The sequence below is a fragment of the Thalassotalea agarivorans genome (assembly GCF_030295955.1).
Classification (GTDB): Bacteria; Pseudomonadota; Gammaproteobacteria; order Enterobacterales; family Alteromonadaceae; genus Thalassotalea_D; species Thalassotalea_D agarivorans.
On record NZ_AP027363.1, the window covers coordinates 1,845,484 to 2,076,169 of the forward strand.

At 42.2% G+C, this 230,686-nt stretch carries 187 protein-coding genes, 8 tRNA genes and 3 rRNA genes (2 of these 198 running past the window's edge); 74 read left to right on the forward strand and 124 right to left on the reverse strand.

The features are described from left to right. The 3 genes from QUD85_RS08630 to QUD85_RS08640 form a co-directional block, all read left to right on the forward strand. Window positions 1-396, forward strand: partial view of a CsiV family protein gene (locus QUD85_RS08630; RefSeq protein WP_143047949.1) — the 3' end only. Its footprint begins 1,116 nt before the window's first position; 396 of the gene's 1,512 nt are visible here — the last part of the coding sequence; its start codon lies beyond the left edge, outside the window; its stop codon occupies window positions 394-396. Beyond that, complete coding sequence (locus tag QUD85_RS08635; RefSeq protein ID WP_093329494.1) at window positions 389-676, forward strand: DUF1244 domain-containing protein; 288 nt, start codon at window positions 389-391, stop codon at window positions 674-676. Before QUD85_RS08630 ends, QUD85_RS08635 begins: the two co-directional genes overlap by 8 nt. 422 nt (window positions 677-1,098) lie before the next feature. After that, the gene (locus tag QUD85_RS08640; RefSeq protein WP_177168891.1) at window positions 1,099-2,229 is read left to right on the forward strand and encodes a glycosyltransferase; all 1,131 of its coding nucleotides are present in this window, start codon (window positions 1,099-1,101) and stop codon (window positions 2,227-2,229) included. Between the two features lie 6 nt (window positions 2,230-2,235). Here the strand turns inward: QUD85_RS08640 and QUD85_RS08645 are convergent, their stop codons facing one another. Continuing rightward, complete coding sequence (locus QUD85_RS08645; RefSeq protein ID WP_093329490.1) at window positions 2,236-3,066, reverse strand: hypothetical protein; 831 nt, start codon at window positions 3,064-3,066, stop codon at window positions 2,236-2,238. Next, complete coding sequence (gene queE / locus QUD85_RS08650) at window positions 3,067-3,735, reverse strand: 7-carboxy-7-deazaguanine synthase QueE (protein ID WP_093329488.1); 669 nt, start codon at window positions 3,733-3,735, stop codon at window positions 3,067-3,069. Between the two features lie 85 nt (window positions 3,736-3,820). Here queE and queC point away from each other — a divergent pair, with 85 nt between their 5' ends. Both queC and QUD85_RS08660 read left to right on the forward strand, forming a co-directional pair. After that, on the forward strand, window positions 3,821-4,480 hold the full coding sequence (queC, locus tag QUD85_RS08655) for a 7-cyano-7-deazaguanine synthase QueC (RefSeq protein ID WP_093329486.1): 660 nt from the start codon (window positions 3,821-3,823) through the stop codon (window positions 4,478-4,480). A gap of 3 nt (window positions 4,481-4,483) precedes the next feature. Beyond that, window positions 4,484-5,419, forward strand: a complete 936-nt coding sequence (locus QUD85_RS08660; RefSeq protein ID WP_093329484.1) for a TRM11 family SAM-dependent methyltransferase — start codon at window positions 4,484-4,486, stop codon at window positions 5,417-5,419. Between the two features lie 35 nt (window positions 5,420-5,454). On the opposite strand, the gene QUD85_RS08665 is transcribed toward QUD85_RS08660, so the two are convergent. From QUD85_RS08665 to QUD85_RS08705, 9 genes are all read right to left on the reverse strand, one after another. After that, entirely contained in the window at window positions 5,455-6,801 is a 1,347-nt protein-coding gene (locus QUD85_RS08665; RefSeq protein WP_143047948.1) for a tetratricopeptide repeat protein, read from the reverse strand. 1 nt (window position 6,802) lies between these two features. After that, window positions 6,803-7,408, reverse strand: a complete 606-nt coding sequence (locus tag QUD85_RS08670) for an energy transducer TonB (protein WP_093329480.1) — start codon at window positions 7,406-7,408, stop codon at window positions 6,803-6,805. Between the two features lie 3 nt (window positions 7,409-7,411). After that, window positions 7,412-7,825 (reverse strand): ExbD/TolR family protein, encoded by a 414-nt coding sequence (locus QUD85_RS08675; RefSeq protein WP_093329478.1) that lies wholly within the window; start codon window positions 7,823-7,825, stop codon window positions 7,412-7,414. Between the two features lie 14 nt (window positions 7,826-7,839). After that, window positions 7,840-8,391 carry a MotA/TolQ/ExbB proton channel family protein gene (locus tag QUD85_RS08680; RefSeq protein WP_093329476.1) on the reverse strand — a complete coding sequence of 184 codons (552 nt, stop codon included), beginning with the start codon at window positions 8,389-8,391 and terminating at the stop codon, window positions 7,840-7,842. Window positions 8,392-8,393: 2 nt separating this feature from the next. Further along, a complete protein-coding gene (locus QUD85_RS08685) occupies window positions 8,394-9,773 on the reverse strand; it encodes a MotA/TolQ/ExbB proton channel family protein (RefSeq protein WP_407705058.1) in 1,380 nt (459 codons plus the stop codon). Window positions 9,774-9,782: 9 nt separating this feature from the next. Beyond that, on the reverse strand, window positions 9,783-10,568 hold the full coding sequence (locus QUD85_RS08690; protein ID WP_093329474.1) for a DUF3450 domain-containing protein: 786 nt from the start codon (window positions 10,566-10,568) through the stop codon (window positions 9,783-9,785). Window positions 10,569-10,803: 235 nt separating this feature from the next. Then, entirely contained in the window at window positions 10,804-11,013 is a 210-nt protein-coding gene (locus QUD85_RS08695; protein ID WP_093329472.1) for a cold-shock protein, read from the reverse strand. Between the two features lie 242 nt (window positions 11,014-11,255). After that, complete coding sequence (locus tag QUD85_RS08700) at window positions 11,256-11,675, reverse strand: hypothetical protein (protein ID WP_143047947.1); 420 nt, start codon at window positions 11,673-11,675, stop codon at window positions 11,256-11,258. Window positions 11,676-11,691: 16 nt separating this feature from the next. Continuing rightward, window positions 11,692-12,471 (reverse strand): methyltransferase family protein, encoded by a 780-nt coding sequence (locus QUD85_RS08705; RefSeq protein WP_093329468.1) that lies wholly within the window; start codon window positions 12,469-12,471, stop codon window positions 11,692-11,694. 110 nt (window positions 12,472-12,581) lie between these two features. Between QUD85_RS08705 and QUD85_RS08710 the strand changes: the two genes are divergently transcribed. Continuing rightward, entirely contained in the window at window positions 12,582-13,250 is a 669-nt protein-coding gene (locus tag QUD85_RS08710) for a winged helix-turn-helix transcriptional regulator (protein WP_093329466.1), read from the forward strand. Between the two features lie 46 nt (window positions 13,251-13,296). Here the strand turns inward: QUD85_RS08710 and QUD85_RS08715 are convergent, their stop codons facing one another. The 3 genes from QUD85_RS08715 to QUD85_RS08725 form a co-directional block, all read right to left on the reverse strand. Beyond that, window positions 13,297-15,960 (reverse strand): TonB-dependent receptor domain-containing protein, encoded by a 2,664-nt coding sequence (locus tag QUD85_RS08715; RefSeq protein WP_093329464.1) that lies wholly within the window; start codon window positions 15,958-15,960, stop codon window positions 13,297-13,299. 100 nt (window positions 15,961-16,060) lie between these two features. After that, window positions 16,061-18,859, reverse strand: a complete 2,799-nt coding sequence (locus tag QUD85_RS08720; RefSeq protein ID WP_093329462.1) for a hypothetical protein — start codon at window positions 18,857-18,859, stop codon at window positions 16,061-16,063. A 319-nt stretch (window positions 18,860-19,178) separates the two neighbouring features. Further along, window positions 19,179-19,694, reverse strand: a complete 516-nt coding sequence (locus QUD85_RS08725; RefSeq protein WP_093329460.1) for a hypothetical protein — start codon at window positions 19,692-19,694, stop codon at window positions 19,179-19,181. 359 nt (window positions 19,695-20,053) lie between these two features. On the opposite strand from QUD85_RS08725, the gene QUD85_RS08730 reads away from it, so the two are divergent. Further along, window positions 20,054-20,266, forward strand: a complete 213-nt coding sequence (locus QUD85_RS08730; protein WP_093329459.1) for a hypothetical protein — start codon at window positions 20,054-20,056, stop codon at window positions 20,264-20,266. A gap of 22 nt (window positions 20,267-20,288) precedes the next feature. Here QUD85_RS08730 and uvrB read toward each other — a convergent pair whose 3' ends face one another. Both uvrB and QUD85_RS08740 read right to left on the reverse strand, forming a co-directional pair. Further along, the gene (uvrB, locus tag QUD85_RS08735) at window positions 20,289-22,289 is read right to left on the reverse strand and encodes an excinuclease ABC subunit UvrB (protein WP_093329457.1); all 2,001 of its coding nucleotides are present in this window, start codon (window positions 22,287-22,289) and stop codon (window positions 20,289-20,291) included. Then, entirely contained in the window at window positions 22,286-23,662 is a 1,377-nt protein-coding gene (locus QUD85_RS08740) for an MATE family efflux transporter (protein ID WP_093329455.1), read from the reverse strand. Before QUD85_RS08740 ends, uvrB begins: the two co-directional genes overlap by 4 nt. Window positions 23,663-24,196: 534 nt before the next feature. Here QUD85_RS08740 and QUD85_RS08745 point away from each other — a divergent pair. The 3 genes from QUD85_RS08745 to QUD85_RS08755 all read left to right on the forward strand — a co-directional run bounded on the left by QUD85_RS08745 (window position 24,197) and on the right by QUD85_RS08755 (window position 25,980). Next, a tRNA-Asn gene (locus QUD85_RS08745) sits at window positions 24,197-24,272 on the forward strand. Window positions 24,273-24,315: 43 nt separating this feature from the next. Next, window positions 24,316-24,391 (forward strand) — tRNA-Asn (locus QUD85_RS08750). 503 nt (window positions 24,392-24,894) lie between these two features. Beyond that, on the forward strand, window positions 24,895-25,980 hold the full coding sequence (locus QUD85_RS08755) for an energy transducer TonB (protein ID WP_093329453.1): 1,086 nt from the start codon (window positions 24,895-24,897) through the stop codon (window positions 25,978-25,980). A 34-nt stretch (window positions 25,981-26,014) separates the two neighbouring features. On the opposite strand, the gene QUD85_RS08760 is transcribed toward QUD85_RS08755, so the two are convergent. Further along, a complete protein-coding gene (locus tag QUD85_RS08760; protein ID WP_093332494.1) occupies window positions 26,015-27,352 on the reverse strand; it encodes an IS4 family transposase in 1,338 nt (445 codons plus the stop codon). A gap of 123 nt (window positions 27,353-27,475) precedes the next feature. Beyond that, a complete protein-coding gene (locus QUD85_RS08765) occupies window positions 27,476-29,146 on the reverse strand; it encodes a M28 family metallopeptidase (protein ID WP_407705059.1) in 1,671 nt (556 codons plus the stop codon). A gap of 172 nt (window positions 29,147-29,318) precedes the next feature. Here QUD85_RS08765 and QUD85_RS08770 point away from each other — a divergent pair, with 172 nt between their 5' ends. Beyond that, window positions 29,319-29,936, forward strand: coding sequence for a LysE family translocator (locus QUD85_RS08770; RefSeq protein ID WP_093331749.1), 618 nt, complete (start codon window positions 29,319-29,321; stop codon window positions 29,934-29,936). Here QUD85_RS08770 and QUD85_RS08775 read toward each other — a convergent pair. Continuing rightward, complete coding sequence (locus QUD85_RS08775) at window positions 29,933-30,400, reverse strand: hypothetical protein (protein WP_093331735.1); 468 nt, start codon at window positions 30,398-30,400, stop codon at window positions 29,933-29,935. The two genes, QUD85_RS08770 and QUD85_RS08775, sit on opposite strands and share 4 nt — an antisense overlap. 227 nt (window positions 30,401-30,627) lie before the next feature. Here QUD85_RS08775 and ccoN point away from each other — a divergent pair, with 227 nt between their 5' ends. The 13 genes from ccoN (at window position 30,628) to QUD85_RS08840 (ending at window position 42,667) form a co-directional block, all read left to right on the forward strand. Further along, window positions 30,628-32,052 (forward strand): cytochrome-c oxidase, cbb3-type subunit I, encoded by a 1,425-nt coding sequence (gene ccoN / locus QUD85_RS08780; RefSeq protein WP_093331732.1) that lies wholly within the window; start codon window positions 30,628-30,630, stop codon window positions 32,050-32,052. 11 nt (window positions 32,053-32,063) lie between these two features. Further along, a complete protein-coding gene (gene ccoO / locus QUD85_RS08785) occupies window positions 32,064-32,708 on the forward strand; it encodes a cytochrome-c oxidase, cbb3-type subunit II (RefSeq protein ID WP_093331729.1) in 645 nt (214 codons plus the stop codon). A gap of 5 nt (window positions 32,709-32,713) precedes the next feature. After that, window positions 32,714-32,893 carry a cbb3-type cytochrome oxidase subunit 3 gene (locus QUD85_RS08790; RefSeq protein WP_093331727.1) on the forward strand — a complete coding sequence of 60 codons (180 nt, stop codon included), beginning with the start codon at window positions 32,714-32,716 and terminating at the stop codon, window positions 32,891-32,893. Further along, entirely contained in the window at window positions 32,886-33,857 is a 972-nt protein-coding gene (ccoP, locus tag QUD85_RS08795) for a cytochrome-c oxidase, cbb3-type subunit III (protein ID WP_093331724.1), read from the forward strand. Before QUD85_RS08790 ends, ccoP begins: the two co-directional genes overlap by 8 nt. A gap of 126 nt (window positions 33,858-33,983) precedes the next feature. Beyond that, the gene (locus tag QUD85_RS08800) at window positions 33,984-34,478 is read left to right on the forward strand and encodes a FixH family protein (RefSeq protein ID WP_093331722.1); all 495 of its coding nucleotides are present in this window, start codon (window positions 33,984-33,986) and stop codon (window positions 34,476-34,478) included. A gap of 14 nt (window positions 34,479-34,492) precedes the next feature. After that, complete coding sequence (locus QUD85_RS08805) at window positions 34,493-36,865, forward strand: heavy metal translocating P-type ATPase (RefSeq protein ID WP_093331719.1); 2,373 nt, start codon at window positions 34,493-34,495, stop codon at window positions 36,863-36,865. Further along, complete coding sequence (gene ccoS / locus QUD85_RS08810) at window positions 36,862-37,065, forward strand: cbb3-type cytochrome oxidase assembly protein CcoS (RefSeq protein ID WP_093331717.1); 204 nt, start codon at window positions 36,862-36,864, stop codon at window positions 37,063-37,065. The genes QUD85_RS08805 and ccoS overlap by 4 nt, the downstream gene beginning before the upstream one ends. Further along, window positions 37,055-37,714, forward strand: a complete 660-nt coding sequence (locus QUD85_RS08815; RefSeq protein ID WP_093331714.1) for a sulfite exporter TauE/SafE family protein — start codon at window positions 37,055-37,057, stop codon at window positions 37,712-37,714. The genes ccoS and QUD85_RS08815 overlap by 11 nt, the downstream gene beginning before the upstream one ends. 43 nt (window positions 37,715-37,757) lie before the next feature. Continuing rightward, the gene (gene fnr, locus QUD85_RS08820) at window positions 37,758-38,477 is read left to right on the forward strand and encodes a fumarate/nitrate reduction transcriptional regulator Fnr (RefSeq protein WP_093331711.1); all 720 of its coding nucleotides are present in this window, start codon (window positions 37,758-37,760) and stop codon (window positions 38,475-38,477) included. A 113-nt stretch (window positions 38,478-38,590) separates the two neighbouring features. Then, on the forward strand, window positions 38,591-39,517 hold the full coding sequence (uspE, locus tag QUD85_RS08825) for a universal stress protein UspE (protein ID WP_093331709.1): 927 nt from the start codon (window positions 38,591-38,593) through the stop codon (window positions 39,515-39,517). Window positions 39,518-39,653: 136 nt separating this feature from the next. Then, window positions 39,654-40,565 (forward strand): tRNA 2-thiocytidine(32) synthetase TtcA, encoded by a 912-nt coding sequence (gene ttcA / locus QUD85_RS08830; RefSeq protein ID WP_093331706.1) that lies wholly within the window; start codon window positions 39,654-39,656, stop codon window positions 40,563-40,565. A 40-nt stretch (window positions 40,566-40,605) separates the two neighbouring features. After that, window positions 40,606-41,898 (forward strand): NCS2 family permease, encoded by a 1,293-nt coding sequence (locus QUD85_RS08835; RefSeq protein ID WP_093331702.1) that lies wholly within the window; start codon window positions 40,606-40,608, stop codon window positions 41,896-41,898. Between the two features lie 7 nt (window positions 41,899-41,905). After that, window positions 41,906-42,667, forward strand: coding sequence for an outer membrane protein OmpK (locus tag QUD85_RS08840; RefSeq protein WP_093331700.1), 762 nt, complete (start codon window positions 41,906-41,908; stop codon window positions 42,665-42,667). A gap of 49 nt (window positions 42,668-42,716) precedes the next feature. On the opposite strand, the gene QUD85_RS08845 is transcribed toward QUD85_RS08840, so the two are convergent. From QUD85_RS08845 to QUD85_RS08930, 18 genes are all read right to left on the reverse strand, one after another. Then, the gene (locus QUD85_RS08845; RefSeq protein ID WP_093331698.1) at window positions 42,717-43,013 is read right to left on the reverse strand and encodes a ComEA family DNA-binding protein; all 297 of its coding nucleotides are present in this window, start codon (window positions 43,011-43,013) and stop codon (window positions 42,717-42,719) included. A 97-nt stretch (window positions 43,014-43,110) separates the two neighbouring features. Continuing rightward, complete coding sequence (locus QUD85_RS08850) at window positions 43,111-44,988, reverse strand: M48 family metallopeptidase (RefSeq protein WP_093331695.1); 1,878 nt, start codon at window positions 44,986-44,988, stop codon at window positions 43,111-43,113. A 14-nt stretch (window positions 44,989-45,002) separates the two neighbouring features. Then, a complete protein-coding gene (locus QUD85_RS08855; protein ID WP_177168931.1) occupies window positions 45,003-45,599 on the reverse strand; it encodes a LemA family protein in 597 nt (198 codons plus the stop codon). Window positions 45,600-45,722: 123 nt separating this feature from the next. Then, complete coding sequence (gene pyrF / locus QUD85_RS08860) at window positions 45,723-46,418, reverse strand: orotidine-5'-phosphate decarboxylase (RefSeq protein ID WP_093331693.1); 696 nt, start codon at window positions 46,416-46,418, stop codon at window positions 45,723-45,725. A gap of 62 nt (window positions 46,419-46,480) precedes the next feature. Then, the gene (locus QUD85_RS08865; protein ID WP_143047969.1) at window positions 46,481-46,837 is read right to left on the reverse strand and encodes a hypothetical protein; all 357 of its coding nucleotides are present in this window, start codon (window positions 46,835-46,837) and stop codon (window positions 46,481-46,483) included. Window positions 46,838-47,056: 219 nt separating this feature from the next. Further along, entirely contained in the window at window positions 47,057-48,220 is a 1,164-nt protein-coding gene (gene lapB, locus QUD85_RS08870) for a lipopolysaccharide assembly protein LapB (RefSeq protein ID WP_093331689.1), read from the reverse strand. A 2-nt stretch (window positions 48,221-48,222) separates the two neighbouring features. Then, window positions 48,223-48,444 (reverse strand): lipopolysaccharide assembly protein LapA domain-containing protein, encoded by a 222-nt coding sequence (locus QUD85_RS08875; RefSeq protein ID WP_093331686.1) that lies wholly within the window; start codon window positions 48,442-48,444, stop codon window positions 48,223-48,225. A 95-nt stretch (window positions 48,445-48,539) separates the two neighbouring features. Continuing rightward, window positions 48,540-48,827 (reverse strand): integration host factor subunit beta, encoded by a 288-nt coding sequence (gene ihfB / locus QUD85_RS08880; RefSeq protein WP_093331683.1) that lies wholly within the window; start codon window positions 48,825-48,827, stop codon window positions 48,540-48,542. A 74-nt stretch (window positions 48,828-48,901) separates the two neighbouring features. Further along, entirely contained in the window at window positions 48,902-50,569 is a 1,668-nt protein-coding gene (rpsA, locus tag QUD85_RS08885) for a 30S ribosomal protein S1 (RefSeq protein ID WP_093331744.1), read from the reverse strand. Window positions 50,570-50,678: 109 nt separating this feature from the next. Next, entirely contained in the window at window positions 50,679-51,362 is a 684-nt protein-coding gene (cmk, locus tag QUD85_RS08890) for a (d)CMP kinase (protein ID WP_093331681.1), read from the reverse strand. A gap of 6 nt (window positions 51,363-51,368) precedes the next feature. Further along, window positions 51,369-52,694, reverse strand: a complete 1,326-nt coding sequence (gene aroA / locus QUD85_RS08895) for a 3-phosphoshikimate 1-carboxyvinyltransferase (RefSeq protein WP_093331741.1) — start codon at window positions 52,692-52,694, stop codon at window positions 51,369-51,371. A gap of 16 nt (window positions 52,695-52,710) precedes the next feature. Continuing rightward, entirely contained in the window at window positions 52,711-53,796 is a 1,086-nt protein-coding gene (gene serC, locus QUD85_RS08900; protein WP_093331678.1) for a 3-phosphoserine/phosphohydroxythreonine transaminase, read from the reverse strand. Between the two features lie 69 nt (window positions 53,797-53,865). Next, on the reverse strand, window positions 53,866-56,556 hold the full coding sequence (gene gyrA / locus QUD85_RS08905) for a DNA topoisomerase (ATP-hydrolyzing) subunit A (protein ID WP_093331675.1): 2,691 nt from the start codon (window positions 56,554-56,556) through the stop codon (window positions 53,866-53,868). A 321-nt stretch (window positions 56,557-56,877) separates the two neighbouring features. Further along, on the reverse strand, window positions 56,878-57,477 hold the full coding sequence (locus QUD85_RS08910; protein WP_177168930.1) for an OmpA family protein: 600 nt from the start codon (window positions 57,475-57,477) through the stop codon (window positions 56,878-56,880). Window position 57,478: 1 nt separating this feature from the next. Next, window positions 57,479-58,846 (reverse strand): TolC family outer membrane protein, encoded by a 1,368-nt coding sequence (locus QUD85_RS08915; protein WP_093331670.1) that lies wholly within the window; start codon window positions 58,844-58,846, stop codon window positions 57,479-57,481. A 5-nt stretch (window positions 58,847-58,851) separates the two neighbouring features. Next, entirely contained in the window at window positions 58,852-60,174 is a 1,323-nt protein-coding gene (locus QUD85_RS08920) for an HlyD family type I secretion periplasmic adaptor subunit (protein WP_093331668.1), read from the reverse strand. Further along, a complete protein-coding gene (locus tag QUD85_RS08925) occupies window positions 60,167-62,290 on the reverse strand; it encodes a type I secretion system permease/ATPase (RefSeq protein ID WP_093331666.1) in 2,124 nt (707 codons plus the stop codon). The genes QUD85_RS08920 and QUD85_RS08925 overlap by 8 nt, the downstream gene beginning before the upstream one ends. Beyond that, window positions 62,281-72,159, reverse strand: a complete 9,879-nt coding sequence (locus QUD85_RS08930) for a T1SS-143 repeat domain-containing protein (protein WP_093331665.1) — start codon at window positions 72,157-72,159, stop codon at window positions 62,281-62,283. The genes QUD85_RS08925 and QUD85_RS08930 overlap by 10 nt, the downstream gene beginning before the upstream one ends. Before the next feature lie 354 nt (window positions 72,160-72,513). Here QUD85_RS08930 and QUD85_RS08935 point away from each other — a divergent pair, with 354 nt between their 5' ends. Beyond that, the gene (locus QUD85_RS08935; RefSeq protein ID WP_093331662.1) at window positions 72,514-72,744 is read left to right on the forward strand and encodes a TIGR02922 family protein; all 231 of its coding nucleotides are present in this window, start codon (window positions 72,514-72,516) and stop codon (window positions 72,742-72,744) included. Window positions 72,745-72,809: 65 nt separating this feature from the next. After that, a complete protein-coding gene (gene ubiG, locus QUD85_RS08940) occupies window positions 72,810-73,517 on the forward strand; it encodes a bifunctional 2-polyprenyl-6-hydroxyphenol methylase/3-demethylubiquinol 3-O-methyltransferase UbiG (RefSeq protein WP_093331660.1) in 708 nt (235 codons plus the stop codon). A 16-nt stretch (window positions 73,518-73,533) separates the two neighbouring features. Here the strand turns inward: ubiG and QUD85_RS08945 are convergent, their stop codons facing one another. Beyond that, entirely contained in the window at window positions 73,534-75,075 is a 1,542-nt protein-coding gene (locus QUD85_RS08945; RefSeq protein ID WP_093331656.1) for a glutamate synthase-related protein, read from the reverse strand. Window positions 75,076-75,607: 532 nt separating this feature from the next. Between QUD85_RS08945 and nrdA the strand changes: the two genes are divergently transcribed. The 6 genes from nrdA (at window position 75,608) to QUD85_RS08975 (ending at window position 81,811) form a co-directional block, all read left to right on the forward strand. After that, complete coding sequence (gene nrdA / locus QUD85_RS08950; RefSeq protein WP_093331653.1) at window positions 75,608-77,878, forward strand: class 1a ribonucleoside-diphosphate reductase subunit alpha; 2,271 nt, start codon at window positions 75,608-75,610, stop codon at window positions 77,876-77,878. 49 nt (window positions 77,879-77,927) lie between these two features. Next, window positions 77,928-79,058: a class Ia ribonucleoside-diphosphate reductase subunit beta gene (nrdB, locus tag QUD85_RS08955; RefSeq protein ID WP_093331651.1), complete on the forward strand. Its 1,131-nt coding sequence runs from the start codon at window positions 77,928-77,930 to the stop codon at window positions 79,056-79,058. Between the two features lie 39 nt (window positions 79,059-79,097). Next, on the forward strand, window positions 79,098-79,397 hold the full coding sequence (gene yfaE, locus QUD85_RS08960) for a class I ribonucleotide reductase maintenance protein YfaE (protein ID WP_093331648.1): 300 nt from the start codon (window positions 79,098-79,100) through the stop codon (window positions 79,395-79,397). A gap of 181 nt (window positions 79,398-79,578) precedes the next feature. Next, on the forward strand, window positions 79,579-80,796 hold the full coding sequence (locus tag QUD85_RS08965; protein ID WP_093331645.1) for a M24 family metallopeptidase: 1,218 nt from the start codon (window positions 79,579-79,581) through the stop codon (window positions 80,794-80,796). A gap of 155 nt (window positions 80,797-80,951) precedes the next feature. Further along, entirely contained in the window at window positions 80,952-81,506 is a 555-nt protein-coding gene (locus tag QUD85_RS08970; protein ID WP_093331643.1) for a septation protein A, read from the forward strand. 2 nt (window positions 81,507-81,508) lie between these two features. Next, the gene (locus QUD85_RS08975) at window positions 81,509-81,811 is read left to right on the forward strand and encodes a YciI family protein (protein WP_093331640.1); all 303 of its coding nucleotides are present in this window, start codon (window positions 81,509-81,511) and stop codon (window positions 81,809-81,811) included. A 113-nt stretch (window positions 81,812-81,924) separates the two neighbouring features. On the opposite strand, the gene QUD85_RS08980 is transcribed toward QUD85_RS08975, so the two are convergent. Continuing rightward, window positions 81,925-83,109: a PQQ-dependent sugar dehydrogenase gene (locus QUD85_RS08980; RefSeq protein WP_245732144.1), complete on the reverse strand. Its 1,185-nt coding sequence runs from the start codon at window positions 83,107-83,109 to the stop codon at window positions 81,925-81,927. Between QUD85_RS08980 and QUD85_RS08985 the strand changes: the two genes are divergently transcribed. Further along, the gene (locus QUD85_RS08985) at window positions 83,094-83,534 is read left to right on the forward strand and encodes a hypothetical protein (protein WP_093331635.1); all 441 of its coding nucleotides are present in this window, start codon (window positions 83,094-83,096) and stop codon (window positions 83,532-83,534) included. The two genes, QUD85_RS08980 and QUD85_RS08985, sit on opposite strands and share 16 nt — an antisense overlap. Here the strand turns inward: QUD85_RS08985 and QUD85_RS08990 are convergent. Then, window positions 83,531-83,806 (reverse strand): hypothetical protein, encoded by a 276-nt coding sequence (locus tag QUD85_RS08990; RefSeq protein ID WP_143047968.1) that lies wholly within the window; start codon window positions 83,804-83,806, stop codon window positions 83,531-83,533. The two genes, QUD85_RS08985 and QUD85_RS08990, sit on opposite strands and share 4 nt — an antisense overlap. Before the next feature lie 188 nt (window positions 83,807-83,994). Between QUD85_RS08990 and norR the strand changes: the two genes are divergently transcribed. After that, window positions 83,995-85,602 carry a nitric oxide reductase transcriptional regulator NorR gene (gene norR, locus QUD85_RS08995; protein ID WP_093331628.1) on the forward strand — a complete coding sequence of 536 codons (1,608 nt, stop codon included), beginning with the start codon at window positions 83,995-83,997 and terminating at the stop codon, window positions 85,600-85,602. A 68-nt stretch (window positions 85,603-85,670) separates the two neighbouring features. On the opposite strand, the gene adk is transcribed toward norR, so the two are convergent. The 3 genes from adk to recR all read right to left on the reverse strand — a co-directional run bounded on the left by adk (window position 85,671) and on the right by recR (window position 89,194). After that, window positions 85,671-86,315 carry an adenylate kinase gene (gene adk / locus QUD85_RS09000; protein WP_093331625.1) on the reverse strand — a complete coding sequence of 215 codons (645 nt, stop codon included), beginning with the start codon at window positions 86,313-86,315 and terminating at the stop codon, window positions 85,671-85,673. A 191-nt stretch (window positions 86,316-86,506) separates the two neighbouring features. Then, complete coding sequence (htpG, locus tag QUD85_RS09005) at window positions 86,507-88,453, reverse strand: molecular chaperone HtpG (protein WP_093331622.1); 1,947 nt, start codon at window positions 88,451-88,453, stop codon at window positions 86,507-86,509. Window positions 88,454-88,594: 141 nt separating this feature from the next. Further along, the gene (recR, locus tag QUD85_RS09010; RefSeq protein ID WP_093331619.1) at window positions 88,595-89,194 is read right to left on the reverse strand and encodes a recombination mediator RecR; all 600 of its coding nucleotides are present in this window, start codon (window positions 89,192-89,194) and stop codon (window positions 88,595-88,597) included. A 147-nt stretch (window positions 89,195-89,341) separates the two neighbouring features. On the opposite strand from recR, the gene folX reads away from it, so the two are divergent. The 4 genes from folX to QUD85_RS09030 all read left to right on the forward strand — a co-directional run bounded on the left by folX (window position 89,342) and on the right by QUD85_RS09030 (window position 93,749). Beyond that, complete coding sequence (gene folX, locus QUD85_RS09015; RefSeq protein ID WP_093331616.1) at window positions 89,342-89,713, forward strand: dihydroneopterin triphosphate 2'-epimerase; 372 nt, start codon at window positions 89,342-89,344, stop codon at window positions 89,711-89,713. 2 nt (window positions 89,714-89,715) lie between these two features. Next, window positions 89,716-90,438, forward strand: coding sequence for a dihydromonapterin reductase (gene folM, locus QUD85_RS09020; RefSeq protein ID WP_093331614.1), 723 nt, complete (start codon window positions 89,716-89,718; stop codon window positions 90,436-90,438). A 339-nt stretch (window positions 90,439-90,777) separates the two neighbouring features. Further along, window positions 90,778-93,246, forward strand: a complete 2,469-nt coding sequence (locus QUD85_RS09025) for a M1 family metallopeptidase (RefSeq protein ID WP_093331611.1) — start codon at window positions 90,778-90,780, stop codon at window positions 93,244-93,246. After that, window positions 93,246-93,749, forward strand: a complete 504-nt coding sequence (locus QUD85_RS09030; protein ID WP_093331609.1) for a DUF6702 family protein — start codon at window positions 93,246-93,248, stop codon at window positions 93,747-93,749. The genes QUD85_RS09025 and QUD85_RS09030 overlap by 1 nt, the downstream gene beginning before the upstream one ends. Window positions 93,750-93,817: 68 nt before the next feature. Here QUD85_RS09030 and QUD85_RS09035 read toward each other — a convergent pair whose 3' ends face one another. From QUD85_RS09035 to QUD85_RS09055, 5 genes are all read right to left on the reverse strand, one after another. After that, the gene (locus tag QUD85_RS09035; protein WP_093331606.1) at window positions 93,818-94,144 is read right to left on the reverse strand and encodes a YbaB/EbfC family nucleoid-associated protein; all 327 of its coding nucleotides are present in this window, start codon (window positions 94,142-94,144) and stop codon (window positions 93,818-93,820) included. A gap of 60 nt (window positions 94,145-94,204) precedes the next feature. After that, entirely contained in the window at window positions 94,205-96,319 is a 2,115-nt protein-coding gene (gene dnaX / locus QUD85_RS09040; RefSeq protein ID WP_093331604.1) for a DNA polymerase III subunit gamma/tau, read from the reverse strand. A gap of 1 nt (window position 96,320) precedes the next feature. Then, window positions 96,321-96,866 (reverse strand): adenine phosphoribosyltransferase, encoded by a 546-nt coding sequence (gene apt / locus QUD85_RS09045; RefSeq protein ID WP_093331601.1) that lies wholly within the window; start codon window positions 96,864-96,866, stop codon window positions 96,321-96,323. 134 nt (window positions 96,867-97,000) lie between these two features. Continuing rightward, window positions 97,001-97,123, reverse strand: coding sequence for a hypothetical protein (locus tag QUD85_RS09050; RefSeq protein ID WP_281241774.1), 123 nt, complete (start codon window positions 97,121-97,123; stop codon window positions 97,001-97,003). A 177-nt stretch (window positions 97,124-97,300) separates the two neighbouring features. Next, window positions 97,301-97,693 (reverse strand): HvfA family oxazolone/thioamide-modified RiPP metallophore, encoded by a 393-nt coding sequence (locus tag QUD85_RS09055; RefSeq protein ID WP_407705060.1) that lies wholly within the window; start codon window positions 97,691-97,693, stop codon window positions 97,301-97,303. Between the two features lie 165 nt (window positions 97,694-97,858). Here QUD85_RS09055 and QUD85_RS09060 point away from each other — a divergent pair, with 165 nt between their 5' ends. Next, window positions 97,859-98,797: a tRNA-dihydrouridine synthase gene (locus QUD85_RS09060; RefSeq protein WP_177168929.1), complete on the forward strand. Its 939-nt coding sequence runs from the start codon at window positions 97,859-97,861 to the stop codon at window positions 98,795-98,797. Here QUD85_RS09060 and QUD85_RS09065 read toward each other — a convergent pair. The 15 genes from QUD85_RS09065 to QUD85_RS09135 form a co-directional block, all read right to left on the reverse strand. Next, window positions 98,794-99,993 carry an iron-containing alcohol dehydrogenase gene (locus QUD85_RS09065; protein WP_245732143.1) on the reverse strand — a complete coding sequence of 400 codons (1,200 nt, stop codon included), beginning with the start codon at window positions 99,991-99,993 and terminating at the stop codon, window positions 98,794-98,796. The two genes, QUD85_RS09060 and QUD85_RS09065, sit on opposite strands and share 4 nt — an antisense overlap. Before the next feature lie 1,150 nt (window positions 99,994-101,143). Further along, window positions 101,144-101,258: ribosomal RNA gene (rrf, locus tag QUD85_RS09070) — 5S ribosomal RNA — on the reverse strand. 144 nt (window positions 101,259-101,402) lie between these two features. Beyond that, window positions 101,403-104,287: ribosomal RNA gene (locus tag QUD85_RS09075) — 23S ribosomal RNA — on the reverse strand. Window positions 104,288-104,687: 400 nt separating this feature from the next. Next, window positions 104,688-104,763, reverse strand: a tRNA-Ala gene (locus QUD85_RS09080). Window positions 104,764-104,960: 197 nt separating this feature from the next. After that, a tRNA-Ile gene (locus tag QUD85_RS09085) sits at window positions 104,961-105,037 on the reverse strand. 135 nt (window positions 105,038-105,172) lie between these two features. Then, window positions 105,173-106,715: ribosomal RNA gene (locus QUD85_RS09090) — 16S ribosomal RNA — on the reverse strand. Together the 16S, 23S and 5S rRNA genes with 2 tRNA genes alongside form the textbook arrangement of a ribosomal RNA operon. Before the next feature lie 571 nt (window positions 106,716-107,286). Then, the gene (gene gmhB, locus QUD85_RS09095) at window positions 107,287-107,814 is read right to left on the reverse strand and encodes a D-glycero-beta-D-manno-heptose 1,7-bisphosphate 7-phosphatase (protein ID WP_093332272.1); all 528 of its coding nucleotides are present in this window, start codon (window positions 107,812-107,814) and stop codon (window positions 107,287-107,289) included. Window positions 107,815-107,883: 69 nt separating this feature from the next. After that, entirely contained in the window at window positions 107,884-108,645 is a 762-nt protein-coding gene (locus tag QUD85_RS09100; RefSeq protein ID WP_093332275.1) for an SDR family oxidoreductase, read from the reverse strand. A gap of 2 nt (window positions 108,646-108,647) precedes the next feature. Continuing rightward, a complete protein-coding gene (gene mmsB / locus QUD85_RS09105) occupies window positions 108,648-109,532 on the reverse strand; it encodes a 3-hydroxyisobutyrate dehydrogenase (RefSeq protein ID WP_093332277.1) in 885 nt (294 codons plus the stop codon). Window position 109,533: 1 nt separating this feature from the next. Then, window positions 109,534-110,661, reverse strand: coding sequence for an enoyl-CoA hydratase/isomerase family protein (locus QUD85_RS09110; RefSeq protein ID WP_093332280.1), 1,128 nt, complete (start codon window positions 110,659-110,661; stop codon window positions 109,534-109,536). A 9-nt stretch (window positions 110,662-110,670) separates the two neighbouring features. Then, window positions 110,671-111,447 (reverse strand): enoyl-CoA hydratase, encoded by a 777-nt coding sequence (locus tag QUD85_RS09115; RefSeq protein ID WP_093332282.1) that lies wholly within the window; start codon window positions 111,445-111,447, stop codon window positions 110,671-110,673. Between the two features lie 9 nt (window positions 111,448-111,456). Next, window positions 111,457-112,614, reverse strand: a complete 1,158-nt coding sequence (locus QUD85_RS09120) for an acyl-CoA dehydrogenase family protein (protein WP_093332285.1) — start codon at window positions 112,612-112,614, stop codon at window positions 111,457-111,459. 11 nt (window positions 112,615-112,625) lie between these two features. Next, complete coding sequence (locus tag QUD85_RS09125; protein ID WP_093332298.1) at window positions 112,626-114,119, reverse strand: CoA-acylating methylmalonate-semialdehyde dehydrogenase; 1,494 nt, start codon at window positions 114,117-114,119, stop codon at window positions 112,626-112,628. Window positions 114,120-114,211: 92 nt separating this feature from the next. Beyond that, window positions 114,212-115,393 (reverse strand): acetyl-CoA C-acyltransferase, encoded by a 1,182-nt coding sequence (locus tag QUD85_RS09130; protein ID WP_093332300.1) that lies wholly within the window; start codon window positions 115,391-115,393, stop codon window positions 114,212-114,214. A gap of 239 nt (window positions 115,394-115,632) precedes the next feature. Then, a complete protein-coding gene (locus tag QUD85_RS09135) occupies window positions 115,633-116,088 on the reverse strand; it encodes an Lrp/AsnC family transcriptional regulator (protein ID WP_093332303.1) in 456 nt (151 codons plus the stop codon). Between the two features lie 136 nt (window positions 116,089-116,224). On the opposite strand from QUD85_RS09135, the gene QUD85_RS09140 reads away from it, so the two are divergent. From QUD85_RS09140 to QUD85_RS09175, 8 genes are all read left to right on the forward strand, one after another. Then, window positions 116,225-117,397, forward strand: a complete 1,173-nt coding sequence (locus QUD85_RS09140; protein WP_093332304.1) for a PrnB family protein — start codon at window positions 116,225-116,227, stop codon at window positions 117,395-117,397. Beyond that, window positions 117,398-118,504, forward strand: a complete 1,107-nt coding sequence (locus QUD85_RS09145) for an aminotransferase class V-fold PLP-dependent enzyme (RefSeq protein WP_093332305.1) — start codon at window positions 117,398-117,400, stop codon at window positions 118,502-118,504. 133 nt (window positions 118,505-118,637) lie between these two features. Then, window positions 118,638-119,036 (forward strand): MerR family transcriptional regulator, encoded by a 399-nt coding sequence (locus QUD85_RS09150; protein ID WP_093332306.1) that lies wholly within the window; start codon window positions 118,638-118,640, stop codon window positions 119,034-119,036. Between the two features lie 21 nt (window positions 119,037-119,057). Continuing rightward, complete coding sequence (locus QUD85_RS09155) at window positions 119,058-120,227, forward strand: isovaleryl-CoA dehydrogenase (protein WP_093332307.1); 1,170 nt, start codon at window positions 119,058-119,060, stop codon at window positions 120,225-120,227. 10 nt (window positions 120,228-120,237) lie between these two features. After that, window positions 120,238-121,845: a carboxyl transferase domain-containing protein gene (locus QUD85_RS09160; protein ID WP_093332308.1), complete on the forward strand. Its 1,608-nt coding sequence runs from the start codon at window positions 120,238-120,240 to the stop codon at window positions 121,843-121,845. A gap of 8 nt (window positions 121,846-121,853) precedes the next feature. Continuing rightward, window positions 121,854-122,648 (forward strand): enoyl-CoA hydratase/isomerase family protein, encoded by a 795-nt coding sequence (locus QUD85_RS09165; protein ID WP_093332309.1) that lies wholly within the window; start codon window positions 121,854-121,856, stop codon window positions 122,646-122,648. 2 nt (window positions 122,649-122,650) lie between these two features. After that, entirely contained in the window at window positions 122,651-124,639 is a 1,989-nt protein-coding gene (locus QUD85_RS09170; RefSeq protein ID WP_093332310.1) for an acetyl-CoA carboxylase biotin carboxylase subunit, read from the forward strand. Continuing rightward, window positions 124,640-125,542, forward strand: coding sequence for a hydroxymethylglutaryl-CoA lyase (locus tag QUD85_RS09175; protein ID WP_281241778.1), 903 nt, complete (start codon window positions 124,640-124,642; stop codon window positions 125,540-125,542). A gap of 6 nt (window positions 125,543-125,548) precedes the next feature. Here QUD85_RS09175 and QUD85_RS09180 read toward each other — a convergent pair whose 3' ends face one another. Together QUD85_RS09180 and QUD85_RS09185 are read right to left on the reverse strand one after the other, a co-directional pair. Then, window positions 125,549-126,586, reverse strand: coding sequence for an acyltransferase family protein (locus QUD85_RS09180; protein ID WP_093332311.1), 1,038 nt, complete (start codon window positions 126,584-126,586; stop codon window positions 125,549-125,551). 131 nt (window positions 126,587-126,717) lie between these two features. Further along, window positions 126,718-127,167, reverse strand: a complete 450-nt coding sequence (locus QUD85_RS09185) for a hypothetical protein (RefSeq protein WP_286218538.1) — start codon at window positions 127,165-127,167, stop codon at window positions 126,718-126,720. Window positions 127,168-127,302: 135 nt separating this feature from the next. On the opposite strand from QUD85_RS09185, the gene QUD85_RS09190 reads away from it, so the two are divergent. Next, complete coding sequence (locus QUD85_RS09190) at window positions 127,303-128,469, forward strand: patatin-like phospholipase family protein (protein WP_093331149.1); 1,167 nt, start codon at window positions 127,303-127,305, stop codon at window positions 128,467-128,469. On the opposite strand, the gene QUD85_RS09195 is transcribed toward QUD85_RS09190, so the two are convergent. From QUD85_RS09195 to QUD85_RS09255, 13 genes are all read right to left on the reverse strand, one after another. Then, window positions 128,447-128,977 carry a hypothetical protein gene (locus QUD85_RS09195; RefSeq protein ID WP_093331151.1) on the reverse strand — a complete coding sequence of 177 codons (531 nt, stop codon included), beginning with the start codon at window positions 128,975-128,977 and terminating at the stop codon, window positions 128,447-128,449. The genes QUD85_RS09190 and QUD85_RS09195 overlap by 23 nt on opposite strands. Then, on the reverse strand, window positions 128,971-130,167 hold the full coding sequence (locus QUD85_RS09200; protein WP_093331153.1) for a BamA/TamA family outer membrane protein: 1,197 nt from the start codon (window positions 130,165-130,167) through the stop codon (window positions 128,971-128,973). The genes QUD85_RS09195 and QUD85_RS09200 overlap by 7 nt, the downstream gene beginning before the upstream one ends. A gap of 68 nt (window positions 130,168-130,235) precedes the next feature. Further along, the gene (locus tag QUD85_RS09205; protein ID WP_093331156.1) at window positions 130,236-132,206 is read right to left on the reverse strand and encodes a monovalent cation:proton antiporter-2 (CPA2) family protein; all 1,971 of its coding nucleotides are present in this window, start codon (window positions 132,204-132,206) and stop codon (window positions 130,236-130,238) included. A gap of 88 nt (window positions 132,207-132,294) precedes the next feature. Next, on the reverse strand, window positions 132,295-132,927 hold the full coding sequence (locus QUD85_RS09210; protein ID WP_093331159.1) for a hypothetical protein: 633 nt from the start codon (window positions 132,925-132,927) through the stop codon (window positions 132,295-132,297). Beyond that, a complete protein-coding gene (locus tag QUD85_RS09215; protein WP_093331163.1) occupies window positions 132,924-134,228 on the reverse strand; it encodes a DEAD/DEAH box helicase in 1,305 nt (434 codons plus the stop codon). The genes QUD85_RS09210 and QUD85_RS09215 overlap by 4 nt, the downstream gene beginning before the upstream one ends. 3 nt (window positions 134,229-134,231) lie before the next feature. Continuing rightward, window positions 134,232-135,632, reverse strand: a complete 1,401-nt coding sequence (locus tag QUD85_RS09220; RefSeq protein WP_093331167.1) for an alanine/glycine:cation symporter family protein — start codon at window positions 135,630-135,632, stop codon at window positions 134,232-134,234. An 11-nt stretch (window positions 135,633-135,643) separates the two neighbouring features. Continuing rightward, entirely contained in the window at window positions 135,644-137,002 is a 1,359-nt protein-coding gene (locus QUD85_RS09225) for a leucyl aminopeptidase family protein (protein ID WP_407705095.1), read from the reverse strand. A 14-nt stretch (window positions 137,003-137,016) separates the two neighbouring features. After that, window positions 137,017-137,445: an acyl-CoA thioesterase gene (locus QUD85_RS09230; RefSeq protein WP_093331174.1), complete on the reverse strand. Its 429-nt coding sequence runs from the start codon at window positions 137,443-137,445 to the stop codon at window positions 137,017-137,019. Between the two features lie 93 nt (window positions 137,446-137,538). Next, window positions 137,539-137,958, reverse strand: a complete 420-nt coding sequence (locus QUD85_RS09235; RefSeq protein ID WP_177168920.1) for a hypothetical protein — start codon at window positions 137,956-137,958, stop codon at window positions 137,539-137,541. Between the two features lie 11 nt (window positions 137,959-137,969). Then, window positions 137,970-141,092, reverse strand: a complete 3,123-nt coding sequence (locus tag QUD85_RS09240; RefSeq protein ID WP_093331178.1) for an error-prone DNA polymerase — start codon at window positions 141,090-141,092, stop codon at window positions 137,970-137,972. After that, the gene (locus QUD85_RS09245; protein ID WP_093331181.1) at window positions 141,058-142,455 is read right to left on the reverse strand and encodes a Y-family DNA polymerase; all 1,398 of its coding nucleotides are present in this window, start codon (window positions 142,453-142,455) and stop codon (window positions 141,058-141,060) included. Before QUD85_RS09245 ends, QUD85_RS09240 begins: the two co-directional genes overlap by 35 nt. Next, window positions 142,455-143,144, reverse strand: a complete 690-nt coding sequence (gene imuA, locus QUD85_RS09250; protein ID WP_093331183.1) for a translesion DNA synthesis-associated protein ImuA — start codon at window positions 143,142-143,144, stop codon at window positions 142,455-142,457. Before imuA ends, QUD85_RS09245 begins: the two co-directional genes overlap by 1 nt. Before the next feature lie 117 nt (window positions 143,145-143,261). Then, window positions 143,262-144,824 carry a sodium/sugar symporter gene (locus QUD85_RS09255; RefSeq protein ID WP_093331186.1) on the reverse strand — a complete coding sequence of 521 codons (1,563 nt, stop codon included), beginning with the start codon at window positions 144,822-144,824 and terminating at the stop codon, window positions 143,262-143,264. A gap of 403 nt (window positions 144,825-145,227) precedes the next feature. Between QUD85_RS09255 and QUD85_RS09260 the strand changes: the two genes are divergently transcribed. The 4 genes from QUD85_RS09260 (at window position 145,228) to QUD85_RS09275 (ending at window position 148,273) form a co-directional block, all read left to right on the forward strand. Beyond that, window positions 145,228-146,256 (forward strand): sialic acid TRAP transporter substrate-binding protein SiaP, encoded by a 1,029-nt coding sequence (locus QUD85_RS09260; protein ID WP_093331190.1) that lies wholly within the window; start codon window positions 145,228-145,230, stop codon window positions 146,254-146,256. Further along, the gene (locus QUD85_RS09265) at window positions 146,231-146,749 is read left to right on the forward strand and encodes a TRAP transporter small permease (protein ID WP_093331193.1); all 519 of its coding nucleotides are present in this window, start codon (window positions 146,231-146,233) and stop codon (window positions 146,747-146,749) included. Before QUD85_RS09260 ends, QUD85_RS09265 begins: the two co-directional genes overlap by 26 nt. Next, window positions 146,746-148,026: a TRAP transporter large permease gene (locus tag QUD85_RS09270; RefSeq protein ID WP_093331196.1), complete on the forward strand. Its 1,281-nt coding sequence runs from the start codon at window positions 146,746-146,748 to the stop codon at window positions 148,024-148,026. The genes QUD85_RS09265 and QUD85_RS09270 overlap by 4 nt, the downstream gene beginning before the upstream one ends. A gap of 76 nt (window positions 148,027-148,102) precedes the next feature. Continuing rightward, complete coding sequence (locus tag QUD85_RS09275) at window positions 148,103-148,273, forward strand: hypothetical protein (protein ID WP_177168921.1); 171 nt, start codon at window positions 148,103-148,105, stop codon at window positions 148,271-148,273. Window positions 148,274-148,481: 208 nt separating this feature from the next. Here QUD85_RS09275 and QUD85_RS09280 read toward each other — a convergent pair. The 16 genes from QUD85_RS09280 to aspS form a co-directional block, all read right to left on the reverse strand. Next, a tRNA-Ser gene (locus QUD85_RS09280) sits at window positions 148,482-148,569 on the reverse strand. Window positions 148,570-148,971: 402 nt separating this feature from the next. Beyond that, window positions 148,972-150,015, reverse strand: a complete 1,044-nt coding sequence (gene nadA, locus QUD85_RS09285; RefSeq protein ID WP_093331200.1) for a quinolinate synthase NadA — start codon at window positions 150,013-150,015, stop codon at window positions 148,972-148,974. Between the two features lie 140 nt (window positions 150,016-150,155). Further along, window positions 150,156-150,231: transfer RNA gene (locus QUD85_RS09290), tRNA-Lys, on the reverse strand. A 216-nt stretch (window positions 150,232-150,447) separates the two neighbouring features. Further along, window positions 150,448-150,523, reverse strand: a tRNA-Lys gene (locus QUD85_RS09295). Window positions 150,524-150,597: 74 nt separating this feature from the next. Further along, a tRNA-Lys gene (locus QUD85_RS09300) sits at window positions 150,598-150,673 on the reverse strand. 164 nt (window positions 150,674-150,837) lie between these two features. Then, a complete protein-coding gene (ybgF, locus tag QUD85_RS09305; protein WP_093331203.1) occupies window positions 150,838-151,626 on the reverse strand; it encodes a tol-pal system protein YbgF in 789 nt (262 codons plus the stop codon). An 11-nt stretch (window positions 151,627-151,637) separates the two neighbouring features. Then, window positions 151,638-152,177, reverse strand: a complete 540-nt coding sequence (gene pal / locus QUD85_RS09310) for a peptidoglycan-associated lipoprotein Pal (protein WP_093331205.1) — start codon at window positions 152,175-152,177, stop codon at window positions 151,638-151,640. Between the two features lie 43 nt (window positions 152,178-152,220). Beyond that, a complete protein-coding gene (gene tolB / locus QUD85_RS09315; RefSeq protein WP_093331208.1) occupies window positions 152,221-153,582 on the reverse strand; it encodes a Tol-Pal system beta propeller repeat protein TolB in 1,362 nt (453 codons plus the stop codon). A 30-nt stretch (window positions 153,583-153,612) separates the two neighbouring features. Further along, window positions 153,613-154,461: a cell envelope integrity protein TolA gene (tolA, locus tag QUD85_RS09320; protein WP_093331210.1), complete on the reverse strand. Its 849-nt coding sequence runs from the start codon at window positions 154,459-154,461 to the stop codon at window positions 153,613-153,615. 3 nt (window positions 154,462-154,464) lie between these two features. Continuing rightward, a complete protein-coding gene (gene tolR / locus QUD85_RS09325) occupies window positions 154,465-154,893 on the reverse strand; it encodes a protein TolR (RefSeq protein ID WP_093331212.1) in 429 nt (142 codons plus the stop codon). Window positions 154,894-154,898: 5 nt separating this feature from the next. Continuing rightward, on the reverse strand, window positions 154,899-155,582 hold the full coding sequence (tolQ, locus tag QUD85_RS09330; protein ID WP_093331215.1) for a protein TolQ: 684 nt from the start codon (window positions 155,580-155,582) through the stop codon (window positions 154,899-154,901). Continuing rightward, window positions 155,572-155,982, reverse strand: coding sequence for a tol-pal system-associated acyl-CoA thioesterase (gene ybgC / locus QUD85_RS09335; RefSeq protein ID WP_093331218.1), 411 nt, complete (start codon window positions 155,980-155,982; stop codon window positions 155,572-155,574). Before ybgC ends, tolQ begins: the two co-directional genes overlap by 11 nt. 492 nt (window positions 155,983-156,474) lie before the next feature. Beyond that, a complete protein-coding gene (gene ruvB / locus QUD85_RS09340) occupies window positions 156,475-157,479 on the reverse strand; it encodes a Holliday junction branch migration DNA helicase RuvB (RefSeq protein ID WP_093331220.1) in 1,005 nt (334 codons plus the stop codon). Between the two features lie 10 nt (window positions 157,480-157,489). Then, complete coding sequence (gene ruvA, locus QUD85_RS09345; RefSeq protein WP_093331223.1) at window positions 157,490-158,107, reverse strand: Holliday junction branch migration protein RuvA; 618 nt, start codon at window positions 158,105-158,107, stop codon at window positions 157,490-157,492. 64 nt (window positions 158,108-158,171) lie between these two features. Beyond that, window positions 158,172-158,699 (reverse strand): crossover junction endodeoxyribonuclease RuvC, encoded by a 528-nt coding sequence (ruvC, locus tag QUD85_RS09350; protein WP_093331227.1) that lies wholly within the window; start codon window positions 158,697-158,699, stop codon window positions 158,172-158,174. A gap of 103 nt (window positions 158,700-158,802) precedes the next feature. Continuing rightward, complete coding sequence (gene aspS / locus QUD85_RS09355; protein WP_093331229.1) at window positions 158,803-160,566, reverse strand: aspartate--tRNA ligase; 1,764 nt, start codon at window positions 160,564-160,566, stop codon at window positions 158,803-158,805. Window positions 160,567-160,741: 175 nt separating this feature from the next. Between aspS and cmoA the strand changes: the two genes are divergently transcribed. Both cmoA and cmoB read left to right on the forward strand, forming a co-directional pair. Beyond that, the gene (gene cmoA / locus QUD85_RS09360) at window positions 160,742-161,476 is read left to right on the forward strand and encodes a carboxy-S-adenosyl-L-methionine synthase CmoA (RefSeq protein ID WP_093331232.1); all 735 of its coding nucleotides are present in this window, start codon (window positions 160,742-160,744) and stop codon (window positions 161,474-161,476) included. A gap of 2 nt (window positions 161,477-161,478) precedes the next feature. Further along, window positions 161,479-162,441: a tRNA 5-methoxyuridine(34)/uridine 5-oxyacetic acid(34) synthase CmoB gene (gene cmoB, locus QUD85_RS09365; protein WP_093331236.1), complete on the forward strand. Its 963-nt coding sequence runs from the start codon at window positions 161,479-161,481 to the stop codon at window positions 162,439-162,441. Between the two features lie 61 nt (window positions 162,442-162,502). Here the strand turns inward: cmoB and QUD85_RS09370 are convergent, their stop codons facing one another. Both QUD85_RS09370 and QUD85_RS09375 read right to left on the reverse strand, forming a co-directional pair. Then, a complete protein-coding gene (locus QUD85_RS09370; protein ID WP_093331240.1) occupies window positions 162,503-163,792 on the reverse strand; it encodes an ATP-binding protein in 1,290 nt (429 codons plus the stop codon). A gap of 62 nt (window positions 163,793-163,854) precedes the next feature. Continuing rightward, entirely contained in the window at window positions 163,855-164,571 is a 717-nt protein-coding gene (locus QUD85_RS09375) for a response regulator (RefSeq protein ID WP_093331244.1), read from the reverse strand. A 304-nt stretch (window positions 164,572-164,875) separates the two neighbouring features. Between QUD85_RS09375 and xthA the strand changes: the two genes are divergently transcribed. Next, window positions 164,876-165,682 (forward strand): exodeoxyribonuclease III, encoded by an 807-nt coding sequence (gene xthA, locus QUD85_RS09380; RefSeq protein ID WP_093331248.1) that lies wholly within the window; start codon window positions 164,876-164,878, stop codon window positions 165,680-165,682. 43 nt (window positions 165,683-165,725) lie between these two features. Here xthA and QUD85_RS09385 read toward each other — a convergent pair whose 3' ends face one another. The 6 genes from QUD85_RS09385 to seqA all read right to left on the reverse strand — a co-directional run bounded on the left by QUD85_RS09385 (window position 165,726) and on the right by seqA (window position 171,870). Beyond that, window positions 165,726-166,478 carry a MipA/OmpV family protein gene (locus tag QUD85_RS09385; RefSeq protein WP_093331251.1) on the reverse strand — a complete coding sequence of 251 codons (753 nt, stop codon included), beginning with the start codon at window positions 166,476-166,478 and terminating at the stop codon, window positions 165,726-165,728. Between the two features lie 56 nt (window positions 166,479-166,534). After that, complete coding sequence (locus QUD85_RS09390; RefSeq protein ID WP_407705096.1) at window positions 166,535-167,908, reverse strand: SLC13 family permease; 1,374 nt, start codon at window positions 167,906-167,908, stop codon at window positions 166,535-166,537. Between the two features lie 2 nt (window positions 167,909-167,910). Continuing rightward, a complete protein-coding gene (nagZ, locus tag QUD85_RS09395; RefSeq protein ID WP_093331255.1) occupies window positions 167,911-168,915 on the reverse strand; it encodes a beta-N-acetylhexosaminidase in 1,005 nt (334 codons plus the stop codon). Then, window positions 168,915-169,538, reverse strand: a complete 624-nt coding sequence (locus tag QUD85_RS09400; RefSeq protein ID WP_093331258.1) for a TetR/AcrR family transcriptional regulator — start codon at window positions 169,536-169,538, stop codon at window positions 168,915-168,917. Before QUD85_RS09400 ends, nagZ begins: the two co-directional genes overlap by 1 nt. A 154-nt stretch (window positions 169,539-169,692) precedes the next feature. Next, a complete protein-coding gene (gene pgm / locus QUD85_RS09405; RefSeq protein ID WP_093331263.1) occupies window positions 169,693-171,339 on the reverse strand; it encodes a phosphoglucomutase (alpha-D-glucose-1,6-bisphosphate-dependent) in 1,647 nt (548 codons plus the stop codon). 18 nt (window positions 171,340-171,357) lie between these two features. Then, a complete protein-coding gene (gene seqA, locus QUD85_RS09410) occupies window positions 171,358-171,870 on the reverse strand; it encodes a replication initiation negative regulator SeqA (protein ID WP_093331266.1) in 513 nt (170 codons plus the stop codon). Window positions 171,871-172,023: 153 nt separating this feature from the next. On the opposite strand from seqA, the gene QUD85_RS09415 reads away from it, so the two are divergent. From QUD85_RS09415 to yegS, 6 genes are all read left to right on the forward strand, one after another. Further along, window positions 172,024-172,791, forward strand: a complete 768-nt coding sequence (locus QUD85_RS09415) for an alpha/beta fold hydrolase (RefSeq protein ID WP_093331269.1) — start codon at window positions 172,024-172,026, stop codon at window positions 172,789-172,791. A gap of 99 nt (window positions 172,792-172,890) precedes the next feature. Beyond that, window positions 172,891-173,112, forward strand: a complete 222-nt coding sequence (locus QUD85_RS09420) for a DUF2788 domain-containing protein (protein ID WP_093331272.1) — start codon at window positions 172,891-172,893, stop codon at window positions 173,110-173,112. Window position 173,113: 1 nt separating this feature from the next. Continuing rightward, the gene (ybfE, locus tag QUD85_RS09425; RefSeq protein WP_093331274.1) at window positions 173,114-173,398 is read left to right on the forward strand and encodes a LexA regulated protein; all 285 of its coding nucleotides are present in this window, start codon (window positions 173,114-173,116) and stop codon (window positions 173,396-173,398) included. A gap of 22 nt (window positions 173,399-173,420) precedes the next feature. Further along, entirely contained in the window at window positions 173,421-173,948 is a 528-nt protein-coding gene (fldA, locus tag QUD85_RS09430; protein WP_093331277.1) for a flavodoxin FldA, read from the forward strand. A gap of 168 nt (window positions 173,949-174,116) precedes the next feature. Next, the gene (gene fur, locus QUD85_RS09435; RefSeq protein ID WP_093331279.1) at window positions 174,117-174,560 is read left to right on the forward strand and encodes a ferric iron uptake transcriptional regulator; all 444 of its coding nucleotides are present in this window, start codon (window positions 174,117-174,119) and stop codon (window positions 174,558-174,560) included. A 1-nt stretch (window position 174,561) separates the two neighbouring features. Further along, window positions 174,562-175,449 (forward strand): lipid kinase YegS, encoded by an 888-nt coding sequence (gene yegS, locus QUD85_RS09440; RefSeq protein WP_093331282.1) that lies wholly within the window; start codon window positions 174,562-174,564, stop codon window positions 175,447-175,449. Here yegS and QUD85_RS09445 read toward each other — a convergent pair. Both QUD85_RS09445 and QUD85_RS09450 read right to left on the reverse strand, forming a co-directional pair. Next, entirely contained in the window at window positions 175,446-177,182 is a 1,737-nt protein-coding gene (locus tag QUD85_RS09445) for a DUF4153 domain-containing protein (RefSeq protein WP_093331287.1), read from the reverse strand. The genes yegS and QUD85_RS09445 overlap by 4 nt on opposite strands. A gap of 250 nt (window positions 177,183-177,432) precedes the next feature. Beyond that, window positions 177,433-178,995 (reverse strand): sodium/sugar symporter, encoded by a 1,563-nt coding sequence (locus QUD85_RS09450; protein ID WP_093331290.1) that lies wholly within the window; start codon window positions 178,993-178,995, stop codon window positions 177,433-177,435. Between the two features lie 358 nt (window positions 178,996-179,353). On the opposite strand from QUD85_RS09450, the gene QUD85_RS09455 reads away from it, so the two are divergent. Genes QUD85_RS09455 through QUD85_RS09500 form a run of 10 tightly spaced genes read left to right on the forward strand, consistent with a single transcriptional unit; the run spans window position 179,354 to window position 198,635 of the window. After that, entirely contained in the window at window positions 179,354-179,695 is a 342-nt protein-coding gene (locus QUD85_RS09455) for an EF-hand domain-containing protein (protein WP_093331294.1), read from the forward strand. 41 nt (window positions 179,696-179,736) lie between these two features. Further along, window positions 179,737-181,284 carry a sulfatase-like hydrolase/transferase gene (locus QUD85_RS09460; protein ID WP_093331351.1) on the forward strand — a complete coding sequence of 516 codons (1,548 nt, stop codon included), beginning with the start codon at window positions 179,737-179,739 and terminating at the stop codon, window positions 181,282-181,284. Window positions 181,285-181,289: 5 nt separating this feature from the next. After that, entirely contained in the window at window positions 181,290-183,539 is a 2,250-nt protein-coding gene (locus QUD85_RS09465; protein ID WP_093331297.1) for an alpha/beta hydrolase fold domain-containing protein, read from the forward strand. Beyond that, window positions 183,532-186,810 (forward strand): glycoside hydrolase family 2 TIM barrel-domain containing protein, encoded by a 3,279-nt coding sequence (locus tag QUD85_RS09470; RefSeq protein ID WP_093331301.1) that lies wholly within the window; start codon window positions 183,532-183,534, stop codon window positions 186,808-186,810. The genes QUD85_RS09465 and QUD85_RS09470 overlap by 8 nt, the downstream gene beginning before the upstream one ends. 57 nt (window positions 186,811-186,867) lie before the next feature. Further along, on the forward strand, window positions 186,868-188,460 hold the full coding sequence (locus tag QUD85_RS09475) for a sulfatase (RefSeq protein WP_093331303.1): 1,593 nt from the start codon (window positions 186,868-186,870) through the stop codon (window positions 188,458-188,460). Then, the gene (locus QUD85_RS09480) at window positions 188,461-190,113 is read left to right on the forward strand and encodes a sulfatase (RefSeq protein ID WP_093331305.1); all 1,653 of its coding nucleotides are present in this window, start codon (window positions 188,461-188,463) and stop codon (window positions 190,111-190,113) included. A gap of 8 nt (window positions 190,114-190,121) precedes the next feature. Beyond that, window positions 190,122-193,049 (forward strand): glycoside hydrolase family 2 protein, encoded by a 2,928-nt coding sequence (locus QUD85_RS09485; RefSeq protein ID WP_093331308.1) that lies wholly within the window; start codon window positions 190,122-190,124, stop codon window positions 193,047-193,049. A gap of 12 nt (window positions 193,050-193,061) precedes the next feature. Continuing rightward, window positions 193,062-194,504, forward strand: coding sequence for a DUF1501 domain-containing protein (locus tag QUD85_RS09490; protein ID WP_093331311.1), 1,443 nt, complete (start codon window positions 193,062-193,064; stop codon window positions 194,502-194,504). A gap of 3 nt (window positions 194,505-194,507) precedes the next feature. After that, on the forward strand, window positions 194,508-197,114 hold the full coding sequence (locus QUD85_RS09495; RefSeq protein WP_245732137.1) for a DUF1800 family protein: 2,607 nt from the start codon (window positions 194,508-194,510) through the stop codon (window positions 197,112-197,114). A 15-nt stretch (window positions 197,115-197,129) separates the two neighbouring features. Then, window positions 197,130-198,635: a sialate O-acetylesterase gene (locus QUD85_RS09500; protein ID WP_286218608.1), complete on the forward strand. Its 1,506-nt coding sequence runs from the start codon at window positions 197,130-197,132 to the stop codon at window positions 198,633-198,635. A 79-nt stretch (window positions 198,636-198,714) separates the two neighbouring features. Here QUD85_RS09500 and QUD85_RS09505 read toward each other — a convergent pair whose 3' ends face one another. The 12 genes from QUD85_RS09505 to QUD85_RS09560 all read right to left on the reverse strand — a co-directional run bounded on the left by QUD85_RS09505 (window position 198,715) and on the right by QUD85_RS09560 (window position 217,230). After that, window positions 198,715-199,389 carry a hypothetical protein gene (locus QUD85_RS09505; RefSeq protein ID WP_093331316.1) on the reverse strand — a complete coding sequence of 225 codons (675 nt, stop codon included), beginning with the start codon at window positions 199,387-199,389 and terminating at the stop codon, window positions 198,715-198,717. Window positions 199,390-199,478: 89 nt separating this feature from the next. After that, complete coding sequence (locus QUD85_RS09510) at window positions 199,479-199,931, reverse strand: hypothetical protein (protein ID WP_093331319.1); 453 nt, start codon at window positions 199,929-199,931, stop codon at window positions 199,479-199,481. Between the two features lie 116 nt (window positions 199,932-200,047). Further along, a complete protein-coding gene (locus QUD85_RS09515; RefSeq protein ID WP_093331321.1) occupies window positions 200,048-200,317 on the reverse strand; it encodes a hypothetical protein in 270 nt (89 codons plus the stop codon). Between the two features lie 159 nt (window positions 200,318-200,476). After that, on the reverse strand, window positions 200,477-201,898 hold the full coding sequence (locus QUD85_RS09520) for a sulfatase (RefSeq protein WP_093331325.1): 1,422 nt from the start codon (window positions 201,896-201,898) through the stop codon (window positions 200,477-200,479). Between the two features lie 135 nt (window positions 201,899-202,033). After that, on the reverse strand, window positions 202,034-203,533 hold the full coding sequence (locus QUD85_RS09525; RefSeq protein ID WP_245732138.1) for a sulfatase: 1,500 nt from the start codon (window positions 203,531-203,533) through the stop codon (window positions 202,034-202,036). A gap of 15 nt (window positions 203,534-203,548) precedes the next feature. Then, window positions 203,549-205,984, reverse strand: a complete 2,436-nt coding sequence (locus tag QUD85_RS09530; protein WP_177168922.1) for a glycoside hydrolase family 95 protein — start codon at window positions 205,982-205,984, stop codon at window positions 203,549-203,551. 7 nt (window positions 205,985-205,991) lie between these two features. After that, on the reverse strand, window positions 205,992-207,407 hold the full coding sequence (locus QUD85_RS09535; RefSeq protein WP_286218619.1) for a sulfatase-like hydrolase/transferase: 1,416 nt from the start codon (window positions 207,405-207,407) through the stop codon (window positions 205,992-205,994). An 11-nt stretch (window positions 207,408-207,418) separates the two neighbouring features. Continuing rightward, on the reverse strand, window positions 207,419-208,966 hold the full coding sequence (locus QUD85_RS09540; protein WP_093331330.1) for a sulfatase-like hydrolase/transferase: 1,548 nt from the start codon (window positions 208,964-208,966) through the stop codon (window positions 207,419-207,421). Continuing rightward, window positions 208,959-210,392 (reverse strand): sulfatase-like hydrolase/transferase, encoded by a 1,434-nt coding sequence (locus tag QUD85_RS09545; RefSeq protein WP_093331333.1) that lies wholly within the window; start codon window positions 210,390-210,392, stop codon window positions 208,959-208,961. The genes QUD85_RS09540 and QUD85_RS09545 overlap by 8 nt, the downstream gene beginning before the upstream one ends. Window positions 210,393-210,552: 160 nt before the next feature. Continuing rightward, on the reverse strand, window positions 210,553-212,067 hold the full coding sequence (locus QUD85_RS09550; protein ID WP_093331335.1) for an SEL1-like repeat protein: 1,515 nt from the start codon (window positions 212,065-212,067) through the stop codon (window positions 210,553-210,555). Between the two features lie 91 nt (window positions 212,068-212,158). Next, window positions 212,159-213,817, reverse strand: a complete 1,659-nt coding sequence (locus QUD85_RS09555; RefSeq protein ID WP_093331338.1) for a hypothetical protein — start codon at window positions 213,815-213,817, stop codon at window positions 212,159-212,161. A 293-nt stretch (window positions 213,818-214,110) separates the two neighbouring features. After that, window positions 214,111-217,230, reverse strand: a complete 3,120-nt coding sequence (locus QUD85_RS09560) for a glycoside hydrolase family 2 TIM barrel-domain containing protein (protein WP_177168923.1) — start codon at window positions 217,228-217,230, stop codon at window positions 214,111-214,113. Window positions 217,231-217,511: 281 nt separating this feature from the next. On the opposite strand from QUD85_RS09560, the gene QUD85_RS09565 reads away from it, so the two are divergent. Beyond that, window positions 217,512-218,954 (forward strand): sulfatase-like hydrolase/transferase, encoded by a 1,443-nt coding sequence (locus tag QUD85_RS09565; RefSeq protein WP_093331343.1) that lies wholly within the window; start codon window positions 217,512-217,514, stop codon window positions 218,952-218,954. Between the two features lie 69 nt (window positions 218,955-219,023). Further along, a complete protein-coding gene (locus QUD85_RS09570) occupies window positions 219,024-219,218 on the forward strand; it encodes a hypothetical protein (RefSeq protein ID WP_093331345.1) in 195 nt (64 codons plus the stop codon). 12 nt (window positions 219,219-219,230) lie between these two features. On the opposite strand, the gene QUD85_RS09575 is transcribed toward QUD85_RS09570, so the two are convergent. Then, window positions 219,231-220,381 (reverse strand): IS3 family transposase gene (locus QUD85_RS09575; RefSeq protein ID WP_286218627.1). Its coding sequence is split into 2 segments (ribosomal slippage): window positions 219,231-220,147 and window positions 220,147-220,381, totalling 1,152 coding nucleotides; the frame shifts between segments, so codons are not numbered across the junction. Between the two features lie 278 nt (window positions 220,382-220,659). Between QUD85_RS09575 and QUD85_RS09580 the strand changes: the two genes are divergently transcribed. Then, entirely contained in the window at window positions 220,660-221,079 is a 420-nt protein-coding gene (locus tag QUD85_RS09580) for a TlpA family protein disulfide reductase (protein WP_281241747.1), read from the forward strand. 173 nt (window positions 221,080-221,252) lie between these two features. Here the strand turns inward: QUD85_RS09580 and QUD85_RS09585 are convergent, their stop codons facing one another. From QUD85_RS09585 to QUD85_RS09615, 7 genes are all read right to left on the reverse strand, one after another. Further along, the gene (locus QUD85_RS09585; RefSeq protein ID WP_093328375.1) at window positions 221,253-221,798 is read right to left on the reverse strand and encodes a hypothetical protein; all 546 of its coding nucleotides are present in this window, start codon (window positions 221,796-221,798) and stop codon (window positions 221,253-221,255) included. Between the two features lie 160 nt (window positions 221,799-221,958). Beyond that, window positions 221,959-223,281, reverse strand: coding sequence for a tetratricopeptide repeat protein (locus QUD85_RS09590; protein WP_093328374.1), 1,323 nt, complete (start codon window positions 223,279-223,281; stop codon window positions 221,959-221,961). A gap of 24 nt (window positions 223,282-223,305) precedes the next feature. After that, window positions 223,306-224,868 carry a sulfatase family protein gene (locus tag QUD85_RS09595; protein WP_093328372.1) on the reverse strand — a complete coding sequence of 521 codons (1,563 nt, stop codon included), beginning with the start codon at window positions 224,866-224,868 and terminating at the stop codon, window positions 223,306-223,308. A gap of 15 nt (window positions 224,869-224,883) precedes the next feature. After that, window positions 224,884-226,344: a sulfatase gene (locus QUD85_RS09600; RefSeq protein WP_093328371.1), complete on the reverse strand. Its 1,461-nt coding sequence runs from the start codon at window positions 226,342-226,344 to the stop codon at window positions 224,884-224,886. 55 nt (window positions 226,345-226,399) lie between these two features. Continuing rightward, complete coding sequence (locus QUD85_RS09605) at window positions 226,400-228,895, reverse strand: glycoside hydrolase family 2 TIM barrel-domain containing protein (RefSeq protein WP_093328369.1); 2,496 nt, start codon at window positions 228,893-228,895, stop codon at window positions 226,400-226,402. 13 nt (window positions 228,896-228,908) lie between these two features. Beyond that, a complete protein-coding gene (locus tag QUD85_RS09610; RefSeq protein ID WP_093328368.1) occupies window positions 228,909-230,354 on the reverse strand; it encodes an arylsulfatase in 1,446 nt (481 codons plus the stop codon). 9 nt (window positions 230,355-230,363) lie between these two features. Beyond that, window positions 230,364-230,686, reverse strand: partial view of a right-handed parallel beta-helix repeat-containing protein gene (locus tag QUD85_RS09615; RefSeq protein WP_093328366.1) — the end only. Its footprint extends 1,363 nt past the window's final position; only the last 323 of its 1,686 coding nucleotides appear in the window; its start codon lies beyond the right edge, outside the window; its stop codon occupies window positions 230,364-230,366.

Genomic DNA, 230,686 nt, shown 5'->3' on the forward strand with positions numbered 1-230,686 from the left:
CTCGATAAGCCATCTTTGATTAAACGAGAGTTTCAAATCAGTGATACCGATGAAGATGTGGCGACAGTCACATTGCCTTTGCCTACTCACCCATGGGAAGTAGACGGTTTATTTAGAGTGCATTTAGATCATTATTTGTACATTACGGCAGACTTTAACGTGTTAAGCCAGTCTTACGGTGCATTGGTTGATAAAACTTTAGAGCCAGAACAAGAAATCGCGTTTAAGAGCCTACGCATGCAGCAAAACCGCCGAGTTCGTAGTGGAGAAATCCATTATTTTGATCACCCTTATATGGGCATGATTGTACAAATACGTAAATTTGAGCCCCCTGTTGAAGCATCCGACGAGGAAGAAGACGCAGAGGCAACTAAAGAAGAGACTAACAATGGATAAACAAGACCAAATTCAAGCAGCGGTATTTAGACGCTTATTAGCTCATTTAGATGCTAGAAAAGATGTGCAAAACATTGAACTAATGAACCTTGCCGGTTTTTGTAGAAATTGCTTTTCTAAGTGGACAGTCGCCGAAGCTGAAAAGTTGGGTGTTAGTGTAGATATCGACGAAGCACGTGAACAAGTTTACGGCATGCCTTACAGCGAGTGGAAAGAAAAACACCAGCTACCGGCAACTCCAGAGCAATTAGCGAAATTTGAGCAATTGAATAAAAAATAGCCTCCAGCAACTCAAAAAAAGCGGCACCCTAGCCGCTTTTTTTTCGCCTAAAATTCAACATTTTGCGTTAAATGATATTTTGTATACGAAAATAGTCGTAAAAACTTCTGTTCATTTGTTGAAAATTGATTAATAATGCGCCTCTACATAAATTTTACAAATTTTTAGCAAAGCTGATGTGACGCTTTATCGCACAGGTTTATGCTGTACTGACAATAATGATAAGACGTTTCTACATTGTATTTTTTTGCTTGATAGGTTACCTAGCAACTGCCTTCTTTTGGTATAACTTTAGCCTTCATTCAGACAATTTAGTGTCAACGAGCTATTACGAGTTTCAAATACTGGTTATGGTGATCTTGTCGCCGTTATTGCTCAAATTCCTAGTACAACTGTTCGTCTTGCCCATTTATCGAATGAAGATGAATCGGATTAATCAAAGCTTTGCTGAGCGACAAAAACCACTACCTGGCGTCTCCATTCTTATTCCGGCCTACAATGAACAAGTTGGCATCGTATCCACTATAAAGTCAGTATTGGCAACGGGCTACCCCAACCTTCAAATTGTCATTATTGACGACGGTTCAACAGATAATACAAACGCACTAGTAACTTCGTTTATCGAAAAGCAAGCGAGTGAAGTACAACAAAACATCACCCTACTCTCTATTGAAAATGGTGGTAAAGCGAATGCACTGAACCACGGTTTAAAACACGCCAACAAAGAGTTAGTGATGACAGTAGACGCCGACTGTTTGGTGGAAAAAAATGCCATTTTACACACGGTAAAACAGTTTAACTGCCCCCTTGTTGGCGCTGTTGCAGGTAATGTCGTCATCGGTAACAAGAACAAATTTATCGAGCTAGTTCAGCAACTAGAGTATCTATGTGGTTTCTTCTTTCGTCGCTCTGATGCGGTATTCAATTCGGTAATGATTATAGGCGGCGCTGCAGCAACCTATCGCAGAGACGTGTTAAATCAAGTCGGTGGCTTTGACTGTGATACCGTTACTGAAGATATTGAAATTGCGCTACGAATTTTAGGGCACGGCTATAAAACCCGTTATGCGTCAGACGCTATTACCTACACTGAAGGCCCTAATGATTTGCGAAGTTGGTGTAAGCAGCGGTTACGTTGGAAATTTGGTCGTTTTCAAGCGTTGCTTAAATACAGACATTTGTTTTTCAGTACGAAAGCAACCTACAGCAACTATTTAACATTCTTAACCTTGCCTGCAGCCATTTACGCAGAGTTTATTTTGTTGCTTCAACCGTTGTTGCTACTTTGCTTTTTCGGTTTTGCCTTTGCTACCAATGTATATGCACCGATTGCAGTCGCAATGACCATTTCGATGTGCATCATTAGCATGCAAGTACTGTTAGATCCTAAGCCGAAATATCACAGTAATTTGTTACTGCTAGCTCCAATTGCTTGGTGTTTATTTTACATTGTTGAAATGATTGAATATCAAGCGCTGATAAGAAGCCTTAAACGCCTAGTGAAGAAACAATCGCTGCAATGGCAGCATTGGGTGAGGATCGGAATCAAATAAGCCGATTTACTCGGCTTTTTCAGGATAACGCAGTAAATACTGCGCCTTCATTAGTTGGTTAAACTGCGATAACACTGAACCTTTGTGTTGATGCTTATTAAGCGACACCAAATCAATCTTTAACTGATTGTTGTCGTCAAATTGGCTTGCAAACGTACCCATCATTGGCGATTCAAATTGCCCTTGTGTTATCAATTCCAATACATGATTGCCAAACTGAAACGCTTCATATTCATTTAACAAGGTTAAAAAATCACTAAACGACGCACCAGAGAGTGTACTTTGCGTTTTAAATGCCGCCAAATATCCTTTTGCCAATACACTCTTTTGGTTGTTAGCCTGTTGAAATTGATAGGCATGTCGCGTTTCGTGAAGCAAAAACGCCAGTGGTGCGTATACTTCCATGTCTTTAAGCTTGTCTGGGTTTAGATAAACTAAGCCACTGCCCGGAAAACGAATGTCAAACACAAAATTTACCGCGCGACTGGGATACAAGGTGTTATTGATAACAAGTGTTGGCGGCACAATGCCCAGTGTTTGGCATTCAATTTCAAACACTCGCGGAAGCAACGCCATACGCTGTTCAAAACTTAGCGACTGCCAATTTTCTAGCGCTTGATACAAGTCTTTGTCTTGTTTAAGCACCTCAACTAAAGCTACGGCGTCTTTGGCTCTTTGCTTGTGTGCTTGTTCTAACCAAGCAAGGTTTTGCTCCGATAGTGCATAAGCCTGTGGCGCCTCTGCTTGTTTGTCTGCATTGGCATAAAATGCGGCTTCATTAGCAACACTCTGCCCCGCGCAAAGTAATACTAACGTTGCGATTAACGACTTTTTCATTTATTCGATACCAATGTATTTGTGCACTTGAATCGACAAACGCCAGTTATTTGCAATACAGGTATTGATCGCGAGTTCTGTTGCTCGTTGCTTTTGGCTAATTGGCTGTAAGTAAACTGGTTTATGATTGGCATTAAACTGATTTAACAAAGCTTTTAACTCGTCGACGTGATGCTCGGTTGCTACCGGGTGTTTGATCTCGTTTGCGCGATCGATTGCTTGCGCAAGTACCTCTAAACCGCCTTTCATATTAATTTTAGGCGATACAGTGACCCAACATTTATCGCTAACAAGCACTTCAAATGTTCCTGATGTTTCTACTTGAATGCTGTAACCTGCATTTTCAAACGTGTCACACAATGGGCGCAAATCATACATACACGGCTCACCGCCAGTGATCACAATGTGTTTTGCTTGCCAGCCCTGCGCTTTAACAGTATCTAATAGTTGCTCTTCACTTGATGCAGACCATTTACTGGTTTCCTGCGTTTTAGCAAGCACATCAACAATGGCTATTTCATCGCTTTGCTCAACATCCCAAGTGTGTTTGGTATCACACCACGAACAGCCTACCGGACAACCTTGCAGTCGAATAAAGATAGACGGCTGCCCCGTGAAAGAGCCTTCACCCTGGATGGTTTCAAACATTTCATTAATTTTGTAGTTCATGCGGTTACGTTTAAGCTTTGCTAATTGCGTTAATAATCAAGTAAAATTGCGCTGAGCAAACTATTATACCCTAGAGAATCAATAAATGACTGAAAAAGTTGTTGTAATTTATAGCGGCGGTATGGACTCATTTACCGTGTTAAATCGTGCGCTAAAAGACGGTAAGCACGTGTATGCGTTATCGTTCGACTATGGCCAGAAGCATGTCAAAGAGCTTGAATGCGCAGCTAAAGTGTGTGAGTCGCTGAATGTTCCTCACAAGATTATTGATATTACTGCTATCAATCAGTTGTTAGCAGGCTCATCGCTTACAGATGATATCGATATTCCAGAGGGACATTACGAAGACGACAATATGAAGTCGACTGTGGTACCTAATCGCAACATGATTTTACTGTCTTTAGCGGTTGGTTATGCAGTATCGGTTGAAGCTAGCCAAGTATATTATGGCGCTCATAGTGGTGACCATGCGATTTATCCTGATTGTCGACCAGAATTTGTCGAGAAAATGAATGACGTTTGCCAAATCGCTAATTACGAACCGGTTGAAATCTATAGCCCATATTTACATGTCAGCAAGATTGATATTCTAACTGACGGTTTAAACATGGGGTTAGACTACAGTGATACGTGGACTTGTTATAATGGCCGCGAAAAAGCCTGTGGTAAATGTGGTGCCTGCCAAGAGCGCCTAGAAGCATTTGAAAAAAACAATGCGGTAGATCCTATCGCCTATGAAGGATAAACCGTGGATCTTGCTCTGCTGATCAACCCCGCCGTTAAGGGCGCATATTTCGACGCAACTATTGAAGTAGCAAAAGCTGAGCTAGCTCTCGTTTATAGCGAGCAAGCAGAGCATGTAGCCATAGGTGCAATGGATTTTTTGCACATTAACGCGCCCTTGTCTTTGCTTCCCTCGCTGCAAAAGCTGTCTTTTGTTTACGGTGTGTTTAAGCGCAATGAAACCGAGCTAACGGCTATCGATAGTCAAGCGGCGTTTTCTCTGCATGAAGACTTTGTGTTTGGTAGCAAATTTAAAGGCAAAACAAATGAGCACCTCACCCAATTATTGCTTAACGCAGCGTTAGCGCATATCGACAAGCAAGACAATATACAGTTACTTGATCCTATGTGCGGCCGCGCAACTACGCTGCTTTGGGCGCATCGCTATGGCATCAATAGTAAAGGTATAGAACTAGATACGCGTGCTGTTGATGATGTAACACGCAACCTTAAAAAATGGGTTAAGTTACACCGTGTAAAACATAAGATCAGCGATGGCTTTATTGGTAAAGCGAATAAACAAGGTAAGCACAAGTTTGTAGATTTCACTGCAAATGGTAGCAATTTACGCGTTATTCAAGGAAGTTGTGAACAAGCTGATACGTTAATTAAGAAAGGGAAATTCGATATTATCGCCAGCGATATTCCATACGGCGTTCAACACTTTAGTAGCGACAATACCCGTAACCCTATCGCAGTTATAGAAAAATCACTGCCTGTTTGGGAAAAATTGTTAGCTCACGAAGGCGTTATCGCGTTAGCATTTAATCGCTATATCCCGAAACGCACTGCACTGCAAAAGGTGTTCGAGCAAGCAGGCTTTAAAGACACAGGCTTTAGTTGTGAGCATCGCATGAGCGAATCAATTGTGCGAGATATCGCACTGTTTAAAAAAGCATAAAAAAGCGGCTCCACAGCCGCTTTTTTTTAACTAGGTTACTCTCCCTGCGAATCGCTATCTAGCATCATAGCCAATTGCAATTGATGCTGTTTTTCACGAAGCACATATTTAGTCCATTGCGTTGCCATTTTTTCACTACCATCAAACGCTTTTGCTTGTTCAAAGGCGACAATAGCTTGATCGTATTGCGCTAAGTTAAAACGCGCCATACCATCAACCAAGTGCATATCACCCTCTCTATCTAGCTGACCTTTCGTTAATGCACTACCAGCGAAATTAATCGCATGTTGCCACTGTTCCATGTTTAAGTAGGTTTGAGCAAGCATAGCATCGTACTTTCCATGCTTTGCTAACGCCGTTGCTTGTTTAAGTGGCGCTATCGCTTTTTGTTCTTCCTTTGCTGCGATGTAGGCTTGCGCGGTTAACGCTAGATGCTTTTCATTGCTTACTACACTGCCGCTTGCCATTGACGTTTTTAACAATGCCGCTGCTTTATAGGGCACGTCATGAAACATATACAACTGCGCAAGGCCAACTAGTTGGCTTTGTTTGGTGAGATAGCCCGCTTGATAAGCTGTTTCCATAACCGCCAGTTGCTTATCTTCTTGCTCAGTTTCACCATACATGCCCGCTAGCTGCACCCAATACTGTGGTTTTTCATACAGTCTCACCAACTTTTCCATCACTTCTGTGACTTTGTGTGGTTGCTTTAATTCGTAGAACGCTGCACGTTGCAGTATTAGCCAGTTTTCTTTTGGCAATTCGCCTGCTTCTTCACTCTGAGCCACGGCCAAATTGACATAATCTGACGCTTTCAAATAGTTTTTATTTTGATAATGCGCCTGGGCAAACAATACCTGTTGCATTGGCTTTAAAGGCTTATTTATAGAGGTTTGCCAACGAGTCAAAAAGTCTAAGGTTTTATCATAGTCTTGTTGCTGCATAGCAAGTTGCGCCAGCGAATACAGGGTTGCATTGTATAAGCTATCTGGAATCGCATCCTCTGCCACCACTTTTTCAAAGCTAGCTATCGCATTGGTTATGTCGTCATCGCCATAGTACATAAAGCCATAGAAATTCCACAGCATTGCGCGCTCATAAGCATTTAATTGATTGATACGGGACTCTACTTGCTTAAGCACCTCAAAACCTGCAGGTTTATCCCCTGCATCTGCAAGGCTTTGCGCTCTCGCAAGTTGCGTATAGACGCGGTTTCGCATCGCCGGCACTTTAACACTGCGACTATTCTTTTTCTTTTTAACCTGTTCTGCTTTAGCTGCAAATATCGGCTGAGATAACTGACTAGTTAGCAGTACAGGCAAGGTATAGAGCAACGATGCCATAGTGGCAAAGACAACAATGTGTTTGATTGTTTTCATCATATTACCCATCTATTTCAAATGTTATGCGGTTTTGTACACCGGCCACTTCCATCGGTTGGCCATCAACAACACGCGGTTTGTATTTAAATTTTAAGGCCGCATCCATTGCCGCTCTGTCAAATATTCTTTCTGGTTTAGCTTCTACAACGATTGGATCTCTTACCGCACCATTTTTTGTCACGGTAAATTCAACAATGACGTAACCTTCGATACCGCGAGCTTGAGCGCGTCTTGGATAAACGGGAGCAACCTTAACAATCGGTAAGTAATCGCCATCACCTGAATCTAAATTAAGTCCACCAGTGAGCGCAGTTTCTGCCGCTATGTCTGCAGAAAAATCGGTAGATATCGCTTCAGCATTAGGATTCGATTGCGCCATTTGTGGTTGTTGTATTGGCGGTGGCGGCTCCTTAGGCTTTGGCGGCTTTTGAGGTTTTCTCTCTTTTTTTACCACCTGCTCTTCTTGCTTAAGACGAATGAAATCAAGCACATTACCTTTAGGTGGTTCGCTCATTGCATCCTCGCCACCTGCTATTAAGGTTTGCATCCCCCAAAGCAGTGCAAGTGTCATTGCTATAGCTAATGTTGCAGCAATAAGATAACGCATGTTTTAAGCCTCTTGCGCCGCTATAGAGACGTCGAAAACACCTGCCGCTCGGGCAGAGTCCATCACTTTGATTAAAATATCTGTTGTGGCTTTCTTATCTGCTTGAATAACAACAGTGCCTTGCGGATTCTCCGCCTTTAATCGCTCAATATTGGCTTGTACTGCACGCACATCGACACGGCGTTTGTTAATCCAAATTTCGCCTTTATCGCTGATCGCAACTAATATATTGGCACGTTCTTTTTTAACAGCCGTTGCTGCTTCAGGGCGATTAACTTCAATACCCGCTTCTTTAACGAACGACGCGGTGACAATGAAAAATATCAATAGAATAAACACCACATCTAACATGGGCGTCATGTTGATTTCTTCGTTTTCTTCTTGTTCTGCGATGACTTTTAATAATGGAGAACGCATGTTTAATCTCTCTTTTAAGCGCGAGCCATTGCGTCGTTGTTATCGACCAAAGACAAGCTATCTTCAAAAATTTGGGTTTCTCTTTTAGCGAAACGTTGTAACCAAGTAACGGCGAAAACACCTGATAAGGATCCCACCATACCGGCCATTGTAGGAATCGTGGCTTTTGACACACCAGAGGCCATAGAGCGGGCATTTCCGCTACCTGAAATCGCCATGACGTCAAACACTTCAATCATGCCGGTTACAGTCCCTAGTAGCCCAAGCAGTGGACATAACACCACAAGGGATTGGATTAACGACAAGTTATTGTTCAATGCCGATGACATCCGTGACACCATTGCTTGGCGGATATGGTGTGCATGCCAACTACTGTGATCTGTGCGTGACGACCAACCTTGTTGCGCTTGCTTTTTAAGTGTGCGATACGCAGCAAATACAAACACTAGGCGTTCAAATATAAGCAACCACATGATGGCTATAACCACAGCGATGACGACTAATACGTCACCGCCGGTTTCAATAAAGTCTTGAATCGTGTTTATTATGTCGTAGATAAACACCATGATTAGGCACCTTTTTCACTGCGCTCTGCAATAATGCCGGTGCTTTCTTGTTGCAATACATTAATAATATTGCGGCTACGGCCATTTAAATAAGCAAACAAGAACACCATAGGAATAGCAACAACGAGCCCCAACACTGTAGTTACTAGAGCTTGTGAAATACCACCCGCCATCAATTTAGGGTCACCAGTACCAAATAAGGTAATCGCTTGGAAGGTGTTAATCATACCTACCACTGTACCTAACAAACCAATCAAGGGTGCGACAACGGATATGATTTTGATCAGCGTTAAGCGTGTGGTCAGCTTGGGCACTTCTCTTAAAATTGATTCAGAGAGTTTAAGCTCCAAGGTTTCATTGTCGACGTTAGGGTTATCCGCCTGAACTGACATCACTCGACCCAACGGGTTATCTTTTGATACCTGCTCTGATTTCAATTGACGGTTAACTTTACGGCCAATCAAGAACAAGGAAACAAAACGTTCTAGCGCAATCAGCAAACCAACAAGACCAATACCTAAAATGACGTAGCCAACAGGACCACCTTGGTCAACACGTTCACGTGTATTTGGTGCTTGTACCAACAAATTTAGAATGGAGCCACCGGTTGGATCTAAAGAAAAAGCAACTGGACCAGAAGAATCCGCAGCAATCGCTCGTGCACTTGCTAGATAACGATCGGATGGTTGGCGTTTTAATTCGGCAATCGCGTTGGTTTCAAAAATGTATTCTAGATACTTCCCTTCTGACACTAAGTTGAAACCACCAACTCGAATGATTTCTTGTTGACGTCTTGTGCCATCAGCAGCCACTACTTCACCGTTAAACGACGAGAGCTTGCCGCTTTCGGTCATTTCACGTTGCAATTCAAACCAAATGCGCTCGATTTCTTCTATCGACGCTAGTTTGGTCGAAGAGCCCATGCTTTGTGTAAATTCATCAAGAAAGACATCTCGACCAGGTAGCTGAGCTGAAATCACTGATGTTTGAAACTTGCCCTTGGTATCGCCAGCAACTTGCTGCAATACACCGAAAAGTTCTTTTAATTCACCTAAGCGTTTATTTAACGCCTCAGTTCTATTAGCGATTTGCACTTCATTGGCTTGAAACGATTGTTCCAGCGCGGTACTTGTTGCAATAGCGTTATCGCGCTCAGTTCGCGCATTTTTGAGCATATTATCTTGCTCTGCTACTCTCGCTTTAAAATCAGCTTCACGTTGCTGGTTTTGCTTGGTTTGCGCTATTTTTCCTTGCTCTAACTGCTTTAGCAGCTGGTCTAAGTTAGCCGCTTGTTGTTCTGCAATGGCAAAAGCTGGCAAGGCTATCAATCCAAATGCTGCAATTGTTTTGTTAATACGTTGTTTCATTGATATGGTACTCATATTTAAACCCTACTCTGCCGCTGACTTGGCTAAGTTGACCGGCACGGTAATGAGATCTGGTGCCAATTGTTTGCGCGCGATGCGTAGCGCTTTGTTAACCGAAGTACGGTAGCTCGCCGGCAGTTTTTGCCATGATTGACTTGCTTGGTCCCATTGGCCTAACTGCAAACCATCGCGTGATTGATAGAGAAAAGAAACACGACCAATACGCAGAAAATCGACATTCATCGGTGTGCCATCAATATCTATTTCACCTTGGTATGCTTCGATTGTTCTGCCGTAGTCTACTTCTACTTGGTATGCTTCAAGCACACGTCGAAATTTTTCAGATGTACTGACATCAGAACGTTCCATCATCCCTTTTAAATCAGCCAAACGGTGTTGGCGCTCTTCTGGCAAAAAAGGGACATCTAACGATACAAAGGTATCTAAGGTGGTGATCATGCGAGCCATTAGAGGCGATATTTGTCGCTCGATAATGCTGACTTGTTCAATCGATTGACCAAGCTGTTGTAGCTCGATTAATTGATTATCAAGCTGTGCTTGCATTTGTTGGTTGTAGACAGTTAAACCGTCAATTTCCTTATTAAGCGCTTTATAGGTTTGCAATTTATCGACAACTTGATCATTCATCTTATCGATACGTTGCTGAGAACGGTTTGCTGATTGATTTATGTCGCTACCCGCTTTCACAACATCGTCTAGTTGTTGTTCTTGTGCAGCAGCAGTAACAGTAGATAAACTAAGTCCAACAACAAGTGCTTTGGTTAGTTTATTTAGTGGTGTAAAAGTCATTGTTTAACTCACTTATCTGACTAGGTTTGTTGTCCTAGATAATCCCCTTACTTCGATAAGCAATGATAAATAAGCTATGTGACACTTTAGTTACATTTATGTGTCCGCTTTATTAAATGACAAATACATGAAAGATTTCTTTCGGTTAGATGAAGAAATTTTGACGAGCGCACAGAAAAAAGGCACAAAAAAAGCAAGCCGAAGCTTGCTTTTAAAATCAGTAAACGCTGGTCGCTTAAAGAACTACGATGTTCTCAGCTTGTGGACCTTTAGCGCCTTTAGCAACAGTAAATTCTACTGCTTGGCCTTCAACTAAAGTTTTGAAACCGTCGCCTTGAATTGCACTGAAGTGAGCAAAAACGTCTTCACCTGATTCTTGTGCAATGAAACCGAAACCTTTTGATTCGTTGAACCACTTAACGGTTCCTTTAACTGTGTTAGACATAAATCTATCCTATAAAATGTGAATATACCTTTGATAAGGTGGTGTAGCTTAAAAATATTCTCTGAAACTTAGCATCTGCAGGACGGTAATAATGAATAATACAGCGTAATGAAGGTGTTAATTTAGCTTAATATTCTAGCTGCGGCTAATATACGCCTTATTAAACGCATAGTCTAGCGGATTCAGCGTTTTAGCAACATTAATTAGTGATTAAGTGTAACGAGATGTGAGTTGGCGATGATTTAAGGTGCTGTAACATCCTTAACGCCGCTTGCTACAATATATTCATACCATTGCTTTGTAACAGCGCTATCAACATCTTGTTCATTAAGCGTAAGTGACACCAAAACATCTCCAGATGCTAAAGATAATACAAAAGCAGGCTTGTCACCTGCCGCTTGCAAGTCAATTGCGCTGATTTGATCAAAGCTAAAAAAGCGAGATTTATCCCGTTTATTGGTAGTAAGGTCGTCATTTAAATGAACAATCATCGCCTCACTCGACAAGCCGCATACACTTTCAAACGCTGTCCCAGATTCATCAACAAAATGGCAATGCGCTATTTGTTCAAAATCACTCGCCAACGCATGTTGCTCTGTTAGATTCGATTGGGCACTACACCCTACTAGTGCAATGATTAGTGTCACAATAATAAATCTCACTCCTGCGTCCTTAAGCTTACGTATTGTTATTTGATTGTCCTTTAAAGCTAGCATTGGCTGGTAAATTTTTCCTAAAAACTTTAGGCAGAAGTTTTCCGACTTGCTGTTGGTAGGCTTTATAGCGAGCACCGAAATCAGCAACCAGATCTTTTTCTTCAAAATATAAACCGATAAGCACGTATAGTGTCATTCCAATCGCCAGCAGCAAATGCGCTGATGTCATATTTGGCGTAAACCATATACCTATGAGCACACCTAATTGCATCGGATGACGCACATAATTGTATAAAGAAGGTGAAACAAAATTAACGGGCTTGTAAGGCTCACCTTTAACGTAGAAGTAGGCTTGTCTTAAGCCAAACAAGTCAAAATGATTAATTAAAAAAGTGGTATACAGCACCAGTGCCCACCCTAGCGCAGCAACAACTAGCAAAACATTTGCCCATACACCGTGACTAACTTGCCAAACATTACCCGACAACGGTTGCCAGAAAATTACAAGTGCGATCAATACAGCTGCGGAGCCAATTAAAAACGTACTGCGCTCTAGTGCTTCAGGTATAAAGCGACATAGCCATTGTTTAAATGATTTTCGCGCCATAACGCTATGTTGCATGCCGAACAGTAAAATCAGCATGATATTAACAAGCCAAGGATTAGCATTTAGCGTTATGCCACCTGTGTTGACGTTAATTGGGCTAATAAGGCTTAAAGTAAAGCCGATAAACAGCAGCAGACTTGCAAATCCAAGCAGGTATGCTGTACTAGCGTAAAGCCATACGGTTAAGTTTTTCATCGTGTTTTTCCTTTTAACTGATAAACACTCATAGTATGGAAAAGCTTCTTTAACCTTTAAACTGCTAAAAATGGAGTAACTAACTACATATTGTGTAGTAAACAATAACCATGACTCAATACGGCCAATTTTGCCCCATAGCTAAAGCATCGGAATTGCTTGGTGAACGTTGGATGTTACTGATTGTGCGTGAGCTTTTACTCGGTTCTACCCGATTCAATCAGCTGCAGCGAGCACTGCCTTTGATTTCTCCAACGCTGTTAACAAAGCGACTCAATCAATTGGTCGATAGCCAAATTGTGGTCAAGCAAACACCACCAGGACAACGCTCGTTCGAGTATTTTTTAACACCAGATGGTAAAAAACTAGCACCTGTCATTGAAAGCCTCGCGATTTGGGGAATGCGTTGGATTCGCACCGAAATAGATGAACAAGACTTAGACGTTGAGTTCTTAATGTGGGATATACAACGCAATATCGACACCGACCATTTACCGGGCAAATACCACGTCATTGGCTTTAATTTTGCTGAACAACAAGGTTATCCCAATTGGTGGCTGGTCGTTGATGGCAGTGAGGTCGATTTATGTACCAAAAATCCAGGTAGAGATGTTGATCTGCACATTGTCACCTCGGTACGTACCCTAGTTGATGTATGGATGGGAAATCAATCAATAACACAAGCGCTAAACAGCGAACAATTGAAATTGATTGGCAATAGTGAGCATCGCAAGGCCTTTAAACATTGGTTTACTTTAAGTGCTGTTGCTACTGTATAAACAAAAAAGCCAACCTATCGATTGGCTTTTTGCTTTAAGTCGTGAATTAGAAATCCCACCTAAATGAAACACTCACATCCACACCTTCGGTTTTGCTCAGTTGCAAGGTGTCTTCAAACTCAAGGCGTTTCTCTTCATTGAGGATGTTTTGCACTCTAAACTTCAACGTTGACGAATACGTTGGATAATAGGTGTAAACAAAATCTAAAGAATGAAACGGCTGCTCATAGGCATCATCTCGACCCTCAATACCAGCGACAATAATACGGTCGCCAAAGACATTGTATGCCAAGGTTGCACTATGGTTACCATTAGGCGCATCCCAACCTAGGTTCATATTAACAACCCACTCTGAGTGTCCAGTTAATCGTCTTGTAGTATTGGTAATTGCAGTAGAGACACCGGTTTGATCGACAACCGCTTGACGGTCAATGGTTATTTCCGAGTCACTTACCGTTAAGTTACCTGACAAAAAGAAGTCTTGACCAAAGTCGCCTATAAAACCAAAGTCTTTGAGAAATTCAGTTTCAATACCGTAGACATAGCCTTCTTCAGCATTGGCAATACGCAGTAATGGCGGCCCATCTTGTCCTGGCGATTGCACCGTTTCAATTGGGTCAATCAGATCCTTGTAAAACAAACCTATGGATAAGTTTTCACCCGTGTCAGCATAGTATTCCCAGCGAAAATCATAGTTTTTCACGTCGGTACTACGAACACTTGGTGTACCGCCCACCGGAAAGCCCGTTAACGGATCGATATAGGTTGCCTTAGCTACTTCACGAATATCCGGGCGAATGGTTGATTGTCCAAACGATAAACGCCATTGCATTTGTTCACTTTGAATCAAAGTAAGTGCCAATGCAGGGAACCATTTATCTTCTTTAAATGCTAGCGCCTCTAAATCTTCTACTGTTGGTTGAGCAGGTAAATCAAATTGCCCAGTAGCTGGGTCAAGCGGTGCTACAACTTGACGATAATCTTCATAACGTGCGCCACCACTGATGCGCCAAGTGTTATCGATTAATACGTCACCTTCTACATAATAGGCGTCAATAAGCTGACCAGAAAAATAGTCATCACCCGCAACTGATGTGTCACGAATAACTGTTTCACTGCCTGTTAGTGGATGATTTAGCACAACATCGTCAGTTAAGATGTCATTCATGCGCCAACCGGTAAGATCTAGGTCGTCATAAGCTAGTGTGTTTACATCAACTCGACGTGCAAAGGCTTGGCGAGATTTCTCGATAAAGTCGCCACCAGCTTTTAGCTCAATGTCCATGCTATCGAGCAAAATCGGTAGCGACACGTTGTAACCATAGTTAGTTACTTCGTCTTGCAAATCCTGATAAGTAAAGCGAGAAGCGGTAGTGCCCTTTCGTAATGAACTTTCATTAGCAATGTCCCAAAGCCCATCCATGTTTTCGTCGGCCAAGATATAGCGCGTTGCAATATTGCCAGGTGCATAGCGCTCTGAGGTTGCGAGTGAATATTTCCAATCAACACCCAAATACCCTAGCGCTGGAAAGTTATGTGAACCTCTAAATTGGTTCGCAATCATTTCCCTCTCTTCGTACCTAACTTGGCTGTCACGCACTCTTAGTCCATCTGTGATAAGCACATTATTGGTATTACCTAGCTTATCTCTCATTTGGTCTTGCGTGTCGTGCAACATAACAAAACTGTAGTCTAAGCGATGGTCATTGGTATATTGGTAACCGAGGTTAAACATACCCGACCATTTCACTTGATGTTCCGTTTGCTGCACATCATCAAAACCACGCACCATGGTCCAAGTTCCGTCGGGGTTTTGCCTAAAGTCTTGTCCTTCGTATAGCTCAGACACTTCCCATTCATTGTTATACGATACCGCTGACAAAAAGCCTAAAGTGTGATCTTCGTGCAAATCAAAGTTATTGCCCAGCGTTACGTCAAAACCAAAGTCTGGATTTATCGTTGTCGTATTTGGATCCATATCGCGGTTCATATCCGCGAATATTTCTCTATTTTCCTGTTGCGACAAGGTATTAAGCGATTGATAGTTTCGCCACAAGTTCAACAGTTGAGCAGGCGCTTCGCGCGTGCCGTCGTCTAAACCCATCCAATCGTCATCACCTCCATTGTAGGTAATGCCATCGTCAAAATTATTAATGTTAGTTCCTATTTTACCGCCAATCTTAAACTCAAAATCCGACGGAATTGTCTTTAATCTGACGTCTACAGCACCACCTGCAAAATGTGCAGGCATTGAAGGTGAATAAGATTTTTGTACCGATAACGACTCAATAATCGAAGATGGAAATAAATCCAGCGGTATTACTGTACGCGTTGGATCAGGACTAGGTACCGCTGCGCCATTCAAAGTTGTACTTGAGTAACGTTCACCTAAGCCACGCACGTAGATAAATTTGCCATCTACCAATGTCAAACCAGTAACACGTCTTAGCGCACCTGCTGCGTCGCTATCTCCGGTTCTTGAAATTTGCTCAGCACCTAAAATGTCAGCGACGAACGCTTGATTTTTGCGTTCCTCAATTACCGCACTGGCAGTACCCTTTAAGCGACTCGCCTTAACAACCACTTCTTCCATTGCATATTCTTCTTCATCATTTGCTTGTTCTTCCTGCGCATTGGCGCTTAAAGACAAGCTCGCAAGAATTGCTAGGCTGAGTGTTGATAGGTGGAATCGATCTATTGTTCTTTTCATTGCTAACCTCTTTAAACAGTCTGTCGACTATTCGGGGAACTTTAGATAAATATTGGATTGCTTAAATAAGGTGCTAGCCGAGGCTAACACCTTAAGCGCTTTACTCTAGGCCTACAGTCCAGCCGGCTGTCCAATCATTGTCTTTGTCTACCGCTCCAATGTGGTTAGCATTGTCAAAGAAACTTGTATCTGAGAAGGTAAATGGTGTTGTTGTGTCTATGGTGTAAATGCCATCTAACACGTCACTCATCATTACTTCTGTTGAGTTATTGTCTTGTGCTAATACCCAAGCACCTAGGTCAAATGCAGCCTCTGACGAATCTGCTGTTGCTTTAAAGTTTTCGCTACAAGCAAACACTGAGTTGCTAATTGACGTTTCTGATGCAATTGCTTGGTCAACCGTGAGCCCTGCTTCCAGTTCGAAACATTCACCCATGCCTGACGTACCCGTTACAATAAAGTTTCTTAGCTGTGCTTTGGTTCCTTCTCTTAGATAAATACCTTCAGAGTCTTTATCTGCTGTGTCGAAGTCATTACCAATAATGGTCATGTTGGCAATCGTTGGGTTAGATTGTGGCGCCTTGTTTGGCGTTGAACCATCGTTGTCCGCTTCGATTGCGCGGTTAGCTTCACCGGCGTTATCAGCATGCTTCACAAGTACGTATTGCATGTTACCGCGATAACCATTGTCCCAATCAACGCTGTCATCTTTGTTTGCTGTCAGCACCACATATTTAAGCGATACTGTGCCACCAAAGAATTCAACGCCATCGTCAGCATTTTCATGTACCTGGATGAATTCAACCTTTGTGCCACTACCAACACCACCAAAGGTAATACCGTTTAGCTCGTTGTCAGGTGCAATCTCATATCCAGCGTGTTTAACGACAACGTAACGTAATGTACCTGAGCTATCTGCTTCATCCGTGCCACCAAAGACAGCACCTTCTTGCACACCTTCAACTTGCAATGCACAGTCGCCTTCAGATGGACATTTATTTGATGGCGCATTACCCAGTAATACCATGCCGCCCCATTGACCAGAGCCGGTTTCTTGACCAGTGACATCTTGGCTAGAGGTAAACGTAATAGGCGCTGATGCTGTGCCGTTTGCTTCAATCATTGAGTCGCGACTAACAACGATATAGTCGTTACCACTGCGACCATAGATGGTTGTGCCTGCTTCAATCGTTAACGTTGCGCTATCGGCTTTATCGTTACCTACAAACACTGGACCGTTTAAAGCGTAGTAATTGCTGCTTGTTAAAGTTAAGTCTGACGTGATGACACCGCTAATTTCACACGTAGTTGTAACACCATCAACTGGTGTAATTGACGACGTACCTACAGGGCAGCCTTCAACGGTTGCGCTAGCGGTTACCACGCCACCGCCGAAACCAAATGCCCAGCCTTCGCGCCAGTCGTTTTGACCATCGAATGCACCGACATAATCTGTTGCATCAAAGAAGCTATCAACATTTGATACATCTTGACCAGCGTCTGCTGCTACAAGTGGCGATTGTGCTGATGGGACGCCGTCAGCATCAATTAAAATAGACGAGCTAATGCTGTTAGAAGACTCAGCTACAAACCACGTTTCTAGATCAAGAATGGTGTTGCTATCGTCATCTTTTGCATCTTTAAAGTTTTCACCATTTGAACATGCCATCACTGAGTTTTGGAACATGATCTTACCGCTTTCTGCGTTAGATACTGTGACAGAGCCTGTACCACCTTCTAGCTCTAAACACTCACCCATTTCAGATGGACCCGTAACTACTGTGTTGTAAAAAGACGCTGCTGTACCTTCACGCAAATAAATACCCTCAGAGTCTTTATCTGCCGTGTCGAAGTTATTACCAATGATGGTTAGGTTAGCGATAGTTGGGTTTGACTGTGGTTCTTTGTCTGGCGTAGAACCATCGTTGTCTGCTTCAATAGCGCGGTTAGCTTCACCGGCGTTGTCTGCATGTTTAACGTAAGCGTGCTGAATTTTGCCGCGATAGCCATTATCCCAGTCAATGCTATCGTCACGGTTACCAGTTAACACTAAGTGCTTAACATTTACCGCGCCCCCAAAGAACTCAACACCGTCATCTGCGTTTGCGTGCACTTGAATGTAATCAACCTCAGTACCACTACCAACACCACCAAAGGTAATACCGTTTAATTCATTGTCTGGTGCAATTTCAAAACCTGCGTATTTAACAACAACGTACTTTAGAACACCTGAGTCATCTTCCCAGTCGGTACCACCAAATACAGCACCTTCGGATACACCTTCAACTTGTAGCGCACAATCGCCTTCTGTTGGACATTTGTTTGATGGTGCATTACCAAGAATAACAAGGCCGCCCCATTGGCCGGCAGTTGTTTCTTCGCCCTTAACATCTTGTAAAGACGTTAAAATGATAGGTTGTGATTTTGTACCCGCGGCATTAATTTTACCGTCACGTTGTACAACAATGTAATCGTTACCCGATTGACCAAATAGCACCGCGCCTGGTTCAATCGTTAGCGTTGGGTCGCTATCAGCACGTGCGGCGCGTGCGCCCTTACCTGCTGTGTTGCCACCAACGGATACTTCACCGCTAATCGCATAAAATACTGGCTTACCATCCGCTGATGCAACTAAGGTTACATCTTCTGTAATCTCGCCATCGATCACTTGAACTAATACATCAAACCCCATCGCTGCAGAGACAGTTGTTGCCAATTGTGTATTTGATTTACCTGGCAATTCCACGTCTGTTGGGCCACCTGATGTAGGAGGATTATTAATGATTGTGTCACCAACTGAATTGTCGACTTCTGACGTTAGGTTAATATCACCACCACAACCCACCAAGGTGAGAGCTGCAGCCATAGCGCTTAGTTTAAATGTTTTTTTGATGTGCATTTGATGCTCCGCAATTAACTCTAAAAGTTTTTTATGATTTTAAAAATTGCGTAAATGCTACGAGCGAAAGATGACAGAAATGTTTTAGAAATATGTTAATTGTGTGTAATTAATGTGACGAATAGATGACATTGATTTAGGACAATTGTGCTAGACACCTGATGTTTTGGGCAGGGCGCACGAATTGTAATTTGTGAACTTATGTAATTTGGATGCGGCAACTGTAACCGATTAACAAGTTAAAATTACGCCATCACTACAAAATAACCCTGTACAAAACTATACAGGGTTATCGTCAAAGTTAGCAAAAGTGATTGAACTACAGCTGGCTAGCTTTCTCATCAAGTTGTTGCTTAAGTGCTTCAATATCTTCTGCACTTAAGGTGGCTTTATCGATTAAACGAGCAACAATATCTTTGCCAATAGTACCCGTTGCTTCTATAACCATATGTTTTTTATGAGGGGTTGCACTCTCGTCGATGTCCATTTCAATTTCTACATCGTCTTCTTTTGTCACCCACACTTGTTTCTTTACTTCAACGTGCTGCTCAAGTTCAACATCCGCTTCACCACTTAGGTGAGATAACGCTTGCTTCACCTTACTTCTGACTTCAGGTGAAAGTGTTGCTAACGCACTGTCGAGTGCTTCTGGATTATCTAACGCACCTTTTGGCAGTTTGACGCTAGTGATCTCGCCATTTACATCAACAAATATATTAGCGACATCGGTTTTTTTAACTGTGATCTCTATGTTTTCTTCAACAATGGCTTGTGCACCAAAGATGGCACTTGCTAATAAACAAAGGGAAATGACTTTCTTATTGATGTGGTTCACCGGATAACCTCTTAATTATTATAAGTTCGTGAGCGTTTGGCGCATTTAGCGACATCTAGGCTATGTAATGTAAACCAAATTCGCCAAAAACAAAAGCGCTAATCATATATCTACTAAACTGTTCGTGGAGCTATATCCATATATAAGCATGGCTTATAACTGAATATTTGAATATACCTATTATCTATAACAATTATAAAATAACAGACTACACTTAAGGTATGGGGGAATTTTCTTGCGCAAAAGAATCTACCACCTACAGTTGAATAATACATGTGCTACATTGAATATAATAACAATAGCCACTTAGTTATTCTGTTGCATTCACTGAAATAAGGTACTTACCTTGAGGAGTTATTATGAGTGCGATATGGAAAAATCACGGCGCTAACCTCGCCGATATGATAAATGGAAACAAAGAAACTCAAGCTCATTTATATCTAGAGCAATTAATGTTATTCCCTGTTGATATTCAGGATCGAATTATCGAGGAAATCAGTCAATTGAGCCTTTGTAACTCAGACGCTGTAGCCGAAATCATTAGTAGCTACACCATGCAAGAGCTAAGATAATTCTTAGCTCTTTCTTTATCTGCTAAGTCAGTAGTTGTTGATCTCTTAGTTTTGCTATCTCATCACGCACTGCAGCCGCTTCTTCAAATTCGAGGTTTTGCGCGTGATTAAGCATTTTCTCTTCAAGGCCTTTCACTTTCTCGTCAATTTCTTGTGTTGAAAGCGTTGCATACTGAGCCTGCTTATCAGCGACCTTCTTCGCCACCACGGCATCGACAACATCGCCGCCCACATCCATGACGTCGGTAATTTTTCTAACAACGCCTTTTGGCGTAATGCCATTTGCTTTATTAAACGCTTCTTGCTTTTCTCTACGACGATTGGTTTCGTCTATCGCACTTCGCATCGAGCGAGTGATGGTATCAGCATATAAAATCGCTTTACCATTAACGTTACGCGCTGCCCTACCAATGGTTTGAATCAAGGATCTGACAGAACGTAAAAATCCTTCTTTGTCAGCATCTAAAATAGCCACTAATGACACCTCTGGCATATCTAAACCTTCTCGCAAAAGGTTAATACCAACAAGTACATCAAATTTACCCATACGAAAATCACGAATAATTTCCATACGCTCGACAGTATCAACATCTGAATGTAGGTAACGCGTTTTTACGCTGTGTTCGTCAAGATAATCGGTAAGATCTTCTGCCATACGTTTAGTTAACGTAGTTGCTAGTACCCTTTCACCAATGGCAATACGCTTGCGAATTTCCGACAGCAAATCATCCACTTGTGTATCAACCGGTCTTACTTCAATTTCAGGATCAAGCAAACCTGTTGGACGCACGACTTGTTCAGCTACATCACCCGCCGATTTATCAAGTTCATAATCACTTGGTGTCGCTGAAACATAAATCGTTTGCGGCGATATAGCTTCAAATTCTTCAAACTTCATTGGTCTGTTGTCCAATGCTGAAGGTAGGCGAAAACCATATTCAACGAGGTTTTCTTTACGTGATCTGTCACCTTTATACATGGCACCAATTTGCGGCACCGTGACATGTGATTCATCGATAATCAACAAACCGTCGTGAGGCAGATAGTCAAACAAGGTCGGTGGCGCTTCACCTGGGCCTCTGCCAGATAAATAGCGCGAATAGTTTTCGATACCAGAGCAGTAACCTAACTCTACCATCATTTCAATATCAAACTGTGTGCGCTGCACAATGCGTTGCTCTTCAATGAGCTTATTGTTGTCTTTAAGCTGTTTGGCACGCTCTTTTAGTTCGACCTTTATATTTTCAACCGCTGATAAAATTGTTTCTCTTGGCGTCGCATAGTGTGTTTTTGGATACACAGTTACACGAGCTAAATTGCGCTCTACACTGCCTGTAAGTGGATCAAATTCGCTTATCTTTTCGACTTCTTCATCAAATAGCTCAACACGAAGCGCAAGTTTGTCAGATTCAGCCGGGAATATATCGATAACATCACCGCGCACACGATAAGTTGCACGTTGAAAGGCTACGTCATTTCGAGTGTATTGTAATTCTGCAAGTCGTCTTAATACATCGCGCTGATTTATGATATCGCCCACTCTCAGGTGCAACATCATTTTCAAGTAGGAATCAGGATCACCTAAACCATAAATCGCTGAAACTGAAGCAACGATGATAACGTCTCTGCGCTCCATCAAGGCTTTCGTTGCCGACAAGCGCATTTGTTCGATGTGATCGTTTATCGACGCATCTTTTTCGATAAAGGTATCCGTCGTTGGCACATAAGCTTCTGGCTGATAGTAGTCGTAGTAGGACACAAAGTACTCTACCGAATTGTTAGGAAAAAATTCCTTCATCTCGCCATATAGCTGAGCAGCTAGCGTTTTGTTTGGCGCTAACATTAACGTTGGGCGATTAAGCTTTTCTATTACGTTAGCCATGGTAAATGTTTTACCAGAGCCAGTAACACCAAGTAGTGTTTGATGCGCTAACCCAGATTCAATACCATCTAATAGCTTTTCGATGGCCTGAGGTTGATCGCCCGCAGGTTTATAGTCTGAAACTAAGGTGAGGTATTTCATGACTGTTCAACCTCCTCTGCTGTTTTAAAATCGCCCTTAAACTGTTTAACAAACAAGCCATAAGAAATAAATGCCATAACAAAATTGCCCAATAAAGCGCCGACGAAAAAGCCCTCAAGGTCATAGAGCAGGCTGCCAATGTAGGCTAGCGGCACATAGCAGACAAACAAACGAATAATACTTAACACCAAGGCAACCATTGGTTTGTGTAAAGCATTGAAAGACGAATTGGTTAAAATAATAATGCCTTGCAGGCCGTATCCTAATGGCAAAATCCAAATAAACAGCTTAATAATGTCTGCAACAGCATCTTCTTTGGCAAAAGCCATAGCAATAAGTGGCGCGATTGCGACTAAAATCACATAGATAAGCACTTGCCACACCATGACAAACTTAGCCGATGTTTTATAGCCTTCTTCTACACGTTGCATTTTTCCCGCGCCAAAATTTTGGCTAATAAAAGGTGGCAGTGTCATCGACATAGCTAGTACAACTAAGCAAGCTATCGATTCAATTCGTGACCCTACACCAAAGGCTGCCACAGCAGCTTCACCATAGGTTGCAACAATAGCGGTAAGCACAGCCGCCGCAATTGGCGTAAGCATATTGGCACCAGCGGCGGGTAAACCAATACGTAAAATTTCACGTGAAGAAGTAACAAATCGATCAAACGGCAACCATTTAGGATCTAGCAGTTTTCTTTGGCGAATAAGAATATCTAACACCAAAATCAGACCAAACATCCATGAAATAAGCGTGGCAATCGCAGCTCCCTTTATGCCCATAGCTGGCACAGGGCCAAAGCCAAAAATTAAAATGGGATCTAGAATGGCATTAATCAGCCCCGCTCCGCCCATAATGATACTTGGCGTTTTGGTATCACCTGATGCGCGCAGCACAGCATTACCTATCATCGGCCCAATCAGGCAAATACTACCTAAATACCACACATCCATATACTGATGAATCAGCGGTAACAATTCTTCTGACGCGCCCAGCATCAAGAACATTTCATCTTCGTATAAATAACCGAACAACGACAAAATACCAACGATTACACCTGTGATTAACATCGCGGTAAACGCAGCATCTTTAGCGGTGCAATCATCTTTTTTACCAAGCGCTCTGGCAATGACTGCTGAGGTACCGATACCCAGGCCAATGGTTAAACTAAGCACAGTAAAGGTGACAGGAAAAGTAAAACTAATTGCGGCTAAGGGTTGAGTTCCCAATAAACTAACGAAAAAGGTATCAACCAAATTAAATGTCATTAAAAGAATCATGCCCATGATCATTGGGATGGTCATTTTCTTTAATGTTGGCGCGACCGGATCGTTAAGCAAATCAATTTGGCGTTTATGGGATGTGGTCATTAAATAAAACTAGTGCTGTTATTAGAACGAATATTGTAAAAGATACTGCGACGACTAGCTAACTTTCAATTAAATTTAATTATATTTTTTAGTTTTTATTCGTGTATTCCTTATTTGTAAAAATTATGTACCAACAAGCGTCCATTTTGTACACAATTCCAATTAAATGCTCGATGTTGTGTGATTTTTGATCTGCATGCTCACAGAAAGACCAATAAACACGCTAACTATATGTTTTTATTACATTTAAACTATTAAGGCTATTGTTTGATCAGTTTGCTAACTTGTTGATTTTAGTGGGCTAACCAAGGTTACTGAATAACAACTCACACACTTATCCACAACTTTGGTGGATAAGTCTCTCTTCTGTAAGATAAAGTCCATTATTTCACTTAAATTGCGTCTTTTTACATCAAGCTGACGGTTAAATAAGCAAACGAATTATTATTTAAAAAATTTCGCATTTTAGTGTTGACAGTAAGACAGGCTATCTATAATATTCCGCCCCGTTAGCGAGGTAGCTCGCGAAACTACTCCCCAGTAGCTCAGTTGGTAGAGCGACGGACTGTTAATCCGTGTGTCACTGGTTCAAGCCCAGTCTGGGGAGCCACTTTTAAAAATAAGACGTGTTATACTTATTCACGACTTGTTATTCCCCAATAGCTCAGTTGGTAGAGCGACGGACTGTTAATCCGTGTGTCACTGGTTCAAGCCCAGTTTGGGGAGCCACATACTAAAGCCTGCTTTTTAGCAGGCTTTTTTTATGACCAAACGTAGCTAATCAGGACACACGATATAGGACTGTCGCTCTAAGCGACGGACATATGTCCAGGACGGACGGTATACTTAAAATGCAGGAGCAATTTTCAGTAGTGCTCTTTATAAAAACTTAGCGTGTGTCACTGGTTTAAGCCCCTTGTTTTGGGTCTTAGCGGGAGCCACATACTAAAGCCTGCTTTTTAGCAGGCTTTTTTTATGACCAAACGTAGCTAATCAGGACATCCTTCGTCATAAATTTCGAACATATGACCCGTCATTCCGTGATGTTTTTACACGGAACCTCCCTAACATAAAATGTGCATCCTATTTTTATCCACTCAATACGCGTTTTTACAGCCCGAGATTGCGGCTTTCGCCGCAATGACGATGAATATCTTAAACATTGCAAAAACACTCATTCGCAACGTATACTGATTTGGTAATAAATAATTAATAAGTAAAAGGAATTCAACATGAAACGCCTACTTTTCCCGTTGGCGATATACGGACTTGCATCAAGCCCAATCGCATTCGCCGACGAAGTAAATGAAACACCCAAAAACTTGTCCAAGCTTATCACAAATTTTACTCCAGCTATGCCCTTAGACGAGGGAAGAATACAGCCAAAATATCCGTATGATATGGCGGCACGTGGTAAAGAAGGCTGGGCGAGAGTGAGTTTTGTCGTCAACAAAGAAGGTAAAGTTGAGCACGTTACTGTTGTAGAACACTCTGGAGAAAAAGCCTTTGCAAAGGCTGCTAAATCCGCAATCAAGAAATGGAAATACAAACCAGCAACAGAAAATGGTGAAAAAGTAGATAGTTGTCAAAATCTTGTACAAATGGATTTTAAAATGGACGATGGTGGTGTTAGTTCGTCTTTTCTAAATGAATATAAAAAAGCAACTCAAGCATTATCTGAAAGCGATACAACGTTGGCCAAGCAGCATATAGATGTATTAGTAGGCAAAGAAAAGAAAAGATACTCCGAACAACATTATTTAAATCTTCTGCTGTTGCAATATGGTGCACAAGTTAACGATCAAGCATTACTTACAAAGGCGGCGCTTGATACAGATCATAATAAAAAAGGCGTACCTAAGCCTTACGCAATGTTTATCCTTAATGAAAAACTTACTCACGCCACTGCCGAGAGCAAACTAGACAAGGCTCTACGTTATATCGATGAAATGTCTCAACTAACAGATGATGAAGCCAGATTAAATGGGATAAACAAAGCGGAAACCAAGATATTGGCATTGATAGAAAGCGATAAAATCATTGGTGTGAAAGGAGAAACCAATAATAACTCAACATGGTGGCATACACCTGTTCGAAATCAATTCTCAATTATCGAAAACACTCACGACATCCATAAATTAGATATTCGTTGCGAAAACAATTGGAGCACTTATTCGTTTACCAAAGAATCTAGTTGGAAAATTCCATCATCTTGGCACGGGTGCCAGGTATTGGTTTACACAGAGCCCAATGCTACGTTTACCTTTGTGGAGCATCCTTACAGCAACCCAGAAACACAAGCAAAAGTATCAAATTAAAGTAATAAAAAGCCCGCTTAATGCGCAATGCTGTTCACTTTAGTGGAGCAGCATTGCGATTAATTGGATAACGGGTCTTTGATATCTTTACCGCCCTAGGTCTTGATGGCCTAGGGCGGTTTTCTTTGAAGAGCATGGTCAAGTCACCTCGAAGCTGAGCTAATCGTTTTGGTGTATTACCAGGTGATAGCGCTTTTGCCATCACTTTCAATTGACTGGCGATGAACTGGCAAGCATATTTGAAACTAATTTCGTTAGGAGCTCTTTGATGAGAAACGGCCGCTTGACTAGCTTCTCTTCGAACAAGGTTGTAACCCAGCACAAGTCCCCATAACTCTTGATATACAAGATCAACTGTTTTGCTTCTAAGGGTGATCGCATTGTGTTGCATTGATGATTTGATGTCTCGGTAACCTAGCTCAATTTCCCAACGCTCATGGTATAACTCGGCAACATCTTGAGCGTTGTATTTATCACGAGGTAATGATGTGAATACCGTTTTTACTTTGCCAGCAACTTCATACGTTACAGCCCTAACTTTCCAAGTTTCCGGTAAGTCAGGATTCTTCTTTCTTGCCTGAGGGGAGACCTTCATCTCGACCAATTGGTCATTACTTTCTTGCTTGTCGAGCAGCGTGTACTTTAAACCTTTTCTTGCGGGAATAAGCCAATGACTGTTGTCTCCCAGTTTGTTTATACCCAGAAGTAGCTCTGCGCTATAGAAACCTTTGTCTAGTAGGGTAACTGAGTTATCTGGCAACTTATCCATGAACCCCTTTGCGAGAGGAATTTCACCTTTTCGATAAGGGCTTATATCGCCATCAACAATCACATGAGAGCGAACATTCATTAGCGTCACGAGCCTTAACATAGGAAATGGCGTTTGCCGATTTGTGCTCGTATTTCCAGAGCCGAAATGCTCACGTAATTCAGGCGTATCATTTGTGCGAAATAAAGCCCCATCAACAGCAAAAACCTGAAGGCCGTGCCAAGTGTCACCTGGGTAACGCTCTAATCCCCATTGGTTGCTGCATTGCCTAAATAGCCATGCCATCGATTCAGAGCCAAGACGTTTTCTCGCTTCGGTTAATGCACTTTTAGCTAAAAGTTTTTCATCAGCTAAGCCTTCAGCACATATGTTCATACGCCTTGCTACTTCAGCAATCGGTTCGTTTCTAAAAAATGCCATACCAACTACCAACCAAAGCACCATATCACTGGGCAAACGCCGTCTTCGGATTGTAGCTTTGGCTGACAACCCTGTCGCTTGATAAACCCAATCGTCAGGAATGTGCTCACAAAAGGTGGTTAACTTGGCAATATCTACTGGGGATTCTTCGATAAAATCGTGAAACTGGGTGAAGGCAGGCATAAAAAAATCCGTAATCAGAAAACTGACTACGGATTTTGCACGATCATTTGGATCGGTCAACTGATCACATTCTTAATAGATCAGCATTGCGCTTAATGCGGGCTTTTTTAATTTTAACTCGAGCTATTTCATCATCGCATCGCGAGCGGCTTTAAACTCTGTGCCTTCTCGCCAATTTGGCCAGCTATCACCGTCGGCTAATATTAAGCCTGTTTCAAAGAACAATTGTAGTTCTTGAATCATACCTGCCCAGCCAAAGTCTTCACTATATTCATCACACGCTTGATGGTAGCACTGTGACTTTAATGCAGTCATTTGCTCTGCAATTTTAGCTTCTTCTACATTTAACGGTGTTAAACCACCACCCGCACTTAACGCTGGCACACCTTTTAGCGCAAGACTAAAATGGTCGCTACGATAATAATAGCCGCGCTCTGGAGTAGGCTCTGGAGAAAGCGTTCTATTTTGGCGCTTAGCTGCCTGTGCTAGCGCGATTTCCAGCTCTGATTTACCAAAACCAACCACTGAAATATCTTTTTTCATGCCGCTAATGCTTAAGCTATCCATATTGATCAAGCCTACAATTTTATTTAGCGGCATTGTTGGATTGCTTGCAAAGTAGCGAGAGCCCAGTCTGCCCTGCTCTTCAGCTGTTACCGCAATAAAGGTAACTGAGCGTTTAGGTGCTTTTTCTAGTTGCTTATACGCGTTTGCAATATGCACTAAACCGGCTGTACCAGTGGCATTGTCATGGGCACCGTTAAACACCACTTTTTTACCATCAATCACTGTTTCACCTAAGTGATCCCAATGACCCATGTAAATAATATGTTCATCCGGTTTCTCACTACCCTTAATCGTGGCAATGACATTATCTGACACAGAAGATTCAACGTTGTTTTCAATACTAATAGATGCAGTATTCTTTAAGTCAATTGCCTTGAAATCTTTTGCTAAGGCTTGCTTTTTCGCGTCATAAAAATCAACGCCTGCTTTTGCAAATAAGGCTTTTGCTTTTTCAACGCTGATCCACATTTCGACATCTACTGATGGCTCATTGGTTTGCGCTACAGGTAAGTGAAATTGAGGCCCTGTCCAGCTGCTTTCGATGACATTCCAACCGTAACTAGCTGGCGCTGTTTCATGGACAATAATTGCGCCGGCAGCGCCTTGGCGAGCTGCTTCTTCATATTTGTAGGTCCAACGACCATAGTAGGTCATAGTGTTGCCTTCAAATAAGCTTTCCTTTTGTGTGGCATAGCCTGGGTCATTAACCAAAATAACAACTGTTTTACCCTTAACATCAACACCTTGGTAATCGTTCCAATTGTACTCTGGCGCGTTTATACCATAGCCCACAAACACTAATGGCGAATCTTTCAAAGCGATACTTTTTTGGGTTTTACGTGAACTTGCTACGAAGTTTTTAGGGAATTCAAACTCCATATCAGCAATCGTTAGGCTGCTTGTTGGTGTGCTTTCAATTTGCACCATAGATACGGCTTGTGTATAGCTGTCTTTGTTTCCTGGGTCTAGGCCAAGTGCCTTAAAACCACTAACTAAATAATCTACTGTTAGCTTCTCACCTTCGGTAGACGGTGCTCTGCCACCAAACTCGTCAGACGAAAGTAGCTTAACGTCCGCTTTTATGCTGTTTTCATCGAATGAATGATATGCCTTTTCAAAGTCTGTCTCTGCGCCTGCTTGCATGGCAATAGATGAAGACAACAAAGTTAATAGAATGGATTTTTTTATCACGTTTTTAAACTCCACAAATAATGCTGCCGATAACATACCGAGTTTTTGACTTAACCGCCACGTATTAGATGATATTTAATGTAGGTTGATTGTAATCTTTCATTAACTCTGGTTGAAAAGCAGACACAAACAATTAAATAACCTTTCCCCTTTTTCGAATTTTGATACACTGTCGCCGTCCTTATTAATCAATGGTTTTAACTTTGCCGTGTTAGACACCACATTACTGTCACTTTTTGTTCCAACATTTTTCTTGGTGAGCATTTCCCCTGGCATGTGCATGACGTTGGCGCTAACGCTTGGCATGTCTATCGGCGTTAGAAAAACCTTGTGGATGATGGCAGGTGAATTACTGGGTGTGGCAACAGTGGCTATATGTGCCGCGATAGGTGTGGCAGGTATTGTTTCGAAATGGCCACAATTGTTTATTGTGTTAAAAATTGTTGGCGCAGCCTACCTTTCATACATTGGTATTGCGATGTTAAGAGCACGCCAAGGTATTGTGATCAGCGATCCGTCTAAACAAACAGATATCTCACGTATAGGGCTATTTAATCAGGGGTTAATTACCGCCCTATCCAATCCTAAAGGCTGGATTTTCATGATTAGTCTATTGCCGCCTTTTATTAATCCCGAACTTCAGTTTGCGCCTCAACTGGCAGCGCTAATTGTTATAATTCTTATCAGTGAATTAATATGCATGCTTATCTACGCCAACGGTGGTAAAACGCTTGGTCGTTTGCTTAAAAATAAAGGTGATTTAGTGATAAATAGAATCGCGGGTAGCCTTATGTTACTGGTTGCGATTTGGCTATTATTTACTTAACGATTGCGACTTTCAAAGGTAAAACTAGTTGATTCGATGTTGCCCTCACTGTCTTTGGCTTCTAGCACAATACGCCACACCATAATAGGTTCGCTACAACTGCCAAATAGGCCTTCAGCCTGCCAAGATTGGCTGTTGTTATCGTAGCTGAAAAAGAGTGGAATTTTGCCCATAAACATGGTTTCACCTTCAATATAGGCTGTTAGCGTAGAAAATTTACTTTTTTCTTCGCCGCTAATACTCAGTACAAAAGGTTGTTCCGGTGTTAATTTTTCCACATTGAATGCCACAGCATAATTGACATTGAACAAGGAAATTGTGCATTGAGATTGGCTGTCGATACAGATCGGCGTATCGAGATATTTTTGCGAATTATTCTGTTTATCACTACAAGCTATGGAAAAGAGGCAAAAAAGTGCAATTAATGACCACTTTTTAACCAAAGCAGTCCTTTCTAAGCGCATATTTTTCCTATCTTTATTCAATTTTTGAACAATCATTGATCTAAAACAAATTTCCCACTTTTTGTAATGACATTATGTAACAAAGTCCTTATCATATGCACCCGATTATATATTGGTCCGTGAATTTTCTAAATTTTACGCTATAAATACAAGATAAGGGTAAATTTTTGCTCAGGGACTAATGAGTAAGTATATTTAATAATAATCATAACTGCGGAAGCCAAAACATGAGTCAAACAAATACGTCAGCAGTAGACTACAACATGAATGTTGTACGTCAATTCACTGTAATGACTGTGATCTGGGGATTCGTTGGTACCTTGGTTGGTGTAATTATCGCGGCACAATTAGTGTGGCCTGCGTTAAATTTTGACACGCCATGGTTAACGTATTCTCGTCTTCGCCCGTTACATACCAACGCGGTAATTTTTGCATTTGGTACGAGTGCTCTTTTTGCTACGTCCTATTATGTCGTGCAAAGGACCTGTAAAACCACCTTGTTCGGTGGTCCATTAGCAAGTTTCACCTTCTGGGGTTGGCAGCTTGTTATTGTACTAGCGGCAATCACCTTACCTTTAGGTTACACGTCCAGTAAAGAGTATGCTGAATTAGAGTGGCCAATCGATATTCTAATTGCGGTTGTATGGGTATCCTACGCCATCGTGTTCTTTGGCACGATCGTTAAGCGTAAGACGTCACACATTTATGTAGCCAACTGGTTCTTTGGTGGATTCATTATTACTGTTGCTGTATTGCATATCGGTAACTCAATGGCTATCCCTGTTTCCTTTATGAAATCTTACTCACTATACTCCGGTGCCATCGATGCGATGATGCAGTGGTGGTATGGTCACAATGCGGTTGGATTCCTATTAACTGCTGGTTTCTTGGGTATGATGTACTACTTCGTACCGAAGCAAGCTGAGCGCCCAGTTTATTCTTATCGTTTGTCTATTGTTCACTTTTGGGCATTAGTATCATTATACATTTGGGCTGGTCCTCACCACCTTCACTACACTGCTCTACCTGATTGGGCACAAAGTTTAGGTATGGTTATGTCAGTCGTATTATTCCTACCATCTTGGGGTGGTATGATTAACGGTATCATGACGTTATCAGGTGCATGGCACAAACTAAGAACAGACCCTATTCTTCGTTTCCTTATTGTTTCATTGTCTTTCTACGGTATGTCTACCTTTGAAGGCCCAATGATGGCAATTAAATCGGTAAACGCGCTTTCTCACTACACTGACTGGACTATCGGCCACGTACACTCTGGTGCTTTAGGTTGGGTAGCGATGATTTCTATCGGTGCGCTTTACCACTTAATTCCTGTACTGTTCAATCAAGAGCGCATGTACAGCATTAGATTAATCAATATTCACTTCTGGATTCATACAGCGGGTATCGTGTTATATATCGTTGCAATGTGGATTTCAGGTGTAATGCAAGGCTTGATGTGGCGTGCGGTTAACACCGACGGTACGTTAACTTATAGCTTTGTTGAAAGCTTACAAGCGTCATATCCGTTCTACTTTATGCGCTTTGTTGGCGGTGTATTAGTTGTTGCAGGTTTTGTACTTATGGCTTACAACATGTTTAAAACCATTCAAGCGGAAAGCAATAGCTTGAAGCGCGAAGAACTAGCATAAGGAGACGACACATGACAAATAAACATGAAAAAGTCGAACAAAATGTAGGCTGGTTCTTCATCGTTACAATCCTAGCAATCAGTATCGGTGGCTTGGTTGAAATAACGCCGTTGTTTTTCCAAAAAGAAACAACACAACCAGTTGATAACCTGCGCCCATACACGGCATTAGAGATGGAAGGACGCGATATATACATTCGTGAAGGCTGTAACACTTGTCATAGCCAAATGATTCGTCCATTCCGTGCTGAAACTGAGCGTTATGGTCACTATAGTGTTGCTGGTGAGCATGTTTGGGAACATCCATTCTTATGGGGTTCTAAGCGTACTGGACCAGACTTAGCGCGTGTAGGTGGTCGTTATAGTGACGATTGGCACCGTGCTCACTTAATTAATCCAAGAGATGTGGTACCTGAGTCAAATATGCCAGGATTTCCATGGTTAGAAGAGAACACCTTAGACGGCGAACTAATTGCTGACAAAATGGAAGTGTTCAACATGCTAACGAAGAACCGTAGCCATAAAGATGCTGACGGTAATCCGATTCCGCTTTACTCCGCGGAAGACATCAAAAACGCTAAGGCGGCAGTAAAAGGCAAAACCGAAATGGAAGCCCTTATTGCTTACTTACAATCATTGGGTCATGCCCTTAAGTAGGCGCTATGGATTACGGTACGCTAAGAGGGTTAATTGCCCTACTAATATTGGCTTTATTTATCATCATTGTGGTGTGGGCTTACAGCAAGAATCGTAAAAAAGATTTCGACGAAGCTGCTAATTCTATTTTAGAAGACGACCACAAAGACGACACTAACAAACAGGAGACTAATAATAATGTCTAGCTTCTGGAGTATATGGATAACGGTTCTGACACTAGGTACCTTAATTGGCTGTGTAGTATTACTACGCTGGTGTCTTAAGAACTTTACTGATGTCCCTGAAGGCGAATCAATGGGACATGAATTCGACGGCATTGAAGAATTGAACAACCCACTACCGAAATGGTGGAGTACGTTCTTCTTGTTGACCGTGATTTGGGGTTTTGCTTACTTACTTTTCTACCCAGGTTTAGGTAACTGGAAAGGCTTATTTGGCTGGACAAGTTCAAACCAAGGTATTGTCAGTATTGAAGATTCTCGCGCTAAAACGCTTGAGAACAAAGAAGCAGGCATGCTCGTTCAATATGATAGAGAAGTAGAATCTGCAAATGCTAAGTACGGTCCTATTTTCGCTGCATTTTCATCTCGCACCATCGAAGATCTTGCGACAGATGAAGAAGCATTAAAAATTGGTCAACGTTTGTTTTTACAAAACTGTGCACAATGTCATGGTTCAAATGCGAAAGGTACAACGGGCTTCCCTGACCTAACTGATAACGATTGGTTGTATGGCGGCTCACCTGAAGACATCAAAGCGTCATTAATTTACGGCCGTCAAGCACAAGGCATGATGGCATGGGATGTTGCGCTTGGCGGTGAACAAGGTGTTAAAGACGTTGCAGCGTACGTATTGAGCTTAAGTGGCCGTGAAGCGAAAGAAGGTAACGTGGATACTGGTAAGGAGAAGTTTGCCGTATGTGCTGCGTGTCACGGTAATGAAGGCCAAGGTAGCCACGCTATGGGGCTAGCTTTGGGTGCTCCAGCGCTTAACGACAATATCTGGTTATACGGCGGTTCAGAAAAGGCTGTTCAAGAGTCTATTCGTAATGGACGCGCTGGTGTAATGCCTGCATGGTTAAACATTTTAGGTGAAGAAAAGATTCACGTGATAAGTGCTTACGTTTATAGCTTGTCGCAAGAAGATTAATCACTAAATTTACGCATAAAAGCCTTGTAGTGATACAAGGCTTTTTTATGCACGAACAAATATCTTTAACGCAATAAAATCGGTATAATTACCCTGTTTTATTCACGAATACCTTAAGTAGCACATATGAAAACTAGATGGTATCAAGAGCCTATGGCTTGGCTCGTATTTTTCCTTCCTTTCTCTGCCGTTGTAGCAGGTATTACTACATTTATTATCGCTAATACCGATCCTGATGACCTTGTGGTGGGCGACTACTACAAAAAAGGCAAAGCGATTAACTTAGAGTTTGGTAAGGTTAAACAAGCTGAGAAACTTGGTATTCGTTTTGGTTTACGTTTTAAAGACAATGAGCTAGTTATTAAGCCAACAGGCATCGAAAAGAAGTTTCCTGTACTCAACGTAAACTTTTACCACCCTACACTGGCTGAACACGACTTTTCATTAATTTTAACGCCTGACGGCAACGGCTTTTTTAGATCGCAATTAGAAAATGACGTGCGCGGAAAATGGAAAATCACCATTACTCCGTTTGAGAATCATTGGAAAATTCAAAATACTATTTCATTGCCTCAGTCTGAGTTTATCGATATTTACCCAAAACCAAACGAAGCGAACTAAGATAAACGCCTATCATGAGTAGTCACTGTTATCATTGTAATGAGCCTATTCCCGCTGGTTTAGACCTCAGTGTAAACATTGAAGGCACCGAGCAAGCTATGTGTTGTATTGGTTGCCAAGCAGTTGCTCAGACTATTGTCGACAACGACCTTACCGACTTCTATCGTTATCGCACAGAACCTTCTCAAAAGTCCGATCCGTTAGTACCGGAACAATTAGCCAAGAACAAATTGCTTGATGATGAAAGCCTGCAATCAGAGTTCACCTTTACTGAAGGCGATCATAAAGAAACCATTCTGACGGTAGAAGGTATTAGCTGCGCAGCCTGTGCCTGGTTAATAGAAATGCAGCTTTCTAAACTAGACGGTGTAGTAGCGATTTCAGTTAACGCAACCACCCGCCGAGCCAATGTCAGCTGGCAAGAGAGCAAGGTAAAGCTCAGCGAAGTGATTGAAGCAATCGATACGCTCGGTTACACCGCGCTACCGTTTAAAGCAAATCACATTGAAAGCCAAAATAAGCAACAAGCCAAAACCTTTATCCGCCGTTTAGGGGTATCAGGTATCTTGATGATGCAAGTGATGATGATCGCGGTTGGCTTATACTTTGGCGCCTTTTCGGATATGTCCGATACAATGCTTGTCTACTTGCGTTGGACATCAATGCTGTTAACGCTGCCTATCATCGCCTATGGCGCATTCCCCTTCTATTCTGGTGCGTTTCGTGCGTTAAAAGCTAAGCGTTTATCGATGGACGTACCTGTTTCTATTGCCATATTGCTCGCTTATTTCGCCAGTTGCTGGGCGACTATTTCGCAACAAGGCGAAGTTTACTTTGAGTCCGTCTCAATGTTTACATTCTTGCTGCTTATTGGCAAATTTTTGGAGTTTCGCGCAAGAAGTCGAGCGGCTGAAATGTCGGCGAACTTATTAAAACTGATGCCAATGACGGCAACACGAATAATCGATGGCACGGAGCAATATATTCCCGCCAAACGTTTAACAACCGGTGATATGGTATTGGTCAAGCCGGGAGAAACTGTGCCCGCTGATGCTATTATTGTTGAAGGTGAATCTCAGTTAAATGAATCTATGCTCAGTGGTGAGCCACTGCCGGTGAAAAAGCAGCATGGAGAGAAAGTCTTTGCTGGCACGATTAATGGCGATGGCGTATTAACCCTCGAGGTGTTAAATGAAAATAACACGTCGTTTTTAAGCCAATTGATCCGTTTAAGTGAGCGTGCGCAAAATCATAAGCCGAGATTAGCGCAGCTATCGGATAAAATTGCCCAACACTTTGTGGCAATAATACTACTAACTGCAATCGGTACCGCATTTTACTGGTCAACACACGCTCCAGAAGAAGCATTTTGGATAACGCTTTCAGTGCTTGTAGCCACCTGCCCTTGCGCCCTATCTTTAGCAACACCAACCGCGCTAACTTGCGGTACAACGCGATTAAATCGCGAAGGCATTATGGTTAAAGCAGGCCATGTTATTGAAACCATGCCCAAAGTTAACCACGTTGCTTTTGACAAGACTGGCACACTGACAACTGGTGAGTTCACCATTAATACCGTCAAGGTGATTAATGAAGAGTATAGCGAAACACGTTTGTTAGAAATGGCGGCAGCATTAGAAGCTAAATCAGAGCACCCGATTGCAAAGGCATTTAGTAGCCATCGAAACTTTATCGATAAGGTTACTAATGCCAAAGTGCATCCAGGGCAAGGGGTAACAGCTAATTTAGCCGAGAAATCGTTAGCGATTGGTAAACCTGCTTGGCTTGATGCAACAGACTATAGCGACGCACAATGTGTATTAACCATAGACAATGAGTTAGCCGCTGTGTTTTATCTTGCAGACGCCACACGCGAAGATGCAGTTGCGACCATAGATGCATTACAACAAGGTAACATTGATACCACTATTTTATCTGGTGACAGCGCACAAGGCTGTGAGGTAGTGGCAAAGCAACTGTCGATAGACTCGGTCTATTCGAATCAATCAGCCGAGCAAAAAATGAAACAGATTCAGGCGTTTCAACAAAACCAAACACTTGCCATGATTGGTGATGGCGTCAACGATACCCCAGTGTTTGGCGCAGCACATGTTTCTATTGCCATGGGAAGCGGCACGGATGTTGCCAAAAGCGGTGCCGACGTGATTTTTGTTAATAATCACCTCAATGCATTGTTGCGCTTACTTGCTGTCGCGAAGAAAACCAATAACATTATCAAACAAAACTATGGATGGGCATTTGCCTATAATGCCATTGTTCTCCCTTTGGCCGTTATGGGCTATATTACTCCTTATATGGCAGTAATTGGCATGTCGGCAAGTTCGATATTAGTCATTTCAAATTCACTAAGATTGTTAAAGAAATGAGCATAATTTACGTTTTAATACCCATCGCAATATTGCTTACGGCAATAGGCATCTACCTGTTCTTTTGGGCTGTGAAAACTGAGCAGTTTGACGACTTAGAAAAGCAAGGTATGAGTATTTTGTTTGACGATGACAAACCTACCACGCCAAACAAAGAAGATGGAGCGAAGAAGGACGATAAACAGCACGATGACGCTTGATTTATTGTCTGCATTACTTATTGGGTTATTAGGCTCTGGACATTGTTTTGGTATGTGCGGCGCTATAAGCACGAGCCTTGCAGCGGCAAGCGGTGCTAACCAAATTCGCACTGGATTTGCTTACAATGTTGGCCGCATATTGTCTTATACACTGATTGGCGCCATCGTTGGGTTTTCATCTTCTATCGCTGTTTCAAAACTGGGTGTTCCGTTAACCCTGCTACGGTTGTTTTCAGGCTTATTTTTAATTTTTCTTGCTTTGTATTTAATGAAACTGACTTCCGTACTCGTTGTGCTAGAAAAACTAGGGCATGTGTTATGGCGTCATATTCAACCGCTCACTAAAAAGGTGATTCCTGTTGATTCATCTGCCAAAGCGTTGATTTTAGGTATGCTGTGGGGATGGTTGCCTTGCGGACTAGTCTATTCGACCTTAACCTGGTCTATAGCCAGCGGCAGCGCACTTGATGGCGCGCTAATTATGCTTTTCTTTGGTTTAGGTACCCTACCGATGATGTTAAGCCTTTCTTTAGGAGGCGTTACCATTCGACAGTATTTTCAGCATTCGCTGGTAAGAAATATTGCCGCCAGTGCTATTCTTTGTTTCGGTATTTATACCGTTGTCATTGCATCATTTGCGTTGTTTTAATACCATATAAAAAACAAGGTTATTAACAAGGTATTGACGCTTCATGTATAAGCTAAGTTGTAATGCCCAACAACACATTCATTGTCAAAATTGCAGTATTAGCGAGCTTTGCCTGCCATTTACCCTCAATGACAATGAACTTGACGTACTTGATAAAGTCATTGATCGCAAAATGCCTGCTCACAAGGGTGATCATCTCTACAATAGTGGCGACAAAATGAAGTCGCTGTATGCGATTCGCTCTGGTTCATTCAAATCTTTCATTATTGATGAACAGGGTGATGAACAAATTACTGGCTTTCATTTAGCCGGTGATTTACTCGGTTTCGATGCTATAGCCGAAGCTGAACATCCAAGCTTTGCCAAAGCACTAGAAACGGCAATGGTTTGTGAAATACCATATGATACGCTCGATAATCTATCTAACACTATGCCTCGCTTGAAAAAGCAAATCATGCGATTGATGAGCGCAGAGATTAAGTCAGATCAGCACATGATTTCACTGCTAAACAATAAAACAGCAGAGCAAAAGTTAGCCACGTTTATTATTAACTTAAGCGACAGATACAAAGTACGAGGACTGAGCGCTGATAAATTCAGACTGGCGATGACGCGTTCTGATATTGGTAATTATATGGGCTTAACAGTAGAAACCATCAGCCGCTTGTTCAATAAATTTCATAAAAACGGACTGATTTTACTTGAAGGTAAACTGATCACAATCCTAGATAAAGACCAGCTCAAGACAGTTGCAGCACTTTAAACGTGTCTAAATAGAGAGATTTATCTGCTGCAATACTTGATTTAAAACAAAGATTCATCTAATAATTTTAACCATAATAGTTTTAATTTCGCGGTCAATAAACGGAATAAGTTATGGAAAAATATAAAAAAATATTAGTTGTAATCGATCCTTCCACAGACCATCAAAAAGCATTGTTGCGTGCTTTGCAATTAGCAAAAGTTACACAAGCCTCCGTCACCGCATTTGTTTCAATTTTTGATTTTTCATACGAAATGACCACCATGCTTTCGGGTGAAGAGCGAGAATCAATGCGCGCTACTGTATTAAAAGATCGCGAATTATGGCTAAAAGCCATCATTGATAAATGTAATCAAGATAATATCGAAGTAACGACAGAGGTCATTTGGCACAATCGTCCGTTTGAGCCTGTGATTGAACAAGTTATTGAACATGAATTTGATATCGTGATTAAAGGCACGCACGAACATGACAAACTTAAATCAGTGATATTTACACCCACTGATTGGCACCTACTGCGTAAATGCCCTTGCCCTGTGTTACTTGTTAAGGAGCACGATTGGCCAGAAGACGGCAATATAATTGCGTCTATCAATGTTGGTAGTGAAGAAGAGGAACACTTACTACTAAACGATAAAATAACGCAGGAGGCCATCGCCTTTTCAACATTGATCAAAGGCAATGTACATCTAGTCAATTCATATCCGGGTACACCGGTTAACATCGCAATAGAGATACCTGAGTTCAATACTGAGGAATACAACAGCGCGTTAAAGCAACATCATCAACAAGCGATGGATAAGCATGCAAGTAAGTTTTCCATAGCCACCGACAATACACATGTGCGAGAAGGTTTACCTGAAGATGTTATTGATAAAGTAGCGCAAGAATTAGATGCAGAGCTTGTTGTACTAGGCACTATAGGCCGCACGGGTATATCAGCAGCGTTAATCGGCAATACTGCGGAGCACGTTATCGATCGCTTAAATTGTGATGTTTTAGCCTTAAAACCAGTCGGTTATAAATCGCCATTGCAGTAACAATATTGTCACAATAAAGCGAAAACTTGGCAACATTGTCGTCGATTCTTCGGCAAAATGTTTACAATTTTGAAAATAGCGTTGTGTTCAAATAACGCGCTGTTATAATACGCGCGCTTTAATATTTGAGACAAACATGACCACTTTAAGCCCGACACAACAGGCGCAGCTGAAAAAGCTAGAAACACGCCTGAGACGCCAAACTGGACAAGCGATTGCTGAATTCAACATGATTGAAGAAGGCGACAAGGTCATGGTGTGTTTATCGGGTGGAAAAGACAGTTATGGCTTGTTAGCAATATTGTCGTTATTGCAAAAGTCTGCGCCTATCAACTTTTCTTTAGTTGCTGTCAATCTCGATCAGAAACAACCCGGTTTTCCAGAAAACATCTTGCCTGATTATTTAACGAAATTAGGTGTTGAATTTCACATTATCGAAGAAGATACCTACTCGATCGTGAAAGAAAAGATTCCAGAAGGAAAAACTACCTGTAGTTTATGTTCACGTCTGCGTCGCGCCATTTTATATAAGACAGCAAAACAGATAGGTGCAACAAAGATAGCTCTCGGCCATCATCGCGATGATATTATTGAAACCTTGATGCTAAACATGTTTTACGGTGGCAAGCTTAAAGCCATGCCGGCAAAATTAATGTCTGATAACGGTGAACATGTTGTTATTCGTCCCCTCGCCTTTTGTAAGGAAGAAGAGTTAGCGCAATATGCTAACCTTAAGAACTTTCCTATTATTCCTTGCAACCTTTGTGGCTCGCAGCCAAATTTAGAGCGTCAAAATATTAAAGCCATGCTAAAACAGTGGCAACAACAGCATCCAGGTCGACTTGAATCGATGTTTACCGCAACTCGCAATATCGCGCCTTCTCATTTATGCGATAGCAACCTATTTGATTTTAAATCTGTGTCTGCCGAATCAGAAGTAATAAACGGTGGCGATATCGCCTTTGATGCAGAACCAATAAAGCAACACACCGAGATTCACAAAGGTATTGAGCAAGCTAATATGCTTGATATCGTGGAAATAAAATAACAATTATAAAAGCAAAATTTACTAACTTTCGAGAGATATTATGTTTGAGAAACTTTTTCAACTAACAAAAAATAATACGTCGATAAAACAAGAAGTCATTGCCGGTCTAACAACCTTCTTAACTATGGCTTACATTATCTTCGTCAACCCATCAATGCTATCAGCAACCGGTATGGATCAAGGTGCGGTATTTGTAGCGACTTGTTTAGCCGCTGCTATCGGTTGTTTTATTATGGGCTTTTTAGCTAACTACCCTATCGCACTAGCGCCAGGTATGGGTTTAAATGCATTTTTCACTTACACCGTAGTACTTACCATGGGTTATACATGGCAAGTTGCTTTAGGTGCAGTATTCATTTCAGGTACTATTTTCACGCTATTAAGTCTGTTTAAAGTGCGTGAGTGGATCATCAACTCAATCCCACATTCATTGCGCTTTGGTATTGCAGCGGGTATCGGTTTATTCCTAGCCTTCATTGCACTAAAAAATGCAGGTATCGTAGTAGATAACCCTGCGACATTAGTGTCTGTAGGTAACATCACTTCAATTGAAGCGATATTAGCAGCTGTTGGTTTATTTATTATTGTTGGCCTTGCTAACCGCGGCTTTAATTCAGCAATTATCATCTCGATTCTAGCGATCACTTTTATTGCCGTTATCATCGGTAAAGTAGACTATGCGGGTATTGTTTCGATGCCACCAGCAGTTGCACCTACATTTGCTCAACTAGATATTGCTGGTGCCTTTGAAGTAGGCATGATCAGCGTTATTTTTGCCTTCCTATTTGTTGATTTGTTTGACACTTCAGGTACGTTAATCGCTGTTGCTCAAAAGGGTAAATTACTAGACGAATCAGGCAAGCTTCCGCGTTTAGGTAAAGCGCTATTGTCTGACTCAACAGCAACAATGGCTGGTAGTGTATTAGGTACGTCTACCACAACATCTTATGTAGAAAGTACTGCCGGTGTATCAGCAGGCGGTAAAACAGGTTTAACCGCTGTAACAGTTGGTATTCTTTTCCTATTTGCATTGTTCTTCTCACCACTAGCGGGCATGGTTCCGGCATACGCAACAGCAGCGCCGCTTTTCTTTGTAGCTGTGTTGATGCTTGCGGGTCTTGTTAATGTTAAATGGGACGACTTATTAGAAGCTGTGCCAGTAGCGGTAATTTGTATCACAATGCCACTTACCTTCTCTATTGCTCACGGTATTGGCTTTGGTTTCATCGCTTACGCTGCCGTGCGCATTTTTGCAGGCCGCTTCAAGGAAATCAGCCCTAGCGTTGCTGTGCTAGCGTTACTATTTATTGTTAAATTTGCTTTCTTAGGATAATGAGAAAATGTCGTACAAATCTATCTTAAAAACTACAATCGCTTCTACCGTACTTGCTACGTCAGTATCTGCTAATGCAGAAATGTTTTGGAGTGACAACAGCTTAACTGTATTGAAAAATACCTCTGATTTTTCTTTAATCGGTGATGCAGACGTAAACGTATTAACGTTTGAGCACGTATCAGGCCACAACTGGGGTGATGCTTTCTTCTTCATCGACCGTATGACGGTGAAAGACAACACAACAGGCGCAGAATCAAACGAAATCTACGGTGAGTTTTCTCCTCGTTTAAGCATGAGCTATGCGTTTGATACAAAACTTGAAGCGGGTATTTTAAAAGACGTTTACTTTGCGGGTACCTATGAGTTTACTTCTAGCAGCAACGGTTTTGGTTTCGACAACTACCTATACGGTGTAGGCGCAGACTGGAACATCATTAAAGATGGTTACTTCCAAACCAATGTTTTCTATGCAAACAATGAACTTACTGACAATGACGTTCAGTTGACGTTAGTTTGGGGTGTACCTTTCTCTATCGCAAACACAAACTGGATGTTTGACGGTTACACTGATTGGTCTTCTTCTGCAGACGATCACGCAGCTGAACTGCACTTCAACCCACAATTACGTATGGATGTTGGCGCACTTTGGGGCAAGCCAAAATTCTTTGATGCGGGTATCGAGTATAGCTATTGGAAAAACAAATTTGGTTTAGACTTCGCTGACACTGAAAGCGTTGTGAGTGTTATCGCTAAGTTCCACATCTAAACTGTAAAGTTACAAGTTAAAAAGGCAGCCTAGGCTGCCTTTTTTATGCTTACAAGGAAAGCAGCGCCTTGTTATCTGCCAATACCTTCTCACCTATGCCCTTTACTTCTGTTAACTGTGCTAGGGTCTTAAAACCACCAATCTGGCTTCTGTATTGCACAATAGCTTCAGCCTTCTTAACGCCCACGCCTTTTAGCTGAGCAAATTGAGCTGCACTCGCTTTATTTATATTGATCGTTTGCTTGACCGATTGCTGATCTTTGGCAATAGCGGTAAATGCGTGAGAATTGTGTGGAATGGTTGTACATACGATCAAAGCGATCGCTACTAGTGTAGATAGTTTCATTGTTATGTCCTTATAACGTTGTTACATAAAAAAAGTGTTGCTTACCTGCAACACTTTTTATTAAAGAACAAAATTGAAATTTGTCAAAACTTTCACACTATTTATGTGGTGGCATTGGACAATCTAGTAGGTCAGACAAACCGCGCAGGAATTCAATGTCTTTAATATCAATGACATCATCAGACGCTAGAATCAACAGACACGCATTAAGTAACTTAGGTTTATCCTCTAGCGATAAGTCTTCGAGCGCCAATAAAAGCTGACTACTCTTAGCGTCCTCAATCGCTTTTTCAGATAATAGCGTTAATGCCCCACTACCCAGTACTTTTTGAGCTTCGGTTAAAAAGTGTTGTTGCTGCTGCTCGTCATTAGTTTGGTAACGAACTAACATGGAAAACAACACATTCAAATGATGCCCACGTTGATCAATAGACACCGATAAATCTAACTTATTGTTTCGAGTGCTGTATTGCGCCTTAAGGTGTTTTAACAAGATCTGCTGTAACACCCATTCGAAATTACTGATTTTATGGTCAGCATGTATCAGGAAATTGAAGTGCTGTTTAAACAATTGATAGGCGTCTAGAGACATTTCCTTTAACGTAGGAATAATCATATCGATAACAGCCAGTCGATATTCAATCGGTATGGTTTTCAATTCCTTAGCAAAATTAGCAACCGCATCGACATCTTCAAACTTGCTTTCTAAATATTTAAGCTGCCTAGTTTGCACTTGTTCATCTTCATCTAAAACAAACGCATAAATAACCGCTTTTGCACTACCTACATGGTAACGCGCTTGTTCAATGCCTCTGGGTATTGACGCTAGTAAGGTTTGCGCGTGGTGTATCTGCTTATCGCTGATATTACCGATAGAGCCGATTAAGGTACTAGCAATGGTCGCTTTAGCAATGGTTTGCTTGTGACCTTGCTCTGGCATTTGGGTTGCTTGATCACGCTTTTTCTGCTGTTTCTTCACCTTTTGCTCGGTAATAAAATACGGAGAAATGCGCTTGATACGATCGTTTAGCGGCGGATGAGTTGCAAACATGCCTCCAGCAAAGCTACTAACCCCTTCGCTAAAAAACGCGTGAGACATTTGCGGCGCGGTAGCACTGTCAAGATGAGAGCTCCCTTTGGATATTTTGTATAGCGCACCAGCAATACCGTCTTTAGCACGAGTAAACTGCACTGCCGACGCATCAGCAAGGTATTCGCGTTGACGAGAGACCGTTGCCTTTATCCAGTTACCAAAAAATGCACCGCCAAATCCGATCACAATAAGACCAAGACCTAAACCTATGAGCGCACCACCATTTTTGCGTGACGCGCCGCCAGTACGGAGCAAGTAATAGCCAATGTATCCCATGACCATAATACCGTGCAAAATACCGATCAAACGCATATTAAGGCGCATGTCACCATTTAGAATATGGCTAAACTCGTGCGCGATCACCCCTTGTAATTCGTCTCGCGACAAGGTTTCAATACAACCGCGGGTAACACCAATAACAGCATCTGAGTGTTTGTACCCTGCTGCGAATGCGTTGATACCAATTTCATGATCCATAATGTATACACAAGGCACAGGACAGCCAGATGCAATCGCCATTTCGTCAACGACATTAAGCAATACGCGTTCTTTCTCGTCCCGGGTGCTGCGAGAGACTAATCGACCACCTAATCCTTCTGCAATCGCTTTGCCACCATGGCCTAGTTGCAAGGTTTTATAAAAGCTACCTAACAGTACGACACCAGTTACGACAGCACCTATAAGGAAAAAGGTGCCCCAATCAAACTGTGCTAATACATCTTCTACTGAAAGTAATTCATTTTGCTCAAGGTTGGCATAGCCAAATAGCACCATGACCAATATATTGGTCATAATAATTAGGCTCAATACCGCCAATGAAAAAAGTGATACCAAACGCGATGTATTGCGCTTGGCATTTTGTTGAGATTGAAAAAAATCCATAGGAATCTACAACACTAGAACGACACTTTAGGTGCTTGTTGGATCTCTGCACTGTCCTCAAATTCAAGCGGTTTAGCATCTTCATGATGGCCAAACGTGCGAGCGAAAATGTTTTGTGGGAAGCTTTGTCTGTATGTGTTGTATGCCATCACTTGGTCATTAAACGCTTGTCGCGCAAATCCGATGCGGTTTTCAGTACTAACAAGCTCTTCATTGACTTGCATCATGTTCTGATTTGCTTTTAGATCTGGATAAGCTTCCATTACGAAGTTAAGTTTGTCTAATGCGCCAGTTAACGCCCCTTCTGCACCTGCTAAATTACCCATAGCTTTCGCACTGCCTGGCGACGCTGCCGCTTCTTGTGTGCGTTGCAAAGCGGTGTTACGCGCAGCAATAACCGCTTCTAAGGTTTCGCTTTCATGCTTCATGTAAGCCTTAGCGGTTTCGACTAGATTTGGAATTAGGTCATAGCGGCGTTTTAGCTGTACTTCGATTTGAGAAAACGCATTTTTATAGCGATTTCTGAGGGCAACTAATTGGTTAAAGATTCCAATAAGATAAAAAATTGCCGCGACTACGACAACAAGAAAAATAATAGTTGAAATATCCATATGACTTCCTGTTTTGTTTATAAAATTATTGATTTAACGGGTAATATTTACTTTATTTTGGCTCTGTTTGCATCAAAAAGTTGCATTGCAGTTAGAAAAAAACCAGCAAATGCTGGTTCTTTTTTATTGAATTGATTGGTTAATTTGCTTAAGCACACTAAGCGGATCGTTCGCTTTAGTAATTGGGCGACCAATAACCAAATAGTCGACGCCAATATCAATAGCTTGTGGTGGCGTCATGATGCGTTTCTGATCATCTGCACTTGCTCCCACAGGTCTAATACCTGGCGTAATCAGCTTAAATGACTGTCCCAATTGTTGCTTTAAGCTTTCTGCTTCCCAAGCAGAGCACACAACGCCGTCTAAACCAGCTTGTTGTGTTAGTTTTGCTAATGCCATCACTTGTTGCTCAGGCGTTTTATCAATGCCTAAACCAGTTAAATCTTCCTGCCCCATACTGGTCAATACCGTTACTGCCATTAACAATGGCGCGTCGTTACCAAACTTTTCTAGCGCTAACTTTGCCTGTTCCATCATTTTTGTGCCACCACTGGCATGCACATTCACCATCCAAACGCCAAGATCTGCTGCGGCGGTTACTGCTTTTGCTACCGTATTTGGAATATCGTGGAATTTAAGATCTAAGAACACATCAAAGCCTTTGTTTTGAAGTGTTTTTACAAATTCAGGACCAAAGTAGGTGAACATTTCTTTACCTACTTTTAAACGACATTGATCTGGTTGGATTTGATCGACAAAATTAAATGCGTCAGATTGCTTGTCAAAATCAAGCGCAACGACAACTTTAGGTGAGGACATAGATTTACCTGTGTAAATAAAAGGTGCGTATATTATACGCGTAACTCCACTGACTTAATAGCCTATTGACGACTCACTGCTTGAATACACAAATAGTCATAAACAATATAAATCACCACCATGCTAGCACCAACAAAACATGCAAAGCCCGCGGTAACATAAAAGGGATAACCTAAGCTGGCATACTGTGCAAAATGGATGAAGATATTGAGTGCCAATATAGCAGCAACACCAATATAGGTAAGTGAGAGATAAAGTTTACGATGCGTGAGCGGATTGTTTGTGTACCGTTTAACGTCAATAAACGGCGTAAAAGCTCTAAAGGTGCGATTAGCCAATTCAAAAAACAAAAATAAAATAGCGCAGGCAATCACATATTTGCTGGTATCTTGCACAAACAAGGTGAGCTGTTTAAGCACGATTAACACCACTGTCATTGCCAACGTGTAATAGATAATTTTATATAGTTTTGAACTGATAAATAGTTGATTGCAAAAACCACACTGTTTTACATTATTTTGTTTGTCTATTACAACTTGTTGCTTTGAAACGAATTTGCTACAACAAGGACATTTTTTTCTTAGTTGTGTCCTTAACATAAAAGCTCCGATGTTATTATTGTTATGTTTACCGCTTAGTTATTCGCCTTCAAACCCTCTTACAGGTTTTAGCTGCTCCCACTCGTGGCACGACGGGCAAGACCAATAATGCACTGAGGAATTAAAGCCGCAGTTTCGGCAATTATACCTATGTTTATCACTTAGATAAGCACTAATTAATTCTTTGATAACAGCAAGTTGCTCGCCGCTTTCTGCTTCTGATGACGCTTGCATATTCACAAAATGTTTAAAACCGCTAATCGTCGGCCTGCGTTTCATGGCGGATAACATTATAGAGGCGGCTTTATGGGTACCTTGGCGCTGTTCAATGAACTGCGCATATTTAATAAGGAGTGACGCACTGCCCGTTTCATCGTGCATACGCTTTAGCTCTGCAATGAATTTATCTTCTTCATCCAGTGCTTCATAACAGGCTTGCATCGCATCAATAACATCCGGAAAATATTCCTTATCTTGGTCGTAAATGGCAACATACTTATCAATAGCCTGTTGATATTGTTCATTTTTTTCGTAAATGTTTGCCATCAACTGATTACTGCGGCACGACAAAGGATCAAGGTCTAGTGCTTTTTCCAAAGCTTCTAGTGCTTCAATATTTTCATCTTTAGCCATATGGCCACTAGCGATTTCACAATAAAAGTTAGCTAAGCCATGCTTCAGTTTTTTATCGTTAACTTTGCGTACAATACGCTCCAGTGCAATACCAAGCTGCCAATCTTTAGTCGATTGATAAATCTGTAAAAGAAAATCTAAACTACGAGAGCGGTATTGTTTGACCTTGAGCAGCCTAACAAACATTGCCTCGGCGCGATCGTATAAACCGGCGGTATAAAAGTCTTTAGCAAGTTCAAAGATGGCTTGGTGTTTATATTGATTGGGTAAATGTTTTTGTAGCACTAAGTGCTCATGGATTTTGAGGGCTCTATCAAGCTCGCCACGCTTTCGAAACAAATTTGCCATGGCAAAGTGTGCTTCTACGGTGTCATCTTCTAAATTGAGCGCTTCAAGAAGATAATCAATAGCTTCATCTTGTTGATTAGATAGTAGGTAGTTAAGGCCTGTCGAAAATTTTGACGATAGATCTTGTTTTTCACTGTGACGATTTTGTTTAACGCTATTACGGCCCATAAACCAGCCATATGCCATGGCAACCGGTAATAGTAAAAACAATAACTCGAGCATAATTAAAGACTCGCTTTTTTATCCGCTAGTGCGCGCTTGCGACGTACTAGACGCACAAACTTCCACAACAACGCAACAAGTAAACCAAGCACAAAGCCAATGGAGGTGAAAATACTAACAGCCATAGCAACCGGCATATCAGCTCTGGCAATAATATAATTTAAGGTAATAATTTGATCATTTTGACTACCAAAGACGATAGCGATTAATAAAAGAACAAACATTACAAAAATTGTTAGATAAATGCGCAATTTAGCACCTATTTCTCATATAAAAAAGGCATGCTTACTAGCATGCCTTTTCTTTCACAATTTCGCAATTAAGAATGCGCTAGATTTACGCGCTCTCTTAATTCTTTACCAGGTTTAAAATGAGGGACATATTTACCTGTTAGTTCAACAGACTCCCCCGTTTTAGGGTTTCTACCAACGCGCGGCGCACGATAGTGTAATGAAAAACTACCAAACCCTCGAATTTCAATACGCTCACCTTTTGCTAAGGTTTGTGCCATCATTTCAAGAATTTCTTTAATCGCTTGCTCTACTTCTTTAGCGGAAAGGTGACCTAACTTTTCTGCTAATACTTCAATGAGTTCTGACTTGGTCATAAGACCCCCCAGGTGTCATTATTGTTGTTGGTTAGAAACGAGGGAAGTTTCCTTCCCTCACCTGTTACGCTGTCTTAGTTTTTAGCGTTTTTAAACGCTTCAGCCATAGCATTTGAGAAGCCAGCATCATCTTGCTGAGCATTCAAGTTATCCATAGCTTCACGCTCGTCTGCTTGATCTTTAGCTTTGATTGATAAGCTGATAGTGCGGTTCTTACGATCAACACCAACAAACTTAGTTTCAACTTCATCGCCTACAGATAAAACAGTAGATGCATCTTCAACGCGCTCGCGAGAAATATCAGCTACACGTAGGTAACCTTCAACGCCTTCTGCTAATTCAATCTTAGCACCTTTAGCGTCAACTTCTGCAACCTTACCTTTTACGATAGCACCTTTTTTGTTATCTGCAAGGTAGTTGTTGAACGGATCTTCTTCAGTTTGCTTAACGCCTAAAGAGATACGCTCGCGCTCTGGGTCAACTTGTAATACAACAGCTGTGATTTCATCACCTTTCTTGTGTTCACGAACAGCTTCATCACCGCCATTCCAAGAAATGTCAGATAGGTGAACAAGACCGTCGATACCACCGTCAAGACCGATGAAGATACCAAAGTCAGTGATTGACTTGATCTTACCAGTAACTTTGTCACCTTTGTTGAAGTTCTTAGCGAACTCTTCCCAAGGGTTCGGGATACATTGCTTAAGACCTAGAGAAATACGACGACGTTCTTCATCGATTTCAAGAACCATAACTTCAACAGTGTCACCTAAGTTAACAACTTTAGATGGGTGGATGTTTTTGTTTGTCCAATCCATTTCAGAAACGTGAACAAGACCTTCAACGCCTTCTTGGATTTCAACGAAACAACCGTAGTCTGTTAAGTTAGTTACGCGACCAGAAAGCTTAGAACCTTCTGGGTAACGGTTAGCAATTGCTACCCATGGATCTTCGCCTAATTGCTTCATACCTAATGAAACACGTGTGCGCTCGCGGTCGAACTTAAGTACTTTAACTTGAATCTCGTCACCAACGTTAACGATTTCACTTGGGTGCTTAACACGCTTCCAAGCCATGTCAGTGATGTGAAGTAGGCCATCGATACCACCTAAGTCTACGAATGCACCGTAGTCTGTAAGGTTCTTAACGATACCTTTAACTTCCATACCTTCTTGTAGAGACTCAAGAAGTGCATCACGCTCTACGCTGCTTTCTGATTCGATAACAGCACGACGAGATACAACAACGTTATTACGCTTCTGATCAAGCTTAATAACTTTGAATTCTAATTCTTTACCTTCAAGGTGAGCAGTGTCGCGTACTGGACGTACGTCAACTAGTGAACCAGGTAGGAATGCACGGATGTTGCTAACTTCAACTGTGAAGCCACCCTTAACCTTACCATTGATAACACCAACAACTGTCTCTTTCTCTTCGTATGCTTTCTCAAGCACTTGCCATGCTTCGTGACGTTTAGCGTCATCACGAGAAAGAACAGTTTCACCGAAACCGTCATCTGTAGCTTTTAAAGATACATCTACCTGATCGCCAACGCTAACTTCTACTTCACCAGCAGAGTTTTTGAATTGGTCGATTGATACAACTGACTCTGATTTAAGGCCAGCATCAACTAAAACGTTGTCTTTGTTGATTTGTACTACGGTACCCTTGATGATTGAACCAGGGCGTGTTTCGATTTCATTTAAGCTTTCTTCAAAAAGCTGTGCAAAATTTTCAGTCATAACTTCTTTATGAACTCTAAGTAAAAAACCATTCAACATTCATGTTTCATGGGGTTGTTAAACATACGAGAAATATCCATTTCTCCCGCTACATTGATTTCAATGTGTATTAGCTATTGAGTTTATCCTGAGCAAAATTCAGAATTTGCTGAACCACTTCTTCAATAGAAAGTTCAGTAGAATCAACAACTAAAGCATCTTCCGCAGGCACTAGTGGCGCTACGCTGCGATTTTGATCTCGCTCGTCGCGGGCACGGATGTCCTCCAGAAGGCGCGTGATTTTAACATCAAAGCCCTTTTCTTTCAACTGTTTAAAGCGGCGCTCTGCACGCTCTTCAGCGCTGGCCGTTAAAAAGACTTTAACCGGTGCATCAGTGAATACCACAGTGCCCATATCTCGGCCGTCTGCAACCAGTCCTGGTGCTACACGAAAGGCTCTTTGACGACGCAATAATGCCTCTCGTACACGAGGGAAGGCAGCAACTTTAGACGCTAACGCACTGATTTCTTCCGCGCGAATGCTACGAGTAACATCTTCGCCTTCCAGAATGATGCGGCTCTCACCCTCTTCCGAAATTTCAAACTGCACATCTAAATGGGCAGCAATCGGAATTAAAGGCTCTTCTTCTACAACGTCTATATGATGGTGTTGTGTGGCGACAGCTAGCACACGGTAAATGGCGCCACTATCTAATAGGTGCCAACCTAAGCTTTCTGCTACTAACCTTGCCGCTGTTCCTTTGCCTGCTCCGCTAGGCCCATCAATCGTTAAAACGGGTATTTGTTCACTCATACAAACTTATTCCACAACAACGGACAAGCCTACCTCATTTGCTAATTGCACAAAATTAGGGAATGACGTTGCCACGTTGTCACAATCTAGTATTTTAATGTCTCCAGATGATCTTAATGACGCGATAGCAAATGACATTGCAATACGATGATCATCATGGCTGTTTACAACACCTGATGTCAGTTGACCTCCAATGATATCTATACCGTCATCATAAACAGTACAGTCGATACCAAGCTCAACTAAACCATCAGCCATTGATTGAATTCTGTCACTTTCTTTAACACGCAATTCTTCTGCGTCTCTTAGCTTAAATGTCCCTTGCGCACACGCTGCGGCTACAAATATAGCTGGAAACTCATCTATCGCAAGCGGAACATCAGAAGCGTTAACTTCTATACCTTGCAAGTTAGATGCACGAACTACGATGTCGGCTACCGGTTCCCCGCCTGCCATCCTTTCATTGATAACAGTAAGGTCACCTTGCATTTGTTTCAGTATGTTAATAGCACCAATGCGTGTTGGGTTCATACCAACATTACGAATGGTGATTTCGCCGCTTTTTGCTATTAAACCAGCAACCATAAAGAATGTTGCCGACGAAATATCGCCTGGAACGAGAAAATCACATGCTGTTAACTTGTGGCCACCTTCTATAGAAATCTTGTTGCCTTCTACCGTGACTGGGTAGCCAAATGCTTTTAACATGCGCTCTGTATGGTCACGAGTAACCCCTGGTTCAGTGACCGAAGTAACCCCATCAGCATACATCCCAGCTAAAAGCACGCAGGATTTTACCTGTGCAGAGGCCATAGGTAAATCATAATGTATAGATTTTAACAAATTTTCACCTAATCCATGACTCGTCACTGGAGGGGTACCGTCCTCGCTCGCCTCTATATTCGCGCCCATCAGCCTTAATGGATCGATAACACGACGCATCGGTCTTTTGTTTAAAGAATTGTCACCAATCATTTCACTAGCAAAAGACTGACCTGCCAAAATACCGGCTAATAATCGAATTGAGGTACCTGAGTTACCCACATTTAGCTGAGCTTTAGGTGCTGTTAATCCATGTAGGCCTTTACCTTCAATTGTTACTTCATTGTTTTCATTCGGGCCTTCAATATTTACGCCCATCGCTTTAAAAGCGTTCATCGTCGCTAAGCAGTCTTCACCTGGAAGAAAACCTGAGACATGGGTTGTTCCTTCGGCTAATGAACCAAACATGATAGAACGGTGTGAACAAGACTTGTCACCTGGCACTAGGATGTCACCGTTAACTGGCCCTGAAGGAGATGCGACGAATGTTTTTGTTACTTCTGTAGTCATAATAGTGTTAACAACCTTAGCTATTTTCTTGTTCAAATGTGTTCATAAAGGCCACTAGGGCTTCTACCCCTTCAATTGGCATTGCATTGTATATACTCGCTCGCATACCACCGACGATTCGGTGTCCTTTCAGTGCGACTAACCCTTGTTCCTCGGCTTGCGCTAAGAAACGTTCGTTTAACGTTTCGTCTTTAAGCCAAAAAGGTACATTCATGCGACTACGATTTTGCGCGTCGACATTGTTGTAATATAGTGCGCTGCTATCGATGGCTTGATAAAGCAGTTCGGCTTTCTTAGCATTCACTTGTTCCATCGCTGCAACGCCACCAAGAGATTTAAGCCACTCAAATACTAGACCTGCCAAATACCAAGCATAAGTTGGTGGTGTGTTGTGCATAGAATCGGTTTTAGCTAAAACGTCATAATTCATAATCGCTGGTGTTGCTTTATCGGCGTTGCCAAGTAAATCGTCTCTAACGATCACAACCGTCAGCCCTGAAGGACCAATATTTTTCTGAGCACCTGCGTAAATTAGGCCAAACTTAGAAACATCTATTTGATGCGATAAAATAGTCGATGACATATCCGCCACTAAAGGTACGTCGCCAGTATCTGGAATATCAAACATCTCGATACCATCTACCGTTTCATTTGGGCAGTAATGGACATAAGCAGCATCACCAGATAATTGCCACTTGTTGCTGTTTATCACGACCTTTTGACCGTTTGATGATTCAATGGCATCAACAACATTAATGTTGCCAAAATTAGCCGCTTCTTCGGCTGCTGACTTTGACCATGAACCTGAAACGACATAATCAGCGTGCGCACCTTTCGGTAGCAAATTTAGTGGCACTGCAGCGAATTGACCGCGACCACCGCCGTGACAAAAAAGTACTTTATAATTGTCTGGCACATTGAGCAGATCACGTAAGTCTTGTTCCGCTTTTGCCGCTAACGCGATAAAAGGTTTACTGCGATGGCTAATTTCCATCACCGAACAGCCTAGCCCTTGCCAGTTAATAAATTCTTGTTGTGCTTTCGCCATAACAGCGGCTGGTAACATTGCCGGGCCAGCACAAAAGTTATGTACTTTTGTCATCAAATTTCTTCCTTCCAAAAAACAAAAAAGGCGGTTATTAGCCGCCTTTTTACTTAATACGTTGCGGTGTTATTCTTGGTCACCGCTGTCGAGAGATTGAGTACCTTCTTGTTGCGTCTCTTCAGAAGTTGCTTCTTCTGTTGATTCGTCAACTATACCTTCTTCTAACTCGTCTATCTCATCGATACGTTGTAATGCAACAACATGTTCGTCATCTGCGGTTTTAATCAAACGAACACCTTGCGTGTTACGACCTATTACGCTCACTTCATTAACACGGGTGCGCACTAAGGTTCCGTTGTCGGTAATCAGCATAATCTCGTCGTTTTCTGCAACTTGCACTGCACCAACAACTTTACCGTTACGCTCACTAACTTTAATCGATACAACACCTTTAGTTGCTCGGCTCTTAGCAGGATACTCCGCTAATTCTGTACGCTTACCGTAGCCATTTTCGGTTACCGTTAATACAGCGCCATCACCACGAGGCACGATGAGTGAAACCACTTTTTGGTCGCCTTCAAGGTTGATACCTCGAACACCTGTTGCCGTTCTACCCATTGGACGAAGCGCTAATACTTCAGCACCTGTTTCAGGATCAATTTTCACTTCACCTGTTTCGGCGTCACGAGCTTTCTCGTTGAAACGAACTACTTTACCTTCGTCTGAGAACAACATGATGTCGTCGTTACCGTCAGTAATATCAACACCAATCAAGGTATCGTCGTCTCTTAGGTTAAGCGCGATAATACCGTTTGCACGTTGATTTGAATATGCCGTTAATGGTGTTTTCTTCACCGTGCCTGATGCTGTTGCCATGATAATGTACTTATCTTCTTCGTACTCTCGTACTGGCAATATTGCGGTAATTCGCTCGTCTTGTTCTAATGGCAACAAGTTAACGATTGGTCTACCACGTGCTGTGCGACTTGCTAGTGGCAACTGGTAAACTTTCAACCAATACAACTTACCTCGGTTTGAGAAACACAAAATAGTGTCGTGCGTATTGGCAACTAACAATCGTTCAATGAAATCTTCATCTTTCATTTTGGTGGCTGCTTTACCTTTACCACCACGGCGTTGTGACTCATAGTCGGTTAACGCCTGATACTTCACATAACCTTCATGAGAAAGTGTCACTACAACATCTTCTTCATTAATTAGGTCTTCTAATGAAATATCGTGCGACGCATTAGTAATTTCAGTGCGTCGTTCATCACCAAATTCTGCTTGAATTGCTTCAAGCTCTTCTTTAATGACTTCCATCAAGCGCTCTGGGCTAGCCAGAATATGCATTAATTCAGCGATCAGGTCTAATAACTCTTTGTACTCGCTTAGAATCTTTTCATGTTCCATACCCGACAACTTGTATAGTTGTAGGTCAACAATCGCTTTCGCTTGTTCAGGTGTTAAGTAGTAAAGGCCGTCACGAATGCCGTATTGCGGTTCTAACCACTCAGGGCGAGCTGCATCATTACCAGCAGTTTCCAACATGCCTTGAACATTACCTAACGCCCAACCTTGTGCTACTAGCTTCTCTTCCGCTTCTTTACGGTTAGCAGAGCTCTTAACTAATTCGATAACTGGGTCGATATTAGCTAATGCAATAGAAAGGCCTTCTAAGATGTGAGCACGATCTCTTGCTTTGCGTAGTTCGAAGATAGTACGACGAGTAACCACTTCACGGCGATGCAATAGAAACGCTTCAAGCATTTCTTTAAGGTTAAATAATTTAGGTTGGCCATCGCTTAAGGCAACCATATTTAAACCAAATGATACTTGCATCTGAGTAAGCTTATATAAGTTGTTCAATACAACTTCGCCTACTTCACCACGTTTTACTTCAATCACCATACGCATGCCGTCTTTATCAGACTCATCACGTAGTGCAGAAATACCTTCTAAACGCTTTTCTTTAACCAGCTCTGCCATTTTTTCAATTAAGCGAGCTTTGTTTACTTGGTATGGAAGTTCATGAACTACAATGGTTTCTTTACCAGTGCTTTCGTTAACTTCCACTTCGGCGCGGGCACGAATTTTTATCTTGCCGCGGCCTGTTTTATACGCTTCTTGAATACCTGCTCGGCCACTAATAATGCCGGCAGTTGGGAAGTCAGGCCCAGGAATAAATTCAAGCAATTCATCAATGGTTAGCTCATTATTATCAATCAGCGCTAAACAACCATTAATGACTTCTGTTAAGTTGTGTGGCGGAATATTGGTCGCCATACCTACCGCGATACCAGACGTGCCGTTTACCAGCAAGTTTGGTATACGCGTTGGCATAACCGCAGGGATTTTCTCGGTGCCATCGTAGTTGTCAACAAAGTCGACTGTTTCTTTGTCTAAATCAGCAAGTATAGAATGCGAAATTTTCGCCATACGGATTTCTGTATAACGCATCGCTGCCGCTGAATCACCATCAACAGAACCAAAGTTACCTTGGCCGTCAACTAGCATGTAGCGAAGTGAAAACGGCTGTGCCATACGTACAATCGTATCGTAAACAGCTGTATCGCCATGCGGATGGTATTTACCTATTACATCACCTACAACACGTGCAGACTTCTTGTAAGCTTTGTTCCAGTCGTTACCCAATACATCCATTGCATAAAGTACGCGACGGTGAACCGGCTTAAGGCCGTCTCTTACGTCAGGTAACGCACGCCCAACAATTACGCTCATTGCATAATCGAGATAAGAACTTTTCAGCTCATCCTCAATATTTACTGGAACGATTTCTTTAGCCAGATCGGTCATAAATCGATGATATCCCTTTAACTCAGAAAATTTCGAAATTATTGTTATATGTTTGGATCATAAGCAAAGCATGCAAATGAACCTTCCTATCGAGTCAGTCTATCACAAAAAAATACGATTCCATACCGCTTTATCGGGGGAAAATTACTGGATTATTTGCACCCTAAAGACATTATCATAAGACATTGTTTTAAATGGCATTTAATAAAAATGGGTAGTGGCGATTTTAGCACCACTACCCACATAAAAAGTTGAAGTGTTTATTTTTTAACCAGCCACTAATCAGCGTAACCATTATTGGCCAATTGTTGCAGAGAAACTTTACTTAATTTCACCTGTTTTTTCCTGATCATAGATTGTCCAATCTTGCACAAATTCTTGTTCATTTGGCCAGACTAAGATAGCGACCAAACGATGCTCACGAATGGTGAGTGTTATCGGTAAATGATGCAGATGACTATATATTTCCAGAATAAAACGTTCCTGTTTAATACCTTCGCTCACCAATTGGTTTAGAACGGTTTCAACACGACGTTCAGCTAGGTTTTCATTGTACTTGTCAGTTCCTTCAATACTGGTGTCGCCAACGAGAAACAACTGCGTTTCAGGATTGTCTTTCATCAACTTGGTGATACCACTAACTTTTAACTGTTCGGCCGTAGTTAAGTCGTAACGATCAAAACCAAACGCTATCTCTTCCACTACCGCATCGTGATGAAGCTGTCTTTCAGGACAGCCATCGTTGTCTATGGTCGAGCCTACGGGCGTGTCAGGACAAAGGTCACGAGCATTAATCACACCATCATCATCTTGGTCGTTAAGATCGTTTACTTGCTCCTGCTCAGTATATATCTCAGGATCTGACGCACATCCTAGCAGTAACAATGGCAGTAGACACAACATTGCGAATGTCTTGTTCATGTTATGCGCCCTCCTCATCAGCTTGCTCTTCAGTGTCGCTCGTTTCCTCTTCTTGTTCTTCTTCATCTTCAAGCTTCCATGCCTCTGGTGTATTAACACGCAGTGCGGCAATAAGGCTGCCTGTCGCGTTGAACAAACGATAGCTTGCTTTATACACATCTCGAGCTGAGTTTAGATAATTTCTGCGCGCAACAAAGAGCTCGACCTTTGCATCTAAGACATCAAGCAACGAACGTTTACCTAAATTAAACTGCTGCTCATAGCCTTTCGACGCCTTAGTCGCAAAATCAACGTTCTGTTGATAAAAGGTCTTTTGTTCTTTTACGAATGAATACGCATTCCAAGCAAGTGTAGTACTTTCGACGATTTGCTTGTATGTCTGATCCCTAACCGCTAAAGCCTGTTGATAGCGCCATTTAGCGGCCTCTGTACGGGCGTTAGTGCGTCCACCGCTATATAAGTCATAGCGAAAGGTAAGCATTACTCTTGCATCGTCGTCTTCGCCCTCATAGCCCCCTATATTTTCGTTTTTGTTCAGTTCTAGCTCTAAGTTTAGCTTTGGCCAATATTCAGAGCGCTCTCGTTCCACTTGTTCATCGGCTGCTTCTACGTCAAGCTGAGCCGACTCCCCTTGAGGATGGGCCATTCTCGCCATCTCAAGCGCGCCGTCTAAACTGTCAGGGATAAACTTCATATCCGGTTTAGGTAAATCAAGCGCCTCTGGCATTTTGCCAACTAAATCGAAATAACGAGCTCTTAAATCAAACAATTGGTTTTTTGCTTGCAGCAAGGAAGACTGAGATACCGCTAAGCGCGATTGAACCTGCGCGACATCTGCGGCGCTACTTAGCCCATTGCTAACGCGAGACTGAATATCAGCAAGAATATCTTTGTGGTCTTGGACATTTTGCTCTGACAGCTCCACCAAGAATTCCGCATTCATCACGTCGAGATACACTTCAGAAACGGCTAATGCTAGATTCTCTGCTTCAGCGAGCAAGGCTTTTTGATCCGCTTTTGCTTCATAATCTAAACGAGCAACATCCGACACCGTTCGAAAGCCCTCAAACAAACTTTGTGTAATGCGCAAACCGAGCTCTCTGCGCGTCAAATCGGAGTCTACTAAGGTGCCACTATTATATTCTACATATTCATAGCCTATCCCTGCATTTAGGCTGATTTGTGGCAAGTAATCACTGAAGGCCTCGCGTTTGTCACGATACTTTGCTTCAAACTCGGTATACTTCTCAATGATCACCGGATGTTTGAGAATCGCATCAGCTACCGACTGCTCCAATGTATCGGCAACTGCTACATTAGCTCCTACAATACTTGCCATTGTGAACAGTATTTTATTTATTCTACGCATATACGTTAAGGCTCCCTCATCGCAGTTTGCTTAGCTCGCAGCAAAGGTTTTAACCAATACTGCAGCACTGTTTTTTTCCCAATTAAAATATCAACACTCGCTTGCATACCTGGAATAATGGACTGCTGTGCAATCGTAGAGTCATGTGTTTTTATATGAGCCTCGTAATAAGGCTCACCATCTTCTGTCTGTTGTACATCGGCACTAACATAAACCACGTCCCCTTCTAGGCCTCCGTATACAACAAAATCAAATGCCGTCAGCTTAACCTTTGCCGGCATACCTACCGCGATAAACGCGATATCTTTTGGTAGAATTCTTGTTTCCACAATAAGCTGATCGTCCAAAGGTACTATTTCCATAATCGGTTGCCCTGGTTCAATAACACCGCCTATCGAACGCTTAACAATATTCTTCACCGTTCCTGTAACCGGTGACCTTAAATGGGTTTTATCAACTTTATCCTGGAGCCCTTTAATATTTTCGATGACTTTCGCTCTGTCGACACGCTTTTGGTTAATCTCGCCACGCGTTGTCGCTAGAAAATCAAACGCTACATTTTTGTGTTCTTCAACCGCCTGCTGTTTAGCCGCTTCTAACTGCAACATATTGGCTCTTGCACGATTAAGCTCTCCCGATACAGAGACCTGCTCTCGCTGTAACTTTATCAGTTCCATTTCTGCAACCGCGCCACTCTCAACAACGTTTTCAGTCATCGAAATTTCCTTGTTTAGTAATTGCAACCGTTGACGTAGCGCTGAAATATTAGCCTGTTGTTCAGCTATGGCTTGTGTTTGTTGAGTAATTGTTTCAAAAGTTTGGTTGGCACTAGAGCGCAAAAGCGACATACGGGCATAGTAAGCTTGCTCTGTCCTTAACCAAATATCCTCGGGCATGTCAGCCGGCTTCTCTAGCGACGTTGCATTTACAACAACCCAAGGCATTTTATCTGATGAAACTTGCACACTATCAAGCTCGTTAGTTAGGCGAAAAATCTGTGCATTTAATGCATCTAATTCATGTTGGCCTTCATTAAGCTGAGCGTAAAAGCGCGTTTGTTCCATTTGTAGTAAAGAATCGCCTTTTTCAACCCGCTGCCCTTCTTGCACATAGATTTCATTAAGCAAACCACCATCGATGTTTTCAATGCGCTGTACCGCACTTGATGGCACGACTTTACCCTCGCCAACCACGACTTCATCTAATGAAGAAATAGCGGCCCAGACAACAACGGCTATCAGAAACAGTGCAATTAACCAAATTGCGCGACGGGCATGTTGTGCCGCTAGCTTTTGCGGGTGTGCGTAATCTATGGGTCTATTACTCATTTAAACCTCCATTTTCGTTCGAGGTTTTAACTGCTGGTTTTTTCTTAACGCTTCGAATACGGGAAGTTTTTGATGCAAAGAATTCTTTGGCAGTTAAATCACTCACCACCTGTCCCTGCTCTAGGGTGATTATGCGATCACAAACTGCTAATACATTTACTTTGTGGCTTGCAACAACGAGCGTGCTGTTGATTTGACGTAAGTACGATATCACTTGTCTTTCGGATATTTCATCCATTGCGGTTGTTGGCTCATCCATGAGTAAAACGGGAGCTTTATGCAAAAACGTACGAGCAAGCGCAACCGATTGCCTTTGCCCTCCCGACAAGTTTCGCCCGCCTTCACCTACTTGTGTTTCTAGTCCTTGATTTAATCGCGAGATAAAACGAGACAGACCGCTGTAATTTATCGCCCTAGATATATCAACCGGTTCACATTCCTCTTTACCATAAACAATATTGTCTAATACCGAGCCAAAAAAGAGCTGCACAGGTTGCCCTATCCACGCAATAGACTTGCGCAGCACAGACTTAGGCCATTGCTGCTGCTCAATACCGTCGTAAAAGACTTGACCTGTTGTTGGTTGAATAAGCCCAGCTAGTACTGAAATCAGCGTAGATTTTCCTGCTCCAGGTGGGCCGTACAGGCCAATTTTTTCACCGGCTTTAATGTTGAAATGTAAGTTAGATAACGCATGCGCAGGCGCTTCTTGATATTTAAAATTAACGTCGTTAAGTTCAATATCACCCGTTAGTGGCATTTCCGTCGACATCAATTGGCTTGTCTGTTCCTGCTCAGTACTTAATATTTGCTCAATCCCTTCTAAAGCACTCGCCGTTTGTTGATACTTAAGAATGATAGAGGCTATTTGACTGACACTCCCCGCGACGCGGCCACTAATCATCACCATCGCAATCAATGCGCCCATACTGATATTGCCTTGTTGAATTTGAAAAACACCAAAGCAAATCAAGCCAACAGTGGTTAATTGTTGGATAGAAGAAATAGAATGCGTTAAGAAATTCGCGTGTTCGCGCGAGCGGTTCTGCCAATATGACATATGGCTAACAATGGTTTCCCATTGCTGTTGGTTTTGCGCTTGCCCACCTAATTGCTTAATTTCTGGCAATTGATTTAAAGACTCAATCAAGTGTGCTTGGCGCTGATTGGCGTGTTTTGCTGCTTCCTCAACACTATGCTGTAAGCGTTTTTGCATCCACAAACTTGCACTAATTATCAGCACAATGGCAAAAAATGGCACTAACACCATAAAGCCGCCTAGCCACACGATTAAGCATAAAAACAGTAAGACAAAAGGCAAATCGACCAAAGCGACCAATGTCGCTGAAGTAATAAATTCCCTAACCGTATCAAATTCTTGAATTTGCTTTGCGTAAGCACCAGAAGATTGAGGGCGCTGTTCTAATCGCATACCCAGCACTTTGCTATATATCACCGAAGAAAGTTTTAAGTCTATTTGATAGCCGACACTGTCGGTGAGTTTGGTACGCGATTGCTTTAATAAAAAGTCAAAACACAGCGCAAAGAATACTCCAACGGCCAAGACCCATAGCGTATCGATAGCGGCATTAGGTACTACCCTGTCGTAAACATTCATGGTGAACAGCGGAATAATAAGCGCCAGCAAATTGACAAACAAAGACCCTAATATAAGCGCTTTATAAAATGGTTTTGCTTGTTTAAACATGGCGACAAGCCAATGTTGATTGTCACTATGAAACGCTTTACCGCGCGCGTCAATTGCACTGCCGTAGTTAATTTGCCAGCTATGTTCAACACTGAGCGCTTGAAGTTGTGCGTTATCCAAAGTTTCGCTGCCCCGCTCAGTGACTACGTCAAAGCCCGTGGCTGTTTCTTTTAACACCGCGATCATACCCGTACTCGTTGCCAGCAATGCAGGCAGTGCAAGCTTACTTATATCCTGCTGCTGAGGACTATAACTAAAACCACCGTTATCTAGCATTTTTTCCAGATGAAAATCCGACAGTGCTCCGCTTGGAATGCCCACCATAAACTGCTCTTTTAATACACTGCCGCCAAACGTCTTAGCGATTTGATTCAACAGCGCTGCGCTTGCTTCAGCCGTTATCGCCATGGCGTATCTCCTTGATTGACAAGTTCATCCATGGGCGGCTCAAACTTATTGTTGGCATCGATTGCTTGCTGATGCTCTGTGTCTTGCTCTGTGTATTCTCGCAACATATACACAGTTTTTAGGTCTTTAACGTTAATACCAGTTAGATCGCCGTCTTCTTTAATGCTAATTAATTGGTTAAGTAGCTCAGTTTCTTCAAGGGTAAGACCGTCGACATAACGATCATAATCGTCTGTGTCAGGACGACCACCAGCACTGCTATCTACTGTTACATCTATTGTTTCCACTTGACCTAAACGTTGATCGCCATCCAGCGTAGCTGTTGGCGTTAGCACAAGAGAATACGTTTGGCCATCCTCCGCGCCTAGCAAGGCAAGCGACTCTACATCGGCAAAATCAACAGTATATGAGCCATCTGGATTTTCCGTTCCAGCAGACAGCGATAAACCATCAGCGAGTCCAGTAACCAGTAGGAAGCCTTCCTCTCCGGGCGCCGGATTAGTCAACGCTAGCGATAAACCTAAATCGATACTCGCAGGGTCGGTTGCGGTTACATCATCCACGGCAAGCCAAACCGGTGGATCTGCAGCAGGCGTTATATCCAACACTAAGTTAAAGGTATCTGAGATAGCAGATACGGTTTGTGTGTCACCTAATATACTCGCACTATCTTCTGAACCAATTTCAATCGTAATATCCATATTACCGAACGCGATACCACCAGGGTTAATACCAAGGCTGTTTATTTCACTCGCACCGAGGGTGATTTCAGCAACAAAGTTACCTGCGCCATCAGATTCAAATAAACCTCGACGAATGCCCGCTTGAATCGTTGCTAACTCTTCAATACCCACTAATGCGCTGGCGTCAGAACTTGCATTTATCGTGACTTTTATGGTGATTTGTTCACTGCCATCTGTATCGGTATTAGCAACACCAAGCGAGACGACAGCAAGGTCATCTTCGTCTACTGTTATCATATCTTCAGGTGCTGTAAATACATCGACTTCATCTGCTACAGGTAGAACCGACACAATAAAATTTGTTGAGGTTGTGACAAATTTGGCGGGCTCTTGATCTTGCGTTATCGCATTAAACGTTAATGGCACATCACCAGAAAAATCTGCGGGAGGAATAAATACAACGTTGTCCAACTGACTTGCATCTACAGTGAAAGAAAACGTATCTTTACCATCAAAAGTGCCGCCATCTTTACCATTGTTTGGCGCGATAGTTATGCCGCCACCGCCATCGGAATATCCTATAGAACCGCCGGTTGGAACCCCTGTGATGGTCAAATAAATATTTTCTGAACCATCTTGGTCGATAAGCTGCGAACTTAAATCTGACAGAGCAATAGCGCTATCTTCATCACCTGTTACGTTGTCACCAGTAATAACAGAATTATCAGTGACGGGTATCACATCAAATTGATATGACACGTCAAACGCTGCTTCGTCAGTTGCTAAGCCAGAGCTGATTGTCGCTTGATCAATAATGAAGCCTGATAGTTGCACTGTCACCGCATTTTCACCTGAAACATGCAGTGGCGCTTTGATGGTAGCGCTTCTAATCGCGCTGGCGAGTTCTTCCGGCGTAGTACCAGTAAAGCGATATGTGCTATCGGTTCCCGCGACTAATTGAAAGAATCCTCCATCGTCGCTTATTTCTGCACCATTGGTGGTAATAGTAAGGTTATTCGTTGGATCTGAAGCGTCGACTTTAATCGACTCTATACCGCCGGCCGTCAATCCTCCATTATTCATATCATCGAACAACAAGATTTCAGCTATAGGAGTCGCTGTATCTTCGTATAAAACATATTCTTCTTCGGTAACAACGACACCGTCAACAACGGGAGTTATATCAAACTCTAGAATTTGACTATCATCAATGAAGGTATCGCCTGAGTCAGTGTCGGTCGCAATTACCCGAATCGGAACAGAGAAAGATCCAGCAAAATCAACTTCAATTAAGTTGCCATCTTCATCCTCTTGCGACAGTACGATTTTAGTATTCGCCCAACTATCTTGGTCAAACAAATACTCTATGAGTCCGCCATCATCATTGTGCAGATAACGTACTCCTCCGCCAGTAAATGTTAAACCTGGTGGCATATCAGATGCTTTTATTCTAAAGCTGATAAGATCGTTGCTGTCATCAGACAGATTAGGGTTTATATGCCCCTGAAAATCGATAGGTAAGTCTTCAACGCCGTCTATGACACTGAGTTGCACTTGGTCTACAGGTGAAGCGAAAGACGGAGTTGTTGTACCGTTAAACTGCACTTCTATCGTACCCAATATGCCATCTCTGTCTTCATGATCAACAACACTGCCATGCACGACAATCGAGACTGGACCGCTGGTAGGGTTTGCACTCAATACTGTGACACCAGCGAGCACATCTAAGTCAGATTCCACAACACCATCAACACTAATGCCTTGAAGAGGTATATACCAACGACCATCGCCATCAGGCAGTGCGCCATTGGGATGTGTTACATACCAATCATTGCCCGAAGGCACGGTAAGGTAGACGTAGCGTAGTTCTTCACTACCATCGATATCATCTTCAAAAAACTTAACGGTACCTGTTAAATCGATTGCCCCACCGTCACTAACTAGCACGTCATCAGTTGTTTCAAAGCGAGTGAACAAATCAACATCGCCATAAATTTCTAAATCTAATTGCGCAGTCACTACAACTGGGTCGCTAGTCTGCGTGGTTGACGAATCGATAATGGTGTATTCAAGCTGAACGCTAAAATCTTCGTCGGAATCTTTCGGAGGCAAAAGTCCCACGCGTCCACTGTTTAACAGGTCATTGATGGTTGGCGAGATACTGTCTATTAATGTAGATAGATCTATCGGACCCGTTGATACTGCAACACCGTCTAGCGTTATCTGCGCGCCAGCGGGAATACCAACAATGTTAACAGTTACTATTGATTCACTACCGTCAACGTCTTTACCTAAGTTTTTTAATGAATCGTCTTCAAAATCAGGATCTAACGTACTCAGCGTTTCGTCTGTAGCAAATTTAAGTATGACAATTTTATCTTCAGTACCACGCTGAAAGTTGTATAGCGCTTGCGGGTTTTGATCGACGACAGGGAAAACATCAATCGAAAGCGTTAAATCAAATGTTTGGTTATCGCCATCAGGTTCCGAAACAACGGCCTGAACACCAAAGTCCAATAAACCAGAAAAGTCTTCAACGGGACGAACAAACAAGCTTTTCAATTGTTCGGCAGTCACACCAAAAACGGGGTTGCCACTTTCAAGCTTAACCACTTCTAAATTAACAACATTACCATCTGCATCAACAAAATTAATGCCGTCTGGTACTGAAGTAAGTAATAAATTAATATTCTCTGATCCGTCTATATCGCCGGTTTTTATCAGAAAATCTAACGGTATATCAGTATCTTCATCAAACTGTGCTGTATTGGTGATAATACCGTTGTCTACATCATAGGACCAATTATCCCCGACATCGACATCTACTGTATCAACCACACCGGTTAATTTTACTGTGAGGGTTTTTGGGTCGGTTCTAAAGTCATCACCAAACTCAGGTATGCCATCAATTTCTGAATCGGTTGAAATAGCAACGACAGAAATATCAAAATCGCCTGCAGTAAAACTACTGATATCTTGTTTAGGAATAATCGTATAATTTCCCGCATCAACATCGACACCGCTGACTTTGAATACATTGCCACCTAAATCTTCTATAACTGCGCCTCCACTCGCCGCTATTGTCCAATCGTCAGGCAGCGTTAGTTCATAAGAGATCTCTTCAGAGCCATCTAAGTCGGTTAGTTCAACTGCAATGAGCTCGTTAACTTGAATAGGCTCATCCTCTAAGCCTTGATAGCTCCTTACTTTTAAATCAACCACTTCGTCAGCAACCGGTTGAACGTTGATATCTATGGTTAACGGCGGAAGTTCAAAGGTATCACCATTTTCTGGCTCTCTTGAAATCGCAACAACATCAAAAGTAAGTAACCCCGCGACATTCAGTGCGCTCGTTGCCACAAGCGTTTGTATTTGTGTTGGGTTTAACACAGTACCATCATCGATAGCGACTTCTTGCCCATCTTCGGTAATTGTTAAGGTTAAGCCATCATCAATACTTTCGATACGATAAGTCAGACGCTCAGAGCCGTCAGTGTCGAACAAATCTGCTTGTAACATGATAGGAATTGGACCGCCATCTTCAATAACACTGCCGTCTAAATCGGGGTTATAAACAAAGGTAGAGTTGTCAGTATTCCAAATCGGCGCATCGGCAACTGGCGTAATATTAATTTCAATTGTGTTAGATACAGGGTCTTTTATCGTGCCATCGCCAGACTGGATCACAACGTCTACGATCAATTTTACTTGTTGCGACTTTATTGCATCACTTGCGTTTAACGCGGGCGTATATATCAGTGTGCCGTTAGGAATTGTATTTCCCGTACTCAAGGTAACCAATTGGTCACCCGTCAGCTCTAATTTTCCGTCTACTACTTTAATATCTTCTAACGAGCCGCCTAGGCGCTCCAATTGCATTGTACCGCCGTTAAGTGACGCTTCATCAATGCGAATAGCGATAACCTCTTCACCTAAATCTAAGTCTCCAGGTAGCGCTTCAACTAATACTTGTACCGGTGTATCTTCTGGCGTGGTGGTATCAAAGCCAATAATACTGCCAGAACTATCTTTAATACGAATATCAAGCTGGCCTGATGTTGCATCGCCATCATTATCGGTAATAACGAGCGAAACAATGTCGTCATAAAACTCAGCAGTGCTTGAGTAGGTGTTACTCGTTACGGTTATAGAGCCATCTGCTGAAAACTCCAATTCACCATACTTGACAGCAGGCGACTCGGCAAAATCAAACAATTCAATCACATCACCAGGGAAATAGGTCGTCTCGTTGTAAAATATCGACGTTAAAACTCCACCATCAGCTCCTACTTCCGTGCCATCTAACGCGTTAACAGTAAAACTCTCACCTTCTGTGACTTCTTTTGAAATCGATTTAGTGGTTGGTACGGCATCTATCACACTTACAGTAACCGTCTGGCTATTAGACCTATCGCCGTCAGCATCTACAGCTTGTACGTCAATAGAAATGGTTGTTTCATTTTTATCATTGCCAAGCGGATGATCGATAGCTTGAAATTGCTGGTAAGTAAACGCACCTGTTTCATCTATTTTTATTTGAAACACTTTGTCGTTTGTATCTGCTGCCCGAGCTATGTACCACCCCTTGTCTGTAGGAGTTGTATCTAATGTTACTGCTATACCACCGCGCGTTGTTACACCTGTTAAGGTAAACCCGTCAGCAAGTTCGACAGCGACAATATCGTCACTGCCTTGATTCAAGTTAATTTGCCCCTTGCTCGTGACTTTATCTATATCAACATCAATGAGCTCACCTTCATCAACACTTGAAGTAGCAACTGCAGGGTCTGTTAACGTTGGATCTCGGCCGTCATCGACGTCAACCATTAGGATTTGATTAGAAAAAGTACCATCTATATCAACAACTGAAATTGGTACTTGAATGGTGAGTTGGCTGTCTTGGCTACCTAAATGGTCAATAGGTCCTCTTAACTCAAAACTGATTGGCACGTCAGCCGAAAGGTTCGGGTCTAATGCTATTTCCTTAGGTATTTGAACGCGGATAATGTCAGTACCATCGGCGAGTTGTCCAATCAAAATACCGTTCCCTTTATCTATCCAGATCACGGCTTCACCATTTGAAGTAACAGCATTGCCTAAACTGTCTAGTACGGGGTCGTTATTAAACACAAAAAATACGATAGAGGTTATCGGATCGGATGCGCTCGTAATTGATGCTACGCCGCTATCAAAGTTTGTAAATGGCGACGTTCCTCTCGGTATTTCTGAAACATTTAACGGGTCAATATCGATTTGCGCCGTGCCATCATCAGCAACACTGATATCCAACTCAAATGTAGCCCTGTCTTGATCAGTATCGAGAGCGACGATTTTTATTGGGATCTTGTCTGAATCAGTCTGATCTAACGATTTGTAAAGCGTAAAAACATAGTTAATGGGTTCTCCACCAGCTCTCAAGGTAATAGTTTTGTCTAGTTCTAGAGAAAAAACTGGGTCTGCTATATCTGCGGTATAACCTATCAATGTTTTACCATCTGCTGATACAAAGAAATTAATTTCTTCTCCATTTGAATACAAAATAGGTTGTTGCGATTCTGGCGCAAATAAGCTGAGAGCGACAGCATCCGACCCTGGTTGTAATTGAAACTCCCCTTGCCCTTGCACGGGACCAGAAATCAGTTGTGCTTCTGACAACGCAACAGCTTGAATGTTAACGCCTGTTGGCAGTGCACCATCGACTATTTCAACTATGATGGGTTCGTAGCGAATAAAAGTAAAATCTAAATCCTGTGCGGTAATAAGTAGTGGAAACTCCAATACGTTGGTTAGCGTTGGATGACGCAATGGCGCAAACTGCTCAACGTCAATCGTTGCGGTGGCGTCTCTGCCATTCGCTACAGCTGAAATTGAATAGGTAATAACCACACCTGTAGAGGTTTCACCAATAATCTGCGTTTTATCTTCTGATAGTGAAAATTCAACCAATTCGGCATTACTGCTATAATCAAGTGCGTTCAAGGCTGCTGCCGCAGCATTGGAAAAGCGAGTACTTTCTGCAACGATAGAATCGGAACCCGCTGAAATATCAACTGTGAACGAGTTTGTAGCGCTATCGCCAAACAAAGGTTCAACATAAGAAGTAAACTCTATAGAGTTGGTACCTGCACTACCATCTAGCACTTGGAAGACAGCATTGGCTCTGCCGTTGGTACCATCTGCATCTTGTACGACATATCTGATTGCAAGACTTTGCTCTATACGATTATCTAGATCATTTGCCGCTGTAAATCGATACAATCCATTGGATCTGACAACCAACTCTCCAAATTCTGTATCAATTACTGTGTCACTTGACGGATCTACTGTGTATGTTGTGCCACCTATCTGAATTTCTGTCAGCGTTAATGGACCTTCAATGGTATAATCGTTAGCGACAAACGAACCGAAAACAGCCTGCCCTTCTCTCGCTGTAGCGCTGTCGTCTACTGCAAAAGGCGGCGTATCTACAATCACTAGCTCCACTGGTATTTCAATAGCATCTATGGTGCCATCACTATCGATTTGCGTTGCCTGTACCTTGACAAAAGTATTGAGAATAGCGGCACGAGCGGCCTCGTCAAAGGGTTCATATAAACGAAAAACAATACTTGAATCAGTAAGCTTCATATCTAACGCTATTGCGCCACTTAAATCACCGACAAAAAAGTCTAGTTGCTTACCATCGGCGCTGCGCTGCATGACTAATGGTTGTCCGCTACTAGTAATGCTTGATAGATCGGCTTGGTCGATGGCAAAAACTAAATCTCCATCCGGCACATTGATGCTGGCAGTCGACGATGCAAATTCAAAAATATCGAGATAAAACTCAAACAAACGCGCTGTCCCAGGAACATCGATAAGTGGCAAGGCGTCGTCATTAGCATTACCGGCAATATCACTAACTGCAGCATCAACTGTCCAATCACGGTTTACGTCCAATGATGTAATATCAATACCGTTTGCTTGCCACGTACCACCGCTAACTGAAGCATCAACGGTGTAATCTGTCACACCATCAGAAATCGTTAATGTAACAACTTGCCCATCTTCGGCATCTGTGGTTCCAGAAATTGTAGTTAGTGCACCAAATTTCAATGCAAACGTGTCAATGCCGTCGACACCTGTATCAATATCTATTAAAGGTGGCGTCGCGTCTTTGTTAACCGTGATTGAATTTACCGCTAGATTACAATGAGTATCTTCACTTTGTGCTGTTAGGGTTAACTCTCCATCTGCCAATGCGGATAAATCGCTGTTATCTATTTCCCAAAGACCGTTTTCTACCACAGTATCAAACGTAACACTGGCGCCAACACTATCAGTAACCGTAATTTGAACCGTTTGACCGTTTTCAATATCAGAAACAGATCCTTTAATCGTGGTTAATCCAACTTCTTTCTGATTAAGAATACCGTCGCCACCAGATTCAATTGACAGGTCAATAGCTGCAATTAAATCAAGGTCAAAATCTTGTGCTATGGTTGCTTCGTTACCTGCATTGTCACTCACTACAGCGCTTGCAGTAACATTGCCATCGGCTAAACTGGTGAGATCTAAAGGCTCGGTTTGCCACATTCCACCTATAACCGTAGCTGTTACTGTTTCAGTCGCACCTACACTATCTGTTAGTGTAAGCGTAACAATATCGCCGTCTTCAATATCAGTTACCGCGCCTGACAGGGTAAATCTCTCGCCGACATCGGTACATTCCGCCGACACATTGATAGATAGATCTGCGATGTTATCTATTTCTGCGGTTGCTTGCGTTTGCGCGACATTACATTGTAAATCTTCTACTGTCGCAGCTGCAGTAAACTCGCCGTCAGCAAACGCTGATATATCAATTGCATTTATTTGCCAGGTTTCGCCTGATACAACAGCAGAGGTTTGAAGTTGTTGGCCGTTCACATCGGTCAAGGTAACGTTTATCGTTTGACCATCTTCCACGTTTTCAACGGTGCCAGATAAATTAACTCTGCTAGATTCTTCGGCGTTGATGATTGAATCGTCTGTCTGATCTATCGTTAACGAGAGAATGGCCGTTGTATCTAAGGTGAAGTCCGACTGCGTTATTGCCTCGTTGCCTGCAATATCAAATACGGTAACGTCGGCGGTAAGATTGCCATCGATAAATGGTGTGGTGTCTAGCGGGTCGATAACAAATTGCCCACCGTTTACTACAACATCATACGACGATTGATTGCCGCCAGTATCAGATATGATAACAGTAGCTGGTTGCCCATCTTCTACTTCCGATACTGTGCCGGTAAGAGCGAATGTTTGTCCTTGGTCTGTACAGGTTGCGGTTACTTGCAACGCTACTTCAGCCATCGTATCGATAACTGATGTATCTTCAACGGTTGAGGTAGCCACTTGATCCGCTGATAACGCTATTTGCGCGCTAATAGGCCCATCAACAAAGCTTGATACATCAACATTATCAAGTTGCCATAATTCGTCTTGTGCCATCGCCGACAAGGACAGCGTATTGCCAGCACTATCGACTAATAAAATAGCTAATTCAAAGCCATCTGGTACGCCGGACGCTTCACCTGAAAGACCAATTGACGGAGTTTCTGCGCGATTAATAAGCTCATCACCCCCGTCTAAAATTTGAATAGATAAGTCGGTCGCGCCGCCATCGTCATCAAGCAAATAAGAGGGAATTTCGCGAGGTGACGTATCAGTTATGAATCCCGTAGTATCAAAACCTGAGCGCACGATTTCGTATGCGCCGGGATATTTAATGACACGAAAAAATAGTGACAAACCGTCATCTAATGTGGCGGACTGTCCATTATTAGCTTGCTGTTGTTGTGACGATTCCGGTGATTCGGCAACGGATTGCTGCTCGTTCTCCCATTGCTGGGTTGATAAGTAAGTTTTTTCTGGGGGGTATTCTACGTTATCTTTTTCGGTAATAGGTGATAATACATCTATTTCATCTTGCGAAATTGAAGATACTACAGCGTAAGGTACTGCAACCACTTGCCCCAAAATAGGCAGGTATGGTGTTTCCTGATCGTATACCAAATCTTCTCGGGTGAAGTAGACTTGTTCGACACCTTGTTCAATAGCGTCATTGAAAGCCGCATCATCTAATTGTAACCATTCACCGTCTTCAGTTACTAGCCACGCCACATCTTCAATAACTATTAATACAGACTTTGCTAAAACACCTTTCATAACGCCCCTTCAAAACAGGAAAGAATTTAGGACAGCTTATTTAACTATATACCAATATAATCAGGCAGTTGTAAAAAATATGTTAATTCTTTATGTACTGGTTATAACACGATTAGCGCACAAGGTTAAATGTAAAATTCATTCAATGTTATTAGTAAAAATTTTCGGGAGCTTTCAAGAGCTTATTGATAATGGAAGATAACGAATAGCTCGTTACATTTGCATGCACAAAAATCAACTAAACCTCCCTTATTAAGCTGTACAAAAAGTAACAAATTTCAACGACTTCCCTACATTATTTTATTAACATGAGATTTACACTTACCCCACTAGCACAAACATTTGGAGTAAGTGATGGATAAGATTTCTCAAAAAAGTGTCACGGTGTTTTTCTTTGAAGAAAATGCCCTGCAATTGTCGAGTCAAACCATTTCTGGCATTCAAGTTAATGGTGGTCGCGTCATTCTGCCAAAATCATTTAAACAAGGTAAGTCGATTATCGCCGTGTTTGAAGGCCGAGTAAAAATGCTCAATGTGCTTGGCGAACGCGCTATGCCAACAAAACAGTTCTCAATTGCAAGTTAGCAGATGTAATCACTGCGACATTAGTTTAAAATCTTAGTAATTCTAGAAATTATTAACGTTGAACTATGTCGCAGCAAACTAATGTTAACTTAGACGAAATCGCCAAATTTGAAGAGGTTGCTCATCAATGGTGGGACCTTGAAGGTGATTTCAAACCCCTGCATCAAATCAATCCACTTAGGCAGCAATTTATCATTCAGCATGTTAAAGATGTGTTTGGTAAAAAAACCATAGATGTAGGCTGTGGTGGTGGTATTTTATCTGAAAGCTTAGCGCGCTTAGGTGCCAAGGTTACCGGCATTGACATGGGCCAAGAGCCACTCAATGTAGCCAAATTACATGCCTTAGAAGCTGGTGTAGAAGTGGACTATCAGCGCATTCCAGCTGAAGATATGGCGCAGCAAAATATGGCGGCATTTGATATTGTTACTTGCATGGAAATGCTTGAGCATGTGCCAGATCCAGCCTCAATTGTGCAAGCCTGTGCCGATATGACAAAGCCAGGGGGCTATGCATTCTTTTCTACGCTGAACAAAACGATTCAATCATACTTACTTGCCATTGTTGCAGCAGAAAAAGTGCTCAAACTGGTACCAAATGGTACACACGATCACGACAAGTTCATCCGACCTTCAACACTGATTCAGTGGGCAGAAGCTGCAGGGCTTAAGTGTATCGACAGCGCAGGTATTCAATACAATCCGCTAACACAAAATCATAAGTTAAATGATTCTTTGGACGTTAACTATATTTTAGCGTTTAAGAAGCTATAAACGATTTGAGCGGTCTTTACAGACCGCCTATTCCCGCATATTTTATTCCTGTTAGCTGCGCCATGTAATGTCGCCATGTCGCTAAATCGTTTTGGTTAAAACCAGAAAGCGAGTCATGTCCACATGCTCTTGCCATCACCTGCATCAGCTCATTCGAAGCATTGAAGAAATTAGCCAGTTGCTGCGCAGATTTGTCTACATTCAAACGCTGTCTTAAATCTTCTTTTTGAGTAGCAATGCCCGCTGGGCAATTGTTGGTATTACACATTCTGGCAGCAACGCAACCAATCGATTGCATAGCACTGTTCGACACCGCTATACCATCAGCGCCCAGTGCTAATGCTTTAACAAAATCAATGGGTACACGCAGCCCTCCGGTGATAATAAGCGTTACATCACCCGATTTACCCACTTCGTCAAGGTATTTTCTCGCGCGGGCTAGCGCGGGAATGGTAGGCACACTAATGTGGTCTCTGAACATTTCTGGCGCTGCACCTGTGCCACCGCCACGACCATCTAAAATGATGTAGTCTGCACTGGCATCTAATGCAAATTGGATGTCTGCTTCAATATGGTTTGCGCTAAGTTTAAAGCCTATTGGTATTCCGCCAGTGACTTCTCTCACTCTATCTGCCTGTCGTCTAAAATCATCGACCGTGACTAAATCTGCAAAGGTAGGCGGCGAAATCGCGGCTTGCCCTTCAGGAATACCTCTGACTTGAGATATTTTTCCTTTATTTTTATTACCGGGCAGATGCCCTCCTGTGCCTGTTTTAGCGCCTTGTCCACCTTTAAAATGAAAGGCCTGTACATGTTTTAATTTTTGCTCATCAAAACCAAATTTAGCACTGGCAAGTTCGTAGAAATAGTGAGAGTTTGCTTGCTGTTCTTCAGGGAGCATGCCTCCCTCTCCCGAGCATATGCCGGTTCCTGCCGCTTCAGCGCCTTTAGCCATAGCAAGTTTCGCCTCTTCCGATAGTGCGCCAAAGCTCATGTCGGAAACAAACAATGGCATACTCAATTTAAGCGGTTTTTGCGCATTGGGGCCGATAATAAGCTCACTCTTTACTGGCACATTTTCCTGCAGGGGTTTAGTTGCCAATTGCGCGGTCATGATTTGAATATCATCCCAATGTGGCAGTTTATGTCTAGGCACTCCCATTGAGGTCATTGGCCCGTGATGCCCCATTTTAGATAAGCCTTCTCGCGCGAGCTGATGAATAAAGGCAACGGTTGGTTCTTCTTTGGTCGCCTGAACTTGAGGTTGGTCCGTATTTGACGTGCTAAGTTCAGGCCCCTCTTTACCGACATCTTGTGCCGTAAACTGCTTGTGGCTGCCATCACAAAAAGGCGTGTTTGCGGAATATTTGCATTGGCAGAGATAAGCTGTGTCATCCGCATCTGCAACAAATGACTTTGGCTTAAACGATGTTCCCGCGTGAGAGCCGTCGCAAAAAGGCTGGTTTTTACTTTTACCGCACGCGCAAAAATAGTAAGTTTCATCCTTCTTCAATTCAACGCTAATCGGTTTATTATCTGCAACAATTGGCTTAGTCATGTCTACTCCGCTTTGAGTGATATAGCATTACTGTAGTTGCACGAAGCAATTTTAGACAAATAAATACCAAATTTTGTACCAATACTGCACCAAAAATAGGCAGCTTAAATGGTGGCAATTAAAACGCTTTTTTTGACTAAGTAAAATTGTTCAAGGATTAGCCGATTTTTCAAGTTATTGAATTTAAAACACTAAATTTTCTTTATTACAAAATGAAATAAATGACGTAAAACTTTAATAAAATTTATTCTATAGCCAAAATTTAACCTTAAAAAAACCTTGTTATTTATTAAATACTAAGTTCAATAACACTCCTAGGTTAGTTGTTACTAACCTAGAATTTTCTTCGTAGAAGAGACCCCTTTCGATCATAATTTTTAGTGCTTGCAATAGTACCCAAACCTCATTATCTTGTGATTAAAGAATAACTAAACCCCTAGATATTGTGCATATGTTGTGCAGCGCTTACACAAGATATGTACATTTATGTTTTCAGGGACACTAAACATAAATAGGTAATTACGGGACCGCTATGAACAGCAATCTTTTTGTTACAAAAAGAAATGGCGAAAAAGAGCCAATTGACCTCGAAAAAATCCACCGCGTTATTACATGGGCAGCCAAAGGCCTAGACGATGTTTCCGTATCGCAGGTGGAACTTAAATCTCACATTCAGTTTTATGACGGTATAAAAACCGAAGATATTCATGAAACTATTATCAAAGCAGCCGCTGACCTGATTTCGGAAGAAACGCCAGATTATCAGTACTTGTCTGCCCGATTATCTATTTTTCATCTACGCAAAAAAGCCTATGGCCAATTTGAGCCACCAACGCTGTTTGATCATGTCAACAAGCTAGTGAAAGAAGGCAAGTATGATGAGCATTTGGCAGAAGATTATAGCCAAGAAGAATTTGAGCAAATGGACGCGTTTATCGACCATAGTCGCGACCTCACCTTTAGTTATGCCGCGGTTAAGCAATTAGAAGGTAAATACCTTGTTCAAAACCGTGTTACTGGTGAAATTTACGAAAGCGCTCAGTTTTTATATGTACTTGTAGCGGCATGTTTGTTTGCGAAGTATCCAAAAGATACACGTATGGATTACGTAAAAGGTTTTTACGACGCTATCTCTACGTTCAAGATTTCATTACCTACGCCAATTATGGCGGGTGTACGTACACCGACACGCCAATTTTCATCTTGCGTATTAATTGAAACTGGTGACAGCTTAGATTCTATCAATGCAACATCAAGTGCGATTGTTAAATACGTATCACAACGTGCAGGCATTGGTATTAATGCTGGCCGCATTCGCGCTTTAGGTAGCAGTATTAGAAACGGTGAAGCATTCCACACTGGCTGTATTCCATTTTATAAGCACTTTCAAACGGCTGTTAAAAGCTGTTCACAAGGTGGTGTGCGTGGTGGCGCTGCAACCCTTTACTACCCGCTGTGGCATTTAGAAGTTGAAAGCTTATTAGTGTTGAAAAACAACCGAGGTGTTGAAGAGAACCGTGTTCGCCATCTAGATTACGGCGTACAGTTCAATAAAACCATGTATCAGCGTTTGATCAAAGGCGAAGACATTACCTTGTTTAGCCCGAGCGATGTGCCTGGCTTATATGATGCATTCTTTGAAGACCAAGATAAATTCGACACGCTTTACAAACAGTATGAAGCGGATGACAGCATTCGTAAGAAACGTATTAAAGCGATTGAAATCTTTACCTTGTTTGCGCAAGAGCGTGCAAGTACTGGCCGTATCTACTTGCAGAATGTTGACCACTGCAACACGCATAGCCCGTTCAACCCAGAAGTGGCCCCTATTCGTCAAAGTAACCTTTGTTTAGAAATAGCGCTACCAACTAAGCCGCTGAAGGATGTTAACGATCCTGATGGTGAAATTGCACTGTGTACGCTTTCAGCGTTTAACTTAGGCGCAATTGAGAGCTTAGACGAACTAGAAGGTTTAGCTGATTTAGCGGTGCGTGCATTAGATAGCTTGCTTGATTATCAAGACTACCCAGTACCCGCTGCACATACCGCTACAATGGGACGCAGAACGTTAGGTATAGGTGTCATTAACTACGCCTACTATCTCGCTAAAAATGGTGTGTACTACTCAAATGGCAGTGCCAACAACTTAACGCACAGAACGTTTGAAGCCATTCAATACTACTTGATGAAAGCGTCAAACGAATTGGCAAAAGAAATGGGCCCTTGCCCACTGTTTAATGAAACACGTTTATCACAAGGTCTTTTACCTGTAGATACATACAAGAAAGAGATCGACAAAATTACTGGTGAACCATTACATCTTGACTGGGAAGGCTTAAGAGCCAGCATTAAAGAGCATGGTATTCGTAACTCTACGGTATCGGCGCTAATGCCATCTGAGACCTCCTCCCAAATTTCAAATGCAACGAATGGTATTGAGCCACCGCGCGGTCATATTAGTGTAAAAGCTAGTAAAGACGGTGTGTTAAAGCAGGTTGTTCCTGAGTACAAAAAGTTAAAAGACAACTATGAGTTACTTTGGAATATCCCTTCTAACGACGGCTATTTAGAGCTTGTTGGTATTATGCAAAAGTTTGTTGACCAAACAATTTCTGCAAACACCAACTACGACCCAGCCAAGTTTGAAGGCGGTAAAGTACCGGTGAAACAAATTCTAAAAGATATTCTTAAAGCATATAAGCTAGGTGTAAAAACCTTGTATTACCATAATACTCGCGATGGTGCTGACGATAGCCAAACAGACATCGATGATGGCTGTGAAGGCGGTGCTTGTAAGATATAACTAACGCATACGAAAAGCTGCACTAGGTGCAGCTTTTTCAGGAGCAAAAATGACATATACAACGTTTAATCAAACCGCTAATGACGCGCTTAAAGAACCGATGTTTTTTGGCCAAAGCGTTAATGTTAGCCGTTACGACCAACAAAAATTTAGTAACTTTGAACGTTTGATCGAGAAACAATTATCCTTCTTTTGGCGTCCAGAGGAAGTTGACGTATCTAAGGATAGAGCTGACTGGCAGAGCTTAACGCCGTCAGAGCAGCACATTTTTATTTCAAACCTAAAATATCAAACACTGCTTGATTCAATGGCGGCGCGTTCAGTTAATGCTGTGTTACTGCCTTTGGTTTCTTTACCTGAATTAGAAACGTGGATTGAAACATGGGCGTTTAGTGAAACAATTCATTCACGCTCTTATACCCATATTTTGAGAAACTTGTTTTCTGATCCAAGTGAAGTGTTTGATGATATCGTCGTCAACCCGGCAATCTTAAATCGCGCTAGCAGCATTGCTAAGTATTTTGACCAAGTTATTTTGGCCACTCAGCTTTTCCAAACACAAGGCGAAGGCAGTTATGAGATTAATGGCGAAATAGTTGAAGTGTCTGAGCGCAAGCTAAAAGAGTTACTTTACCTCGCCATATGCAGTGTTAATGCCCTAGAAGCGATTCGTTTTTACGTGAGCTTTGCTTGTTCATTTGCCTTTGCGGAGCGTGAATTGCTTGAAGGTAACGCGAAAATTATCAAGTTGATCGCACGTGACGAAGCCTTGCATCTAACGGGCACACAAACCATTCTTAACTTGTGGCGCAATGGTCAAGATGACGATGAAATGACTCAGATTTCACAGCAACTTGCCGAGCAAGGTAAGCAGGTCTTTTTAGATGTTGTAGAACAAGAAAAAGAATGGGCTGAATATTTGTTTAAAGACGGTTCAATGATTGGTTTGAACGCTGAAATCTTAAAGCAATACATTGAGTATATTTCTAATCAACGTATGGCAGCGATTGGTTTTGACGCGCCGTTTGATGTTAAAGCGAACCCACTACCATGGATTAACGCTTACCTTTCAAGTGACAACGTTCAAGTTGCACCACAAGAAACTGAGATTTCGAGCTACCTAGTAGGTCAAGTAGACTCTAGTGTATCGAGTGACGACTTTGATGACTTCGATCTCTAGTCGTTTCACATTTCGCTTCATGCGCTAAGGATATAGCGCATGGAGCTTCCTACTTCTTCAGCCAAGGATGCGCAAAAAGATGAGCGCAAAGCCGTTGTTATCGACGGTCAAAAAATCCCTTTTACCCCAGAAGATAAAACCCTCCTAGTTGCACTAGAAAAACACAAAATTGACGCGCCTTATCACTGCCGCGATGGCTTTTGTGGCGTATGTCGCGCAACCTTGAAACGTGGGCAAGTCGCCTACCCTAATGGCGAACCGCTCGCTTATGTTGGTGAAGGTGAAATATTGCCTTGTTGCTGCATACCCGTTACCCATATCGAAATCGAAATAGAGTAGCCCTTAGCCCTTAGCCCTTAGCCCTTAGCCCTTAGCCCTTAGCCCTTAGCCCTTAGCCCTTAGCCCTTAGCCCTTAGCATTGTGTTTAAAATAACACGTGAAAACACAAGATTTCCTCTTTTACCTCCCTTAGTATCAGTGTATATTGTATATCAATTGAATATTTACGCTTGGATGTAACATGACAATAGGTGTTGGTGGCTCAACTGCAGAGCAAGAATTAGCTAAATTAACTGATATGACCGCAGGGATCTCTCCCATTTCTGCACAGGAATTCAACGCACGCATTGAAAAGGCGCAAGCCTTGATGACAAAACATGATATTGCCGCAACCTATATCAATGCAGGTACTAATTTGTATTACTTTACCGGTACTAAGTGGTACGCAAGTGAACGCATGGTTGGCGCGATCATTCCTCAGCAGGGCAAGATTGAATATATTGCACCTTATTTTGAAGTAAATACCCTCAATCAATATATGACGATTAAAGGCGAAGTAAATGCATGGCAAGAACACGAAAGCCCTTATTTACTGTTTATCAACGCGCTGCAAAACATGGGCATTAGCGAAGGAAAAATAGCGTTAGATGAATCAACTGCATTTTTCATTGCAAATGGTATCAATGAACACGCGTCACAATACCAGTTGGTCGACGCAAAACCTGTGACAGCAGGCTGCAGAACACAAAAGTCAGACGCTGAAATAGCCCTCCTTCAGCGCGCAAAAGATATGACATTAGAAGTACATAAAGCGGCAGCCCGTATTTTGCGCGAAGGTATTAGTACGCAAGAAGTTACACAGTTTATCAACGAAGCACATAAGCGCGTGGGCGCAAGTGCAGGTTCTTATTTTTGTATTGTACTGTTTGGTGAAGACTCTTCTTATCCGCATGGCGTAGCAAACCCAAAAACACTCGAAAAAAATGAGGTGGTGTTAATCGATACAGGTTGTCAGTTAGAAGGATATAACTCTGATATTACTCGTACCTATGTATTTGGCGAGCCTAACCAGCGACAACGTGATATGTGGCAAGTTGAAAAAGATGCGCAAGCGGCGGCGTTTTCAGCGGCACAAATTGGCGTTCCATGTGGCGACGTAGACGTAGCCGCCCGTAATCTTCTAGCGGAGCGTGGCATGGGGCCAGACTATCAAACACCAGGTTGCCCTCACCGTACGGGACACGGTATCGGCCTAGATATTCACGAGTGGCCTTATTTAGTGCGCAGTGACAGAACACCTTTGGCTAAAGGGATGTCCTTTTCAAATGAACCGATGCTCGTTTTGCCGGGCGAGTTTGGTATTCGTTTAGAAGATCATTTTTATATGACGGACAACGGCCCTAAGTGGTTTACTGAGCCTTCACATTCCATTGACGATCCGTTTGGTTATGAAGCGTAGCACGAGCAACAGGCTTTAGGGCTTTAGGGCTTTAGGACTTAGAGAAGTCGGTTGTTGAATATCAACCGACTTTTTAATTTTAATGAGTTTGCCGCTTTCATCTCCCCTTTCCCTCCTATACAATCAAACCACTTTGAATAAACAAGAGCCTTCAAATGGAAGCATTATTAGAGTTTTTGCCACTCATTATTTTCTTTGTGGTATATAAATTTGTTGATATTTATTGGGCAACTGCCGCGTTAATTGTCTGCTCAGCACTTCAAGTGCTTTATTTTGTTGTTAGAAAGCAACCTGTTCCTAAAAAACATTTGGTGTTGTTTGGGCTAATGGCTGGCTTTGGTGGCTTAACCATCTTTTTGCAAAACGATTTGTTTTTAAAATGGAAGGTGACCATCGTCTATCTTCTGTTCGCCGCAGCACTTTTAATATATGACAAAGTTCTGAACCAAAATTTACTCAAGAAAATCCTAGAAGAAGCGTTTGATGCACCGCAACAAGTTTGGCGAAAGCTTAATTATGCTTGGGTGGGCTATTTCCTATTTTTCGCTGGCTCAAATATCTATGTCGCTTACAACTTCGACCAAGAAACCTGGGTACAATACAAAGTGTTCGGTTTAACCATACTCATGTTTGTCGGTTTAATCTTTACTATCGTTAATCTATACAAATACATTCGTCCAGAAGAAGAATCTTCAGAAAACAAGGAATAATCATGCTTTACGTAATTTTTAGCCAAGACGTAGAAGATAGTTTGGCACTGCGTATGACAGTAAGAGATAAACACATCGCTCGCTTAAAAGATCTGCAAGCACAAGGGCGTTTATTAGTTGCTGGTCCCTGCCCTGCAATTGACGCGGAAAACCCTGGCGATGCAGGCTTTACCGGCTCTGTAGTTATTGCGGAATTTGATTCCCTTGAAAGTGCACAATCCTGGGCGGACGCCGACCCTTACATTGAAGCAGGTGTTTATCAGCACGTTATCGTAAAACCTTATAAGAAGGTATTACCTGCTTAAGATTGAGCTAATATTGAAGAGAGTAAAATTACATATTTTTTATTGAGAATAATGCTAATCACTCTCTTCAACAAACACCATTTGTGTCTATAACAAATCAGCAACTTACAAAATTAATTATCCGCTGAAATCAGCTGCAAAGTTGCATCCTTGCCGTCTCCTAATACCGCTATACTCGAATCTTGTGTGATGTATACGTCTCTCAAACGTCCTGACACTTCAGGAAACACATGTGTTTGGGTAAGCGCTTTGCTGTCTAAATCAACCGCATAAAGCTTTTTGTCAACTAAGGTGGTAATTAATACATGTCGTTTCAGCGCGGGGAATTGCTGCTGAACAGAGCCATAGTATGCCATGCCCGAAGGCGCTATTGATGGTGTCCAGTCAATAACGGGTTTTTCCATGCCCTGATAGTCTGTAAATGGTGAAATTCTCGCTTGTGAATAGTCTTTACCATAGGTAATTACCGGCCATCCGTAATTTTTGCCTGCACTAATATAGTTTAACTCGTCTCCGCCAGCTGGACCGTGTTCATGACTCACAATCATTTTACTATCGTAGTCATACACTAAGCCTTGAGTATTGCGATGCCCCAAAGAATAAACAGCTTGCGCCGCTTTATTCTGCTCATTTTCGAAAGGATTATCTTCTGGAATGCTGCCATCGGCGTTAATTCTTAACAGCTTACCTAGCTGGCTTGTCAGCACTTGCGCTTGCTCTCTAAAATCAAAACCGTCGCCACTACTAAACAGTAAACTTCCGTCAGGCAGAAACAGTGCTCTTCCCGCATAATGTTGTGGCGTATTTTTATCCGTGGCAACTTTATACACAATTGTCGGCGAAGAAAATTTATCTCCATCAAATACCGCTTTGGCAATCACTAAGCGATTAGCCGCTAGTTCCCCTTGCGCATAGGTAAAAAAGATCTCTTTTGTTTGGGCATATTGCGGTGACAATACAATATCGAGCAAACCACCCTGTCCCGCCAGATAAAGTCCGTCCAAATCCAAATTCAAACGGGTTTGTTTTGCGCCTTTAACCAAGACCACATGGCCATCTCGTTCGGTGATAATCCATGCACCGCCTGGCAGTTGCACCATGCTCCACGGCGACTGTAAGCCGGTTGCTATGGTTGTTACCTTGTAAGAATCTACCGGTGACTCAGCAATCGCGTTAAAAGAAAAAGCCGTGAACAAAGCAACAGCAAACCAAGGCAGGTGTTGTTTACCCTTAGCGCCTTTGATAGGGTAAGTAAAACGAACTCCTTTTAGTTGATCTAGCCATGCAATTTTTGACACGTTACCTTCCTCCATTTTTAGTTTCTTGGTTATTAACGTTTACATTAGCTAGCTTGTTCCATAGCCAATATGTTGTCAATCAATTGGTGAAAGTAGGTGTCGTTGTGGGCATTAACGACAGGTTAAGTTTAACCTTTGAAGATTGGCTAGGGCTTTTACCAACCTATGGCGTAATTATCGCTATTGCTTGTCTTATCGCCTTTTTGGTTGCCAGCCTGCTTGCAAAAAAACTAACGCATTATCGCATCTCGCTGCACGTGCTAGCAGGAGTCGTTGCCTTTACCTTAGTATTACTGGCCATCGAATCATTAATGAACATTCACATAATTGCCGGTGCTCGCGGCTGGGGCTTTTACGCGCAGTTAATTGCCGGCGCTACCGGTGGCTATGTATTCGCCCGCTTAAGTCAAACGGCAAAGGATTAAAACACTTTGTAGCCAAGGCCATGAACACCAACGCAACGCAGAACATAACCTATCTTAAATAGACCCGCGAATAGTATTGTCGCGATATGAGCAAAAATTTGCGTATGAAGCGTAAAGTGCTGTTCAAATTGAAAGGTAACCATCAAACATATCAATGCGATAGAAAACGATACGATCATCGTCCAATTACCGCCAATAATGCATTTTTGAAAGTTTAACTGTGAGTTATCGTAGCCTTGGGTGTTTGCTAATACAAAGTTTGTGTACATCATTATTCCAACTAAAATTTTTGTCTGCTTTGTATAATCAAGAACAGTGCCAAAACTTTAAGTTATTGATATAAAACAAAAACACAAAATAAAGCCAGCAAAATATGTCAATTAGACACACTTGATAACCGAGTCATAAAGACTACAATAAGTCATTATGAACTGGTTTTGCGATATGAATAGGTGTCGAAATGAATAACTTGAACAATACCCAACTATTAGAGCTATCTATCGCATTAGCACAAAGTGTGGCAACCGATCACCGTTATGACGACCTGCTGACCGCCATTAGAAAGATGATCACCTGTGACGCTATCGTGTTACTTGCCTATAAAGGTGACTATTTGCAACCTTTGGCTCAACAAGGGTTAGCCAAGGAAACTATTGGCAGACGCTTTCATATTGACCAGCACCCAAGGTTTGAAGCGATTTGCAATGCTGACCAAGCCGTTCGTTTCCCCGCTGATTCAGACATGCCAGATCCTTATGATGGTCTTTTAACCGCTATGGAAGGTGATTTACCTGTACACGCCTGCATGGGTATTCCTTTGTACTTTAGCGAGCAATTAATCGGTGTATTAACACTAGACAGTTTAACCCCTGCAGTGTTTGACCAATTATCTTCGCGTTCGCTCGCCTTAATAGCCTCTATGGCGTCTATAAGTTTACATTCCTCGCTTACTATGGAGTCGTTACAAGAAAACGTGAATCATGCCAAAGCGGTGATGAAAGCGCTCAACGAACCTAACCTCTCTGGCAGTTTTATGGAGATTATTGGCCAAAGCTCGGCGATTAAAAAGCTAAAACACGACATTAGTTTAGTTGCCCCCTCAAACTACTCTGTACTGATAGAAGGTGAAAGTGGCACCGGTAAGGAATTAGTCGCCCATAGTATTCACCAACAATCTGATCGCTACGAACAAGCAATGATCTATGTTAATTGCGCTGCGCTGCCTGAAAATTTAGTGGAAAGTGAACTATTTGGTCATGTTAAAGGTGCGTTTACAGGCGCCGAGTCCAAACGAGCGGGTAAATTCTTAATTGCTGACGGCGGTACGCTGTTTTTAGATGAAGTAGGCGAACTCCCCTTATCAACACAAAGCAAGTTGCTTAGAGCACTGCAAAGCAATGAAATACAGCCCGTGGGTCAAGACAATATCATTAGGGTAAATGTGCGCGTGATTGCCGCGACTAATCGCGATCTAAAAGAAGAAGTTAACAAGGGACGGTTTCGCGCCGATTTATACCACAGATTAAATGTATACCCTATCGCTGTGCCACCCTTACGAGAGCGCGAAGGAGATATAAACCTATTAACGGGATTCTTTATCGAACGCGCCAGCAGAAAGCTCGGTGTGAATCAATTGAAAGTATCGCCTGCATTGAGTGAAAATCTAGCCAGCTACAATTGGCCTGGTAATGTGAGAGAATTGGAGCATTTTCTAACACGTGCCGCGTTAAAAGCCTGTGCGAAGGTACCGATGCAACAACGCCACGACCATATTGTTACTATCGATTTAAAAGATGGCGATGATTTATCCCTACTCCCAGCTACTGAAACTGCCACTGCAAATGCACATGAGATTAGCGCAAATACAGAGCCATATTTACCGCAATCACAAACACCCCTTGATTTGCGCAATGCCATGAATGAATATCAAAGAAAATTGGTCAAGCAAGCACTGGTTGTGCACGAGGGTAATTGGAGCAAAGCGGCAAGACACCTCAATGTAGATCGCGCCAACTTAGTCCGGTTAGCAAAGCGGTTAGGTATCACAATAGAGAAAAACATTCTGTAATAGAGACAAGTTTCAGGCAAAAAAAAGCCCGTTGAACTTCATCAACGGGCTTTTCTATAAGGTAATGCTTACCCTAATTTTTCAGCTAACGTTGCACTAACAGCATCAACTGCTTGTGTGCCATCAAGCGTTAAGTAAGTGCAGTTGCCTGCGCTAGCTTCTGCTTGATAATAATCAACAAGCGGCTTTGTTTGCTCGTGATAAATACCTAAACGTTTACGTACTGTTGCTTCTTCATCATCTGGGCGAATAACTAAGTCTTCGCCAGTTTCGTTGTCTTTTCCTTCCACTTGCGGTGGATTGTAAACAACGTGGTATACGCGACCTGATGCAGGGTGAACACGACGGCCGCCCATACGGTCAACGATAACTTGGTCTGGTACATCAAATTCAATGACGTAGTCTACGTCAATACCATTTTCTTTCATCGCATCCGCTTGTGGGATTGTGCGAGGAAAACCGTCTAACAAGAAACCGCCTTTACAGTCGTCTTGTGCAATACGTTCTTTTACTAGGCCAATAATGAGCTCATCAGACACCAGTTGACCAGCATCCATGACTTCTTTTGCTTTCTTACCAAGCTCTGTACCTGCTTTTATCGCAGCTCGTAACATGTCGCCTGTAGAAATTTGTGGAATACCAAACTTGTTCATTAAGAACTGCGCCTGAGTACCTTTACCAGCACCGGGTGCACCTAATAAAATTATACGCATTGAATTAAACCTTTATGCAAAAAATACTGCGATTAATTATTGTGTTAGTACTGGCAAACTGTACTTCAGTGCCAGCCTAATTTTCTGCCTGCAACTATACATTTTAAGGCTATATCTAACAAGTGAAAATTGCACAAAAAAGGGGCGCAAGGCCCCTTTTCATACTAAAGTCTAGTGCTTTGTATACAAAATTAGCGATTTGTCAGCGACAGCATCAACTTGTTTAATCTTGCCACATAGCTTGCAGGATCTTTAAGGCTACCGCGTTCAGCTAAGGTTGCCTGATCAAACAGTACTTCAGACCATTGCTTGAATTGATCTTCATCTTGCGTTTCAGCAACATGTTTTACTAATTCATGTTCAACATTCACTTCGAAAATAGGTAGCGTTTCTGGAACTTCTTGCCCAACAGATGCCATCAATTTTGCCATTTGTGAGCTCATGTCGTGCTCATCAGTGACAATACACGCTGGCGAGTCTGTTAAACGATGCGATACTTTTACATCTTTCACTTTACCTTCAAGCGCTGCTTTAACACGTGAAATAACATCGTCGAACTCTTGCTCTAGCTTCTCTTGCGCTTCTTTTGTTTCAGCGTCGTCCATTTCGCCTAAGTCTAAGCCACCGCGGGTAACAGATTGCAATTGCTTGCCATCAAACTCAGTTAAATGAGACACAAGCCATTCATCGATGCGATCGGCAAGTAATAACACTTCAATGCCTTTTTTGCGGAATACTTCCAAGTGCGGGCTGTTTTTAGCTGCTTCAAAGCTGTCTGCAACCACATAGTAAATCTTGTCTTGGCCGTCTTTCATGCGCTCTACATACTGCGGCAGTGACACATTTTGAACTGCGCTGTCAGTTTCTGTTGAAGAGAAACGTAGCAATTTGGCAATCTGCTCTTTGTTGGCCATATCTTCTGCAGGGCCTTCTTTAAGCACTTGTCCAAACTCGTCCCAGAAAGACTGGTATTTTTCAGCATCTTTGTTGCCAAGCTTTTCTAACATTTTAAGCACACGCTTAGTACAGCCTTTGCGAATTGCTTGGGTCACTTTATTGTCTTGTAAAATTTCGCGCGAAACGTTTAATGGCAAGTCATTTGAATCGAGCAAACCTTTTACAAAACGTAAGTAGGTTGGCATAAATTGTTCCGCGTCATCCATAATGAAAACACGCTGAACATATAGTTTTAACCCGTGTTGCTTTTCACGGTTGTACATATCAAATGGCGCTTTTGAAGGAATATAAAGTAACGAGGTATATTCTGTTTTACCTTCTACTTTGTTGTGTTCCCACAGCAGAGGGTCTGCAAAGTCATGTGATACATGCTTGTAGAATTCGTTGTATTCTTCATCTGAAATATCAGCTTTTTCACGCGTCCATAGCGCTGTTGCCTTGTTAATCGCTTCCCACTGAGCAGGTTTTGCTTCAATCGCAGGGCGAACAACATTACCTTCGTCGTCTTTTTCTTCCGCTACGGCTTCCACTTCAGGAGACAGCATTTCAACCGCAACCGAAATATGGTCTGAATATTTGGTGACGATAGAGCGCAAGCGCCACTCATCGGCATATTCTTTTTCATCTTCTTTCAAATGCAGAATAATATCGGTACCACGGCCTGATTTTTCGATAGCTTGAACAGTAAACTCGCCCTCACCTTCACTGCTCCATTCTACCGCTTCATTGCTAGCTGCGCCGGCAGCACGTGAACGCACAGTAACTTTATCTGCAACAATAAATGCCGAGTAAAAACCAACACCAAATTGGCCAATTAATTGAGAATCTTTGGCTTGGTCGCCAGATAACTTAGAAAAGAAGTCTGCTGTACCTGATTTGGCGATGGTACCTAGGTGGGCAACGATCTCATCATGGGTCATACCAATACCATTATCTGAGATGGTAACCGTATTGTTTTCTGCATCTGCGCTGATACGCACACGCAAGTTAGCATCACCTTCAAACAAGTCAGCGTTTTGAAGAGCTTTAAAACGTAGTTTATCTGACGCATCGGCAGCGTTAGATACTAATTCACGAAGGAAGATTTCTTTATTGCTATATAAACTGTGGATCATCAGCTGTAGAAGCTGCTTAACCTCTGTTTGGAAACCATGCGTTTGTTTTTGACCTGTCTCAGACATCTGAAACTTCTCCTATTTATCTCTATTTATGGATAGGTGCCTATTGATTAGGCGAACAGATAATTAGGAAATGGGGGTGATGAAAGCGAATTCAAGCACCTTTTGATAAAAAAGGTGCTTTTATTTAAAAGCGGTAAGCCGTTAGTAGTTTTTCCTACCTGAAAGTGCGTGCGACAGTGTATTTCCGTCGACATACTCTAGCTCACCACCAACAGGCACACCATGTGCGATACGTGATACAGAGACATTGAAATCTTTGGCAAGCGATGCAATGTAATGCGCAGTAGCTTCACCTTCTACCGTTGGGTTTGTCGCAAGAATCAATTCCGACACATTATCTTGCTGCAAGGTGGTTTCCAAAACATCTAGGCCTAAGTCGCCAGGGCCAATGCCATCAATAGGTGACAAATGCCCCATTAATACAAAATAACGCCCTTGAAACTCCCCTGTTTGTTCAATTGCAATGACATCAGCTGGGCTTTCAACGACACAAATCAGGCCGCTTTGTTTGCGCTTTTCGCTTAAACAAATATCGCACACATCAGCTTCAGTAAAATTACGACATTGACGGCAGTGGCCAACATCGCGCATTGCTACAGAGAGCGCTTCTGACAGCGCGTCAGCACCTGCTCTATTGCGCTCAAGCAAATGAAATGCCATGCGCTGCGCAGACTTAGCGCCAACACCAGGTAAACATTTAAACGCTTCGATTAAACCTTGAACTTTTGGACTGAATTTCACTAACTATCTCTAACACTATTAATACAACCGTTCATTGATCTGAGAATAACACTATTTCGTAAATCTCTGTACAAATTTCAAAACGCCCCTTTTATCAGGGACCACAAACTGTATACTGAAGATTAATCTGTATCGTAAATAACTAATATGATTACTAATAACAACATCGCCACCATTAACATTATTAACCTTAGATTAAGAACCTTTATTGGCTTTAATCCTGAGGAAATGACTAAACAGCAAGACATCGTAATCAACGCGGAAATAAAATACCCTGCCGGTAAGGCTTGCCAAACAGATGAAGAAGCGCAAGCGCTCAACTACAAAACTATCACCAAAAAAATGATCTCGCATGTTGAGGATGGACACTTTAAGTTACTCGAAAAGTTAACCGCTGATTTACTCGATATTTGTTTAGAGCCCAAGCTAGTGCAATATGCCAAAGTCACCGTTGAAAAACCCCATGCATTACGCTTTGCCGACTCGGTATCACTTACCTTGGAAGCAACGAAGGATTAATAATGGACAAGGGCACGATACTTATTACAGGTGTGAGTCAGCGACTAGGACTGGCGCTTGCCACAAGTTTGATTGAACAGGATTACCAGGTCGTTGCTAGCTACAGAACAAAACGCCCTACAATCGTGCAGTTGGAAGCCGCTGGTGCGCATTGTATTCAAACAGATTTTTCAACCACACAAGCAATAGACACTTTCGCTGACACCATAGCAAACACATACCCTAGTTTGAGAGCGATTATTCATAATGCCTCCGACTGGATGCCAGAAAGTGACAAAAACGATGCAAGTGATGTGTTTGATTATATGATGCAAATTCATGCCAAGCTGCCCTATCTTCTCAATTTGAAGCTGCAACATTTACTGCTCAAACATTACGATGCAACGGCGAAAGCCGCAGATATCATCCACCTAACAGATTATGTTGTTAGCAAAGGCAGTAAAAAGCATATAGCCTACGCTGCAAGTAAAGCCGCATTGCACAACTTAACGCTGTCTTTTGCACAAGCGCTTGCACCTCAAGTGAAAGTAAACTCTATTGCGCCTGCACTACTGATGTTCAACGAAAATGACGATGATGCTTACAAAGCAAAAGCGCTGAAAAAGTCGTTACTGCAAATTACTCCTGGAGAACAGGCAGGCGTAGATGCTGTCAATTACTTACTTAACAGCACCTATATTACCGGCAGTAACCATGGATTAGATGGTGGTAGGCATTTAAAATAGGGATACATGCTGCCAAAGTTGTTGAATCTAAGGACTGAGTAGCTAAGAACATACATTCAATGTTTCGAGCTACGTGCTTCGTGCTGCGATTAAAAGAAAACCGCGTTTCTTGTTCCTCGTCCTTTGCTCCTTTCCCCTTGTTCCTCGCTCCTCTAGCAAAGCGATTAGGAAAAATACACAAAGGATACAAAAAGTGTAGATAAATCGCGGGTTTTACACGTTCAATTGATTTACCCATTTGACGAATTGTTATAGTATAACAGCCCAATTGATAGAATACCCAATTGGTCTATTGAAGCAGATGAAAAACTGCGGATAGACACCCTCTTAAGGATTATCATGAAAATAAAACAAATCATGTTGATGGCTTTTGTTGCTCCTTTGACGTTTGCAGCAGCGGTTAATGCCTCAGCAATAAAACAAACTAAAGGCGATTTCGAAGACAAGTTTCGACAGTTAGATGAAGTATTACCTACACCTAACGTATACCGTAATGCTGCAGGTGAGCCAGGCGAACAATACTGGCAACAGAAGGTAGACTACGATATTAAAGTGTCGTTAGACGAAGAAAAACGTCGTATCACTGCCACTGAAGATATTACCTATAAAAACAATTCACCTTATCAGCTTAAATACTTATGGGTGCAATTAGACCAAAACATTTTTAAAGACGATTCAATTGCTAATATGGCCAATAATTTTGGCGGTATTGGTCGTCGTGGTCCATTTACACAAGCGGGCGACGGTGAATCTGCTGCCAAGCTAAGTTTAGGCGAATTGCGTCGCCAACATTTCATGGCTGATAATGAACTTGGCTATGAAATTAGCGCGATTAAAGATAGCCGAGGCAAAGACCTAAGCTTTACCATTGTAGGTACGCAAATGCGTATCGACTTACCAAAACCACTAAAATCAGGTGGTTCAGTAGAGTTTACCATTGATTTCGCGTTCAACATTGTTGAAGAAGATGCGGTATCAGCGCGCTCTGGTTATGAGCATTTCGCCGACGATGCGCGTGAAGGTGGTAACGACATTTTCCTACTCGCGCAATGGTTCCCTCGTTTACACGCTTACACAGATTATGAAGCATGGACAAACAAAGAGTTTTTGGGTCGCGGCGAATTCACTTTGGAATTTGGTGACTACTCGGTAGAAATCGATGTACCTGCTGACCATATTGTTAGTGCAACAGGTGTATTAACTAACCCTCGTAGTGTATTAACAAGTACGCAACGCAAGCGTTTAGAACAAGCTAAAACAGCGAAGCGTCCAGTCTTTGTTGTTACTGAAGAAGAAGCATTAGAAAACGAAAAAGCGGGTACAAACAAACGTAAAACGTGGAAGTTTGAAGCGGAAAATGTACGTGACTTTGCTTGGGCGTCTTCTCGTAAGTTTATGTGGGATGCTAAAGGCTACCAGCAAGGTGGTAAAGATATGCCATTTGTAATGGCAATGTCGTTCTTCCCTAAAGAAGGTGGCGACTTGTGGAAGAAATATTCTACTGAATCTGTTATCCACACCATGGAAGTATACTCACGCTTTTCTTTTGACTACCCATATCCAACAGCTCAGTCAGTTAACGGCCCTGTAGGCGGTATGGAATACCCAATGATTACCTTTAATGGTCCTCGTACACAATTGCAAAAAGATGGTACGCGCACCTATTCTCAAGCAGAGAAGCGTTTCCTAATTGGTGTTGTTATTCACGAGATTGGTCATATTTACTTCCCAATGATTGTCAACTCTGACGAACGTCAATGGACGTGGATGGACGAAGGCTTAAACAGCTTTTTAGACGGTGTTGCTGGTCGTGAGTGGGATCCAAACATTCCTTGGGGTGTTGAGCCTCGCGATATTGTTGGCTACATGAAGTCTGAAAACCAAGTGCCAATCATGACACAATCAGACAGCGTATTACGTTTAGGTCCTAACGCTTACACTAAGCCAGCGGCAGCATTAAACATTCTGCGTGAAGTTATTCTTGGCCGTGAACTGTTTGACTTTGCTTTTAAAGAATTCTCAGTACGTTGGGCATTTAAACGCCCTACACCATCAGACTTTTTCCGTACCATGGAAGAAGCATCAGGTGTTGATCTAGACTGGTTCTGGCGTGGTTGGTTCTACTCTACGGATCACGTAGATATCTCGTTAGACAAGGTGTACAAGCTACGTCTTGATACGCATAACCCAGATATCGATTTCGCTAGACTACGTGATATCGAAAACGACAAGCCATCTTCGTTATTTGTTGAACGCAACAAAGCAGAAGGTAAAACATTATGGATTGACAGAAACGAAGATGTTACTGACTTCTATGATGAAAACGACCGCTTTACGGTTACAAACAAAGAACGTAATGCTTATCACAAATTCTTAAAAGGCTTAAAGCCTTGGGAAAGAAAAACGCTTGAACGCGCTGTAGCGGAAGACAAAAACTACTATGTGCTTGAGTTTTCTAATATTGGTGGCCTAGTAATGCCAATCTTACTTGAACTAACTTACACAGACGGATCAACAGAAAGCCAATACATTCCTGCTGAAATCTGGCGTCGTACACCTAAACACGTGCGCAAGCTAATTGTGACTGACAAGGAAAAAGAAATCGCAAGTGTTGCGGTTGATCCAGGTTGGGAAACAGCTGATACAGATGTAGAGAACAACTACTACCCTCGTCGCATTATTCCTTCGCGTGTTGAGGCATACAAGTCAAAACCACGTTCAGGCAAAGTGAATCGCGATATCATGCAAGATATCAAGACAGAACTTAAAACTGGCGATGATGAAAAAGAAGAGAAAAAGGATAACTAATGTCCACTAGGTTTTTCTATACCTTTTTTGCTGGATTATGTTTGCTGATGACAAGCCTTGCGTTTGCTCATCAGCAAAAAGCAGCAGAAACAACGGTTTTGTTCAACAAGCGCTCTGGTCAATTGGAAGTTATGCACCGTTTTTACTTGCATGACACCGAGCATGCAGTGCAATCATTGTTTGATAAGAAAGCTGATATTCTTAATTCAGAACAAACACAGCAGCAGTTTGCTGACTATGTCTCTAAACAGTTTTTAGTTAAGTCTGCAGAGGACAGCAAAATTGAGTTGAGCCAAGTAGGCTATGAAGTTGAAGGCAAGTTCTTTTGGGTATATCAGGAAGCCAAGCTTCCTGAGGATATGACGCGTATTAAGCTATACAATGGCGCGTTAAGAGACCTTTGGCCGACGCAGATCAACATGGTTAATATTGAAGGGAAAGGCAAAGTAAAAACCTTATACTTCGATCAAGACAAAGACTGGTTGATTGCGGTATTGGACTAACCTAGTTCAACACTCAAAAACAAAAATAGCGCCATTAGGCGCTATTTTTTTTGCTAACTGAAACTAGCTTAGAATGGCATTTTCATCCCCGGTGGCATTTGCATACCGCCAGTAACACCGGCCATTTTCTCTTTGTTTGCTTCTTCTACACGACGCACAGCATCGTTAAACGCAGCAGCAACAAGATCTTCGATCATGTCTTTGTCGTCTTCCATCAAACTTTCGTCAATTTCAACACGGCGAATATTGTGGTTACCCGTCATCGTTACTTTAACCATGCCAGCGCCCGCTTCACCAATCACTTCCATATTCGCGATTTCTTTTTGCGCTTGTTCCATTTTCGCTTGCATTTGTTGGGCTTGTTTCATTAAGTTGCCCATTCCACCTTTAAACATATCTGTTCTCCGAATAACGTATGCGGCAAACATAGGGGTTACCGCACTAAATTTCAAGGTTTACTTTGCAACAATTGATGTATCGTCAATGGTTGCTTGATAGTGTTCAACAAACTGCTGTACTACTTCGTCTTGCGCTAACTGCGCTTTTGCAAAGTCATAGCGTTTGTCGTTAATTTGTTGTTGGATCTGATAAGGGTCATCGACCGTTTCAGTCACGAGTTCAACTTCAACAGATATCTGTCTTGACAAAAATTCAGATATCGCTTGTTCCAGCTGCTCATGTGCCGCGTCGCTAACTAAATGTTTTGTCACTTCATCTAGTTTTAATTTTAACACGTCATCGGTTGAAGATTCATCAATAACTGCGTGAATCGCTAATTGTCGCAAACGCCCGCCAAGTCCCATAGCATCGATCATATTTGCCCATTTATCGACTTGGTTAGCTTGTTTGACATTTGCTGGGTCAATATCTTGCGCTGAAAACGGCTTTTCAGGGACCGTTTCTAAGTCAGGTACATTGTCTCTAGGAGTAAAGCTTACTTTCTCTTCAGACGCAGCTTTTTGCGTCTCACGGGGCTTTTTTCCGTTTTTCTGCTCCAGTGCTTTCTTCTTGCTTCGCAGCATATTACGACCGGCTAATATCGCTTTTGTCGGCGACATGTTTTCGCTAGGCGTGTCGTCTTGCGATTCTGCCTGCGTTGTTTCAGGTGCATCTTCTTGTTTAGGCGGGTGAATGACGTTGTTAATGGTTTGATCTACAGGCATCAAACCTTCTTCGATTTGTTGCTGCGCATTTTCTATCACGTCAACGGGTGTCTCGTTGGTTTGAACACCTTCTTGATGTCCACCTGTATCTGCTGATTGCATTTGTGTTTGCGCTTGTTGCTCGATAGCAAGCATCTCACTGGCTAAATCCGCTTCAGAAGGTGCAACCTTTTCCGACGCATCAACACTTGATTGGTTAATTGGGGTCGCTACAGGACGCTGTAATGCGCTGTCAGTATTAACTTGTGATGTTTCTAGTTCCACGTTGTCAAAGTCAACTGCCTGCGCTGGCTGAGCGACGGCGACTTGCTGCGAGACCTGGGTCACTGGTTCAAACGACAATATACGCAATAACATCATCTCAAAAGCAGATTGCTCGTCATAGGCGTACGGTAGCTCTTTTCTGGTATTGAGTACGATTTGGTAATAAAGCTGCAAATCATTGGCCGATATCGCCTGACTAAACTTGTCGATAAGTTGTGTTTGCTGCGGCGCAACATCCAGTGGAATCGCCACCACTTGCTTCATAGCGATAACATGTATTAACTGCAAAAGCTCTGCAACCAGTTTATTGTAACTTGGCGCGTAGCTTGCAATTTCATGCGATACATTCATCAACTCTTGGCTGTCATGCTTTGCGATAGCGATCATGAGTTTATATACCCATTGCTGATCAACCCCGCCAAGCATTTGCTGCACATTGGCTAGCAAAATATTACCTTGCCCCTGCGCAATGGCTTGGTCTGTTAGGCTTAAGCTATCCCGCATACTACCGCGAGCGGCTTTCGCTAATAGCGACAAACAGCCTTGTTCGACGGAGACGGATTCTTGCGTCAGTATATCGGTTAGCTTATGTTCAATCTGAGCAACCGTTAAGGCTTTCAAATGGAACTGCAAACAGCGGGATAATACAGTCACAGGTAACTTTTGAGGGTCGGTAGTCGCGAGGATAAACTTCACATGCTCTGGTGGCTCTTCTAACGTTTTTAGTAAAGCGTTAAAGCTTGAACGCGACAGCATATGAACTTCATCAATTAAGTATACTTTGTAGCGCCCTTTCGTTGGCGCATATTGCACGTTATCTAATATTTCACGCGTATCATCGACTTTTGTGCGAGATGCCGCATCAATTTCTAGCAAATCTACAAAACGGCCTTGATCGATATCAAGACAGGTGCCACATGTGCCGCAAGGAGTCGCTGATACGCCTTGCTCACAATTTAAACTTTTGGCAAAAATTCTAGCTATAGTGGTTTTACCGACACCACGAGTACCAGTAAACAAATAAGCATGATGTAAGCGTTGCTGCTGCAAAGCATTGGCTAATACATTGACAACATGCTCTTGACCAACAAGTTCTGAAAACTGTTTAGGTCGCCATTTTCTAGCTAAAACTTGATAAGACATATTACTCGCCTTCAAACGATACTAGTGTGTGTACCTTAATACCTTGTTCTTTTAATAACGCTTCACCACCTAAATCAGGCAAAGAAATAACAAAAGCAGCATCTGTTGCTTGTGCACCAACGCGACGAATTAGTTTAGCGGTTGCATCTATCGTGCCGCCTGTCGCTAACAAGTCATCAATGATCAAGACTTTGTCACTTTCATTTAATGCATCTTGGTGAATTTCTAAGGTATCAGTACCATATTCCAATTGATAGTCTTGCGCATAAGTATCACGAGGTAATTTTCCAGGCTTACGTACTGGAACAAAACCAATACCTAGCGCTAACGCTAGGGGTGCACCAAATAAAAAGCCACGTGCTTCCGTGCCTACAATTTTTGTAAAGCCTTGGTCTTTATATTTTTCTACCAAGCTATCTATTGTTGCGGTAAGTGCTTGAGCATCATCTAATATTCCAGTGACATCTCGAAACATAATGCCTGGTTTAGGGTAATCAGGAATGGTATGAATTGCGTTTTTTATGAGGTCTAAACTTTGAGAGTTCATTTAACATTAAATATCGAAAATTATCTCTCAAGCATAAAGCAATTTAGCGAAATTTTATAGGGGTATTTGTATTTAAAACAGAAGAGAATAGAGATAAAAAAGGGCTTAGTTTTCACTAGGCCCTTTTTTGAAAATTAACTTAAAAAAGTATACCAACCCATTAACATTGGTAAAAGTGGCGCTACTACTAAAGCGATAATTGCACCAGCTAAATGACGCTTTGAAGACGCGTCTTTGAAATCTTTATCGTGTGACATCTTGTAAACTTTCCTACGCAACAGATTAAACTCGGCGCGCATTCTAGCTTACTGATGTTTAATTGAACAGAAAAACTTGATCTAGATCAAACAACCGCTCATTTATTAGCCAAATCGTAAAAAAAGTGTATAAAAAACCCTCTAAAAAGAGGGTTTTTTAGAAGTTAAGAAGATGGCTTATTCACCACATTTGCCTTCGCCACACTTGCTAGCTTTTTTCTTACCTTCACCGCATTTGCCTTCACCACATTTTGCAGCTTTTTTACCTTCGCCACATTTGCCTTCGCCGCATTTTGCAGATTTTTTACCTTCGCCGCATTTGCCTTCACCGCATTTTGCCGCTTTTTTACCTTCGCCGCATTTGCCTTCACCGCATTTTGCGTCTTTTTTACCTTCGCCGCATTTGCCTTCGCCGCATTTATCACCCGCATGCCCATGAGCAACCTGAGTGTCTACAGCGCTGATATCGAAAGGATTTACTTCAGCTTTGGCAGGAGCTGCAGCAAACATTGCTAAACCAAATAAAGCAACTAACGCAGAAACAGTGGATTTTTTCAGTAAATTCATCATACTTTCCTTCTTAATTTGTCTATTGACATGTTTTAGTAATAAATCTTTTCACATAGACCACCAGGTCAGAAGAATTATTTCATCGTTTTAACAATTTATTTTTATTAATATCTTGTTAATACAAGTTTAGCCTAACACGAGTTTTACGAATTAACCACTATCAAGATGTCACAAACCACTGAACTTTACATTGCTCCAATGGAAGGAGTGATGGATTACTTAATGCGGGAATTACTTACAAATCTTAACCCAATCACGCTTTGTGTCACCGAATTCGTTCGCGTTGTAAAAAAGGTAGAACCTAAGCACGCTTTCTATCGACTGTGCCCTGAACTCCACAACAACGGATACACAACCAATGGCACCCCTGTGCGCGTTCAACTGCTTGGGCAGCACCCAGAAGCGTTAGCCAACAATGCTCTGCGCGCATTGGAGTTAGGTTCCCATGGTATCGATTTGAACTTTGGTTGCCCTGCTAAAACCGTTAATAAAAGTAAAGGCGGCGCGGTACTGTTGCAAGAGCCTGAAACCATGTATCAAATCATTAGTCATGTAAAAAAAGCGGCTGGCAACGAAACTGTGTCCGCAAAAATTCGGCTAGGTTTTGAAGATGAGTCAAATTATTTGGACATCATCGATGCCGTTAAGCAAAGCGGTGCCGATCTACTAACGGTTCATGCGAGAACCAAAAAACAAGGCTACAAGCCACCTGCCTATTGGCATTATGTATCTCAAGCGGTTGAGAGATTAGATATCCCTGTTATTGCTAACGGTGAGATATGGAACAAAGCGGACGCCGAGCAGTGCCAATTAGAATCAAACACCAACAAGCTAATGTTAGGTCGCGGCATATTGGCCATGCCTAATCTAGCCGATGTTATTAAAAACAATGCGAGTGAGCTTCCATGGCCAGAGATGGCAAGTTTATTTAAACATTACGCAGTATTGGAGCAACAAGGCGACAAAAGCTATTATTTCTCTAGTAGATTAAAACAGTGGCTGCGCTACCTTAAAATCCAATACCCCGAAGCGCAAACACTGTTTGAGGAAATCAAACGCTTAACCACGAAAGGCGAAATACTGCCTATCATAGACAGTATTTAGGCTATTAATGCTTCAACGACGCCCTGGCAGTCTTGCTTGTCCATAAACCTTGGCACAGGATAATCGGGGTGTGCTTCTGTTAGCGCTGCCAACACAATTTTGTCAATGTCAGCGCGTTGCACTTCCTCTAGCGTAGTAGGAATGCTCATGTGCGCATTAAAAGACTCTATTTTTTCGATAACCGCGAGTGCTTTTTTCGACATTGGCTGATCTGTAGGGACTAAACCACAAAAATCTGAAATATCAGCCAACTTCTGATGCGCCGCCTCACCATACCAGCGCAATACTTTCGGCATAATTACAGCGTTAGCTAAGCCATGAGGCGTGTTATATATCGCCCCTAATTGATGGGCAATAGCATGCACATAGCCAACACTAGCACGGGTAAATGCTTCACCCGCATAAAATGAACCCTGTAACATGGCTAACCTAGCCTCTAAATCTTCGCCATTGTCGTGAGCATTGACAAGGTTATCAAAAATTAACTTACACGCTGATAAAGAACGCTGGGTCGTAAATGGCGTATTGTTAATACCAATGTAAGACTCTATTGCATGAGTCAAGGCATCCATCCCAGTTGTCGCCGTTATGAAGGGTGGTAAACCTTTGGTGATTTCCGGTAAAAGTATTGCTGCAGTAGGCGCTAACACAGGGTCGACAACCGCATATTTAACTTGCTTTTCTGGATCTGAAATAACAGCAACAATAGTCGTTTCAGAGCCTGTTCCTGCTGTTGTAGGTATTGCATACAAAGGTGGCAGTTGCTTGAATATCTTAAACAAGCCTTTTAACGCTGCCACCGACTTGTTTGGTTTAACAACACGTGCACCAATGAGCTTGGCACAATCCATCACTGAACCACCACCTATAGCAAGTATTGCCTGGCATTGTTGCGATAAATAAAGATCTAAACCAGCTTCAACATTCGCGATCGTCGGATTTGGCTGAACATCGTCAAAGATTTCAACTTCTATACCTTTCGCTTTAATTGCTTCTGCAACAGGTGACACCAACCCTAACGACACTAGCGTTGCGTCTGTCACTAACAGTAACTTCTTCTCACCTTTTTCATTAAGTGATTCTAGCCACTGTTCTAACCCTTGCTGATCGGTATACAGCATTGGCTTTGGATAAGGATAAAGTTTTAAGAACAGCTTTAGACCAAAATGATAAATACGGCGAAAAAAATTAATCACAGAGACAACCTCTTTAAAATTGTTCGTTAAAGCTTATTCAAACAAGTGTTTAAGAGCAAGGAATATCTTTTATTAGCTGGGTGTATAGAGCTACGTGCTTCGAGCTGCGTGCTGTGTGTAAAAAGACTCCACGTTCCTTGTTCCAAGCAGCTATGCTGCGTGTCCCTCTCACTGCTGTTTGGTATCCATACTTTCGCAGTATTAGTACTTCCATATACGTCAGCGTTAGCGTACTCGCTCCTTTTTTTATTCCAAAAAAAAAGCCTGACGTAAGTCAGGCTTTTCTTAGGAATAAAAGCTTAGCTCAGGCCCAGGGTCAGCCAGAGGCTAACCCGCTTATATGACCATGGATGGTCGGTATACCTAAACTGCAGGAGCAAGTTTAGGTGCTAGGGTAAACATAAAATTGTTTATCTTTACGAAAACCTGAAAAGCCCTACTGACGTGAACGGATTCACTAATGTCGCGAGGATACATGGAAGTATTTTAGCGACCGAGAGATAACGCGATGTCCTACTGTATTCCGTACTTCCTTGTACTCCACCCTAAAGGGCCGCACGTAGTGCGTTCTAAAATATTCCCGATATTTTAGTATTCCGTACTTCCTTGTACTCCACCCTAAAGGGCCGCACGTTGTGCGTTCAAATTTGTTCCGGACAAATTTGTCACATGAGGACACTGTCCCATGTACTGAGTAGACATCCTAAAATTATTCCAAAAAAAAAGCCTGACATAAGTCAGGCTTTTCTTAGGAATAAAAGCTTAGCTCAGGACCAGGGTAAGCCAGAGGCTAACCCGCTTATATGACCATGGATGGTCGGTATACCTAAACTGCAGGAGCAAGTTTAGGTGCTAGGGTAAACATAAAATTGTTTATCTTTACGAAAACCTGAAAAGCCCTACTGACGTGAAAGGATTCACTAATGTCGCGAGGATACATGGAAGTATTGTAGCGACCGAGAGATAACGCGATGTCCTACTGTATTCCGTACTTCCCTGTACTCCACCCTAAAGGGCCGCACGTTGTGCGTTCAAATTTGTTCCGGACAAATTTGTCACATGAGGACACTGTCCCATGTGCTGAGTAGACATCCTAAAATTATTCCAAAAAAAAAGCCTGACATAAGTCAGGCTTTTCTTAGGAATAAAAGCTTAGCGATGTCCTACTCTCACATGGGACCTCCCACACTACCATCGGCGCTGCTGCATTTCACTTCTGAGTTCGGCATGGGATCAGGTGGTTCTACAGTGCTATTGTCGCTAAGCAAAAACTTGTTAACTTGGAAAGCGTCTATTAATACTCAATTCTTATCGATTCAATCAATCGTTACATACGAGGCCTACATGGATGTAGGTCATCAGGTACCTGTCTGGAACATGGTACGTGGCCTAAATCATTTAGGTGTTGTATGGTTAAGCCTCACGGGCAATTAGTACGGGTTAGCTCAACACCTCACAGTGCTTCCACATCCCGCCTATCAACGTCGTAGTCTCCAACGACCCTTTAGGGACCTTAAAGGTCCAGTGAGAACTCATCTCAAAGCCTGTTTCCCGCTTAGATGCTTTCAGCGGTTATCAGTTCCGAACGTAGCTACCGGGCAATGCCATTGGCATGACAACCCGAACACCAGAGGTTCGTCCACTCCGGTCCTCTCGTACTAGGAGCAGCCCTCTTCAATTCTCAAACGCCCACGGCAGATAGGGACCGAACTGTCTCACGACGTTCTAAACCCAGCTCGCGTACCACTTTAAATGGCGAACAGCCATACCCTTGGGACCGACTTCAGCCCCAGGATGTGATGAGCCGACATCGAGGTGCCAAACACCGCCGTCGATATGAACTCTTGGGCGGTATCAGCCTGTTATCCCCGGAGTACCTTTTATCCGTTGAGCGATGGCCCTTCCATACAGAACCACCGGATCACTATGACCTGCTTTCGCACCTGCTCGACGTGTCTGTCTCGCAGTTAAGCTGGCTTATGCCATTGCACTAACCGTATGATGTCCGACCATACTTAGCCAACCTTCGTGCTCCTCCGTTACGCTTTGGGAGGAGACCGCCCCAGTCAAACTACCCACCAGACAGTGTCCCCAAGCCCGATAAGGGCCCTAGGTTAGAACATCACGCATACAAGGGTGGTATTTCAAGGTTGGCTCCACACAAACTGGCGTCTGCGCTTCAAAGCCTCCCACCTATCCTACACATGTAGGAGCAATGTTCACTGTCAAGCTATAGTAAAGGTTCACGGGGTCTTTCCGTCTAGCCGCGGGTATACGGCATCTTAACCGCAATTTCAATTTCACTGAGTCTCGGGTGGAGACAGTGTGGCCATGATTACGCCATTCGTGCAGGTCGGAACTTACCCGACAAGGAATTTCGCTACCTTAGGACCGTTATAGTTACGGCCGCCGTTTACCGGGGCTTCGATCATGAGCTTCGCAAAGCTAACCCAATCAATTAACCTTCCGGCACCGGGCAGGCGTCACACCGTATACGTCATCTTTCGATTTTGCACAGTGCTGTGTTTTTAATAAACAGTTCCAGCCACCTGGTTACTTCGACCGACCAAAGCTTAGGGAGCAAGTCCCATCACCCTAGCCGGCGTACCTTCTCCCGAAGTTACGGTACTATTTTGCCTAGTTCCTTCACCCGAGTTCTCTCAAGCGCCTTAGTATTCTCTACCTAACCACCTGTGTCGGTTTGGGGTACGGTTCCTATATATCTGATGCTTAGAAGCTTTTCCTGGAAGCAGGGCATCAACAGCTTCTGTTCCGTAGAACATCGTCTCGACTCTCAGCCTTAAGGCGACCCGGATTTACCTAAGTCACCAGCCTACAATCTTTCACATGGACAACCAACGCCATGCCTGCCTAGCCTTCTCCGTCCCTCCTTCGCAATATATAGAAGTACAGAAATATTAATCTGTTTCCCATCGATTACACCTTTCGGTCTCACCTTAGGGGCCGACTTACCCTGCCCTGATTAACATGGGACAGGAAACCTTGGTCTTTCGGCGAGGGGGTTTTTCACCCCCTTTATCGTTACTCATGTCAGCATTCGCACTTCTGATACCTCCAGCATGCGTTACCACACACCTTCAACGGCTTACAGAACGCTCCCCTACCACTTATCCAAAAGGATAAATCCGCAGCTTCGGTGACTAGTTTAGCCCCGTTACATCTTCCGCGCAGGCCGACTCGACTAGTGAGCTATTACGCTTTCTTTAAAGGGTGGCTGCTTCTAAGCCAACCTCCTAGCTGTCTAGGCCTTCCCACATCGTTTCCCACTTAACTAGTACTTTGGGACCTTAGCTGGCGGTCTGGGTTGTTTCCCTCTTCACTATGGACGTTAGCACCCATAGTGTGTCTCCCGGATAGCACTCATCGGTATTCGGAGTTTGCAAAGGGTTGGTAAGTCGGGATGACCCCCTAGCCTTAACAGTGCTCTACCCCCGATGGTGTTCGTCCGAGGCTCTACCTAAATAGATTTCGGGGAGAACCAGCTATCTCCCGGCTTGATTAGCCTTTCACTCCGACCCACAGGTCATCACCGCATTTTTCAACATACGTGTGTTCGGTCCTCCAGTTGGTGTTACCCAACCTTCAACCTGCCCATGGGTAGATCGCCGGGTTTCGGGTCTATGCCTTGCAACTAAACGCGCAGTTAACACTCGCTTTCGCTACGGCTCCCCTAATCGGTTAACCTTGCTACAAAACATAAGTCGCTGACCCATTATACAAAAGGTACGCAGTCACCCCGAAGGGCTTCCACTGCTTGTACGTATACGGTTTCAGGTTCTATTTCACTCCCCTCACAGGGGTTCTTTTCGCCTTTCCCTCACGGTACTGGTTCACTATCGGTCAGTTAGGAGTATTTAGCCTTGGAGGATGGTCCCCCCATATTCAGTCAACATTTCACGTGTGCCGACCTACTCGTTTTCACAAAGTGCTTGTTTTCGTGTACGGGACTATCACCCTGTATCGTTGTCCTTTCCAGAACATTCCACTAACGCACACCCGCTTAAGGGCTAATTCCCGTTCGCTCGCCGCTACTAAGGAAATCTCGGTTGATTTCTTTTCCTCGGGGTACTTAGATGTTTCAGTTCTCCCGGTTCGCCTCTTTATCCTATGAATTCAGATAAAGATACCCGCCTGATGACGGGTGGGTTTCCCCATTCAGAAATCTCAGTCTATAACGGTTTTTATCACCTCAACTGAGCTTATCGCAGATTAACACGTCTTTCATCGCCTCTAACTGCCAAGGCATCCACCATATACGCTTAGTCACTTAACCATACAACCCTAAATAATCTACCGATTATTTGCTGTAAGCTGTCAGCGATAAGGCGATAACGAAAAAATCATTAACGCTTTACGGCTAAAAACCTAAAACAACACGGATGTGTATGTGGACTGATTGCGCTCATAATGAGCTTCTTGAGTAAGAATTTTGAGAACGTCTTAATAAATTAAAACGTTATCTGATAAGTCGTTAAACTTATCGTGATACATAACAAGGAAGATTATGTATCAAGTTGGTATTTATAGCGCGACACTATAAACACCGGGTATTAATATCAGCTTTCCAAATTGTTAAAGAGCATGTTCCTTAAAGAAACTAAATCTAAATAGTCGCTCAGTTTGTTGAACTGGCCATTTAGATTTAATTTCTAGCGTAAGAGAGTATGTGAAATTGGTGGAGCTAAGCAGGATCGAACTGCTGACCTCCTGCGTGCAAGGCAGGCGCTCTCCCAGCTGAGCTATAGCCCCATATTTCTATGGCAGGTCTGAGCAGACTTGAACAAAAACAGGCCGACCTCACCGCTTTTTATAGCTTCGCGACGGGGTGCGCTCTATTGAGTATGCATGTTCTATCCAATCATTTAGGATGAATATCGTTAGTTCTTTTATGGCGACGTTTACTTTAGCTAAACGAGTCATGAAAAAATGACGATAGGCGCCTAAATTGGTAGGTCTGGGCAGACTTGAACTGCCGACCTCACCCTTATCAGGGGTGCGCTCTAACCAGCTGAGCTACAGACCTTCTGCAGTTTCATTTCTTCTCTTACATTCGTTATCAAAGCAATTTGTGTGAACACTCTTGGTACATGGATGTACCTGTGTCGATTTAACACGGATGTTATATTATCGACCGATAATGTTGTTTCACCTTTCAAGATAAGGAGGTGATCCAACCCCAGGTTCCCCTAGGGTTACCTTGTTACGACTTCACCCCAGTCATGAATCACAAAGTGGTGACCGTCCTCCCGAAGGTTAAACTAGCCACTTCTTTTGCAACCCACTCCCATGGTGTGACGGGCGGTGTGTACAAGGCCCGGGAACGTATTCACCGCGACATTCTGATTCGCGATTACTAGCGATTCCGACTTCATGGAGTCGAGTTGCAGACTCCAATCCGGACTACGACGTACTTTCTGGGATTCGCTCCACCTCGCGGTCTCGCTGCCCTCTGTATACGCCATTGTAGCACGTGTGTAGCCCATCCCGTAAGGGCCATGATGACTTGACGTCGTCCCCACCTTCCTCCGGTTTATCACCGGCAGTCTCCTTAAAGTTCCCGACATTACTCGCTGGCAAATAAGGATAAGGGTTGCGCTCGTTGCGGGACTTAACCCAACATTTCACAACACGAGCTGACGACAGCCATGCAGCACCTGTCTCAGAGTTCCCGAAGGCACTAATCTATCTCTAGAAAATTCTCTGGATGTCAAGGGATGGTAAGGTTCTTCGCGTTGCATCGAATTAAACCACATGCTCCACCGCTTGTGCGGGCCCCCGTCAATTCATTTGAGTTTTAACCTTGCGGCCGTACTCCCCAGGCGGTCAACTTAGCGCGTTAGCTACGTCACCCACGCATCAAGTGCACAGACAACTAGTTGACATCGTTTACGGCGTGGACTACCAGGGTATCTAATCCTGTTTGCTCCCCACGCTTTCGTGCCTCAGCGTCAGTATTTGTCCAGGTGGCCGCCTTCGCCACTGATGTTCCTTCCAATCTCTACGCATTTCACCGCTACACTGGAAATTCCACCACCCTCTACAATACTCTAGTCACACAGTTTCAAATGCAGTTCCGAGGTTGAGCCCCGGGCTTTCACATCTGACTTATGTAACCGCCTACGCACGCTTTACGCCCAGTAATTCCGATTAACGCTCGCACCCTCCGTATTACCGCGGCTGCTGGCACGGAGTTAGCCGGTGCTTCTTCTGTTGCTAACGTCACAGCTAGCAGGTATTAACTACTAACCTTTCCTCACAACTGAAAGTGCTTTACAACCCGAAGGCCTTCTTCACACACGCGGCATGGCTGCATCAGGGTTTCCCCCATTGTGCAATATTCCCCACTGCTGCCTCCCGTAGGAGTCTGGGCCGTGTCTCAGTCCCAGTGTGGCTGATCATCCTCTCAAACCAGCTAGAGATCGTCGCCTTGGTAGGCCATTACCCCACCAACTAGCTAATCTCACTTGGGCTAATCAAAAGGCGAAAGGTCCGAAGAGCCCCTCCTTTGGTCCGTAGACATTATGCGGTATTAGCAGTCGTTTCCAACTGTTGTCCCCCACCTTATGGCATATTCCCAAGCATTACTCACCCGTCCGCCGCTCGACGCCAGAGGTGCAAGCACCTCTTCGTTTCCGCTCGACTTGCATGTGTTAAGCCTGCCGCCAGCGTTCAATCTGAGCCATGATCAAACTCTTCAATTAAAATCGTTTGTGTATCGATAAATCGATACGATGCTCAATGAATATTAATCGTCTCCGCTTTTAAAAAAAGCAGAAGCAAAAAACTGACAAAAGCGCCTAATCAATAAAATTATTGATTTAGACTTTGTGTCACTCACTGAGTTAATTATTTGGTAAAACCAACATTAACGTGAGTGCCCACACAAATTGCTTGATAACTATTTGTTAAAGAACGATTCTTGCGAATCTCGCTAAACATCACACTCGTGTTCAGCGTGTGCTCTACCGTTGAGAGCGGATGCGCATTTTACGCGTCCCTGTTTTGATGTCAACCTTTTTCACAAAAAAACTTTAATTTATTTTGTGAGGTTTTGTTAACTGCTTAATAACCATATTTGCTTACTAAACTTATCAAAACCGACCTTTCGTCATCCTGACTCGGCCTAATAAGTATTTCCTATACAAAACCTTCTTGGCTTGTCCCCGAGAAGTGGATGCGCATTTTAGGGATTTTTTGGGTCAATGCAACCCCTTTTTTAAAGTTTTGGTTTATTTGCTTGTTTAATGAACAAAACAGGGGGCAACTTGTGCTTTATAGTGGGATATCGTGTAAAGATTCCACAATAGTATCTTGAAAAGGGTTGGCTAAGGGATAATTTGTTCGCAGCAGATAACGTTTTTCAATACCGACTTTTTGAGCAGCTTCCATATCACTATCTTTATCACCAATATAGATTGACTGGAGGAAGTCGATATTGTTTTGCTCTTTGGCCTGTATAAGCATGCCAGGCGCTGGTTTGCGACATTCGCAACTGGTTAGATACTTGCCTTTACCTTTTGTGGGATGATGAGGACAAAAATAAGTAGCGCTCACCTCGATTCCTTTTTGAGCAAAGGCAGCATGAATCCATTCAGTCAACGCGGTAAAATCATCTTCGCTGTAGTAACCACGCCCAATACCTGATTGATTCGTCACCATGATAATTTTATAGCCCTGCTGATAGGCTTTTTTGCACAAAGCAAAGATACCTTCAACAAATTCAATATCTGCAATGTTATGCACATATCCTTTGTCGATATTTACGATACCATCTCTGTCTAAAAACAGTGCTTTGTTCACTTATTTATCTCTAGGTACAAAAAAGGTGAGAAAACCTCACCTTTTAATCTTCACATTGATGTCAGTGTATTACATTGACAATCCACCGTCTATTTCAACCACTCGGCCAGTAAAGAATTCGTTTTCGAAAATATACTGTACGGTATGGGCAATCTCTTCTGCTTCCCCTAAACGTCCTACAGGTTTCATTTTCTCTAAACGCTCTCTCATTTCTGGTTTCATCGCATCTGTCATCGCTGTACGAATGACACCTGGTGCAATTGCGCCAACACGAATACCAAATCGCCCTAGTTCTCTAGCCCAAGTTGTCGTCATTGCCACTACGCCCGCTTTTGACGCAGAGTAGTTAGTTTGTCCCATATTGCCGCCACGTGCGATAGAAGACATATTAATAATGACGCCTTTGCGATTATTTTCAATCATATGGACCGCTGCTTCTCGACCACATAAAAATACGCCAGTTAAGTTAACGTCAATCACAGATTGAAACTGATCAAGCGACATTTTTTTCACGACTTGACCGTCTTTCGCTTTTACAAACATGCCATCACGCAAAATTCCTGCGTTGTTGATCAAGCCGTCAAAGCCATTAAAATCCTTGTTAATCGCATTAAACGTTGCTTCAACTTCAGCTTCTTGCGTTACATTTGCAACATAGCTTCTAGCACTCGAGCCTTGCGCTTCAATCAAGGTGATAGTTTCTTCCAACATATCTTGATTTACATCGATGAGGGCTAGTTTTGCACCATGTTTAGCCAAATTAACGGCCATAGCACGACCTAAACCTTGGCCACCGCCGGTAATAACGATAACTTTATCTTGTAACTGCATGACTAGTCCTTATTAAATAACGTAAAAATACTTGAAAAATCTTTGTTGCCGTTGTCTTTTGCGTGCACAGCGTAAAGACTTCTTGCAAGCGCTCCCATTGGTGTTGACGAATGGCTTTCTAACGCTGCTTCCATTGCAAGGCCTAGGTCTTTTGCCATTAAGTCGACCATAAAGCCACCTTGATAATCATTCGATGAAGGTACATTTTCCATCACATCAGGGCACGGGTTGTAAACATCTAATGTCCAGTTGCTGCCTGAGCTTTTACTCATAATTTCAGATAACACAGCAGGATCTAACCCATGAGCAATACCTAAATTTAACGCTTCGCTAGTACCCACCATGAGTACAGACAACAGCATGTTATTACATACTTTAGCTATCTGGCCTGCTCCATGCTCTCCTGCATGAAAAAGGTTTTTCCCCATAACATTAAGTACGGTTTTTGCTCGTTCAAAGCTATCTGAACTGCCACCTACCATAAAACTTAGCGTGCCAGCTGCAGCGCCAGCAACACCACCGGAAACTGGCGCATCAATAAAATCGATGCCTTTTTCTGATAGCCCTTGTGCCACCTCTTTCGCACTGCTAGCGTCGATAGTCGATGAATCTATAACTAGTGCGCCTGTTTTTATATATTCAGACAAACCATCTTGCCCCAAGTACAACGCCTTAACGTGCTTACCTGCAGGCAACATAGACACGATAAAATCCGCATCTTTAACACTTTCTTGCGCACTGTTAGCTTTGTTGGCGCCTTCGCTAACAACCACTTGTATAGCTTGTTCGCTTAGGTCAAAAACTGAGACGCTATGACCTGCTTTGACTAAATTTACGGCCATCGGGCCACCCATATTACCTAGTCCAATAAATGCTACATTTGCCATTTTATTCTCCACCTAAACTAGCCAAAGGGTGCACTGATGACTGCCATGCATCCTCAAAAAACCATTCAATGGTTTTTACATCGACATCTGTTATTTGCTTAAACGCCCAATTTGGTTGGTTGTCTTTATCAATTAATAGCGCTCTAACACCCTCTTGAAACTCACCAAACTCAGCGCTTCGCGCGCCCAAGTTGAGCTCCATTTTAAAGCAATCTGCCAGTGACATATCTTTGCCGTTAGCCAACTGATTAAACACAATAGCAGCGCTTAATTTACTGCCATGTTTAAGCCCTGCTTGAGCTTTGTTGAACCACTTGCTATCAATGTCTAGCGACACTATTTTCTCGTAAACCGAAACAACATCATCGCCTTGGCATACGTCGTCAATATACACTTGATGCGCCTCAACTTGTGCTGCAGGCATCTCTGACTTTGCCTCTGCATAGAAACTATCAAGTACTGTTGAAAGTAGCACATGGTTCTCGGTTGCAGTCGTTTGCCAATTATTGTTTATAAGCGCATCGAACAGCGCTTCTTTTTGCTCATCTAGCATAAAGTAGTTTGCTAGCTTGGTATAAATGGCATCACTGCTGTTAACAGAAGCACCCGTTAAACCTAAAAACAAACCACTTTTACCAGGCATTTTGTTGAGGAAATAGCTACCGCCAACGTCAGGAAAGAGGCCTATCGTCACTTCCGGCATAGCAATACGAGAAGTATTGGTGACCACTCGATGGCTCGCACCAGCTAACAAGCCAAGTCCACCGCCCATAACGATACCGCTGCCCCAAACTAAAACAGGCTTAGCAAACTGGTGAATGTTAAAATCTAATTGGTATTCTTCAGCAAAATAGCTGGCAGGATTAAAATCAGGTGTCTGCTCCGGTGACACCATGGCTTTATACAAACTAACCACGTCTCCGCCAGCACAAAAAGCTCGGTCACCACTCCCCTGGAGAACAACCAACGCTATCGAATCATCAGATTGCCATTGTTCAAAAGCTGGCGACAATAGGCGAATCATATCCAGGTTTAGCGCGTTCAACGCTTTCGGTGCATTTAAGGTTGCAACGGCGATTTTTTTACCGTTGTTTGTCATAAGTTCTTCAAAAAGGACACTCTCTGACATGCTACTCTCCTAAGCGTTTTTCCACACTGCTTTTCTTTTTTCTAAAAACGCGGCAACGCCTTCTTTTTGATCTTGGCTGTCAAACAAATCAACAAATGCAGCTCTTTCGCTAGGTAAAGCACTTCGAATAGGCTGGTGTCTGTGTTGTTGAATAAGTGATTTACACGCAGCGACCGCTACCGGGCTTTGATTTGCCACTTTGCTAGCAAGTGCCAATGCTGCGGTTAAAGAGGTTTTGGCTTCTACCACCTCTTCAACTAAGCCAATACTCAGTGCTTGTTGCGCATCGATGCGCTCACCACAAAGGATCATACGTTTCGTCCAACCTTCACCCACTAAGATTTGTAGGTTCTGCGTTCCACCTGCACAAGGTAGTAGCCCTACCGTAGCTTCTGGCAACGCCATTACAGCATGTGCCTCGGCAATACGAATATCACAAGCTAGTGCGACCTCTAGTCCGCCACCCATGGCATAGCCATTGATAGCGGCGATAGAAACGCCGCGAAAATCTGACAAGGTTTCAAAGGCCTTGCCAAAAATCTCTGCCATATCCGCTGCTACTTGTTTGTCGCCGTCGGCAAACACATTTAGGTCGGCGCCGGCAGAAAAGAATTTTTCTCCGCTACCCGTTACTACTAGCGCATAGATATCTTTGTCTTGATTTAGGCCTTCAACCATTTCTGCAAGCATAGACAAGCTTTCATGTGTCCATGTATGGGCTGGCGGATTATTAAAGGTAATGACCGCGGTATTGCCTTGTTTTTCTAGAATCAATGAATCGCTCATACGTTATCCTTACAAAATATCGCCAGCACCTTCGGCCAACAGACGGCGGCCAATAATGACGCGCATAATTTCGTTTGTCCCTTCAAGAATCTGATGCACACGTACATCTCTGAAATGACGTTCTAGCGGATATTCTTTGATATACCCGTAGCCACCATGCAATTGAAGGGCATCGTCACACACTTTAAAGCCAACGTCCGTAGCAAATCGCTTAGCCATGGCGCAGTAAGCTGTTTTCTCTGGGTCATTAGTATCAAGTTTAAATGCTGCTAGCCTCACCATTTGGCGCGCGGCTACTAATTCTGTGGCCATATCCGCCAGTTTAAATTGTAGTCCTTGAAAGGCCGCAATTTGCTTACCGAATTGCTCACGTTCTTGCATGTAGGCTTTCGCCGTATCTAGTGCCTGTTGCGCAGTGCCGATAGAACAAGTTGCGATATTAATACGCCCGCCATCTAAACCTTTCATTGCAAAGGTAAAGCCTTGACCTTCTTCACCCAACAGGTTTGCAACTGGAATACGTACGTTATCAAAAGTGATTAGCTTTGTTGGTTGGGCGTTCCACCCCATTTTCTCTTCAGATTTACCATAAATCACGCCTTCTGCGTCAGCTGGAATAACCACGGCAGAAATACCTTTTGGCCCAGCTTCACCGGTGCGCACCATAACAACCAATACGTCTGTTTCACCTGCGCCAGAGATAAACATCTTTGAACCGTTAATGATGTAATCATCACCATCTCGTTTTGCAGACGTGCGCAGTGAAGCAGCATCCGAACCACTGCCAGGTTCTGTTAAGCAATAAGACGCAAGTTTTTCACCGGTTACCAAGCTTGGACACCACTGTGCTTTAACATCTTCTGTTGCCCATGATGCAATCATCCATGTCGCCATATTATGAATAGTTAACATCGCTGTTGTTGCCGTGCAGCCCATTGATAAATACTCAAAGATAATTGAACTGTCGAGACGCGATAGCCCTAGACCGCCTGCCTCTTCTGGCGTGTATAAGGCACAAAAGCCTAATTCACCTGCTTTTTGAATAACATCTTTTGGAAAATGGTGCTCGGCATCCCATTTCGCGGCAAAAGGCGCAAGCTCAGCTTCTGCAAATTGTTTTGCCGTGTCGGCAAACATTTGTTGTTCTTCGTTTAAATTAAAATCCATAACAGCCTCACTTATCTCAAGTTAATACTCATGTTAGGACCACTAGCTGGAATATCGTTGTCAAACCAGCGCGCCGTTATTGTTTTGGTTTCTGTGTAGAACTTAACGGCTTGTTTACCATATGCATGTTGGTCACCCGCAAATGATCCTCTCCAACCAGTAAATGAGAAGAAAGGTAATGGCACTGGAATAGGAATATTGATACCAACTTGCCCTACTAGGATGTTATGTTGATACTTGCGCGCCGCACCACCTGAATTAGTAAAAATTGAGGTACCGTTGCCGTAAGGGTTATTGTTAATTAGTTCGATAGCTTCATCCAAGCTATCTACGTTCATGGTTAAAAATACTGGACCAAAGATTTCTTCTTTGTAGATGTCCATGTCCGCTTTAACATCAGTAAACATGGTTGGGCCAACCCAGTTTCCATTCGGGTAACCTTCCACCTCGATATCTGAACCGTCCAATACGCAGTTAGCGTCTTCATTTTTACCTGTTTCAATCAGCGATAAAATACGCGCTTTTGCTTGTGGCGTAATTTGTGGACCGTAAGCCGCCTCTGGATCACTGTAGTGCCCTGGGCGTACCGCTGCTAGTTTTTCTTTAATTTCAGGAATCCATTGTTGTGCTTCACCTACAAAAACACCAACAGAAATTGCCATACAACGCTGACCGGCAGCACCCACTGACGCGCCAACAATATTGTTGATAACCGCATCTTTGTTAGCGTCTGGCATTACAACCATGTGATTTTTAGCACCTAAAAACGCTTGAACACGCTTCATGTTATCTGTGCCTTTTTTGTAGATATACTGACCAACACCCACTGAACCGACAAATGAAATCGCCTTAATCACTGGATTTTCAAGTAGTTCATCTACTTGTGGCTTGGTGCCATGCACTACTTGCAGAACACCTTTTGGCGCGCCTGCTTGTTCAAACAATTCAACTAATCGCATAGGCGTTAATGGATCTTGCTCTGACGGCTTCAAAATAAAGGTATTACCACAAGCAATCGCGAGCGGGAACATCCACAATGGGATCATCGCTGGGAAATTAAATGGTGTAATACCTGCACAAACGCCAAGTGGCTGAGTGTAGCTATAGGTGTCTATGTTGCGTGCAACATTTTCAACAGTTTCGCCCATTAACATTGAAGGAATATTAGCAGCATGTTCTACCACTTCGATACCACGCCATACGTCACCCATAGCGTCTTCGTGTGTTTTACCTAATTCTTCGCAAATAATGCCTGCTAATTCTTCTTGATGTTCTTTCAAAAGAGCACCATAACGCATCATTACACGTGCACGCTCTGGAACAGCAACTTCTTTCCACGTAGCAAACGCCTTTTCAGCACTGGCAATTGCGGCAGCCATTTCCGCATCAGTGGCACAAGGTACTTGTGCTATAACTTCTTGCGTTGCTGGATTGGTTACGTCGATCCATTCATTGGATGTTGATTGAATAAACTCACCATCAATAAATAAAGGTACTTTTTTCATTGGGTTTCTCTACTGTTGTAATAATCTAATAATTTTAAAAAGGACGCTTTCGCGTCCTCCTTGATAGTTTTAACCCTGTGTAATTTAGAAGATTAAACTTCTAATGCGATTGCGGTTGCTTCACCGCCACCTATACACAGAGAAGCAACGCCTTTCGTTAGCCCTTTATTTTTAAGAGCATGAATAAGCGTTACTATAATTCTAGCGCCACTCGCGCCAATTGGGTGACCAAGTGCACAAGCACCACCATTGATGTTTACTTTGCTTGCATCAAGGTCTAGTTCTTTCATCGCCAGCATGGTTACCATGGCAAACGCTTCGTTAATTTCATACAAATCAACGTCGTCCTTACTCCAACCAGATTTCTCAAACAATTTTGTTAATGCGCCAACAGGAGCTACAGTGAAATCTTCTGGCTTTTGAGCATGCGTTGCATGAGCAACAACTTTACAAAGAGGCGTTAAACCTAAACTTTGCGCTTTTGATGCCTTCATCATGACAAGTGCTGCTGCACCGTCTGATATTGAACTAGAGTTAGCTGCCGTAATGGTACCGTCTTTTTTAAAAGCGGCTCTAAGCGATGGTATTTTTTCTGGACGCGCGTTTCCTGGTTGCTCATCAGTATCAACAACCACGTCACCTTTTCTGGTTTTAACAGTAACTGGTGCTACTTCATTTTTAAACGCACCTGATTCGATTGCGCTTTGCGCTCTTGATAATGAACGCAATGCAAACTCATCCATTTGTTCACGCGTAAAATGTGCATCATCTGCAGTACCTTGAGCAAAACAGCCCATAGCAAGGCCATCATATGCATTTTCAAGACCATCCATCATCATGTGGTCAAACACTTTGCCATGTCCCATACGCATACCACTACGAGCATTTGGTAACATATAAGGTGCATTTGACATGCTTTCCATACCACCTGCAACGGCAACGTCAATCGAACCCGCTAAAAGCGCATCATGAGCCATCATTGCAGATTTCATACCTGAGCCACACACTTTATTTATTGTCGTACAAACAGTGCTTAATGCTAAGTTAGCACCTAATGCGGCTTGACGAGCCGGAGCTTGTTTCAGCCCTGCAGGCAGTACACAGCCCATAATCACTTCGTCAACTGCATCATTGCTTAAACCCGCTGATTTCACAGCGCTTTCTATAGCAACGCTACCTAATTCTGTAGCAGTTACAGCCGATAAGGCCCCTTGAAAACCACCCATTGGTGTTCGGTTTGCTGCAACAATTACGATTGGATCTTGTAAAGACATACTATTTACCTTCCTGTCATCTTGATTTTAGATTAACTCAAATTTACCTTTACGCCAACGTAAACGTAAACATCAGAACTTAGAGCCAACTAAGCTGGTGCTTTTTCAACCACAACCTTAGATAGGCCAATAAAATCAATGACCTTAGCAAATATTGATAGGCTTAACTGTGCTACTTTAGATCCGCATTTGTAAGGATTTCATTACAACAATATTTGGAATTTAGAGAATATGCGGATTTATTTGAGTGGTAAGGTATTTTTCGAGAAGGTTTGTTTTAGCACAACAGTTGATTCTATTGCAGCTATGGTATTGACGTTACCTAGCGATTTTTTAACAAACAGTTCATAGTCTTCAAGGGATGCGGCAACAATTTTCAGCAAGTAATCGTGACTACCAGAAATCGTGCAACACTCAATAATATTATCGAGTTCAAACATCGCTTGTTCAAACTGCTGGCCGAAATCTTCAGTATTCGCTTTTAACTTAACAAAGGCATATACCAATACGTTTAAGCCAATTTTTTTATCATTGAGTACCGCATTATAGCTGGCAATAATGCCCTCTTGTTCAAGCTTTTTAACCCGTCTTACACAGGGGGTGTCTGACAAATTCACACGATTGGCTAGCTCTGAAAGCGATATGCGTCCATATTGCTGCAAGATATGCAGAATTTCTTTATCCTTAGCATCCATTGAGTTATTTCCACCAAATAAATAGATTTATGTAGTGAATTAAACCAACAAAGCGTTAAAAAATCCAACTTAATAGTGAAAATAGCCGATCTCACCTTGTTATAATTAACTAAAAATCTACTGGCATCTACACACTATGACTGAAAACACATTGGCCTTTGATCAATGGATCCGCACTAGGTTTGTTGAACTAAACACTGAATTAGAGTTGTTATATAAACAACAAAATGACCGAGCAAATGTCGTAGGTATTGGTGACAACCTTAAGCAGACTTTAGAGCAAGAAGGTAACGCCCTTATTGCAAAACTTGTCTCTGAAGGAAATACAGATGAGGGCTTTGACGCAGCGTTTGACCTGTTAGGTAACGTTGGGCTTTTTATGGCTGCTTGTCGTCGCCACGAAATTACAGAACCATCAAGAGAGCGCACCTCTCCTCTTGTTGAAGCATCTACTTTAGCTATGCATATAGGCAGCTCTATTGGCGTGACGCCAAGATTTGCTACAGCTCATCTCTGCACACACAACAAAGCGGTAGATGGCAAATACAAACGGTTTACTGATTTAATCGATGAAAAGGTGTTTATTGATTACAACACCAAAGGCATTCTAGGTTTCAAACGAGCTGCGGACGCGCTGCTAAAAATTCTTCCTTTGGGCATTTCACACCCAATAAGCCTTGATTTACTGCAATGTGCGAAAGTTGCATTAGAAGACGTGTTGTCTTCCAATCAAACCTTGTTTGATACATTAGATGACGATGAATTCTTCTATGCCGTGCGACCATACTACAAACCTTATCGCGTCGGCTCTCAAGTATACCGCGGTGCAAATGCCGGGGATTTTGCCGGTATCAATGTAGTCGATATGCTACTTGGTTTATGTTTTGCCAATGAACAAAGCTACTCTCAAATGCTGGTCGATAAGTTTCTTTACATGATGCCAGAAGATCAACAAATACTGCGAGATTGTATGCGCAGAACCAGTCTTATGGATGAGTTTCTAGCGCAAGCAAAACACGCTAACCAGCCTTGGTTTCAGCAACATTTGTCAATGTTCCTATCTGTGTGTGAAGCACACGGAGAAACAGCCATTCAGCATCACAATCAACTGGTCAACAAATACATCGAAAAGCCTGCTGAAGTCATGGAAAGTCAACATTTAGAAAAAGTAACCGCTAGTGGTCCCCCACTATCCGTTTTACTTAATTCGCTCGAAAAATTAAGAGATCGCCGATGCGCAGCGGACAGAGATGACATTAGAACGCGCTTTCAAGATATCCATTCATTAAAAGCGTTGTTGGAGAGTTAAATGAAAGCGAAAGACTTTTGTCTGCCTGATGGCACTTACCTTTTAAACCACTCTGTTGGCAGACCATTAAAAACAGCGGAGCAAGCGTTCAAACAGAGCTTTCTGTCGCCGTGGCAACAAGGTGATAGCGAGCCTTGGCAAGATTGGCTTAGTAATATTGATGCGTTTACAGACGCTTTGGCCAATTTGTTTAACACAGATGCCAAGTTGTTTTGTCCTCAGGTAAACCTTTCAAGCGCTTTGACTAAAATCATGATGTCTCATCCCAGATTTACACAGGGGTGCAAAATATTGATGTCGGAGCAAGACTTCCCTTCGATGGGTTTTGCCTTGCAAAAATCACTGCCAAGCAATAGCGAAATTGTCTATATTCCGCGCGAATTGGATATTACAAATACAGATGTCTGGGCATCCTATCTAACAAGCGATATCGATGCCGTGTTTGTAAGTCACGTTTATTCCAATACCGGTCAGTCCGCGCCGCTGCAGTCAATCGTAGATAACGCCAGAAAACTGGACATTTTTTCTATTGTCGACGTTGCGCAATCGGCCGGCATACTGCCACTAGATCTCACTCAACTTTCACCTAGTTTTTTAACTGGCTCCAGCGTTAAATGGTTGTGCTCTGGCCCAGGTGCTGCATATTTGTGGGTAAATGAAGATATCCTTGATCAATGCCAGCCAAAGGATGTCGGTTGGTTCTCGCATAGCAACCCATTTGAGTTTGATATTCATGCCTTTAACTACCATGAATCTGCCTTAAAGTTTTGGGGAGGTACTCCTTCTATTGCCCCATTTGCACTTGCTGCTCACGCAATCAACTATTTCGCCTCTTTGAAGCCTGGTGAGTTATTGGCCCATAATCGTATGCTTCAAAATCAGCTCATTGATGCTTTACCTGACGCCGTGGTTTCACCAAAACAAGAAGAGAAGCGCAGTGGTACTGTCATCTTAAACTTTAGCGACAACACCGCTATGCTCGACAACCTGCGTAAACACACTATCGCCGCTGATTGTCGCAGCCATGGCATAAGAATATCACCACACATCTATAACACAGAACAAGATATTCACGCCGTCATCAGTGCAATAAAACACGATAAATAGGCTTACTTCCGTTTACCACCTCCACATTACATTGGGATGTAAGGAATAAATTACATCCCAATCACATGCTTGCTTTACGTTTACGTAAACTTCATGTAGATTGTTGTGCATCATTCATAACTTGTTAACGTAAATGACTCAAGACACATCTCAACAGTCATACTCCATCAGTGAACTTGCCAAAGAGTTTGATGTAACCACGCGTAGTATTCGTTTTTACGAAGATCAAGGCCTGCTAAGCCCAACACGTAAAGGACAAACACGTATCTACAGCCAAGGCGACCGCGTTAGATTAAAGCTTATTTTACGCGGTAAACGACTGGGCTTTTCATTGGCAGAAACAGGCAGATTGTTCGCGTTGTATGATTCAGACAAAACCAGTGCGATGCAATTGGAAAGTATCTTGAGCCTTATTGCTGATAAGAAAGCAGATTTACAACAAAAACTCGCAGACATTAACGAAAGTTTGGAAGACTTATCCAATTTCGAACAAAGCTGCAAAGAAACGTTATCAAATATACAACAAGCATAAGTAAAGCTATTAGGAACCCATATGATTTCTTCATTCTCTTCATTGAACTTCAATTTAGGCGAAACCGTCGACATGATCCGCGATCAGGTAAATGCCTTCGCTCGTGACGAAATTGCACCACGCGCAGAACAAATTGATATAGACAACGAATTTCCAATGGATTTATGGCGTAAGTTCGGCGACATGGGCTTATTGGGTATGACAGTTGAAGAACAATATGGTGGTTCAGATCTAGGTTATCTAGAACACGTTGTTGCGATGCAAGAAATTAGTCGTGCGTCAGCATCGGTCGGTTTGAGCTATGGTGCCATGTCAAACTTGTGCTTAAATCAGTTAAGCAAAAACGGTAGCCACGAGCAAAAACTTAAATACTTGCCGAAACTATGTAGTGGTGAGCATATTGGCGCTTTAGCCATGTCAGAGCCAAATGCTGGTTCCGATGTAGTTAGCATGAAACTAAAAGCCGAGAAAAAAGGCGACAAGTACATTCTTAACGGTAACAAAATGTGGATTACTAATGGTCCAGATGCACATGTTTACATTATTTACGCAAAAACTGATGTAAATGCAGGTTCAAAGGGGATTACGGCTTTTATCGTTGAGCGCGACTACCCTGGCTTTTCACGTCATCAAAAACTAGACAAACTAGGCATGCGTGGCTCAAATACCTGTGAGCTAGTCTTTGAAGACTGTGAAGTTCCGGCTGAAAATATTCTTGGTGAAGAAGGCAAAGGCGTTAAAGTTTTGATGTCTGGGTTAGACTACGAGCGCGTTGTATTGTCAGGCGGCCCGTTGGGCATAATGGATGCCTGTATGGACGTAGTTGTGCCTTATATTCATGACCGTCAGCAATTTGGTAAAAGTATCGGCCAATTCCAACTTGTACAAGGCAAGGTTGCTGATATGTATACACAAATGAATGCGGCAAAAGCCTATGTTTACGCGGTTGCACAAGCATGTGATCGAGGCGAAACCACGCGTAAAGATGCTGCCGCTGTTATTCTCTACTCTGCCGAACTTGCAACAAAAATGGCATTAGATGCAATCCAATTACTTGGCGGTAACGGCTACATCAATGAATTTCCTACAGGGCGCTTACTGCGTGACGCAAAACTATATGAAATCGGTGCAGGTACGTCTGAAATTAGACGTATGTTGATTGGTAGAGAACTGTTTAACGAATCAAAATAAGAAGGCTAACGTGACTAAATTAGTATCTAAAATTAATGCTAAATCTGAAGCATTTTTGGAAAATGCTCAGCATATGCAACAACAAGTTGATGACTTATCAGCACTTGTTGCTGAAATAGCAAAAGGTGGTAATGAAAAAAGTCGTGAACGACACCAAAGCCGAGGTAAATTATTACCAAGAGATCGTGTTAATGCCCTGCTCGACCCTGGTAGCGCCTTTCTGGAGTTTTCACAATTAGCGGCTTATGAAGTTTACGCTGATAATGTGCCTGCTGCAGGTATTATCACCGGTATAGGCCGCGTCGCCGGTCAGGAATGCGTGATAGTGGCAAACGACGCAACAGTAAAAGGTGGCACCTATTATCCATTAACGGTTAAAAAGCATTTACGCGCTCAAGCTATCGCATTAGAAAACAACCTACCATGTATTTACCTTGTAGATTCAGGTGGTGCCAACTTACCTAATCAAGATGATGTGTTCCCAGATCGCGAACACTTCGGCCGTATTTTCTACAATCAGGCAACTATGTCTGCACAGAATATTCCACAAATTGCGGTTGTCATGGGTTCATGTACTGCAGGCGGCGCTTACGTTCCAGCTATGGCAGATGAGTCTGTTATCGTAAAAGAGCAAGGGACAATATTTCTAGCGGGCCCACCGCTTGTTAAAGCCGCAACCGGAGAAGTCGTTTCTGCTGAAGATTTAGGTGGCGCGGATGTACATTGTAAAACCTCTGGCGTATCTGACCACTATGCCAATAATGACGAACATGCGCTTGGCATTGCGAAGCAAATCGTCAAGCATCTTAATCGACGCAAGTCTATCGATATGGCGATCAAGCCTGTCTTACCACCAGCGTACGACAGTAAAGAGATATACGGCATCATTCCAAAAGATAGTCGTCAGCAATACGATGTGAGAGAAGTTATCGCACGTATCGTCGATGGCAGTGAATTTGATGAATTTAAAGCGCTATATGGCACAACATTAGTGTGTGGCTTTGCACACATCTTCGGCTACCCAGTAGGTATTGTCGCCAATAATGGTATTTTGTTTGGTGAATCCGCCCAAAAAGGCGCTCATTTTGTCGAGTTATGTGCGCAGCGAAAAATCCCATTGGTGTTTTTACAAAACATTACGGGCTTTATGGTGGGCAAACAGTATGAAGCCGGCGGCATAGCAAAACATGGCGCGAAAATGGTTACGGCGGTTGCATGCGCCAACGTACCTAAATTTACTGTACTTATTGGCGGTAGCTTTGGCGCGGGTAACTATGGCATGTGCGGTCGAGCATACGATCCAAGATTCCTATTCATGTGGCCAAACGCACGTATTTCAGTGATGGGCGGCGAACAAGCTGCTGGTGTTCTTGCTCAAGTTAAACGCGACCAATTAGAAAAGAAAGGCGAGCAGTGGAGCGAAGAAGAAGAAGCGACATTTAAATCTCCAATCGTAGATACCTATGAAAAACAAGGCCACCCATACTACGCATCAGCAAGGCTTTGGGATGATGGCGTAATTGACCCTGCTGATACCAGACAAGTATTGGGTCTAGCTATTTCTGCGTCATTAAATGCAGAAATTAAAGACACGAAATTCGGCGTATTTCGTATGTAGGGCGCATCATGGAAAATAAAATAACCTTTAAAAAGCAAGGCGATGTAGCCGAAATAAGACTCACAAACCCTGAAAAGCATAATGCCTTCGACGATCAGTTTATCGCCGATTTCACCGATTTATTGACTAACATTAAAGCGGATGAAAGTCTTCGCGTGGTTGTAATTAAGGCCGATGGTAAAAGTTTTTCCGCTGGCGCTGATCTCAACTGGATGAAGCGCATGGCACAGTATAGTTATGAACAAAATCTCGCTGACGCTGCTGCGTTAGCCAAAATGTTACACCTGCTTAACTATTTACCACAAACCACTATTGCACTGGTTAATGGAGCAGCTTTTGGTGGCGGTGTAGGCATCGTTAGTTGTTGCGATATCGTATTGGCAACAGAAAAAGCCAAATTCTGTTTAAGTGAAGTAAAAATCGGCCTGATTCCTGCCACAATTTCACCTTATGTTATCGATGCTATTGGTCAACGAGCAAGCAGACGATACTTCCAAACAGCGGAAGTGATATCAGCGCAACAAGCATTATCGTTAGGCTTAGTAAGTGAGTTGTTAGATGCTGAAGTGCTAGAGCAAAGAGCCTTTGAGCTAATAGATACGTTACTGGCCAATGGACCAGAGGCCGTTAAAGCTGCAAAAGCACTTATCTTTAATGTAGATGGCACGGTAGACGACGATAAAGCATTAGCAACAAGCGAACAAATCGCGAGCATCAGGGTATCGAAGCAAGGTCAAGAAGGCCTTACTGCGTTTTTTGAAAGACGCCCTGCTAACTGGCAAAAAGAACATAAAGAGGACTAGCCGTGTTTAAAAAAATACTGATTGCAAACCGCGGTGAAATAGCCTGTCGCGTAATAAAGACAGCAAGAAAAATGGGCATTCAAACCGTCGCTGTCTATTCAGATGCTGATGCCAATGCTCTGCACGTTAAACTAGCAGATGAGGCGATACACATTGGCGAAAGCCCTGCAACAAAGAGCTATTTATTAGGCGATAAAATCATTGCAGCGGCACAAAAAACAGGCGCAGAAGCCATTCATCCTGGTTATGGGTTTCTTTCTGAAAATGCTGACTTTTGCCGAGCATGTGAAAAAGCTGGCGTTGTATTTATTGGCCCCAACGTGAAAGCGATTGAAACAATGGGCTCTAAATCCGCGGCGAAGCAAGCAATGGAACAGGCAAACGTGCCGCTAGTGCCTGGCTATCATGGCTTAAATCAAGGACCGAGTAGACTCAAAAATGAGGCAAGTGATATCGGCTACCCTGTACTGCTTAAAGCAGTTGCTGGTGGTGGCGGCAAAGGTATGCGCGTTGTTAACCAAGAAAGCGAATTTCAAGATGCATTAGATGCAGCAAAACGAGAATCTAAAGCAGCATTTGGTGACGATGCGATGTTGATTGAGAAATACCTCACGCAACCAAGACATGTTGAGATCCAAGTGTTTTGTGACACCCTAGGTAATGCCGTTTACTTGTTTGAGCGCGACTGCTCTCTACAACGCCGTCATCAAAAAGTAATCGAAGAAGCGCCTGCTCCAAACATGAGTTTGTCATTGCGCCAAAAAATGGGTGAAGCTGCCGTTGCCTGTGCTCGCACCATTGGATATGTAGGCGCAGGTACGGTCGAATTTTTGTTAGACAAAGACGACAGCTTCTACTTTATGGAAATGAATACCCGCCTTCAGGTGGAACACCCCGTAACAGAGTTAATCACTGGGCAAGATCTTGTGCAATGGCAATTGTTAGTCGCCAATGGCCAGCCACTGCCAATGCAACAAGAACAACTAACCATAAAAGGTCATGCCTTTGAAGCTCGTATTTACGCGGAAGATGCTGAAAACAACTTTCTGCCTTCTACAGGTACATTAAGCTATTTGTTAGCACCTGAAGAAAGTGAGCATGTGCGCGTTGATACAGGCGTGGAACAAGGCGATGAAATAAGCATGTACTACGACCCTATGATCGCGAAACTGATAGTTTGGGATCAAAATCGAGATGCTGCGCTAGGTCGACTTGCGCAAGCACTTAAAAAATATCGTGTACGTGGCGTTAAAACTAACATCGATTTTCTTTATAACTTGGCTATATGTCCGCCATTTGTCGAAGCCGATTTAGATACCAATTTTATTGAAAAGCACGCTGATTTAATCTTTAAAAAGCAAAACATAACGCTGTCGGATGAAGTAGCCATTGCGGCCTTTATTTTCTATCATAAGCTGACACAGCAAGCTCAATCGACGGTCAGCAATAGTGAAGATGTGCACTCTCCTTGGCACAATTTAAATAGCTTTAGATTAAATCTAGCGGCAAGCCAACTGCTCAGTTTAACGTTTCAAGATACGAAAATTCAGTGCATATTAACCAACAACGCTGGCAACCTTAGTGTTGATGTTAATGGTGAAATTTTTGATATCACCGGTGAAGTTGTTGGCGACCAAGTAAACCTAATCGTCAACACTCAACACAAGCAAATGAATTTTGCTTTCGACGGAAATGACTTAGAGCTATTTACTGAAGAAGGCGCCCTGCACTTCCAATACTATGATGGCAGCCAGGTAGAGGCCGAGCAGCAGCAAGATGCGAGCCTAGCAGCACCTATGAACGGTACAGTAGTTAAAGTGCTCGTTGCTGAAGGTGACACGGTTGAAAAAGACGCTCCGCTGATGGTCATGGAAGCTATGAAGATGGAACATACGGTAAAAGCACCAAAGGCTGGTAAAGTCACCAATGTCTATTTCAAAGACGGTGATATGGTCGATGGCGGCGCTGTGCTACTTGCATTAGAAGAGTAAATGGATATGGCCTTACCTAAGTTTGTAAAAATTGTAGAAGTAGGACCAAGAGACGGCCTGCAAAATGAAAAATCGGCTTTAACGGTAAACGATAAAGTCGGTTTGATTGATTTGTTGTCAGACACCGGCCTTAGTACCGTGGAGTCGGGAAGTTTTGTGTCCCCCAAGTGGGTGCCTCAAATGGCCAACTCTGATCAAGTGTTAGCTGGCATTAAACGCAAAAGTGGCGTTACCTATACTGCCTTAACGCCAAATAAACGTGGTTTCGACAATGCGCTTGACGCGCAGGCAGACGAAGTCGCTATTTTTGGTGCGGCTTCAGAAAGTTTTACGCAAAAAAACATTAACTGTTCGATTGATGAATCATTAGAACGCTTTCAAGATGTGATGCATGCTGCAAAGCAACATAACCTGCCAGTAAGAGGCTACGTATCTTGTGTGTTAGGTTGCCCCTATGAAGGTTACATTGAGCCAGATAAAGTGGCTAAGGTCAGTAAAGCCCTGCTAGATATGGGATGCTATGAAGTGTCATTAGGTGACACCATAGGTGTAGGAACAGTAGCCTCTACTGCAATTATGCTCGACGCCGTATTAGCTCATATTTCTGCAGACAAGTTAGCCGTTCATTTTCATGACACCTATGGCCAAGCGCTTGCAAATATTCATGTAGCGCTGCGCAAAGGAATCGCTGTCGTAGACAGTGCAGTTGCAGGTTTAGGCGGTTGCCCATACGCAAAAGGAGCGTCGGGTAACGTTGCAACCGAAGACGTGCTTTACATGCTAAACGGCATGGGCATTGAAACAGGCGTAGATATGGACAAGCTGCTAGTTGCCTCAAGCTACATTCAAAGTCTGGTTGGCCATAACCAGTCTAAAGTTGCCAAAGCGCTACTTGCGAAATAATGTTATTTATTTAGCTGATTTAATTGGAAAAAAGAAATACGATAAAAATTGGCTACGTTGAACCAGCCACTTTATTGCTACTGGCAAAAGAATACTGAGTAAAAATGAAGTGGTTGCGATCAAAAACAGTAAGTTATGGTCACTGATACCCACGCTCGCGACCCGATATATTTCCTTACCAATCCAATAGTGGAAGATCAAAATAAACAAACTTGCCCCACCGAGCTTTAACAACAAGTACTTAATGCTTTGCACATTATCTAAATAGTATGCGACACATAACAATGCATATACGCCAGCAATTGAACCTAAGGTTGCGATCACCGGCATTTCAAACGTTCTGTTGTTTAAATCTATTCTTGCGTCAAACAGTAAATTAATAGCGATAAACACGGCAACTGAAAAGCACAACCAAAAGGTATTGGGCTTAAAGGCTACAACCTGTTCGCGTAACATTGCGCCAGCACTAAAATAGCACAGCGTGATCAAGGCAATATCCAGTGAAAATGGCAAGCCAGGCAAAGCCATATCTACCTGTAAACTGCGCTCCACATATGGCCAAAATACTTCTATATTTAGCACACCAAGGATAAAAACAAGCGACAAGATTAACCATTTTGCTAGCAAAGAAAACTGTGCAAAAGGCGTATACCTAAACAAGCAATAGCCGAGAGAAAACACGACAAAAAGATGCGTAAGAAACCACATGGGCGTCCAAGCAAGTGTGGCGCCGTTGCCGTAGAATATGCCCCATAGCGTCCAGTGTTCATTATTGGGCTCTATTATCATAACTAAAAGATAAACAAATAGAAGCACACTAAAATACGGTTTTAATAGCGCCTGACCTTTATCATTAAAAAATACATTAGGTGGTTTGGCGTACGAAAAGAACACGCCGGAAAGAAAAAAGAAGAGTGGCATGCGAACTAAAGACAAGGGTTCGATCAAGCTTGGCAAAAATGCTTTTAGCTCACTGTGAAACATCGCCACAAAAGCAATCGACATACCTTTGGCAATGTCTACATGTTGCACTCTACTTGCCATAAACCTAACCCTGAAAAACGTGAGATACCTTTTGATATTATGGGAGTTAAATCCCAAAGACAATGGCAACGCAAATTTTGTTGAAAACTAGATGGGCGTTGCTATAAGACCTTGCGTTTAAGGAACTCCATCTATTTGGGCAACCTATCCCCTTCAATATGAGCCACTAGCAACACTAAAAATCGAAACAAAGATTTTAACTTAAGGCTTTGTTCATTTGGTAGGCCATGTGCACTAAGCTTCTTAAGGGATATAAGCCGCGCGTAAGCGTTATTTATTAGGTATTGAGTATCCTTGCCGACATATTTCTTAAACTCCGCATATCGGCCGATTGTCGCAATATTCAGCTTTTTCGTTTGCAAGCGATTAAAGTCGCCATTTTTTGACAACATCTGTTTAAATGCTTTGTCTTCTAATCCGACGATGAGTTGCTTTGCAGTTGATTTATTGGCAAAACCATCGGCTAAAAACGTTAAATTGGCTTTTATTTCGAACGCGAGCGTTTGTTTGTCACCTGACAAATCATGCCAACGCTGACGCTCTTTAACAAATATCTCGTATAACTCTTTCCAAATTGTCATCTATATTGCGCTAATACTAATGTGACCATGAATACCACATACCTTATCATTTCTTGTCAAAAGTGCGAACAAAATGGTAGCGACATCAGGTAATTACGCTTAAACTGATAACAAATATTGCTGTACCTTTGTGCTATGTCCGCTGCCTTAAAAAAATCATCAAAACGAAATTATAAAGACACCAAACACGGATTGGTGCTAACAGGTGGTGGTGCGCGTGCAGCTTACCAAGTGGGGGTTTTAAAAGCGATCACATCGTTTGTTCCAAGAAATCATGGTATCCCCTTTCCGGTCATCTGTGGCACGTCAGCCGGTGCAATAAATTCTACCGCATTAGCTTGTTATTCATCATGTTTTCATTTAGGCGTAAAAAAACTCGAATGGATCTGGAAAAACTTAAAACCTAACAAGATCTATCATGCTGATCCTGTACGAGCGTTTGGGCACTTGTTTGGTGGCGTACTTGCCTCGTTTCAGGCGGACTATGCGCCAAAAGTCGCTCGCAGTTTGATTAACAACGCACCGCTGCGTGATCTACTTAATCAAGTCATTGATTTTAAACGTATAGATACCAACATTATTAATCAATACTTGTCTGCTGTTGCCGTGACAGCTTCAAGCTATTCAAGTGGCGACTCAATTAGCTTTTATCAATCAGAGGAAAAAATCACGCCTTGGTTCAGACATAAAAGGCGCGGCCAACCTGCACAAATTAACGTTGAACACCTAATGGCATCGGCTGCCCTGCCAATGCTGTTTCCTTCAATACGTATAAAGTCAGAGCATTATGGCGACGGCTCGATAAATCAGTTATCGCCGCTGAGTCCCGCTGTTCACTTAGGCGCGGAAAAGCTTTTTATTGTGGGTGTTGAGCAACCCAAAGAGCCTCTGCATGTGAATGAGAACAACCCACATCCGCCCAGTACGGCAACAATAGCGGGTCATTTACTCGATACGGTATTTTCAGAAACGCTACAAAGTGATTTAGAACGGGTAGAAAGACTCAATCAGCTATTGCAACAAGTGCCTCAAGAAAAACAGGACGCTACCGGCATCAAACAAATTGATACCTTTGTGATTAATCCCAGCCATGATTTTAATGCCATCGCTGCCGAGTATTATTACGACCTGCCTCTAACCATGCGTTTGCTTTTACGCACGGTCGGCGTAACCAATGATTCTGATTCAAGTTTGATCAGTTACCTGCTGTTTGAACAGCATTACTGTTCTCGATTGATCAAGCTAGGTTATGAAGATGCGTTAAATAAAGAAAGTGAAATTAAGACATTTTTGTCTTTGTAACTAGAGCTAATTTTTGTAATTGGCGAATTCTCGCTTTTACTGAAGGTGCCTCATCTTTTAAAGCCAAAGTAAAAAAGTCACCTACCTCGTCTCTAAACTTTTGTCGTTGTAATGAAAAATAGTAAAACGCGCTGTATGCCCATGCTCTGACAAACTTATTGTCGCTACAAAGGCAGTGGCGAATAAAATGATGAGTAGCGCCGTCTAACGCTTCAATGAAGGTTAAGTGTTCAAAACACTGCAAAATATGCAGCTGGCTATGCCAATCATTTAACTGAGGTAAAGCCAATAAGATCGATTCGTTGAGTTCATCAGACGGCAAACGCTTTGACAGCGCGTACTTGGCAAGCCAAGTCACAGCCTGCAGATTGCTCCCTTGACGTAAATAAGCGCTTAGCTGTTTTTCTGCGATCGCGACATCCAGTTGATTGAATACCTGAGCAAGATCTTGGCTATTTTCGATATCAAACACTGCAATAGCATCTGATAAGTCGGCAGAGCTTACCACGCAGAGCCCGCTTGAATATAAAATACACTTTCTTCCGGGCCTTTGGCTACATCTACACCCATTTTGAAACCATATCTTCGGGCGATTAGATATCGAAAGCCGGCGCCTTTAGCTACCCTACTTTTAGCGTCCGACAACTCGCCCCATTCATTGGCGGCATAACCAACACCGCCGAAAACATTGACGTCAAATCGATTGTTAATCTTATAGACAATTTCAAGCTCTGTATTGACCACAGCATTACCTTGATATCGCTGCGCAGGTATACCTCTAAGTTTAATTGCCGGGGTCGCGTAGGTAGGTAAAAATTGGTCTGCATTGGCGTAGTTTACTTCAACGCGAAAACCACTGCGCCATTTTTCGGTAATCGGTAAATAATGCAGTCCCGAAAGTTCAGTCAACTGATATTCAATATCGGAACCAAAAGTGTCGTCATACCAAAGGTGGTTGAATTGATATCGAATACCGGCACTGGGTGAAAAGAAGTTATCACGCGTATCGTATTCTGCGGTGATACCAACACCAGAGGTTTTAGTTGATATCGTCAACAGACGAGTGAGTTCATCTTCAAATTCTGGTGGTAAAATTCCGCCGGTAAGATCGCTAATGTTGGCCGGTGAGATCTCAGCAGAAATAAATCGTTGAACTACGCCAGCGTAAAATCGGCTGCCAGCGATTTGAAACTTCACATTTTGCCACAGCGCCCCTGCAGTGGTATTAATCTCAATCGGTTTGGGTAATTCGACATCACCAAAACCAAAGAAGTCGATATTTATGTCGCCATAGCCCGCAAAGCCAAAGTATCTAATACTGCCTTGTTTAAAAAAGCCTAAATGCCCCGCCCCGGTAAAATAGGAGTTGTTGCCTGTATATGCGCCACCTACTATCGACACTGACGGTGGCAGCAAATGCATACCTGCATTCTCTTCCATTGATTGCATCGCTTTTAAACGAGCCTCTTTTTCTTCTTCATCTTCATGAAAAAAAAGGCCCATCATACCTAAACCGCCGTCGACAGCGGGATCGGTAATGATTACTGGAACAGGTAAGAACCCATAGGCATTTTCTGCGAGAAATGTAGAGGCATCAAAAAAACCATCGAGCGGATCGATAAACAAGCTTTCTTGGGCTGACACTGAATGACTACTCACGGTTGCGGCTATCGCCAGCACTGATAACGCCTTTTTCATGTATTTCCCTGCACTTTGATTAAATCTATATAAAGATACTAGCAATAAAATAGTTATAGATCAGTAAACTAGGTTTCGCCTTGATTAATGTACCCTTCAAAACGTTCGACTCGTCTAGGTCGTCCTCGAACAATCACCATGTCCTGTTCCATCAACACAAAATCATTGGGCAAATCTTCGATTTCTTGTTCGCCTCGCTTAATACTGAGTAATGCCACTCTTCGCTCCGCTAAACCAAGCTCGCCCACGGTTTTTCCTATCGCAAAAGCATCTTTGGTTAGAACAATTGCATGCGCAAACTCAATTTTTCTGGGGCTATCGACGCTCATATCGGTTTGTTCGCCCTGAAAAAAACCATGTAAATGGTTGTAATGGTTTTTACGCTCTTTTTGTACACGCCTAACAATTCTCGAGAATGGAACGCCTGACAAGGATAACACTTGCGATACTAGCATCAGGCTTCCTTCTAATGATTCGGGCACAACTTCATTAGCGCCTGCCTGCTGCAACATATCAAGTTGATCATCATTTTTAGTGCGCACTAAAATAGGCACCTCTGGCGCCATTGCTCTTACTTTTTGTATCACCTCAGAAGATTGCTTATCTTCGCCAAAAGCAATAACAACAAGTCGCGCTGTATCGATTTGTGCCGCATTTAGAAGCTCTGCTTTACGCGAAGAGCCAAACAATACATTCTCACCAGCTTGCCGCGCTTTAGAGGTTCTTAACGGATCAATATCTATCGCAACAAAATCTATATGCTCTTGCTTTAAAAAGCGACTGACCGTCTGCCCAACACGGCCAAAACCACAAATAATAACGTGATCTTTTAACTTTCGTTGAGTCGGCAATTGTTCAAACTCACTAGTATCTATCTGTTTGGTATTGCTCAGCGTTAGCGCCCATTTTCTTGCGTTATTCACCATATACGGAGTAATTGCCATACTCAAAATACCGGCAACAAGCAGCATAGAGGCAACGTTTTGCGGCAATATGTCATTTTGATTAGCGAGGGCAATAAGCACGAAACCAAACTCACCCATTTGCGCCAGCATGATGCCTGAAGCCCAACCATCTTTAGCGGATTCTCCGGCTCTGATTGCTAGTTGTCTGATCACGACAATCTTGATCATCATAAACGATACTATAAGCGCTAAGGTTTGCAGTGGAGCAGATACCAATATCGCGGGGTCTAGTTTCATGCCTATTGTCATAAAAAATAAACCGAGCAATATATCGCGATAAGGTCTTATATCGGCTTCAAGTTGATGCTTATACTCACTTTCACCAAGCATCATCCCCGCTAAGAATGCCCCTAACGCCATAGACAAGCCAAACCATTGAGTTAATGCAGCGGCAAACAAGGTCACTAGTAACGTTGTTAAAACAAAGAGCTCATCCGTTCTAACTTGCGCCACTAAATCAAACAAAGGTGGTAGCAACTTTTTACCGATAAAAAAGAGTAGCGCGACGACAAACACACCTTTGACAAGTGCGAAAAGCAAAGCAAGTAACATCGACCCTTCGCCACCTGTCGCAAGCATAGGAATAATGATCAGAAGCGGCACAACGGCGATGTCTTGAAACAGTAAAACAGCAACAGATATCTGGCCTGATTTACGTTTCATCGCCCCAGTTTCACTAAGTTGTCTTATCACGATGGCGGTTGAAGAAAGCGCGAGTACAGCCGCAACTGTAAAGCTTGCGCCAAAGCTTAAATCAAATAATAAGGACACCAGCGTAAAGGCAAGAATAGAGACCAACACTTGCAGGCCTCCCACAGCAAACACCAAGTGCCGCATCGCCTTTAGGCGTGTAAAAGAGAATTCTAGACCTAAGGTAAACAGAAGAAAAACAATACCTAGCTCAGCAAAGTGTTCATAATTAACGTTTTCTGTAACCCAAGAAAAACCGTGCTCGCCAACGATAATGCCTGCTATTAAATAAGCAAGAATCGCTGGTAGGTTTAACTTTCTAAATAGCCAAACTACGACAACTGCACAGCTGAGCAATGCCAGGGTTTCGATAAAATGAACCACTTAAATCCTTAACGTTTACCACTTAGGTGTTAATGTTAGTTTAACTCATTGTTAATGCGTTATTCTATGGTTCAATGGCAGAAAAACTTTAGAATAAGGATTTTAATCCCGCCTGTTTTTCTTGCGGTGTTGCCCCCACCATGAGACGACAAAAGCTTACCGCGCGAGAAAAAGATTGATCACCCAAAATAAACAATGCTTTTCGTAGCAACGCTTGGTCAAGATCAAAATTCTTACTGTAATGCGATATGGCAACATCGATAGACGGATAAGTAACCCCGTCAAAGATGAAGTGTGATTTGTGTGTTGGCTTGTACTCAATACCTTCGATTATCAATGGGTATTGTTGAAAGTTAACTCGAGCTAACGCTACTTCGAACATAAACCAGGCGCTACGTTTAAATCCTTCAAAATTGCCGCCGTCAAACTCGCTTTGCTCTAATTCTTCTTTTGTCCAATTTAGTCCAATAGCTAAATGCTTACGATACTTTTTGTGGAGTTTATTTTTCACGGCATAGGTAATATGCCAAAGATTGTCTCCCTTTGCGCCTTGCGCAAACGGTTTGCATTCATCGCAACAAGGCACTGTCACCTGTGGATGAACACATTGCAGTACTAATTGTTTGTCGTTGGGAAAGGTATAGCTGTTGCCACTAGGCTCGTTGCAAAACCAACAATGGTGCCGATACTGAAACGGCACCTCTGCAAAAACGGCAGTCATCGTTTACGTTTTTTACTCGCGATTGCTGGTTTTTTGTGACCCTTACGAGTGTTTGTTTTGCTATTTCGTTTTTTAGCTATCGCTTGATTTTTAGCTTGAGTCGCCTTGTATCGATTAGGTTTATCAGCTTTGCTATTCGCCTGTGTAACGTGCTCAGGCACAGGTCTATCCATTTCGTAACCTGGTACAACGATACGCTCAAATCGTCTGCCAACAAGCTGCTCGATATTGCCTAAAAACTTTTCATCTTTTGGGCTAACCAAAGAAATTGCAGTACCTGTTTTGCCTGCACGACCGGTACGGCCGACGCGATGGACATAATCTTCGGCTAAAAACGGCAAATGAAAATTGACCACATAAGGTAAATCTTCAATATCTAAGCCTCTTGCAGCAACGTCTGTAGCAACAAGCACTCTGACTTGGCCAGCAACAAACTGTTCGAGCGCTTTGTTTCTAGCCCCTTGAGAGCGATCGCCATGTACAAGCGCAGCTTTGATACCATCGAGCTTTAGCTCCTTGGCAAGTATGTTGGCACTCTCTTTTGTACCCGCGAACACCAGCACCTGCTGCCAGTTGTTTACCCCGATTAGTTCAGACAACAGTTCTCGTTTGCGTTCTTCGGACACCCAATAAACGGATTGCTTCACTTTACCTGATGTTGTGTTTTGCTTAGCCGTTTGTATCACTTTAGGGTGAGTAAGAAACTGCTTTGCAATACTCTTTACCTTGTCTGAAAACGTGGCTGAAAATAAAAGCGTTTGATGCTTATGGGTGATTGCATTAAATACGCGTTCAATATCGGTTTGAAAGCCCATATCTAACATGCGATCGGCTTCATCTAGCACTACATACTTCACTTGACTTACATTAATTGTGCGCAGTGACAAGTGCTCTAATAATCGTCCAGGCGTGGCGACTAAGATATCGACACCCGCCTTCAGTTTGTTTGTTTGACTCGCCATTTTACCACCGCCATAGACTACGGCCGTTTTTAGATTAGTATAATGACTATAAGTGGCTATATTCTTTTCAACTTGAATGGCAAGCTCTCGTGTTGGCGCCAATATAAGCGCTTTAAGTACAGGCTCGCTACCTTCATGTTTCCCTTTCAACAACTGCTCGATAACTGGCAAAGCAAATGCGGCAGTTTTACCTGTTCCTGTTTGCGCGCTCGCTAATACGTCGTTACCCGATCGGATCACGGGTATCGCTTGTTGTTGAATCGGTGTTAGGTTTTTATAACCAACCTCTTTAATCGCCTTTAATACGGTAGGCGATAGACCGATAGCGTCTACGCTCATAAATTAACGCCAAATACCTTTCGTTAAGTTTAATTTTTTCTCTGTTTCTTCAGTCACCTGATATTCTGGCAACTTACCCTGCTGTTTCTGCGCTTGATAATCTTTGGTCACGTTCACCACAACCTTTGACAACATGAACAGTGCGATAACATTGACAATCGTCATTAATGCAATTGCGAAGTCTGCTAGCGAAATCATTTCGCCAAGCGTTGAACTCGAGCCATAAAGCAACATTGCTAAAAAGACGATACGTAAAAACCAATGCCCGGCTCTCGTATCTAAACCTAAGTATTTAAGGTTGTTTTCGGCATATGCAAAGTTGCCGACAATCGATGTAAACGCAAACAGCAATATGGCAAATGTAATAAAATAGCTGCCCCAATCGCCGACATGATAAGCCAACGCTTGTTGCGTAAATTGAATACCTTCTGCTTCGATGTTCGCTGGCGCTGCTAGTAAGATAATAAGCGCTGTGCCAGTACATATCAAAATCGTATCAAAGAACACAGCTGACATTTGGATATACCCTTGCGACGCTGGATGATTCGGATAAGGAACGGCAGCGGCAGCAACATTTGGTGCACTACCTTGCCCTGCTTCATTAGAATACAAACCACGTTTTATACCATTTATCATGGCGGCACCTACTGTGCCACCAGCAGCCTCTTGCCAGCCAAAAGCATGAGCAATAATGTTCATCAATGCTGCAGGAATATGCTCTAAGTTCAATAGCACAACAACGAGTGCCACTAAAATGTAGGCAATACCCATTACAGGTACCGTCAACTCAGCAAAACGAGCGATGGATTTTAAACCGCCAAACACAATAATTGCGCTAAAGAAGGTGATAACTGCGCCGGTTACTAAGGGCTCAATACCAAAGCTGCCATTGAATGCATCAGTGATGGAATATGCTTGTACCGCGCTAAACACAAAGCCGTAACCAAAGAATAAACACAGTGAGAACAGGATAGCCATATATCGATTTTTAAGGCCTTTACTCATGTAATAGGCTGGGCCGCCACGAAAATTGCCTTTGTGATCTTTTTCTTTGTATACCTGGCCTAAAGTGCTTTCAGCGTAGGCAGTCGCCATACCAATAAAGGCGATTAACCACATCCAAAATATCGCGCCTGGGCCACCCAATGTAATGGCTACAGCCACCCCCATTAAATTACCCGTACCAACTCGCGCTGCAAGTGAAGTACTTAATGCTTGAAAAGGAGAAATGCCCTGCTCATCTGCATGCCTACTGCCTTTAAGTAAGGTGAACATGTGAGTAAAGTGGCGTACTTGGATAAGCCCTAATCGGAAGGTAAACCAAACACCGCAACCGACTAATAAGTAAATTAGAATACTACCCCAAAGTACACCATTGGCAGCATCAATCCATTGTTCAAGCATAGTCTTTCCTTTTAAGCGCTATAGCGGCGTTGCAAATATTCAAATACAGCACGTATACCAAAGGCTTCACCGCCTTTTGGCTTGCCCGGCAACGCTCGGTTGTTAAATGCCATTATGTCGAAGTGGAGCCAATTAGTGCTCGCACCGACAAAATGTTGTAGGTAAAGCGCCGCCGTTATCGCGCCGCCAAATGGACCAACGGCACAGTTAGAAAGATCGGCAATATCACTTTTTAGCAAGTCGTTATACGACTGGAACAGTGGCATTTGCCAAACAGGATCATCAACCGCGTCGCCAGCTTCAATAAGCTCATTAGCAATGTTTTTGCTAGTTGAGAAAAAGCCTGGTAACTCAGTACCAAGTGCCACCCGCATTGCGCCAGTTAATGTGGCAAAATCAATAAGCAGATCAGGTGACTGGGTTTCGGCTTCAGTAAGCGCATCACACATAACTAGTCTGCCTTCGGCATCTGTATTGTCGATTTCAACCGTTAAACCTTGGCGTGTTTTAATCACATCACCTGGTCTAAATGCATTTCCTGCAACTGCGTTTTCAACAGCAGGTACTAGCACCCTCAAACGCACTGGCAAATTGGCTGACATAATGAGTTGTGCAAGACCAATAACATGGGCACTTCCCCCCATGTCTTTTTTCATTTGTCTCATACCTGCAGCAGGTTTCAAATCTAGACCGCCACTATCAAAACAAACGCCTTTGCCCACTAATGTGACTTTGGGCGCATTTTCATCGCCCCAAGTTAAATCTAATAATCGAGGTGCATGAACACTCGCGCGGCCTACCGCATGAATAGTTGGATAGTTTTCAGTTAATAATTCATCGCCAACGATTTCAGAGAAATCGCCAGAAAACTTAGCTGCTAGTGCTTGCATCGTTTCCGACAAATGCTCTGGCATCATATCGCCTGCAGGCGTATTCACTAGATCGCGCACCATAGCCGTTGCATCAAATAGTTGTGTTGCGGTATCGATAACTGCCTGATTCTCTAGCGCTAACGTAGGAAACGTGTTTGATTGTTCTAAGTAACGAGAAAAGCGATAACTGCCAGCTAACCAAGAAAATGCCGTCGCCAGTTCCGCGCCTTCGTGTGTCATCAGTTGATAACTATTCGGTGGTAGTTTATTAACTAGATCACCTGTAGCGAAAAATTGATCAATGTTATTTGCGACGCATAGCGCTAAAGCGATACGACCTGACTCACCAGGAATCGTAGTAACACCAGATGAAAAGTTGGTGTGAAGTAACCAATTTTGAACATGTTCTTCTTGTTCGCTTAACCAAGTGGCAAACGCTTTTTGCTCAATAACATGTAACGGTATGTCGCCGCTATTGGTAAGTAAAATTGTCATAATTATTCCTGTCGTGATTATCCGTCGAGCCTTGGATCCATATTAAGGCGTTTTATTTCTTCTTTTGTTTGGGATTCAAGCCCATCGAGGGTTTTACCATGTGGTACTGGTAGCTTGCTGTCTGGGTCTACTTTTACAAAGACAATATCGTCTGCTAGGCAGATCGTTTTCTTCGTTGCTTTGTTACGCATCAAACAAGTCACCGTAATCGACGTACGACCGACGCTTTTCGTTTTCAAACCAAACTCTACAACATCACCCTGTACCGCTGGCGATTCAAAACTTATCGCACCAATATGTTTAGTTACAAGGCAATTTGTTTCTAACTGGCAAATTGCATAAATTGCCGCTTCTTCATCTATCCATTCTAATGCTCTACCACCAAACAGTGCATATGCATAGTTTAGATCGTTAGGCATAACTAGACGGCGTGATAAAAATCGCATGAATACCCCATCATTTATGGTGATTAGGTCAGTTCAACCCAATAAAGTAATAGCGTTAATTATATCAAGGATTTAGCAAGAGATGTGAGGGATTTACAAAAACAATATGTCAGGATCATCGATTTCACCGATTGCTCCTTGTGTGAGCGCCTGTTGCCGCTCTTGTTCGGTTAAAATATTAACCAAAGGTGTTTTACGACGTAGCCTTTTCATGCGCGGGCTATCTTCAAGTACGCCTTTTCGAAACCAATCGTGATTTTCTATGTTTTCAAGCAAACTTATCCACGTTAAATAACCACTGTAGTTTAACTTTCCCGTTTCTTTTCGAGCTTCAACTTGCTTAATTACATCAGCAACAAGTGCTGGTTGCGCAATAAGCTTTTCAACCATAGCTTGATGAATAACCAAAATTTGTTTGTCTATGTAATCGTCCCTTACGCCGCGCTTACTGACATTGTAAGGTCGGTTTCGCTTTTCTTGTCGTCGTTGACGTTGGCTTTTATACAGTGACATAACCATTTACCTTAATGAAAATCTCGAGAAGAACTTTGTATTTCACCTAATTGCTCTGTGATATCTTCTAAACGACCGGCAATAACATGTACAACTTGCTTTTCACGTTCCAGCACACCTGTGACCTTTAACACTTTGGCCGATAGAAAAGACTGCTTTTGCGCTCGAGCTGTTGCTACCCACACAACAACATTCATATTACCAGTTTCATCTTCAAGCGTCATGAAAGTAACGCCTGATGCTGTGCCTGGGCTTTGTCTACCAGTGACCACTCCAGCAACCTTAACTACGGATTGATGACGAATAGAAGCTAAATCCTGCGCACTTGTAGTGTCTGTTAGCAGCCCTGCTGACTTTAACAAACCAATAGGATGATGATCTAAGCTTAAGCCCAAACTGGCATAATCTTCTATCAAGTTATCATGAGTATTAGGGGCGATGTCGATGGTTTCTTGCGACATTGCTTGTTGTGAAAAAAGGGGAAGTTCATCTTCTTTGTCCATCAATTGCCAACGCGTATTAAAACGATCGCCAGATAATGCTTGAAAACAATTAGCACTCGCCAGCGCTTGTAATTCATTGCGCTTCAAGCCTAATGCTTTGATCTGAGCTAAACGTGTAAAACCTTCCTTTCCTCTTTTTTGCTCCAGTAGCTCACTTTGTTGCTCACTAAATCCTTTCACCAAACAAAAGCCTAAACGAAGACAAAACTGCCCTTGTTGATATACCAACTGATGATGCCAACGCGAATGATTAACACAGACAGGCAATACTTGAATTTGATGGCGCTGAGCATCTTGAATAAGTTGAGAAGGAGAATAAAACCCCATAGGTAAGCTATTCAGTAACGCGGTATAAAATGCTTGCGGGAAATAATGCTTAAGCCAAGATGAAACATAAGCTAAGACAGCAAAACTAGCTGAATGAGATTCCGGAAAACCATATTCACCAAAGCCACAAATTTGTTCAAAGAGTTGTTGTGCAAACCCTTCATCATAGCCTCTTGCTGTCATGCCGGTCACAAGCTTTTCTCTAAAATGTACAAGCTCTCCGTTGCGTTTCCATTTTCCCATTGCTCTACGAAGTTGATCAGCTTCTCCACCAGTAAAGCCGGCAGCGACCATAGCAAGCTTAATCACTTGCTCCTGAAAAATAGGCACACCTAAGGTTCTCGCCAATACACTTTTTACTGCCTCAGAGGGGTATGTTACAGGTTCACTGCCATCTCTACGCTTCAAAAAAGGATGTACCATCCCCCCTTGAATAGGACCTGGGCGCACAATGGCAATTTGAATAACTAAATCGTAATAACATGCTGGCTTCAATCTAGGTAGCATGCTCATTTGTGCCCGCGATTCGATTTGAAAAACACCCACAGTGTCTGCTTGCTGGATTTGCGCATAAACTTGTTTGTCATCCCCCATACGGGTGATATCAGCAATCGACAAGGTAAAACCATAATGCTGCTTAACTAAATCAAAGGTCTTTCTTATCGCTGTTAACATACCAAGCGCCAATACATCGACCTTCAATAAGGCTAACGTTTCTAAGTCGTCTTTATCCCATTGGATCACCGTACGTCCTTCCATGGCGGCATTTTCTACCGGTACCAATTCATATAATGGCCCTGACGAAATAACAAAACCGCCGACATGTTGAGACAAATGACGAGGGAACCCTTTAATTTGCTCAACCAGACTAACAAACTGCTGCCCCAGTTTTGTACTGGGATCGATGCCTAGCTCCATCACTTGTTGGTCCCACGGGCTATCTTTATCACGACGATTAATGTGCTTAATAAAAAAGGCAAGCTGTGTTTCGTTTATACCCAGTGCTTTACCCACTTCTCTGATTGCGCTTTTCAAGCGATAAGTCACTACGGTTGCGGCAATAGCGGTACGTTCTCTACCATATTTTTGATAAAGATACTGAAACACTTCCTCTCGCCTTTGATGCTCAAAGTCAACATCAATATCCGGTGGTTCTTGCCGCTCTTGTGATATAAAGCGTTCAAACAATACCGAAATTTGACGAGGATCTACCGCTGTAATTTCAAGGCAATAACACACCACTGAGTTAGCAGCAGACCCCCTACCTTGATAGAGAATCTTTTGCTTTTTAGCAAACTGCACTACATCATAAATGGTAATAAAGAAGTGCTCGTATTGTAATTGCTCAATCAAGATCAATTCTTTCTCAATGGTAGACTCAATCTCTGCAGGTACACCCGCTGGAAATCGTATCTGCTTTCCCTTTTTGACCAGTTCCCGCAGATAGCCAATCGCTGTTTTTCCTTCAGGGATAAGCTCTGCAGGATATTCATAACGCAGTGACGACAGACAAAACTGACACTGATTAGCAATCGCTAAGCTTGCTTCAAGTTCGGTTTCAAGGAAGAGTTTTTGTAATGTAGAGATGGGCCTAAGCGACGCTTCAGCATTGCTCAATGCTTCTTTACCTAGCTGAGCAACTGTTTTGCCTAAACGAATTGCTGTCAATGTATGATGCAGTGGTAGTCGGCTTTTTTCATGCATCAGCACACCACCTGTTGCCACTGCCATAATACTCATTGATTTTGCAAGTTGTCTGCAATAACTTACCTGGCTATGTTCACCTGCCGTTAAATGACGTTTTAACGCGATATATAAGCGTTGCCTCATATGCTTTTTTAGCCAACTAGCCCAATAATCATCAGCGTCTACGTCGCCAGATGGTGACCATAATACAAGGCATTGCTTAATGGTTTTTAAATCCCATAAATCTAGTTGATACTGCCCCTTGCCTGCACGACGACGACTGTTAGTAATAACACGGCATAGTTCTGCATAAGCCTGTCGATTAGGGCAAAGCAATGTAAAGGCCACAGTAGCGCCATTAACCGCTTGATATTTAAAACTCGCGCCGATAATAAGCTTTATATCTAACGCTTCTGCTTGTATATGGCTATAGGCACGTACCACCCCTGCTACTGAACATTCATCGGTAATAGCGATAGCGCTATAACCCAAGGCTTCTGCCTGCTGTACAAGTTCATGCGGGTGAGAAGCACCTTGTAGAAACGAAAAATTGGTTTGGCATATCAATTCTGCATACATAAGCCTATCCAAAGTAACCTTGAATAAACCACTGCCCATCGTGCTGACGATATAACCAACACCATTGGCCATGTGTGTTGCGTGCGACAAAGTAATCTCGCAGTACACTCGTTTTATGCCAATTGGTTAAAATCCGTTCCGGACCATACAAAATATCGACTTTCTCTTGTAATGGCACTGCCTGCGAAAGTATGTATCCTGGGCGAAGTGGTTTTAGATCAGCGCTAATATCACTCGAACTCACTAGCGGAGCTGACTTTTGAGATTCATACTCAGGTTGATGTTCATTGACCTGCTGAACACTGTAAACCTGTTCATGTCCCAGTTTAGCCTGCAACAAACTAACAAGTTCTAATGGCGCGAGTCCCTGACTTGCCGGTTCAAATAGATCCTGAGCTTGCTGTTGTAATGCCTGTAGTTGCTCACACCTAACTGTTATGTGTGTTACTGGTGCAGACAATGTCATTCGCTCAAATTGCAATGTTGCTAATGCTAGCCACTTATCTGCACTATCTATTGCTTGCGCGCTGCGAATATGTACCGACTGCTTTTGTCCATCCCGTTGCGTCAAATCGCAATATACATGACATGATGCTAACCCTCGTATGCGCAAGAATGATTGTAGAGCAGCAATTAAGCGCGCTAAAGGCTTAAGCAGTACCGATGTCGCTTCAATATCGTAAAGCAATTCAATGGACTGTTTAAATGTTAGCGGAGGATGATAAAAACTTAGCGGGTACGGCAACACTCCCTGTATTTTAAGTAAATACTGTACAAAGCCTTGCTCAAATCGCTTAGCTAATTGCTTAGCCGGAATATGATCAAGTTGTTCGTAGCGTCGAATACCAACACGTTGTAGCTGCTGAAGTTGCTTATCATCAATCTCCATAGCTTCAATCGGTAGTGATAACAAATAGGTTTTAAGCTGTGCTTTATCGCTGCACAGTATATTACCGTGGTAATTAGCTAAAAGCTTTGCAGCTAATGGACTATACGCAGTAGCGTAGGTGTATTGATAACCAAAGTCATCTAAAGCGGCACAAACCATTTGCCAATATGCAGTAAGGCCCTGATAAAGCTTGAACATATTGCCTACTTTTAGAAACAATCCATGCGGTGGGTCTATCGCTATATCAGCAGTAAATTGATACAGCGTTTGTGCAATATCCTTTAAATGTTGCTGCTCCACCGACTTGTTATAAGGCACAAGATGTAACTCAGGTAATAACGCTGCAGCACTTGCCAGCCCCATGCCCAACTTAATGCCATCTTTTTGCGCTATAGCATTACGCTGTACAACCTTATTCGATGCTTCATCTACAACCGCTATGGCTTGTGACTGCTGACGTGCATACAAGCTATCTAACTGCAACTGCGGAAATGAGAGATACAACCACAACATTAACTGACTCGTTGAATACGGGCATCATCTAAAGCAACAACGTTATTAGGTAACTGTGGCAGTACTAAGTCAGGCCATTGCGACGACATATCAACTAAAAAAGGTTGGCAGGGCCTCCCGCCTTTTTGTTTATCTATTGCCACCTTAATACCGGCAATATCGGCATGACACGACAAGCTCAGAGCAACAGGTAACGAAAAGCCTGCCTTAACATTATCGCGATATAATATCAGTGCACTGTGCCCCTGCTCAGCAGCTAAAGACAAGCGCCTCACTTGCTGAATAGACAAATGCGATTGCCATATAATAACGGCAGCACAACAACCACTTTTTAAGCTTTGTTCAGCTCCCCACAACCCATTGACCCCAGTATGGCTGTCAACACATAATATTTTTTGAAGGTCTAAGCCTGCATGCACTAAAAAGGCGCCATTGAGCAAAGAAGGTGGATTTACAAATACAACCAAGCCTCTCTTTTGCTGAGCCTTCAAATAAGCGGCCATGAGCCTTAATTCGCCAATGCCTGTCACTGTTTTGCATTCAATAACGCCTTGCGTTGGAAAGCCACCACCTAACTTAGCGTCAAGTTGAGGGTAACTAGTACTTATTGCTTGCCGATATTGTTGCTGTTGCTTAATACCGCGCCACAGCCATTGCTTATTATGTAATTTTGCTAATAGAGCATTCATAGCTAAAAAGTAAAACTATACTGTACGTTTATACAGTATAGTTTTACTTTGCCTAAAAGCAAGAACTTAAATGTAAAAAAAGGGTGCATATAGCACCCCTTTTTCAGTGAGAGAGTATTACCACCAAGCGTAATACAAGGCGATAAGAATAAGCGTTACCGCAAGTGTAGAAATGTTAAAGCTACGATCTGTGGTAAAATCAATACCTTGAAGGTCAACAGCATTTTCATGCTCACCTTTCTTCTCTAGTAAAGAAATAACTATCGCTAGACCTAAACAAAGTAAGAAGACTAAACCTACACGATCCATAAATGGCAGTTCTGGCCAAAATACTTTTAAACCATATGAGAATATTGCCGAACCAAGCGCCGCTGCTAGACCAGCATTAGCCGTTGTACGCTTCCAAAACATACCGGTGAAAAACAGTACAACAATACCTGGTGTAAAGAAGCCAGTAAATTCTTGGATATACTGGAAGGCTTGATCAAACTGGCCTAATAGTGGCTCTGCAACAACCATAGCTATCACAAGCGCAGTTAAGCTGACAATACGGCCGACTTTAACGTAATGTTCTTCGCTCTTAGGGTTCTTTTCATTGCGGTATAAATCCATGGTAAAAATAGTAGAAACACTATTTGCCATCGAGGCTAATGAAGATACGATAGCCGCCACTAATGCAGCAAAAATCAAACCTTTAAGGCCTGATGGCATCATATTCATTAACGTTGGATAGGCTTGGTCAGCTTTTTCCAAATTAGGATCAATCATATAAACCGCAATACCCGGCAATACCACAATGATAGGCATCAACAATTTCAAGAATGCAGCAAACGCGATACCTTTTTGACCCTCACGTAAATCTTTAGCCGCTAAGGTACGCTGAATAATATATTGGTTAAAACCCCAATATGATAAGTTCATAATCCACATACCGCCTATTAATACAGATAGCCCTGGTAAATCCATATAATAAGGATTATCAGTATCTAGGATCATATCGAATTTTTCTGGCGCTTGATCAGTCAAGGTCGCAAAACCATGCACAATGCCTTTACCTTCACCAATCAAGTCAAGCGCCATGTAAGATAAAAACAGGCCGCCCATTATAAGTAGAACAACTTGTATAATGTCAGTTAGCGCAACCGCCTTTAAACCACCATACAAAGAATATGCTAGCGCAAACAGGCCAAGGAAAATCATGCCATACGTAATATCAACACCCGTAATGGTATTGATTGCCAATGCACCTAGCCATAAAACAGCAGTAAGGTTTACAAAGACATAAACCCCTAACCAGAATATCGCCATCACCGTTCTTACACGGTGATCAAATCGTTGCTCCAAAAATTGTGGCATGGTGTAAATCTTCTTTTCTAAGAGGATTGGTAAACAATATTTACCTACAATCATTAGCGTGATTGCTGCCATCCATTCATAAGAGGCAATGGCCAAGCCAACTTTATAGCCCGAGCCCGACATACCTATAATTTGTTCAGCTGAAATATTTGCCGCGATAAGCGAAGCACCTATCGCCCACCAAGGTAAGCTATTGCCCGCTAAAAAGTAGTCGTTAGCATTCTTTTCATGCCCTGCCTTCTCTCTCGATACCCAAGAGGCAATAGCGATGAGTGAAATGACATATACCACAAAAACGGTAATGTCTAATGAAGATAAACCCATGTTGTTCCCCGCGTTTCCATTTTTATAATTATTAATAAAGCTTAGCGTTTAAATAACTAAACGCTTAAATTTATTATGTAAAATTTATCCTTACTCTATGCTTGATAGCGCTAAACTGCAATTACAAAAAGTGAAAATAGGATCAATATTTCTCATTGGTTCACAACAAAAAATCAAGATAACAACGCTTATTTAGAGACATTCGCAGAAAATCAACGCAAATAACCTGAACATCTTACCACTTAGCTACCAAGACGATTATTTAGAGGATGTCTAATTCAGCTCAACATACCACTTCACTGCAACACCACAAACACAACGCCACTTTGTTAACAATTAACAGTTGCCATATAAAACACGGTTCTGTATGTTAAAAACATAATAACAATATGAATACTCAAAAATGGATACTTTGTGGCGTCGCTCAACACTGCTTTTTATCTGGACCGTAACCTTTTTAATAGGGCTGTCGGTATCGGATACGCAGGCACAAGAAACAGAAACCCGTCGGCTAATTTGGGCGCACGTCTATGAGACAAGTGTGCCTTTACATAAATGGGCTGTGTGGGCAGCGGAAGAAATAAAAAAACAAACCAATGGCCGATATCAAATCGACGTGTTTCCTATGTCTACTTTGGGAAAGGAAATTCAATTAAACCAAAGTTTAAGTTTAGGCACCATTGATATTGTGTATGCAGGCACCAGTTTTGTTGCTCAAAAATACCCTCCTTTGGCACTTTCTGAATTACCTTATATGTTTCGCGACTACCAGCACTGGGAGACATTTAAAAACAGTGTAGTTTTTGAAGACATGATCAATGAATACAAAAGAAGCTCACTAGGAAATCAAATACTAGGCAATACCTATTATGGTCAACGGCACTTAACCTCAAACTTTCCGGTAACTAAACCGGCACATATGAAAAACCTAAAGATAAGGGTGCCTAATGCTGAGGTTTACAAACTCTTCCCTAACGCTAATGGAGCAAACCCAAGCCCGATTGCTTTTTCAGAAGCATATTTAGCCTTGCAGCAAGGTGTTGTCGATGCTCAAGAAAATCCACTACCCACCATCCAAGCTAAAAAGTTTTATGAAGTTAACACACATATAAATTTAACAGGCCATATCTTAGGTTCAATTCTAACGGTTGCTAGTGAAAGACTTTGGCAAGAACTTTCCACTGTTGATAAAGTGATTTTCAAAAAAGTGCTCAATCAAGCGGCTCAAGGCGCGTCTAATGACACGCGAGAAGCAGAGCAAGCATTGGTCAATTGGTTTAAACAACAAGGTATACAGGTACATGAAGTAGACAGAGCATCCTTCCGCCGCAATACCCTTCCCTTGCACGCAGAAATAACAAGCCGAATCGGCGAATCGTATTACGACAATATTCAAAGGTTAGAACATGACAACGCCTCAAACACACATTGAAGACCAATCGCCAGATGAACAACCGTTTGTCGCAACTGACTATCGCATAGAAGACTGGCTCGCCTTAACTATATTTACCGTCCTTTCCCTTACGGTATTTGCGCAATTTTTTAGTCGTTATGTCTTAGGGGGCTCTTTAGGCTGGACAGAAGAAGTCGCTCGATACTTACTTGTTGCCTTAACCTTTCTGGGAGGCTGTATGGCTATTCGTAAGAAAACCATGATTCAAATAGACTTCATTGCAGATAGATTTCCACAAAGCCTTAAACAGTTTAGCCATTTATTTGCGCGAGTATTTAGCTTGCTATTTATTGGCGTACTCATTATTTCATGCGCATTGATCATGCCACGCTTAACAATATACCAAATGGCATCTTTACCCGTTTCAGTAAGTGCACTTTATGGAGCAATTTTTATCGCTTTACTCATCATGTTTTATCGTTGCCTTGTTAATTTGATGACGTCGGTTAACTCAACAAGGACAGCAAAATGACTGTAGCCATATTATTTTTATCGTTATTTTTACTATTGGCTTTAAGAGTACCTGTAGCCTTTGCTTTGGCAGGGTCTTCATTACTCGCAATAATGTATGATGGTCAGGTACCTGAAATTGTAATTTTGCATCAGATGGTTGGTGGTGTAGATAGCTTTCCTCTGCTGTCTGTTCCATTTTTTGTATTAGCTGGTGCGATTATGAATTCTAGTGGAATAACCCACCGAATTTTTGACTTTGCTAACGCATTGGTTGGCTGGCTAAGAGGGGGGCTTGGACATGTCAATGTCAGTGCCTCTATCATCTTTGCCGGTATGTCTGGTGCAGCTGTAGCAGATGCTGGTGGCTTAGGCGCTATCGAAATAAAAGCCATGAGAAAACGTGGCTACGACGCTGATTTTTCGGTAGGGCTCACAGCAGCTTCTTCAACAATTGGTCCAATAATACCACCGAGTTTACCGCTCATTATCTATGGTGTAATGGCCTCAGCGTCTATTGGCCAATTGTTTGCAGCAGGATTAATTCCAGGTTTGCTCATGGCGTTCGCCCTAATGATTATGGTGGCCTGGTATGCTAAAAAAAGGCAGTACCCTAAGGAAGCAAGCCTATCACTACCTAATATTGCTAAAACAGCTAAAACGGCCTTTTTATCACTAATGACACCTGTCATTATTATATTTGGCATTCTATTGGGCATTTTTACAGCAACCGAAGCGGCAATTGCCGCCGCCGTATACGCTTTATTTTTGGGTGGTATTGTCTATCGCAGCATATCATGGCGCTCGCTAACAAAAATATGCATGGATACTATCGAAACAACGTCAATTATTATGTTAATTGTTGGTGCAGCGGCTGCGTTTTCATGGGTATTGACCAGTCAACGGGTTACAGAGGACTTTACACAATGGATGCTTACATTAACAAACAATAAGGTCATCATTTTATTATTGATTACCCTTATATTGTTTATCGTAGGTTGCTTCATGGAAACGATAGCGGCCATCACAATTTTGACGCCAATCTTATTACCTGTCGCAGTTTCATTAGGTATCGACCCAGTACATTTTGGTATTGTGATGATTTTAAACCTAATGATTGGCTTGCTAACGCCGCCGGTAGGTCTTGTTCTCTATGTTTTGTCTAGGGTATCAAATGTGCCGTTTGAGCAATGTGCTAAAGCAACGCTGCCCTTTTTAGTACCACTTGTTATCGTATTATTTTTGGTCATCTTTATACCGCAGTTATCGATGTGGTTACCAACAATGATATATGGATAAACCTAGCTGCGTTGAATAATAATTTATTGGCGCTCGCTGTTATCATCCCATTTCACGCATAAAAAAAGCCTGCTATGTGCAGGCTTTTATATATGGCGGTTACCCACATGGACGTGGCGTATGCCAAACTCAAGCAGGAGCTACGTTTGGCGATGTACAAGGATGTACGGTATGCCGCCATATCATGGATGGTAATATGGCGGTTATATACATGGATGTATGGTATGCCGCCAAATCAGGGAGGTAGTTTGGCGGTGAAGGAGGGATTGATAAAATACCTCCCTGTATTTTACCCTTCGGGCGCACAAGTGCGTCCAAATTTGTTCGACGTGAAAGGACTCACTAATGTCGCAAAAATACATGGACGTATAACTGCGACCTAACAAATTTGTCGAACAACGTTCTCATCCCATTTCACGCATAAAAAAAGCCTGCTATGTGCAGGCTTTTGTATATGGCGGTGAAGGAGGGATTCGAACCCTCGATACGTTTCCGTATACACACTTTCCAGGCGTGCTCCTTCGGCCACTCGGACACTTCACCGTGAAAATAAATTGTTTGATCAGGCAAAAACACATCCCTGATGATCAGCACCCAATCCTTTCATCCATGAAAGTCTGCCATTATCTGAAAAAGCAGTGCTTTTTCCGGGCGATAATGCCCCACTCGGACACTTCACCGTAAAAATAAATTGTTTGATCAGGCAAAAACACATCCCTGATGATCTCCGCCCAATCCTTTCATCCATGAAAGTCTGCCATTATCTGAAAAAGCAGTGCTTTTTCCGGGCGATAATGCCCCACTCGGACACTTCACCAAAATCTTAGCTCTTAGCTCTTAGCTCTTAGCTCTTAGCTCTTAGCTCTTAGCTCTTAAAGCGGGCGCTATGTTAGAAAAAAAGCCTTGCTAATACAAGGCTTTTTTTAATCGATTAATACGCAACTTTTACTTTTGAATATGGTTAGCTGAGAAATCTAACATTCTATTCAAAGATTTAAGCGCCCCTTCTCGTAGTGCCATATCAACAAAAACTTCTTTGCCACTAGGATCAATTAACGCTTCTTCGATTTCTTTAAGGCCATTCATCGCCATCCAAGGACAATGTGCACAGCTACGACATGTTGCACCTTCGCCCGCTGTAGGCGCTTCAAAAAATTCTTTGTCTGGGCATAATTGCTGCATTTTGTAGAAAATGCCACGGTCTGTAGCAACAATAAATTTCTTGTTTGGCAGCTCCTGTGCAGCTTTTATTAATTGACTAGTAGAACCTACAGCATCAGCCAACTCAATAACATCAGCAGGAGACTCAGGGTGAACGAGTACAGCTGCATCCGGATGCAACGCCTTCATATCGCTCAGCGCTTTAGTTTTAAATTCATCATGTACAATACAAGCGCCCTGCCACATAAGCATATCTGCACCTGTCTGTTTTTGAATATAATTGCCAAGGTGGCGATCTGGCCCCCATAAAATAGTTTCACCTTGCTCATCCAAGTGTTCAACTATCTCTAGTGCACAAGACGAGGTTACGATCCAATCTGCGCGGGCTTTTACTGCTGTAGAAGTATTTGCGTAAACAACAACCGTTCTTTCAGGGTTTGCATCACAAAAAGCGTTAAACTGCTCAATCGGGCAACCTAGATCCAATGAACAAGTCGCTTCCAGCGTTGGCATAACAACGGTTTTCTCAGGAGTTAGAACTTTAGCTGTTTCTCCCATAAACTTAACGCCGGCAACAATCAACATATCTGCTTCATGTTGATTACCGAAACGTGCCATTTCTAAAGAATCAGCGACACAACCGCCCGTTTCTTCTGCCAACGCCTGAATTTCAGGGTCTGTATAATAATGGGCTACAAGTACCGCATTTTTTTGTTTTAGCAATTGTTTAATTCGATCTTTGTACCCTTGCTTCTCCTCAACCGATAACGGTTTAGGTTTTGCGGGAAAACTAAAATCAATGTCTACGGCTAAATTTGACTGTGCCATAACGCCTCAAATACAACATAAAATCGGTGCGATTATACGGCAAAAAACACTAAAAGTGAAAAAGGATATATCCAGAGTAATCAAGAGTCTAGAAAATAGAGACTAAGGTTAGAAACTAAGAAGCGATAATATAGAGAAAGTGGTCGGTCGTGAAGGATTTGAACCTTCGACAAATTGGTTAAAAGCCAACTGCTCTACCAACTGAGCTAACGACCGATATCTGATTTTCATATAGCTTTAAAGCTTTATAGCCTTAGAGCTACTAACAACTATGGTTGTTAGTTGGAAGGTGGTCGGTCGTGAAGGATTTATTTCGTACGTCCTGTACTTCACCCTGCTGGGTCATCTTCTGATGATTCAATTTGTTCCAGACAAATTGATGAACCTTTTACGGTTCCAACCTTTACAACCTCCCTTCTCGCTAAGAGAAGGTGGTCGGTCGTGAAGGATTTGAACCTTCGACAAATTGGTTAAAAGCCAACTGCTCTACCAACTGAGCTAACGACCGATATCTGATTTTCATATAGCTTTAAAGCTTTGTAGCCTTAGAGCTACTAACAACTATAGTTGTTAGTTGGAAAGTGGTCGGTCGTGAAGGATTTGAACCTTCGACAAATTGGTTAAAAGCCAACTGCTCTACCAACTGAGCTAACGACCGACTAATTTGGTTTTTGGGGTTACCCCCTCAACGCGACGCATATGATACTGATAATTTTTATGAGTGCAACTACATTTTTCGTTTTTTTTTGTTATTAATTCTGTTTGCACAAAAAGCCAACAGGTTTTTGCAAACCCGTTGAATTTATCATCAATAATTATGGTTTATTTACCTATAGCATCTAAACGCGCTTTCGCAAGTTTAGCCGCATTTGAATCTGGGTATTCTTTAATTAATTTCGAATACGTTGCCTTAGCAGCATCTAGATCATTTAATTTTTGATCAACCATGCCAGACTTCAACATTGCATCGCTTCGCTTTGTAGACGTTTTATAATTGTCTACTACTACGTTAAACGCTTGCTTAGCCTCTTTTAACTGGCCTTTGTTGTAAAGCAACTGCCCTAGCCAATAATTTGCATTAGCCGAGTAGGTAGATTTAGGATATTTCTTTATGAATGCCTTAAACTCAGGAATCGCCGCGTCATAATTCTTGTCGTTAAGAACAAGCTTAACGGCGCGATCATAAGATTCGTTTTCGCTTAAGTTGTCGCTGTAAGCAATATCAGGTTGTTCTGCACTTTGCTCTGTGTTGCTCGCAGGTGCAACTTGCGATAATTCAGCGATTCGGCGTTCTATTTCTTGGTATAAATCACGTTGCCCTTGTAACACTTGATTCAGCTTATACTCGTGCGTTTCTGTGATACCACGAAGTTCACTCACTTCAGTTTGCAATTCTTGCAAAATAAGCGCTGCACGCGCTTGCAAACGACTTCTTGTTTGCATTTGTTTTTCGAGATTTGCTAAACGGGTTTCTATCGAGCCTGCGCCAATACCGGAGGCGTAAGGTGAACTTGTTTGAGAAATGTCTATGACGGGTGCTGGTTCAGCAGCAACTACATAAGTTGCAGTCGCTGCAAAACCAAAGCTTAATAAAACTTTTTTTAGTTTCATTTAAGCCTCTATTAGTAAGCAATTACAGCGCGACGGTTTTTAGCGAACGCAGCTTCTGTGCGATCTGTAACCATTGGCTTTTCTTCACCATAGCTTACTACGTTGATTTGCTCAGCTGTAACACCTAAGTTTTGTAGGTAGTTAGCTACTGCCTTAGCACGACGCTCGCCTAGTGCGATGTTGTACTCAGGTGTACCGCGCTCATCTGCATGACCTTCAACAGTCACTTTAACGTCAGTGTTTGCTGAAAGGTAAGTTGCATGAAGCTCTAATGTTTTAGTGCTTTCAGAAGTCAGAGTAGACTGGTCAAAGTCGAACCATACGATGTGGTTCGCTTGTAAAGCTTCCATTTGCTGTTGCTTCTGTGCTTCGATTTCTTGCTCACGCTTTGCTGCATCAATACGTGCTTGCTCTTCAGCAGACACTGTTTGTTCAGTAGCGTTTGTATCAGTAGCTGTAGATTCAGCTTCACCACCAGAAGAACTACAAGCAGAAAGAGCCAACACTGGTAGAGCGATTGCTAGAGCCTTAACGGTTTCTTTTAAGCGCATGTTTTTATTTCCTTTATATTTATATACTACAAATTAATATTTATTATAAAAATGGCGACCAAGCTGGCGATTTAACTTGCCCAGTTTTAGCTGGCAATCGTGCTTTAAAACGGCCATCAACAGACACTAAACTTAATACCTGACGGTTTCTGTGTAGTGTGCTATATATAATCATTCCACCATTTGGTGCAATGCTTGGTGATTCATCCAAGCGGGTTTTCGTTAGGATCTGGAAATAACCAGTCGATAACTCTAACTTCGCCAAATGATACCTTCCTTGAGTTCGGTTAACCATAATCAGGTTTTCCCCGTCTGGTGTTAACGAACCACCTAAGTTCATTTCACCATCAAAAGTAAGTCTCCTTACCTTACTCGTATCTTCTAAATTTACGCGATATAGCTGCGGTTTTCCACCCCGTTCTGAGCTAAATATCAAAGATTTTCCATCTGGGGCCCAACTTGGCTCTGTATCTATACTTCTATGACGTGTAACACGCGATAAATTCTTGGTTGCAAGATCCATCAAGTATATCTCTGGATTACCATCTTTCGATAATACCAAAGCCATTTGCTTACCATCTGGTGAAAATCTAGGAGCACTATTTATCCCGGAAAACGAGCTAAGTAACTCTCGCTGACCACTGTAAATGTCGATGATATGGATTTGTGCTTGGCGATTCTCCCAAGTCACGTATGCCAACTTCTCACCATTAGGGTGCCAAGTTGGCGACATTAACGGCTCTTTTGAGCTAATTAATGTATGTTCGTTGTAGCCATCATAGTCGGCAATAACCAATTGATAGCGGTATGTACCACTGTCTTTCATGACGACATAGGCGATTTTTGTTAAAAACGCACCAGGTGTACCTGTTAATCGCTCATAAACCACATTACTGATTCTGTGGGCATAACGGCGGAATTGGTCGGCACGAATTTCTGCAGAGCTTTCGTATAAGATGTGATCATTACTTACAACTAGCTTGCCATCACTCAACATTTGGCTTTCGCCGCCTGTAATCTGGCCACGTATAACGTCAACCAATTGATATTTAACAACATACTTTCCAGGTTCACTACCCGGAGAAATTTCGCCAATAACTATCGCTTCGGCATTCGTGGCCGCCCATTCTTCATAATCAACTTGCGATTCGTTACTTGGCTGCTGCGGGAATGCCACCTCGTTAATAGGACTAAACTTACCACTACGCAGTAAATCGTCACTAACAATGTTTGAAATGCGCTCGGGTAGTTGCCCTTCACCGGTCCACTTAAACGGCACAATCGCTATTGGTCTAGCGCCATTTACCCCTTCAGTGATAACTATTTCCAACGTATCTACTACCGCTAGTGCTTTACTTGCAAGTAATGTACAAAACACTAATACGAACACTTTTACTTTATTCATGAAGTTTAAAATTACCTATTTCTTCAATTATTAAAATTCTGGCGCAATGATTAAACTAATTTTACGCATTTTACTAAACACCGCAGGATCTCTCGATACCGGTAATCTACCGGCTTGCTTAACCGCTGCAACCGCAGCATTACAAACCACCTGCGCTCCGCCTTGCGGCGCTACAGAAATTACAAGGCCATCTGGTGCAAGAGTCAAGGCTAATTTACAGGTTTTTCCTTGCATCGTCGCTTTGTCTGTGATCAGCCGGCTTTGTATCGTTTGCCTAATCAGCGCTGTATATTTGTCTACCTCTGACACAATTTGCTGGTTTCTGGCTTGATTACGTTCAGCCATTTCCTGCTCTAATTGTTCAGCCATCATTTCTTCTTCTAGGGCACGCTCCCTAGCTTCTTGTTCTTTGCGTAAGCGCTCTTGCTCACGTTTTTTGCGCAATTCTTCTTGTCGTTTTTGTTCTTCGACTTTCTTGCGCTGTTCTTCTTCCTTACGTTTGCGCTCTTTTTCAGCCGCTTCTTTCTTCTTGCGCTGCGCTTCAGCCTTTTTACGTTTTTCGGCTTCTTTACGCTTTCGCTCCTGCTCTAATTTTTGTTTGCGTTCGAGTCCTTTCTTTTTACGCGCATCTTCTGCTTTACGCTTTTTCTCATCTTCTATGCGCTTTTTGCGATCAATTTCTTGCTGTTTCTTTCGTCGCTGCTCTTGATAGATTTTTTCTATCGCCGCTTTATCCACTATCGTCGCCTGAATAGGCACGACAACCGGAGTTTCTTTTGGCTTTAATGGCGTAATCAAGTCACCAAAAATAAGCACAAGCAACAAGGTAACATGTAAACCTAGGCTAATATATAGCGCTTTTTTATCGCCTGACGCCACCTATTACTTCTCCGGAGAATCTGTCATCAAACCGACTGAAGGTACGCCTGCTTCCTGCAAAATCACCATTAACCGAACCACTTCATCATAAGGCACAGATCCATCGCCATTAATAACAACAGGAGTATCTGGTCTATTTTCCAAATGCGCGGCGACACGTATTTTTATATCTTCATCATTTAGCGGTGAGCTTTTAACGTCGTTTATCGACAAGTAATAATTACCATCTACATCAACAGTTGCCACAATAGGTGGTTTGGAGTCTTGTGGTAACGTTTCTGCATCAGCTTCGGGTAAATCTACTTTTACGCCTTGAGCAATAATGGGCGCTGTCACCATAAAGATGATCAATAGCACCAACATAACGTCAATGTATGGCACGACGTTAATTTCAGCGACTTTGCGACGGCGTTTTCGGTAATAAATCGCCATAGTCGTTAACCTTGCATTTCAGCAGCTGATTGACGCTGTAAAATGGCTGAGAATTCTTCCATAAAGTTCGCGTAGCTGTTTTCTAACTTTTCCACATGATGGCTAAAACGGTTAAATGCCATAACAGCTGGTATTGCGGCAAATAAACCCATTGCAGTTGCGATAAGCGCTTCGGCGATACCCGGTGCCACCATAGCGAGTGTTGCCTGCTCTACTGCACCTAATGCAATGAAAGAGTTCATAATACCCCACACGGTACCGAACAACCCGATGTAAGGGCTAATTGAACCTACTGTCGCCATAAACGGTAGATGCTTCTCTAGTTGATCAACCTCGCGTGAAAGTGCAACGCGCATGGCCCTGTGCGTACCATCAACTATGGCATTAGGAGAATTTATATTGCTTTTGCGTAATCTTGCGAATTCTTTAAAACCGGCAATAAACAAGTTTTCAATACCACTTGTTTGCGAGCGCGCCGTAATTTCATTGTATAAACGGCTTAAATCAGCACCGCTCCAAAACTTATCTTCAAACGCCATCATTTGTTTATGCGCTGAATTTAATACCTGCCTGCGTTGAAAGATCATCGCCCAGCATATAACTGAAAACGCGAGTAAAATAAGCATGACTGATTTTACCAGCAAGCTGGCTTGTAGGAATAAGTCTAAGAATGATAATTCAGCGTGCACGGCTTAAAGCTCCTAATATGGTTTCAGGTATAGCGCAAGGCTTCGATGTAGCTAAGTTAACACTTGCAATCTTAAATCTTGCTTTACATAAAACTTTTTCTTGTTCATTAACGATATGTTGCTCGAAAACCAGACTCGCCCTTTTTTGTTCTATTACAGTTGAATACACCGTAAGCGAGTCATCTAACTTAGCCGAGGCTAAATTGTCCATTTCCACCTTTCTGACAACAAAGCCTAAGTTTTGTTCTAAAAAAGTTGACTGTGAAATACCTAATTGACGCAAATATTCGGTTCGAGCACGTTCAAAGAACTTTAGGTAATTTGCATAATAAACAATACCACCGGCATCAGTGTCTTCGTAGTAAACGCGTATCGGAAATGTAGTCGTCGAGCTGGACATTATTATATTTGTAGTTAGACATTAAATCTCGCCTATCATAATAGAATTCGCGCTGTTTAAACAAGCTTTAAATGTTAAAACTACAAAATTTTTCGTATTAAAACTGTAATTTTTATTTGAATATTTATTCTAACTATTCAAACTTTCATTCAATCATATTTTCGCATTAGAAAAACTAATGTAAAAAGGAAATTTATTTTGCTTGTCCGATGAGTAAAACGGCTTTAATATGCGCGCCGGCTCAAAGGTTAGCGCTTTTAAAAAACTGATTTCTGAACTTTTTATCAATTAGTTTTATGAGCCGCCGATTAAAGTGTAAATTTCTTTAATCTCTCTGACATATTCCCTGGAATTTATTAACTTCCTTCTATCAACTTGGTTTATGAGTTGGCCCCTATCCTTGATAGGGGCTTTTTTTTGCCAAAAAAAAGGGTCAGAACACGTTCTGACCCCCAAATATTAAGTTAAGCCCTTTAATATCTCGTCTAGATTTTAGTCCGCTCTATTTAAACCAAAGTGTTTAAAGGCGAGATCGGTTGCAATTCGGCCACGAGGCGTACGTTGTAAAAAGCCTTGTTGTATTAAAAACGGTTCTAATACATCTTCTATCGTTTCTCTTTCTTCTCCAATAGCAGCAGCCAAGTTATCGAGACCAACAGGACCGCCCATAAATTTTTCAATGATGGCTAACAACAATTTGCGGTCCATAATATCGAAGCCTTCGTTGTCTACTTCAAGCATATTCAACGCTTCAGACGCCGTTGATTGGTTTACCTTTCCATCTGTTTTAACATCGGCGTAGTCACGAACACGCCTAAGTAGTCTATTAGCTATTCTTGGTGTACCTCTAGAGCGACGCGCTACTTCAAATGACCCTTGTTCATCTATCGACAAATTAAGAAAATGCGCAGATCGAGAAACGATATCTGTTAAGTCTTTCGTTTTATAAAATTCTAATCGTTGTACAATGCCAAACCTGTCTCTAAGTGGTGACGTTAACGCACCGGCTCTAGTGGTAGCGCCTATCAAAGTAAACGGTGGCAAATCTAACTTTATCGAACGCGCAGCGGGCCCTTCACCAATCATAATATCAAGCTGGTAATCTTCCATCGCCGGGTATAGCACTTCCTCAACCATAGGGCTAAGGCGATGAATTTCGTCAACAAAAAGAACGTCATTTTCTTCTAAATTTGTTAATAGTGCAGCTAAGTCTCCTGCCTTTTCTAATACAGGACCTGAGGTAGTTCTGATATTCACGCCCATTTCATTTGCGACAATATTAGCAAGCGTTGTTTTACCTAAACCAGGTGGGCCAAAGATAAGTAGATGATCTAACGGCTCACCTCGATTTTTTGCTGCTTGAATGAAAATTTCCATCTGCGCTTTAACATGATCTTGCCCTGTGTAATCTTGCAACAATTTGGGCCTGATCGCGCGATCAACAGATTCATCTTCTTTTTGTTCAACGGGTTCAATCAATCGATCCGCTTCAATCATTATTCTTTCCTTACAGCATCGCTTTTAAGGCTAGTCGAATGATATCTTCACTCGACATGTCATTTTGATAAACCGATTTAACCGCTTTATCGGCCTGACCTTGAGTATATCCTAACGACACAAGCGCGTTAATAGCGTCGCCTTTTTCGTCGTTTACAAAGGTATTTTCTATTGGATTAAGTATAGGTGTGGCATCCGTCGCAGGCGTACTTGATTCACTATGCCAGTCTTTTAATCTGTCTCGCATCTCTACCAATAAACGCTCGGCTGTTTTTTTACCTACACCAGGAATTTTTACAATGGTAGATACATCGTCATGTGCAACACAGGAAACAAACTGATCAGCAGACATACTGGAAAGAATAGCTAATGCTAACTTGGGCCCTACTCCATTGACTTTAATTAATAAACGAAACAACCTGCGCTCAACTTTATTTGCAAAGCCGTACAATAGCTGTGCGTCCTCGCGCACCACAAAATGTGTATATATAGTTGTTTCTTGTTCTAATTCAGGCAGCGCATAAATACTGGTCATCGGCATAGTAACTTCATAGCCAATACCGTGGCATTCAATTAAGATTTCAGGCGCTGTTTTTTCGATTAATAGTCCACGCAAGCGTCCAATCACAACGAAATTTCTCGGTTATTATTATCTGTCAATTAGATTAACACTATATATTTATACAGTAAAGTTATACCAACCGACCACGAACTGTTTTTGAAGCACTGCCACCTAATTGAGATAAAGTGTCCATAGAATGGGCATGACACAAAGCAACAGCTAACGCATCGGCCGCATCCGCCTGCGGCGTGCCTGGAAGTTTAAGTAAGGAACGCACCATATGTTGCACTTGCACTTTATCTGCGCCACCTGTGCCCACTACGGATTGTTTGATTTGACGCGCGGAATATTCGGCCAATGACAAGCCTGCCTGCGTTGCTGCCACAATAGCAGCGCCTCGCGCTTGACCTAATTTAAGCGCCGAATCTGGGTTTTTCGCCATAAACACTTGCTCTATCGCAAACAACGTAGGCTTGTATTGAATGATAAGTTCACTAACACCGGCGAAAATAGTTTGAAGGCGATTGCCTAAATCTTCCCCTTGTGAGGTCGCTTTAATACAACCACTGGAAATATAGCTAAGTTTTTTACCTGACTTACTGATGATGCCGTAACCTGTGATACGGGAACCGGGATCAATCCCTAAAATGATATCCATCTAATAACCAAACTGCTTATTCTGCTTTTAATCATACGCGCTAGCATTTGTTGTGCAAACAAAAAAGCGAGCACTTGGCTCGCTTTTTTATTCACTTATCGCATTATTTTTCTTTAGGTAGTTTAGCAATACCTAATTCAACTAATTGCGCTTCATTGGCCTGCCCTGGTGCATTAGTTAATGGACAAGCCGCCGTTGTTGTTTTTGGAAATGCCATTACGTCACGGATTGAACTCGCACCTGTCATCAACATAACAAGACGGTCTAAACCAAACGCTAAACCTGCGTGCGGTGGCGCACCGTACTGCAGTGCATCTAATAAGAAGCCAAACTTTTCTTGTGCTTCTTCGTCAGAAATACCTAGGATTCTAAATACCGCTGATTGCATTGGCTTGTCGTGGATACGCACTGAACCACCGCCTAATTCACAACCGTTTAACACCATGTCGTATGCGTCAGAAAGCGCGCCAATAGGATTAGCTTCTAATTCCTCAGGCGTTGCATTGCTTGGCGCTGTAAACGGGTGATGTAGTGCGTGCATATGACCATCAACTTCTTCAAACATCGGGAAGTCAACCACCCAAAGTGGTTTCCACTCGTCGCTAGTAATACCTAAATCTTCACCTAACTTAAGGCGAAGCGCGCCCAATGCTTCACTAACCGTTGTATACGTATCTGCGCCAAAGAAGATAATGTCGCCTGTCTTGGCATTTGTTCTTTCAAGTAATGCAGCTACTGCTTCTTCTGATAAGAACTTCAAGATTGGCGACTGCAAGCCTTCAAGGCCAGCATCGATATCATTAACCTTCAACCAAGGCATACCTTTGGCACCATAAATACCAACGAACTTGGTTAGGTCATCGATATTCTTACGCGAGAAGCTCGCGGCGCCGTTTGGCACACAGATAACCGCTACGCGACCATTGTCGTCATTAGCCGGACCTGAGAAAACTTTAAACTCTACATCTTTTAGAATGTCAGCAACATCGACGATTTCTAATGGGTTACGTAAGTCAGGTTTGTCTGAACCGAAGCGACGCATTGCCTCTGCATATGGCATGCGTGGAAACTCGCCCAAATCAACATCTAACAATTCAATGAACAATTCACGAATCATTTTTTCGGTAACAGCCATTACTTGATCAGCTGTCATGAATGACGTTTCGATATCAATCTGCGTGAATTCTGGTTGTCTGTCTGCTCGTAAATCTTCATCGCGGAAACATTTAACGATTTGGTAGTAACGCTCCATACCCGACATCATCAATAATTGTTTAAACAATTGCGGAGATTGTGGCAAAGCAAAAAAGTTGCCTTTATGTGTTCTGCTAGGTACCAAATAGTCACGCGCGCCTTCTGGTGTCGCGGCCGTTAATATTGGGGTTTCGATATCAAGGAAACCTTGACCTTCAAGTGACTTGCGTACAGCCGCTGTTACTTTCGCACGGAACTTTAAACGCTCAGACATCTCTGGACGACGTAAATCTAAATAGCGATAACGTAGGCGTTGTTCTTCCGAGTTTTCTTGGTTGAAATCTAACGGAAGTGGCGCTGACTTGTTGAGAATGTTTAACGACAAGCCTAATACTTCAATACCGCCAGTTGCCATATCTTTATTAACTTGGCCTTCAGGGCGAGGACGCACTTTACCTGTGATTTGAACACAGAACTCATTGCGCAAAGTATTCGCTTTTTCAAGCACGTCTGGTAAATCAGGATCGAAAACAACTTGCACGATACCTTCTCTATCTCTTACATCTAAAAAGATAACCGCACCTAGGTCGCGGCGTTTGTTTACCCAGCCACAAAGAGTAACTTCTTGTCCAATGTGAGATTCGTTCACCTCACCACAATAAAGACTACGCATGAATCAATTGCCTTTAACTATTATAGTTCGCGCCTTGATGACGCCTGAAAAATGGGCCGTATTATAGCCGTTATAAAACCTCAAAGCTACACTGAAGCTAGTTTAAACTTTACATTTTTTTCAATGGCATAATGGTTTAAAATATAGGGGTTTTAAGCAAGTTACGTGATCATTTATGAGCAATGACAACACCGACATAATTTATTCTGCACAACACTCAAAAGTGAAAGACTTCACCTTTGATGCGCAAGTAGTAGAAGTATTTCCTGATATGATCTCGCGGTCAGTACCAGGCTATGCGACCATTGTCGATACGATTGGCCGACTAAGCAAAAAGTACGTACAGGATAATACCAGGGTATATGACTTGGGCTGTTCATTGGGCGCGGCGACACTTGCCATGCGCAGAGCAGTTACAGCAACCGGTTGTGAAATTATCGGTGTCGATAACTCCCCTGCAATGGTTGAACGTTGTAAAATGCACGTCAATGCCTTTCGCGGTCAAACACCTGTCACCATAGTTGAAGCTGACATTCAAGAAACCCCTATTGAAAATGCCTCTATGGTTGTGCTGAATTTCACGATGCAATTCATCGCAGCGGAACAAAGAGCTGCGCTGATCAACAAAATATACCAAGGGCTAGTGCCTGGTGGCATATTGCTTATTTCAGAGAAAGTCGTTAGCGAAGATGCAACCTGTAACGAATTGCTTATCGACCTACATCACGACTTTAAACGTGCTAATGGCTATAGCGAATTAGAAATAGCACAAAAGCGCACTGCTCTTGAAAATGTTATGCGACCAGATAGCGTTGAAACTCAACATACGCGTCTAAAAGAGGCTGGTTTTGCACACTCAACCACTTGGTTTCAATGTTTTAACTTTTTATCCATCATTGCCGTTAAATAACTATGTCATTTAATTCATTTTATAAATCGATAGCCACTAATCGTTTATCACACTGGCTAAACACTCTGCCGGCGCAATTAACCGATTGGCAGCAAAACCAGCTGCATGGCGAATATGCTGCTTGGCAAAAAACACTCGATGCGTTGCCAAAGACCTCTCCTAGTTCTGTTTCGCTAGCTGAGGGCGTTTATGTTGGCGAAAAAGCTGATATAGCGGAAGGTGAATACAAGCGTTTAGAAGCGTTATTAAAGAAGTTCAAGCCATGGCGCAAAGGTCCATATCACATCCATGGACTGCATGTTGATACAGAATGGCGTTCGGACTTTAAGTGGGATCGACTGGTACCGCATATTTCAGATCTAAAAAACAGATATGTGCTAGATATCGGCTGTGGCAGTGGTTATCACTTATGGCGTATGCGTGGTGCCGGCGCAAAATTCGTGGTTGGTGTCGACCCAACTCAGCTCTTTTTAGCACAATTTAAAGCAGTTCAACACTTTATCGGCGATGATAGCGTAAATTTACTACCGCTCGGTATTGAACAACTTCCAGAGTTAAATGCTTTTGATACCGTTTTTTCTATGGGCGTGTTGTATCACAGACGCTCGCCAATCGACTTTTTATACCAGCTTAAGTCACAGTTGGTTAAAGGTGGCGAGCTCGTGTTAGAAACGCTGATAGTAGACGGCGATGAAAATACCGTACTTGTACCCGGTGAGCGTTATGCCAAGATGAGAAACGTCTGGTTTATCCCGAGCGGCGCAGCAATGTGTGCTTGGATGGAACGATGCGGCTTTAAAAACGTGCGCATGGTAAATACAGACATCACCCAGTTTGAAGAACAACGAAAAACCGATTGGATAGATACTGAATCCTTGTCAGATTTCCTCGATCCTAATGACCCTAGCAAAACAATCGAAGGATACCCTGCACCAAAACGTGCTATTTTCATTGCAAATAAGTAATTGAATTATTTAATTTTTACATTTGGGGTCAGAACATGTTCTGACCCCAAATATTAAAAAATTAAAGGCGGTTGATGGGCCAACTCATTTCAAACTTAGCGCCGCCAAGCTGCTCGCTATCGTTCACAGCGACAGAGCCCTGGTGCCATTCCAAGATACGGCTAACTATAGCCAAGCCCAAGCCAAATCCACCCGTTTCTTTATTTCTACTCTTATCGCCTCGCGAAAAGGTATCAAAAATTTGTGGTTTAAATTCATCAGGAACACCGGCGCCATTGTCTTCAACCGACAAATGCACTTTATCGCCAAGTTGCGAAACCTGCACTAAGACCTCGCCATTACCGTATTTGATCGCATTAGAGACATAGTTATGTACCGCACGCTCAATAAAGTGAGGGTCACAGTACACCATTAGGTTGTCGACATTGGACTGCACTTTGATAGATGCTTCAGTATGGCCATAATTTTCGACGATTTTAGTCACCACATCGTTAATATTGTTGTCGTCAAATTTCAATTCTGGCACTTCACTTTCAAAACTTGCGTAAAGCAGCATTTCATTAATCAGTTCATCAAGATCGGTCACATCTTGCGTAATTTGCGCAATATACTTTTTGCATTTTTCTTCGTCTTTGGAAATTTCGAGCATTTGCAAAGCAAACTTAGAACGCGCTAGAGGCGTCCTTAACTCATGGGCGACAGCGTTAGTGAGTTCTTTTTGCGCTTCAATCAATCGTTTGATCCGAGCAGACATCATATTGAACGATCGCGACATTGGCGCGACCATACTTGAACTTGCTTTAGGTGCCTTGGTATTAAAATTACCTCGCCCAAACTCCTTGGTCGCGTTTTGCAATCTATCAAGATCGCGAGAAAGTGGTAATAGCCATACAAAAATAACGACGCCAAACACGGCAAAAATACCAATACGAATATAGGCCTGCTGTCTTGGGCGGGTTGGCATTTTTGCTGGTCCCATTTCAATCACCAGGTCAGTGCCTTCTAGCACATGAAATAGGCTGACATAATCGCCATTAAAGTAAACATGGCTGCGCTCAGAGGTTAATTGTAAGCGCTTCTCTTCATCCAGCTCTGCCAATTGAGCAATGTTGATCAGTTGTAAAGGTAATTCATAGCGCGCCCCGGCTTTTTCCACGAGCGAATCCCACTCTACCTGCGGGTGACGATTAAGATAATCTTCAACCGCCTCCAGCATGGTTTCATAACCGGTGTAGGATTCAATATCCTGCTCTAGAAACTGATTCCACACTTCGTCAAGTAACCACGAAAAAATCAGGAATATAAGCAGTATGAGTGAATATAAAGAAAAGAAAGAACGCCCTAGCTTCATTGTCTAACCTTGTCGAAAAACAAACAAAAAAGGCTGGCATATTGCCAACCTTTTAACACCGATTAAGACCATGCATCAGGAACAAACAAATAACCTTGTCCCCAAATCGTCTTGATTCTAAATGGTGTTTCATTACTGTCATGCAGCTTCTTACGTAGACGAGAAATACGCACATCGACACTGCGATCTAAGCCGTCATACTCGCGCCCGACTACAGCTTTATAGATGTAGTCACGGTTTTGCACTTCACCTGCGCGACTAGCCAATAACCACAACAAATCAAACTCTTGGCTAGTTAGGTCAATGACCTCGCCATCTAGTCTGACTAAACGAGAGGTTCTGTTAACAAATAGTTTATCAAACACAAGCTCCGCTTTTTCATTACCATCTGTTGGTAGTTCTCCGCGACGCAATAGCGCATTAACGCGAGCTAACAATACACGAGGCTCAACCGGCTTAATAACATAGTCATCTGCACCAATTTCTAGTCCTAACACCTGATCAAAGTCTGTACCTTTCGCAGTCAGCATCAAAATCGGCCCATGAAAATTCGGACGAATTTCCTTACACACGGTAAAACCGTCTTTACCGGGTAACATGATATCTAACAAGATAATATCTGGCGCGAACGAGTCGATACGCTTTTCAACGGTATCACCACGAAACTCCTGTTTTACATGAAAACCTTCGCTTTCCAAAAAGTCAGTAATTAAATCGGAAAGTTGACGATCATCTTCAACTAACAATACTTTTTTTACAGATGATTTATTGTCTGCCATAACTTTGCTCCTGCGCGTTGCCCTGTGCAACTAATTGTTATTAACTTGTATTGTAGTGACTAGATTAAACAAGCTACAAACTTTTAACAATAAATATTACAGAGTGTTACGGCAAAATTACGCTTTTTAACATTTGCGTCGATATTTTCGCCATTTTAAGCAATAAAACATAGAGTTACCCAGCAACGTCTTTCTAGAAAAGGTAACACGATAATCTAGATACTTCTGTGATTGATATATCGTTTTAACATTTAATTTGATAGCATCCCCGTATCATTGCTTTTCACAAAAATATCTCGATAACATGAAAATCATCTCTTTTAACATTAATGGGCTGCGCGCTCGTTTACATCAGCTTCAAGCGCTTATTGATAAGCACAACCCTGACGTTATTGGTTTACAAGAAATCAAAGTACACGATGAAGCGTTCCCCGTTGAAGCCGTCGAAGCTATGGGCTATCACGTCTATTTTCATGGTCAAAAGGCGCACTATGGCGTAGCCATGCTTTGCAAAAAGCCTGCTGACAAAGTAATAAAAGGTTTTCCAACCGATTCAGACGAGCACCAAAAGCGTATGATCATGGTTGAAACAACCAATGAACGCGGTGAAAAAGTGACTGTGCTTAACGGTTATTTTCCACAAGGCGACAATATTGCCCATGAAACCAAGTTTCCTTACAAACGCCAGTTTTATAAAGACCTGATGCAGTATTTAAATGAACATCGCACGCCTGAAGAACACTTAGTAGTGATGGGTGATATTAATATTTCTCCTGTGGATCTAGATATTGGTATTGGCGAGCCTAATCGCAAACGCTGGCTGAAAACCGGTAAGTGTAGCTTTCAGCCTGAAGAAAGAGAATGGCTAGATACCCTACTTAATTGGGGGTTAATCGATACATTCCGCAGTTTAACGCCTGAAGCGAGCGAAAAATATTCGTGGTTTGACTACCGCTCTAGAGGATTTGACGACAATCGCGGGCTGCGCATAGACGTTGTTCTAGCAACTGCCTCGTTAAACGCCTTGTGCATTGAATCAGATATCGACTATGAGTTGAGAGGAATAGAAAAGCCATCGGATCATGCGCCAATATGGGCGACATTCAAATAAAAAAGAGCGACCTTGTGTCGCTTTTTTTATGTCTGACAACTTGTTAGAAAAATTTAGAAAACGACAGAAATAAAGATAACTGTTTATTGGTGTCAACAAGTGGGCTGTTTTCTATTTCGCGGTCGTAGGCAGCAAAGTTAACACCTAACTGGGTAAAGCCATTAAGCCACATCGGGGTTGAAAAGACGACGCCAACATTCCCTCTTTTTGAAGACTCAGCCTGGTATGCGGGACGCGTAGCCGTCGCTTCTGATTCTCGAACACCATAATAATAATTAACCAAATCCGCATCAAAAATCGTGATACCGATTGAAGGTTCGATAAACACCATACCATAGTTAAAGCGACGACTTAGCGTAGATGAAAAGGTTGAGCCTTTATGCACATTAAGTAAATCGTAGCGGGCTGCAAAATCTAGTGACCATTGTCCCGCTTGCACGCCAATAAGCCCCCCTACTTCGTAGGAATTTTTGCGCTCTTCCATACCAAGAAATATGTCGCTATCTGACTCGTCATATCCAGCGAACCTTGGGTTGCCACTAAGAGCAACGGTAACAGCGCCCGCTCGCAAAAGGTTTATATTAACAAAGGGGCCATAAATATTGAGATATTCACTGTTATAGCCCAATACAGGAATAGGCACTATTCGCCGATTGTATCCCTTGTAAAGTTCCTGACTAACAGAAACTCCTAAGCCATATATAAAGCCTTTTTGTTGCAAATTGGTTTGCTGCTTTTGCTCTGCGCTGACGGGCAACATTAAACATAATAAAAGCAAGCCAAGATATTTTGACATCACCGCATTCCATTATCTGTCTGCATACTGTCAGTATAGGACGCGGCATCTAAAACTTACCAATAAAGATAATTTATCGTTGCAATCAATAAGGAAACAATGAAACTTAGCATGGCCCCCTCTTTCACCATTTGCTTGATGTTAATCAGCCCGCTGCCATAAGCAATGGCATTTGGCGCGGTTGCCACAGGTAACATAAAGGCGCTTGAAGCACACATTGCTGCAGGCACCATAAGTAGAGCCGGGTTAACATCTATAGCGATAGCTGCTGCGGCTAGTATTGGCATAAGCAATGTAGCCGTAGCTGTATTACTGGTGATTTCTGTAAGGTATGTAACGCATAAACATAGCACTGCTAGCATTAAGAATATTGGTAAAGCATCTAATGCAACCAGCCATTCGCCCATCAGTTGCGATAAGCCCGACGCAGTAAAGCCTTTAGCCAAAGCAATACCACCAGCGAAAAGTAACAGCATGCCCCAAGGAATATCTTTAGCTGTATGCCAGTCTAAGACTCGGCCTCCTTTGCCATTGGGTACCATAAACATCACAACAACAGCTAACAAAGCGACAGTACTGTCGCCTGCTATAGGCACGTCCAACAACTCTGCCCAACCGCCAAATGGTGCAGAACGTGTTACCCAAGCTATCGCCGTGATACCAAAAATAATGAGTGTGCGTTTTTCTTCACTACGCCAATGACCTTGTGTTGGCAAGGTAATTTCCTGCTTTAACGATAAACCTCTTGTTAACCACAGTGCCATAATTGGCAAAGTAATTAGTACAACCGGAACACCTATTTTCATCCATTCAAAAAAGCCAAATTCTTGTCCGGTGAACTCTTCATAAATCCCCATGAAAATAACATTTGGCGGGGTACCTATCGGCGTTCCAATACCTCCAACCGAAGCGGCATAAGCAATCCCTAAAACCAGTGCAACCTTTAAACGTTCATTGTCTATATGCGCTAAAATGGCCATCGCTATTGGCAGCATAATCAGGGTAGTAGCGGTATTAGATATCCACATACTCAAGATACCGGCAGCAAGCATAAAACCTAACACCAATCGTTTGGCGCTGTGAGTACCAACCAATTTCACCATATATACTGCTAAACGCTCATGTACGCCGCTTTTTTCGAGCGCTTTAGACAACATAAACGCGCCCATTAATAGCAGGATAACGTGGCTACCAAACGCCGATGCTACGGTTTTATGGTCAACAACGCCGAGCATAGGCAATAATGCAAATGGTACGATACTGGTTGCTGGAATGGGTAGTGCTTCTGTTACCCACCATATAACAGTGAGTACAGCAACGGCTGCAGCGGCAGCAGGTTGATGCGCCAAGCCTAATTGCGTAAATAAAAAGTAGCTGAATAACGCCACAACTGGCGCCACAACAATAAAGGTAGATTTATTAAACATAATTTTTATAATTTTTCTATCAACTGCTTCGCCGCTAAATAGCACGATTCAATCTGTTTGTTTTTTAAATTAGTGCGCTGCAATAGTTTTTCTAATCGCTTGGACGATTCGCCACTTATATCAATATTAGCGCGGTCGATTACCGATATTTGCGCTGAGCGATCATTACAGACAAGCAGCATATCACAGCCAGCTGCTTGCGCTGCCTCGGCACGCTCAACAAAACCGCCAACATGAGCGGCACCTGCCATAGATAAGTCGTCGCTAAAGATTGCGCCAGTAAAAGATAATGTGTTTCGCAGAATATCTTGCAGCCAAATACGTGAAAAGCCTACCGAATGATTGTCGATAGCAGGATAAATGACATGTGCGGGCATCATTGCAGCCAGCTTATTTTGTTTAATTAAAGCTGAAAACACCGTCATGTCGTGGTTAAAAATATCGTCTCTAGTGCGATTATCTATTGCTTGAGCAACATGAGAATCAGCTTTGACATTGCCATGCCCGGGAAAATGCTTACCTGTTGCGGCCATGCCGATATCCGTTAGACCGGCAATAAAAGCAGAGGCTAATGCCTGCACGTGTTGAGGGTTGTTGGCAAAGCCGCGATCACCTATTACATCACTGATATTGTCTATATCAAGCACGGGAGCAAAACTTATATCCAGTCCTGCATTGGCAACCTCATAAGCAATAACTCGCCCACATGCGCGTGCTAGCTCTTCTGTCGATACACCTGCAACAGGCGCTAAGCTTGATAGTTTGCCCATCGCAGGTACGGCGGTAAACTCTTCGCGAAAACGCTGCACTCTGCCACCTTCTTGATCGGCAGCGATCAATATTGAAGGTTTTACCCGTCTGATGTCCTGGCACAGCTGTTGTAGCTGCGCCAAAGACTGGTAGTTGCGGCTAAAAATAATGAGCCCACCGACAAGTGGGTGGGCAATAATTTCTTTATCTTCTTCAGTAAGTGTTGTGCCTTGCACATCCACCATGAGTGGACCAATCATCAATCTATTGGCGCTCCAACACCTGCCGCGATATAAGGAATGACAGTTTCTATCACGTCTGCAATATCAACATTGTGGTCGAAATCATTTTTGGCAATATCTATCAGAGCTTCCGACGATGACATGGTAAAGACAACAGTGCCCATGGTGAAATGTAATCGCCAAAACATATCTTCCGTCGATAATTGGGGATAAGCTTTTTTAACCGCATCAACAAACAAGGTAAATACACCAGGATACTGAGTAGTTAAAAACCATCTTAAAAATCCTTGGCTGTCTGTGTAGCCACGACCTAACAGTTGAAGAAATATGGCTGTACCATTATCTCTAAATTCATTTAAAGCGACCAACGGTTGCATAAACGCTCGAAAAACCTGCTCTAACGACGGTTTATCTGCTTGCGCTAACAGCCCAGCCAATACCGACTCTAAATTGGGCGATAATTCGTCCATATAGCGCGACATAACCGCTTTAATTAACTCTTTCTTAGAGCCAAAATGATAGTTTACTGCCGCTAAGTTAACTTCGGCTAAACTTGTGATCTCTCTTAACGACGTACCATTAAAGCCATTGGTTGCAAACAGCCCTTCTGCGGCATCTAATATCTTATTTTTTGTAGACATGTTGTTTCATCATACCAACATTTAAAACACGTGTTTAAATTACTGGATATTGTATCGCTGAGCAATCATTATTTCGCTGTTAAGACCACTGGACATCATTAACTGAATTACAGCAAAGAATTGCACATACAAAAAAAGCGCTTTCGCGCTTTTTTTAGATTCCTGCCGCCTTAAACGCTGCATCAACTATCTGTTGCGCTTCTTCGATTATCAGCGCTAGGTGTTTCTCATCAACAAAACTTTCAGCGTAAATTTTATAAATATCTTCTGTGCCTGAAGGTCTTGCAGCAAACCAACCATTAGCCGTGGTCACTTTAAGGCCACCAATTGCAGCGCCATTACCTGGTGCATGCGTTAATACTTGCTCAATTTCATCGCCTGCTAAAGATGTTGCCGTAATAGCTTCTTTAGACAATGCTGTCAGTACCGATTTTTGCGCACTATTGGCGACCGCTTCTACTCTGCCGTAGCAAGGTTTACCCAACTCTTCAGCAAGTGCTTCATAGTGCTGATGCGGATCTTTGCCGGTTACGGCGAGAATCTCTGCAGCTAAAAGCGCTAAGATAAATCCATCTTTATCAGTTGTCCAACAACTACCATCTAACGCTAAAAATGAAGCGCCAGCACTTTCTTCGCCACCGAAAGCATATTCGCCATCTTTAAGACCATCGACAAACCATTTAAAGCCCACAGGGACTTCAGACAACGGTTTATTCAACTTCTTCGCCACGCGATCAATCAGCGAGCTAGAAACCAAAGTTTTGCCAATTTTTGCGTCTTCAGGCCACTGGCGATGTGTCATTAAGTAATTGATTGCAACCGCTAAATAGTGATTTGGATTCATTAAGCCGCCCGACTTAGTAACAATGCCATGGCGGTCAAAGTCTGGATCATTACCTACGGCAACATCAAAAGAGTCCTTCAGTTCAATAAGACCTGCCATTGCATATGGCGACGAGCAATCCATACGAATTTTGCCATCTTTATCTAGTGGCATAAAAGCAAAGCTAGCATCGATAACTGGGTTAACAATCTCTATATTTAAACCATAGCGATCTCTAATTGCTGGCCAGTACGGTAAGCCTGAACCACCTAGAGGATCTACACCTATTTTCACATTAGCTTTAGCTATAGCTTCCATATCAATCACTTGTGCAAGCTCTTCAACATAGAAACCAATAAAGTCAGATTTAAGCAGTAATTCAGATTCGTAAACTTCTTCTAATGATATTTGACGCACATCTTGTAAGAAATCCGCTAAGATTTCGTTTGCACGTGCTTCAATGAGTTTAGTAACTTCACCTTCTGCAGGGCCACCATGTGGCGGGTTGTATTTAATACCACCATCGCTTGGCGGATTATGAGACGGTGTAATAATAAGACCGTCAGCAATTGAATCTTCACTCTTGTTATGCGCAATAATTAAGCGAGATATAACCGGCGTTGGTGTTACGCCCATGTCTTCTTGAACAACCACTGGCACGCCGTTAGCAATCAATACCGACAATGCAGATGAGAATGCTGGGTCAGAAAGCGCGTGGGTATCTTTACCCAAATAAAGCGGACCATCATAACCAGCAGCTTGCCTATGCTCAGCAACAGCTTGGCAAATTGCCACAATATGGGCTTCATTAAATGAACGCTTTTCGGCACTGCCACGATGGCCAGAGGTACCGAAACTCACCAATTGTTCAGGTTTATCTAATTCAGGTGCAAGTAAATAATAATCGCTGACTAGACGTGCGATATTAATACGATCTTCAGGTCTAACAGGTTTACCTGCATGTGGATGTACCGACATAATCTCTTCCTTGGACTGTTATAATAAGTCTCTAATTTTTTCTACGTCTGCTTTGCTATAGCCTAGTGCAGTCGCTACTTCAGTTAACATCATTTTCTTACGTGTGGTATTCGAGTTAGTAATAACCCAATACGGTGAATCAGGGATTTGCCTTGGCTTTGTACTGCTGCCAGAAGCAGCTAAAGCGGCTTCGCTATCAGCGAAATAAAGACGATCTCTGCCCCTAATTTCTGTCACGGCGATAAAGGCGTCACTGTGCTCTCGATATAGCGCAGCTAAAATTAATAAAAAGCGGCCTACTGCCCCCCTTTGCATCGCCAGATCGGCTTTATCGATCTGATTAAATACATTACCTGTTGCCATTGGTTTCGCCGCCTCAGGTTTTTCTTGCGACGGCTTTGGCGGCTCAGCCGCACTTTCTTGCTCTATTAGCAATAAACGACGCAAGATAGAAGATGCACTTTCACCAATAAACTGCGTTTGAGAAGCAATATATTGGTAGAGCTCTTCATCGATTTCGATGTGTTTCATAAAATGCTCAAAACTTTGAAAAATCGACAGCGATTATACTGTAACTAGCAGGGATTAAAATGCCTTTTTTGGCAATTCTACTATTTAAATCATCTTTACTTGTAGGCTGATTTCAAGCGAAAATATGCGCACCAACGATTTAGGTTTAAAAACATGACCATACTTAACTACAACCAGATAGGTGAAGGTAGCGATTTGTTACTCATTCACGGCTTATTTGGTAGCTTGGAAAATCTAAATATGGTGGCAAAACCTTTGTCACAACATTTTCGCGTCACTAGCGTTGATGTTAGAAATCACGGCATTTCCCCTCACGTATCGGGTATGAGCTACGAGGAAATGAGCCAAGACGTGCTAGACACGTTGGATCATCTTAATATCGATAGCACCGATGTTCTGGGTCACTCCATGGGCGGTAAGATAGCGATGCATCTTGCATTACACCATGGTGAGCGAATAAAGAAACTCGTCGTTGCTGATATAGCACCTGTTCAGTATCCACCGCATCATGAGCGTATCATAGCAGGCTTAAAAATGCTTGAAGCATCAACGATTGAAAGTCGCAAACAGGCCGATCAACGTTTGGCTGAATATGTTGAAGAAGCGGGTGTAAGGCAGTTTTTATTACGAAACCTTAAAACAGACAATGACCAAATGTCCTTTAAATGTGATGTCACTAAGATAGCAGACGGTTATGGCCAAATTATGAAAGGCATCGATTCTGCCAATGCATTTGAGGGTAAAACCTTGTTTGTTATTGGTGGCGACTCAGATTATGTAACTCCTGCCCATCAGTCACATATCAATGCGCTGTTTAGCGATGTACGTGCTAAAATCATCCAAGGCACAGGACATTGGCTACATGCAGAAAAGCCAACAGCCTTTAACAAGGTTGTCAGTCATTTTTTAACGCAAGCCTAGGCTATTATTACCAAAATAATTAGCGTGAAAAGACAGAAAAATATGCGAAATATTCTGCGCTTATGCTATAGTGCGCGCAGATTTTTTTAGGGTACTCATATGCTCGCAGAGAATTTTGAATTGATCGAGTCAATTGGACTCAATTTATTTTTTGCTTTTATCTTTATTTTCATAGGGTTATCAATCCATGACGTTATGAAAAAAAATGATGTACCAAAAACTGGTCGATATATTGTTTACTTCGTATTGTTTCTTGGATGTGCTGGTTTTATTGCCAAAGGCATCATCCAATTCGTGTGGGAAACCCAAGGGGTAGGTTAAAATGGCTAAAGAGATTAGCGATTTAACAACAATTGATTTGTTTAACGACGAAAAGCGCCCTGGACGTCCAAAGACAAACCCTCACCCACGCAGTGTGCAGGTAAAGATTAATAAGCGCAATCAAGTGAAACGCGACAAAAGCAAAGGCTTAAAGCGTGTTGAATTTAAACTTCACCAAACTGTGTTTGAACAGCTTGATGAGCTAGCGCGAGATAAAGGCATTAGCAGAAGCGAATTAATCGAAGCGCTTATCACTGACGCATTAAAAAGTGATAGCAAAGATTAGTCAAAGTAAAGGTTAATATTCTATGTCATTAGTAGGTATTTTTTTCGGCAGCGACACGGGTAACACTGAAGCCGTTGCTAAAATGATTCAGAAGAAACTTGGCAAAAAAAATGTTGAAGTGAAAGACATTGCCAAGAGTACAAAAGAAGATATCGCAGAGTTCGATTTAATTCTTCTTGGTATTCCTACCTGGTACTACGGTGAAAACCAATGTGACTGGGACGATTTCTTGCCAGAATTGGAAGAAATTGATTTTACAGATAAGCTCGTCGCTATATTCGGTTTAGGTGATCAAGAAGATTACGCTGAATATTTTGTTGATGCGATGGCGCCACTGCGTGACATCGTAGAGTCCAAAGGAGCGATTTTAGTCGGACAATGGTCTACCGAAGGTTATGAATTTGAAGCGTCGAAAGCCTTAGTGGACGAAAATACATTCATTGGTTTAGCAATTGACGAAGATCGTCAGCCTGAACTGACCGAAGAACGCGTCGACAAATGGGTTGCGCAAGTATACGAAGAGATGTGTCTCGCCGAGATATTAGACTAATAAGAAGCCAGCATTTGCTGGCTTTTTTATTGTTGCGCCACTACTACTGGCGATTTAGTAAATAAATTCCAGATAAATGATTATCATTTGATAATCATTTGCATTTACTCTTTAAACTCACGCCATTTGCGATTATACTTTTCGCAGACTTTAGTAATGGATTTAATCATGGCAGACCAAAACGAAGAATTAAAAAGAGCCGGACTCAAAATCACACTACCTCGTGTAAAGATATTAGCGATATTGCAATCGCCTGGTAACCAGCACATTAGTGCGGAAGATGTGTATAAAATTCTACTTGGGCAAAAAGAAGAAATCGGTCTAGCTACCGTTTATCGTGTACTTAACCAATTTGATGATGCTGGCATTGTCACGCGACATCATTTTGAAGGCGGTAAGTCTGTATTCGAATTAAGCCATAAGAAACATCATGACCATTTAGTTTGCCTAAAATGCGGTAAGGTTGTCGAATTTGAAGACGACATTATCGAGCAAAGACAAATTGACGTCGCGGTAGAAAATAAAATGCGTCTTACTAACCATAGTTTGTACTTGTATGGCGAGTGTGAAGACGAGCAGTCTTGCGAAGATTATCGATTATCGCAGCTTTAATATGGCTAATCCCCGACTGATTTTAAATGGTAAAAAAGCTGGCTTGGCGCTTGTGCGTCAAGCCATTTTTTTTGCGCGAGAATCTGTCGACATTGATGTAAGAGTGACCTTTGAAGCTGGTGACGTAGAAAGGTTTGTATGTGAAGCGGTTGCAGAAGGCGTAACACGCATTATTGCCGGTGGCGGCGATGGCACCGTGAATGAAGTCGTTAATGCGCTGATGAAAACAAAAAATAACTTTGTTGAAGTCGGTATTTTTCCGTTGGGTACGGCGAACGATTTCGCGCGCAGCTTAGCTATACCAGAAGATCTTGGACAAGCATTGACGCTAGCAGCTACCGCATCTGTACACGACGTTGATACTGTACAAATAAATGATGATTACTTCCTTAATGTCGCCAGTTGTGGATTCGGCGCAGAGGTAACGGCTAATACCCCCGTTGCATTAAAAAACTTTCTAGGTGGCGGCGCCTATACCTTATCGGGATTAGTTCAAGCGCTAAATTTCACGCCATTTAAAGGAAAGATAACCTTTGACGAGTGTCAAATAGAAGATGAAGTGATAGTCGCCGCTCTTTGCAACGGCAGACAAGCAGGCGGAGGTCAGTTGTTAGCGCCCGATGCCAAGATAAATGACGGCTTAATTGATGTCGTATCTATGTCAGCATTTGCATTGCAAGACATCAATCAAGTGGTATCTGCTTTACTAGATAATAAGGAAAGTAACGCGGTAATAAAACGTTTTCAAACCGCTGCCCTGCATTGGCAAAGTGAAAGCGCTATCTCGGTTAACCTTGACGGCGAGCCTCGCCAATATCGCGAAGCTCGTGTATCGGTGCATCACAAAGCGTTAAAGCTTGCACTACCAAGCCATTGCCCTTTGATTTAATCGTTACGTTTCTCATCAATAGAAATCAATATAGAGCCCACTTGCAGTGAAGACCATTTCGGCTTCTTAACTGCAATATTTTGCTCCTCTATAGCTGTTTTAAGAAAGTTATCACCATCAGGGTTATAGATGTTAACGTGATCTTGCTGCCACTTATCTTCGTGATATCGCCATAGATAGCCCGATGTCCAATTATTGCTCTCTTGAACCACAATGTATTCTGGTGAATCATCTTGGTTTAAATCAACAGCAAAGAAGTAGTAATTTTTACTATCAATGAAATTCCATTCATTTTTCTTGGCTTGCTCATAAACAGCTGTTATTAAGCTTTCTCCAAACAGTGATTGGTCCGGATAAAACAAAGCACTTTCAGTAAATTTGGCCTGTGTCAGTTGTTCACTTTCATCTACTGGAGCATCACGATTGTTGCGGCTTGCAATTAATCGCTCAATTTCGCGCACAAAAGCTTCATTATCAGCATATTCTTGTTTAAGTTGCTCTAGTGCCAAATAGCCAGCTCTGCCCAAGTCCCACAGCAAGTAATGGGCGTTGAAGTCATCCAATGATATTTTACCTGATGAAAGCCTATTTAACTGACTAGACACCGAGATTTGCTGAAAATTGAGCAAAGGCGTGTTTACTAAAATAGTAATTGCCAATACAACAACTGACATACCGATATTGACTTTACTTAACCAAGTTAACCATTGGTCACGTTTTTTGATGATGCTAATACAATAGCCAAATGCAAAGGCGGTCAATACAAACCATACGACTAAACCCCACAAGCGAGACACCGTAAAGCCATACTGTTCGATTCTCAAGTACAAACCATACAAAGCAATCAAGCTATACACAGGCGCTAATGCAACACTAAGCAATATGATTTTGTGCACAACACTATGGTAAGGCTTTTCATCCAAATCGGCTTGGTAAACGGCATTAACAAAAAATAGAAGTAACGCCAGCAACCACATAACCAGCAACGTGCCACTACCTGTATCCCACAGTTTGTCTAGACCTGTAAATGGCAAAGTAAACATAAAACCTAGCGACACAATAGCGAGCGCTGGCAATAAGAACTTCAACAAGGTTTTTAAGATTGTTCTGATGGTATCGACGGTATTACTTATTGAGCGAAACAAAACCGCCGCGAAAGCAAACGCCAAATTGAGCACGGGAATAACAAACCAAGCTTCTTCTAACAGTTCTTCAAAAAAGAGAATATCGAGCACTGCAAAAAGCGCGGCACCTAAATGTAGTATCCCTAAGAAAATGAGAGTAAAGAGCCAGCATTCACCAAAAATTAAAAAGTTACGCCACGAAGACAAAAACAAATTAGGGTAAGTAATGGGTTCACGATTGGCTAACTGCTGAAAATACATCAAGGCTTTAAAGCTTGCGATAAGACCAGTAAAACAGAAGATAGCGACTAAGCCACCATTGCGCACATATTCTTGCGGTTCAGATTGAAAACCGACATAAGCACCGCAAAGTGCAAGTAGGGTAGCAAAACCCAAAGCATAGGATAGAAAACGTTTTTGGTTATTTGATGTAACACCTAAATAGGTCAATATCGGAAAGCTAAAACATAATGCTCCTAGGCTATAGAGCCAAATCGGTTGTGTCGCTGGCCAATATTTGTGTTCAACACTTAGGTATAAAAAGGTAAGGCAAATGGCTTGTATTACCGCGACAATAGCGATAAGGGGTTTAGGTATTTGTTTATCCATATTATTGTTTTATTTTCCTCATTTTTTTTATCTTAACCTGATTCCTTAACTAAACTCTAGGAATTAAAAAAGAGAAATGAATGGTACTATGAAAACACATTTAAAACGTATTTACCTGGCCGTGTTTATAGCCTTGCTGTGTTACGTACTATTTAAATACTATGGGCGTGCCTTTGTTGCGCTATAAAAAAAACCCATGACAATGTCATGGGCTTTCTAATGCTAATGTCTTTTTAATAGTAAGGGCTTTTTACCACCACGTTGTATAGAGCGCCACAAGAATAATAACTACCCCTAAGGCTGCAATATTGAACGGTTTATCTGTATCAAAGCTGACTTCATTAACGCTGACCGTCGCATCGCTTCGTTGTGATTTACCAAGCAACGAAACAACAACACACAAGGCTAAGCACAATAAGAAAACAAGTCCGACTCTATCCATAAATGGTAGTGCAGGCCAAAGTTTCATAAAAGCAAAAGATAATACCGCAGAGCCTAACGCTGCAGACATAGCACCCGCTGATGTCGTGCGTTTCCAGAACATACCAAGTACAAAGATCACTACAATACCCGGTGTAAAGAAGCCGGTAAATTCCTGAATGTATTGAAATGCTTGATCAAATTTACCCAATAATGGTTCTGCAACAACTAGCGCAATACAAAGTGAAAGTAACGATGCAATTCTGCCAATATGGACGTAGTGTCGTTGGCTCTTGTTAGGCTTTAACTTCGAATAAATGTCCATCGTGAAAATAGTAGAGATACTGTTGGTCATCGACGCTAAAGACGAAACAATAGCAGCCACAAGCGCAGCAAATACCAGCCCTTTAATACCTGTTGGCATCAATTCCATCATTGAAGGGTAAGCCTGATCTGCAGCTGAAAGCTGAGGATACAACACGACTGCAGCAATACCTGGCAATACCACAATTAATGGCATTAGTAATTTTAGATAAGCAGCAAAAGCGATACCTTTTTGCGCTTCTTTAACATCTTTTGCAGCTAAAGCTCGTTGAATAATGTATTGGTTGAAACCCCAATAGCTAAAATTCATTACCCACATACCACCAATGAGTACGGAGATACCAGGTAAACTCATATAGTGTTCATTCTCTGGCGTAAATATCATATCAAAATGCCCCGGCACTTGTTCTGTCAGTATGCCAAAACCAGCTATAACACCAGCGCCGTCAGAGACTGCGTCTAACGCTAGGTAGCTCAGGAACAACCCGCCAAAAACAAGTAATACAACTTGCAAGATATCAGTATAGGCAACTGCTTTTAAACCGCCGTAAAGCGAGTATGCAACTGAAAATACGGCAAGGAAAATCATACCAAACATCCAATCTACACCAGCGACAGTTTCAATGGCTAGCCCGCCTAACCAAAGCACTGCAGTTAAATTAACGAAGATATAGACCGCTAACCAAAACAACGCCAAGGTCGTTTTTACAGTACTGTTAAAACGTTGTTCTAAATATTGCGGCATTGTATATATGCCGTTTTTTAAGAAAATTGGCAGCATATACTTACCAACAATGATCAGCGTAATGGCGGCCATCCATTCGTAAGATGCAATAGCTAAACCTAGTGCATAGCCTGAACCTGACATGCCAATGATTTGTTCAGCAGATATATTAGAAGCAATTAAAGACGCACCTATAGCCCACCATGGTAAAGCCTTAGACGCTAAAAAATAGTCTTCTGTATTCTTTCCCTCTTGCTTGTTTTCCTTAGAAATCCATAGTGCTAAAACAAGTAGACCTAGCACATAAGCAATGAATACGGTTGAATCAATCCATTCGAGTTTCATTCTTCCCCCAAAAATTATTGTTATAGTTATGTTCGTAACATGAAAAACAAAAGGGTAAACGTTACCACTTTATATATCAACTCTTTTCATGATTAAATAAATCGACTTTGCCTAACACCTGACATGCTGCATGATAAAGAATAAACAAGAAATGCATAGATACTAGCCTTATAAAGTAAAAACTTGATCATCGCTGGAAAATTAGATTATATTAAAGCAATTAGGAGAACGTTTTCATTAAAACCACCCTATTATATAAGGTTCATGATTTTTAATGAGAATAGGAATACGGTAAAAAGAGCATAGTAATTACCAGTGAATCAACGCTTAAAATAACAATTAAAAGAGAACAAAAGCCATGAAACTATCAACAGTTATCTTAACTTTAACAATAGCTACTTTAATCACTGTTGCTGATCAAGCGATTGCAAACGAAAACACCGAAGTAAAAGCAGCTAGTTGGCAAACTAAGCGATTCAAACAACTCGATGCCGATAAAAATGGCAGTTTAAGTCCAACAGAATTTCAAGCGCAAACAAGTGCATGGATGAAGAAGTCGGGTTTGACATCGCAACAGCAAATCGAAAAATCAAAAAATCAATTTAACAACTGGGATGTGAACAAAGACGGGAAAATTTCGTTCTCAGAATTTGTTGAAACACAAAACAAGAAAAAGAAGAATAAGAAAAAAGCTAAATAATGAGTTGATTGCCCCTTTTTCGAGAAAGCAAGCACATGCAAATGCCGTTGATACAATATCGTTCATTTTGGTTACTTTTAATTAGCTGCACTGCTTTTAATGCCGTTGCAGTGAATGAAGACGTTACACTAAAGCAAGCCAATGTGATCGTTTTTCTTGTCGATGATCTTGGTGTAATGGATACCTCTGTTCCATTCATTAGTAACCAAGATAATGAGAAAAAACAGTTTCCTCTGAATGAGTATTACCAGACGCCAAATTTAACGGAATTGGCAACTAGGGGAACGCGATATAGTCAATTTTACGCGCAAAGCGTTTGTTCACCGAGCCGCGCATCCTTGCTTACGGGGCAGAATGCGGCTAGACATCATATTACCACCTGGATTAACCCAACAAAGAACAACAAAGGTGAATACGGCCCGTCAAACTGGCAATGGCAAGGATTATCCTCTTCTGCAGTTACATTACCAAAACTGTTGCAGCAAAGTGGATTTAAAACCATTCATATTGGTAAGGGCCATTTTGGCCCTTTAAATAGTGAAGGTGCAAATCCACTGAATCTGGGTTTTGAAGTTAATATCGCTGGCGGTGCCTGGGGCAGACCAAAAAGTTATTATGGTAAAGACCATTATGGTAACCACAAAAAATTTAAACAAAAAAATAAAGCACTAACCCATAACATTCCGGATTTAGCGCATTATTATGAGCAAGATACATTTCTAACTGAAGCGCTGACACAAGAAGCTATCAAGCAAATATCCTTATCGGACAAACAGCACAAACCCTTCTTTCTATTGATGTCTCACTACGGTGTTCACGCCCCTTTTCAACCTGATCCTCGGTTTATAGATAAGTACCAAACCTCTCAAGAAAAAGAGGCTTCAAAGGCATTTGCCAGTTTGGTTGAAGGCGTTGATAAGTCACTTGGCGATATTGTTGCGCACTTAAACCACTTAAACATTGCGGATAATACCTTAATCATATTTGCTGGAGACAATGGCAGTGACTCGCCAATAGGCAAAAACAATAACATTGCGACCGCTGCACCTTTTAGAGGAAGAAAAGGCACAAGCTGGGAGGGCGGCATGCGTGCACCATTACTCATCGGGTGGGCAAATGAATCAGCACAAAATCCATTGCCAATAGAAACAGACATCAATAATGAAATAGCCACTATCATGGATATATTTCCAACAGTGCTAGCAACATTGCAAGTCCCACTACCTAACAACTACATAGTAGATGGTGAAAATCTATTACGTTCCGAAAGCAGTAGCGCTGACGAAAAAGAATTTCTTATGCACTTTCCCCATGAGCATAGGCATTCGTATTTTACGACGTATAGAAAAGGTCCTTGGAAGCTGATATACCGCTTTAACCCGGCTAACAAAAAAGGGGTTAAACAATATCAACTTTACAATTTACAAGATGACCTCTCTGAGTCAAATGATTTAAGCAAAACTGAACCTAAAATGCTGTACGATATGGTATTTGCTATGCGGGCAAAACTCGCGCAACAAGGCGCTCAATATCCAACAAATATTAGTGGCAACACCCTACTACCACAATTACCGAAGTTAACGAATTAAATCCCATGAAGCATTTATCTATTACGTTTTATATCGTCTGCCTTACTGTATTGCTTTCAGCGTGCTCAACGCCAAGCAACCTTTCAAACGATGCCAATAAGCTAGGTGACACTCAATCTATCCAGCCAGACATAGTTGAGCAATATAAAGTTATTGATGGTTTTACGTTAAACTTGCACGTTTTTACTCCTAAGAATCATTCAGCGCAAAGCAACCGACCAGCCATTGTTTTTTTCCACGGTGGTGGTTGGAATGCAGGACATGCGAGCCACTTTTTTCGCCAAGCAAAATACTTGTCAGAACGCGGCATGGTAGCGATTAGCGCCGATTATCGCGTCGCAAATCAGCATGGTACAACGCCAAAAGAAAGCGTAAAAGACGCTAAATCAGCAATGCGTTACATCAGAAAAAACGCTAAAGCATTAGGCATAAACCCTAATATGATAGCCGCTGGCGGTGGTTCTGCCGGTGGTCATTTAGCTGCAGCAACGGCGACTAATACGGCTTTTGAACACAGCACAGACGATAAAACCATCAGTTATAGGCCAAATTTACTGGTTCTATTTAACCCTGTATTTGATAACAGCGCCGATGGGTACGGTCACAACAGGGTAAGCGACTATTGGCACGACTTCTCGCCGCTTCACAATATCGATGAAAAAACACCTGCTGGCATCGGCTTTTTTGGAGAAAAAGACACCGCAGTAAAGGCTAAAGCCGCGATCGCATTTAAGCAAGCACTGTCAAAATACAATACGCGTTTTGAGGTACACATTTACAAAGGCGAGAAACACGGCTTCTTTAATCAGTCGAAATATACTGAAACGCTGATGGAAATGGATAAGTATTTAACGCAACACAACTATTTAACCGCGTTACCAAACAAAGTGTATTACCTCGATGCTAAACATGGCGATGACACGCGCTCTGGTTTGTCGCCAGAGCAAGCCTGGTCGAGCTTAGCAAAAATAAATCAAACCTATTTGATGCCAGGCGATAAAGTATTACTTAAGTCCGGTCAACACTTTAACGGAACACTCGAACCTATTGGCAGCGGCACTAAAAGTAAACCGATTCACATAAGTTCATATGGCCACGGCACTAAGCCAGTCATTCATGGTTGGGGGCAAAAATTACATAGCCTATTACTGCATAATGTTTCTCACTACCATGTTTCAAATCTAGGGGTAACCAATAAAGGTAAAAATCGTCAAGCGCGCAGACGCGGCATTATTGTTGACGGATACAATGCGGGTGAACTCACTGGTATCACATTGTCAAAATTGGAAGTGTATAACGTCAATGGTTCGTTAATTAAGAAGCAAGGTGGTGGCAGTGCTATTTTAATTAGAAATGGCGGCGACATTTACCCTACCCGTTATAACGGATTAACTATCGCTAATAATTATTTACATCATAGTGGTCGCAATGGCATCAATTTTCACGGTAATGCACAGCGTTCGAAATGGTATCCAAACTTAAATGTACAAATTAAGCATAATTTAATCGAACAAATACCCGGTGACGGAATCGTAGTTATTGCCAGCGACGGTGCATTAATAGAGGGCAACGTCTTGCGAGATTTTCCTGATATTCTGCCACAAGGCGAAGCCGCTGCGGGTATCTGGCCATGGAGTTCTGATAATACTGTTATTCAATTCAATGAAGTAAGCGGACACAAAGCGAAATGGGATGGACAAGGCTACGACGCAGATTTCAATTCTTTTGGCTCAGTCATTCAATACAATTACAGCCATGATAACTACGGTGGATTCCTACTAGTTTGTAACAATGGCTTTAAACTTGGCAAAGACATCAATAAAGGCACAGTCGATACCATTATCCGCGGCAATATCAGTATCAATGACGGTATTCGCCCATACCCTACCCACAAAGGTATGTTTTCTCCAATATTTCATATAACCGGTCCAACCGAAAATACACGAATATACGACAACATCATTATCGTGCCCAAAAAAGCAGCAAACATTGATAATACACTGATCGATATGGATGACTGGGGTAAGCAATTTCCTAACGATACATTCTTTACAAACAACACGATTTACTTTGAAGAAAAGCTCAAAGTGAGTCACAAAAATCTCAAAAGTTTTGTCTTTGAAAATAATTTACTATCTAACGCTATTGAAGGCGTGGATGACACTAACAAAGTATTAGAAAAACAAGCTTTTGACTTGCAAGCATTGAAACAAAAAGCGCTTGAAAAACTAGCAGAGTATAAAAATAATGAATAAACATAAATTAGCTACGGCAGTATTAGCGGGTATCATTGGTTTATCTGGATGCCAACAGGATTCAGCGGCCACAGTAGAGCCGTCTCATAGTCAAACCGACTATGTTTATTGGCAAGATTTGAGTGTTTTTAAGGTAAATACTGAAGCGCCTAGAGCTACATTCGTGCCTTATGACAGCGCGGACAAAGTCAGTGCAGACAAATACGAAAACTCGCCCTACTACAAATTATTAAATGGTGACTGGAAATTCCATTGGTCACCGAATCCATCTTCGGTTCCAGCAGACTTTTTTAAACCAGAATATGATGTGTCTAATTGGGATGAATTACCTGTGCCTAGCAATTGGCAAATGCACGGTTATGATTACCCTATCTATACAAATATAGAGTACCCGTTCCCAAAAAATCCGCCATTTGTGCCACAAGACGAGAATGCAACGGGTGCTTATCGTACCACATTCACCGTGCCTAGCGACTGGGACGGACAGCAGGTCTTTATTCATTTTGCTGGTGTTAACTCAGGTTTTTATCTCTACGTTAACGGCCAAGAAGTTGGTTACAGTGAAGGTTCAAAAACGGCGGCCGAATTTAACATTACAAAATACCTTATTGACGGTGAAAACGTGCTTGCCGCCAAGGTTATTCGTCATACCGATGGTAGTTACTTGGAAGACCAAGACTTTTGGCGAGTATCAGGCATTGAACGCGATGTTTACCTTCATACAGCGCCAAACACCTATGTACGAGACTTTTTTGCTAAGACAACGCTTACAGACGACTATTCAAATGGCTTACTTGATTTAACCATTGACGTAGCAAATAAGGATTCACATGCACAAACAGTGAAGGTGAATGTAAGCTTAGCCGATAGCGATGGTAATGTAGTCGCAGCTACATCTACCAGTAGAATTGTCCTGTCTGGCCAAGAAGAATCTATCAACCAGCAAATTGAAATTGCAGACGTTGCAGCATGGTCAGCCGAAACACCTAACTTATATCAATTAATGATAGAGACGCAATACGACGGTGATACACCGACGCAATATATCGGTGAACACATAGGCTTTAAAACGGTAGAGCTTAAAGATGGTCAATTTCTTGTCAATGGTAAAGCGATCTTACTTAAGGGTGTAAATAGACACGAACATGACGAACGCAATGGCCATGTCGTATCACGCGAAAGTATGCTAGCTGATGTCAAAATGTTTAAAGAAAACAACATCAATGCGGTTCGCACTGCACACTACCCTAACGACCCATATTTTTATCACTTAGCAGACAAATATGGTCTTTATATCGTTGATGAAGCCAATATTGAATCTCATGGTTTTCACTATAAGCCAACTGACACACCAGCAAACAATCCTGAGTTTGAAGGTATGCATTTAGACCGCATTGAGCGTATGGTTGAACGCGATAAAAACCATCCATCGATCACCTTTTGGTCTATGGGTAATGAGGCTGGCGACGGTATTAACTACGTTAAAGCGTATGATTGGTTAAAACAACGTGACGACTCTAGGTTAACCATTTATGAGCGCGCTGAGCAGCAATCAAAATACACGGCGAAAACAAGACCTCACCAAGATGCTGTTACTTGGATGTATCGCCAAGTAGATAAGTTAAAGAAAGAGTATATTGGTAAGTACCCTGAGCGCCCTTTCTTCTGGGTGGAATACTCTCATGCTATGGGTAATTCCAACGGTAACTTTAAAGAGTACTGGGACTTTGTGCGCGCAGAGCATCAAGTTCAAGGCGGTTTCATTTGGGACTGGATGGACCAAGGCCTTATCACCAAGGATGAAAATGGTAATGAGTTTTGGGGCTATGGTGGCGACTTTGAGCCAGAAGGCGTCTATAACGACGGTAATTTCTGTCTAAACGGTTTGGTTAATCCTGATCGTACGCCGCACCCTGCATTGTTTGAAGTGAAGAAAGTCTATCAAGATCTTCATTTTTCTAAGCAGGCAAATGGCGAATTTGAGCTATTTAATGAAAAATTCTTTAGCGATTCATCAGACACAAACATTGCGTGGCGTCTGATTGAAGACGGTGTTGTTGTAAAAACAGGTGCCGTTGATGCCGTTGCGGCTGCCCAAAGTAACGTTAGTTTCAGTTTAGCTGAACAGTTACCTGCATTGACCTCAGGCAAAGAGTACTACGTAAACTTTTACGCGACCGCAAAAGGCCAGCATCCATTGGTTGAAGAAGGTCACTTGTTAGCAAGTGAACAAATTTTACTGCAACAAGGCAGCGCCCCAATGTTCAATGACAATGCTTCAGGTTCGGTTTCTGTCAGCAATGACGACAAGAACACCGTGGTTTCTGCGGGCAGTGCAACATTGACATTTGATCAGTCTGGTTATTTAACCTCTTATCAGGTCGAACAAACAGAATTGCTGAAAGAAGCGCTTAAATTCAATCTATGGCGAGCACCGACTGACAACGATTTTGGTGGTGGGGAAAATGCGTTTGTAAAACGAGCACAGCTATGGAAACAAGCAAGCTATAACCAACAAGGGCAAGGGATAAAGGTAGTTTCAGCAACAGATAATCTTGTCGTCCTAGAACAAACGGTTGTGCTAGCTGAAGCAGAATCAAACGTTAAGTACATTTATACGGTTAATGGCAATGGCGCATTAAATATTGACGTTGCGTTTGAATTCGCCGGCAATGCTAATGAAAAAATCGCTGTTGAAATCAAAGGTAAAAAGAAAAAACGTAATAAGTTTAGTAGCATTCCTCGTATCGGCACCAACTTCCAAATGCCAGTCGGTTTTGACCAAGTCAACTACTACGGTCGTGGTCCTCATGAGAACTACTGGGATAGAAAAACCTCAGCATTTGTGGGCATCTACCAAGGTGAAGTTCAAGATATGGCGTTTGACTACATTCGACCTCAAGAAAATGGCAACAGAAGCGATATTCGATGGGCTACGCTAACTAATAAAAACGGTATCGGTTTAAAAGTTACTGGTAGCCCGACATTCGATTTTAGTGTGCATCATCAGCCTATGGCAGAGTTCGATCCAGGTGTTGAAAAGACACAACGTCATTATATCGATATCGTTAAGCAAGATTTGGTTAATGTAAATATCGACTTTAAGCAAAATGGTGTCGGTGGCGATAATAGTTGGGGCGCAATCGCGTGGAAGAAATACTTGTTAAAACCACAAAATTACAGCTATTCCTTCCAGCTAACCCCTGTTAATTCTGCGCCGAACTATAGCGCTGATCAGGCTATCAAGATTGGTACACATAACAATCTATAAATCGTTAAAAAAGGCAACACGCAAGTGTTGCCTTTACTTTTTCCAAGGAGTAGTAAAATGAAATACATTGCTTATATGTTTGCTCTCATCGCGCTAATTTGGTTAAGTGAGGAAGTAAAGGTTCCTTTTGCTAATGCATCTTCTGGAAATACAGCCGCTTTCGTTGAGGCTAATCAAACCAATAAACAACCCAATATAGTGCTTATCATTGCCGATGATTTAAACGACTTTATCGGTCCACTGAACGCTGAAATTGGCGTACATACTCCCCATTTAGATGAGCTAGCCAAGAAAAGCGCAATATTTACTAATGCTCATTCTAACGCCCCTGTATGCTCCCCTTCCCGTGCAAGCATGCTATCAGGTATTTATCCACATAAATCTGGGCAATATGGTTTCACCCACTGGCGTAAAAATAAGATATTGCTAGAAACAGACACCATGATGCAAACCCTATCGAAGCTCGGGTATTACAGCGCAGGCACCGGCAAAGTGATGCATCATCAATGGCCAAAAGCATGGGATGAATATGGCATTAGGCCTGACTACACGCCGCTTGCATTTGATGGTGTAAAAACAACGCAACACCCTAATGTGCCAGCACCTTACAATCAACAAGTGGGGCCTTTAGACTCGACGTTTACCCGTTTATCAGACGTACCAATTGTTGCCGAAAGTGAGGGTAAACCTGGTTTTAATGGTTGGTATTACGGCGGTTTTAAGAAGCCTTTCAAATACACTAGCGAACAACAACGTGACTTGTTACCTGATGAAATGTATGCCAATTGGACAGCCAATAAAATCAAGCAATTTGATAAAGAAAACTTGGATAAGCCGTTCTTTATTACTACCGGCTTAATCAGACCACATACGCCTTTAGTGGTGCCTGATAGATTCTTCGACATGTACCCTATTGATAAGATTAACTTGCCTACATTTCTTAAAGATGATGATGCAGATACTTATTTCGAATCAATCTATCAAGGCAAGCCATCTAAGGGACGCAAGCATTATGATTTGCTAATGGCTTCTTATGAGAATAAAGAAGTAGCGCTAAAAACCTATTACCAAGCGTACCTTGCAAGCGTGAGCTTTATGGATGAACAAGTTGGCATTATGTTGCAAGCAATAGAGCAAAGTCGTTTTGCAAATAACACGATTGTTATCTTCACCAGCGATCACGGCTACAACTTAGGCGAGAAAGACAATCTTTTTAAAAATAATTTATGGGAACGTTCCACCAAAGTTCCGTTAATAATTTACGACGCTAGGCAGCCAAATGCGGTCGACATTGATCAGGCTGTTAGCTTAATCGACGTATACCCGACCATCGTAAACTATGCAACAAACGATAAGCCTGAAAAGGCAGTAAAACATCAACTTGATGGTCTAAACTTGCAGCCTCTCATCAATAAGAGTGAATCTAGAAAGCGCTATGCGCTTACTGTTGTAGCGGCCAATGGTAAACCCAGCTTTGCTCTAAAGACCAAACAGTGGCGCTATATTCAATACAGCAATGGTAAAGAAGAATTATATAACCATGCTCAAGACGCGACTGAATTTCACAACCTTGCAGAAGACAAAGCCTACGCAGAACAAAAGAAACTGTTGGCTAAACAACTTAGCTTGCTAACAAAAGGCGCACTTTAAATGAAGCGCCTATTTTGCAACCACTGCTATGCCCTGCTGCTGAGCTTGCTTTTACTTGCACCGGTAACTGCCAATGAGCAAAAAAATGTGTTGTTTATCATGGTGGATGACTTAAATGATTACGTTGGCGCTTTAGGTGGTCACCCTCAAGTTAAAACACCCAATTTAGACAAACTTGCCGCAAGCGGCGTTTCATTTACTAATGCGCATACAAATGTGCCCGTTTGTTCGCAATCCCGATCCAGCATGTTTACTGGCGTGTATCCGCATGATTCTAGAGATTTTGGCTGGACGCCTATGCATCAACAATACGTGTTAAAACACAACAAAACATTTTTGGAGTTATTTAAAGACAAAGGTTACAAACTCTACGGTACTGGCAAGTTGTTGCACAACAATATTGCTAAAATATGGCATGATTGGGGCGTACCTACTCGCATGAATTACGGTCCTCACGCCTACGATGGTAATAACATAACCGGGCATCCATCAGTTCCTAAACCCTTTCGTGAAATTAATATTGTCGATGGTTCATTTGCCCCATTAAGTGATGTGCCAACATTCGATACAAATCAGCCTAGTAAAAGGCCTGCTGGTTGGGGCTACCCTTTTGCACCTTTTCACTACGAAAATGAAGACAATAGAGACCTACTACCTGATGAAGCACACGCTAGGTGGGCAATAAACAAACTTAAGGACATGGCAACTGACAAACATAGTCAGCCTTTTTTTCTTGGAGTAGGATTTGTTAGGCCTCACACACCGCTTTATGCGCCTAAGCGTTATTTCGATATGTATCCGTTGGAATCAATTGTATTACCCGACATTAAAGTTAATGATATTGAAGATACACCCTTTATTCGAAATTACACTAAACAACACATTGGGCTTAGCTATTTTGATGCATTGCAAGCTTCGTTTGACGGTGATGAAGAAGGTCTTAAGCGATTTTTACAGGCTTATTTAGCATGTATTACTTTTATGGATGACCAAGTGGGTTTGCTGCTTTCTGCGCTTGATGAGTCCCCATTCGCTGACAACACTGTTGTTGTTTTAACCAGTGACCATGGCTGGCAAATGGGTGAGAAAGACTTTCTTTATAAAAATTCTCCGTGGGAAGAAAGTACCAGGATCCCAATGTTTTGGCGTATTCCCGGCGTAACCAAAGCAAATATAAAAGTAGAACAAGCGGTCTCTCTCATTGATATCTTTCCAACCTTTGTTGAACTGTTTGATTTAAGCCCACAGCATAAAAAAAGAGATGGCGCAGGCACTATTGGCGGCTATAGCTTGATGCCCTTTTTAGATGACCAGAGCGCCAGTCAATGGCAAGGACCAGATGGCGCACTCACGGTAATGGGAGCAGGTATTACTTCGCCTATTAAAGATGTCGGCGTGAGATTCAATAAACATGTTGATTGGCATATCAAAATAATTACAGATTTACCTAAGCACTATATTTGGCAACAAACATACACATATCGCACTAAACAGTGGCGATATACGGTATATAAAAATGGTGAGGAGGCGCTTTATGATCACGCCAATGACCCGCATGAGTGGACAAACTTAGCTGACCATAAAGATTACCAAACAATCAAAGCACAATTGGCTTTATCAGTTAAAACATTGATTAATAAAAATTATAACTAGAGACAACTATGTTTAAGCTTTCAGTATTAAAACAAACATTGATTTTTTTAATGGCATTGGTTTTGTCGCCGTTCTTGCATGCACAAAAATCACATCATGAAACCCAGTCACTTGATGGGCAATGGCAAATCATTTTTGATAAAGAAAATAATGGAAAGACGCAGCAACTATATAAAAATGCAAACTTCCTCGCACAGAAAAACATAAAACCTATCACTGTGCCTAGTGTTTGGGAACGCATAGAAAAAGACTATGAAGGCGTTGCCATATATCGAAAAGCATTCAAGGTGGATGCTGCATGGCAAGACAACATTGTGCACATAAATTTTGACGCGGTTAATTATCGTGCTGAAGTTTACCTTAATGACCACGTTGTTGGCGTTCATGAAGGCGGCTTTACCCCATTTTCATTTCGTATTGATAGTATGCTTCACTTTGATAAAGAAAATGTGATCACATTGCGCGTTGTAGGTCCTATTTTACTTGATACAGACAAAGTAATTGATGGTATGGGGGCAATGGAGACGCCACAGTGGCGAGGTGGTATTACCGGTGGCATATGGCAATCTGTACGTTTAATTGCAAGTAAAAAAACCTTTATTGACGATCTTTACGTTCACACTAATCTAGCAACAAATGAAACCAATGTAGCATTGGAAATCACTAATTTTGATGAGTTCTACAGCAAAGACACCGTCCGTATAGATATAGAAGAAGTAACATCAGGAAAAATCGTTGCAACACAGAAGCTCGACCGCTCTTTTCAACCAGGTAAGAATGCTGTCGCGACCACTATAAAAATCAAAAACCCTCAATATTGGTCTCCTGACTCGCCCTTTTTATACAAAGCCATAGTTACCCTAATACGAGACGGCGAAAAGAGTCATGCCGTTAGTGACCGATTTGGATATAGAGAATTTACAATCCAAGACAAACGTTTTTACTTGAATGGCAAAGAAACCTACGTAAAAGCGGTGTTTTTAGAAGGGGTTTATCCAGTAGGTGTGGCAACACCTATCGATTTAGCTATGGCACGAAAAGAAATCCAACTCGCCAAAGAAGCCGGTTTTAATATGATACGCCCGTGGCGAAGACCACCACAACCAGAGTGGTTAGACTTAGCCGACGAAATGGGCGTTATGGTGATTGGCTCGCCGGTATTGGAGTGTATGGATTTACCAGTAAACACGCCGGATCTTCCACGACGAGTAAACTTCGAAATTACTGAAACCATACGTAAAGACAGAAACCGTCCATCTATTGTGATGTGGGAGCTGTTTAATGAATTACGACGCCCTATCTTGAAACAAATGATGGCTGAAACGGCAATGCTTGCGCGCGACAACGATCCAAGCCGCTTGATCCTCGACGAGTCTGGTGGCTGGGCCTTTGGCGCTAAAGTATATCTACCTCACAGCCGAAAATTTGAACACTTCAATGATGTGCATACCTATCCAGGACCAAATATGACCAACCTTTGGTATGACAAATTTTTAGGTGTCGGCCATACCGCACAACAAAGGAAAGCGTTAGGCATTAAAGGCAAGCCTATTGGTCACAATGTCAAAGAAAATGTCACCAGTTTTGTTTCTGAGCTCGGTTATGGCAGTTACGTAGACTATACGCGTGTTAATGCGCAATTTGCTGAGCAAGGCAATCCCATTGTGCCAGCAACTCGCTATCACAAAAAGTTAGGGCAACAGTTAGAACAAACTATCACTACTGAATTATCTAACGTATATCAGTCGCCCACGGCCTTTTATCATGAACAGCAAGAAATTCATGCACTAGCTAACGCTAGAATGATTGAAGCGACACGGGCAAATGCCAATGTAACAGGCTACTGCGTCCATGCGCTTACTGGTGGTGATTGGATTATGGGCGCAGGAATTTTAGACTTGTGGCGAAATCCAAAAGAAGCCGTCTATGAAAAAACCAAAGCCGCGAATCAACCTCGTATTCTTTCCTTGCGCACGTTTCCACGAAATGCCTATGTTGGCAGCGCAATTAAACTGTCGGTGACGGGTATAAATGATTTAAGCGGATTAACGGCAACTTTGCATGTTGAAGTAACAGACGCCCATGGCAACGCCATTTGGCAACATAAAAAAGCTGTTGACTATCGCCGTCATGTATCTCAGTTAATGCAAGATGCTACAGATAAAATTATGCGCGCCGGCAAGTATTTAGTAACTGCTACCCTAAGTGAAAACGGTAAGACAATTACACAAAACACGATCGAATTCGATGTATTTGATTTACCTACTTTGAGTAAAAACCCGATTGCGATAGTCGACGAAACAGGCAGATTACGCCAGTATTTAACTGACCAAAATCAGGCAATTATCGGTTTTACTGACAATTTAGCCATAGACGTTCCAGTCATAGTTGCATTAAAACAAAACCAAGACTATCGAACGTTAAATCAACAATTACAAAGGTTTGCAGAGCGTGGCGGGCACGTGATTTACTTGCAATTTCCGTATCAACGTCCGAAATGGAACAGTGGCGTGCTAAGTCGAGGTTACAGCCAGTTCTTGCCTTTTGAAGTAGACATTAAAGCGTCGTCGGGACTATGGGCAGGCATGTCCCATGTTGTCGCCGAGCATCCCATTTTCGAGAAATTGCCACAAAACCAAGCGATGTACGGCGTATATGAAAACGTAAGAGCAAAAATGTCGATGGTGGGCATTGAACATGACCACATCGTAACTGTCGTTGCCAATGACAACTTTCCAGATATGACATTGATGAAACGACATTATGCTGGCCCTGGCGACGTATGGACGGGAACAGACATCACAAGCGTAAAGCTTGGCCGAGGAGAGATATGGTTAAACACACTAGAGTTGATACCTCATTTATCTCGTGATCCTGTCGCTGACATCATTACAAACAACTTAATTAACTATGTATTAAAACGCGTACAAAAATAAAAAGGCGGTCATATGCATTTAAAGAAAACAATAACAAGAAGAACATTACTTAAAGCATCTTTATCGCTTTCTGCTGGCGCGTGCTTAAGCTCAACTGGCCTAGTCAGCGTAGCAAATGCAACGGAGCTACTTTCTGATGGTAGCGGTGACTATAAAGCCTTGGTCTATATTTTACTTGCTGGTGGCAATGACGCGCATAACACCTTAGTTCCTATGGGGAGCAATGCGCTGCGTTCGCGCTATGAGCAACATCGTGGCAATGTCGCCATTAGTGAAGACGTTCTACACCCAATCAATGTTACAAAAGCCGCACCCATATACGGCGGTGGCGAGCAATCAACGTTTGGGTTACACCCAAGTTGTAGTGGCTTAGCCTCACTCTTTAACAATGGTGAGCTATCGTTTATTTGCAATACCGGCAATTTACTTGCACCGACATCTCGCCAGCAATTTTTAGACAAGTCGGTGGCGCTACCTCCTCAGTTGTTTTCTCATTCAGACCAACAGCGTCAGTTTCAAAGTGAACCCAGTGCACGATTTAACTATGGCTGGGGCGGAAAAGTCGCAGAGCTATTAAGTGCTCAAAACCCCGATCAAAATGTATCACCGCTAATTTCGCTGTCGGGGCTAAACACCTTCCAAGTTAGCGAAGGTGGTTCGCTTAATACCTTTACCCTTGGTTTAAATGGCATAGAGAACATTCGCGGCAATTCTGGTCACAATAAAACTATGCTAGACACGCTATTTTCTGAATCAAACAGCACTCGTCACTTGATGGCAGAAAAATACGCACAGACTTTTGGTAGCGTAAAGAAGGCGCAAGCGGTGATTAATGACGCCTTTGATGTTGCCGAAAGTAACGGCGTAGACTATGACCAGTTATTTGAAAATGCTGACACAAAATTAGGCAAGGCGCTTAAGACCATCGCCAAAATGATTGCAGGTAAACAATCAAACACCAACAAACGTCCTATTTACTACGTAACACTTAGCGGATTTGATACCCACCAAAACTTGTTATCGGACCAATCGTCACAACTTTATGACGTAGACCAAGCGATCACGGCATTTAAACAGGCGCTATCGGCACAAGGTGACTTTGATCAGGTCGTAACATTTATCGGTTCAGAATTTGGTCGCACATTGACGCCTAATGATAGCACTGAAGATGCCGGTACAGACCATGCTTGGGGAGGCATGGCAATGATTATGGGAGGTGCAATTAACGGCGGTCAATTATTTGGCGAACACCCCGATCTCAATGTAGGCCAGGGACTGGACGTAGATAGTGCACGAGGTAGATGGATACCAACTACACCAACAAGTTACATCAATGCTCACATTGCCCATTGGTTTGGTGTTGACAAAGCAGAGCTCGCAGACATTTTTCCGTCACTGAGCAACTTTGAAGACCCGTTTAGCGACGCACTAAATCTAGCATTATTTAAGGAGTAAGCCATGAAAAATTTAATAACTACAATCGCGCTGATGGCATTTGCTCTAAACCTTTCTGCTTGTGGCGGTAGTTCAGGAGAAGACACACCGCCACCAGCGCCGCCAATAGAGCCGCCAGCCAAGGTTATCCCGACAATTTCTATTGATATTGTTGAAGCAAATGCAATTGAAAAAAGTGGAAAAATTGCCAAGTTTAAGCTTTCTAGAGATTCGGGCGATGAAGCGATTTCTGTCGATTTCACCCTAAGTGATACAGCTGATGGTATTGCTGGTAATGAAGATATTGCAATGCTTTATAGCGACGGCGGTGAAGTCACAGATAGCTTGATGTTACTCGCTAATCAAAACAGCCGTGTAATAGAAGTTCATGCTAGCAAGGATAACCTCTTTGAAGTGGTTGAAACACTCACCGTTAAATTAAGCGCTAATGAGCAGTACCAACTTGCAAACGAGCACACAGTAGACATTACAGTAGCTGATGCGGAAAATATAAATGACAATGGTAAGGTGTTTTTGGGCTACTTTAGCGCCCAGTCTGGGGTATCAACGGTGGCTAGTGGTGTCGCTTCGCTTGTTGTGCAAGGAGACAATGAGCAAGCAACGCTTAGCTATTCCTTTGACAACTTGTCGACGGCACAGACAGATCAGCATATCCACCTAGCGCCTCATGGTGCCATGATAAAGGATATCGAACATAAAGGTTCGATTTCAAATTATGTGTGGGACCTTTCACCAAGTGGGCCATTTACCACAAAGCAACAATTAATCGATGCTTTATACGCTGGTGAACTTTACATAAATATTCACACCGCTAATTATCCCGAAGGTGAAATATATGCCACCTTCAATTATGACAATTCGGTACAACCACCGCAGCAATCGACCTTTACAGCAGCCGATTTAGAGCGTGATATTGTCCGTTTTCTAAACCAATCTACCTTTGGCGCAACACCGCAGGAAGTTGATGCACTAAAGGCGCAAATGGATGATTCTGGCAGCAACAGAATTCAGGTATACGACGCCTGGATTGAAAAACAATTTGCGCTAACGCCAACATCGATGCTCTCACTCACCGACGCTACCAATACACACTTTTCAGAGGAAGATGGTTGGCATGCAAGGCGAGATGCCTTCTGGCCTATTGCCGTGTATGCAGATGACCAACTAAGACACAGAATGGCCTTTGCATTAAGTGAAATACTAGTGATTGGCGATGAAGTTAACAAGATTAGAAATGCTCACCGTGGCGTTGCTAGCTATTGGGATATGCTTGCAGGCAATGCCTTTGGTCACTACACGGTGTTACTGGAAGATACCTCGCGTCACCCAATCATGGGCTTTTGGCTCAGTCATCTGAGAAATACTAAAGCCGACGCCGAGCAAGGCACCTTCCCTGATGAGAATTATGCTCGAGAAATTATGCAACTCTTTAGCTTTGGTCTTGTGCATAGGCAACAAAATGGCGGCATCAAGTTAAATGAAAGCAACTTACCTGCTCCAACATACGACAACGACACGATTAAAGCACTCGCGAGAGTTTTTACGGGTTTAAGTTTTAGCTACGTAACGTTAAATGACGAGAAAACTAAAAACCAATACTTTAATCGCTACCCTAGCGTCAAAGAAAACCAGTATCGCTGGATTGAACCCATGATATTCTTTGCAGAGCAGCATGATTTTGAGCAAAAAACCTTGTTTACCGATGGCAGTACTGCAATTGAAATTCCTGCTCGTGAAGCAAGCGTTGAAAATGCCGATCAAGAGCTTACGGAGGTTATTGAGTATATTGTAGCGCACAGCTCAACTGCGCCTATGATAGCTGAACAATTAATTAAGCGCTTTGTTACGTCAAACCCTAGCCCTGATTATATAGAACGCGTGGCCCAAGCTTTTGGCACAAAAGGCGACATGCGTGCAACGATTAAAGCTATTCTGCTCGATCCAGAAGCACGTAACCCTAGCGTGTTTTACTCTACAACGCACGGCAAAGTGAAAGAACCTGTCATTCGCTTTACTGCACTGATGCGTTTGCTAGAGGCATACTCCAGCATAACGCTATACGAGCAAGGTATAAACGCGTCTCAGCTCGCACAATTTGCAGACAATGCTACTCTGCTAAGAGTGGGTGATATAAACATTGGGCAGTATAGTTTAGGGGCAGACTCTGTATTTAACTTTTTCCAACCTGACTACACGCCACCTGGTGCGCTTGCTAATGCCTCACTTGTAGCGCCAGAACTGCAACTTATGACTGAAAGTCAATTAGTGTCTACCCTCAACGCTAGCTATCAATTAATCGATGCTGGTTTTGCTCGTTGGTCGTCATTTAACAAAAGTAGCTATAGCCAGCAGCAAGTTGCAGTAAAACTTTCTTATCATTATCTTAATGTGTTACATAGCCAGACGAGTGGCAGTGACCACGACAAAGCTAAGGCCGTGGTTGATCACTTAGATAGATATTTAAATGCCGGACAATTATCACAGCCTGATAATAGTGAAAGCTATCAAGCTATCATTGACGCCGTTGTTGCTACGTCCACTGTTAATGAAAAACTAAAATTAGCGGTCTACGGCGTATTTAATGCGCCTGAAAGTCTTGTGCAGCAATAAATGAGTACCAGTAAAATGAAATTCATAACGTCACTATCGTTAATCTTAGGCATACTCGCCTTTCAACCAGCCTACGCCTTGGTATCGTTAGCAAAAGTTATTGCTGATCATATGGTAATCCAACGAGGCGAACCGGTTAACTTATGGGGCCACGCAGCACCTAAAGAAGACATTAGCGTCTTCTTTAAAGGGGCAACATATCGTGCGCAAGCCGACAAACAAGGAAATTGGTTAGTCACCTTACCAGCACAAGCGGCTAGTACTGGACATACTATTAAGGTAGTTGGCGTTAACACTATAACGCTCTCTGATATCGCCTTTGGCGACGTATTTTTAGCGGGCGGTCAATCCAATATGGCGTATACCTTAGAACAGGTTATCTCGCGTTTCCCAGATGAAAAGCATCAAAAAAGCTATCCCGATATTCGACACTTCAAAGTACAGCGAAATTATAACTTTAACGGAGAACAACGCGATATAAAGCATGGAAAATGGCTACAAGCGAGCGCATCGACTATCGGCCAGTTTTCAGCCGTGTCCTGGTTTTTTGCAAAAGAACTAGCGCAATATCGTGATGTCCCTATCGGCATTATATCGTCAAATGTAGGTGCCTCTCCGGTAGAATCTTGGATGAGTCTCTCAGCTTTGTCGCTTTTTCCAAACGCGCAAACGTTAGCTCAACAGTTGCAAAATAGCGAATTCAAGGAGCAACTTTTAGCGCAGTATAAAGCGAAGCGGCAAGCTTGGCGTAAAGCAAACCCTAACAAAAAGCTTCCCTATTCCATCAACCGAGCAACGCAGTTGGATTTTAAGCCAACGGGTTTTTACAACGCGATGATAGCACCGCTTCAGCCAATGAGATTTAAAGGTGTAATTTGGTATCAAGGGGAAAGCAACACGAACAAGCCAAATGATTATGCCAAGCGTTTTTCTACTTTAATCGCGTCTTGGCGACAGCTTTTTGAACAACCTAACCTCCCTTTCATGTTCGTGCAATTAGCTAACTTCCGTCTGCCTGATGAGCAGCCCAAAGACAGCAACTGGGCAATTTTACGTGATCAGCAAACACAAGTGTTTAAAACCATACCACATACAGCAATGGCCTTAGCGATTGATGTTGGCGAACGACACGACATTCACCCCAAAGACAAAGAAACCGTAGGTAAACGACTCGCATTAGGCGCACGTTACCTAGCTTATGGCGAAAAAGACGTTTCGTTTGTCAGCCCTATGTTGTTAAGCGCTGAGGTAAATAATAATCAAGTACTCATTCATCTTGAACATATAGGTAAAGGATTAAAAGTACAGGGTAATGAACTCAAAGGGTTTGCCATTGCTGGGCAAGATAAACAGTTTCGATGGGCCAAAGCGTCTTTGACGACAAGCGGCGTAAAGGTGTGGCATAACGACATCAGTCAACCAAAGTTTGTACGATACGCCTGGGCAGACAATCCTGAACAGGCTAACTTATTTAGCGCGGATGGCCTACCAGCAACCCCCTTTGAGGTAGCCTTACCATAGAGCTAATATACAAAATAGAGACGGAACAATACTGCTCTAAACCGATAAGCGCAGTAATTCTGCGCTTCAATAGCTTTTTCTACTGTGCGCTACTAAGTTGGTCTGCTTCAGCGCCACGTTGACACTCAAACTCATTATCACTAATGGCATTCTTTATTAAATCAAGTTGAAATTGATTTAGCTCAACATTGCTAATTTCTGCAGAAATACGAGATTTTTCATCATTGATGATCTCTGTTAATGCGGCATTTACTGCTTTGATTTCACCATTATCTAAACCACTTTTTAATATTTTTAGAAGATTTAAACTACGTGCATCACTAACCAACTGCAGTCCTTGCTGTTCCTTGATGTATGAAGCTTTGTTGATGTAGTAAAAATGAGATACGAAGCTACCAATAGCGACAATTCCAGATAAAATAGCTATACCTAAAAAATGGTGTTTAGTTAAAACTACTTTTGCAAAAAGTAACTTACTGGGCTTTGTCTGCTTGTTAGGTTCAACTTTTCTAAAAACCTTTAAAAGTGCTACCAAGGCAGTAAGATTTAACGCAAACCCTAGACTTAACAACAAACTTAATGTTAAGAAATTCACCTTATAATCCAACAAAAAGTAACTCCAAGGATAGGAAAGTACCTGCATATTGACTTCTATTGGATCAAAGCCCAGATTTAAAAATTTTTCGTTAATGAAATGCCAACTTACGAATATCAAAAAGAAAGCACTAAAACGTATAATAAATAATTTAAACATACTTATAGTCTAACAACGTAACCCCCCCTTAATAAGGATGAACAATACCAGGCTGAAATGTTGATGAACGAAATCAGCAAACATTTTTCTCAATTATTAGCCTGTTTTTGTGCAAGATTGGCAACTTTGGCTAGAGCCTCTTTAAACGAATGCTCTCCATCCTGCAAAAAGTAGCCATACCATTGGCTTTTATACTCTGAGACGAAAATTAGAACCCTAGACTTTATCGTTGCACTACCTGAACCACATCCACTAAATATAACTTTTCTAGGAACGTCTTTTCCTTTTAAAATATTGAGAGGGGTAATATCAAATATCATTCTTTCGCCAACTATTAAAGGAAGGTCTGAACCTTCTTTAATAGGCCTTTCTAATGAACGTATTGCCTTCTCAAAATCTGGGTAAAAAACTCCGGTAATAACTCCTTCATAAACAAATTCCGAGCTTGAATAATGCGATTCTATTGATTTTTCTTTATATCTACAGGCAACAGAAGTAGAACTAAAAATTATCAAAAATAATAGAAAACTGAGATTTTTCATAACGCCCACCGACTCCTAATCACGCGTCGTATAACACTTGACTACAATTAAGTATGTACAAACGCCAAACAAGTATTTTGCGTTTGTACCCTATTGCGCTGGATAGAATGTATGCGTCATTTTTTAGTTGGTTTAGGAGAGAAAAAACCTACTGCCAGTACACAAAGTACGCTCAACACCCAATACAATTTCACATTACCATCCCAACCGTTAACTAAATTGAAATAGTCGTGTGAACTTAAACAATCGGCTAACGGTTCTTGTTCGCACAACTTCACTAAATTTATCGCATCACTAGCTATCTCTATTTGCCCTCCAACTAGCAAAGCAGAAATTGTAGCTAGGCCTACCATCACCGCAAGAAACAACCGCCCTTTTAAATTCATTACAAATTCCATCTAATGATTTAACATTTAGTTAATGAGAATGACGCTCTAGTCCAGAACCTACTCGACGATAACACGGCATAAAATTAATAATTAAAACATTAAGTTAACACCAAACTCTATGTGTAACAATATTTGTGCATCAATACTGCTTTATAGCTAAAACATTAGTTTATCGGTTAACAACGAACGCAAATGCGCTAGCTCTTTACTCGTTATATGATTGATTAAATTGTCGCGTTGAAGCTTATCTTGCTCAATACGATAGACCTCTTCCGCTAAAATTTCTTTACTATTTACATTGACCCAGCGGGTATACCGATATTGTTCGGTTCGAATGGAATACCCCATCTGCTTTACGGGCTTATTACTAGGCCAAGGTCTGGCAGTTTGAGATAATGCCATTGCTTTATGAGTCGAGTTTGGCTGTTCTAACAGGTGATAAAAACTTGCGCCATCGACGTCTGCAGGTAATGCAATGCCTGACAGTTGCGCTAGCGTTGGATATAAATCGACATATTCTACAAGTGTCTTACTTATAGCTCTTTCTCTGCCTGGTACTTTAATTAACAATGGGACCTGAGTATCTAATTCGCGAATTGTCGCTTTAGTCCAATGGTTGTTTTCCCCCAAGTGATATCCATGATCGGAAGCAAATACAATGATGGTATTTTCATATAAGTGATTATCTTTAAGTGCTTGTATGACGAGACCTAAATTTTCATCCATATAGCTAGTCGCTGCATAATAACCATGCCTCAGACGCTGTTGTTGCGCATGACTAAAAGGTTTACGTTTAGGGAGGTCAGTAAGTGTACGTAGCTCTTTATAATCAAACCAGTTAATGTCCGGGACATTGGTAGGTTTTGACAATGCCCCTAAAGCTTCTATTTCATTTCTGTCATATAGATCCCAGAACTGTTTTGGCGCATTGAACGGAGAATGGGGCTTCATAAAACCAAGCGCTAGAAAGAAGGGTTTATCATTGCCTTTTAATCGCTTTAGCGTTTGTACTGCATCTACTGTTATCTGGTCGTCAACATATGTGCGTTTTGACGATTGTCCTACTTCAGTTGCAACCCCTTTTTTCTTGCCATCCTCTAGGCTTTCAGGATTAACATAATCGTTAAAATGAGAGGCTTGATTTAAACGCGCTGGGACTGACCACGATATGCTATCAGTAATATTGGCATAGTTGTGAAAAACCTTACCAATAGACTCAGTATGATAGCCATTATTCTTAAAATGCTGAGGCATAGTTACGACATTAGGGGCGGTGTTTCTAAAATGGGAGTTTAGGCGCCAAACTTTGATGTTATCTGGGTATTTTCCAGTTAGCATCGAGGCCCGTGATGCATTGCAACTTGCAAATTGCACGTAGGCACGATCAAACCTCACACTTTCATTTGCTAGTGCGTCTATATTGGGCGTTTTTGCTACTGCATCTCCATAAGCACCGATATTCATCCTTAGATCATCAGCAACGATAAGTAATACGTTGGCTTGCTGATTTTCTTTACCAAGTAATACGCTTGGATAAAAAAGCGTAATGGCTAACATAAAGAAAATTAAGCGATTCATCTTCAATGATATTCCTTTAAAGCCTTATCGATAAACGAATTATACTGGCCTTAAATGTTGGGCAATCACAGCGAGGATATAGCTATAGCATCATAGAGTTCTATAACTATATCGAGTAATGCCCAACAAGGCTTTTTAGTTCTGTTTATTTTTGTTTTTCTTCTTTTTTTCTTTCTTTTTGTCTTTTTTATTGCCGTCTTTTTTACCACTTTTCTTTAAACGCGCTTTATCCGCGCCGTAGAGGCTCCAGTCGGCAATATACTCTTCAACAATGGGTGCTTCGTGGGCTGGCAACAAGGCCAGTAACTCTTGCTTTTTACTTTGATACTTAGGATCGCCCGCTACGTTGTGCCATTCGTTGGGATCTTGTTGGTTGTGATAAAGCTCAATAAAACCATCAAAATAACGAATCAAACGCCAGCCTTTTGTCCGCACCGAATAATTGCCTCTGCCCCACGTAGAAATAGCTGGCTTTGCCATAGGCGCTTCAGGGTCATTTAGTTGCGGCAATAAGCTAAAACCGTCTACATATTCTGGTGCTTGCAAGCCAGCATAGTCAGCTAGAGTGCGATATACATTGATCAAGGTTACCGCTTGATTAACGTTTTGCTGAGCTTGATTGGCTTTGCGTGAATCATAAATGATAAACGGAACACGAGAAGCTTCTTCCCATAAGGTGAACTTTCTAAACGTGCGTTTTTCACCTAAATGAAAACCATGATCAGACCAAAGTACAACAACTGTATTGTCGGCGTTTGGCCCTTCTGCTATTGCCTTCATTAAACGCCCGACATTGTGGTCGACCCAAGAAATACAGGACAAATAGGCGCGACGAACACTTTCCCATTGCTTGTTCTTTCTAAACTTATTGTCATCGCCGACGCGGCGCATTGAGTTCCCTTCTGGTCCAATATCATCTAGATCATTGGCTAACATTGCAGGCGCTTCAATAGCGTCGGGGAGCGCGTCATAAAACTGTACTGGACAATCGAACGGTAGATGTGGCTTTACAATACCAATGGCTGCGAAAAACGGCTTGTCGTGTTTCTTAGAAACGATATCAACCCCGTAAGAGGTCACTTGATAGTCTGGCAGTTGCTCAAATGGATTAGTAACTGGTCTAAAAGAAGATTTGCTGTTGTCATGAAACCCTTTTCCTTCGGCAAAGGTCTTAGCAAACTTTTCGACCTCAAGGTAGTCTGTCCATTCTACTTCCCCCTTTTCTGGGCCATGGTGAATTTTACCTGCGCCAAACGTGTTGTAGCCATTTTCCTTTAGAAACTGTGGCAGGCTGACATACTTTTCTTTCAACTGCTTATGAATATCATGCTCATAGAATGGGTAGAGTCCCGAGTTAAATGGCTCTACACCGTAAAGCAACGCGTTGCGACTAGGAGAGCAGCCCGGCGATACGCTATGAGCATTAGTAAAGGCGCTACCTTGTTGTGCCAGTGCGTCAATATTCGGCGTCATGGCTTGCGGATGCCCGCCCATATAGCCCAACCAGTCATTCAAATCATCAATCGCAATAAACACGAAGTTTGGTTGCTCTTTGCTTTGCTTTTCTTGCGCATCAGCACCGGCTGAGCCCAATAATAAAAGACACACAGTAAAAAAGATAAAAATTTTATTCACTACTACACCTTTGTTTTAATTATATGTACTGAGCAAATACAACTGATTCGCTTTTAAGTCGAACGCGTATTTGCCCTGTGCTAACTGTTCTACCTTGACGCTTTCTCCAGCGCTCGTAGTTATGCTAATGCCTTGCCCCAAATGACGGACAACGGTGGTTTGTTGAAATGGACTAGACAACGCTGCTTGGGTTAGTTGTCCATGATTCCATTGAATATCGATAACAATACCACCTCTAGCTTTAACTCCGAGCAATGTCCCTGTTTGCCATTCACTTGGTAGCGCAGGCAACAGGTCAATAAACCCGCCATGCGATTGAACAATCATTTCAACAATCGCTGCCGTTGCGCCAAAATTTCCATCAATTTGAAAAGGTGGATGGAAATCAAATAAATTGATTGACGTTGATTTTTGATACAGCACGTCTAAATGATGTTTTGCTGCCTCACCATCGTGAAGCCTTGCCATAAAATTAATCATCCAAGCTCTACTCCAACCAGTCGCTGCGCCGCCGTGTTTTAAGCGATGTTCAATGGTATTTCGTGCAGCTGCAGCAAGCTTAGGCGTATTTATCGGATGAATGGTGTTGCCCGGATAAAGCGCATATAAGTGCGAAATATGTCTATGGCCTGGTTCTGCTTCTTGATAAGGGTAAAACCACTCCATAATTCTGTTACTTTCATCTATCTTTAAACCTGGTGAAAGCTGACTTTGTGTTTCGTTTACCTGCGCAATGAATGTGTCTTCAATTGCTAGCTCATTAGCAACATACAACATATTGCTAAATAGCTCTGATATTATTTGTTGATCTATCGCAGGCCCCATGGTTGATGCTCTTGCGACCCATTGTCCATTTTCCAATACTAAGTATTCATTTTCTGGAGACGCCGAAGGCCCGGACACGAGCTGACCAGTATCTGGATGTTTAACTAACCAATCAAAGTAAAAAAGACACACTTCTTTAAGCAATGGGTATACCGTATCCATTAAGAATTGTTTATCTTTTGAATACCGATAGCTTTCCACCATATGACTCATTAACCATGCATTGCTAATATGGCTTAATCCCCATTTTGCTTTTCTCGCTCTTGTCCATGCAGGTGCCCATATATCGCTTGCATGAGGGCTAACCCAACCGCGCGCACCAAAACTGTCTTTAGCTCTTTTTCTGCCCCGCTCAGCGAGTCGTTCTATAAAATCAAACAGTGGATATTGCAGTTCAGAAAGGTTAGTAAGGTCGGCAGGCCAATAATTCATTTGCAGATTAATATTAAGGTGATAGTCACCATTCCATGGCGCTCTAATATGATTGTTCCAAAGCCCTTGTAGGTTTGCCGGTTGTGTATTTTGGCGCGAACTACTGATTAACAAGTAACGTCCAAAATGATAATACAATGCGGAAAACGACGGATCTTGTTCGCCTGCCTTTATTTGTGCAAGGCGCTGGTCTGTGGGTAAGAAAGAATGTTCCGACATTGACAGTTTCAACGAAGAGCGTTTTGCGAACCTTTGAAAATCGTCTATATGGCGCGCTTTAATTTGTTGCCAGTTGGATGACAAGGCGCGTGCCAATTCATTTTGTGTTTTTTCTATATAGCGCTCGTTGTAAAAGTTGCTATTGGCAGAAAAGTATATTTCTACTGTATTTGCGCCTTCAATGACCAATTGGCCTTGTCGAATGTTTACTGCGCCGCTATCTAGTTTTACGCCAAGCAAGCCATAAAACATCACACCAGCACCATTGTTCGGGTCTATACCGCCATGTTGCGTTACCTGACCTTTCATCACGATTTGATTCGCTTTTACACTAACTTCAGCCGTTTGATGGCCGTTATCAAAAGGTCTGGATAAGGTAATAGCAATGTTTATGGCGTTTTTTGCAGAACTGGTGAGCCTTGTCGCAAGCACTTGCTCGGGTTGGCTAACTAAAGTCTCTCTTTTATAGTCAATTTGATTTACCGTGTAGTTCACGGTTGAAAGCGCGTTATCAAGTGACAGTTTTCTTTGATAATTACGGACGGTTAGCGGACCTTCAGCGTAATGATAGGCAATGGTCAAATCACCTAAAGTTTGATGAGAACGCTTAGGTTCTAAATTAATAGAAAAATCCGCCATGATATTATCATCGACGGATTTTATATCGCCAGCAAACAGGGCTTTGCGGTATGCATCTAACTGTTGTTTCGAGCCCTTATTGTATGTGTCTGTTGGCTGCCCAGCCCAAATCGTATCTTCATTGAGTTGTATACGTTCTTTGTGAATCCCACCAAACACCATAGCACCAAGCCGGCCATTGCCTAGTGGTAAAGCGTGATCCCAGTGCTGTGCACTTTGTTTGTACCAAATATCTGTGTGAGGGTTGATATCGCTATATTCACTTGCAGCTACGTCTATTGCAAAGCTAGCGATAGAAGTAGTGCAAGCAAATATAGTGGTTAGGAAACGAAACAAACTGATGCTATTCCTGAGGCTGTATTAAGTTGTATTCAACATCATAACTATCAAGCTGAATCTTCTTATACTTAGCACCTTCCATATACAAATGTTGTGGCGTAGATACGTCCCATTGGCCAAGTACTTTTAACAGTCTATTCACTCGCTCTGGGTGTTTACTTGCAACATCGTGTTGCTCGGCCACATCAAGTTTCACATTGTACAGCTGAGGTAACCTATCGGGTAAACGTATGAGTTTCCAATCGCCTTCTCGAATACTAGCACTGACCGTAAAGCGCCACATTAGCTTGGCATTAGGATTACCGCTTTTTTCCATGGTTAGATAAGGAAACACGTTAACGCCGTCAATGTTATCTTGTTTTTCAATACGGCCACCTGCCGCTGCAACGAAACTCGGTAAAATATCCAATGCGGTAATAGGATAATGATATCGCGTACCAGCTTCTAACTTACCAGGCCAAGACACGATAAATGGCACTCGTATACCACCTTCAAGTAAAATACCTTTACCACCTCTATAAGGCGCATTAGTGAGCCTTGGGTTTTTACGCGCTACCGAGCCGCCATTGTCACTTAAAAAGATGACGACTGTATTGTCATAAACACCCTGCTCTTTTAACGTGGCAATGATTTTACCTACATTAACATCAAGATTATGAATCATTGCAGCATAGATTTGGCGCTTTTCATTTTTAATATGTTTATATCGCGCTATGTCTTCTTTTTTTGCCTGTAAAGGAGCGTGAGGGGCATTGAAAGAAGCGTAAAGGAAGAATGGCTTATCTTTGTGACGACGAATGAAATCGACACTTTCGTTACCGGTATCATCGGTTAGATAAGTGATCGGCTGGGGTGTTTTGAAATTGCTTTCGAGCGGCGATAAATAGCCTTCACCATCGGGCTCTGATCTAAAATAATCATGTCCGCCCACAGGATAGGTCCAAACTTCGTCAAAGCCTCTGTTCTGTGCTTTAAAATGAGGCTCATCGCCTAAATGCCACTTGCCCATTAAGCCACTTACATAACCAAGTGGTGCCAGCCAATTGGCTATCGTTTTTTCTGTAACAGGTAAGCCAAAGTAATCTTTATTGTACTGTGGGCCTGGTTTAACGTTGTTATTGTCAAAACCAAAGTTAACTTGATTTCGTCCCGTCATCAAACCAGCTCTTGATGGACCACAAACGGGTGCTGATACATACCCTTGTTCAACAATAACACCGCCATGGGCAAGTTGATCGATGTGGGGCGTCTTTATTTGTAAACTCCCGGTATAACCAAGATCGCCATAACCTAAATCATCCGCAATAATCACAACGAAATTAGGTTTATCTTGCGCCGAGCTTGCGCCTGAGAAAATCGAAAGAATCAGGACAAAGAGGCTAAGCATAGCCCCCTTGTGAATATTGAGTTTAAACATCATCACCCAAGCACCTAGTACTTATTGCTAACAATGTCTTCAACGCGTGCTTTAAATTGCTCTACTAGCGCTGGATTTTGCTCTGCAATATTGTTCATTTCGCCAGGATCTTTGCTTAAATCAAACAGTTGATCATAGTTTTCATAGCCGCCTTTGATCTTCTTAGACTTGATAAACTTGGGCTTAAGCTTACTCGCTGGGATGAACTTATATTGATTATGACGAAGCGCAACATTACCCAGCGACTCTTCAAGTAAGTCGACACGACCTTGCTCCGTTTTCCCTAACCACACATCAAGTTGTTCTAGGCTATCCACTGCCTCATCTGCAGCCACATCAACGCCAACTAATTTAGCTAAAGAAGCGTATATATCCATTTGAGATACTAATGCATCACTTACTTTTGGATTTATAGTACCTGGCCAGTAAGCGATAGTAGGCACACGCGTACCGGCTTCTAATCGGCTATATTTTCCGCCGCTAAATGGACCCGCTGGCTTATGTTCACCTAACATTTCAATGGCGTTATCACGATAACCATCAAATAGTACTGGGCCATTGTCACTGGTAAAGATAATCAAGGTATTTTCCGCAATACCAAGGGCTTCTAGTTCACGAATAACTTGGCCTGTCATCCAATCCATTTGTACGATAGCGTCACCACGTTCACCCATTGTACTTTTGCCTTTGAAACGTGGGTGAGGAAGACGTGGCACATGAATGTCATGGTAAGATTTAAACAAGAAAAATGGCTTATCTTTGTTGTCACGAATAAAGTCGATCGCTTTGTTAGTAAATACTTCAGCAAAATCTTCGTCCGTCCATAGTGCCGATTCACCACCGGCCATGTGGCCTATGCGACTGACACCGTTAACAATGGTGTCGTTGTGCTGTTTATCAGCCCAATACCTAAGTTGCTCAGGATTTTCGTATCCTGTGGCGCGATTTCCTACTTTTTTCTTGTAGTTAACGGTAATTGGATCAGATTTATCTAAATCAACAACATGATGGTTCTCAACATAAACCGTTGGCACGCGATCGCCCGTTGCAGGAAGCAAAAAGCTATAATCAAAACCAATCTCTAACGGACCTGGTTTGATCGCCTCGTTCCAATCAACATTGCCGTCACCTAGACCTAAATGCCATTTACCAACAACACCTGTTGTATAACCTGCTTTTTTCAGCATAGATGCCAGCGTGCCTTTGCCCGGTTGAATAAGTGCTGGCGCGTCACCTTTTAAGATTTTAGCTTTACTTCTAAACCCGTGTTCACCAGTCAATAAAGAGTAACGACTCGGCGTGCATGTTGCTGCAGATGAATGACCATCGGTAAATCGAATACCATTGTTTGCGATTCGATCGATTTCCGGTGTTTCTACACCGGTTGCTCCGTAGCTACCTAAATCACCCCAGCCTAGATCGTCAATGTAAAAAATAACCACATTGGGTGATGTGCTGCGATCAACTGTGACCTTTTCAACCTCAGTTTCTACTGACTGCTGACTGCAACCAAATAACGACGTTGCGATAACGATAGAAAGTATTTTTCCTGCCTTAATCATTCTGTTCACCTTTAGCATTGCGCATGTTCTTGTTTTTATTCTTAGTTTTGGGTTTGTGTTTCTTCCAACTACCGAGATACGGGAAAGCCGGACCTTTCATTTGAGCTTCCCAAGTTTGGTACGATTGTTCTAAGTCCTGAGCTTGTTCTGCTTGTTGCTTTATATGGTTTGATGATTCGCCTATATCTTGGTTTAAATCAAACAACATCGATTGTTGCTTTACGTCCACTAACTTTTCATTACCACGGCGCACAGCATGTGCATTAGCCTTTAGGTGACGCCAAAAGAGTACGTCATGCGGACTACCAGATTTTTGCTTAGTAAGGTATGGAATCAGATCAACCCCATCGAGCGGCTTGTTGCCTGTAACGTCGACATTAGCTTGTGACACTATTGTTGCTAGGATATCGAGGGCACTCACTGGCTGCTCATAATCTATGCCCGCAGGAATAGTGCCTGGCCATCTGACTGCAAAGGGCACCCTAACGCCGCCTTCAAATAGATCATTTTTAAAGCCTCGCAGTTCGCCGTTGTCCGACGCATTGTTTTTCGCCCCACCGTTGTCTGATAAAAAATAGACCATCGTATTTTGGTCGATATCCAATGCTTTCAACGTATCTAAAATGCGCCCGACACCGTCGTCAACAGCGGTTATCATGGCAGCATAAGTACGGCGTTTTGGATCTTTGATATGAAGATTTCTATCTAAATATTCTTTACTTGCTTGCAGAGGTGTATGCGGTGCGTTGTATGCTAAATATAGAAAGAATGGGTTGTCTTTTTCACGTTTAATAAAATCAACAGCTTCGTGTGAAAGTTCGTCAGTTAAATATTCATCAAAGTCTTCGCGCGTTTCGTTTCTCAAAAGTCGCGTGCGATACCAATCATATTTGTACTGAACGTCACTCAAATCATTAATGGTAATGTCTTTTGGAAAATACTGGTGACCACCTGACAAGAAACCGTAAAAGAAGTCAAAACCTCGTTTATTTGGTCTTAAATCAGGGTGTGAACCCATATGCCATTTCCCAATAATGCCACTGGTATAGCCTGCTGGTTTTAATACTTCAGCAATATTTTTTTCAGACGTTGGGATACCATTTTGTTCAACACTTGGATCAATCGTTGGATTTGATGTAAAACCAAATCGATCTTGGTATCGCCCTGTTAACAGGCCAGCGCGACTAGGACCGCATACCGGATAAGTAACGTAGCCATTTGTTATGCGAGCACCTTCTCGGGCAATGCGGTCGATATGGGGTGTATTAATATCCTGACTACCATTAAAACCGACGTCTTGGTAACCCTGATCGTCGGTCAAAATGATGATTAAATTGGGCTTTTTATCGTCAGATTGCGCAAAAGAGCACGCACATAGCAAGAGCGCAATTACTGACATTGACACCTTAAAAATACCTTTTAGCATACTTTTCTCTTATTGTTCTTTTGCGTTTATCATAAGCGTATTTAACCCACAAAACAACTACTTTATGAAAACGTTCTCCCTGTTTTAAACCCTCATATACAATACTTTGCATAACAAAACAAAAAGAAATCAATGGGAACGATAAACAACTAATTATTACTTACTTATCAGTGATGGTCACGCTACCACCAGACGTCCATTTAGCTAAGAGTTTTTGCCAAGGTGTTACATCCCAATTCAGGCCATTGCCCTGAATAATTGCCGATCTCAGCATTTTAACCGCAGCAGGAAAGTCTCTATTTTCCTCTTTAGATAATGCAATCGCTTTTAGGTATTTATATTCAGGGTTATCCGATTGGTTATCGGCTATGTCGCTTAAGTACTGATTGGCACCGGGTAAGTCGTGCAATGTTTGCGATTGCGCTAGCATTTTTAGTTCAGCAAGTTTTAACTTAGCAGCAATATGTCCGTGTGAAGCGGCGCGTTCAAACCAAAATAATGCTTTGGCTTCATCATGCACCACCCAAGGGCTGTCTAATAACATTCTAGCCAAGCGATACTGTGCTTGCGGTAAGTCGTCATTGGCGGCTTCATACATCCAGTGTATCGCTTGCGATGTTTTTTTTTGCTGACGATATAGCAACAAACTGTATTCGTACTTTGCAAGCTTGAAATCATTGTTCGCCGCTTGCTCAAACAGCGACTCTACTTCCCCATCCTCACGTGCTAACCACTTAAAGTTCATTAAGGTCATGGCGTAAGTATATTGATCCTTTATATCCTCGCTGTCTTTTAGTGTATTTGCTTGGCGAACAATATTTTTGTAAAAACGGTAATAGTCATTTCTCATGCGATACTTATTAAAGCTCGCAAGTCCAAGGTAAGTTCGACTTGTAAAGGCGACAGGCACTTCTTTAAACATCGGCACTGGAAAGCTATTCATTGACAGGTTAAATAAAGCAGAATCAACTTTACCACTGGATTTCACCGTTGTGATGTTTCTGATCGAACCGTCAGCTTCAATATCATAATCAACAATTAAAAAGAAAGGGTCGATAACATCAAAGCCATCTTGAGTGGCATAACCAGTGAAATCGTCAAAGCCTTCATTAAAATCTGGGGAGTCTAAACTACCACCATAGATGTTTTCCCCTAAAAACTCATCGTTTGTTTGAAGTTCTACCTCTTCTACACTGTCATAATCATCAAATTGTACCTGTAGTGTTAAATTCTTTTCGTTCACTATAGGTTTAAAGTTTTGGTTGATGCCCTGCTGTTTATAAGACGACTTAGAACGTTCGATTAAGGCAGTTATCTTGGCTTTTTCTTCAGGCTGAACGTTCGCAATCAAGCTTTTAACAATGTCATTGGCATTATCGTAGTTAAAGTCTGCCGCTAACGAAAACCAGATAAGTGCTTTCATACTATCAGCTTGTACACCTAACCCTTTATATTGCATGACCCCTAAGCGATAGAACACTTTAGGGTTTTCACTGTCAACTAGCGCCAAATAGGCGCTAAACGCTTGCTCAAATTTTTGATTTGCATATAAATCATCGGCGACAGTTAATTCGCTAGCCTGGGGCATAAAGCTCACTGACATTAACGACAAAAAGACAAAGATGACCAGACGAGAACTAAAAGAACGACAATTGGGCTTATTTTTGTGAGACATAACATTGACCTATACAACAATAGAAAAGCTAAAAACAGATAAAAAAAAAGCTATTCCAAATGAATAGCTTTTAACACAGCATTGAACGCTCTTATTTTGTTATTTTACGAGCGCGTCTAACAAACATTGATAGACCTAACAGGATAAATGCATAAAGTCCCATGCTTCCTGAGTCTGGCTTCTCTTGTTCTGTTTTCAAAATAGTTGCTGTAAGTGTTACCGTTTCCTCAGTGCCATAAGACTTGCCGTCATGACGCATTTCATTGTTGGTAATGGTCACGGTAAAGGTAACGTCAGTATCAGCATTTAACTCAGGTACCATAAACGATGCTTTAGACGTATCTGCAGCAGTTAACGTTAGTGGTGCACCTGATGAAGCCCAATTAAAGTTCAATTCAAAACCTTCACTGTCTGTCGTTTCCGTTGCATCTAAGATGACGAAGTCGCCACTTTGTAACACTGTAGAACCTTCAGCAACGCCCAGAAGTGCAGCTTTTGCCATAATTTCAGATGGTTTTTTAAGAATATCAACGGTGAATTGTGCTGACACGGTAGATAACTTACCTGCAACAGTAAGTTCAAATACCGCTTGCTCTACACTTTGAACACCTTCTGGTGCAGTAAATACTAAGTTACCGTTTTCAATGGCAACCTCGATAGGTGAGCCAGAAACTTGTGCCCATGTAAAGGTCGCATTCTCATGATTTGGTACTGACTTACTCGTATCGATAGTAAAGCTATCGCCCGAAATTAATTCTGCAAAAACACCACCTAAGTCAATTTTTACACTTTGAGTTGCGTCTTGCGGATAGCCGTCATTTACATCAAGAACGGTATCGTTATCGTCATCATCATCAATAACTAAATCTGTTGCATCCATACATGCCTGATCACAAGCTTTGTTATAGTCATCAGGCATACCATCTTTGTCGGTATCAACTGATGCTGCTGGATCTGTTGGGAAGACATCATACAAATCACTTACGCCATCTTCGTCCATATCGGGAATCGGAGGCCCTTGTAGTGACATATTATCAACCCACATTCTGGCATATTCTGTGTTTTTGATTGCTGCAGGTTCTTGATCTACTGTACGTAAATATACTTTTACTGGATGTGCCAGGTCGATATCATCCGGCACAGTAAAACTGTCTGTTACGTTCACCCATGTATTGTCTGACATAACAGTGTTTTCAAGCGTCACATAAGTGACTTCTACATTGCCATTTTCGTCAAGTGGAGCACCGACTTTCGAATAAGCATAAGCCCAAACAAACGTACCTTTAGTGTAACCATCTGCCGATAAGTTATAGGTTTCGCCAATTTGTAAACCTTCCACTTCCCTCGCTAAACCGGCACCATGTTCTTGTCTAGCATGGTTGAAGAAAGCAACAGCTGTATCGTTACCTTCCGGTGGACCTTCTGCTAGCTTAATTGAAGTTGGACCAGCTTTTTGCGTTCGCGTAGCATTAACAAAACGTGTCCAACCTTTACCTACATGGCTATATGCTGGTACGGCAACTTCTTCGCCATTTTCATTTGTTTCAGTGCGTTGTAAAAATATCGAACCTTCAGCATCATAGGCTAACTGCCCTTTACCCCAACCTTCTGTCTGGAAACCAGTTAAGCCTTCCAAATCGCCATCTGGAAAATACTCAAATAAATCATCATTCGCAAATGATGATGCGCTCGCTAGCATAAACGTAGCGGTAATAACCGAAGCAACTTTGTTTTTTAATAATATGCTCATATTGTTTCTCATTACTGATTGTCAGTGTTGTTATTATAAAGGGATAACGTTTTACCTAATTTACACAATATTGACAGTTTGTAAATAGTGAATTGTAATATTTTTGTAGCCTATTCTATCGTAAAAAACAGCAAATCAAGCCACAGACCTTTATAGTATTGACGTACACATACGATGAGTTAAATAAAAATTGTTCGCATAGAAATAACAATACTTAACAAATAATGGCAACGTTATCTCTTCTTGCAATAATGCGAGTGACGTTCGACGTTACACTCGCAGTATATGTCGAATTAATTAATTTCAATAACAAATGAAAATGTCTTCGGTTTATCAGCTCGAACATGGTATTTTTTCATTGTTTTACCACCCCAACTGTTGTCGCCACCGACACCATGTATTTCGGCATCTAGATTAAGGTTAATGTAGTGCCTCAGTGGCAAATCATAGTAATGTTTGCGCCTAATTCGATCGATTTCGTCATTTTTTGTTGTACTGTTACTTGTCGAATACAAATCTTCTTCCGAATATGGCCACGCCCTAAAATTAAAAGGCTTCAAGCCACTAATTGCGATAGTCACCTTGCCATTTGAGAAGCTTGCATGTCTGACATCTGATCGATTTGTACTGTCTGTTGCTGAAATATATGGCACTTGAAATTCATCAAGCGTTGCTTGGTATTCACCTATTTTCGCGCCAGATTTTCTGTCTGGATAGTTCTCAAAAGGGCCTCTCCCATACCAGGCAATGTTGTTCATGTCGGCAGGTAGCAGCAATTTCATACCAAACTTAGGCATAAATTTGTGGTCGATACGATCTGGGTTAGGCTTGTAGTGACTTTCAACTTTTAGTTTACCCTCACCATTAATGGTATAGCGAACAGTTTGCTCGGCTCCATTTGGGATGAGTGTGGATATCGCCGTAAGTTCCACTGCATCGTTTTGCTGCTGTTTAACAACAATAGGTTTTGTTTTTCGATATGCCGCGGCATTTAACCATACGGACATTCTTTTAATAAAGTTGTTTCTCGCTTGGTTATTATTAACTGGTTTCCAATAATATGGTGCCATTGCCCCGTGTAACAGCGGCTTATTCTGGAAGTTTATTTGTGTTAATTCCCCCGTTACTTTGTCAAAACTATAAGTGCGCTTATTTGCTGTTACGGTTACTGTATAGTCATTTTCAGAAACGCTCACCGTATTTACGGCTTGTGTTGACAGCTGCTCAACAGGAAATGGATTAAAGATAAATTGTTGATGTGCCACTTCAAAGCCTTGTTCGCCCCAGGTAGTTTCTGATTTTAAATGTGCAGATAATTCAACGATAGCTTCTGAAGAGCCGTCAATTTTCGCATGTTTAGGTAATTGCCAGCGCTTCGTTTGTCCAGCTAATGCACTGACTTCAAATTGCCCGGTTTGAATCGATTTACCATTTTCTAATACGGTCCAATGGAATTGATAAGCTGATAAATCTGCAAAATCATGTAGGTTGGTGATCAAAAACGAGCGAGCGTCTTGATCTTGTTTAAAGGCAATATTTTGTTGAACCTTCTTAACTTCATAGTAACTTGGGTAAGGTGTTCTGTCTGGCGCAACAATGCCATTTAACAAAAATTCAGCATCCGTTGGCAAATCGCCAAAATCGCCACCATACGCCCATACTTCTCGACTTGGATCTAACGACAAAGTCTCTGGCTTACTGCTATAGCTAACCATAGCTGTGTTTTTAACGCGTGCGAGCCCTTGATCGACCCAATCCCATATTGCTCCACCTATGTAATTATCATGGGAATTAATCTTGTCCCAATGTTCTTGAAAATTTCCCAAAGAATTCCCCATTGCATGAGCGTATTCTCGCTGAACAAAGGGCTTATTGGTTTTATCTGAGATAGCTAAATATTCATCTACGCCTGCAACTGTTCTATAGCTTCGTTCGATAACATCAGAGGCGTTTCTATCAGTGTCTGACATAATCGGACGGGTATCATCTATCGCCAATACCGCTTCTCGCATCGCCATAAAGTTTTGGCCCGCGCCACCCTCGTTACCCAGCGACCACATTACAATTGAAGAATAGTTTTTATTGGTATGAACCATAGATACCGCGCGATCAACGTGTGCTTTGGTCCATAACGGGTTATCACCCAGGATTTTATTTCGAGTCTTGTAACCATGGCTCTCTTGATTAGCATCATCAAGTACATATAGGCCATGTTTGTTAGTTAGCTGATACCAACGATGATCATTTGGATAATGACTAGTGCGCACCAGATTAAAATTGGCTTGTTTCATTAGCTTGATGTCTAGTTCCATCGTAGCTAAATCAATATAACGTCCAGTTCTTGGATGATGCTCATGTCTATTAACACCCTTTATTTTAATTGACTTACCATTAACCCAAAATTGATTGTTCTCTATTTTGACTTCTTTGAAGCCAAACGACCAAGGTACATATTCTACTGGCGCACCTTGCTCATCTAGCAAGGTCAACATCATCGAGTATAGTGTGGGTGTATCGGCACTCCAAAGCGAGACGTTAGGCACTGCGATAGACACATTAGCCTTACCGTCACTATTGGCCGCTGAGACGGTGCTATTGATTAACTGACCGTCTGGGGAATATAAGTCTGTAACAATGTTATATTTGTCTAAGTTTAGTCTTGCATTTGCGCGACCTAACGCAATTGCCACATTTAGCACACCATCTTTATAGCCATTTATCAGTGGCGTGGTAACATGAAAGTCCTGAATATGGGCCTGTGCTTGGGCAATCAAATTTACATCTCGAAAGATACCACTAAAACGCCACATATCTTGCCCTTCAAGATAGCTGCCATCAGACCAACGATACACTTCAACGGCAAGGTCATTTTCACCTTCGACTAAGTACTTAGTAATATCAAATTCAGCTGGCGTCATACTGCCCTGGCTATAGCCTACTTTGACGCCATTTATCCAAAGATAAAAAGCTGACTTTACCCCTTGAAACTGCAGGATGATTTGCTGATTCAACAAGGCTTTTTCCAATGTAAACTTACGCTTATAACTGCCAACAGGGTTTCTGTCGTAATAGTTGGTAAAATGCGCAGGTGGCTGTGTCATTACACGAGGTTGGTCTTTGGCAAAAGGATACGGGTGATTGGTATATATTGGTCGTCCATAGCCTTGCGTTTGCCAGTTTCCCGGTACATCAATTTCGTCCCACTGAGAAACGTCATAATCTGTTTCAAAGAAGTTTGCAGGCCGCTTGTCTGGGTGCCCTACCCAGTTAAATCGCCATTGTCCATTTAGACTTTGCACGAGACTTGATTGCTTCCCAGCTAACGCTGCGCTTTTTGACTTAAACGCGGTGAAAAAAGCACGCGGTTGCTCTTTATTTATACTGATAACTTGCGGGTTTTCCCAATCATTCACGGATGTCTTTGTAGCAAGAACATTTCCGCTAAAGACGATGACTACGGGTACTAGGCACTTAACTAGCGATCTTATTTTACGACAATACATACAAAATTAGTCCTCGTTTAAAAAAGCGAGATACTGGCAGCCATTTTAAATAGCAAACAAGCATCCCTGAAAACGTTTTGATTGTTATTATTTAAGGTTTGCAAGGATAGAGAATAATAAAATAGTGGGAACGTTGCCACTTTTAATTTATAGTAATTGAAAACTGATAACTAAAATAATAGAAACTCGCTATGAACAAGTTTATTCTTTTACTTTCTTTACTTACTGTCGTTGTTAGCCAACCAGTGCTTTCAAATGAAAAACCTAATTTCATCATTATCTTAACTGACGACCAAGGTTATGGTGATGTTGGCTTCAATGGTAGCAAGGAGATCATCACCCCGAATATCGACCGAATTGCTACCGAAGGTGCGAAGTTTAGCAACGGTTACGTGAGCTATGCCGTTTGCGGTCCTAGCCGAGCGGGTTTGTTAACGGGTCGATATCAAGGGCGTTTTGGTTTTGATCGAAATCCGCATATGGATCCAACAGATCCGACAGCAGGTGTCCCGTTGGACGAAAAAATGATTTCCGAAGTGTTAAAGCCTGCCGGGTATACCTCAAGTATTATTGGCAAATGGCATATGGGTACTCACCCTACTTTACGTCCGAATAAACGAGGTTTCGATTATTTCTATGGTTTCCTTTCTGGCGGACATCGTTATTTTCCTGAAGACTTGATTTACGACAGTGTTGAGCAGGGACTCGAGCAAGAAAACCCAAAGAAACAATGGCTTTCTTGGTATTACACAAAAATTCTCGAGAATGAATCCATTGTCGAAACAGATGAATACCTTACCGATGAACTTTCAACGGCTGCAGTCGAGTTTATAAAACGTGAAAAGGACAATCCCTTTTTTATATACCTTGCATACAATGCGCCGCATGCACCTATGCAAGCAACCAAAGAATACTTAGACAGAAACAAACACATACCAAAAGGGAAAAGACGCACCTATGCCGCTATGGTTACAGCAGTAGATGACGGTGTTGGTCGTATTCTAAAGACCTTGAAAGAACAAGGAATTGATGACAATACGCTTGTCGTATTCTTATCAGACAATGGTGGTCCTGAAACAAAGAATGGCTCAGATAATGGACCACTGAGGGGTGCTAAAGGCGATTACCATGAAGGTGGCATACGTGTTCCATTTGCTATGCGATGGCCGGCTAAAATCCCAAGTGGTCTCGTTTACGACAACCCTGTCATTTCGCTAGATTTAATGGCAACTTTTGCCGCTTTAGCAAAAGCTCCTATTAATCCAAACAAGCCATTAGACGGCGTAAATTTACTTCCATACCTCACTGGCACCAATAAAGGCGCGCCACATGACATTCTGTTTTGGCGAAACTTCGACAAAGGTATTGTGGCGGCTCGCGAAGGCAATAACAAAACACTTTTCATCAAAAAGAGTAATAAGAAAGAGCTGTATAACCTTGAGCAAGATATATCAGAGTCTCGCAATTTAACTAAGGAAAACAAGCAGCACCAACAAACCTTTGACACGCAACAATCAAAGATGACGGAATGGGAGTCTGGTTTAGCTAAAGAACCCGCTTTTAAAGGCCTAATCATCGCCAAAAAAGAGAATCAAAAGGCGACAAAAGCATATAAAAAACAACAGCAAAAATAGAAACAAGGCATTTTTATGCCTTGTACATTGCAGCTTAATAATAACAACGACTAACTAAAGCGACTTTTTATGAAAACATTACTCTATACCGCACTTTATTGTTTTACTTTGCTAAACAGTAGCGCTTTATTCGCCAACCAGTTGAATATCAGCGATGGTGAAAAAAGCCGCTTTAATCAGCTAGATAGCAACAATGATGATGCGCTAGACAATATCGAGTTTAGAGAAACCACGAAAGGCTGGATGACTAAGGCAGGATGGTAAGGCCCCAGAATTCTAGACAGTTTCTAGCTCCTTAAAATAACGTTTCTCAAATTCGTTTGGAGAAACACCACCATTTGTACCATGATTTCTTTTTGAATTGTAGAAACATTCAATGTAGTCAAATATCTCAGCCCTTGCTTCGTCACGGGTTTTATAGATCTTACGTTTAACTCTGTCCTTCTTGAGCAATGAGAAAAAGCTCTCCGCCACGGCGTTATCATGGCAATTACCTTTCCGACTCATGCTAGCTTCCAAGTTGTGCTCTTTTAAGAAGCTACGCCAATCAGAGGAGGTATATTGGACTCCCTGATCAGAGTGAACCAGCACCTTACTTTGTGGTCTTCGACGCCATACGGCCATCAGTAAAGCATCGATTACTAGGTCAGATTTGGGGCTGCTTTTCATCGTCCAGCCAACGACTTTTCGAGAAAATAAGTCAATCACAACCGTGAGATATAGCCACCCCTCGTAAGTGCGGATATATGTGAAATCTGTCACCCACGTTTGATCGGGCTTATTCACCTTGAACTCCCTATTTAAAGTGTTAGGCGCTGCGGGATGTTGTTTATTATTTCCAAAGCCTCGGTGGCGTTTGTAACCTCTGATAGCTTTAATTTTATTGGTTCGCATTATCCGATGGATGCGATTTTTACCGCATATCTCACCATCATTTTTCAAGTCAATCGTGATATTGCGATAACCATAGGTACAGCCACTTTCGAGCCAGAATTGTTTAATCTTGCCCAACAGCCTTTGGTCTTCGATTGCACGATTACTCAATGGCTTTTTCTGCCAGGCATAAAAACCACTGCGGTTGATGTTAAGAACCTGACACATTAACTCGACAGGATATTGCTTGAGTCGAGATTTCACGAACGTGTACTTTTCTTTGACTCCCCTGCAAAGTACACGGCGGCCTCCTTTAAGATGTCACGTTCCATTGTAACCCGCTTTAATTCGGCTTTTAAGCGACGTATTTCATCAGATTGGGCATCATCTACTTGACGCTGCTTGGCGGGCTTGGAATATCTTTTTACCCAATCATGAATGGACTTGTAGCTGACTCCCAATCGCTCAGCAACGGAAGTCATCGAGTGACCTTGCTCTGTTACTTGTTTGACTGCTTGGATTTTAAATTCTTCTGTATAGCGCTGACGGCTCATTATTACACCTCTTAGTTTTATATATTATAAAGCTAAGAACTGTTTAGTGAACTAGGGCCTTACCAGGACTTAGCGAGCAAGATCAAATCACTCAAACTAATAAACGATTTCGTCAGTATGATGCTGATAATAATAGTCTGTTAACTATCGAGGAGTTTGTCCTAAAAAATAGGCAACAAAACAGCGCTAAACAAACCAGTAAGAAACAAGTTGCTAAATCGCAGAGCAAAGCCAAAGAGATTGAAACAGCGGCTAATACGCCCTCTGAGCAATTACCTATAGCCCCTAGTTATCTTGGCACTGATAGCGCAGGTAACGAAGTTAACTTAGACGAATTGCGAGGCAAAGTGGTGGTGGTTTCATTTTGGGTTTCGTGGTGTAAATCATGTAAAAACGAATTAGCTATTCTAAACAACTTACAACAGCAAGTAGGTACCGATCTGTTGAAAGTTGTCGCGGTTGCGCTAAGTAAAGAAAATAAGCTGTCATTCAAAAAGTATCGTGAACAGTTAGCTGAATTAGATTTGACACTCACACATGATAAGTTTGGTAAGATTGCTAAAAAATATGGCGTGGATAAGGCACCGCACCTATTCGTAATAAGTAAAGAAGGCAGAATTACGCTAGAACAAAGTGATTATAAAAAGACGCCGGTTAATGCTTTGGTAGCAAACTTAAAACAAGAACTTGTGAAATAAACCACAAAAAAGTCGGCAAGGAATGTCGACTTTTGTTTCATACTAAACAAGTGATTAAGGCGTTGCTGAACTTTCAGGTGAAAATGTTAGGTCTTGTTTAAGCAGACGATTTCATTAATCACGGTTCTGAAAATTAGGCATTGACCGCTTTGTGCCATGAACAACCGTTCAAATTAACTTAGTTTCAGATCATAATCTCGATTATAGTCAATTCCTTGAGTTAGCCTTTGTCCTTTTAACAATTTTTTATAAGACGATGGCATTACTCGAAAACTATTAACTTTAGTGCTGACCTTATCAATTAATTTTCGAATAATAAGCAATTTTTTTCTAGCTGCTTCACTATAATATGCTGAGCTAATTACAGTTTGAACGATTGTATCTGAAGCGGCTTCGCCACCAAGCAATATAGATATTGCCGATGGATTAAAGACTTCGTCAGTTTTAAATTTAATACCGTTACTACCATCCTTCATGGAAAGTTCCCTGCTATTGACGCTTGCAGATTTACTTAGGCACAAAAAAAGAGATTTGGGGTTTGGGTTTTCGTAATCGACTTGATACTGAGATAAATTCTCAGCATTTTCATAGATTCTTGGGTTTTGATTGAGATCACTTAATGATTGGACAAATTTAAATTCACCAATTGAGTTCAGCAATTTAAACAACAGCTCTAAATCATGTCGATCTGCATATATTTCAACGCTCGAACCGTTCATTCAAACTCCTTGTAGTAATCGATGTAGACAATAAAGATTTGTTTACTCTCAATGACTCTTAATCGCTCATTGCAGTCTGTCAGACCACATCTAACCCTGTCAATTATTAATGTCCGAGTGGATTGAGAATTCTCCATATTAAGGTAAAAAAAATACAGCGCTATAGCTTTTCAAACTGTTCGGATAGCGCATTAAACTCATTCAATTGCCAACCATAATTTTTAGCTAACTTTTTCCCTTCATTCAAAACGCTCAAACCACGTTCTTTATTCTTATAATGCAATTCAGTACTAGCCGCATAATAATACCAGTTGGGGTTATATGATTGTTGCTCCTTCACCGAAGCTAGAAGTGCTTTTGCACGATCAGGATCTCTCAACAATTCGTTATCGCTTTCAATCAATAGTCTAGCTAGCCAAAATTGAGCGTACTGCTCTCCTTGCTCTGCCGCTTGCTCTAACCAAAACTTAGCTTTAACTTCATCTGTTTCGATAGCTCTACCTGATAAAAATTCACGAGCTAGTTTGTATTGAGCGCGCGCATAGCCGGACTGAGCTGCCCGCAGTAAGTATTGTATAGCTTCTTCTGAGTTTTTATTTGTGCCAAATCCCAACATTAACATATAGGCATATTCATTCTCTGCCTCTGGCACACCTGCCTCTGCGGCACTTTTTACGTATGTTTTGTAAATATCACGACCCATATCTAATGAGGGGAAAGCGACACTAAGCATAGCTAATTGATACTGTGCGTATGGTTCACCACTTTCAGCATCTTTTTTCATTTGCTTAATCTTCTTTAAGAATTTTGGTTCACTCGATTGAAGATATTGCATACTTAACTTCTGTCCCCATACACTCCTGCGACCAAAAGCTTTTACAGCTTGTTTATTGCCTCCTTTTCTTCTAGCTGGTCGGTAAACGTAGTATGAAAGTTGCTCTAAAATATTCGCGACCGCAAAAGGCTCAGTATAAAAGTTTTTATCTATTTCTATATCTTTTACTCGACCATCAGTATCGACATCAAAGTGATAAATAGAAGATGCTAAAACTGTACCTCCAACAAACCTTGAACCTGAAGCCGTCCCTGATTTCTTTTGGATTTTTGGCCGCTTAATATTTATCGTTTTACCTTTAATAACTGGGTAAATTTTAGTCGACAATGCTTGGTAGCCATAATGCTGTTTAAGCTGACTTTCTGCATACAGTTCTCTGACTGCTTGGCTCTGACTTGCAGGTAACGATGCCAAAATCCTTTTTGCTTTTTCACTGCCAAAATCTGCAGCTAGGCTCATATACATGACAGCCTTCATATTATCTACAGCGACACCTTCGCCGTTAGAATAGGCATTGGCTACTTGCAATTGAGCATAAATGTCTCCCAAATGAGCACTGTTGATTAACTGTTGAAAATGCTCATTGTTTTCATTTGCATATGCTGACAAAGAAAATACACACACGAGTGCTTTAACCCAATGTTTCATACTATGTCCCTATAATAATTTTAGTTACGGCATCGCTCTGATTTGATCTATGCGCGTCTGCAGCTGATTAACGATTTCAGGATACTTTGTCGCAATATTGTTTTGCTCTGCAATATCATTGCTTAGATCAAATAGCTGCGGTTCGGATTGCAAACCATTTTCTATTGCGGTTTTGTTGGCTAACCAATCGGGTGTAGTCCCTGAAAATGGTTCGATATACTTCCACTTACCACTGCGAATAGAGACGGTAAATGATTCTTCTAACATTTCTTCTCGGCCAGTAGCTGATGCATCAAGCAATGCAGGTAACAAGTCGACACTATCAAGCGCTTCGCCTTGTTCGAGCTCTACAGATACAAGATTTGCTAACGAGCGATACAAGTCTATATGACTGATCAACGCACTGCTCTCTCCAGCCGATGTTATGCCGTTAGGAAAAGTAACAATCATAGGCACTCGTGTACCTGCTTCATAAGCACTGTATTTGCCGCCTCTAAAGCCCGCTGAAGGGTCATGTTCACCTTTAAGCTCTTCTGCCTGATCAGCGTAGCCATCGTCCATTACCGGGCCATTGTCACTTGAAAACACAATTAAGGTGTTGTCATAAACGCCTGCATCTTTTAACGCTTGAACAATTCGTCCCGTCATCCAGTCCATTTGCAATATTGCGTCACCACGGGGCCCCATGCCAGACTTACCCACAAACATTTCGTTTGGTACACGCGGTACGTGAATATCATGAAAAGGAAAATAAAGCAGAAACGGCTTTGCTTTATTTTGCTCAATAAAATCAATCGCTTTATTGGTAAAAACCGTGTGAAAATCTTCGTCTACCCATTCCGCTTCATGACCACCTTTCATCCAGCCAATACGGCTAATACCATTGACTATGGTGCGGCTATGCTGCAGATCAGCACCTTGTTTCAATAGTTGAGGTGATTCTGTACCCACTGGACGACTACCAATGCGCTGTTGATAACTAATTTCTATCGGGTTAGCGGGATCTAAGTTGACCACATGATGATTTTCTAAATACACGGTAGGTACTCTATCGCCCGTAGCCGGCATCAAAAAACTATAGTCAAAGCCTAGCTCCAACGGACCTGGTTTAACCGCCTCGTTCCAGTTAACATGGCCTCGTCCCAAACCGAGGTGCCACTTTCCAACAACGGCTGTTTTATATCCTGCCTTTTTCATCATATCAGGCAAGGTGGGCGTATCAGGATCGATAATAAGTGGCGCATCTCCAGGTAAAATCGCCGCATTATTCCTAAAAGCGTATTGACCTGTTAGCAAAGAATATCGAGAAGGCGTACACGTTGCAGCAGAGCTATGTGCGTCGGTAAATCGAATGCCTTCTCGAGCCAAAGCATCAATACTTGGCGTTTGTGTTGCCGTCATGCCATAGCTACTGAGATCGCCATAGCCAAGGTCATCAACGTAGAAAATAACGACATTGGGTTTTATCGTGTCTTTTCTAACGAGTGCTTCATCAGTGCCGTGCTGCGCGCTTTCTTGTTGGCTGCATGCAGACAACAATGAGCAAAGCACAACGCTACAGGTAAATTGAATTAGTATTTTTTTCATCTATGCTACCCTCGACTATTTTGCTGAATTCCAAACAACACTTTGCATCTTGATTTCAAAGTCTTTGATCAATGGCTGATAAGCTTTGTCTTGTGCAAGGTTATTCCACTCATGAGGATCTGTTTCGAGGTTATAAAGCGCTTTACGACCATCAGCGTATACTGTGAAACGGTACTTGTCTGTCACAACACCGTAACTTCCTTTGGCGCTACTGGTATGAACAAGGTTGGTCCAACTGCTTGAGCTATCGGCTAACAATGGCACAAGGCTATTACCGTGATAGACAATCGATTCAGGCGCTGATATCCCTGTTAACTCCATTATGGTGGGGTACAAATCGATATTTTGTACAACTTGCTCCACGACATCGCCTGGTTTGATTCCAGGTGCTTTAATTAATAGTGGGCTTCGAAGTGATATATTAAAAGGCGTGTTTTTACGCCACAAACCATGGTCGGTTAGATGATAACCATGATCGCCCCAAACAATGATAATGGTATCTTCGTATAGGCCTTCTTCTTTTAACGCATTGATAATTTTACCCATTTGGGCATCTGCGAACGACGTACTCGCCATATAACCGCGTATCAGCTTTTGTGCAGTTTCATCATCGACACCTTCATTCCATAAGCCGTTTCGCGTTTTACTTTTATATGTTTGCGCATCAAACTGTTGTTTTGCACCTTCAGGAAAATCGGCAATCTTTCCCGCATCGGCTGGATACATATCAAAATATCGTTTTGGTGCCACCCATGGCATATGCGGACGAGAGAAGCCAGCGGCAATCATAAAAGGTTTAGATTTGTCGCGGCGATGTTTGATCATATCAACAACATCTTTAGCTACTTTACCATCGTTAAGCAAATCATCAGGGCCATCAACAGAAGCGTACATTAATGCACCGGGACCAGAGCCCTTTTTAAGATAGTCTTTGATTTGGTCTTCACGCCCTCCTATATCAACAATACGTTGTTGAATTTCTGGACCACCATCTTTGAATCGACTTTTTGGCCAAAATTCGCCAGCCACATGCCATGTGTGTTTCTCAGATGACGGCACGTTGCCGTGGTATAGCTTGCCGCGAGTAGCAGTCCAATAACCATTGTCCTTCAAAATACGTGGCCAGGTCGTTTGCTTAACAATGAGCTTAGGGTGCTTATTGTCTTTGAAATTGTCGTGATTATTGTCAAAGCGAATTCCGGTCAGCATCGCAGCCCTTGAAGGGTTGCAAAGCGGATAATTAACATAGGCACGATCAAAACGCACGGCGTCGTGAGCAAATGCATCAATATTAGGTGTTTTGGGCTCTGCCTCACCGTATGCGCCAATCAGAGGCCTTAAATCATCAAACGCCACAAACAAGATATTAGGTTTGTTCTTCGCTTCATTAGTGTCTGCAGCATAAACACTGTTGATGCTTATCCAGCCCAGCATAACCAGCACAATAGTCATCATTGAATTAATTAAAACTTTCATCGCACTCTCTTATTATTGTTTTAGTTCGTTGTTGTTTCAGTATTCCTAGCAACCACTATTGCTTTGATTCAATTTGTACAGGCAAAACGTTCAACTGTTTGCTGTATCCCGTTACGGTAATTTGACCCACTTTCCCTTTTTTGCTTTGCACTACAACAAGGGCCTTGCCATTGAAGGCTCGTCGATAGTCTGCAACAAAAGGTTCTGTTGTAGCAGAGTCGCCGTTACCAACAGCAATGATCTTGCCCGGCCCTTCAATGCTAAAATGGATCAGGTTATCGGCATTTGGTACTAAATTGCCCTTTGCATCCAAAACATCAACGGTAATAAAGGAAAGATCTTTGCCGTCAGCTGTGATTGCATGTCTATCTGCGGTCAATTTAACTTGCGTTGCCATGCCGGCAGTAAAAACTTGCTTTTCTGCAACGACTTTACCTTGGTTATAAGCAACTACCTTAATATCGCCAGGCTGATAGTTAACCAACCATTGCAAGCGATAAGGAGAATCAAAATGTTTGATGTTTTTCTTGTAACGAAGCGCTACTGGAATGCGCACTGTATCAACGCCCATCACTTTCTTCCCTTGTGATACACCGTTAACAAAAAGCTCAACTTCTTCGGCGTTAGAATAGGCAACGACAGGTATGCTTTCGCCAACTTTGTTTGGCCAATTCCAATGTGGAAGCACATGTACCATAGGCTTCTTTGTCCAGCGGCTTTGATACATAAAGAATCTGTCTTTAGGAAAACCAGCTAAATCGACCGCTCCAAAAGATGAACTGCGCGCAGGCCAATCTTGATTCCAGTAAAACTTGTTGCCGTGATCGCGACCGCCATATGGAGTCGGCTCACCTAAGTAATCAAAACCGGTCCAAATATACTCCCCCATGACGGCAGGGTTTTTATCTAGGTTGTACCATTCAACGTCAGGTATGTAGGCCCAGTATGGCGCGTAATTGTCGTAACTACTGACATATTTCGATGGATGTTTTTCTAGTGGTTTAACAGGAAAGTGATACTCTCCTCTCGTACTCACAACAGATGATGTTTCTGTACCTAATATCGGCTTTCCTTTATATCGTTTAATGATATCGCCGTATTCAGTTGCTTTGTAATTTAAGCCAACAATATCTATCTCATCGGCAATTTTACTTTTTACAAATGCTGGATAATCACTGAGTCCTGCTGTTACCAGTCTTGTTGGGTCGGCTGCTTTAACGATACTAGTTAAACGCTTTGCGTATTTCCAACCATCATTCTTTTTTTGCTCATAGATTTCGTTGCCAATGCTCCACATAATGACAGAAGGATTGTTACGGTGGATTCTAACTGTGTCGGTTAGATCTTGCTCTGACCACTCGTCATAGTACTTATGATAACCATTGACCACGGTATGCTTCGGTTTTTTCCATGTATCAAAGGCTTCTATTTGCAGTAAAATCCCCATTTTATCAGCAAGCTCTACTAGTTCTGGAGACGGTGGATTGTGGGCTGTTCGAACTGAATTTACGCCCATTGCTTGCATAATCTCTAGTTTACGCTCAATTGCTCGTTCATTTACCACAGCACCCAGCGGCCCGTTATCATGGTGTAAACAAACCCCTTGAATTTGCACTCGACGGCCATTTAACCAGAAGCCGTCATCAGCTTTGTATTCAATACTGCGAACACCCAATGGCTGTATGTCGGTATCAATAACGTTACCGTCCTTACGCAGCGTAGTAATTACTTTATAGCGATAAGGGTTATCCACGTCCCACCTGATAGGCTGGTCAATCGTTAATTTTGCTTCTACGCTGTTTTTGTTGCCAATTTGCGTTGTGATAGTTTGTTCAACTGCGGTCACAAGACGCTCGTCGGCATCTAAAATATCAAACGAAACATCATATTTACCGGCATTTGCAAAACTATTGATTTGAGTTTTGGCGATAACCTTGGCACTGCTCGTCGAAATGTTTGGTGTGGATATTTGGGTTTCCCACTGCGCTATATGGGTTTGGTTATCAAGTTCAATCCAAGTATTTCGATAAATACCGGAACCTGGATACCAGCGAGAGGCATAATTCTCAGGCGCGGTTTTAACGGCGATAACATTTTCTGACCCAACTGCAACTAACAGATCAGTAATGTCATAGGCAAAGCCGATATAGCCAAAGGGACGCTTTCCTGCTAGTTGTCCATTTACGTACACTTCGCTGTTTGCCATGACTCCGTCAAATGTGACCGTTACTCGCTTACCTTCAGCTTGCTTTGGCACGACAAACCGTTTGCGATACCATGCCGTACCAAACACTGGCAAACCACCATTGCGGGCACTGTATTTCTTTGAAAATGGCCCTTCAATCGCCCAATCATGCGGTAAGCTAATGGTGCGCCATTTAGCGTCATTGAAGCTCGGTTTAGCCGCTTGGTCATTATCGATAATAGCAAACTGCCAATTAGCATTAAAACTTTGCTTTTCCAGGCTGTAAGTAATGTTTTCAGCATGGATTGTTAAGGCAGTAAACACTAACCCCAATATACTCACTAACTTCAGAATCTGTTTTTTCATAGCGATCACTTTATTATTTCTTCTCTTGCTTCTTCCAAGGGTTCGGAAGTTTTTTCAAGGTAAACTCAGGGTGATAGGTACGTGAATCCCGCACTATGCCATTCATTTTTTCGACAACATCAGGAAAAGATTTTGCTAGATTGTTTGACTCTGAAATATCCTTGGTTAAATCATAGAGTTCGTCTGGCTTTTTATACTTTTTAACAAGCTTCCATTTTCCCATTCTTAACGCTTGTAAAGGACCTTCTTTCTCATTGAATTCCCAATACAACGATTCATGCTGTGCTTGTGACGCATCACCTTTAAGCGCCTTAACCATTGAAATGCCGTCAGTTTTTGGGCACTTTGACGCTTGAGATAATTCGCAAAACGTTGGCATCATGTCCCAGAATGCCGAAATATGCTCAGACGTACTGTTTGCTTTGATGTTGTTAGGCCATTTGGCGATAAAAGGAACTCTTATTCCACCTTCATAAAGATCTCTTTTTTGACCACGCAAAGGTCCATTGCTGTTGAAAAAGTCCTTGTCATATTCATGGCCATTGTCACTAGTAAATATCACAAGAGTATTCTCTGAGAGTCCTTTTTCTTCTAGTGCTGCTAGCAAGCGACCAATATCTCTGTCCATTCTTGAAATCATGGCGGCGTAAGTGACATTTCCTTCTGCGTCATTGCGATAATGCCCTTGAGTGTCCATCTTACGCTGTGGCCATCCAAGCTTGAGATACTGTTCTTTAGAATCACCAGGCACGGTGAGTGCTAGATGAGGAATAGTGTAGGATAAGTAAAGGAAAAATGGCGTATCCTTAGATTGCTGAGCAACGTAATTTAGCGCCTTATCTGTGAACAAATCATGAATGTAGACACCTTTGTTATTCATGAAATCATTGTCTTTTAACTCGAAGGGTTGGTCATTTTCAAACAAACGATGCCAATAATGGTGATGTGCATCTAAGTGCGTTCTAAGGCCATAAAAATAGTCAAATCCTTGATGACTTGGCATAGACGCCAAGTGTTCGCCTTTTTCTTCTTTTGCTTCAGACATCCCCCACTTACCAATAATGGCAGTGCGATAGCCATTGTCCTTGAGCATTTCAGCAATAGTCGTATCTTCTGGTGACAAGTCGACAGGCGTGCCACTGTTAGTCCATTTAGGGTTTCCTCGAATAGGACTGTGCCCACTGTGAAAACCGGTTAATAAACTGGCTCTTGATGGGCCACATACAGTCGAGCCTGCATAATGTTGGGTGAATTTTACGCCTTGCTGAGCCATTAAATCTAACGTGGGTGTTCTCGTTTTAGTTTGACCAAACGCGCCGATATCGCCGTAACCCAAATCATCGGCAAGAATATAAATAATATTAGGTTTACTGGTTTTTTGCTCAGCCGCACTTGCGGAAAGTGAAACGACAATAAAAACAGTAAAAACGTAACATAGGTAGTTGGTAAAATATTTCATAAAAATGGCCTATTCTTGTAGTTCTATGGCACCAATGTCGGGCAATCCCTTTATAGGGTTGCCTAAAACATCATGAGGAGACTGCAGTCCGACAATAAGTCCTGTCGAGTCATTCGGAATGCGCGGAATGTTTATGCCTTTATCTTTTATCAAGGCAATGTTTTGCGGTGTGTAATCTTTAAGGTTAAGCCCGCCTGGATTGACAAAGTTTGCATTGCCGTATATCGGGCTAGCATCTTGTACAAGTACTTCTTTAGGCCAGTTACCTTGCTTAAGATAAAGGTTATTTTCAAAGATAAAGTGTTTTAAATTGACATCATCTTTGTCACTTT

Bases quoted from the DNA above. Each gene is read 5' to 3' on its own strand.
- QUD85_RS09465 (WP_093331297.1), top strand. From the start codon at position 181,290: ATGAAGCATTTATCTATTACGTTTTATATCGTCTGCCTTACTGTATTG.
- QUD85_RS09150 (WP_093332306.1), top strand. From the start codon at position 118,638: ATGACTCAAGACACATCTCAACAGTCATACTCCATCAGTGAACTTGCC.
- QUD85_RS08800 (WP_093331722.1), top strand. From the start codon at position 33,984: ATGAAAACTAGATGGTATCAAGAGCCTATGGCTTGGCTCGTATTTTTC.
- QUD85_RS08715 (WP_093329464.1), bottom strand. From the start codon at position 15,960: ATGAAAAGAACAATAGATCGATTCCACCTATCAACACTCAGCCTAGCA.
- QUD85_RS09605 (WP_093328369.1), bottom strand. From the start codon at position 228,895: ATGAAAAAACAGATTCTGAAGTTAGTGAGTATATTGGGGTTAGTGTTT.
- QUD85_RS09110 (WP_093332280.1), bottom strand. From the start codon at position 110,661: ATGTCAGAGAGTGTCCTTTTTGAAGAACTTATGACAAACAACGGTAAA.
- QUD85_RS09500 (WP_286218608.1), top strand. From the start codon at position 197,130: ATGAAATTCATAACGTCACTATCGTTAATCTTAGGCATACTCGCCTTT.
- apt (WP_093331601.1), bottom strand. From the start codon at position 96,866: ATGAACTCTCAAAGTTTAGACCTCATAAAAAACGCAATTCATACCATT.
- QUD85_RS09215 (WP_093331163.1), bottom strand. From the start codon at position 134,228: ATGAGCGTAGACGCTATCGGTCTATCGCCTACCGTATTAAAGGCGATT.
- QUD85_RS09100 (WP_093332275.1), bottom strand. From the start codon at position 108,645: ATGCAGTTACAAGATAAAGTTATCGTTATTACCGGCGGTGGCCAAGGT.
- QUD85_RS09505 (WP_093331316.1), bottom strand. From the start codon at position 199,389: ATGTTTAAATTATTTATTATACGTTTTAGTGCTTTCTTTTTGATATTC.
- nagZ (WP_093331255.1), bottom strand. From the start codon at position 168,915: ATGATTGGTCCACTCATGGTGGATGTGCAAGGCACAACACTTACTGAA.
- QUD85_RS08645 (WP_093329490.1), bottom strand. From the start codon at position 3,066: ATGAAAAAGTCGTTAATCGCAACGTTAGTATTACTTTGCGCGGGGCAG.
- QUD85_RS09385 (WP_093331251.1), bottom strand. From the start codon at position 166,478: ATGTCAAAATATCTTGGCTTGCTTTTATTATGTTTAATGTTGCCCGTC.
- fldA (WP_093331277.1), top strand. From the start codon at position 173,421: ATGTCATTAGTAGGTATTTTTTTCGGCAGCGACACGGGTAACACTGAA.
- QUD85_RS08845 (WP_093331698.1), bottom strand. From the start codon at position 43,013: ATGAAACTATCTACACTAGTAGCGATCGCTTTGATCGTATGTACAACC.
- QUD85_RS09450 (WP_093331290.1), bottom strand. From the start codon at position 178,995: ATGAAACTCGAATGGATTGATTCAACCGTATTCATTGCTTATGTGCTA.
- QUD85_RS09210 (WP_093331159.1), bottom strand. From the start codon at position 132,927: ATGACTGCCGTTTTTGCAGAGGTGCCGTTTCAGTATCGGCACCATTGT.
- QUD85_RS09550 (WP_093331335.1), bottom strand. From the start codon at position 212,067: ATGTCTCACAAAAATAAGCCCAATTGTCGTTCTTTTAGTTCTCGTCTG.
- QUD85_RS08930 (WP_093331665.1), bottom strand. From the start codon at position 72,159: ATGAAAGGTGTTTTAGCAAAGTCTGTATTAATAGTTATTGAAGATGTG.
- xthA (WP_093331248.1), top strand. From the start codon at position 164,876: ATGAAAATCATCTCTTTTAACATTAATGGGCTGCGCGCTCGTTTACAT.
- aspS (WP_093331229.1), bottom strand. From the start codon at position 160,566: ATGCGTAGTCTTTATTGTGGTGAGGTGAACGAATCTCACATTGGACAA.
- QUD85_RS08945 (WP_093331656.1), bottom strand. From the start codon at position 75,075: ATGACTAAGCCAATTGTTGCAGATAATAAACCGATTAGCGTTGAATTG.
- QUD85_RS08925 (WP_093331666.1), bottom strand. From the start codon at position 62,290: ATGGCGATAACGGCTGAAGCAAGCGCAGCGCTGTTGAATCAAATCGCT.
- ccoN (WP_093331732.1), top strand. From the start codon at position 30,628: ATGAGTCAAACAAATACGTCAGCAGTAGACTACAACATGAATGTTGTA.
- ttcA (WP_093331706.1), top strand. From the start codon at position 39,654: ATGACCACTTTAAGCCCGACACAACAGGCGCAGCTGAAAAAGCTAGAA.
- fnr (WP_093331711.1), top strand. From the start codon at position 37,758: ATGTATAAGCTAAGTTGTAATGCCCAACAACACATTCATTGTCAAAAT.
- mmsB (WP_093332277.1), bottom strand. From the start codon at position 109,532: ATGGCAAATGTAGCATTTATTGGACTAGGTAATATGGGTGGCCCGATG.
- QUD85_RS08985 (WP_093331635.1), top strand. From the start codon at position 83,094: ATGCAATTTTTGACACGTTACCTTCCTCCATTTTTAGTTTCTTGGTTA.
- QUD85_RS09155 (WP_093332307.1), top strand. From the start codon at position 119,058: ATGATTTCTTCATTCTCTTCATTGAACTTCAATTTAGGCGAAACCGTC.
- norR (WP_093331628.1), top strand. From the start codon at position 83,995: ATGAATAACTTGAACAATACCCAACTATTAGAGCTATCTATCGCATTA.
- QUD85_RS09400 (WP_093331258.1), bottom strand. From the start codon at position 169,538: ATGTCTACAAAAAATAAGATATTAGATGCCGCAGAAGGGCTGTTTGCA.
- QUD85_RS09535 (WP_286218619.1), bottom strand. From the start codon at position 207,407: ATGATGTTTAAACTCAATATTCACAAGGGGGCTATGCTTAGCCTCTTT.
- folM (WP_093331614.1), top strand. From the start codon at position 89,716: ATGGACAAGGGCACGATACTTATTACAGGTGTGAGTCAGCGACTAGGA.
- QUD85_RS09610 (WP_093328368.1), bottom strand. From the start codon at position 230,354: ATGAAATATTTTACCAACTACCTATGTTACGTTTTTACTGTTTTTATT.
- ubiG (WP_093331660.1), top strand. From the start codon at position 72,810: ATGTCGCAGCAAACTAATGTTAACTTAGACGAAATCGCCAAATTTGAA.
- QUD85_RS08705 (WP_093329468.1), bottom strand. From the start codon at position 12,471: ATGAAAAACTTAACCGTATGGCTTTACGCTAGTACAGCATACCTGCTT.
- QUD85_RS08790 (WP_093331727.1), top strand. From the start codon at position 32,714: ATGGATTACGGTACGCTAAGAGGGTTAATTGCCCTACTAATATTGGCT.
- serC (WP_093331678.1), bottom strand. From the start codon at position 53,796: ATGACAAAAGTACATAACTTTTGTGCTGGCCCGGCAATGTTACCAGCC.
- QUD85_RS08835 (WP_093331702.1), top strand. From the start codon at position 40,606: ATGTTTGAGAAACTTTTTCAACTAACAAAAAATAATACGTCGATAAAA.
- QUD85_RS08665 (WP_143047948.1), bottom strand. From the start codon at position 6,801: ATGATGAAAACAATCAAACACATTGTTGTCTTTGCCACTATGGCATCG.
- QUD85_RS08815 (WP_093331714.1), top strand. From the start codon at position 37,055: ATGACGCTTGATTTATTGTCTGCATTACTTATTGGGTTATTAGGCTCT.
- QUD85_RS08720 (WP_093329462.1), bottom strand. From the start codon at position 18,859: ATGCACATCAAAAAAACATTTAAACTAAGCGCTATGGCTGCAGCTCTC.
- QUD85_RS09055 (WP_407705060.1), bottom strand. From the start codon at position 97,693: ATGATGAATTTACTGAAAAAATCCACTGTTTCTGCGTTAGTTGCTTTA.
- QUD85_RS08840 (WP_093331700.1), top strand. From the start codon at position 41,906: ATGTCGTACAAATCTATCTTAAAAACTACAATCGCTTCTACCGTACTT.
- QUD85_RS09480 (WP_093331305.1), top strand. From the start codon at position 188,461: ATGAAGCGCCTATTTTGCAACCACTGCTATGCCCTGCTGCTGAGCTTG.
- QUD85_RS08920 (WP_093331668.1), bottom strand. From the start codon at position 60,174: ATGAGTAATAGACCCATAGATTACGCACACCCGCAAAAGCTAGCGGCA.
- fur (WP_093331279.1), top strand. From the start codon at position 174,117: ATGGCAGACCAAAACGAAGAATTAAAAAGAGCCGGACTCAAAATCACA.
- QUD85_RS09490 (WP_093331311.1), top strand. From the start codon at position 193,062: ATGCATTTAAAGAAAACAATAACAAGAAGAACATTACTTAAAGCATCT.
- pgm (WP_093331263.1), bottom strand. From the start codon at position 171,339: ATGTCGGTACATCCACATGCAGGTAAACCTGTTAGACCTGAAGATCGT.
- QUD85_RS09135 (WP_093332303.1), bottom strand. From the start codon at position 116,088: ATGGATGCTAAGGATAAAGAAATTCTGCATATCTTGCAGCAATATGGA.
- ccoP (WP_093331724.1), top strand. From the start codon at position 32,886: ATGTCTAGCTTCTGGAGTATATGGATAACGGTTCTGACACTAGGTACC.
- QUD85_RS08935 (WP_093331662.1), top strand. From the start codon at position 72,514: ATGGATAAGATTTCTCAAAAAAGTGTCACGGTGTTTTTCTTTGAAGAA.
- QUD85_RS09590 (WP_093328374.1), bottom strand. From the start codon at position 223,281: ATGAAACATTGGGTTAAAGCACTCGTGTGTGTATTTTCTTTGTCAGCA.
- QUD85_RS09555 (WP_093331338.1), bottom strand. From the start codon at position 213,817: ATGAGCATATTATTAAAAAACAAAGTTGCTTCGGTTATTACCGCTACG.
- QUD85_RS08915 (WP_093331670.1), bottom strand. From the start codon at position 58,846: ATGCGTAGAATAAATAAAATACTGTTCACAATGGCAAGTATTGTAGGA.
- QUD85_RS09060 (WP_177168929.1), top strand. From the start codon at position 97,859: ATGTCACAAACCACTGAACTTTACATTGCTCCAATGGAAGGAGTGATG.
- QUD85_RS08975 (WP_093331640.1), top strand. From the start codon at position 81,509: ATGCTTTACGTAATTTTTAGCCAAGACGTAGAAGATAGTTTGGCACTG.
- QUD85_RS09495 (WP_245732137.1), top strand. From the start codon at position 194,508: ATGAAAAATTTAATAACTACAATCGCGCTGATGGCATTTGCTCTAAAC.
- QUD85_RS09130 (WP_093332300.1), bottom strand. From the start codon at position 115,393: ATGTCTTTACAAGATCCAATCGTAATTGTTGCAGCAAACCGAACACCA.
- ihfB (WP_093331683.1), bottom strand. From the start codon at position 48,827: ATGACCAAGTCAGAACTCATTGAAGTATTAGCAGAAAAGTTAGGTCAC.
- QUD85_RS09200 (WP_093331153.1), bottom strand. From the start codon at position 130,167: ATGAAAAAGGCGTTATCAGTGCTGGCGATAGCCGCAACCGTGAGTAGT.
- QUD85_RS09180 (WP_093332311.1), bottom strand. From the start codon at position 126,586: ATGGCAAGTAGAGTGCAACATGTAGACATTGCCAAAGGTATGTCGATT.
- QUD85_RS08765 (WP_407705059.1), bottom strand. From the start codon at position 29,146: ATGTTATCGGCAGCATTATTTGTGGAGTTTAAAAACGTGATAAAAAAA.
- QUD85_RS09445 (WP_093331287.1), bottom strand. From the start codon at position 177,182: ATGGATAAACAAATACCTAAACCCCTTATCGCTATTGTCGCGGTAATA.
- yegS (WP_093331282.1), top strand. From the start codon at position 174,562: ATGGCTAATCCCCGACTGATTTTAAATGGTAAAAAAGCTGGCTTGGCG.
- QUD85_RS09370 (WP_093331240.1), bottom strand. From the start codon at position 163,792: ATGAAGCTAGGGCGTTCTTTCTTTTCTTTATATTCACTCATACTGCTT.
- QUD85_RS08910 (WP_177168930.1), bottom strand. From the start codon at position 57,477: ATGAACAAGACATTCGCAATGTTGTGTCTACTGCCATTGTTACTGCTA.
- dnaX (WP_093331604.1), bottom strand. From the start codon at position 96,319: ATGTCTTATCAAGTTTTAGCTAGAAAATGGCGACCTAAACAGTTTTCA.
- nadA (WP_093331200.1), bottom strand. From the start codon at position 150,015: ATGGCACAGTCAAATTTAGCCGTAGACATTGATTTTAGTTTTCCCGCA.
- QUD85_RS09140 (WP_093332304.1), top strand. From the start codon at position 116,225: ATGACTGAAAACACATTGGCCTTTGATCAATGGATCCGCACTAGGTTT.
- QUD85_RS09165 (WP_093332309.1), top strand. From the start codon at position 121,854: ATGGAAAATAAAATAACCTTTAAAAAGCAAGGCGATGTAGCCGAAATA.
- htpG (WP_093331622.1), bottom strand. From the start codon at position 88,453: ATGTCTGAGACAGGTCAAAAACAAACGCATGGTTTCCAAACAGAGGTT.
- QUD85_RS09185 (WP_286218538.1), bottom strand. From the start codon at position 127,167: ATGACAATTTGGAAAGAGTTATACGAGATATTTGTTAAAGAGCGTCAG.
- QUD85_RS08680 (WP_093329476.1), bottom strand. From the start codon at position 8,391: ATGGTGTTTATCTACGACATAATAAACACGATTCAAGACTTTATTGAA.
- QUD85_RS09120 (WP_093332285.1), bottom strand. From the start codon at position 112,614: ATGGATTTTAATTTAAACGAAGAACAACAAATGTTTGCCGACACGGCA.
- QUD85_RS09035 (WP_093331606.1), bottom strand. From the start codon at position 94,144: ATGTTTAAAGGTGGAATGGGCAACTTAATGAAACAAGCCCAACAAATG.
- QUD85_RS09520 (WP_093331325.1), bottom strand. From the start codon at position 201,898: ATGAATCGCTTAATTTTCTTTATGTTAGCCATTACGCTTTTTTATCCA.
- QUD85_RS09510 (WP_093331319.1), bottom strand. From the start codon at position 199,931: ATGAAAAATCTCAGTTTTCTATTATTTTTGATAATTTTTAGTTCTACT.
- QUD85_RS08760 (WP_093332494.1), bottom strand. From the start codon at position 27,352: ATGCCTGCCTTCACCCAGTTTCACGATTTTATCGAAGAATCCCCAGTA.
- cmoA (WP_093331232.1), top strand. From the start codon at position 160,742: ATGAGCAATGACAACACCGACATAATTTATTCTGCACAACACTCAAAA.
- queE (WP_093329488.1), bottom strand. From the start codon at position 3,735: ATGAACTACAAAATTAATGAAATGTTTGAAACCATCCAGGGTGAAGGC.
- QUD85_RS08850 (WP_093331695.1), bottom strand. From the start codon at position 44,988: ATGGATTTTTTTCAATCTCAACAAAATGCCAAGCGCAATACATCGCGT.
- QUD85_RS08805 (WP_093331719.1), top strand. From the start codon at position 34,493: ATGAGTAGTCACTGTTATCATTGTAATGAGCCTATTCCCGCTGGTTTA.
- QUD85_RS09420 (WP_093331272.1), top strand. From the start codon at position 172,891: ATGCTCGCAGAGAATTTTGAATTGATCGAGTCAATTGGACTCAATTTA.
- QUD85_RS08675 (WP_093329478.1), bottom strand. From the start codon at position 7,825: ATGCGTTCTCCATTATTAAAAGTCATCGCAGAACAAGAAGAAAACGAA.
- QUD85_RS08730 (WP_093329459.1), top strand. From the start codon at position 20,054: ATGAGTGCGATATGGAAAAATCACGGCGCTAACCTCGCCGATATGATA.
- imuA (WP_093331183.1), bottom strand. From the start codon at position 143,144: ATGAATGCTCTATTAGCAAAATTACATAATAAGCAATGGCTGTGGCGC.
- QUD85_RS09255 (WP_093331186.1), bottom strand. From the start codon at position 144,824: ATGGGTTTATCTTCATTAGACATTACCGTTTTTGTGGTATATGTCATT.
- QUD85_RS09025 (WP_093331611.1), top strand. From the start codon at position 90,778: ATGAAAATAAAACAAATCATGTTGATGGCTTTTGTTGCTCCTTTGACG.
- QUD85_RS09245 (WP_093331181.1), bottom strand. From the start codon at position 142,455: ATGTTGTGGTTGTATCTCTCATTTCCGCAGTTGCAGTTAGATAGCTTG.
- QUD85_RS08710 (WP_093329466.1), top strand. From the start codon at position 12,582: ATGACTCAATACGGCCAATTTTGCCCCATAGCTAAAGCATCGGAATTG.
- QUD85_RS09415 (WP_093331269.1), top strand. From the start codon at position 172,024: ATGACCATACTTAACTACAACCAGATAGGTGAAGGTAGCGATTTGTTA.
- tolB (WP_093331208.1), bottom strand. From the start codon at position 153,582: ATGAATAAAGTAAAAGTGTTCGTATTAGTGTTTTGTACATTACTTGCA.
- QUD85_RS09595 (WP_093328372.1), bottom strand. From the start codon at position 224,868: ATGAAAAAAATACTAATTCAATTTACCTGTAGCGTTGTGCTTTGCTCA.
- gyrA (WP_093331675.1), bottom strand. From the start codon at position 56,556: ATGACCGATCTGGCTAAAGAAATCGTTCCAGTAAATATTGAGGATGAG.
- QUD85_RS08775 (WP_093331735.1), bottom strand. From the start codon at position 30,400: ATGCGCTTAGAAAGGACTGCTTTGGTTAAAAAGTGGTCATTAATTGCA.
- seqA (WP_093331266.1), bottom strand. From the start codon at position 171,870: ATGAAACACATCGAAATCGATGAAGAGCTCTACCAATATATTGCTTCT.
- QUD85_RS09145 (WP_093332305.1), top strand. From the start codon at position 117,398: ATGAAAGCGAAAGACTTTTGTCTGCCTGATGGCACTTACCTTTTAAAC.
- ybgC (WP_093331218.1), bottom strand. From the start codon at position 155,982: ATGTCCAGCTCGACGACTACATTTCCGATACGCGTTTACTACGAAGAC.
- QUD85_RS08970 (WP_093331643.1), top strand. From the start codon at position 80,952: ATGGAAGCATTATTAGAGTTTTTGCCACTCATTATTTTCTTTGTGGTA.
- QUD85_RS08965 (WP_093331645.1), top strand. From the start codon at position 79,579: ATGACAATAGGTGTTGGTGGCTCAACTGCAGAGCAAGAATTAGCTAAA.
- QUD85_RS08740 (WP_093329455.1), bottom strand. From the start codon at position 23,662: ATGACCACATCCCATAAACGCCAAATTGATTTGCTTAACGATCCGGTC.
- uvrB (WP_093329457.1), bottom strand. From the start codon at position 22,289: ATGAAATACCTCACCTTAGTTTCAGACTATAAACCTGCGGGCGATCAA.
- ccoO (WP_093331729.1), top strand. From the start codon at position 32,064: ATGACAAATAAACATGAAAAAGTCGAACAAAATGTAGGCTGGTTCTTC.
- QUD85_RS09515 (WP_093331321.1), bottom strand. From the start codon at position 200,317: ATGAATTTAAAAGGGCGGTTGTTTCTTGCGGTGATGGTAGGCCTAGCT.
- QUD85_RS09175 (WP_281241778.1), top strand. From the start codon at position 124,640: ATGGATATGGCCTTACCTAAGTTTGTAAAAATTGTAGAAGTAGGACCA.
- QUD85_RS09485 (WP_093331308.1), top strand. From the start codon at position 190,122: ATGTTTAAGCTTTCAGTATTAAAACAAACATTGATTTTTTTAATGGCA.
- QUD85_RS09235 (WP_177168920.1), bottom strand. From the start codon at position 137,958: ATGTCACTGTATAAAAGCCAACGTCAACGACGACAAGAAAAGCGAAAC.
- lapB (WP_093331689.1), bottom strand. From the start codon at position 48,220: ATGCTCGAGTTATTGTTTTTACTATTACCGGTTGCCATGGCATATGGC.
- QUD85_RS08640 (WP_177168891.1), top strand. From the start codon at position 1,099: ATGAATCGGATTAATCAAAGCTTTGCTGAGCGACAAAAACCACTACCT.
- folX (WP_093331616.1), top strand. From the start codon at position 89,342: ATGATTACTAATAACAACATCGCCACCATTAACATTATTAACCTTAGA.
- QUD85_RS08635 (WP_093329494.1), top strand. From the start codon at position 389: ATGGATAAACAAGACCAAATTCAAGCAGCGGTATTTAGACGCTTATTA.
- QUD85_RS08685 (WP_407705058.1), bottom strand. From the start codon at position 9,773: ATGAGTACCATATCAATGAAACAACGTATTAACAAAACAATTGCAGCA.
- QUD85_RS09270 (WP_093331196.1), top strand. From the start codon at position 146,746: ATGACTGTAGCCATATTATTTTTATCGTTATTTTTACTATTGGCTTTA.
- QUD85_RS09230 (WP_093331174.1), bottom strand. From the start codon at position 137,445: ATGCGATTTTTATCACGCCGTCTAGTTATGCCTAACGATCTAAACTAT.
- QUD85_RS09375 (WP_093331244.1), bottom strand. From the start codon at position 164,571: ATGGCAGACAATAAATCATCTGTAAAAAAAGTATTGTTAGTTGAAGAT.
- ybfE (WP_093331274.1), top strand. From the start codon at position 173,114: ATGGCTAAAGAGATTAGCGATTTAACAACAATTGATTTGTTTAACGAC.
- nrdB (WP_093331651.1), top strand. From the start codon at position 77,928: ATGACATATACAACGTTTAATCAAACCGCTAATGACGCGCTTAAAGAA.
- QUD85_RS09115 (WP_093332282.1), bottom strand. From the start codon at position 111,447: ATGAGCGATTCATTGATTCTAGAAAAACAAGGCAATACCGCGGTCATT.
- tolR (WP_093331212.1), bottom strand. From the start codon at position 154,893: ATGGCGATTTATTACCGAAAACGCCGTCGCAAAGTCGCTGAAATTAAC.
- QUD85_RS08875 (WP_093331686.1), bottom strand. From the start codon at position 48,444: ATGTTTGTTCTTTTATTAATCGCTATCGTCTTTGGTAGTCAAAATGAT.
- QUD85_RS09260 (WP_093331190.1), top strand. From the start codon at position 145,228: ATGGATACTTTGTGGCGTCGCTCAACACTGCTTTTTATCTGGACCGTA.
- ybgF (WP_093331203.1), bottom strand. From the start codon at position 151,626: ATGAAACTAAAAAAAGTTTTATTAAGCTTTGGTTTTGCAGCGACTGCA.
- yfaE (WP_093331648.1), top strand. From the start codon at position 79,098: ATGGAGCTTCCTACTTCTTCAGCCAAGGATGCGCAAAAAGATGAGCGC.
- ruvB (WP_093331220.1), bottom strand. From the start codon at position 157,479: ATGATTGAAGCGGATCGATTGATTGAACCCGTTGAACAAAAAGAAGAT.
- QUD85_RS09220 (WP_093331167.1), bottom strand. From the start codon at position 135,632: ATGCTTGAACAATGGATTGATGCTGCCAATGGTGTACTTTGGGGTAGT.
- QUD85_RS08990 (WP_143047968.1), bottom strand. From the start codon at position 83,806: ATGATGTACACAAACTTTGTATTAGCAAACACCCAAGGCTACGATAAC.
- uspE (WP_093331709.1), top strand. From the start codon at position 38,591: ATGGAAAAATATAAAAAAATATTAGTTGTAATCGATCCTTCCACAGAC.
- cmk (WP_093331681.1), bottom strand. From the start codon at position 51,362: ATGAGTGAACAAATACCCGTTTTAACGATTGATGGGCCTAGCGGAGCA.
- aroA (WP_093331741.1), bottom strand. From the start codon at position 52,694: ATGACTACAGAAGTAACAAAAACATTCGTCGCATCTCCTTCAGGGCCA.
- QUD85_RS09190 (WP_093331149.1), top strand. From the start codon at position 127,303: ATGTCCGCTGCCTTAAAAAAATCATCAAAACGAAATTATAAAGACACC.
- nrdA (WP_093331653.1), top strand. From the start codon at position 75,608: ATGAACAGCAATCTTTTTGTTACAAAAAGAAATGGCGAAAAAGAGCCA.
- rpsA (WP_093331744.1), bottom strand. From the start codon at position 50,569: ATGACTGAAAATTTTGCACAGCTTTTTGAAGAAAGCTTAAATGAAATC.
- QUD85_RS09030 (WP_093331609.1), top strand. From the start codon at position 93,246: ATGTCCACTAGGTTTTTCTATACCTTTTTTGCTGGATTATGTTTGCTG.
- QUD85_RS09265 (WP_093331193.1), top strand. From the start codon at position 146,231: ATGACAACGCCTCAAACACACATTGAAGACCAATCGCCAGATGAACAA.
- QUD85_RS09050 (WP_281241774.1), bottom strand. From the start codon at position 97,123: ATGTCACACGATAAAGATTTCAAAGACGCGTCTTCAAAGCGTCATTTA.
- QUD85_RS08690 (WP_093329474.1), bottom strand. From the start codon at position 10,568: ATGACTTTTACACCACTAAATAAACTAACCAAAGCACTTGTTGTTGGA.
- QUD85_RS09545 (WP_093331333.1), bottom strand. From the start codon at position 210,392: ATGCTAAAAGGTATTTTTAAGGTGTCAATGTCAGTAATTGCGCTCTTG.
- QUD85_RS09540 (WP_093331330.1), bottom strand. From the start codon at position 208,966: ATGATTAAGGCAGGAAAAATACTTTCTATCGTTATCGCAACGTCGTTA.
- QUD85_RS09570 (WP_093331345.1), top strand. From the start codon at position 219,024: ATGAAAACATTACTCTATACCGCACTTTATTGTTTTACTTTGCTAAAC.
- pal (WP_093331205.1), bottom strand. From the start codon at position 152,177: ATGCGCTTAAAAGAAACCGTTAAGGCTCTAGCAATCGCTCTACCAGTG.
- QUD85_RS09455 (WP_093331294.1), top strand. From the start codon at position 179,354: ATGAAACTATCAACAGTTATCTTAACTTTAACAATAGCTACTTTAATC.
- ruvC (WP_093331227.1), bottom strand. From the start codon at position 158,699: ATGGATATCATTTTAGGGATTGATCCCGGTTCCCGTATCACAGGTTAC.
- QUD85_RS09565 (WP_093331343.1), top strand. From the start codon at position 217,512: ATGAACAAGTTTATTCTTTTACTTTCTTTACTTACTGTCGTTGTTAGC.
- QUD85_RS09475 (WP_093331303.1), top strand. From the start codon at position 186,868: ATGAAATACATTGCTTATATGTTTGCTCTCATCGCGCTAATTTGGTTA.
- cmoB (WP_093331236.1), top strand. From the start codon at position 161,479: ATGTCATTTAATTCATTTTATAAATCGATAGCCACTAATCGTTTATCA.
- QUD85_RS08755 (WP_093329453.1), top strand. From the start codon at position 24,895: ATGAAACGCCTACTTTTCCCGTTGGCGATATACGGACTTGCATCAAGC.
- QUD85_RS09460 (WP_093331351.1), top strand. From the start codon at position 179,737: ATGCCGTTGATACAATATCGTTCATTTTGGTTACTTTTAATTAGCTGC.
- QUD85_RS08855 (WP_177168931.1), bottom strand. From the start codon at position 45,599: ATGGATATTTCAACTATTATTTTTCTTGTTGTCGTAGTCGCGGCAATT.
- QUD85_RS09600 (WP_093328371.1), bottom strand. From the start codon at position 226,344: ATGAAAGTTTTAATTAATTCAATGATGACTATTGTGCTGGTTATGCTG.
- QUD85_RS08695 (WP_093329472.1), bottom strand. From the start codon at position 11,013: ATGTCTAACACAGTTAAAGGAACCGTTAAGTGGTTCAACGAATCAAAA.
- queC (WP_093329486.1), top strand. From the start codon at position 3,821: ATGACTGAAAAAGTTGTTGTAATTTATAGCGGCGGTATGGACTCATTT.
- QUD85_RS09470 (WP_093331301.1), top strand. From the start codon at position 183,532: ATGAATAAACATAAATTAGCTACGGCAGTATTAGCGGGTATCATTGGT.
- QUD85_RS09125 (WP_093332298.1), bottom strand. From the start codon at position 114,119: ATGAAAAAAGTACCTTTATTTATTGATGGTGAGTTTATTCAATCAACA.
- pyrF (WP_093331693.1), bottom strand. From the start codon at position 46,418: ATGTCCTCACCTAAAGTTGTCGTTGCGCTTGATTTTGACAAGCAATCT.
- QUD85_RS09585 (WP_093328375.1), bottom strand. From the start codon at position 221,798: ATGAACGGTTCGAGCGTTGAAATATATGCAGATCGACATGATTTAGAG.
- ccoS (WP_093331717.1), top strand. From the start codon at position 36,862: ATGAGCATAATTTACGTTTTAATACCCATCGCAATATTGCTTACGGCA.
- QUD85_RS09240 (WP_093331178.1), bottom strand. From the start codon at position 141,092: ATGGGCAGTGGTTTATTCAAGGTTACTTTGGATAGGCTTATGTATGCA.
- QUD85_RS08670 (WP_093329480.1), bottom strand. From the start codon at position 7,408: ATGCGTTATCTTATTGCTGCAACATTAGCTATAGCAATGACACTTGCA.
- adk (WP_093331625.1), bottom strand. From the start codon at position 86,315: ATGCGTATAATTTTATTAGGTGCACCCGGTGCTGGTAAAGGTACTCAG.